The sequence below is a fragment of the Enterobacter cancerogenus genome, from assembly GCF_019047785.1.
Lineage (GTDB): Bacteria > Pseudomonadota > Gammaproteobacteria > Enterobacterales > Enterobacteriaceae > Enterobacter > Enterobacter cancerogenus.
The window spans coordinates 517,062-742,459 of sequence record NZ_CP077290.1 but is presented as its reverse complement, the minus strand read 5'-3'; the positions used below and the strand labels follow the sequence as shown (position 1 = coordinate 742,459).

226 protein-coding genes, 2 tRNA genes, 1 other RNA gene, 1 pseudogene and 1 other annotated feature (2 of these 231 cut by a window edge) are annotated in these 225,398 nt (G+C 55.6%); of the genes and pseudogenes, 111 read left to right on the top strand and 119 right to left on the bottom strand.

Annotated features, from left to right (window positions below):
- Positions 1-210: the 5' portion of a pyrimidine (deoxy)nucleoside triphosphate diphosphatase gene (locus tag I6L58_RS03485; RefSeq protein ID WP_072208768.1), read on the bottom strand. The gene continues 207 nt to the left of window position 1, outside the view; only the first 210 of its 417 coding nucleotides appear in the window; the start codon lies at positions 208-210; its stop codon lies off the left edge, out of view.
- A gap of 75 nt (positions 211-285) precedes the next feature.
- Here I6L58_RS03485 and I6L58_RS03480 point away from each other — a divergent pair, with 75 nt between their 5' ends.
- Both I6L58_RS03480 and I6L58_RS03475 read left to right on the top strand, forming a co-directional pair.
- A complete protein-coding gene (locus I6L58_RS03480; RefSeq protein ID WP_088207470.1) occupies positions 286-855 on the top strand; it encodes a carboxymuconolactone decarboxylase family protein in 570 nt (189 codons plus the stop codon).
- Complete coding sequence (locus I6L58_RS03475) at positions 848-1,465, top strand: CDP-alcohol phosphatidyltransferase family protein (protein ID WP_088207469.1); 618 nt, start codon at positions 848-850, stop codon at positions 1,463-1,465. Before I6L58_RS03480 ends, I6L58_RS03475 begins: the two co-directional genes overlap by 8 nt.
- Here the strand turns inward: I6L58_RS03475 and I6L58_RS03470 are convergent.
- The 6 genes from I6L58_RS03470 to xthA form a co-directional block, all read right to left on the bottom strand.
- Positions 1,462-2,769 (bottom strand): rhodanese-like domain-containing protein, encoded by a 1,308-nt coding sequence (locus I6L58_RS03470; protein ID WP_088207468.1) that lies wholly within the window; start codon positions 2,767-2,769, stop codon positions 1,462-1,464. The two genes, I6L58_RS03475 and I6L58_RS03470, sit on opposite strands and share 4 nt — an antisense overlap.
- A 73-nt stretch (positions 2,770-2,842) precedes the next feature.
- The gene (locus I6L58_RS03465; RefSeq protein ID WP_088207467.1) at positions 2,843-3,463 is read right to left on the bottom strand and encodes an ATP-binding cassette domain-containing protein; all 621 of its coding nucleotides are present in this window, start codon (positions 3,461-3,463) and stop codon (positions 2,843-2,845) included.
- A complete protein-coding gene (locus tag I6L58_RS03460) occupies positions 3,463-4,998 on the bottom strand; it encodes an ABC transporter permease family protein (RefSeq protein ID WP_088207466.1) in 1,536 nt (511 codons plus the stop codon). Before I6L58_RS03460 ends, I6L58_RS03465 begins: the two co-directional genes overlap by 1 nt.
- A complete protein-coding gene (locus I6L58_RS03455; protein ID WP_254082158.1) occupies positions 4,971-6,131 on the bottom strand; it encodes an ABC transporter substrate-binding protein in 1,161 nt (386 codons plus the stop codon). Before I6L58_RS03455 ends, I6L58_RS03460 begins: the two co-directional genes overlap by 28 nt.
- Before the next feature lie 15 nt (positions 6,132-6,146).
- Complete coding sequence (locus I6L58_RS03450; protein WP_088207464.1) at positions 6,147-6,830, bottom strand: TVP38/TMEM64 family protein; 684 nt, start codon at positions 6,828-6,830, stop codon at positions 6,147-6,149.
- A gap of 6 nt (positions 6,831-6,836) precedes the next feature.
- Complete coding sequence (gene xthA / locus I6L58_RS03445; RefSeq protein WP_088207463.1) at positions 6,837-7,643, bottom strand: exodeoxyribonuclease III; 807 nt, start codon at positions 7,641-7,643, stop codon at positions 6,837-6,839.
- 433 nt (positions 7,644-8,076) lie between these two features.
- Between xthA and astC the strand changes: the two genes are divergently transcribed.
- The 7 genes from astC (at position 8,077) to ves (ending at position 15,788) form a co-directional block, all read left to right on the top strand.
- The gene (gene astC / locus I6L58_RS03440; protein WP_006174831.1) at positions 8,077-9,297 is read left to right on the top strand and encodes a succinylornithine/acetylornithine transaminase; all 1,221 of its coding nucleotides are present in this window, start codon (positions 8,077-8,079) and stop codon (positions 9,295-9,297) included.
- The gene (astA, locus tag I6L58_RS03435) at positions 9,294-10,328 is read left to right on the top strand and encodes an arginine N-succinyltransferase (protein WP_088207462.1); all 1,035 of its coding nucleotides are present in this window, start codon (positions 9,294-9,296) and stop codon (positions 10,326-10,328) included. Before astC ends, astA begins: the two co-directional genes overlap by 4 nt.
- Positions 10,325-11,812, top strand: a complete 1,488-nt coding sequence (astD, locus tag I6L58_RS03430) for a succinylglutamate-semialdehyde dehydrogenase (protein ID WP_088207461.1) — start codon at positions 10,325-10,327, stop codon at positions 11,810-11,812. Before astA ends, astD begins: the two co-directional genes overlap by 4 nt.
- Positions 11,799-13,124, top strand: a complete 1,326-nt coding sequence (astB, locus tag I6L58_RS03425) for an N-succinylarginine dihydrolase (protein WP_088207460.1) — start codon at positions 11,799-11,801, stop codon at positions 13,122-13,124. Before astD ends, astB begins: the two co-directional genes overlap by 14 nt.
- A 10-nt stretch (positions 13,125-13,134) precedes the next feature.
- Complete coding sequence (astE, locus tag I6L58_RS03420) at positions 13,135-14,100, top strand: succinylglutamate desuccinylase (RefSeq protein WP_088207459.1); 966 nt, start codon at positions 13,135-13,137, stop codon at positions 14,098-14,100.
- Between the two features lie 337 nt (positions 14,101-14,437).
- The gene (gene spy, locus I6L58_RS03415; RefSeq protein ID WP_006174836.1) at positions 14,438-14,932 is read left to right on the top strand and encodes an ATP-independent periplasmic protein-refolding chaperone Spy; all 495 of its coding nucleotides are present in this window, start codon (positions 14,438-14,440) and stop codon (positions 14,930-14,932) included.
- 298 nt (positions 14,933-15,230) lie between these two features.
- On the top strand, positions 15,231-15,788 hold the full coding sequence (gene ves / locus I6L58_RS03410; RefSeq protein ID WP_042319602.1) for an environmental stress-induced protein Ves: 558 nt from the start codon (positions 15,231-15,233) through the stop codon (positions 15,786-15,788).
- Here the strand turns inward: ves and cho are convergent.
- Together cho and nadE are read right to left on the bottom strand one after the other, a co-directional pair.
- A complete protein-coding gene (gene cho / locus I6L58_RS03405) occupies positions 15,766-16,644 on the bottom strand; it encodes an excinuclease Cho (protein ID WP_072208767.1) in 879 nt (292 codons plus the stop codon). The two genes, ves and cho, sit on opposite strands and share 23 nt — an antisense overlap.
- Before the next feature lie 138 nt (positions 16,645-16,782).
- Positions 16,783-17,610 (bottom strand): ammonia-dependent NAD(+) synthetase, encoded by an 828-nt coding sequence (nadE, locus tag I6L58_RS03400; RefSeq protein ID WP_088207458.1) that lies wholly within the window; start codon positions 17,608-17,610, stop codon positions 16,783-16,785.
- Between the two features lie 230 nt (positions 17,611-17,840).
- Between nadE and osmE the strand changes: the two genes are divergently transcribed.
- The 7 genes from osmE to chbG all read left to right on the top strand — a co-directional run bounded on the left by osmE (position 17,841) and on the right by chbG (position 23,694).
- Positions 17,841-18,185 (top strand): osmotically-inducible lipoprotein OsmE, encoded by a 345-nt coding sequence (gene osmE, locus I6L58_RS03395; protein WP_058609040.1) that lies wholly within the window; start codon positions 17,841-17,843, stop codon positions 18,183-18,185.
- Between the two features lie 281 nt (positions 18,186-18,466).
- On the top strand, positions 18,467-18,784 hold the full coding sequence (gene chbB, locus I6L58_RS03390) for a PTS N,N'-diacetylchitobiose transporter subunit IIB (RefSeq protein ID WP_006174842.1): 318 nt from the start codon (positions 18,467-18,469) through the stop codon (positions 18,782-18,784).
- An 81-nt stretch (positions 18,785-18,865) separates the two neighbouring features.
- Complete coding sequence (chbC, locus tag I6L58_RS03385) at positions 18,866-20,224, top strand: PTS N,N'-diacetylchitobiose transporter subunit IIC (protein WP_006174843.1); 1,359 nt, start codon at positions 18,866-18,868, stop codon at positions 20,222-20,224.
- Between the two features lie 47 nt (positions 20,225-20,271).
- Positions 20,272-20,619 (top strand): PTS N,N'-diacetylchitobiose transporter subunit IIA, encoded by a 348-nt coding sequence (gene chbA / locus I6L58_RS03380; protein ID WP_176399406.1) that lies wholly within the window; start codon positions 20,272-20,274, stop codon positions 20,617-20,619.
- 24 nt (positions 20,620-20,643) lie between these two features.
- Positions 20,644-21,462 carry a transcriptional regulator ChbR gene (chbR, locus tag I6L58_RS03375; protein WP_006174845.1) on the top strand — a complete coding sequence of 273 codons (819 nt, stop codon included), beginning with the start codon at positions 20,644-20,646 and terminating at the stop codon, positions 21,460-21,462.
- Between the two features lie 112 nt (positions 21,463-21,574).
- Positions 21,575-22,924, top strand: coding sequence for a 6-phospho-beta-glucosidase (locus I6L58_RS03370; protein ID WP_058609039.1), 1,350 nt, complete (start codon positions 21,575-21,577; stop codon positions 22,922-22,924).
- A gap of 11 nt (positions 22,925-22,935) precedes the next feature.
- Positions 22,936-23,694, top strand: a complete 759-nt coding sequence (gene chbG, locus I6L58_RS03365) for a chitin disaccharide deacetylase (RefSeq protein WP_058609038.1) — start codon at positions 22,936-22,938, stop codon at positions 23,692-23,694.
- A 126-nt stretch (positions 23,695-23,820) separates the two neighbouring features.
- Here the strand turns inward: chbG and katE are convergent, their stop codons facing one another.
- Positions 23,821-26,070 (bottom strand): catalase HPII, encoded by a 2,250-nt coding sequence (gene katE / locus I6L58_RS03360; RefSeq protein WP_088207457.1) that lies wholly within the window; start codon positions 26,068-26,070, stop codon positions 23,821-23,823.
- A gap of 203 nt (positions 26,071-26,273) precedes the next feature.
- Here katE and cedA point away from each other — a divergent pair, with 203 nt between their 5' ends.
- Positions 26,274-26,513, top strand: a complete 240-nt coding sequence (gene cedA / locus I6L58_RS03355; RefSeq protein ID WP_006174850.1) for a cell division activator CedA — start codon at positions 26,274-26,276, stop codon at positions 26,511-26,513.
- Positions 26,514-26,562: 49 nt separating this feature from the next.
- Here the strand turns inward: cedA and I6L58_RS03350 are convergent, their stop codons facing one another.
- The 3 genes from I6L58_RS03350 to hxpB all read right to left on the bottom strand — a co-directional run bounded on the left by I6L58_RS03350 (position 26,563) and on the right by hxpB (position 29,499).
- Positions 26,563-27,954 carry an L-cystine transporter gene (locus tag I6L58_RS03350; RefSeq protein ID WP_006174851.1) on the bottom strand — a complete coding sequence of 464 codons (1,392 nt, stop codon included), beginning with the start codon at positions 27,952-27,954 and terminating at the stop codon, positions 26,563-26,565.
- Positions 27,955-28,081: 127 nt separating this feature from the next.
- Complete coding sequence (locus tag I6L58_RS03345) at positions 28,082-28,684, bottom strand: metal-dependent hydrolase (protein WP_172980133.1); 603 nt, start codon at positions 28,682-28,684, stop codon at positions 28,082-28,084.
- A gap of 143 nt (positions 28,685-28,827) precedes the next feature.
- The gene (gene hxpB / locus I6L58_RS03340) at positions 28,828-29,499 is read right to left on the bottom strand and encodes a hexitol phosphatase HxpB (RefSeq protein WP_088207456.1); all 672 of its coding nucleotides are present in this window, start codon (positions 29,497-29,499) and stop codon (positions 28,828-28,830) included.
- A gap of 149 nt (positions 29,500-29,648) precedes the next feature.
- Here hxpB and I6L58_RS03335 point away from each other — a divergent pair, with 149 nt between their 5' ends.
- Positions 29,649-30,185, top strand: coding sequence for a YniB family protein (locus tag I6L58_RS03335; RefSeq protein ID WP_006174854.1), 537 nt, complete (start codon positions 29,649-29,651; stop codon positions 30,183-30,185).
- A 36-nt stretch (positions 30,186-30,221) separates the two neighbouring features.
- On the opposite strand, the gene I6L58_RS03330 is transcribed toward I6L58_RS03335, so the two are convergent.
- The 3 genes from I6L58_RS03330 to pfkB form a co-directional block, all read right to left on the bottom strand.
- Positions 30,222-31,082: a fructosamine kinase family protein gene (locus I6L58_RS03330; RefSeq protein WP_058609036.1), complete on the bottom strand. Its 861-nt coding sequence runs from the start codon at positions 31,080-31,082 to the stop codon at positions 30,222-30,224.
- 105 nt (positions 31,083-31,187) lie between these two features.
- Positions 31,188-31,478 (bottom strand): type V toxin-antitoxin system endoribonuclease antitoxin GhoS, encoded by a 291-nt coding sequence (gene ghoS / locus I6L58_RS03325; RefSeq protein WP_006174856.1) that lies wholly within the window; start codon positions 31,476-31,478, stop codon positions 31,188-31,190.
- A gap of 102 nt (positions 31,479-31,580) precedes the next feature.
- Complete coding sequence (gene pfkB / locus I6L58_RS03320) at positions 31,581-32,513, bottom strand: 6-phosphofructokinase II (RefSeq protein WP_006174857.1); 933 nt, start codon at positions 32,511-32,513, stop codon at positions 31,581-31,583.
- A gap of 295 nt (positions 32,514-32,808) precedes the next feature.
- On the opposite strand from pfkB, the gene I6L58_RS03315 reads away from it, so the two are divergent.
- Positions 32,809-33,567 (top strand): DUF481 domain-containing protein, encoded by a 759-nt coding sequence (locus I6L58_RS03315; protein ID WP_006174858.1) that lies wholly within the window; start codon positions 32,809-32,811, stop codon positions 33,565-33,567.
- A gap of 265 nt (positions 33,568-33,832) precedes the next feature.
- The gene (locus I6L58_RS03310; protein WP_042320512.1) at positions 33,833-34,066 is read left to right on the top strand and encodes a hypothetical protein; all 234 of its coding nucleotides are present in this window, start codon (positions 33,833-33,835) and stop codon (positions 34,064-34,066) included.
- Positions 34,067-34,270: 204 nt separating this feature from the next.
- Here the strand turns inward: I6L58_RS03310 and yniD are convergent, their stop codons facing one another.
- The gene (gene yniD / locus I6L58_RS03305; protein WP_003857815.1) at positions 34,271-34,378 is read right to left on the bottom strand and encodes a small membrane protein YniD; all 108 of its coding nucleotides are present in this window, start codon (positions 34,376-34,378) and stop codon (positions 34,271-34,273) included.
- Between the two features lie 98 nt (positions 34,379-34,476).
- Positions 34,477-34,569, bottom strand: coding sequence for a stress response membrane protein YncL (gene yncL / locus I6L58_RS03300; protein WP_071599699.1), 93 nt, complete (start codon positions 34,567-34,569; stop codon positions 34,477-34,479).
- A gap of 320 nt (positions 34,570-34,889) precedes the next feature.
- Between yncL and thrS the strand changes: the two genes are divergently transcribed.
- From thrS to selO, 14 genes are all read left to right on the top strand, one after another.
- Positions 34,890-36,818 carry a threonine--tRNA ligase gene (thrS, locus tag I6L58_RS03295; RefSeq protein WP_042319611.1) on the top strand — a complete coding sequence of 643 codons (1,929 nt, stop codon included), beginning with the start codon at positions 34,890-34,892 and terminating at the stop codon, positions 36,816-36,818.
- Positions 36,819-36,821: 3 nt separating this feature from the next.
- Entirely contained in the window at positions 36,822-37,364 is a 543-nt protein-coding gene (infC, locus tag I6L58_RS03290) for a translation initiation factor IF-3 (protein ID WP_043000875.1), read from the top strand.
- A 97-nt stretch (positions 37,365-37,461) separates the two neighbouring features.
- Positions 37,462-37,659: a 50S ribosomal protein L35 gene (rpmI, locus tag I6L58_RS03285; RefSeq protein WP_003030583.1), complete on the top strand. Its 198-nt coding sequence runs from the start codon at positions 37,462-37,464 to the stop codon at positions 37,657-37,659.
- A gap of 50 nt (positions 37,660-37,709) precedes the next feature.
- A complete protein-coding gene (gene rplT, locus I6L58_RS03280; RefSeq protein ID WP_000124850.1) occupies positions 37,710-38,066 on the top strand; it encodes a 50S ribosomal protein L20 in 357 nt (118 codons plus the stop codon).
- A 117-nt stretch (positions 38,067-38,183) separates the two neighbouring features.
- Positions 38,184-38,308: a sequence feature (Phe leader region), on the top strand.
- Entirely contained in the window at positions 38,189-38,233 is a 45-nt protein-coding gene (gene pheM / locus I6L58_RS03275) for a pheST operon leader peptide PheM (RefSeq protein WP_001386830.1), read from the top strand. (Overlaps the previous feature by 45 nt.)
- Positions 38,309-38,370: 62 nt before the next feature.
- Entirely contained in the window at positions 38,371-39,354 is a 984-nt protein-coding gene (gene pheS / locus I6L58_RS03270) for a phenylalanine--tRNA ligase subunit alpha (RefSeq protein ID WP_042319620.1), read from the top strand.
- Positions 39,355-39,369: 15 nt separating this feature from the next.
- Positions 39,370-41,757 carry a phenylalanine--tRNA ligase subunit beta gene (gene pheT / locus I6L58_RS03265; RefSeq protein WP_088207455.1) on the top strand — a complete coding sequence of 796 codons (2,388 nt, stop codon included), beginning with the start codon at positions 39,370-39,372 and terminating at the stop codon, positions 41,755-41,757.
- A gap of 4 nt (positions 41,758-41,761) precedes the next feature.
- Positions 41,762-42,061 carry an integration host factor subunit alpha gene (ihfA, locus tag I6L58_RS03260; protein WP_003857805.1) on the top strand — a complete coding sequence of 100 codons (300 nt, stop codon included), beginning with the start codon at positions 41,762-41,764 and terminating at the stop codon, positions 42,059-42,061.
- Between the two features lie 102 nt (positions 42,062-42,163).
- On the top strand, positions 42,164-43,144 hold the full coding sequence (gene btuC / locus I6L58_RS03255) for a vitamin B12 ABC transporter permease BtuC (RefSeq protein WP_088207903.1): 981 nt from the start codon (positions 42,164-42,166) through the stop codon (positions 43,142-43,144).
- A 33-nt stretch (positions 43,145-43,177) separates the two neighbouring features.
- The gene (locus I6L58_RS03250; RefSeq protein WP_006174866.1) at positions 43,178-43,729 is read left to right on the top strand and encodes a glutathione peroxidase; all 552 of its coding nucleotides are present in this window, start codon (positions 43,178-43,180) and stop codon (positions 43,727-43,729) included.
- Positions 43,729-44,484, top strand: a complete 756-nt coding sequence (gene btuD, locus I6L58_RS03245) for a vitamin B12 ABC transporter ATP-binding protein BtuD (RefSeq protein ID WP_088207454.1) — start codon at positions 43,729-43,731, stop codon at positions 44,482-44,484. The genes I6L58_RS03250 and btuD overlap by 1 nt, the downstream gene beginning before the upstream one ends.
- A 74-nt stretch (positions 44,485-44,558) precedes the next feature.
- Entirely contained in the window at positions 44,559-45,023 is a 465-nt protein-coding gene (locus I6L58_RS03240; protein WP_088207453.1) for a C40 family peptidase, read from the top strand.
- A gap of 294 nt (positions 45,024-45,317) precedes the next feature.
- Positions 45,318-46,028: an EAL domain-containing protein gene (locus tag I6L58_RS03235; RefSeq protein ID WP_088207452.1), complete on the top strand. Its 711-nt coding sequence runs from the start codon at positions 45,318-45,320 to the stop codon at positions 46,026-46,028.
- Positions 46,029-46,092: 64 nt separating this feature from the next.
- Entirely contained in the window at positions 46,093-47,535 is a 1,443-nt protein-coding gene (gene selO, locus I6L58_RS03230; protein ID WP_088207451.1) for a protein adenylyltransferase SelO, read from the top strand.
- Here selO and I6L58_RS03225 read toward each other — a convergent pair.
- The 8 genes from I6L58_RS03225 to ppsR form a co-directional block, all read right to left on the bottom strand.
- Positions 47,532-48,311, bottom strand: a complete 780-nt coding sequence (locus I6L58_RS03225; protein WP_058608975.1) for a heme ABC transporter ATP-binding protein — start codon at positions 48,309-48,311, stop codon at positions 47,532-47,534. The two genes, selO and I6L58_RS03225, sit on opposite strands and share 4 nt — an antisense overlap.
- Positions 48,304-49,296: a FecCD family ABC transporter permease gene (locus I6L58_RS03220; protein ID WP_088207450.1), complete on the bottom strand. Its 993-nt coding sequence runs from the start codon at positions 49,294-49,296 to the stop codon at positions 48,304-48,306. The genes I6L58_RS03225 and I6L58_RS03220 overlap by 8 nt, the downstream gene beginning before the upstream one ends.
- On the bottom strand, positions 49,296-50,117 hold the full coding sequence (locus I6L58_RS03215) for a heme/hemin ABC transporter substrate-binding protein (RefSeq protein ID WP_088207449.1): 822 nt from the start codon (positions 50,115-50,117) through the stop codon (positions 49,296-49,298). Before I6L58_RS03215 ends, I6L58_RS03220 begins: the two co-directional genes overlap by 1 nt.
- Positions 50,114-51,142 (bottom strand): hematinate-forming heme oxygenase ChuS, encoded by a 1,029-nt coding sequence (gene chuS, locus I6L58_RS03210; protein ID WP_058608972.1) that lies wholly within the window; start codon positions 51,140-51,142, stop codon positions 50,114-50,116. The genes I6L58_RS03215 and chuS overlap by 4 nt, the downstream gene beginning before the upstream one ends.
- A gap of 45 nt (positions 51,143-51,187) precedes the next feature.
- On the bottom strand, positions 51,188-53,176 hold the full coding sequence (locus tag I6L58_RS03205; RefSeq protein WP_088207448.1) for a TonB-dependent hemoglobin/transferrin/lactoferrin family receptor: 1,989 nt from the start codon (positions 53,174-53,176) through the stop codon (positions 51,188-51,190).
- Positions 53,177-53,251: 75 nt separating this feature from the next.
- On the bottom strand, positions 53,252-53,440 hold the full coding sequence (hemP, locus tag I6L58_RS03200; protein WP_088207447.1) for a hemin uptake protein HemP: 189 nt from the start codon (positions 53,438-53,440) through the stop codon (positions 53,252-53,254).
- A 230-nt stretch (positions 53,441-53,670) separates the two neighbouring features.
- A complete protein-coding gene (gene aroH / locus I6L58_RS03195) occupies positions 53,671-54,717 on the bottom strand; it encodes a 3-deoxy-7-phosphoheptulonate synthase AroH (RefSeq protein ID WP_088207446.1) in 1,047 nt (348 codons plus the stop codon).
- 152 nt (positions 54,718-54,869) lie between these two features.
- Complete coding sequence (gene ppsR, locus I6L58_RS03190; RefSeq protein WP_006174879.1) at positions 54,870-55,703, bottom strand: posphoenolpyruvate synthetase regulatory kinase/phosphorylase PpsR; 834 nt, start codon at positions 55,701-55,703, stop codon at positions 54,870-54,872.
- A 335-nt stretch (positions 55,704-56,038) separates the two neighbouring features.
- On the opposite strand from ppsR, the gene ppsA reads away from it, so the two are divergent.
- The gene (ppsA, locus tag I6L58_RS03185) at positions 56,039-58,417 is read left to right on the top strand and encodes a phosphoenolpyruvate synthase (RefSeq protein WP_006174880.1); all 2,379 of its coding nucleotides are present in this window, start codon (positions 56,039-56,041) and stop codon (positions 58,415-58,417) included.
- A 70-nt stretch (positions 58,418-58,487) separates the two neighbouring features.
- Here the strand turns inward: ppsA and rprA are convergent.
- Positions 58,488-58,595: antisense sRNA RprA (rprA, locus tag I6L58_RS03180), an RNA gene on the bottom strand.
- A 202-nt stretch (positions 58,596-58,797) separates the two neighbouring features.
- A complete protein-coding gene (ydiK, locus tag I6L58_RS03175) occupies positions 58,798-59,913 on the bottom strand; it encodes an AI-2E family transporter YdiK (RefSeq protein ID WP_006174881.1) in 1,116 nt (371 codons plus the stop codon).
- Positions 59,914-60,110: 197 nt separating this feature from the next.
- On the opposite strand from ydiK, the gene ydiJ reads away from it, so the two are divergent.
- From ydiJ to I6L58_RS03160, 3 genes are all read left to right on the top strand, one after another.
- Positions 60,111-63,167: a D-2-hydroxyglutarate dehydrogenase YdiJ gene (gene ydiJ / locus I6L58_RS03170; protein WP_088207445.1), complete on the top strand. Its 3,057-nt coding sequence runs from the start codon at positions 60,111-60,113 to the stop codon at positions 63,165-63,167.
- On the top strand, positions 63,164-63,574 hold the full coding sequence (menI, locus tag I6L58_RS03165) for a 1,4-dihydroxy-2-naphthoyl-CoA hydrolase (protein WP_006174884.1): 411 nt from the start codon (positions 63,164-63,166) through the stop codon (positions 63,572-63,574). The genes ydiJ and menI overlap by 4 nt, the downstream gene beginning before the upstream one ends.
- Before the next feature lie 85 nt (positions 63,575-63,659).
- Positions 63,660-63,854, top strand: a complete 195-nt coding sequence (locus I6L58_RS03160) for a YdiH family protein (protein ID WP_042319632.1) — start codon at positions 63,660-63,662, stop codon at positions 63,852-63,854.
- Positions 63,855-63,899: 45 nt separating this feature from the next.
- Here the strand turns inward: I6L58_RS03160 and I6L58_RS03155 are convergent, their stop codons facing one another.
- Entirely contained in the window at positions 63,900-64,529 is a 630-nt protein-coding gene (locus tag I6L58_RS03155) for a helix-turn-helix domain-containing protein (RefSeq protein WP_088207444.1), read from the bottom strand.
- A gap of 77 nt (positions 64,530-64,606) precedes the next feature.
- Positions 64,607-65,266, bottom strand: a complete 660-nt coding sequence (locus tag I6L58_RS03150; protein ID WP_088207443.1) for a helix-turn-helix domain-containing protein — start codon at positions 65,264-65,266, stop codon at positions 64,607-64,609.
- A 404-nt stretch (positions 65,267-65,670) separates the two neighbouring features.
- On the opposite strand from I6L58_RS03150, the gene I6L58_RS03145 reads away from it, so the two are divergent.
- From I6L58_RS03145 to I6L58_RS03120, 6 genes are all read left to right on the top strand, one after another.
- Positions 65,671-66,201: a fimbrial protein gene (locus I6L58_RS03145; protein WP_088207902.1), complete on the top strand. Its 531-nt coding sequence runs from the start codon at positions 65,671-65,673 to the stop codon at positions 66,199-66,201.
- A gap of 75 nt (positions 66,202-66,276) precedes the next feature.
- Positions 66,277-66,957: a fimbrial biogenesis chaperone gene (locus tag I6L58_RS03140; protein WP_088207442.1), complete on the top strand. Its 681-nt coding sequence runs from the start codon at positions 66,277-66,279 to the stop codon at positions 66,955-66,957.
- Between the two features lie 36 nt (positions 66,958-66,993).
- The gene (locus I6L58_RS03135) at positions 66,994-69,516 is read left to right on the top strand and encodes a fimbria/pilus outer membrane usher protein (protein ID WP_088207441.1); all 2,523 of its coding nucleotides are present in this window, start codon (positions 66,994-66,996) and stop codon (positions 69,514-69,516) included.
- Positions 69,517-69,526: 10 nt separating this feature from the next.
- The gene (locus tag I6L58_RS03130) at positions 69,527-70,474 is read left to right on the top strand and encodes a fimbrial protein (RefSeq protein WP_088207440.1); all 948 of its coding nucleotides are present in this window, start codon (positions 69,527-69,529) and stop codon (positions 70,472-70,474) included.
- Between the two features lie 15 nt (positions 70,475-70,489).
- Positions 70,490-70,996: a fimbrial protein gene (locus tag I6L58_RS03125; protein ID WP_390881712.1), complete on the top strand. Its 507-nt coding sequence runs from the start codon at positions 70,490-70,492 to the stop codon at positions 70,994-70,996.
- A gap of 25 nt (positions 70,997-71,021) precedes the next feature.
- Complete coding sequence (locus tag I6L58_RS03120) at positions 71,022-71,654, top strand: helix-turn-helix transcriptional regulator (protein WP_088207438.1); 633 nt, start codon at positions 71,022-71,024, stop codon at positions 71,652-71,654.
- Positions 71,655-71,729: 75 nt separating this feature from the next.
- Here I6L58_RS03120 and I6L58_RS03115 read toward each other — a convergent pair whose 3' ends face one another.
- The 3 genes from I6L58_RS03115 to ycgZ are packed head-to-tail and all read right to left on the bottom strand — an operon-like array spanning position 71,730 to position 72,597.
- A complete protein-coding gene (locus I6L58_RS03115) occupies positions 71,730-72,008 on the bottom strand; it encodes a biofilm/acid-resistance regulator YmgB/AriR (RefSeq protein WP_006174895.1) in 279 nt (92 codons plus the stop codon).
- A 29-nt stretch (positions 72,009-72,037) separates the two neighbouring features.
- Complete coding sequence (locus I6L58_RS03110) at positions 72,038-72,358, bottom strand: hypothetical protein (RefSeq protein WP_006174896.1); 321 nt, start codon at positions 72,356-72,358, stop codon at positions 72,038-72,040.
- The gene (ycgZ, locus tag I6L58_RS03105; protein ID WP_042319640.1) at positions 72,358-72,597 is read right to left on the bottom strand and encodes a regulatory protein YcgZ; all 240 of its coding nucleotides are present in this window, start codon (positions 72,595-72,597) and stop codon (positions 72,358-72,360) included. Before ycgZ ends, I6L58_RS03110 begins: the two co-directional genes overlap by 1 nt.
- A gap of 340 nt (positions 72,598-72,937) precedes the next feature.
- Between ycgZ and I6L58_RS03100 the strand changes: the two genes are divergently transcribed.
- Together I6L58_RS03100 and I6L58_RS03095 are read left to right on the top strand one after the other, a co-directional pair.
- On the top strand, positions 72,938-74,158 hold the full coding sequence (locus tag I6L58_RS03100) for a diguanylate phosphodiesterase (protein ID WP_088207437.1): 1,221 nt from the start codon (positions 72,938-72,940) through the stop codon (positions 74,156-74,158).
- 188 nt (positions 74,159-74,346) lie between these two features.
- Positions 74,347-75,081, top strand: a complete 735-nt coding sequence (locus I6L58_RS03095) for a MerR family transcriptional regulator (protein WP_042319642.1) — start codon at positions 74,347-74,349, stop codon at positions 75,079-75,081.
- A gap of 128 nt (positions 75,082-75,209) precedes the next feature.
- On the opposite strand, the gene I6L58_RS03090 is transcribed toward I6L58_RS03095, so the two are convergent.
- Positions 75,210-75,644 carry a DUF3828 domain-containing protein gene (locus tag I6L58_RS03090; protein ID WP_088207436.1) on the bottom strand — a complete coding sequence of 145 codons (435 nt, stop codon included), beginning with the start codon at positions 75,642-75,644 and terminating at the stop codon, positions 75,210-75,212.
- A gap of 1 nt (position 75,645) precedes the next feature.
- On the bottom strand, positions 75,646-76,008 hold the full coding sequence (locus tag I6L58_RS03085; RefSeq protein ID WP_088207435.1) for a CHAP domain-containing protein: 363 nt from the start codon (positions 76,006-76,008) through the stop codon (positions 75,646-75,648).
- 604 nt (positions 76,009-76,612) lie between these two features.
- Here I6L58_RS03085 and sufA point away from each other — a divergent pair.
- The 7 genes from sufA to ldtE all read left to right on the top strand — a co-directional run bounded on the left by sufA (position 76,613) and on the right by ldtE (position 83,241).
- Positions 76,613-76,981, top strand: a complete 369-nt coding sequence (gene sufA / locus I6L58_RS03080) for a Fe-S cluster assembly scaffold SufA (RefSeq protein WP_006174903.1) — start codon at positions 76,613-76,615, stop codon at positions 76,979-76,981.
- An 8-nt stretch (positions 76,982-76,989) separates the two neighbouring features.
- Complete coding sequence (gene sufB / locus I6L58_RS03075) at positions 76,990-78,480, top strand: Fe-S cluster assembly protein SufB (RefSeq protein WP_088207434.1); 1,491 nt, start codon at positions 76,990-76,992, stop codon at positions 78,478-78,480.
- Positions 78,481-78,489: 9 nt separating this feature from the next.
- Positions 78,490-79,236 (top strand): Fe-S cluster assembly ATPase SufC, encoded by a 747-nt coding sequence (gene sufC / locus I6L58_RS03070; protein ID WP_006174905.1) that lies wholly within the window; start codon positions 78,490-78,492, stop codon positions 79,234-79,236.
- Positions 79,211-80,482 carry a Fe-S cluster assembly protein SufD gene (sufD, locus tag I6L58_RS03065; RefSeq protein ID WP_058608956.1) on the top strand — a complete coding sequence of 424 codons (1,272 nt, stop codon included), beginning with the start codon at positions 79,211-79,213 and terminating at the stop codon, positions 80,480-80,482. The genes sufC and sufD overlap by 26 nt, the downstream gene beginning before the upstream one ends.
- Positions 80,479-81,699 (top strand): cysteine desulfurase SufS, encoded by a 1,221-nt coding sequence (gene sufS / locus I6L58_RS03060; RefSeq protein ID WP_088207433.1) that lies wholly within the window; start codon positions 80,479-80,481, stop codon positions 81,697-81,699. The genes sufD and sufS overlap by 4 nt, the downstream gene beginning before the upstream one ends.
- 14 nt (positions 81,700-81,713) lie before the next feature.
- The gene (gene sufE / locus I6L58_RS03055) at positions 81,714-82,130 is read left to right on the top strand and encodes a cysteine desulfuration protein SufE (protein ID WP_006174908.1); all 417 of its coding nucleotides are present in this window, start codon (positions 81,714-81,716) and stop codon (positions 82,128-82,130) included.
- A 97-nt stretch (positions 82,131-82,227) separates the two neighbouring features.
- Positions 82,228-83,241: a L,D-transpeptidase LdtE gene (gene ldtE / locus I6L58_RS03050; RefSeq protein ID WP_088207432.1), complete on the top strand. Its 1,014-nt coding sequence runs from the start codon at positions 82,228-82,230 to the stop codon at positions 83,239-83,241.
- A 57-nt stretch (positions 83,242-83,298) separates the two neighbouring features.
- Here the strand turns inward: ldtE and lpp are convergent, their stop codons facing one another.
- The 5 genes from lpp to I6L58_RS03030 form a co-directional block, all read right to left on the bottom strand.
- Positions 83,299-83,535, bottom strand: a complete 237-nt coding sequence (gene lpp, locus I6L58_RS03045) for a murein lipoprotein Lpp (protein ID WP_001082307.1) — start codon at positions 83,533-83,535, stop codon at positions 83,299-83,301.
- 309 nt (positions 83,536-83,844) lie between these two features.
- Positions 83,845-85,257 carry a pyruvate kinase PykF gene (gene pykF, locus I6L58_RS03040; RefSeq protein ID WP_006174910.1) on the bottom strand — a complete coding sequence of 471 codons (1,413 nt, stop codon included), beginning with the start codon at positions 85,255-85,257 and terminating at the stop codon, positions 83,845-83,847.
- A gap of 7 nt (positions 85,258-85,264) precedes the next feature.
- A complete protein-coding gene (ynhH, locus tag I6L58_RS23105) occupies positions 85,265-85,375 on the bottom strand; it encodes a protein YnhH (RefSeq protein ID WP_420025991.1) in 111 nt (36 codons plus the stop codon).
- 259 nt (positions 85,376-85,634) lie between these two features.
- Complete coding sequence (locus tag I6L58_RS03035; RefSeq protein WP_088207431.1) at positions 85,635-86,780, bottom strand: trans-sulfuration enzyme family protein; 1,146 nt, start codon at positions 86,778-86,780, stop codon at positions 85,635-85,637.
- Positions 86,781-86,791: 11 nt separating this feature from the next.
- Entirely contained in the window at positions 86,792-88,162 is a 1,371-nt protein-coding gene (locus I6L58_RS03030; RefSeq protein WP_088207430.1) for a pyridoxal-phosphate dependent enzyme, read from the bottom strand.
- Positions 88,163-88,561: 399 nt separating this feature from the next.
- Here I6L58_RS03030 and I6L58_RS03025 point away from each other — a divergent pair, with 399 nt between their 5' ends.
- The 5 genes from I6L58_RS03025 (at position 88,562) to I6L58_RS03005 (ending at position 92,981) form a co-directional block, all read left to right on the top strand.
- Positions 88,562-89,584: a methionine ABC transporter ATP-binding protein gene (locus I6L58_RS03025; protein ID WP_058608952.1), complete on the top strand. Its 1,023-nt coding sequence runs from the start codon at positions 88,562-88,564 to the stop codon at positions 89,582-89,584.
- Positions 89,577-90,245, top strand: coding sequence for a methionine ABC transporter permease (locus I6L58_RS03020; protein WP_058608951.1), 669 nt, complete (start codon positions 89,577-89,579; stop codon positions 90,243-90,245). The genes I6L58_RS03025 and I6L58_RS03020 overlap by 8 nt, the downstream gene beginning before the upstream one ends.
- A 27-nt stretch (positions 90,246-90,272) precedes the next feature.
- The gene (locus I6L58_RS03015) at positions 90,273-91,085 is read left to right on the top strand and encodes a MetQ/NlpA family ABC transporter substrate-binding protein (protein ID WP_006174916.1); all 813 of its coding nucleotides are present in this window, start codon (positions 90,273-90,275) and stop codon (positions 91,083-91,085) included.
- Positions 91,086-91,191: 106 nt separating this feature from the next.
- Positions 91,192-91,401: a fumarate hydratase FumD gene (fumD, locus tag I6L58_RS03010; RefSeq protein WP_014831602.1), complete on the top strand. Its 210-nt coding sequence runs from the start codon at positions 91,192-91,194 to the stop codon at positions 91,399-91,401.
- Positions 91,402-91,574: 173 nt separating this feature from the next.
- Positions 91,575-92,981, top strand: a complete 1,407-nt coding sequence (locus I6L58_RS03005; protein ID WP_088207901.1) for a DUF1996 domain-containing protein — start codon at positions 91,575-91,577, stop codon at positions 92,979-92,981.
- A gap of 48 nt (positions 92,982-93,029) precedes the next feature.
- Here the strand turns inward: I6L58_RS03005 and I6L58_RS03000 are convergent, their stop codons facing one another.
- Positions 93,030-93,170 (bottom strand): hypothetical protein, encoded by a 141-nt coding sequence (locus tag I6L58_RS03000; RefSeq protein ID WP_003857665.1) that lies wholly within the window; start codon positions 93,168-93,170, stop codon positions 93,030-93,032.
- A 125-nt stretch (positions 93,171-93,295) separates the two neighbouring features.
- Between I6L58_RS03000 and I6L58_RS02995 the strand changes: the two genes are divergently transcribed.
- Together I6L58_RS02995 and I6L58_RS02990 are read left to right on the top strand one after the other, a co-directional pair.
- Positions 93,296-94,078, top strand: a complete 783-nt coding sequence (locus I6L58_RS02995) for an MBL fold metallo-hydrolase (RefSeq protein ID WP_088207429.1) — start codon at positions 93,296-93,298, stop codon at positions 94,076-94,078.
- A 71-nt stretch (positions 94,079-94,149) separates the two neighbouring features.
- Positions 94,150-94,785: a carbonic anhydrase gene (locus tag I6L58_RS02990; protein WP_088207428.1), complete on the top strand. Its 636-nt coding sequence runs from the start codon at positions 94,150-94,152 to the stop codon at positions 94,783-94,785.
- 28 nt (positions 94,786-94,813) lie between these two features.
- On the opposite strand, the gene I6L58_RS02985 is transcribed toward I6L58_RS02990, so the two are convergent.
- Positions 94,814-96,409 (bottom strand): FAD-NAD(P)-binding protein, encoded by a 1,596-nt coding sequence (locus I6L58_RS02985; RefSeq protein ID WP_088207427.1) that lies wholly within the window; start codon positions 96,407-96,409, stop codon positions 94,814-94,816.
- Positions 96,410-96,653: 244 nt separating this feature from the next.
- Here I6L58_RS02985 and glgS point away from each other — a divergent pair, with 244 nt between their 5' ends.
- From glgS to I6L58_RS02940, 9 genes are all read left to right on the top strand, one after another.
- Positions 96,654-96,854 (top strand): cell surface composition regulator GlgS, encoded by a 201-nt coding sequence (gene glgS / locus I6L58_RS02980; protein ID WP_088207426.1) that lies wholly within the window; start codon positions 96,654-96,656, stop codon positions 96,852-96,854.
- A 315-nt stretch (positions 96,855-97,169) separates the two neighbouring features.
- On the top strand, positions 97,170-97,760 hold the full coding sequence (locus I6L58_RS02975; RefSeq protein ID WP_088207425.1) for a tyrosine-type DNA invertase: 591 nt from the start codon (positions 97,170-97,172) through the stop codon (positions 97,758-97,760).
- Positions 97,761-98,126: 366 nt separating this feature from the next.
- Positions 98,127-98,639, top strand: a complete 513-nt coding sequence (locus I6L58_RS02970) for a fimbrial protein (RefSeq protein ID WP_088207424.1) — start codon at positions 98,127-98,129, stop codon at positions 98,637-98,639.
- A gap of 100 nt (positions 98,640-98,739) precedes the next feature.
- Entirely contained in the window at positions 98,740-99,420 is a 681-nt protein-coding gene (locus I6L58_RS02965) for a fimbrial biogenesis chaperone (protein ID WP_088207423.1), read from the top strand.
- An 11-nt stretch (positions 99,421-99,431) separates the two neighbouring features.
- Positions 99,432-101,933 carry a fimbria/pilus outer membrane usher protein gene (locus I6L58_RS02960; protein ID WP_088207422.1) on the top strand — a complete coding sequence of 834 codons (2,502 nt, stop codon included), beginning with the start codon at positions 99,432-99,434 and terminating at the stop codon, positions 101,931-101,933.
- Complete coding sequence (locus I6L58_RS02955; RefSeq protein WP_176399405.1) at positions 101,930-102,934, top strand: fimbrial protein; 1,005 nt, start codon at positions 101,930-101,932, stop codon at positions 102,932-102,934. Before I6L58_RS02960 ends, I6L58_RS02955 begins: the two co-directional genes overlap by 4 nt.
- Positions 102,935-103,274: 340 nt before the next feature.
- The gene (locus I6L58_RS02950; protein WP_088207420.1) at positions 103,275-104,651 is read left to right on the top strand and encodes an MFS transporter; all 1,377 of its coding nucleotides are present in this window, start codon (positions 103,275-103,277) and stop codon (positions 104,649-104,651) included.
- Positions 104,651-106,084, top strand: coding sequence for a GH116 family glycosyl-hydrolase (locus tag I6L58_RS02945; protein WP_088207419.1), 1,434 nt, complete (start codon positions 104,651-104,653; stop codon positions 106,082-106,084). The genes I6L58_RS02950 and I6L58_RS02945 overlap by 1 nt, the downstream gene beginning before the upstream one ends.
- Positions 106,085-106,129: 45 nt before the next feature.
- Positions 106,130-107,272, top strand: a complete 1,143-nt coding sequence (locus tag I6L58_RS02940) for a GH116 family glycosyl hydrolase (RefSeq protein WP_088207418.1) — start codon at positions 106,130-106,132, stop codon at positions 107,270-107,272.
- Between the two features lie 258 nt (positions 107,273-107,530).
- Here the strand turns inward: I6L58_RS02940 and I6L58_RS02935 are convergent.
- The 3 genes from I6L58_RS02935 to mdtK form a co-directional block, all read right to left on the bottom strand.
- Positions 107,531-107,607 (bottom strand) — tRNA-Val (locus I6L58_RS02935).
- Positions 107,608-107,611: 4 nt separating this feature from the next.
- Positions 107,612-107,688, bottom strand: a tRNA-Val gene (locus I6L58_RS02930).
- Between the two features lie 153 nt (positions 107,689-107,841).
- Positions 107,842-109,215 carry an MdtK family multidrug efflux MATE transporter gene (mdtK, locus tag I6L58_RS02925; protein ID WP_058608946.1) on the bottom strand — a complete coding sequence of 458 codons (1,374 nt, stop codon included), beginning with the start codon at positions 109,213-109,215 and terminating at the stop codon, positions 107,842-107,844.
- A gap of 225 nt (positions 109,216-109,440) precedes the next feature.
- Here mdtK and I6L58_RS02920 point away from each other — a divergent pair, with 225 nt between their 5' ends.
- Positions 109,441-110,082, top strand: a complete 642-nt coding sequence (locus I6L58_RS02920) for a riboflavin synthase (protein ID WP_006174926.1) — start codon at positions 109,441-109,443, stop codon at positions 110,080-110,082.
- A gap of 30 nt (positions 110,083-110,112) precedes the next feature.
- Here the strand turns inward: I6L58_RS02920 and cfa are convergent, their stop codons facing one another.
- Together cfa and punC are read right to left on the bottom strand one after the other, a co-directional pair.
- On the bottom strand, positions 110,113-111,261 hold the full coding sequence (gene cfa / locus I6L58_RS02915; RefSeq protein WP_058608945.1) for a cyclopropane fatty acyl phospholipid synthase: 1,149 nt from the start codon (positions 111,259-111,261) through the stop codon (positions 110,113-110,115).
- 298 nt (positions 111,262-111,559) lie between these two features.
- Complete coding sequence (punC, locus tag I6L58_RS02910; protein ID WP_088207417.1) at positions 111,560-112,759, bottom strand: purine nucleoside transporter PunC; 1,200 nt, start codon at positions 112,757-112,759, stop codon at positions 111,560-111,562.
- Between the two features lie 114 nt (positions 112,760-112,873).
- On the opposite strand from punC, the gene punR reads away from it, so the two are divergent.
- Positions 112,874-113,785: a DNA-binding transcriptional activator PunR gene (gene punR, locus I6L58_RS02905; protein ID WP_088207416.1), complete on the top strand. Its 912-nt coding sequence runs from the start codon at positions 112,874-112,876 to the stop codon at positions 113,783-113,785.
- A 16-nt stretch (positions 113,786-113,801) separates the two neighbouring features.
- On the opposite strand, the gene purR is transcribed toward punR, so the two are convergent.
- Positions 113,802-114,827 carry an HTH-type transcriptional repressor PurR gene (gene purR / locus I6L58_RS02900; protein ID WP_006174930.1) on the bottom strand — a complete coding sequence of 342 codons (1,026 nt, stop codon included), beginning with the start codon at positions 114,825-114,827 and terminating at the stop codon, positions 113,802-113,804.
- 297 nt (positions 114,828-115,124) lie between these two features.
- On the opposite strand from purR, the gene cydH reads away from it, so the two are divergent.
- Both cydH and I6L58_RS02890 read left to right on the top strand, forming a co-directional pair.
- Positions 115,125-115,214: a cytochrome bd-I oxidase subunit CydH gene (gene cydH, locus I6L58_RS02895; RefSeq protein WP_042319665.1), complete on the top strand. Its 90-nt coding sequence runs from the start codon at positions 115,125-115,127 to the stop codon at positions 115,212-115,214.
- A 165-nt stretch (positions 115,215-115,379) separates the two neighbouring features.
- Positions 115,380-116,546, top strand: coding sequence for an MFS transporter (locus tag I6L58_RS02890; protein ID WP_058608942.1), 1,167 nt, complete (start codon positions 115,380-115,382; stop codon positions 116,544-116,546).
- A 36-nt stretch (positions 116,547-116,582) separates the two neighbouring features.
- Here the strand turns inward: I6L58_RS02890 and sodB are convergent, their stop codons facing one another.
- Together sodB and I6L58_RS02880 are read right to left on the bottom strand one after the other, a co-directional pair.
- Complete coding sequence (sodB, locus tag I6L58_RS02885; protein WP_006174933.1) at positions 116,583-117,164, bottom strand: superoxide dismutase [Fe]; 582 nt, start codon at positions 117,162-117,164, stop codon at positions 116,583-116,585.
- 122 nt (positions 117,165-117,286) lie between these two features.
- The gene (locus tag I6L58_RS02880) at positions 117,287-118,057 is read right to left on the bottom strand and encodes a C40 family peptidase (protein WP_088207415.1); all 771 of its coding nucleotides are present in this window, start codon (positions 118,055-118,057) and stop codon (positions 117,287-117,289) included.
- 338 nt (positions 118,058-118,395) lie between these two features.
- Here I6L58_RS02880 and grxD point away from each other — a divergent pair, with 338 nt between their 5' ends.
- Entirely contained in the window at positions 118,396-118,743 is a 348-nt protein-coding gene (grxD, locus tag I6L58_RS02875) for a monothiol glutaredoxin 4 (RefSeq protein WP_006174935.1), read from the top strand.
- Between the two features lie 42 nt (positions 118,744-118,785).
- Here grxD and rnt read toward each other — a convergent pair whose 3' ends face one another.
- From rnt to eptA, 5 genes are all read right to left on the bottom strand, one after another.
- Positions 118,786-119,436 carry a ribonuclease T gene (gene rnt / locus I6L58_RS02870; RefSeq protein ID WP_088207414.1) on the bottom strand — a complete coding sequence of 217 codons (651 nt, stop codon included), beginning with the start codon at positions 119,434-119,436 and terminating at the stop codon, positions 118,786-118,788.
- Between the two features lie 96 nt (positions 119,437-119,532).
- On the bottom strand, positions 119,533-119,940 hold the full coding sequence (gene gloA, locus I6L58_RS02865) for a lactoylglutathione lyase (RefSeq protein WP_006174937.1): 408 nt from the start codon (positions 119,938-119,940) through the stop codon (positions 119,533-119,535).
- Positions 119,941-120,040: 100 nt separating this feature from the next.
- The gene (gene nemA / locus I6L58_RS02860; protein ID WP_006174938.1) at positions 120,041-121,138 is read right to left on the bottom strand and encodes an alkene reductase; all 1,098 of its coding nucleotides are present in this window, start codon (positions 121,136-121,138) and stop codon (positions 120,041-120,043) included.
- 54 nt (positions 121,139-121,192) lie between these two features.
- Complete coding sequence (locus I6L58_RS02855; RefSeq protein ID WP_006174939.1) at positions 121,193-121,792, bottom strand: TetR/AcrR family transcriptional regulator; 600 nt, start codon at positions 121,790-121,792, stop codon at positions 121,193-121,195.
- Positions 121,793-121,818: 26 nt separating this feature from the next.
- Positions 121,819-123,459: a phosphoethanolamine transferase EptA gene (gene eptA / locus I6L58_RS02850; RefSeq protein WP_088207900.1), complete on the bottom strand. Its 1,641-nt coding sequence runs from the start codon at positions 123,457-123,459 to the stop codon at positions 121,819-121,821.
- A gap of 148 nt (positions 123,460-123,607) precedes the next feature.
- Here eptA and I6L58_RS02845 point away from each other — a divergent pair, with 148 nt between their 5' ends.
- The 3 genes from I6L58_RS02845 to sodC all read left to right on the top strand — a co-directional run bounded on the left by I6L58_RS02845 (position 123,608) and on the right by sodC (position 125,392).
- Complete coding sequence (locus tag I6L58_RS02845) at positions 123,608-123,847, top strand: DUF1289 domain-containing protein (RefSeq protein ID WP_006174941.1); 240 nt, start codon at positions 123,608-123,610, stop codon at positions 123,845-123,847.
- Positions 123,848-123,895: 48 nt separating this feature from the next.
- Positions 123,896-124,792 (top strand): aldo/keto reductase, encoded by an 897-nt coding sequence (locus I6L58_RS02840; protein WP_088207412.1) that lies wholly within the window; start codon positions 123,896-123,898, stop codon positions 124,790-124,792.
- Between the two features lie 81 nt (positions 124,793-124,873).
- The gene (gene sodC, locus I6L58_RS02835) at positions 124,874-125,392 is read left to right on the top strand and encodes a superoxide dismutase [Cu-Zn] SodC (RefSeq protein WP_006174943.1); all 519 of its coding nucleotides are present in this window, start codon (positions 124,874-124,876) and stop codon (positions 125,390-125,392) included.
- Here sodC and I6L58_RS02830 read toward each other — a convergent pair.
- The 3 genes from I6L58_RS02830 to I6L58_RS02820 are packed head-to-tail and all read right to left on the bottom strand — an operon-like array spanning position 125,371 to position 128,503.
- Entirely contained in the window at positions 125,371-127,404 is a 2,034-nt protein-coding gene (locus tag I6L58_RS02830) for an FUSC family protein (RefSeq protein ID WP_088207411.1), read from the bottom strand. The genes sodC and I6L58_RS02830 overlap by 22 nt on opposite strands.
- On the bottom strand, positions 127,401-128,264 hold the full coding sequence (locus tag I6L58_RS02825; protein ID WP_088207410.1) for an efflux RND transporter periplasmic adaptor subunit: 864 nt from the start codon (positions 128,262-128,264) through the stop codon (positions 127,401-127,403). Before I6L58_RS02825 ends, I6L58_RS02830 begins: the two co-directional genes overlap by 4 nt.
- 2 nt (positions 128,265-128,266) lie before the next feature.
- On the bottom strand, positions 128,267-128,503 hold the full coding sequence (locus tag I6L58_RS02820) for a DUF1656 domain-containing protein (RefSeq protein ID WP_006174946.1): 237 nt from the start codon (positions 128,501-128,503) through the stop codon (positions 128,267-128,269).
- Between the two features lie 187 nt (positions 128,504-128,690).
- On the opposite strand from I6L58_RS02820, the gene slyA reads away from it, so the two are divergent.
- Positions 128,691-129,131: a transcriptional regulator SlyA gene (slyA, locus tag I6L58_RS02815; protein WP_006174947.1), complete on the top strand. Its 441-nt coding sequence runs from the start codon at positions 128,691-128,693 to the stop codon at positions 129,129-129,131.
- Positions 129,132-129,168: 37 nt separating this feature from the next.
- Here the strand turns inward: slyA and I6L58_RS02810 are convergent.
- Both I6L58_RS02810 and slyB read right to left on the bottom strand, forming a co-directional pair.
- A pseudogene (locus I6L58_RS02810) lies at positions 129,169-130,529 on the bottom strand (MASE4 domain-containing protein).
- Positions 130,530-130,718: 189 nt separating this feature from the next.
- On the bottom strand, positions 130,719-131,186 hold the full coding sequence (gene slyB / locus I6L58_RS02805; protein ID WP_042319672.1) for an outer membrane lipoprotein SlyB: 468 nt from the start codon (positions 131,184-131,186) through the stop codon (positions 130,719-130,721).
- A gap of 253 nt (positions 131,187-131,439) precedes the next feature.
- On the opposite strand from slyB, the gene anmK reads away from it, so the two are divergent.
- The 5 genes from anmK (at position 131,440) to pdxY (ending at position 136,027) form a co-directional block, all read left to right on the top strand.
- Positions 131,440-132,564: an anhydro-N-acetylmuramic acid kinase gene (gene anmK, locus I6L58_RS02800; protein WP_006174950.1), complete on the top strand. Its 1,125-nt coding sequence runs from the start codon at positions 131,440-131,442 to the stop codon at positions 132,562-132,564.
- A 94-nt stretch (positions 132,565-132,658) separates the two neighbouring features.
- On the top strand, positions 132,659-132,982 hold the full coding sequence (gene mliC / locus I6L58_RS02795; protein ID WP_006174951.1) for a C-type lysozyme inhibitor: 324 nt from the start codon (positions 132,659-132,661) through the stop codon (positions 132,980-132,982).
- A 57-nt stretch (positions 132,983-133,039) separates the two neighbouring features.
- Complete coding sequence (gene pdxH, locus I6L58_RS02790; protein ID WP_006174952.1) at positions 133,040-133,696, top strand: pyridoxamine 5'-phosphate oxidase; 657 nt, start codon at positions 133,040-133,042, stop codon at positions 133,694-133,696.
- A 125-nt stretch (positions 133,697-133,821) separates the two neighbouring features.
- The gene (gene tyrS / locus I6L58_RS02785; protein WP_042319674.1) at positions 133,822-135,096 is read left to right on the top strand and encodes a tyrosine--tRNA ligase; all 1,275 of its coding nucleotides are present in this window, start codon (positions 133,822-133,824) and stop codon (positions 135,094-135,096) included.
- Positions 135,097-135,166: 70 nt separating this feature from the next.
- Positions 135,167-136,027: a pyridoxal kinase PdxY gene (gene pdxY / locus I6L58_RS02780; protein ID WP_088207409.1), complete on the top strand. Its 861-nt coding sequence runs from the start codon at positions 135,167-135,169 to the stop codon at positions 136,025-136,027.
- A gap of 77 nt (positions 136,028-136,104) precedes the next feature.
- Here pdxY and gstA read toward each other — a convergent pair whose 3' ends face one another.
- From gstA to blr, 12 genes are all read right to left on the bottom strand, one after another.
- On the bottom strand, positions 136,105-136,710 hold the full coding sequence (gstA, locus tag I6L58_RS02775) for a glutathione transferase GstA (RefSeq protein WP_006174955.1): 606 nt from the start codon (positions 136,708-136,710) through the stop codon (positions 136,105-136,107).
- Between the two features lie 105 nt (positions 136,711-136,815).
- Entirely contained in the window at positions 136,816-138,324 is a 1,509-nt protein-coding gene (gene dtpA, locus I6L58_RS02770) for a dipeptide/tripeptide permease DtpA (protein ID WP_088207899.1), read from the bottom strand.
- A 611-nt stretch (positions 138,325-138,935) separates the two neighbouring features.
- Positions 138,936-139,571, bottom strand: a complete 636-nt coding sequence (gene nth / locus I6L58_RS02765) for an endonuclease III (RefSeq protein ID WP_088207408.1) — start codon at positions 139,569-139,571, stop codon at positions 138,936-138,938.
- Positions 139,568-140,254, bottom strand: a complete 687-nt coding sequence (locus tag I6L58_RS02760) for an electron transport complex subunit E (RefSeq protein WP_058608927.1) — start codon at positions 140,252-140,254, stop codon at positions 139,568-139,570. Before I6L58_RS02760 ends, nth begins: the two co-directional genes overlap by 4 nt.
- Positions 140,255-140,256: 2 nt before the next feature.
- A complete protein-coding gene (gene rsxG, locus I6L58_RS02755) occupies positions 140,257-140,877 on the bottom strand; it encodes an electron transport complex subunit RsxG (RefSeq protein ID WP_088207407.1) in 621 nt (206 codons plus the stop codon).
- Positions 140,878-140,887: 10 nt separating this feature from the next.
- Complete coding sequence (gene rsxD / locus I6L58_RS02750) at positions 140,888-141,940, bottom strand: electron transport complex subunit RsxD (protein WP_088207406.1); 1,053 nt, start codon at positions 141,938-141,940, stop codon at positions 140,888-140,890.
- Positions 141,941-143,977, bottom strand: coding sequence for an electron transport complex subunit RsxC (gene rsxC, locus I6L58_RS02745; protein ID WP_088207405.1), 2,037 nt, complete (start codon positions 143,975-143,977; stop codon positions 141,941-141,943).
- Positions 143,970-144,548, bottom strand: coding sequence for an electron transport complex subunit RsxB (gene rsxB, locus I6L58_RS02740; RefSeq protein WP_006174963.1), 579 nt, complete (start codon positions 144,546-144,548; stop codon positions 143,970-143,972). The genes rsxC and rsxB overlap by 8 nt, the downstream gene beginning before the upstream one ends.
- Entirely contained in the window at positions 144,548-145,129 is a 582-nt protein-coding gene (gene rsxA, locus I6L58_RS02735) for an electron transport complex subunit RsxA (RefSeq protein ID WP_006174964.1), read from the bottom strand. The genes rsxB and rsxA overlap by 1 nt, the downstream gene beginning before the upstream one ends.
- Before the next feature lie 76 nt (positions 145,130-145,205).
- Positions 145,206-145,646, bottom strand: a complete 441-nt coding sequence (locus I6L58_RS02730; protein WP_088207404.1) for a DUF2569 domain-containing protein — start codon at positions 145,644-145,646, stop codon at positions 145,206-145,208.
- Positions 145,647-145,732: 86 nt separating this feature from the next.
- On the bottom strand, positions 145,733-145,948 hold the full coding sequence (ydgT, locus tag I6L58_RS02725; protein ID WP_006174966.1) for a transcription modulator YdgT: 216 nt from the start codon (positions 145,946-145,948) through the stop codon (positions 145,733-145,735).
- A gap of 232 nt (positions 145,949-146,180) precedes the next feature.
- Positions 146,181-146,306: a division septum protein Blr gene (gene blr, locus I6L58_RS02720; RefSeq protein ID WP_171007377.1), complete on the bottom strand. Its 126-nt coding sequence runs from the start codon at positions 146,304-146,306 to the stop codon at positions 146,181-146,183.
- A 242-nt stretch (positions 146,307-146,548) separates the two neighbouring features.
- Here blr and I6L58_RS02715 point away from each other — a divergent pair, with 242 nt between their 5' ends.
- Positions 146,549-147,589: an oxidoreductase gene (locus tag I6L58_RS02715; protein WP_088207403.1), complete on the top strand. Its 1,041-nt coding sequence runs from the start codon at positions 146,549-146,551 to the stop codon at positions 147,587-147,589.
- 44 nt (positions 147,590-147,633) lie between these two features.
- Here the strand turns inward: I6L58_RS02715 and add are convergent, their stop codons facing one another.
- The 3 genes from add to malX all read right to left on the bottom strand — a co-directional run bounded on the left by add (position 147,634) and on the right by malX (position 151,545).
- On the bottom strand, positions 147,634-148,635 hold the full coding sequence (gene add / locus I6L58_RS02710) for an adenosine deaminase (RefSeq protein WP_058608921.1): 1,002 nt from the start codon (positions 148,633-148,635) through the stop codon (positions 147,634-147,636).
- A 97-nt stretch (positions 148,636-148,732) separates the two neighbouring features.
- Positions 148,733-149,905 (bottom strand): MalY/PatB family protein, encoded by a 1,173-nt coding sequence (locus I6L58_RS02705; RefSeq protein ID WP_088207402.1) that lies wholly within the window; start codon positions 149,903-149,905, stop codon positions 148,733-148,735.
- A gap of 47 nt (positions 149,906-149,952) precedes the next feature.
- Positions 149,953-151,545: a maltose/glucose-specific PTS transporter subunit IIBC gene (gene malX / locus I6L58_RS02700; protein ID WP_088207401.1), complete on the bottom strand. Its 1,593-nt coding sequence runs from the start codon at positions 151,543-151,545 to the stop codon at positions 149,953-149,955.
- Between the two features lie 175 nt (positions 151,546-151,720).
- Between malX and I6L58_RS02695 the strand changes: the two genes are divergently transcribed.
- A complete protein-coding gene (locus I6L58_RS02695) occupies positions 151,721-152,749 on the top strand; it encodes a Mal regulon transcriptional regulator MalI (protein WP_088207400.1) in 1,029 nt (342 codons plus the stop codon).
- Between the two features lie 89 nt (positions 152,750-152,838).
- Here the strand turns inward: I6L58_RS02695 and I6L58_RS02690 are convergent, their stop codons facing one another.
- Together I6L58_RS02690 and manA are read right to left on the bottom strand one after the other, a co-directional pair.
- Positions 152,839-154,365 carry a YdgA family protein gene (locus tag I6L58_RS02690; RefSeq protein WP_088207399.1) on the bottom strand — a complete coding sequence of 509 codons (1,527 nt, stop codon included), beginning with the start codon at positions 154,363-154,365 and terminating at the stop codon, positions 152,839-152,841.
- A 99-nt stretch (positions 154,366-154,464) separates the two neighbouring features.
- Complete coding sequence (gene manA / locus I6L58_RS02685) at positions 154,465-155,640, bottom strand: mannose-6-phosphate isomerase (protein ID WP_088207398.1); 1,176 nt, start codon at positions 155,638-155,640, stop codon at positions 154,465-154,467.
- Positions 155,641-155,839: 199 nt separating this feature from the next.
- Here manA and fumA point away from each other — a divergent pair, with 199 nt between their 5' ends.
- Both fumA and fumC read left to right on the top strand, forming a co-directional pair.
- Entirely contained in the window at positions 155,840-157,486 is a 1,647-nt protein-coding gene (gene fumA / locus I6L58_RS02680) for a class I fumarate hydratase FumA (protein ID WP_006174975.1), read from the top strand.
- Between the two features lie 173 nt (positions 157,487-157,659).
- Positions 157,660-159,054 (top strand): class II fumarate hydratase, encoded by a 1,395-nt coding sequence (gene fumC, locus I6L58_RS02675; protein ID WP_058608916.1) that lies wholly within the window; start codon positions 157,660-157,662, stop codon positions 159,052-159,054.
- Here the strand turns inward: fumC and tus are convergent, their stop codons facing one another.
- The 4 genes from tus to rstA form a co-directional block, all read right to left on the bottom strand.
- A complete protein-coding gene (gene tus / locus I6L58_RS02670) occupies positions 159,055-159,984 on the bottom strand; it encodes a DNA replication terminus site-binding protein (RefSeq protein ID WP_042319685.1) in 930 nt (309 codons plus the stop codon).
- Between the two features lie 73 nt (positions 159,985-160,057).
- Entirely contained in the window at positions 160,058-161,356 is a 1,299-nt protein-coding gene (rstB, locus tag I6L58_RS02665) for a two-component system sensor histidine kinase RstB (protein ID WP_058608915.1), read from the bottom strand.
- Positions 161,357-161,504: 148 nt separating this feature from the next.
- A complete protein-coding gene (gene iraM / locus I6L58_RS02660) occupies positions 161,505-161,876 on the bottom strand; it encodes an anti-adapter protein IraM (RefSeq protein WP_042319690.1) in 372 nt (123 codons plus the stop codon).
- 531 nt (positions 161,877-162,407) lie between these two features.
- The gene (gene rstA / locus I6L58_RS02655) at positions 162,408-163,124 is read right to left on the bottom strand and encodes a two-component system response regulator RstA (protein WP_006174981.1); all 717 of its coding nucleotides are present in this window, start codon (positions 163,122-163,124) and stop codon (positions 162,408-162,410) included.
- A gap of 129 nt (positions 163,125-163,253) precedes the next feature.
- Here rstA and I6L58_RS02650 point away from each other — a divergent pair, with 129 nt between their 5' ends.
- Positions 163,254-163,589 (top strand): GlpM family protein, encoded by a 336-nt coding sequence (locus I6L58_RS02650; RefSeq protein WP_088207397.1) that lies wholly within the window; start codon positions 163,254-163,256, stop codon positions 163,587-163,589.
- Here the strand turns inward: I6L58_RS02650 and folM are convergent.
- The 3 genes from folM to ydgH all read right to left on the bottom strand — a co-directional run bounded on the left by folM (position 163,586) and on the right by ydgH (position 166,859).
- The gene (gene folM / locus I6L58_RS02645; RefSeq protein ID WP_088207396.1) at positions 163,586-164,308 is read right to left on the bottom strand and encodes a dihydromonapterin reductase; all 723 of its coding nucleotides are present in this window, start codon (positions 164,306-164,308) and stop codon (positions 163,586-163,588) included. The two genes, I6L58_RS02650 and folM, sit on opposite strands and share 4 nt — an antisense overlap.
- 39 nt (positions 164,309-164,347) lie before the next feature.
- Positions 164,348-165,730, bottom strand: coding sequence for an amino acid permease (locus tag I6L58_RS02640; RefSeq protein WP_088207395.1), 1,383 nt, complete (start codon positions 165,728-165,730; stop codon positions 164,348-164,350).
- Positions 165,731-165,914: 184 nt separating this feature from the next.
- Positions 165,915-166,859, bottom strand: coding sequence for a DUF1471 family protein YdgH (gene ydgH / locus I6L58_RS02635; RefSeq protein ID WP_088207394.1), 945 nt, complete (start codon positions 166,857-166,859; stop codon positions 165,915-165,917).
- Between the two features lie 534 nt (positions 166,860-167,393).
- On the opposite strand from ydgH, the gene pntA reads away from it, so the two are divergent.
- The 3 genes from pntA (at position 167,394) to I6L58_RS02620 (ending at position 171,539) form a co-directional block, all read left to right on the top strand.
- On the top strand, positions 167,394-168,923 hold the full coding sequence (pntA, locus tag I6L58_RS02630; protein ID WP_088207393.1) for a Re/Si-specific NAD(P)(+) transhydrogenase subunit alpha: 1,530 nt from the start codon (positions 167,394-167,396) through the stop codon (positions 168,921-168,923).
- A gap of 10 nt (positions 168,924-168,933) precedes the next feature.
- Positions 168,934-170,322, top strand: coding sequence for a Re/Si-specific NAD(P)(+) transhydrogenase subunit beta (gene pntB, locus I6L58_RS02625; protein WP_006174988.1), 1,389 nt, complete (start codon positions 168,934-168,936; stop codon positions 170,320-170,322).
- A gap of 107 nt (positions 170,323-170,429) precedes the next feature.
- Positions 170,430-171,539, top strand: a complete 1,110-nt coding sequence (locus tag I6L58_RS02620) for a mechanosensitive ion channel family protein (protein ID WP_088207392.1) — start codon at positions 170,430-170,432, stop codon at positions 171,537-171,539.
- Between the two features lie 41 nt (positions 171,540-171,580).
- Here I6L58_RS02620 and uspE read toward each other — a convergent pair whose 3' ends face one another.
- From uspE to ogt, 3 genes are all read right to left on the bottom strand, one after another.
- A complete protein-coding gene (uspE, locus tag I6L58_RS02615) occupies positions 171,581-172,531 on the bottom strand; it encodes a universal stress protein UspE (protein ID WP_006174990.1) in 951 nt (316 codons plus the stop codon).
- Between the two features lie 137 nt (positions 172,532-172,668).
- Positions 172,669-173,421: a fumarate/nitrate reduction transcriptional regulator Fnr gene (fnr, locus tag I6L58_RS02610; RefSeq protein ID WP_006174991.1), complete on the bottom strand. Its 753-nt coding sequence runs from the start codon at positions 173,419-173,421 to the stop codon at positions 172,669-172,671.
- A 183-nt stretch (positions 173,422-173,604) separates the two neighbouring features.
- Positions 173,605-174,120, bottom strand: coding sequence for a methylated-DNA--[protein]-cysteine S-methyltransferase (ogt, locus tag I6L58_RS02605; protein ID WP_088207391.1), 516 nt, complete (start codon positions 174,118-174,120; stop codon positions 173,605-173,607).
- An 823-nt stretch (positions 174,121-174,943) separates the two neighbouring features.
- On the opposite strand from ogt, the gene smrA reads away from it, so the two are divergent.
- Complete coding sequence (gene smrA, locus I6L58_RS02600; protein WP_088207390.1) at positions 174,944-175,507, top strand: DNA endonuclease SmrA; 564 nt, start codon at positions 174,944-174,946, stop codon at positions 175,505-175,507.
- Between the two features lie 76 nt (positions 175,508-175,583).
- Here smrA and tcp read toward each other — a convergent pair whose 3' ends face one another.
- Positions 175,584-177,245 (bottom strand): methyl-accepting chemotaxis citrate transducer, encoded by a 1,662-nt coding sequence (tcp, locus tag I6L58_RS02595; RefSeq protein WP_088207389.1) that lies wholly within the window; start codon positions 177,243-177,245, stop codon positions 175,584-175,586.
- 140 nt (positions 177,246-177,385) lie between these two features.
- Between tcp and I6L58_RS02590 the strand changes: the two genes are divergently transcribed.
- Positions 177,386-178,252, top strand: coding sequence for an aldo/keto reductase family oxidoreductase (locus tag I6L58_RS02590; RefSeq protein ID WP_042319699.1), 867 nt, complete (start codon positions 177,386-177,388; stop codon positions 178,250-178,252).
- A 59-nt stretch (positions 178,253-178,311) separates the two neighbouring features.
- Here I6L58_RS02590 and I6L58_RS02585 read toward each other — a convergent pair whose 3' ends face one another.
- On the bottom strand, positions 178,312-178,521 hold the full coding sequence (locus tag I6L58_RS02585) for a hypothetical protein (RefSeq protein WP_088207388.1): 210 nt from the start codon (positions 178,519-178,521) through the stop codon (positions 178,312-178,314).
- Between the two features lie 230 nt (positions 178,522-178,751).
- Between I6L58_RS02585 and I6L58_RS02580 the strand changes: the two genes are divergently transcribed.
- Complete coding sequence (locus tag I6L58_RS02580; RefSeq protein ID WP_088207387.1) at positions 178,752-180,140, top strand: M24 family metallopeptidase; 1,389 nt, start codon at positions 178,752-178,754, stop codon at positions 180,138-180,140.
- A 99-nt stretch (positions 180,141-180,239) separates the two neighbouring features.
- On the opposite strand, the gene yajD is transcribed toward I6L58_RS02580, so the two are convergent.
- Together yajD and I6L58_RS02570 are read right to left on the bottom strand one after the other, a co-directional pair.
- Positions 180,240-180,587: an HNH nuclease YajD gene (gene yajD, locus I6L58_RS02575; protein ID WP_006174999.1), complete on the bottom strand. Its 348-nt coding sequence runs from the start codon at positions 180,585-180,587 to the stop codon at positions 180,240-180,242.
- A gap of 84 nt (positions 180,588-180,671) precedes the next feature.
- Positions 180,672-181,253: a nuclear transport factor 2 family protein gene (locus I6L58_RS02570; protein WP_006175000.1), complete on the bottom strand. Its 582-nt coding sequence runs from the start codon at positions 181,251-181,253 to the stop codon at positions 180,672-180,674.
- Positions 181,254-181,360: 107 nt separating this feature from the next.
- Between I6L58_RS02570 and I6L58_RS02565 the strand changes: the two genes are divergently transcribed.
- From I6L58_RS02565 to I6L58_RS02555, 3 genes are all read left to right on the top strand, one after another.
- Positions 181,361-182,242 carry a LysR substrate-binding domain-containing protein gene (locus tag I6L58_RS02565; RefSeq protein WP_088207386.1) on the top strand — a complete coding sequence of 294 codons (882 nt, stop codon included), beginning with the start codon at positions 181,361-181,363 and terminating at the stop codon, positions 182,240-182,242.
- 113 nt (positions 182,243-182,355) lie between these two features.
- Positions 182,356-183,384 carry an LLM class flavin-dependent oxidoreductase gene (locus tag I6L58_RS02560; RefSeq protein WP_088207385.1) on the top strand — a complete coding sequence of 343 codons (1,029 nt, stop codon included), beginning with the start codon at positions 182,356-182,358 and terminating at the stop codon, positions 183,382-183,384.
- A gap of 23 nt (positions 183,385-183,407) precedes the next feature.
- Positions 183,408-184,355, top strand: a complete 948-nt coding sequence (locus I6L58_RS02555) for a zinc-dependent alcohol dehydrogenase family protein (RefSeq protein ID WP_088207384.1) — start codon at positions 183,408-183,410, stop codon at positions 184,353-184,355.
- 14 nt (positions 184,356-184,369) lie between these two features.
- On the opposite strand, the gene I6L58_RS02550 is transcribed toward I6L58_RS02555, so the two are convergent.
- A complete protein-coding gene (locus I6L58_RS02550) occupies positions 184,370-185,404 on the bottom strand; it encodes an AI-2E family transporter (protein ID WP_006175004.1) in 1,035 nt (344 codons plus the stop codon).
- Between the two features lie 133 nt (positions 185,405-185,537).
- Here I6L58_RS02550 and I6L58_RS23100 point away from each other — a divergent pair, with 133 nt between their 5' ends.
- From I6L58_RS23100 to mdtI, 3 genes are all read left to right on the top strand, one after another.
- Positions 185,538-185,708 carry a protein YdgV gene (locus I6L58_RS23100; protein WP_088207383.1) on the top strand — a complete coding sequence of 57 codons (171 nt, stop codon included), beginning with the start codon at positions 185,538-185,540 and terminating at the stop codon, positions 185,706-185,708.
- Between the two features lie 119 nt (positions 185,709-185,827).
- Positions 185,828-186,190 carry a multidrug/spermidine efflux SMR transporter subunit MdtJ gene (mdtJ, locus tag I6L58_RS02545; RefSeq protein WP_058608901.1) on the top strand — a complete coding sequence of 121 codons (363 nt, stop codon included), beginning with the start codon at positions 185,828-185,830 and terminating at the stop codon, positions 186,188-186,190.
- The gene (gene mdtI, locus I6L58_RS02540; RefSeq protein ID WP_006175007.1) at positions 186,177-186,506 is read left to right on the top strand and encodes a multidrug/spermidine efflux SMR transporter subunit MdtI; all 330 of its coding nucleotides are present in this window, start codon (positions 186,177-186,179) and stop codon (positions 186,504-186,506) included. The genes mdtJ and mdtI overlap by 14 nt, the downstream gene beginning before the upstream one ends.
- Before the next feature lie 73 nt (positions 186,507-186,579).
- On the opposite strand, the gene I6L58_RS02535 is transcribed toward mdtI, so the two are convergent.
- The 4 genes from I6L58_RS02535 to I6L58_RS02520 form a co-directional block, all read right to left on the bottom strand.
- Positions 186,580-187,401, bottom strand: a complete 822-nt coding sequence (locus I6L58_RS02535; protein ID WP_088207382.1) for a trypsin-like serine peptidase — start codon at positions 187,399-187,401, stop codon at positions 186,580-186,582.
- Between the two features lie 272 nt (positions 187,402-187,673).
- Positions 187,674-188,042 (bottom strand): acid resistance repetitive basic protein Asr, encoded by a 369-nt coding sequence (gene asr / locus I6L58_RS02530; protein ID WP_042319707.1) that lies wholly within the window; start codon positions 188,040-188,042, stop codon positions 187,674-187,676.
- A gap of 148 nt (positions 188,043-188,190) precedes the next feature.
- On the bottom strand, positions 188,191-189,678 hold the full coding sequence (locus I6L58_RS02525) for a carboxypeptidase M32 (RefSeq protein ID WP_088207381.1): 1,488 nt from the start codon (positions 189,676-189,678) through the stop codon (positions 188,191-188,193).
- Between the two features lie 110 nt (positions 189,679-189,788).
- Positions 189,789-191,042 (bottom strand): MFS transporter, encoded by a 1,254-nt coding sequence (locus I6L58_RS02520; RefSeq protein ID WP_042319710.1) that lies wholly within the window; start codon positions 191,040-191,042, stop codon positions 189,789-189,791.
- A gap of 120 nt (positions 191,043-191,162) precedes the next feature.
- Here I6L58_RS02520 and I6L58_RS02515 point away from each other — a divergent pair, with 120 nt between their 5' ends.
- The 3 genes from I6L58_RS02515 to bioD all read left to right on the top strand — a co-directional run bounded on the left by I6L58_RS02515 (position 191,163) and on the right by bioD (position 194,236).
- On the top strand, positions 191,163-192,062 hold the full coding sequence (locus I6L58_RS02515; RefSeq protein ID WP_088207380.1) for a LysR family transcriptional regulator: 900 nt from the start codon (positions 191,163-191,165) through the stop codon (positions 192,060-192,062).
- 127 nt (positions 192,063-192,189) lie between these two features.
- Positions 192,190-193,410: a sugar metabolism global transcriptional regulator Mlc gene (gene mlc / locus I6L58_RS02510; RefSeq protein ID WP_042319713.1), complete on the top strand. Its 1,221-nt coding sequence runs from the start codon at positions 192,190-192,192 to the stop codon at positions 193,408-193,410.
- A 130-nt stretch (positions 193,411-193,540) separates the two neighbouring features.
- Positions 193,541-194,236 (top strand): dethiobiotin synthase, encoded by a 696-nt coding sequence (gene bioD / locus I6L58_RS02505; protein ID WP_006175014.1) that lies wholly within the window; start codon positions 193,541-193,543, stop codon positions 194,234-194,236.
- On the opposite strand, the gene clcB is transcribed toward bioD, so the two are convergent.
- The 18 genes from clcB to I6L58_RS02415 all read right to left on the bottom strand — a co-directional run bounded on the left by clcB (position 194,171) and on the right by I6L58_RS02415 (position 214,084).
- The gene (gene clcB / locus I6L58_RS02500) at positions 194,171-195,481 is read right to left on the bottom strand and encodes a voltage-gated ClC-type chloride channel ClcB (protein ID WP_088207379.1); all 1,311 of its coding nucleotides are present in this window, start codon (positions 195,479-195,481) and stop codon (positions 194,171-194,173) included. The genes bioD and clcB overlap by 66 nt on opposite strands.
- Positions 195,482-195,583: 102 nt before the next feature.
- Positions 195,584-196,732 carry an osmoprotectant ABC transporter ATP-binding protein OsmV gene (osmV, locus tag I6L58_RS02495; protein WP_006175016.1) on the bottom strand — a complete coding sequence of 383 codons (1,149 nt, stop codon included), beginning with the start codon at positions 196,730-196,732 and terminating at the stop codon, positions 195,584-195,586.
- Positions 196,732-197,379 carry an osmoprotectant ABC transporter permease OsmW gene (gene osmW, locus I6L58_RS02490; RefSeq protein ID WP_006175017.1) on the bottom strand — a complete coding sequence of 216 codons (648 nt, stop codon included), beginning with the start codon at positions 197,377-197,379 and terminating at the stop codon, positions 196,732-196,734. Before osmW ends, osmV begins: the two co-directional genes overlap by 1 nt.
- 9 nt (positions 197,380-197,388) lie before the next feature.
- Positions 197,389-198,288, bottom strand: a complete 900-nt coding sequence (osmX, locus tag I6L58_RS02485; protein ID WP_058608895.1) for an osmoprotectant ABC transporter substrate-binding protein OsmX — start codon at positions 198,286-198,288, stop codon at positions 197,389-197,391.
- 18 nt (positions 198,289-198,306) lie between these two features.
- Entirely contained in the window at positions 198,307-199,017 is a 711-nt protein-coding gene (gene osmY, locus I6L58_RS02480; RefSeq protein ID WP_006175019.1) for an osmoprotectant ABC transporter permease OsmY, read from the bottom strand.
- Positions 199,018-199,253: 236 nt separating this feature from the next.
- Positions 199,254-200,006, bottom strand: coding sequence for a YoaK family protein (locus tag I6L58_RS02475; RefSeq protein ID WP_088207378.1), 753 nt, complete (start codon positions 200,004-200,006; stop codon positions 199,254-199,256).
- Between the two features lie 235 nt (positions 200,007-200,241).
- Complete coding sequence (locus I6L58_RS02470) at positions 200,242-201,975, bottom strand: polyurethane esterase (RefSeq protein ID WP_088207377.1); 1,734 nt, start codon at positions 201,973-201,975, stop codon at positions 200,242-200,244.
- A 27-nt stretch (positions 201,976-202,002) separates the two neighbouring features.
- Positions 202,003-203,364 (bottom strand): TolC family outer membrane protein, encoded by a 1,362-nt coding sequence (locus I6L58_RS02465; RefSeq protein ID WP_088207376.1) that lies wholly within the window; start codon positions 203,362-203,364, stop codon positions 202,003-202,005.
- Positions 203,364-204,677: an HlyD family type I secretion periplasmic adaptor subunit gene (locus I6L58_RS02460; protein WP_088207375.1), complete on the bottom strand. Its 1,314-nt coding sequence runs from the start codon at positions 204,675-204,677 to the stop codon at positions 203,364-203,366. Before I6L58_RS02460 ends, I6L58_RS02465 begins: the two co-directional genes overlap by 1 nt.
- Complete coding sequence (locus tag I6L58_RS02455) at positions 204,670-206,394, bottom strand: type I secretion system permease/ATPase (protein WP_088207374.1); 1,725 nt, start codon at positions 206,392-206,394, stop codon at positions 204,670-204,672. Before I6L58_RS02455 ends, I6L58_RS02460 begins: the two co-directional genes overlap by 8 nt.
- Before the next feature lie 577 nt (positions 206,395-206,971).
- Positions 206,972-207,475, bottom strand: a complete 504-nt coding sequence (locus I6L58_RS02450; RefSeq protein WP_088207898.1) for a DUF523 domain-containing protein — start codon at positions 207,473-207,475, stop codon at positions 206,972-206,974.
- Between the two features lie 85 nt (positions 207,476-207,560).
- Positions 207,561-208,229 carry an epoxyqueuosine reductase QueH gene (locus tag I6L58_RS02445; protein ID WP_006175027.1) on the bottom strand — a complete coding sequence of 223 codons (669 nt, stop codon included), beginning with the start codon at positions 208,227-208,229 and terminating at the stop codon, positions 207,561-207,563.
- A 185-nt stretch (positions 208,230-208,414) separates the two neighbouring features.
- On the bottom strand, positions 208,415-208,864 hold the full coding sequence (locus I6L58_RS02440) for a cell envelope integrity TolA C-terminal domain-containing protein (RefSeq protein WP_006175028.1): 450 nt from the start codon (positions 208,862-208,864) through the stop codon (positions 208,415-208,417).
- A gap of 200 nt (positions 208,865-209,064) precedes the next feature.
- A complete protein-coding gene (gene dmsD, locus I6L58_RS02435; RefSeq protein ID WP_088207373.1) occupies positions 209,065-209,679 on the bottom strand; it encodes a Tat proofreading chaperone DmsD in 615 nt (204 codons plus the stop codon).
- A 40-nt stretch (positions 209,680-209,719) separates the two neighbouring features.
- On the bottom strand, positions 209,720-210,574 hold the full coding sequence (locus tag I6L58_RS02430; RefSeq protein ID WP_088207372.1) for a dimethyl sulfoxide reductase anchor subunit family protein: 855 nt from the start codon (positions 210,572-210,574) through the stop codon (positions 209,720-209,722).
- A gap of 1 nt (position 210,575) precedes the next feature.
- Positions 210,576-211,193 carry a DMSO/selenate family reductase complex B subunit gene (locus I6L58_RS02425; protein WP_006175031.1) on the bottom strand — a complete coding sequence of 206 codons (618 nt, stop codon included), beginning with the start codon at positions 211,191-211,193 and terminating at the stop codon, positions 210,576-210,578.
- Positions 211,194-211,203: 10 nt separating this feature from the next.
- Entirely contained in the window at positions 211,204-213,642 is a 2,439-nt protein-coding gene (ynfE, locus tag I6L58_RS02420) for a selenate/tellurate reductase subunit YnfE (protein WP_006175032.1), read from the bottom strand.
- Positions 213,643-213,778: 136 nt separating this feature from the next.
- A complete protein-coding gene (locus I6L58_RS02415; protein ID WP_058608885.1) occupies positions 213,779-214,084 on the bottom strand; it encodes a DUF1161 domain-containing protein in 306 nt (101 codons plus the stop codon).
- A gap of 69 nt (positions 214,085-214,153) precedes the next feature.
- Between I6L58_RS02415 and I6L58_RS02410 the strand changes: the two genes are divergently transcribed.
- Positions 214,154-214,900: a YnfC family lipoprotein gene (locus tag I6L58_RS02410; RefSeq protein WP_265348779.1), complete on the top strand. Its 747-nt coding sequence runs from the start codon at positions 214,154-214,156 to the stop codon at positions 214,898-214,900.
- A 17-nt stretch (positions 214,901-214,917) separates the two neighbouring features.
- Here the strand turns inward: I6L58_RS02410 and speG are convergent, their stop codons facing one another.
- Positions 214,918-215,478, bottom strand: coding sequence for a spermidine N1-acetyltransferase (gene speG, locus I6L58_RS02405; RefSeq protein ID WP_006175035.1), 561 nt, complete (start codon positions 215,476-215,478; stop codon positions 214,918-214,920).
- Positions 215,478-215,816, bottom strand: coding sequence for a DUF1283 family protein (locus I6L58_RS02400; protein ID WP_006175036.1), 339 nt, complete (start codon positions 215,814-215,816; stop codon positions 215,478-215,480). Before I6L58_RS02400 ends, speG begins: the two co-directional genes overlap by 1 nt.
- Positions 215,817-215,969: 153 nt before the next feature.
- On the opposite strand from I6L58_RS02400, the gene I6L58_RS02395 reads away from it, so the two are divergent.
- The 5 genes from I6L58_RS02395 (at position 215,970) to I6L58_RS02375 (ending at position 221,793) form a co-directional block, all read left to right on the top strand.
- On the top strand, positions 215,970-216,296 hold the full coding sequence (locus I6L58_RS02395) for a YnfA family protein (protein WP_088207371.1): 327 nt from the start codon (positions 215,970-215,972) through the stop codon (positions 216,294-216,296).
- A gap of 110 nt (positions 216,297-216,406) precedes the next feature.
- The gene (rspA, locus tag I6L58_RS02390) at positions 216,407-217,621 is read left to right on the top strand and encodes a starvation-sensing protein RspA (RefSeq protein ID WP_006175038.1); all 1,215 of its coding nucleotides are present in this window, start codon (positions 216,407-216,409) and stop codon (positions 217,619-217,621) included.
- Between the two features lie 14 nt (positions 217,622-217,635).
- The gene (locus tag I6L58_RS02385) at positions 217,636-218,655 is read left to right on the top strand and encodes a Zn-dependent oxidoreductase (protein ID WP_088207370.1); all 1,020 of its coding nucleotides are present in this window, start codon (positions 217,636-217,638) and stop codon (positions 218,653-218,655) included.
- A 73-nt stretch (positions 218,656-218,728) separates the two neighbouring features.
- On the top strand, positions 218,729-220,108 hold the full coding sequence (locus tag I6L58_RS02380; protein WP_006175040.1) for an MFS transporter: 1,380 nt from the start codon (positions 218,729-218,731) through the stop codon (positions 220,106-220,108).
- A gap of 221 nt (positions 220,109-220,329) precedes the next feature.
- Positions 220,330-221,793: a mannitol dehydrogenase family protein gene (locus tag I6L58_RS02375; protein ID WP_088207369.1), complete on the top strand. Its 1,464-nt coding sequence runs from the start codon at positions 220,330-220,332 to the stop codon at positions 221,791-221,793.
- 43 nt (positions 221,794-221,836) lie between these two features.
- Here the strand turns inward: I6L58_RS02375 and ydfZ are convergent, their stop codons facing one another.
- Positions 221,837-222,040, bottom strand: coding sequence for a putative selenium delivery protein YdfZ (ydfZ, locus tag I6L58_RS02370; RefSeq protein ID WP_006175042.1), 204 nt, complete (start codon positions 222,038-222,040; stop codon positions 221,837-221,839).
- Positions 222,041-222,328: 288 nt separating this feature from the next.
- On the opposite strand from ydfZ, the gene I6L58_RS02365 reads away from it, so the two are divergent.
- Complete coding sequence (locus tag I6L58_RS02365; RefSeq protein ID WP_088207368.1) at positions 222,329-222,760, top strand: universal stress protein; 432 nt, start codon at positions 222,329-222,331, stop codon at positions 222,758-222,760.
- 34 nt (positions 222,761-222,794) lie between these two features.
- Here I6L58_RS02365 and I6L58_RS02360 read toward each other — a convergent pair whose 3' ends face one another.
- Together I6L58_RS02360 and ydfG are read right to left on the bottom strand one after the other, a co-directional pair.
- Positions 222,795-223,481 carry a GntR family transcriptional regulator gene (locus I6L58_RS02360; RefSeq protein WP_006175044.1) on the bottom strand — a complete coding sequence of 229 codons (687 nt, stop codon included), beginning with the start codon at positions 223,479-223,481 and terminating at the stop codon, positions 222,795-222,797.
- Positions 223,482-223,571: 90 nt separating this feature from the next.
- Positions 223,572-224,318 carry a bifunctional NADP-dependent 3-hydroxy acid dehydrogenase/3-hydroxypropionate dehydrogenase YdfG gene (ydfG, locus tag I6L58_RS02355; protein WP_088207367.1) on the bottom strand — a complete coding sequence of 249 codons (747 nt, stop codon included), beginning with the start codon at positions 224,316-224,318 and terminating at the stop codon, positions 223,572-223,574.
- A gap of 143 nt (positions 224,319-224,461) precedes the next feature.
- On the opposite strand from ydfG, the gene dcp reads away from it, so the two are divergent.
- Positions 224,462-225,398 carry the 5' end (the start) of a peptidyl-dipeptidase Dcp gene (gene dcp / locus I6L58_RS02350; protein ID WP_088207366.1) on the top strand. It continues 1,097 nt past the right edge of the window, so the window shows 937 of its 2,034 coding nt (coding positions 1-937); the start codon lies at positions 224,462-224,464; its stop codon lies off the right edge, out of view.

Here is a 225,398-nt window from a genome sequence, read left to right as displayed (position 1 = left end):
GCTGGCGACATATACCCCCGGTTCGGCGTCGATACCCAACTCTTCGCGCAGCTCGCGGATCAACGCCTGAGGCTGGGTTTCACCGGCCTCGACTTTGCCGCCCGCGAATTCCCACATCCCGGGCTGATCGGCATGTGGCGGTCGCTGGGCCAGTAAAATTTTGTCGTCTTTTTCGATAATTGCCGCAACGACATCGACTATTTTCTGCATGGTCATCAATGATTGGTAAAGAAAAACGACATATTATCGTGCCCTTTGAAAGAGTCCAGTCATCAGGAGAAGCAGGTGAAAGAGACAACCACCTGGGTTGCACCCGTCAAAACCCTTCCCGTCAGCCTAAAACCGATTGCCGCCATGCAGAAGAAACACTTCGGCGCGGTGCTTAACCCCACGCGCTGGTGGGCGCGCATGCCGCCTCTGTTTTGGCTGGTGGCGCTGTTTGTCGGTTTTCTTGAACGGCGCAAGGCGCGCCTCAGCCCGGTGCTCCGGTCGCTGCTGATGACCCGCGTCTCCCAACTTTGCCACTGCGCATTCTGTATTGATGCCAACAGCCTGCGCCTGGCCGAGCGTGCGGGAGCGCTGGATAAAGCACAGGCTGTCAGCGACTGGTACCATTCTGCGCTGTTCAGCGAGCAGGAGCGCGCCGCGCTGGCGTATGCCGAGGCGGTAACGGCTACGCCACCTCGGGTGGATGATGAGCTCAAACAGCGTCTGCATCGCCACTTTTCCGATGCGGTCATCACCGAGATGACGGCGCTGATCGCCTTCCAGAATCTGTCAGCCCGATTCAATGCCGCCCTGGACATTCCATCCCAGGGGCTGTGCGCCACCGTTAAAGAGACTCCCCATGCTTGATCGCCACCTGCACCCGCGCATCAAACCGATGTTGAACACGCTTGTCGCCGCACTAGACAAGCCTTTTATTACGCCAGATGGCGTAACCTTGGTCGGGTTTGCGGTGGGGGTCCTGGCGTTGCCGTTTCTGGCGCTGGGCTGGTACCCGGCGGCACTGTTTACCATTCTGGTAAACCGGCTTATGGATGGACTGGACGGTGCGCTGGCGCGCCGCAGAGGGCTGAGTGATGCTGGAGGATTTCTTGATATTGCGCTCGATTTTCTGTTCTACGCGCTGGTGCCGTTTGGCTTTGCCCTTGCCGCGCCTGCAGAAAATGCGCTGGCCGCCGCCTGGCTGCTGTTCGCCTTTATCGGTACCGGCAGCAGCTTTCTGGCGTTTGCCGCGCTGGCGGCGAAGCACAACATTGATAACCCGGGCTATGCGCACAAGTCGTTTTACTATATTGGCGGGTTAACGGAAGGGACGGAGACTATCGCGCTGTTCGTGCTGTGCTGCCTGTTCCCGGCACACTTCACGCTGTTTGCGTGGGTATTCGGCGCGTTGTGCTGGCTGACCACCACAACGCGCATCTGGAGCGGCTACGTGACGCTGAAGTCACTTACCCGCTAGCGAACGCTTTCAGGCCCGCGCTCACCGGTGACGATCGGGTTTTTCGGATCGGCACTCCATTCGTACCAGCCGCCGTCGTATACGGCGACGTTTTTCCAGCCCATTGCGCGCGCGTACATGAAGGTTTCTGACGCGCGCCAGCCGGTACCGCAGTAGAACGCCACGTGCTGATCCGGCAGGATGTTCCACGTTTTCCACATGGCGGCAATGTCATCGGCGCTGCGCATGGTGCCGTCCGGGTTATGGAAGTCTTCCATGTGCGTGGCATCGCTGCCCGCATGGCCCCAGCGTGCCCCGGCGATTTCACCTTTTGGCTTGATGTAGCTGTAGCCGCTGGTTTCGCCGATAAACTCCGGCCATGAACGAATACTCACCAGCGAAGCGTCCTGGCGATGCAGCATCCCCCTGGCCTGTTCCATATCCACCATCAGCTGAGGCTGGCCGGGGATCGGTGCGCCAAAGTCAGGCGCGGGTTTGACCTTCGCAGGCATACCACGCTCTACCGGCAGCCCCGCATCGGACCATGTTTTCCAGCCGCCATCGAGAATGCGCACATCCTTCACGCCGGCATACAGCATGATTTGCGCCACGCGCGCGGCGGCGTACACGTCGCGACCATACAGAATCACGGTGGTGTCATGACGGATACCGTTTTTGGCCAGCAGCGCTTTCAGCTTGTCGTCCGACACTTTGTTCCACAGCGGCTCGCTTTCCACATCGTTGGTGTCAATGTAGCCCGCGCCGGGAATGTGGCTCAGCAAATAGAGCTTCGGCGCGCCCCAGGCGGCTTCAACGATTTTCCAGTCGCCCGCCGGGGCGGCAGTGACGGGCTTACCCTGCTGCAAATTATGGATCCACTCTGGATAGACCAGTTGCTCAAAATGCGGCAAACGTTGCAGACGATCGGCGTGCGTCAGGGCATCGCTCAGCAATGACACGTGGGTAAAGCCCGCTTTTTCCAAGCGCGCTTGTACGGCCTGATTGTCACTGTCGCTGCCGTAGAGGGCAATCGCCGTGGCGGGTGTCAGATGGTGCTGTTTCGCCCAGGCGCTGAGCTGGTCATCGCTCATCGCCCCAAGCCAGGATGCCGAAAGGTTCAGGGCGGCAGGCTCATGCCCGGAGGATGCCCCCGGCGTCTGCGGCCAGCCGTTATAAAACGCACTCGGGCGGGTATCGATCGCCGCACCATGCTGTTGCTGTAGCTGGGCGAGGGTCAGTGAAGCGGCCATATCAGCCGCAACGGAGGAGAAAGAGGCGAGGCCGCAAAGCAGGGCCAGCGCGGTCAGTTGAGAAACACGTTTCATCGTAAAACCTGACGTCAGTAAAAGAGTGCGCCATTGTCCTCTCTCCGGTTACAAAAAACATTGCGTTAGCACATTATTGCCAGCGGGAAAGCGCAATCACCTCGCCGCCAGACGGGATGTCCTCTTCATCGTGGGTAACCAGCACCACCGGAATATTGCGGGTGCGAACGGCATCAAAGACCCATTCCCGAAAAGAGACCCTTAACGCCTTGTCGAGGCGGCTGAACGGCTCATCAAGCAGCAGGGCCTGCGGCTCGGCGAGCAGGGCGCGCAGCAGGCTTACTCTGGCGCGCTCCCCGCCAGAAAGCGTAGCCGGATCGCTGGCGTAGCGGTGCGCCATACCGGCAGACGCCAGCGCCTGCTGGACGGCCTCGCGCCGGGCGCGTCCGGCGATCCGGGCCGGGAGGGCCAGCATCAGATTTTGCCCGACGCTGAAGTGATCGAACAGCAGGGCATCCTGAAACAGAATGCCCAGCCCGCGCTGTTCCACGGGCAGGGTATCGCAGCGGCGGCCATTCAGCCACAGTTCGCCGCGCGCCTGAAAATCGGCTGACAGCGCGCCCACCATCCAGGAAAACAGCGTCGATTTCCCGCAGCCGGAGGGGCCCATCAGCGTGACGATCTGCCCTGGCGGGACGCAGAAACTGACCTGCCGAAAAAGCGGCTCAATGGTGAGGTTGTCTATTTTCAGCACTAGCGTAGTCCTTTGCGGTAGCGGCCTACGAGCCGGGATAACAGCGCGGCGGCAGCAAATATACTGCCGGTGACCAGCAGCAGGCCCAGCGCCAGGTTTGCCAGCACCGGGACACTGCCGCCGCTGCCGAGCGCGACGGCCTCGGTGGTCAGCGTGGCGTACCGCCCCGCACCCAGCCAGAGCGTCGGCATGTATTGCGCCATGCTCACCGAAAAGCCCGTGGCAAACGCCAGCAGGGCAGGCCGGATCAGCAGGGGGCATTTCAGCAGAACAAAAATTTTAGTCCGACGCCAGCCGAGCGTTTTGGCCGTCAGGATCAGCCTCGGGTCAAGCCTGCGCCACGCGGGTTGCAGAATCAGCAACATCCACGGCACCACCCACAGAAGGTGGCCCCACAGGACGGCGGTATACTGTCCGTCCATCCCCAGTCGTAGCGCAAGGTCATACTGGCCGGAAACCAGCGGCAGTGCGGGAAGCGCCAGCGGAAGCCACACCCACAGCGCGCGGCGTTGCGGCCCCCATTCGAGCCAGAGAAAAATGATGATCAGCGCCAGCAGGCTGGATAGCAGGCCAAGCGACAGGCTGGTGGTGTAGAGGGCAAGGTCGACCTCGCGATAGCGCGCCAGCATCACCAGCACTGCGGCGCAAAGCACGCCGCAGCCGGGCAGAAACCCGGCCCCTGCGCTGAGGGGGCGTCGGGCGTGTGATGCCCGCCGTATGCCGGACATATCCGGCAGCGTGCGCCGCCAGATATTCCAGATGCCATAGCCCATCCCGGCCAGTACGGCCAGCAGCACCAGCAGGATCACGCACAGCAACGTTCCTTTCACCTGCTGCTGGGCATCGCCCTGGCTCAGCCAGTGCCACGCCAGCACCGCCAGCGTCGGCGGGTTGCCCGGCCCCAGAACGATGGCGACATCGACCACGGAGAGCGACCAGGCGAGCACGGCCAGCATTACCGCGCCCAGCGCAGGGGCAATGGTCGGCAGGATCAGCAGACGCAGCGTCTGCAGGCGGCCATAGCCGAGGGTCTGTAACACCAGTTTTTGCTGCGCAAGCGGGTGCTCAGACAGTACGGCGTACAGCATCCACAGCACAAACGCGCTCTCCTTGACGGCAAGTGTCAGCCCAAGGCCGATCCCGTACCGGTCCATCTGCGGGGTACACAGCGTGCAAATTTGATAGAAGAGGCCGCCTTCAGCAAAGGTCAGCAGCACGCTGGTGGCGAAGGCCACGTGAGGAATGGCTAAAAGCCACGGCAGGCGGCTGCTCAACTGCCGCCAGCGCTCGCCGGGCCAGAGAAGTGTCACCAGGCTCAGGGCGATAAACAACGCGCCGAGCGTGGCAATCAACGCCGAGACCAGCGTTGCGGCCAGCGCCTGCGGCAACTGGGGATCGCTCATCAGCGACAGCCAGTCGTCGGGGCTGAACGCCGGCGCCAGCAGTAAGCCCGCCGCCGGGAGCATCGGCAGATAGATGACCGCCATCGCCAGCCAGACCAGGGCGCTTAACGCGTGCCGTAGCGGCGCAGCCATTCCTGCTCCAGTGCGTTAACCCAGGCGGCATGCGGCTCGGCAAGCATTGCGGGCAGGCCCGCAGGCGTGTGTTCGGCAAGCCTCTGGGCTGCTTTTGCGGGAAGGGTACGGGCATCGAGTACGCTCGGATCGCCCCAGATTGCCGGATCGGCCTTGCGGATCTGCGCCTCTGGAGAGAGCAGGAAATTGGCGACCATTTTCGCGCCTGCGCCCGAGCGGGCGTTGGCCGGTATGGCGACAAAATGAACGTTGCCGATCGTGCCGTCGCGAAAACCGAAGCTGTAGCTATCGTCAGGCAGTTCGCCGCTGGCAACCTTTTGCCGGGCGTGCGCCGGGTTGAAGGTCAGCGAGAGGTTCAGGCTGCCGCTGGCGAGCAGCGCGTCCATGCGCGCGGGCGACGGCGGGAAATCTTTCCCTTCGCGCCACAGCAGCGGATGCAGTTTGTCGAGATAGCGCCACAGCGGGGCGGTGACCTCGGAAAAGGTATCATCGGGGGCGTTGCGCAGTGCCTCAGGCCGTGGGGTGAGCGTCAGGAGCAACTGCTCCAGAAACGCAGTACCGGTAAAATCCGGCGGACGCGGATAGCTGACTTTACCCGGATGCTGCCGGGCGTAATCCAGCAGGGCCTGAGGATCTTCCGGCGGCATGGGCATGCTGGCTTTGCGGGCGATAAAGGTCAGCTGCGCGCCGCCCCACGGCGATTCTGCGCCCTCGGTCGGGATGGCAAAATCTTCGGTCACCGGTTTGCGGGTATCGACATAGCGCCAGTTTGGCAGCGCCTGCGCCCACCCGGTTTGCAGCAGGTTAGCCTCTTTCAGCGTGCGGAAGTTTTCGCCGTTAACCCACAGCAGATCAACCGAGCCGCGGGTGGTGCGTCCGGCGGCATGCTCGGTCTGAATGCGTTTCACCGCATCGGCGGCATCCGCCAGATGCACGATCTTAACGGTGATGGCGTAATGCGTTTTCATCTCGTCGCTCACCCAGTCAAGGTAGCGATTCACCGCGGGGTCGCCGCCCCAGGCATTAAACCAGACGGTCTGGCCCTGGGCCTCGTGCTGGAGGGTTTGCCAGTCGTCGGTGGCAAAGACGGGGGCCGCCATCAGCAGGCCGGTAAGAAACGCGCAAAAACGCACACGGCGCATAATGCCTCACTTTTTTGATGAAAGGGGATAACGAGAAAACAGCCAGCGGGTAACCAGCGGCAATAACCCCAGTAGTGTAAGGGCGAATACCAGGCCTGGCGACAGAATATCGCCAGGCCTGGTCAGTTTTCCCAGCTCGCGCCCGGCATTAAGAAAGATAGCCGTGGCGGGCAGCATCGCAAGCTGGCTTATCCACCAGTAGCGCCGCACGCTGAGATGCGTCAGCCCCATCAGCAGATTAACCAGGAAAAACGGGAACAGCGGCATCAGGCGCAGGGCGAAAAGATAGCGCGCGCCGTCGCGGTCCATACCCGCATTAATCGTGGACATCTGCCGGGCAAAGCGCTGCTGGACCCACTCACGTAACACGTAGCGGCTGGCAAGCATCGCCAGCGTAGCCCCGAGCGTCGAGGCAAACGAGACCAGCACCAGGCCTTCCCCCAGGCTGAACAGCGCCCCGCCGAGCAGCGTCAGGATCGCCGCGCCGGGGATCGAGAGCGCCGACACCAGCGTATAGATCGCAAAAAAGAGCGCAGCGCTTCGCAGCGGTGCCTGTGCTTTCGCCGCGAGCAGCGACTGGTGGTGGGTTTGTATGGCGTTCAGGGAGAGCATGCCCGGTGGAAGCCAGGCCCACGCCAGCGCAAATGCGCCCAGAAGGGCGCACAGAAAAAGCGTTTTACGAATGTTCACACAGGGTTACAGCTTAAATTTCGCCCATACCGGCGCGTGGTCAGACGGCTTTTCCATACCGCGGATGTCGTAGTCGATCCCGGTTTCGATGCAGCGCTCGGCCAGCGGCGCGCTTGCCAGCAGCAGGTCAATACGCAGGCCACGGTTGTCATCAAAGCCTTTTGAGCGGTAGTCAAACCATGAGAAACGATCCTGCGTGTCCGGGTTGGCGGCGCGGAAGGTATCCACCAGGCCCCAGCCCATGAGGCGATCCATCCACTCGCGTTCTTCCGGCAGGAATGAACATTTGCCGGTGCGCAGCCAGCGCTTACGGCTCTCTTCACCAATGCCGATATCCAGATCGGTCGGGCTGATGTTGACATCGCCCATGATCAGCACCGGGTTCTCTTTGTTCAGTTCAGTTGTCAGGTAGTCCTGCAGATCCTGATAGAACTTCGCTTTAGCCGGGAACTTGGTCGGATGGTCGCGGCTTTCGCCCTGCGGGAAGTAGCCGTTGATCACCGTGATATTGCCAAGCGGGGAGGGGATCTCCGCCATGATAATGCGACGCTGCGCTTCACCGTCATCGCCCGGGAAGCCGCGGCGCACGGAAACCGGCGTCTCTTTGGTCAGCAGCGCCACGCCGTAGTGGCCTTTCTGGCCGTGATAAAAGACGTTGTAGCCCAGTTTCGCCACCTCTTCGAGGGGGAACATGTCGTCGTGAACTTTTGTCTCCTGCAGGCCAATAACATCAGGCTGATGTTGCTCAACAATTGCTTCAAGCTGGTGTGGGCGGGCGCGCAGGCCGTTGATATTAAAAGAGACAAATTTCATAGTCGCTGCCAGTGCAAGGTGAATAGTGCAGGGATGGTAGCAGAATTTTGGCCCGCTGTTATCGGGTTTGACCAATAACTGCGACAGAGGCTCCCGACGGTGCAATTTTTGCACCATTCAGAGGCGCGTTGCCCTGATAAAGGGCGCAAACGGTCGGGAAATTTCGCGAGCGATCACAATTCCAGAATTATATTTGGCCTCTGCATACTCTTTCTGGTTTTCATACCGCCGGATGCCGCTTTGCGTAAAAATATTCACTTTTTATGCATCAACAGTGAATAACTCCATATCGCAACTCCTTGATATTGTGTCCTCATGAACCGTTTATGCATTTTTATCGCTGGCTGGCACGAACTCTGCAATCTACATTCACAGTGCAAACACTCAATTATTTAACATTTAAACAACCTTTTATTTACCGGATGAGGTCGCTATGTCTCTGTCAATTACGCGTGAAAATTTTAATGAATGGATGATGCCGGTTTACGCGCCGGCGGCTTTTATTCCGGTACGTGGGGAAGGTTCGCGCCTGTGGGATCAGCAGGGCAAAGAGTATATCGATTTTGCCGGTGGCATTGCGGTAAATGCGCTGGGCCATGCTCACCCGGCGCTGCGCCAGGCGCTGAATGACCAGGCGGCAAAATTCTGGCATACCGGCAATGGCTACACCAACGAGCCGGCGCTGCGGCTGGCGAAAAAGCTGATCGACGCGACCTTTGCTGAAAAAGTGTTTTTCTGCAACTCGGGGGCAGAAGCGAATGAGGCAGCGCTGAAGCTGGCGCGCAAATACGCCCACGATAAGTTTGGGGCGCACAAGAGCGGCATCGTGGCGTTTAAAAATGCTTTCCACGGACGCACGCTGTTCACCGTCAGCGCGGGCGGCCAGCCCTCTTACTCGCAGGATTTCGCGCCGCTGCCGCCGGACATCCGTCACGCCAGCTATAACGATTTGCAGTCGGCCAGCGAACTGATTAACGATTCCACCTGCGCGGTGATTGTCGAACCGATGCAGGGCGAAGGCGGTGTGCTCCCGGCGCAACAGGCGTTTTTACAGGGGCTGCGCGAACTGTGTGACCGCCATAACGCGGTGCTGATTTTCGACGAAGTGCAGACAGGCGTTGGCCGCACCGGCGAGCTGTATGCCTACATGCACTACGGCGTTACGCCGGACGTGCTCTCCACGGCCAAAGCGCTGGGCGGCGGGTTCCCGGTGGGGGCGATTCTGACGACCGATAAATTTGCCAGCGTGATGACCGTCGGCACCCACGGGACGACGTACGGCGGTAACCCGCTCGCCTCAGCCGTCGCCGGGCAGGTGCTGGACATCATTAATACGCCGGAGGTGCTGAACGGCGTCAAGCAGCGCCACGACTGGTTTGTAGAACGTCTTACCGCCATTAACGCTAAGACCGGCCTGTTTAAAGAGATCCGCGGCCTGGGGCTGTTGATTGGCTGCGAACTCGCGCCTGAGTTTGCCGGGAAAGCGAAGCTCATCTCGCAGGAAGCGGCAAAACTGGGCGTGATGGTACTGATTGCCGGTGCCAACGTGGTGCGATTCGCGCCCGCGCTGATCGTGACCGAAGAGGAGATCCGCACCGGGCTGGATCGCTTCGCACTGGCCTGCGAACAGGTGAAATCCGGGGTGTCATCATGATGGTTATCCGTCCCGTTGAGCGCGGCGATCTCGCCGGGCTCATGCAGCTTGCCGGTAAGACAGGGGGCGGGCTGACCTCGCTGCCTGCCGATGAAACTACGCTGTCGGCGCGCATCGAGCGCGCCCTGCAAACCTGGCAGGGGACGTTGCCAAAAAGCGAACAGGGTTACGTGTTCGTGCTGGAAGATACTGACACCGGCACCGTGGCCGGGATTTGCGCCATCGAAGTGGCCGTCGGGCTAAACGACCCGTGGTACAACTACCGCGTTGGCACCATGGTTCACGCCTCAAAAGAGCTGAATGTCTATAACGCGCTGCCGACGCTGTTTCTTTGTAACGACCACACCGGCAGCAGCGAGCTGTGCACGCTGTTCCTCGATCCGCAGTGGCGCAAAGAGGGCAACGGTTATCTGCTGTCCAAATCGCGCTTTATGTTTATGGCCGCGTTTCGCGACCGCTTCAATGAAAAAGTGGTCGCCGAGATGCGCGGCGTGATCGACGAGAAAGGCTACTCGCCGTTCTGGGAAAGCCTGGGCGAGCGCTTCTTCTCGATGGAGTTCAGCCGGGCGGATTACCTTTGCGGCACCGGGCAGAAAGCATTTATCGCCGAGCTGATGCCAAAGCATCCTATTTATACCCATTTCCTCAGCCCGCAGGCGCAGGCGGTGATTGGCGAAGTACATCCGCAAACCGCGCCTGCCCGCGCGGTGCTGGAGAAAGAAGGTTTCCGCTATCGTAACTACGTCGACATCTTTGATGGCGGGCCGACGCTGGAATGCGATATCGATCGCGTGCGCGCGATCCGTAAAAGCCGCCTGGTGACGGTGGCCGAAGGCCAGCCCGCACCCGGCGAATGGCCTGCCTGTATGGTCTCGAACGAGCAGGATGAAAATTTCCGCGCCATGCTGGTGCGCACCAACCCGAAATGCGAGCGCCTGATATTGACGGCGGCGCAACTGGATGCCCTGAAATGTAACCCCGGCGACAAGGTTCGCCTGGTGCGACTTTGCCCTGAGGAGAAAACAGCATGACTTTATGGATTAACGGCGACTGGATCACGGGCGAAGGCGAACCGCGCGTCAAAACTAACCCGGTGGGAAAAGAGGTGCTCTGGCAGGGTAACGATGCCAGCCCGGCGCAGGTGGAACAGGCGTGCCACGCGGCACGGCGTGCCTTTCCGGCCTGGGCGAAGCAGCCGTTTTCGGCACGCCAGTCCCTCGTTGAAAAATTTGCCGCGCTGCTGGATGCCAACAAAGCCGAGCTGACGCGGATCATTGCCGCCGAAACCAGTAAACCGCGCTGGGAAGCCGCCACCGAAGTGACGGCGATGATCAACAAAATCGGCATCTCGGTGAAGGCCTACCATACGCGCACCGGCGAGCAGCACACCGGGATGCCCGACGGTGCCGCCACGCTGCGCCATCGTCCGCACGGCGTGCTGGCGGTTTTTGGCCCGTATAATTTCCCCGGCCATCTGCCGAACGGTCATATCGTGCCCGCGCTGCTGGCGGGCAATACCGTTATCTTCAAACCGAGTGAGTTAACGCCCTTAACCGGCGAAGCGGTGGTAAAACTCTGGGAGCAGGCCGGACTGCCGCCGGGTGTGCTTAACCTGGTGCAGGGTGGACGTGAAACCGGTCAGGCGCTGAGCGCGCTGAACGATATTGACGGCCTGCTGTTTACCGGCAGCGCCGGAACGGGCTATCAACTGCATCGCCAGCTCGCCGGTCAGCCGGAGAAGATCCTGGCCCTGGAGATGGGCGGCAATAATCCGTTAATCGTCGACGATCCGGATGATATTGACGCCGCGGTACATCTGACGATCCAGTCCGCCTTTATTACCGCCGGGCAGCGCTGCACCTGCGCGCGCCGTCTGCTGGTGAAACGCGGGGCGCAGGGCGATGCGTTTCTAACGCGGCTGGTAGAGGTATCCGCGCGTCTGGTTCCCGGGCGTTGGGATGCCGAACCGCAGCCGTTTATGGGCGGGCTGATCTCCGGGCAGGCGGCACAAAATGTGCTTAACGCCTGGCAGGAGCAGAAGGCCCGCGGCGGCAAAACGCTGCTGGAGCCGCGCCTGATCGAGCCGGGGACGTCGTTGCTGTCGCCGGGCATTATTGAGATGAGCGGCGTTAACAGCGTGCCGGACGAAGAGGTCTTTGGGCCACTGCTGTGCGTCTGGCGTTACGACGCGTTTGACGACGCCATTGAGATGGCGAACAACACCCGCTATGGACTGTCGAGCGGGCTGATCTCACCCCAGCGCGAGAAATTTGAACAGCTGCTGTTAGAGGCGCGTGCAGGCATCGTCAACTGGAATAAACCGCTCACCGGGGCCGCCAGCACCGCGCCGTTTGGCGGTGTCGGGGCATCGGGCAACCATCGCGCCAGCGCATGGTATGCGGCAGATTACTGCGCGTGGCCGATGGCAAGCCTCGAAACGCCGACGCTAACGCTGCCGGAGACCCTTAATCCAGGGCTGGACTTCACTCAGGGAGACCGCCATGAAAGCGCGTGAAGTTAACTTTGACGGGCTGGTGGGGCTGACGCACCACTATGCCGGGCTGTCGTTTGGGAATGAAGCCTCGACGAAGCACCGCTTTCAGGTGTCGAATCCTAAACTGGCGGCAAAGCAGGGCTTGCTGAAAATGAAAGCCCTGTCGGATGCCGGGTTTCCACAGGCGGTGATCCCGCCGCAGGAGCGACCGAACGTCACGGTTCTGCGCCAGCTCGGGTTCAGCGGCAGCGACGAGCAGGTGGTCGAGAAAGCGGGAACGCAAACGCCGCACCTGCTCTCTGCCGCCAGCTCGGCCTCCTCGATGTGGGTAGCAAATGCGGCTACCGTTGCGCCGTCGGCGGATACGCTGGATGGCAAAGTGCATTTTACGGTGGCGAACCTTAACAACAAATTTCACCGGGCCACCGAAGCCGACACCACCGAGCGCGTGCTGCGCGCCATCTTCAACCATGATGGCCATTTCAGCGTGCATCAGGCGCTGCCGCAGGTGGCGATGTTCGGTGACGAAGGGGCGGCCAACCATAACCGTCTGGGCGGTGATTACGGCGAGCCTGGCCTGCAGCTCTTTGTCTATGGCCGGGAAGAGGGTGGACATGCAGCGCCTTCGCGCTACCCTGCGCGACAGACGCTGGCAGCGAGCCAGGCGGTCGCGCGTCTGAACCAGGTGAACCCCTCACAGGTGCTGTTTGCCCAGCAGAATCCCCGCGTGATTGACCAGGGTGTATTCCACAACGACGTGATTGCCGTATCCAACCGTCAGGTGCTCTTTTGTCACGAAGAGGCGTTTGCCCATCAGGACAGACTGCTCTCCACGCTGCGCGAGAAAGTGCCAGGATTTATGGCGATTCAGGTTCCCGCGCAGGCGGTGAGCGTGAAGGATGCGGTCGAAACGTACCTCTTTAATAGCCAGCTCCTGAGCCGTGACGACGGCAGCATGATGCTGGTGCTGCCGCAGGAGTCGCATAACCACGACGGCGTGTGGCGCTACCTTAACCAGCTGGTGAAGGCCGACAACCCGATCGATGAACTGCGCGTGTTTGACCTTCGCGAAAGCATGGCCAACGGCGGCGGGCCGGCCTGTTTACGCCTGCGGGTGGTGTTAACCCCAACGGAAATGCAGGCCGTGAATCCGGCGGTCATGATGAATGACGCGCTGTTTGAAGCGCTCAACAACTGGGTGGATCGTTACTACCGTGACCGGCTGACGCATGCCGATCTGGTTGACCCGCAGCTGTTGCGCGAAGGTCGCGAGGCGCTGGACGATCTGACGACGATCCTGCGCCTCGGCTCTGTTTATCCGTTCCAGCGCTAAAGGAGAGGAAATGGAAACATTACTGGCGCTGACGCTGGCCGGGGAAACACCCGCGCAGAAGCAGGGAGAAGGCCCGTCGTTTAACTGGCAGTGGCACGGGGAAGGCGTACTCGAACTGACGCCGCATGCCGACAGCAAACGTTCGCTTTTGCTCTCGGCTGGCATTCATGGCAATGAAACCGCGCCGGTCGAGATTGTCGACCTGCTGCTGCACGCGCTCTTTCGCGGTGAGATCGCTCTGCAAAACCGTCTGCTGGTGGTGCTTGGCAACCCGCCCGCGCTGGCAGAAAACAAACGCTACCTGACAAGCGACATCAACCGCATGTTTGGCGGGCGCTGGTCGCAGTTCACTGAGTGCGGGGAAACGGCGCGCGCAGCCTGGCTGGAAGGCGTTGTGGCCGCGTTTTTTGCCACGCAGGAAGAAGAACGCTGGCATCTGGATCTGCATACGGCGATCCGCGCCTCCTGGCACATGCGTTTTGGCGTACTGCCGCAGCGCAGCCAGCCGTGGGATGACGCCTTCCTCACCTGGCTCGGCGATGCTGGTCTTGAGGCGTTAGTTTTCCATCAGACGCCGGGCGGCACCTTCACCCATTTCACCTGTGAACGTTTTGGCGCGCTGGCCTGCACGCTGGAGCTGGGAAAAGCGTTGCCGTTTGGTCACAACGATCTGACGCGTTTTGCCGCCACCCATCAGGCGCTGCGGGCGCTGCTCGGCGGCACGCCGCTGGCACATGCGCCCGGGCCGGTGGAGCGCTATCGGGTGGTGCAGCAGATCACCCGGCGCAGCGAGGCGTTCCGGCTGCACATGCCAGCGCATACCCTGAATTTCACGCCGTTTCGCCAGGGAGTATTGCTGGCCGAAGACGGCGAGGAGCGTTATGAGGTGCATCAACGCACGGAGTATGTGTTATTCCCCAATCCCACCGTTGCATTGGGCCTGAGAGCCGGACTGATGCTGGAAAAAATGACCTGACAGTATCCCCCTCTCTTTGCGGAGAGGGGCGCTGAACATTATTTTCTTAGCGATTCACGTGATTACCACTATTTTGCAGATTATTCCTGGTGAACTGCTTTTAAAATAATCACGACTTCGATATACTTCTTCATAATCTCTTTAAAATCATTGTGTTGAATATTTTTGTTTCATCTCTCCACGCTTTTTCCTTAATTCCTCCACAATTGGCGATAAAGTGTTTTTTACACTTTCATTGTTTTACCGTTGCTCTGACTAATTGACGATAAACCCCGTAAAGTTAATCTCGTCAACACGGCATAGCGCCGAAGAATAACTGAAAGAAAGGAAATAAATTATGCGTAAATTCACTGCACTGTTTGTTGCTTCTACCCTGGCTCTGGGCGCTACCAGCATGGCCTTCGCCGCAGATACCGCGACCACTACCGCTGCTGCGCCAACCGAAGGCAAAATGATGATGCATCATAAAGGCAAGCCGGGTATGCACCACGATATGATGTTTAAAGATCTGAACCTGACCGATGCGCAGAAGCAGCAGGTTCGCGACATCATGAAAAGCCAGCGCGACCAGATGAAGCGTCCGCCGCTGGAAGAACGCCGCGCAATGCATGACATTATTGCCAGCGACAGCTTCGATAAAGCGAAAGCTGAAGCGCAAATCGACAAGATGGCCGAACAGCATAAAGCCATGATGCTTTCCCGTATGGAAACCCAGAATAAGATCTACAACATTCTGACGCCGGAACAGAAAAAACAATTTAATGCCAATTTTGAGAAGCGTCTGACAGAACGTCACGCGCCGGACGCTAAAATGCCAACACCAGCCGAATAACAGGCTCACACACTTAAGACCGCCGGGATCCTGTCCACAAAGCACAATTGCTGTGGACAGGACCGGCGGTTTTTTCTTTCATCCTCCTCTTGCCTGCCGCCAGAAGCGCGGTATTCTCCTGTTGTCGCTCCAGAGAAAATGTAAAAGAGTCATGGCGTTATATTTTTTATCAACGTCCGCCTAAGGCATGTCTGCTCTGCTGCCGATACTGTTTCCGGGAGTACCTAACGATAACAATCAAGACTGCAGCGGGCGTAATGCCGCTGGGCTGGCGTATGAGCGCCTTTCAGGAGTGGTGATGGAGTTCTTTGATATCCGCAAGATGCCGGTCAGCCTCTGGCGTAATGGGGCCGGTGAGACCCGCGAAATTTGCTGCTTTCCTTCCGCGACGCGTGATTTTTCCTGGCGCGCCAGCATTGCGTCCATCGCCAGCAACGGCGAGTTCTCCTCTTTTCCGGGCGTTGACCGGGTCATTACGCTGCTGGAGGGGGGAGAGGTGACGCTGGATGCCGGGAAGGCGTTCTGCCATACCCTTAAGCACCATCAGCCTTACAGCTTTGCCGGCGATCTGCCGGTAAAGGCGCTGCTCACCGACGGGCAAATGTCGATGGACTTCAACATCATGACGCGTCGGGAGCAGTGTCGGGCAAAGGTTCGCGTTGCGGACAGAACCTTCACCACCTTTGGCTCACGCGGGGGCGTGATCTTCGTGCTGAGCGGCGCGTGGCAGTTGGGTGAAAAACTGCTGAGGGCCGATCAGGGGGCCAGCTGGGAAAACGGCTCGCACACCCTGCGGTTACTGGAAACGAAAGGGACGTTGCTGTTCAGCGAGATTACCTGGCTTCCAGGTCATTGAGCAAAATGACCTCGTACTGCCCGGTCAACAACGGCTTACAGAGAATTTTGTAGCCGTCCTGATCGAACCCGGCGGGCGTGCGGAGCAGCGAAACGGCATCGTTCAGGCTATCCACGGCGCCCAGCCATAGCCAGTTATGAATGATGTGGTAGTGGGTCATCCCGTCCCCGGTCTCTTTCAGCGCCACGGCACCTTCCCAGGGCCAACAGTTGACGCGAATCGAGGCCAGCCCGTCGAGAAAACGTGCATGGTGCGCTTCCACGCTCTCCTTTCCACAGCAGGCTCCTGCGCAGCGCTTGAGCGCTGAGCGGAAGCAGGCGCGCCCGCGCGTGGTGGCCTCCAGGCCCAGCAGGCCATAGCAAAGCTGGAGTTCGTCCGCCAGCGTTTGTACGGTTTGCAGCGCCGCGCGTTTGTTGGCAAACAGGCCATAGAGATTAGGTTCTTGTGAAAAATCGACTTCACGCGCGTAAACCACCTGTGGCTTACCGGCCTGGACCTGGATAGAGCAGAGCTGGCGGTTACGGCGCAACCGTTTGTTGAACAGCGGCTGCTGTTCTTTGATCAGCCGGGCTTCCAGCAGTAACGCCCCCAGCTCACCGGCCGTCTGGATCCAGGTGATGCGCCGGGACTGACGCAGCATCGCCGCCTCGTCCGGGGTGCGCAAATGGGATAACACGCGGCTGCGAATATTGACGCTTTTGCCGATGTAAAGCGGCATGGTGTCGCTTTCGCCATGGAAAAAATAGACGCCAGGCTGTTTTGGCAGGGCCTCAAGCCAGGGGCGAAGATGTTCCGGATATTCATAGATAGCCGCCGCTTCAAATTCAAGGCGCGGGGCTGATTGACGCCTGCTCACATACTGCTCCATATACTGTTCAGGCATACAGTGTAGCAGGTGTTTAGTGGTTAAAAAAGAGGCGGGTGAGCAGGGGGGCAAGGGGCGATGACCGGGCCTGGAAGGATCACAGGCCCGTGCAGGCGTAGCGACGCCGGGTTATTTCTTCCAGAAATCGTCAAACACTGTGATCGGCGGACGACGCTTGTGCTCGGTTTTGAGATACCAGCATTCAATAATTTTCGCGGTGCCTTCGTCCAGCGTTTTACCTTCCAGATAGTCGTCGATATTGTCGTAGGTGACGCCCAGCGCGGCTTCATCCGGCAGGGAAGGGCGATCGTCTTCCAGATCGGCGGTAGGCGCTTTCTTATAAAGGTGTTCAGGGCAGCCAAGCGCCGCCAGCAGTTGCTTACCCTGGCGCTTGTTCAGGCGGAAGAGCGGGTTGATGTCGGTGCCGCCATCGCCATATTTGGTGAAGAAGCCGGTGATGGCTTCTGCGGCGTGATCGGTGCCGACCACAATCCCCCTGGTCATTCCCGCAATGCTGTACTGTGCTTTCATGCGTTCACGCGCTTTTTCATTGCCGCGAACGAAATCACTCAGCTCAATGCCCGCTTCACGCAGCGCCTGCTCGCTCGCAAGGACCGAGCCTTTAATATTCACCGTGAGAACCCGATCGGGCTGGATGAAGGCGATGGCATCCTGACAATCCTGCTCATCAGCCTGCACGCCGTAGGGCAGACGAACGGCAATGAACTGCAGCGCGTTATCCCCGGTCTCTTCACGCAGCTCAGAGATAGCCATCTGGCTCAGCTTACCCGCAAGCGTGGAGTCCTGGCCGCCGCTGATGCCCAGCACCAGGGATTTCAGGAAGCTATTGGTTTTAAGATACGACTTTAAAAAATCGACGCTCCGGCGGATCTCTTCGTTTGCGTCAATCGCAGGCTTTGCGCCCAGCGCCTGAATAATCTCTTGTTGCAGAGCCATTACGCCCCCCTTTGCAGAATCGAACAGAATTGGTCATCTGTTAAAACTAACCCTTTGGACGTAAAACGACAAGGTTCACGGTTTTGAGTGCGCTGAATTACGCCAATTTCGCGAGTTAATATTGTTTTATTAGATTTTTCTGAAATTCGTCTGGCGTAACTCGCAAAGTTGAACAATAGTGTTTTTTATTCCATGCTTAGATAACACGCTGATAAACAAGAGGACGGAATATGAACAAGAACGTAGCAGGAATTTTAAGCGCAGCGGCGGTACTGACTATGCTGGCAGGGTGTACAGCTTACGATCGCACGAAAGATCAGTTCACACAGCCAGTCGTTAAAGATGTCAAAAAAGGGATGACGCGTTCCCAGGTTGCCGCGATTGCCGGTAAGCCATCTTCTGAAGTCACCATGATCCATGCGAAAGGTACCTGCCAGACCTACATCCTGGGTCAACGTGATGGTAAGGCAGAAACCTACTTCGTCGCGCTGGATGATGCAGGACGTGTGATGAACTCAGGTTACCAGACCTGTGCTGAATACGACACCGATCCGCAGGCACCTAAGGCGCAGTAACCGCGCTTGCCTGAGGATGATAAAGAACCGGCCAGCAGGCCGGTTTTTTTTCGCCCGCGTGAATCTTATTTCTTTGCGCGAATTATTTGCCCGAAATGTGAAGGTAGTCAACAAGCCAGGTCAATGAGAGACAATTTCAGCCTGTTCAGAATTATCCCCGCCTTGTACCATTGCGTATACTCACTTCAACGATAAACAACAGTAAGCCATCTGCCCGTCAGCCAGGATAGCAAGTCGAGTGAGAGTGCGACGGTGGGTAGTGATACAAGAGGGAAATTATTATGGAAAAGAAACATATCTATCTGTTCTGTTCAGCGGGCATGTCAACCTCACTCCTGGTCTCCAAGATGCGCGCGCAGGCCGAAAAGTATGAAGTTCCCGTCGTAATCGAAGCGTTTCCAGAGACGCTGGCGGGCGAGAAAGGCCAGACGGCAGACGTCGTGTTGCTGGGGCCACAAATCGCTTACATGCTGCCTGAAATTCAACGTCTGTTACCGAATAAGCCTGTCGAAGTTATCGATTCTGTGCTGTATGGCAAAATCGATGGTTTAGGTGTACTGAAAGCTGCTGTTGCAGCCATTAAAAAAGCTGCTAATTAATTTTTTTATTTTTCCCGTCAAAGAGTAATTTCACACACAATACGCCGTAACGTCAGTTGCGGCATTTAAGGGTATTTTCCTATGAGTAAAGTCATCGCTTCACTTGAAAAGGTACTCCTTCCTTTTGCTGTTAAAATAGGAAAGCAGCCTCACGTTAATGCCATCAAAAACGGCTTTATTAAATTAATGCCGCTGACGCTGGCCGGGGCAATGTTCGTTTTAATTAACAACGTTTTTCTGAGCTTCGGGGAAGGTTCCTTCTTTTATTCATTAGGAATCAGGTTAGACGCTTCCACCATTGAAACCCTCAATGGTCTTAAAGCCATCGGCGGCAACGTATACAACGGTACGTTGGGTATTATGTCGCTGATGGCCCCTTTCTTTATTGGCATGGCGCTGGCGGAAGAACGTAAAGTGGATCCGTTGGCTGCCGGTTTATTATCGATTGCCGCCTTTATGACGGTAACACCATACAGCGTGGGTGAAGCCTATGCCGTTGGCGCAAACTGGCTGGGTGGCGCAAATATTATTTCCGGTATCATTATCGGCCTGGTCGTGGCGGAAATGTTCACCTTTATTATCCGTCGTAACTGGGTTATTCGCTTACCGGATAGCGTACCGGCCTCTGTTTCTCGTTCATTTTCCGCGTTGATTCCAGGTTTCATTATCCTCTCTATTATGGGGATTATTGCCTGGGCGCTTTCTCACTGGGGTACAAACTTCCACCAGATCATCATGGACTCTATCTCCACGCCGCTGGCGTCGATGGGTGGCGTGGTCGGTTGGGCGTATGTGATTTTCACCTCCCTGCTGTGGTTCTTCGGCGTGCATGGTTCACTGGCACTGGCGGCGCTGGACAGCGGCATCATGACCCCGTGGGCACTGGAAAACGTTGCGCTTTACCAGCAGTACGGTTCCGTTGATGCGGCACTGGCAGCAGGTAAAACCTTCCATGTGTGGGCGAAGCCGATGCTGGATTCCTATATCTTCCTGGGGGGGACCGGGGCGACGCTGGGTCTGATCATCGCGGTCTTTATTGTGTCTCGCCGCGCTGACCATCGTCAGGTGGCGAAACTGGCCCTGCCTTCCGGCATCTTCCAGATTAACGAGCCGATCCTGTTTGGTCTGCCAATCATCATGAACCCGGTGATGTTCATTCCTTTCGTGCTGGTTCAGCCTCTGTTGGCGGCAATTACGCTAATTGCGTACTACCTGGGCATTATCCCGCCGGTGACCAACATTGCACCGTGGACGATGCCGACCGGTCTGGGCGCGTTCTTCAATACCAACGGTAGCGTGGCCGCCTTCCTGCTGGCGATATTCAACCTCGGAATTGCCACCCTGTTGTACATGCCGTTCGTGGCGATTGCGAACAAAGCCGCAACGGTCATCGACGAAGAAGAGAGCGAAGAGGATATCGCCCTCGCACTGAAATTCTAAAATTGCACGGCGCGGGGCTGCCCGCGCCAGCCACAAGGAGCGAAAAGATGTTAGATTTGGACAATATCGTAGCCGAAGAAGCCGCAGAGAACGATCTGGAAGAAGTGGTGATGGGTCTCATCATCAACTCAGGACAGGCCCGTAGCCTGGCCTACGCCGCGCTGAAGCAGGCCAAGCAGGGCGATTTTGCAGCAGCCAAAACGATGATGGATCAGTCGCGCACCGCGCTGAATGAAGCTCACCTCGTGCAGACTAAACTTATCGAAGGCGATCAGGGCGAAGGAAAGATGAAAGTGAGCCTGGTGCTGGTTCATGCTCAGGACCATCTGATGACGTCCATGCTGGCCCGCGAACTGGTGGCTGAGTTGATTGAGCTTCACGAGAAGATGCAGTAAGTCAGGTAGCAGGAGGTCAGCACGATGGAAATTAAAACCGCTTTTGAGCAACAGCTGTTTAATGGCAAAAATTTTCATGTGGTTATTTACAACAAGACGGAGAGCGCGAGCGGTCTGCACCAGCACGACTACTACGAGTTCACGATTGTTCTGACCGGCCGCTACTATCAGGAGATCAACGGCAAGCGTGTCCTGCTGGAACGCGGTGATTTCGTCTTCCTGCCGATGGGCTCCTATCACCAGAGCTTTTATGAATTCGGTGCAACGCGCATTCTCAACGTTGGGGTAAGCAGACGTTTCTTTGAGAAACACTACCTGCCGCTGGTGCCGTTCTGCTTCGTGGCCTCGCAGGTCTATCGCGTCAAAAACGAGTTCATGACCTGGATTGAAACGGTGATTGCATCGCTTAACTTCCGCGATAACGAATTTGATGAGTTTATTGAAACCGTCACTTTCTACGTGATGAACCGTCTTCGTCATCACCGTGAAGAACAGCAGGTGATTGATGATATTCCCCAGTGGCTGCGCGGCACCGTTGAAATGATGCATGATAAATGTCAATTCAGTGACAATGCGCTGGAGAATATGGTGGCGTTATCGGGTAAGTCGCAGGAATATTTAACCCGCGCGACCCAGCGCTATTATCGCAAAACGCCCGTGCAAATAATTAATGAAATCCGCATTAATTTTGCCAAAAAACAGCTGGAAATTACGAACTACTCTGTCACCGATATTGCCTATGAGTCGGGCTACAGCAGTCCCAGTCTGTTTATTAAGACCTTTAAGAAATTTACCTCATTCACACCGAACAGTTACCGAAAGAGTTTAACGGTAATGAATTAACTTTTGGCGGTTATATCCGCCACGAATACTGTCTTGATTGCTTGCCCAAAATAGCGGGAACAGCACGCTATACGTTGCAGGCGGTTAACCTGATATGCGAAGGGAGATATTTATGCAACAGAAATTAAAAGTCGTAACCATTGGTGGCGGCAGCAGCTATACCCCGGAATTACTGGAAGGTTTCCTGAAACGTTATCATGAACTGCCGGTGAGCGAATTATGGCTGGTGGACGTTGAGGAAGGTCAGGAGAAGCTGAATATTATTTTCGACCTTTGCCAGCGCATGGTTGAAAAAGCGGGCGTTCCGCTCACCGTGCATAAAACCCTCGACCGCCGTCTGGCGCTGAAAGATGCTGATTTTGTGACGACCCAGCTGCGCGTAGGCCAGCTGAAAGCCCGCGAGCTCGACGAACGTATCCCGCTCAGCCACGGCTACCTCGGTCAGGAGACTAACGGCGCAGGCGGCCTGTTCAAAGGGTTGCGTACCATCCCCGTGATTTTCGACATTATCAAAGATGTGGAAGAGATCTGCCCGAATGCCTGGGTAATCAACTTTACTAACCCGGCGGGCATGGTCACCGAGGCGGTGTACCGCCATACTGGCTTCAAGCGTTTTATCGGTGTATGTAATATTCCGATTGGCATGAAGATGTTTATTCGCGACGTGCTTGCGTTGAGCGACAGCGACGAGCTGTCCATCGACCTGTTCGGCCTGAACCACATGGTATTCATCAAAGATGTGATCGTTAACGGCACATCACGCTTTGCCGAGCTGCTCGACGGCGTGGCCTCCGGCCGTCTGACTGCCGCATCGGTGAAAAATATCTTTGACCTGCCGTTCAGCGAAGGACTTATTCGCTCGCTTAATCTGCTGCCGTGCTCCTATCTGCTTTACTACTTCAAGCAGAAAGAGATGCTGGCGATTGAGATGGGTGAATACTACAAGGGCGGCGCGCGTGCACAGGTTGTGCAGAAAGTTGAAAAGCAGCTGTTTGATTTGTATAAAGATCCGAACCTGAACGTTAAGCCAAAAGAGCTTGAGCAGCGCGGCGGGGCGTACTATTCGGACGCGGCGTGTGAAGTGATTAACGCCATCTATAACGACAAGCAGGCGGAACACTATGTGAACGTGCCGCATCACGGACACATCGATAACATTCCGGCAGACTGGGCCGTTGAGATGACCTGTATCCTGGGCCGCGACGGCGCAAAACCGCACCCACGCATCACCCATTTTGATGACAAAGTGATGGGCCTGATCCATACCATCAAAGGGTTTGAAGTGGCGGCGAGCCACGCTGCGTTAAGCGGCGAGCTGAACGATGTGCTCCTGGCGCTGAACCTTAGCCCACTGGTGCATTCCGACCGCGACGCGGAACAGCTGGCGAGTGAGATGATCCTGGCGCATGAGAAATGGCTGCCAAACTTTGCTGCTACGGTTGAGAAGCTGAAACACCGTTAAGAGGGGGCGCAATGGAAAACCTGCTGATTGTGAATGCCGATGATTTTGGCCTGTCGAAAGGGCAGAACTACGGCATCATTGAAGCCTGTCGTCGGGGCATCGTGACCTCGACCACCGCCATGATCAATGGTGAAGCGGCCGGGCACGCGGCGCAGCTCAGCCGGGACGTACCTGAGCTCGGTGTCGGTATGCACTTTGTGTTGACGCTGGGCATGCCGCTTTCCCCCATGCCGGGCCTGACGCGCGACGGCGCACTGGGCAAATGGATTTGGGAAATGGCCGAGCAGGGGACGTTGCCGCTCGACGAAATCACCCGCGAGCTGGACTGCCAGTTTAACCGCTTTGTTGACGTGTTTGGCCGTGAGCCGACGCATATCGACAGCCATCATCACGTGCATATGATCCCGGCGATTCTCCCGATTGTCGCGGAGTTTGCCCGGCGTAAAGGGGTGGCGATGCGCGTGGATCGCACTGAGCTGGCGCTTCACGGGCTGAGCAGTCCGTCTGTGTCCACGACCGACGGGTTCAGCAGCGCATTTTACGGTGATGAAATCGACGAAGCACTGTTCCTGAAGGTACTGGATGAGTCTGCCGCACGAGGCGAGCATTCGCTGGAGGTTATGGCGCACCCGGCTTTTGTTGATAATACGATACGCAAAAGTGCCTACTGCTGGCCGCGGCTGGCAGAGCTGGATATCCTGACCTCATCCTCGCTGAAGTATGCGATTGCCGAGCGCGGGTATCGTTTAGGGACGTTTAACGATCTGTAAGTAAAAAGCCCGGTGGCGAGGTAAAAGTAAAAAGGCAACGAACGTTGCCTTTTTTTATGTTTGCTCCCTCTCCCATGGGAGAGGGTTGGGATGAGGGCATCAGCCCGCACGGCCAGCCGGCTTTTTTTATGCCGGGATCTGCGCAGTTTTACTGCTTCGCGACCACACGCGGTGGGCGGCGAGCAGGTCGAACAGCTGGGTCATAAACGCATCATCAACGCTGTCACCCTCGACAATCCCTTCTTCGCCCTGATCCGCTACCTTCAGCAACGGTTTAAACTGGCGTGCGTCGCCAGCAAACGCAATCGGCTTCAGGTGCTTATAGGCTTCCAGCAGGTAGTAGTTGGCATCACCGTTGCCAAGCAGGCTGGCGATATCGCCACACGGCACAATCACCGCATCCACCGTCAGCGACGGCGCCCCGGCAAAGGTGGCCGCTATCGGCAGTACCGAACCGTCATCAGCCGTCACTTCGCCCATGCGCGAGTAGAGCAGTTTGGCGTGCACCCCTTTGGCTTTCAGCGCTGTCATGATCGCCAGCAGATCGCTGGCGCGGGTTTTGTCGTTAAGCAGGATACCCACGACGCGGCCCTTGATTGACCCGCCCGGTACCGCATAGAGGCTCAGGGACGGATCTTTTTTGATGCCGTTGACGTCTTTCGGCGGGGCGGCATGACGCTGTTCGTCGGTGAGCGTAATGCCGAGATTGTCGGCAACGCTCTGGGCAAGCTGGATATCGATATGCGCAAGCTGATCCACCACGCGCTCGCGGATGTAGGTGCGCACCACTTTACTCAGTTCGAAGCTAAAGCCGCCGATAATATGCTGTTGCTCAATTGGCGTCTGGCTGTTCCAGAACAGGCGAGGGTGGGCGTAATACTCCCCAAAGGAGGGGCTGCGTTCGCGGATTTTTGCCCCGTCCACGCGTTCCTGATAAGACTCAAACCCGCCGCGCTTCGGCCCCGGCGGCGTTTCACGCGGCCAGTTATCGTTGATCGAGTTAGGCTCGTAGTTGGCCGGGTTGGTGTCGATATCCTGGCGGTGCATCCCGTCGCGCTGGAAGTTGTGGTAAGGGCAGGTCGGGCGGTTGATCGGGATTTCGTGGAAGTTTGGCCCGCCAAGGCGGCTGATTTGCGTATCGGTATACGAGAATAAACGCCCCTGCAGCAGAGGATCGTTGGTGAAGTCCAGGCCGGGGACGATGTGCCCTGGGTGGAACGCGGCCTGTTCGTTCTCGGCGAAGAAGTTATCCGGGTTACGGTTGAGCACCATTTTGCCCACCAGCTGCACGGGAACCAGCTCCTCGGGGATCAGCTTGGTCGGGTCGAGCAGGTCGAAATCAAACTTGAACTCGTCCTCTTCCGGGATTAACTGTAGCCCCAGTTCGTATTCCGGGAAATCACCGGCTTCGATGGATTCCCACAGCTCGCGACGGTGGAAGTCCGGGTCACGACCGGTCAGCTTCTGGGCTTCATCCCACACCAGCGACGCTTTACCGGCGACCGGTTTCCAGTGGAATCGCACAAACGTGGCTTTACCTTCGGCGTTGATCAGGCGGAAGGTGTGGATCCCGAACCCTTCCATGGTGCGATAGCTGCGCGGGATCCCACGGTCGGACATCGCCCACATCACGTTGTGTAAGGTTTCGGGCTGCAGGGAAACATAGTCCCAGAAGGTGTCATGCGCACTTTGTCCCTGCGGTATGGCCCAGTGTGGCTCTGGTTTTACCGCATGGACAAAGTCAGGAAACTTATGCGCATCCTGAATAAAGAAGATCGGCGTATTGTTCCCTACCAGATCGAAAATCCCTTCGTCGGTGTAAAACTTGGTGGCAAAGCCGCGGATATCACGCACCGTGTCGGCAGAGCCTGCGCCGCCCTGGACGGTAGAGAAGCGCACAAACACCGGCGTTTTTTTGTCGGGATCGGAGAGGAAGTCCGCTTTAGTGATATCTTTCAGGCTCTTATAGGGCTGGAAATAGCCGTGCGCCGCAGAGCCACGCGCGTGAACGATGCGTTCCGGGATGCGCTCGTGGTCGAAATGGGTAATTTTTTCCCGCAGGATAAAATCTTCCAGCAGGGTTGGCCCGCGAGAGCCTGCGCGCAGGGAGTTTTGGTCATCGGCAATACGTACGCCCTGATTAGTTGTCAGCGCATGGCCTTCGCCGCCTTTGCGGTGAGGCTCGAGAGCATTCAGTTTTTCATTTGCGTTGCCCGGGGATTTGAAACTTCCCGGCGCAGTAGGTTGTTCGCCCGGTGCGGAAGGGCCCGGTGAAGGCTTATGCGATCCGTCCGCTGGAGCAAGTGAATCCATTCCCGGTTGAGATTCTTCAGTGCCATGAATGGGTGATTGATGTGTTTTATCATTGTTCGACATTGCACGCTTCTCCTGTATACGTTCCTAAAAACCCTATTAAGGATAGAACAATGTCATGAACAGGCTAACGAACCAGGCGTTTTAGGACATTTTTCTTAACGAAAGCTGTCATCATCGGCCCCCGAGGCGCGACGGGTGGGGGGAGAATCGGCTATGATAGAAATTTCCTGTATTCAGAATCTGTATTAGTGAACCCGTCGCTTATGAAACCTCTTCGCCAACAAAATCGCCAGGTTATTAGCTATGTACCCCGCGTCGAACCTGCGCCGCCTGACCATGCCCTGAAGGTTGAGGGCTTTCGCGATGTCTGGCAGCTGCGTGGGAAGTACGTGGCATTTGTGCTGATTGGTGAACACTTCCGCCGCTCCCCCGTGTTTACGGTCCCCGAGTCGGCGCAGCGCTGGGCGGTGCAAATCCGCCAGGAAGAAGAGGTTGAAGATTAACAGACATAAAAAAAACCGCCATCAGGCGGTTTTTTTTATTGTGCAGTGATTAACGGTGCGCCAGCTCGGCGTCATCTTCACTTTCAAGGATCGTTTTGTCCGTCTGCTTCAGCCACTGGCTGGTCAGCGTCCCGGCAGTCATGGAGCCGCTAACGTTCAGAGCGGTACGACCCATGTCGATCAGCGGTTCAACGGAAATCAGCAGTGCAACCAGCGTTACCGGCAGGCCCAGCGCAGGCAGTACGATCAACGCAGCGAAGGTTGCCCCACCGCCAACACCCGCCACACCGGCGGAGCTGATGGTGACAATACCCACCAGAGTCGCAATCCAGACCGGATCCAGCGGGTTGATCCCCACGGTTGGCGCAACCATCACCGCCAGCATCGCCGGGTAAAGCCCCGCGCAACCGTTCTGACCAATGGTGGCACCAAAGGAAGCAGAGAAGCTGGCGATGGATTCTGGTACGCCCAGGCGACGCGTTTGCGCTTCAACGTTCAGCGGAATAGAGGCTGCGCTGGAGCGACTGGTAAAGGCGAAGGTCAGCACCGGCCATACTTTACGGAAGTATTTCAGCGGGCTCACGCCGTTTACGCCCAGCAGGATACCGTGCACCACAAACATGATGGCGAGACCCAGGTAAGACGCAATCACGAAGCTACCGAGCTTGATGATGTCCTGCAGGTTGGAGCCTGCTACCACTTTGGTCATCAGGGCCAGCACGCCGTAAGGCGTCAGCTGCATGACCAGGCGAACCAGCTTCATGACCCAGCTTTGCAGGGTATCGATGGCGACCAGCACGCGTTCACCTTTCGGCGCATCGTCTTTCAACAGCTTCAGTGCCGCTACGCCCAGGAACGCCGCGAAGATCACCACGCTGATAATGGACGTCGGGCTTGCACCGGTCAGGTCAGCAAACGGGTTCTTCGGAACAAAGGAAAGCACCATTTGCGGAACGGTCAGATCGGCGAGTTTACCAACATAGTTGGTCTGGATTGCCGTCAGGCGCGCGGTTTCGGCTGAGCCTTGTACCAGACCTTCGGCGGTCAGACCAAACAGGTTAGTCACCAGTACACCGACCAGCGCGGCGATAAGCGTAGTAAACAGCAGGGTCCCGATGGTCAGAAAACTGATTTTACCCAGCTGGGTGGCGTTGTGCAGACGCGCAACCGCGCTCAGAATAGAGGCAAACACCAGCGGCATGACAATCATCTGCAGCAGCTGCACATAGCCGTTACCGACAATGTTGAACCACTGGATAGACTCTTTCATTACCGGGCTATCGGAACCGTAAATGGCGTGTAATGCCAGACCAAATACGACACCCATACCCAGACCGACGAGTACTTTCTTCGCCAGGCTCCACTGTTTGTGGCGCGTCTGTGCGAGAAGCAATAGCAATACAACGAACACAATAATGTTCGCGATGAGTGGAAAATTCATCCCCGTTCTCCTGATTTATTATCCGGTCGGTTTTTACCGAGCCTGTTGGCGCAAGGTTAGCAGAAGTGTGATGTGGCGCTTATATCCAAATGGAATGGTTTATGACAAATGTGATTATTTTGTCGGTTTAATGTTCAATCTGGTGATTAATAAAACGATTAAACTGGAATTGCAGGGAGTTAATCATTTGCGATGACCAGCGGACTGCACTGTTTTCGGGCAGCGTTTGCGGCATCCAGACCGCCCAGGCAAACAGCGCCATGCACAACACGCGCTCAAGCTGGTTGCCTTTCTGGGGGGCGAGGATCGGTAAGCGGAAGCGCCACCGGCAGGGCCAGAGAAGCGGCACGCCCGCCGGGGTGAGCATGTCGGCAAGAATATGGCTTAAATAGCCCAGCACCATGCCCTGAATGGCATCGGCAGGCACTATCCAGCTATCAGGGACCTTAAGATAGAAAAGCGTCAGCAGGCCAAAAACAGCCAACAGACTGTGGGTAAACCCGCGATGACCAAAGGCCCTGGCAATAGGTTTGGATATCCACTTCAATCGCTGGCCAAGGAAAGACTTCGGATGATCGATATCCGGCAGCAGGCAGGTCAATACTGCGGAAGGGACAATATGCCACCAGTCCCCCTGCGCCAGCACAGGGGTAAGTTCAGCGTTTTTAGAAAACACCGCGCAGGCAATTGAAAAAAGCAGGTGGCCTTCCGCCGTCATGATAAAACCCAACAAACTGTCAATTCATACAGTATAGGTTTTTTATACAGTGTACGGAAGAGGTGACGGTGTAACCCTTTGTCACAAACGGGCACTATTCATGCGCTTTCGTGCCCGGTCATACGCTTTCAGGCAGCGAGGCTGCCTGAAAAGGGTTACTCGCCGCGCAGGTGCTGCGGGGTAAGTTCGGTTAGCGATGACAGTTTGACATCGGCCAGCGCAAAGCGGGGATCGTGCTGACCTTCTTCGGCCGGGACAACAATCGAGCGCATACGCGCCGCTTTCGATGCCACCATGCCGTTGACCGAATCTTCCAGCGCCACGCAGGACAGCGGGTCAATGCCCAGCTTCGCGGCACAATCCATATAAACCTGCGGGTGGGGTTTGCTATAGGGCAGCTTTTCCGCCGAGGCCAGCGCGTCGAAGCTGTCGCGCAGCTCAAACATCGTCAGCACTTTTTCCAGCATATGCAGCGGTGAGGCAGACGCCAGCCCCACTTTTAAGCCTTGTGCCTTACAGAGCGCAACGGCTTCACGCACGCCGGGCAGAAGAGGCTTGTTTTCCTCAACCAGGGAAATCGCGCGACTGATAATCCGGTTGGTCACTTCGTTGCAGTCAGGGCCAACCCACGGCTGGTGGGCATACCACAGCTCAACGACCATATCGATGCGCAGCCCAAGCGTGTCGGGCAACTCGTTCCGGCGAGAGATATCTACGCCAAGGCTGGCCATAACGTCCAGTTCAGCGCGATCCCACAGCGGTTCGGAATCGATCAGCAGTCCATCCATGTCAAAAATAGCGGCAAGAATCTGGCGCGGTGCCGTCATTATTACGTCTCCTTCTCTCAGGTGTCCGACAAACGATAAATGCTAAGTCCAGTCTGCAATTTAGCATATTGCCTTCAAAGAACGGGCGAAAATCACGGTCAGCAGGTAGACTTAGGCACAAATAACGCGTCTTTTTTGAAGGGGAACTGATGACGTATCAACAAGCTGGACGCATCGCTGTCTTAAAACGTATTGCCGGGTGGGTCATTTTCATTCCGGCGGTGATTTCAACGCTGATTTCCATCTTTAAATTCATGTTCGATCACAGCGAAAAGCAGCCGGGCATCAATGCGGTTATGCTGGATTTCGCACATGTGATGATTGAGATGATGCGCTTCAACACGCCATTCCTGAACTTTTTCTGGTACAACTCACCGACGCCGGATTTCCACCAGAAGCTTAACGTTGGGTTTTGGGTAATCTATGCGCTGATTTTTATTGCGATGGCGCTACAGGCCTCGGGCGCACGCATGAGCCGTCAGACGCGTTTTTTGCGTGAAGGGGTGGAGGACCAGCTGATTCTGGAGCAGGCCAAAGGGGCCTCAGGGCTGACGCGCGAGCAGATTGAATCGCGGATAGTGGTTCCGCGTCACACCATTTTCTTGCAGATATTTCCGCTCTACGTCTTGCCGGTGATCATCATTGTGGCGGGCTATTTCTTCTTCTCGCTGCTCGGCTTCCTGTAAGAAAACGCAGGGTGGCACATTAGCCACCCTGTGAGATCAGGCCGCGAGCACGCGATCCAGCGCGCGCTGCGCGTTAACCAGATGCTCGCCGCCAAACAGGATCGCCCGGTTAAGCAGGGTATAGAGCTGGTAAACCGGCTGTCTGTCGAGGAAATCGCCAGGGAGCGGGGAGACGGACTGATACCCATCGTAGATTTGCGGCGGCTGCTCAGGATGGAGCGGCAGCATGGCGAGATCGCACTCCCGGTCACCCCAGTAGCAGGCGGGGTCAAAGATATAAGGGCCGTTGGGCCCCAGCGCGCAGTTCTCGGACCACAAATCACCGTGCAGTAATGATGGCTGTGGCTGATGCGAAGCGAGCCGTTGTTGCACATGTTCGACGATGGCGTCGATGTTACCGAATTCCAGCCCTCTCTCTGCGGCAAGCTCAAGCTGCCAGCCAATGCGCTGCTCGGCAAAGAACGTCGACCAGCGGCGCTGCCAGGCGTTAGGCTGTGGCGTGGTGGAGAGATCGTTGTCAAAGTCGAGGCCAAACTGCGGCTGATCGCTCCACTGGTGCAGGCGGGCAATTTGCTGTCCCAGGATGAAGGCGCTGTGGGCATCCAACGGGCGCGCCGGCAGATACTCCATCACCAGAAAACTGTAATCTCTGTCGGTTCCCACGGCCCAGACCTGCGGAACCGTGACCGTTTTACTGCGCGATAACAGTTCCAGCTGATCGGCTTCGGCGGTAAAGATAGGAAGTAATTCCCGCTCATCGCATTTTACGAAAAGATCGCGTCCAGCGTAGCGCAAATGCCACGCGGCGTGGATCTCTCCGCCTGGCAGTTCGTTACGCAGTTCAATTTCACCTTCTCCCAGTTGCTCACTTAAAAGATGACTGATAGCCTGCCACATGATCTCTCTCCCATGTTGTCTGCCAGATCATAAGGTTAGCGCAAAACGGCTGTTAAAAAACAGGAACTAACGCACACATGAGCGGTTTACTGCACTACAAGGCACTTATTGTTCTTTTTTCACCCAGCTCTCCCAGGTGTCCACGTCTATCTCCGTGGCTTTATCGGTCACGCTTTCTGCCAGGCTGTTCGCCAGGGCGTTGACCTCTTCCTGGCTAAGCGCGCTGATCAGGCCAAACGTCATCGTCCCCAAGTCATGAATATTGCCGTCTTCGTCGGTCAGGGTGAGCAGGAAATTGGCGCGCGTGAACGCATTGTTCAGCTCATTGATTTCGGTTAGCGACGCTTCATGGATCCTTACCGTTACGACGTAGCGGGTGATATCACCACTGCTCATATTTCACCTCATTGTTATCACGAAAGTTTTTTTAGCATAGTCGATAGTGTGGGTTTGGCGACTCTGGCGCGCTTACCCCCTCGCGCGGAGGGGGCGGCGTTATCAGGCTTTCGACAGATAATTGACAATCTTCTGGGTATCCTCCAGCGAGCACAGGCGTGTTCCCTGATTGATGGTTGCAGCACTACCGGCGGCCACGCCGTAGCGCGTCATCTCCAGAAGAGAAGCACCTTCTGCCAGCTTTAACACCATCGCACCGACCATGCTGTCACCCGCACCCACGGTGCTCTGACTTTTCATGGGCGGCGGAACCACCTGAGCAAAGCCGGTTTTGTCGACGGCCAGCGCCCCCTGAGGACCCAGGGAGACGACCACGCGCAGCGCTTTACCGCTGCGAACCAGCTCCTCGGCGGCGGTCCGCACGTCATCAGGCTGGGTCAACGCGCGATTAACCAGCGCGCTTAGCTCTTTTTGGTTGGGTTTAACGAGTTCAAGCTGACCAGGTTCAAGGGCTGCCTGGAGCGCTTCTCCTGAGCTGTCGACAATGCAGCGAATGCCGCGCTGCTGGACGGATGCGATCAGCGCCGTCAGCTTTTGCGTACTGATGCCGGGCGGCAGGCTGCCGCTGATGACCAGCAGCGCGCCGGGTTCAATCGCCAGCACTTTCTCTTCGAGCTGGCGAAACTCGTCGTCGCTAAGTCTGGCACCTGGCATGACGAAGCGGTACTGCTCGCCACTGGACTCAACATGGACGTGCAGGTTTTGCCGCGTCCAGTCTTTGGCATTCACGGTCTGGGTGGCGACCTGTTCATCCGCCAGCAGCGACTCGAGGTGTTCGCCGGTGGCACCGCCTGACGGGAATATTGCGGTGGCTTTGCCGCCGAGGTGCGTAATCGCGCGGGCCACGTTGATGCCACCGCCACCCGGTTCAAAGACGGGGGCGCTACAGCGCAGTTTCCCCTCGGGGTAAATCTGGGGTGTCAGAGTCGCGGAGTCGAGGGAAGGGGAGAGTGTCAGGGTGTATATGGAAACCATGTTGACCTCCTTTTAGTATGGGCTTCCTTAAGTCTGGCACCGATTACCAGGAAGGCAATGTAAATAACAATATGATTTTAAATATGAATACTGACAAAAACTGAAAACCCGACATATAAATTAAATGTCGATTTGGGATCGTTCTTATTCAAAAAATGAAATAAGAAATCATTGCTATGTTATTTGCGGCTTTTTATAATTTGTTACCTTTCTCTGGACGCCTTGTCATTGATCCTCAAGAAAGTTTCCGAGACCGTGATGGTCTCTTTTTTTGTTGTATGGACTCCCTAATAAAATGAAGCTTTTGAAGACAGTTCCTGCTGCACTGATGCTGGCGGGTGGTGTGTTTGCGTCGTTGAACGCAGCCGCCGATGATTCCGTTTTTACTGTCATGGACGATCCAAGCTCCGCGCAAAAACCGTTTGAAGGTAACCTGAACGCGGGTTATCTGGCGCAATCGGGTAACACGAAAAGCTCCTCTCTGACGGCAGACAGCACCCTGACCTGGTACGGCAACACCACGGCGTGGTCGCTGTGGGGGAACGCCAGCAACACATCCGCGAATGATGAACGCTCCTCAGAGAAATATGCCGTAGGGGGACGTAGCCGCTATAACATGACCGACGCCGATTATCTGTTCGGTCAGGCCAGCTGGTTAACCGACCGCTACAATGGCTACCGCCAGCGTGACGTGTTCACGGCAGGTTATGGTCGCCAGTTCCTCAACGGACCGGTGCACAGTTTCCGCTTCGAATTCGGTCCAGGCGTTCGCTATGACGAGTTCACCGATGGCGAAACCAAAACTCAGCCGTTAGGTTATGCTTCCGGCACCTACGCCTGGCAGATGACCGACACCACTAAGTTCACTCAGGGCGTTTCTGTTTTCGGTGCCGACGATACCACGCTGAACTCCGAGACGGCGCTGAACGTGGCCATCAACGAACATTTTGGCCTGAAACTGGCGTACAACGTGACCTGGAACTCATCTCCACCAGACTCTGCACCGGACCATACCGACCGGAGAACCACCATTTCACTGGGCTATAAAATGTAATAAACACGGGCCGAATACGCGGCCCGTGTTTTATTTTTTATTTTTTGAAACTGTGCTGTTTTATATTAAACGCCGTTTTAAAATATGTGGTCCGTCAAACGCCTTAATTCCTCCATAATTGCTGCCAACACGTATATTCAATTTATTTGACACGTTTTGATAAATTAATTGACTAGGAAAAAGTGTGATCCAGATCTACACTTAGGCAACAGGCAAAATGTTGCCTCAGGCTGTTCAGTATTAATGAAAATAGAGAATTAAGATGATGAATAAAATTAAAAACGCCGCCGCAGCAATGGTGCTTTCCGCACTTTCGTTTGGCACCTTTGCTGCCGATAACCTGGCTTCACCTGCCGCAGATACTCATGTTGCCACAGGCATTTCCCGCGCCTCTGACGTTGAAGCAGGTTCCAATATCGCGCCAGGCACGCAGTCTACCGGGCAATCCATGAATGATGCGTTTGATGTGCATAAACTGGTTGCAGGTGAGTGGTCCTGATCGCGTTATTGTCGCGTAGGTATTGAATCAGATATCAATTACCTTACCCGTCAAAAACCGGATGTTGATGTACCGGTTTTTGCGGCGCAGGGAGTGACTGGGTATAAAAGGCCAGGTCACGTCTTCTATTTCTTATTGAGTTTGCTCGTGTCACCGGAATGTATTACCCGGTTAGTTCTTTCTTAAGTCGTTTTCCCCACGGGGTTAACCCCAAATCATGGCGGCCCAGCGCAGCAGCAGCATCGCGCCGCAGATAGCAATAAGTACTACCACCATTTTCCAGTGCTTAACGGCAAAACGTTTCGTTGGCATAACCTAATCCTTGTCAGTTGATTCCCTTAGTCTATCAAACTATGCGCCAGGGTGTGCAATGCGAAGGCCAGAAGGCTATGCCACATTACCGGACAAAATTAAAACCAGTGGAATCGGTCGGCAAGAATCAGCACCAAAACGGCGGCTGAGAGGACATTTAAAATCACGACGGTTCTGCTGGAAACATTCATCGGATGCTCCTTAGAGAGATTAAGACCAGTTCAAGGATAGCTTAGCAATACTGGATTGCGAGCTGTGGGCGGTAAAACTTAACAAACTCATACAAATGGATGAGTCGCAAAAAAGTTGCAGAGGGTGCATTCGCCCTTGCATTAGTGTTACCATTACGTCGCCTGCCGTAAATCCGCATTAATCTGAATTCGGCCGGTCCAGGATGGCGAGCCAATTTGACGATTGTTGGTTAGATGGTTCGTAATCTATTGTTTACTAACGATTATTTTCTTTGTATATGCTCTTATGTGTGGGGCATCACTGCAAATAAGGATATAAAATGCCTGTAATTACTCTTCCTGATGGCAGCCAACGCCACTACGACCACGCTGTTAGCCCAATGGATGTTGCCCTGGATATTGGTCCTGGCCTTGCGAAAGCGACCATTGCCGGCCGCGTTGATGGCGAACTGGTTGATGCGTCCGATCTGATCGAAAACGATGCGAAGCTGTCTATCATCACAGCGAAAGACGAAGAAGGTCTGGAGATCATTCGTCACTCCTGTGCGCACCTGTTAGGTCACGCAATCAAACAACTGTGGCCCAACACCAAGATGGCGATCGGCCCGGTTATCGACAACGGTTTCTATTATGACGTTGACCTTGACCACACCCTGACTCAGGAAGATATCGACGCGCTCGAAAAACGTATGCACGAGCTCGCCGAATCCAACTATGACGTCATCAAGAAGAAAGTCAGCTGGCACGAAGCGCGTGAAACGTTCGTGAAGCGTGGCGAGAGCTATAAAGTCTCTATTCTTGACGAGAACATTTCTCATGATGATAAGCCTGGCTTGTATCATCACGAAGAATATATCGACATGTGCCGTGGTCCGCACGTGCCGAACATGCGCTTCTGTCATCATTTCAAACTGATGAAAATCGCGGGCGCCTACTGGCGTGGCGATAGCAACAACAAGATGTTGCAGCGTATTTATGGTACCGCGTGGGCGGATAAAAAAGCCCTGAACGCCTACCTGCAGCGCCTGGAAGAGGCGGCTAAGCGTGACCACCGTAAAATCGGTAAGCAGCTTGACCTGTACCATATGCAGGAAGAAGCGCCGGGTATGGTCTTCTGGCATAACGACGGCTGGACTATCTTCCGCGAACTGGAAACTTTCGTGCGCTCTAAGCTGAAAGAGTACCAGTACCAGGAAGTGAAAGGCCCGTTCATGATGGACCGTGTACTGTGGGAAAAAACAGGCCACTGGGACAACTATAAAGATGCGATGTTCACTACCTCTTCTGAGAACCGTGAATACTGCATCAAGCCAATGAACTGCCCGGGTCACGTTCAGATCTTTAACCAGGGTCTGAAATCCTACCGCGATTTACCGCTGCGTATGGCGGAATTCGGTAGCTGCCACCGTAACGAACCATCAGGTGCGCTGCACGGTCTGATGCGTGTTCGTGGCTTTACTCAGGATGATGCGCATATCTTCTGTACGGAAGACCAGGTACGTGATGAAGTTAACGCCTGCATTCGTATGGTCTACGATATGTATAGCACCTTTGGCTTCGAGAAGATCGTTGTCAAGCTCTCAACGCGTCCGGAAAAACGTATCGGCAGCGATGAGACATGGGATCGCGCGGAAGCGGATCTCGCCGTGGCGCTGGAAGAGAACGGTATCCCGTTCGAATACCAGCTGGGCGAGGGCGCATTCTACGGTCCGAAAATTGAATTTACCCTGTATGACTGCCTCGATCGCGCATGGCAGTGCGGAACGGTACAGCTGGACTTCTCCCTGCCGCAGCGTTTAAGCGCCTCTTATGTTGGCGAAGACAACGAGCGTCAGGTACCGGTAATGATTCACCGTGCAATTCTCGGTTCTCTGGAGCGCTTCATCGGCATCCTGACCGAAGAGTTCGCCGGCTTCTTCCCAACCTGGCTTGCGCCAGTGCAGGTGGTGGTGATGAACATTACCGATTCTCAGGCTGATTACGTTAAAGAATTGACGCAGAAACTACAAAATGCGGGCATTCGCGTAAAAGCAGACTTGAGAAATGAGAAGATTGGCTTTAAAATCCGCGAGCACACTTTACGTCGTGTCCCGTATATGTTGGTCTGTGGTGATAAAGAGGTGGAAGCAGGCAAAGTGGCCGTTCGCACCCGCCGTGGTAAAGACCTGGGAAGCCTGGACGTAAGTGAAGTGATTGAGAAGCTGCAACAAGAGATTCGCAGCCGCAGTCTTCAACAACTGGAGGAATAAGGTATTAAAGGCGGAAAACGAGTTCAAACGGCACGTCCGAATCGTATCAATGGCGAGATTCGCGCCCAGGAAGTTCGCTTAACAGGTCTGGAAGGCGAGCAGCTGGGGATTGTGAGTCTGAGAGAAGCGATCGAAAAAGCTGAAGAAGCTGGAGTAGATTTAGTTGAAATCAGCCCTAACGCCGAACCGCCAGTTTGTCGTATTATGGACTACGGCAAGTTCCTTTATGAAAAGAGTAAGTCTTCTAAGGAACAGAAGAAGAAGCAAAAAGTTATCCAGGTTAAGGAAATCAAATTCCGTCCTGGTACCGACGATGGCGATTATCAGGTAAAACTCCGCAGCCTGATACGCTTTCTGGAAGATGGCGATAAGGCCAAGATCACACTGCGTTTCCGCGGTCGTGAAATGGCCCACCAACAGATTGGTATGGAAGTGCTGACGCGCGTCCGTGACGATCTGAGTGAACTGGCAGTAGTCGAATCCTTCCCTACGAAGATCGAAGGCCGCCAGATGATCATGGTGCTCGCTCCTAAGAAGAAACAGTAAGGCCTTCAAGCAGCAAAATCTGTGGAGCCTTCGGGTTTCATAGGTTTTGTTCGCCTATGTTTCGTTTATTTAACAATGCGAAGTGGAAGTTATTAAGATGCCAAAAATTAAGACCGTACGCGGTGCTGCTAAGCGCTTCAAAAAAACCGGTGGTGGTGGATTTAAGCGTAAGCACGCAAACCTGCGTCATATTCTGACCAAAAAATCTACTAAGCGTAAACGTCACCTGCGTCCAAAAGGCCTGGTTTCTAAAGGCGATCTGGGTCTGGTTATCGCGTGCCTGCCGTACGCATAAGCCGTTAACGTTTAATTTTTTACTAAGAATATAGATACAGGAGAGCACATATGGCTCGCGTAAAACGTGGTGTAATTGCACGTGCACGTCACAAGAAAATTTTGAAACAAGCTAAAGGCTACTACGGTGCGCGTTCACGCGTTTACCGCGTTGCCTTCCAGGCTGTTATCAAAGCAGGTCAGTACGCTTACCGTGACCGTCGTCAGCGTAAGCGTCAGTTCCGTCAACTGTGGATTGCGCGTATCAACGCAGCAGCACGTCAGAACGGTATTTCTTACAGCAAATTCATCAACGGCCTGAAAAAAGCCTCTGTTGAAATCGACCGTAAGATCCTGGCTGACATCGCAGTATTCGACAAAGTAGCGTTCACCGCTCTGGTCGAAAAAGCGAAAGCAGCACTGGCATAAGCCAGTTGAAAGAGGGGGCTTTGCTCCCTCTTTTCATTTAACACCATCAGAAGATTGACATTTATCCGTGCAGGCTTTTCAATAAGGTCTTAACGGTTTTTACCACACAAGGTAACGCAAGCATGAATGCTGCTATTTTCCGCTTCTTCTTTTACTTTAGCACCTGAATTCAGGAGGCTAGCGCGTGAAAGATGAAACGAAAAACAGCGCCAGATAAGCCTCCTGATGGAGGCTTTTTTTGTGTCTAAATTCGAGAGATTAAGTCCACCAAATCGGTGTCTGCACCGACATAATGAGGAAAACCATGTCACATCTCGCAGAGCTGGTTGCCAGTGCAACGGCCGCCATTAACCAGGCCTCAGATGTTGCCGCGTTAGACAACGTCCGCGTCGAATATCTGGGCAAGAAAGGGCATTTGACCCTTCAAATGACTACCCTGCGTGAATTGCCTGCTGAAGAGCGCCCGGCAGCGGGTGCGGTCATCAACGAAGCGAAAGAGCAGGTACAGCAGGCGCTGAACGCGCGTAAATCCGCGCTGGAAAGCGCAGTGCTGAACGCCCGTCTGGCAGCCGAAACCATCGACGTTTCACTGCCAGGCCGTCGGATTGAAAACGGCGGATTGCACCCGGTCACCCGTACCATCGATCGTATTGAAAGTTTCTTCGGTGAGCTCGGCTTTACCGTGGCGACTGGCCCGGAAATTGAAGATGACTATCACAACTTCGATGCCCTGAACATTCCCGGCCATCATCCGGCACGTGCTGACCACGACACTTTCTGGTTTGACGCGACGCGTCTGTTGCGTACACAGACCTCTGGCGTTCAGATCCGCACCATGAAGGATCAGGCACCCCCTATCCGTATCATCGCGCCGGGCCGCGTTTATCGTAATGACTACGACCAAACGCATACCCCGATGTTCCACCAGATGGAAGGCCTGATTGTTGATAAAAACATCAGCTTCACCAACCTGAAAGGTACGCTGCACGATTTCCTGAACAACTTCTTTGAGGAAGATCTCCAGGTGCGTTTCCGTCCGTCCTACTTCCCGTTCACCGAGCCGTCTGCTGAAGTTGACGTAATGGGTAAAAACGGCAAATGGCTGGAAGTGCTGGGCTGCGGTATGGTCCACCCGAACGTGCTGCGCAACGTAGGCATCGACCCGGAAGTTTACTCCGGCTTTGCTTTCGGTATGGGCATGGAGCGTCTGACCATGCTGCGTTACGGCGTAACCGACTTACGCGCTTTCTTCGAAAACGATCTGCGTTTCCTCAAACAGTTTAAATAAGGGCAGGACAGAACAATGAAATTCAGTGAACTGTGGTTACGCGAATGGGTGAACACCACGCTTGATAGCGAAGCGCTTTCTAACCAAATCACTATGGCAGGCCTGGAAGTGGACGGCGTAGAGCCGGTCTCCGGCGCGTTCACCGGCGTGGTGGTCGGTGAAGTGATGGAGTGCGGTCAGCACCCTAACGCCGACAAGCTGCGCGTGACAAAAGTGAACGTGGGCGGCGATCGCCTGCTGGACATCGTCTGCGGTGCGCCGAACTGCCGTCAGGGTCTGAAAGTGGCCGTGGCGACTGTGGGTGCCGTGCTGCCGGGTGATTTCAAAATTAAAGCCGCGAAGCTGCGCGGTGAACCGTCTGAAGGCATGCTCTGCTCGTTCTCCGAGCTGGGTATTTCCGACGATCATAACGGCATCATCGAGCTGCCGCTGGATGCACCAATTGGTACCGATATTCGTGAATACCTGAAACTCGATGACAACACCATCGAAATCAGCGTAACGCCGAACCGTGCTGACTGCCTGGGCATCATCGGCGTGGCGCGCGACGTTGCCGTGCTCAATCAGACCGAGCTGAACGCACCGGAGATCGTGCCGGTGGAAGCCACCATCAGTGATACGCTGCCCATTCAGGTGGAGGCCGCTGATGCGTGCCCGCGCTACCTGGGCCGTGTGGTAAAATGCATCAACGTTAAAGCCGCAACCCCGCTGTGGATGAAAGAAAAACTGCGCCGCTGCGGTATTCGTTCCATCGACGCGGTGGTTGACGTGACCAACTACGTTCTGCTGGAACTGGGCCAGCCAATGCACGCGTTCGATAAAGATCGTATCGAAGGCGGCATCGTGGTGCGTATGGCGAAAGAGGGCGAAACCCTGGTTCTGCTGGACGGTAGCGAAGCGAAGCTGAACGCGGATACGCTGGTTATTGCTGACCACAACAAAGCGTTGGCCATGGGCGGTATCTTCGGCGGCGAACACTCCGGTGTGAATGATGAAACGCAGAACGTGCTGCTGGAGTGTGCGTTCTTCAGCCCGCTGTCCATCACCGGCCGCGCGCGCCGTCACGGCCTGCATACCGATGCGTCTCACCGCTATGAGCGCGGCGTGGATCCTGCGCTGCAGTATAAAGCGATGGAGCGTGCTACACGCCTGCTGATCGACATCTGCGGCGGTGAAGCAGGCCCGGTTATCGACGTAACCAACGACGCAACGCTGCCGAAGCGTGCCACCATCACGCTGCGTCGCAGCAAGCTGGATCGTCTGATTGGCCACCACGTTGCCGATGCGCAGGTGAGCGATATTCTGCGCCGTCTGGGCTGCGACGTCACCGAAGGACAGGACGAGTGGCACGCCGTTGCGCCATCCTGGCGTTTCGACATGGAAATTGAAGAAGACCTGGTGGAAGAAGTGGCCCGCGTTTACGGCTACAACAACATCCCTGACGAGCCGGTGCAGGCTGGCCTGGTTATGGGAAGCCACCGTGAAGCCGACCTGTCCCTGAAGCGTGTGAAAACCATGCTGAACGACAAAGGCTATCAGGAAGTGATCACCTACAGCTTCGTCGATCCTAAGCTGCAGCAACTGATCCACCCGGGTCAGGAAGCACTGATCCTGCCAAGCCCAATCTCCAGCGAGATGTCGGCGATGCGCCTGTCGCTGTGGACCGGTCTGCTTGGCACCATCGTGTACAACCAGAATCGCCAGCAAAACCGCGTGCGCATTTTCGAAAGCGGCTTGCGCTTTGTGCCGGATACGCAGGCAAATTTAGGCATCCGTCAGGATCTCATGCTGGCAGGTGCCATCACCGGTAACCGTGTTGAAGAGCACTGGGACCTGGCAAAAGGCACGGTTGATTTCTACGATATGAAGGGCGATCTGGAAGCAATTCTCGATCTGACCGGTAAATTATCCGAAATTGAATTCCGCGCTGAAGCCATTCCCGCCCTGCATCCGGGCCAGAGTGCAGCGATTTATTTAGACGGCAAACGCGTTGGTTTCATTGGCGTTGTGCATCCTGAGCTGGAACGTAAATTCGACCTCAATGGCCGTACTATCGTGTTCGAGCTGGAGTGGAACCCGGTCGCAGACCGCGTGATTCCTCAGGCGCAGGACATTTCTCGCTTCCCGGCGAACCGCCGTGACATCGCTGTTGTGGTCGCGGAAAACGTTCCCGCAGCAGATATTTTGGCCGAATGTAAGAAAGTTGGCGTAAATCAGGTAGTTGGCGTAAACTTATTTGACGTGTACCGCGGCAAGGGCGTAGCAGAAGGTTTCAAGAGCCTCGCTATTAGCCTTATCCTTCAGGATACCAGCCGTACACTCGAAGAAGAGGAGATTGCCGCTACCGTCGCCAAATGTGTAGAGGCATTAAAAGAGCGATTCCAGGCATCATTGAGGGATTGAACCTATGGCGCTTACAAAAGCTGAAATGTCAGAATATCTGTTTGATAAGCTTGGGCTTAGCAAACGGGATGCTAAAGAGCTGGTAGAGCTGTTTTTCGAAGAGATCCGTCGTGCTCTGGAAAATGGTGAGCAGGTAAAACTCTCCGGCTTTGGCAATTTTGATTTGCGAGACAAAAACCAACGTCCGGGCCGAAACCCGAAGACGGGGGAAGATATTCCCATTACAGCCCGCCGCGTGGTGACCTTCAGACCCGGACAGAAGTTAAAAAGCCGTGTCGAAAACGCAACGCCCAAAGCAGAGTAATATGAACTAACTAAAAAGGCCGCTTCTGCGGCCTTTTTTCTTTGTGCAATTGATTAAATCCGCCGTAAAATCAATATCATTACACATTGATAACACATGCCTATGCTTGATTTCGCCCGCCAACAGCACCGCTCCGATATCCGCCGTCTGTTTCTGCTGGTGCTGCTGCTGACTGCCGCTACGGTCGTCAGCCTGTGCGCAGGAGACCGCTGGCTGGCCCCGCAAAGCTGGTTTAGCCCAGACGGGCAACTCTTCGTCTGGCAAATCCGCCTGCCGCGAACGCTGGCGGTGATCCTCGTCGGCGGCGCGCTGGCGTTGTGCGGCACTATGATGCAGGCGCTGTTTGAAAACCCGTTAGCTGAGCCGGGGCTTTTGGGCGTCTCTAATGGCGCGGGCGTGGGGCTGATTGCAGCCGTCATGCTCGGTGGGGGCGAACTCTCTGGCTGGGGAATTAGCCTGAGCGCCATTTTCGGTGCCTTGCTGATCACCGTCATTCTGCTGCGCTTCGCGCGGCGGCACCTTTCGACCAGCCGATTACTGCTTGCCGGGGTCGCGCTGGGGATCATCTGTAGCGCGCTGATGACCTGGGCGGTCTACTTTTCCACCTCCTTTGATTTACGCCAGCTGATGTACTGGATGATGGGCGGTTTCGGCGGCGTTGACTGGCGTCAGGGCTGGTTGATGCTCCTGCTTATCCCGGTCATGCTGTGGGCGTGCGTCCAGTCGCAGCCGCTGAATATGCTGGCGCTGGGCGAAACCTCAGCCCGCCAGCTTGGGATGTCGCTTGGACTCTGGCGCAACGTGCTGGTGGTGGCTATTGGCTGGATGGTGGGCGTGAGCGTCGCGCTGGCCGGGGCAATTGGTTTTATCGGGCTGGTTATCCCGCACATGCTGCGTCTGTGCGGCATAACGGACCATCGAACGCTGCTTCCTGCCTCGGCCCTTGCCGGGGCGACCACGCTGCTGGTGGCCGATATCATCGCCCGGCTTGCCCTGACGGCAGCCGAACTGCCGATTGGTGTCGTCACCGCAACGCTGGGCGCGCCGGTCTTTATCTGGCTACTATTAAAAGCCGGACGTTAAAACACTACCCGTAAGACAACCTGAGGGAATGCTATGCAGTCTGATATTCTGAACACCGAAGTGACCACCATTGATGGCGAGAAAACCACGCTGGAACGCTATAAAGGCAAGGTTTTGCTGCTGGTCAATGTGGCGTCGAAATGCGGCCTCACCCCGCAGTACGAGCAGCTGGAGAACATTCAGAAAGCCTGGGAGAAAGACGGCTTTGTCGTGCTGGGCTTCCCGTGTAACCAGTTCCTGGGCCAGGAGCCGGGTAGCGAAGAAGAGATCAAAACGTTTTGCAGCACCACCTACGGTGTGACCTTCCCGATGTTCAGCAAGATTGACGTAAATGGCGAAAATCGTCATCCGCTGTACGCCAGGCTGATTGCCGCTGCGCCGACGGCAGTCGCCCCTGAAGAGAGTGGTTTCTACGAACGCATGGCCAGCAAAGGGCGTGCGCCGCTGTATCCGGATGACATTCTGTGGAACTTTGAGAAGTTCCTGGTAGGGCGTGACGGGCAGGTTGTCCAGCGCTTTTCACCGGATATGACCCCTGAAGATCCGATCGTCATGGAGTCAATTAAGCTGGCGCTGGCAAAATAATGACCGTGCTGATGCAGCTCACAGACGTCGCCGAGAAGGGACGCCTGGCGCCCATTACCGCGTCCGTCAATGCAGGCGAAATCCTGCATCTTGTCGGGCCGAATGGCGCGGGCAAAAGCACGTTGCTGGCGCGGATGGCGGGGCTGACCTCGGGCAGCGGGACGCTCTCGCTGCTGGACCGTACGCTATCTGAATGGTCGCCGGCTGCGCTGGCGCACCGGCGGAGCTATCTGGTTCAGCAGCAGGTGCCGCCGTTTGCGATGCCCGTCTGGCACTATCTGATGCTGCATCTGCATGATAAACAGCACGCGGCGCTGATCGAGTCTGTCGCCGCGGCGCTTGGGTTAGAGGATAAACTCAGCCGCCACGCCAGCCAGCTCTCGGGCGGAGAGTGGCAGCGGGTACGCCTGGCCGCGGTGATCGTGCAGACCCATCCCGAAGGGAACCCGCACGGGCGTCTGCTGCTTCTGGATGAGCCGATGAGCGGCCTGGATGTGGCCCAGCAGTCTGCGCTGGACAGCTTGCTCAGCGCGCTCTCCCGTCAAGGTATCGCCATCGTGATGAGCAGCCATGATCTGAACCATACCCTGCGTCATGCGCATCGGGTGTGGTTATTATCGCAGGGCAAAACCATCGCCTGCGGCGCTCGTGACAGCGTGTTAACGCCGCCAAACCTGGCAAAAGCCTATAATATGTCGTTTCGACGCCTGGATATCGAAGGGCATAAGATGCTCATTTCGACCGCGCAGGCGTAAGCGTTTCTTGCGTCGCGGCGCGATTGCACGCTAAATTACGGAAACAATAATAAAAGCAGAGGAATCGTCTGAAAATGCGAGTGTGGTTTCTCCTTGTGGCGACGTTAATTCTTGCGGGATGCAGCAGCCACCGTGCGCCTCCGCCGAATCCGCGGCTTTCGGATTCCATCACGGTGATTGCAAGCCTGAACGACCAGCTAAGCAACTGGCGTGGTACGCCGTATCGTTACGGCGGCATGAGCCGGGGCGGGGTGGATTGCTCGGGGTTTGTGCTGATGACGTTTCGCGATAAGTTTGATTTGCGGCTGCCGCGCGAAACGCGCAAGCAGGCTGAAATAGGAACGGAAATTGATAAAGACGATCTGCTTCCGGGCGATCTGGTCTTTTTCAAAACCGGATCGGGGGAGAGTGGACTCCACGTTGGCATCTATGACACCGATAACCAGTTTATTCACGCCTCGACCAGCCGCGGCGTAATGCGCTCCTCGCTGGATAATGTTTACTGGCGTAAAAACTTTTGGCAGGCGCGGCGTATTTAGTCACGCCAGGCAACGATGTTAAGACGGCATGGTAACTAATAAGCCATGCCGTTTTTTCTGAAAAAAAGATGATTAAAGTTAAATTTACCCCACATGAATTATGTCTGTATGTGTCTGTTTTATCTAAAACTGGCTATTAACCAACAACCAGGATAAGATTATTTAAGATTCAGGGATAAATCTGAAAATTAATACGGATCGAATGAAATTAAACTTATTAAAATCAATACAGTGGAATTGTGTCGGCAATTGCTCCAGGATGTCCTCTTTCATCTTTAACGCGGGGCGAGCGCAATGATAATCACGCTAGATAATGCCTACCAGTCTGAACTTTTACTTTTGCCTGCCCGGAATAGTGCAGGGGAACTTAAAGGTTTAGAGGTGTTGGTTAACTTCGTTGACGTGGGCTCAGACGTGCGTATCCCTACTGAACTGGTTATCCCGCGCCTTTCGGTGGCCGATGAACTGGCGCTTTTTCATGAAAAACTGCAATTGCTCGATACCTGTAAACTGTTTTTTATTCAGCATCAGTTAATTGCATGGATCAATATTACACCTGCAATTGTTGAGTTTTTATTAACTGACGGAAACAGTGTTTCATTACTTGAGCGCTACCCGTTTCTGGAGTTTACCGTTAATGAGAACTATCCCGGTTTAAATAACGGAAAGGACAATCTCAATCTGGCGAGAATGGCGATTCGTTTCCCGCTGGTGCTGTCGAACTTCGGCGCGGGAGCAGCCACCCTCAAAGCGATTTACGATGGATTGTTTAAACGGGTCACCCTTGATAAAGGCTTTATTCAGCAGCGTGCGTTTGAACTCTCCTTCGAGCCATTTATGCGCGCGATCCTCTGGCAAATAACGCCGCACTGCCAGTCGGTAATGGTTGCCGGAATTGACGATCACGGTCTGTTACAACGCGTTCTTTCATTTAATTTCGGTGCCATGCAGGGCAGCCTGTGGCCAGCCGTAACGGCAGAGCACGTCACGACGCTCGTTCAGTGATAACCCTTTTCTTCGCCCGTGTTTAATTCCCGGTAAAACCTCTACACTAAAAGCAGGAGGACCTATGACCCTGTCTTTTACCGCACACTGGCACGATGAATTGCCCGGCTTCTATACCGCTCTCAATCCCACTCCGTTAGATAACGCCCGTCTGATCTGGCATAACGAGACGCTGGCGGATTCGCTTGCGATCCCCCCGGCATTATTCCAGCCGTCCGAAGGGGCAGGCGTGTGGGGCGGCGAAACGCTTTTGCCGGGTATGCGACCGCTTGCGCAAGTCTATAGTGGACATCAGTTTGGCGTCTGGGCAGGGCAACTCGGCGATGGCCGTGGGATCCTGCTCGGTGAACAACAGCTCCCCAACGGCGAAACCGTAGACTGGCACCTCAAAGGGGCTGGCCTGACGCCTTATTCGCGTATGGGCGATGGGCGCGCCGTACTGCGTTCAACTATTCGCGAAAGCCTGGCCTCAGAAGCGATGCATGCCCTGGGTATTCCGACATCGCGCGCGCTGTCGATTGTCACCAGCGATACGCCCGTTTCACGAGAAACGATTGAGCAGGGGGCGATGCTCATCCGCGTTGCCCAAAGCCATCTGCGTTTCGGCCATTTCGAACATTTCTACTATCGCCGCGAGCCGGAAAAGGTTCGCCAGCTTGCCGATTTCGCCCTTCGCCACCACTGGCCGCATCTGCAGGACGAGGCGGACAAATACCTTTTATGGTTCCGCGATATTGTCGCCCGCACCGCGTCGATGATTGCGCGCTGGCAGACCGTCGGTTTCGCGCATGGCGTAATGAACACCGACAATATGTCCCTGCTGGGGCTGACCTTTGATTATGGGCCTTTTGGTTTCCTCGATGATTATCAGCCGGGCTATATCTGTAACCATTCGGATTACCAGGGGCGCTACAGCTTTGATAATCAGCCTGCCGTCGGGTTGTGGAATCTCCAGCGTCTGGCGCAGTCGCTGTCGCCATTTATCGACGTGGAAGGCCTGAACGATGCGCTCGATAGTTACCAGGAAGTACTGCTGCGGGAGTATGGTTCCCTGATGCGCAGCAAGCTGGGGCTGCTGACGCAGGAGAAAGGGGATAACGCGCTTCTCAATACCCTGTTCTCCCTGATGGCCCGCGAGGGGAGCGACTACACCCGCACCTTCAGAATGCTGGGCCAGACCGAGCAGCAGAGCGCCGCCTCACCGCTACGCGATGAGTTCATTGACCGACAGGCCTTTGATGACTGGTTCACCGCTTACCGCACGCGCCTGCAGCGTGAGCAGATTGATGACGTCACCCGTCAGGAAAAGATGAACGCGGTAAACCCGGCGATGGTGCTGCGCAACTGGCTGGCTCAGCGGGCGATTGAGCAGGCAGAGCAGGGGCAGTATGATGAACTGCACCGCTTGCATGCTGCGCTACGCACGCCGTTTGCCGACAGGGAGGATGATTACGTCAGCCGCCCGCCGGACTGGGGCAAGCGGCTGGAAGTGAGCTGCTCAAGCTAAGGGGCAAGAAAAACCTGCGGCGCGGCGTGAGCCGGGTGCTGGCCGACGTGAACCTGCGCGCCATACCAGTGGGCCAGCGCATCGGCCTGCAGCACCTGCTCCGGCGTGCCGTTGGCCACAATGTGCCCGTTGTGCAAAAGCAAAATCCTGTCCGCCCAGAGTGCCGCCAGATTGAGATCGTGCAGCACCACGCAAACGTGGAGATGGCCCTTGTCGGTCAGCGACTTCAGCAGCCTGAGTAGATGCTGCTGGTGGTAGAGATCGAGCGCCGAGGTCGGTTCATCGAGAAAAAGCCAGCCGCGAGGCGCACCGTCTTGCCAGAGTTGCGCCAGCGCACGCGCAAGCTGGACGCGCTGCTGCTCGCCGCCGGAGAGAGCGTTGTACTGTCTTCCGGCCAGCGGCAGACAACCGGTCAGCGCCATCACCTGATGAATAATTGCCGGTTCCGGCTGGCGACTCCACGGCGCGCGTCCCATCCCGATAACGGCCTCAACGGGCCAGTCGAAGCCGAGCTGAGTATGCTGGCGCATCACCGCGCGATAGCGCGACAAGGTGTCCGGTGCCCATTCGCTCAACGCTTTTCCCGCCAGAAAACAGCTGCCACTGACGGGTTTCAGGTAACCCGTTAGCAGCCGCAGTAACGTGGATTTCCCCGCGCCATTCGGGCCAATCAGTGCCACCAGTTCGCCCTTTGACAGCGTGAGCGAAACGTCTTTAATAAGCGTGCGCCCCGCGAGCGTACAGCACACATTTTCAGCGCAATACCGTTCAGCCATGTCGGCCTCCCCGACGAAAGATGAGCCACAGGAACCAGGGGGCACCGATAAGGCTGGTCAGCAACCCGACCGGCATTTCTGCGGGCGCGACCAGCGTGCGTGCCACCGTATCCGCCACCAGCAGCAACAGCGCGCCTGCCAGCACCGAGCCGGGAAGGGTCGCCCGATGATCCGCGCCCAGCCACATGCGCATCAGGTGCGGGACGACCAGCCCGACAAAGCCAATAACGCCGCTGACGGCAACGGCCGCAGCCACCAGCAGCGCGCTGCACAGAAGTAAAATCCGCTGCACCACCACGACATCCACCCCCAGATAGTGCGCCTCTTCCTCACCCAACTGGAGGAGGTTGAGCGCGCTGGCGAGACGCCAGATAATCAGCACCGTCGGCACCATCAGCGAGGTCACGGCCAGCAGCGTTGACCACTGTGCCTGACCGAGGCTGCCCATACCCCAGAGTGACAGCTGGCGAAGCTGCGCGTCGTTGCTAAGCCATGAGAGGACGCCCACCACGGCACCGCATAAGGCATTTATCGCAATTCCCACCAGCAGCAGGCGCGACAGCGAACTGTCACGCTGCTGGCTGAGCACAAAGATCACCACTGTCGCCGCCAGCGCGCCAAGAAAGGCCGCCAGCATGGGGGCATACAGCATGACCAGCGCGGGCAGCGAAAGCGGGATGACCACCCACAGGGCAACGGCCAGCGCCGCGCCGTTGCTGATCCCGAGCAGGCCGGGGTCCGCCAGCGGGTTACGAAACAGCCCCTGCATCACGCAGCCCGCCAGCGCCAGAGAGCCGCCGATCGTCAGGGCCAGCAGCACGCGCGGCAGTCGAATGGTCAGCCAGATCTGACGCAGCGCCTCATCGCTGCTGTTCCACAGCAGGCTTACCGGCAGACGCAACGCGCCAAAGCCAGTTGCCATGAGGGTCATCACGGCGAGAAAGAGGGCCATTCCCCACAGCGACAGGGTTGTCCGGCGGGTCATCAGGGCAATTGCTCCGCTTTGGCGCGCAACTGCTGGATGGCCTGTGGCGTGCGCATGCTAAAGCCCAGCAGCGCCATATCATCAATGGCCAGCACCTGCCTGCCGCGTCCCGCCGGGGTCTGTGCCAGACCCGGCAACTTCCAGAGATTCTCTTCCCCGCCCAGCGCTTTTATGCCGTCCTGGGAGATGACCACCAGATCGGGCTGGCTGGCGATGGTGCCCTCCTGCGAGAGCGGCTGGTAGCGGGTGAAGCCCTGCATCGCATTCTGCAGCCCCGCCGCCCGGATAGCCGCATCCGCACCGGTCTGCTGTCCGGCTGCCATGGCGGTCATCCCGCCGTGGTTGAGGATAAACAGCACCCGTTTGCTGAGCGGTGAAGCGGGCAGCGCCGCCAGTTCCGCGCGCAGCGTGTTGCGCAAGGTTTCCCCCTGCGCCTCACGGTGAGTGGCTTCGGCAACGACGCGGATCTTTTCGTCGATGACGTCCAGCGTATTCCGGGCGGGCACGGTGATGACCCTGACGTGACTCTGCGCAACCTGTTCGAGCGCCAGAGAAGGCTGCGCCTGCGCGCTCGCCAGAACCAGCGTCGGGCGCACGGATAAAATGCCTTCGGCGTTAAGCTGGCGCAAATACCCCACGTCGGGCAGACGCGTCGCCGCCTGCGGCCAGCGGCTGGTGCTGTCGCGCGCCACCAGCGAAGACCCTGCGTCAAGGGCGTAGACAATCTCCGTGACGTCGCCGCCGAGCGTGACGATTTTCTCCGGCGTGGCGGCAAAGGTCACCCACGGCAGGATGCCAAGCAGGGCAAGCCATTTTTTCATGCGGCCAGTCCTTTCGGCGTCAGGGCGTCAATCTGGCTGCGCCACTGGCTCTGCTCCGGCTCACCTTCGGTGCGTTGGCCGTACAGCTGGGCGATTTGCGTGCCGTCGGCGGCGAACAGCTCCAGGCTGGTGACATGACCGTCTGCGGTGGGTTTACGCGTCACCCAGGTTTCCGCGACGGTCTCTTCCAGCAGATGCAGGGTAAAGGCCTTATTGAAGATATTCAGCCAGCCTTTCATCGGCACCAGCTTTTCTACCACGCCGGTGAAGATCTGCACGCAGCCGCGGTTGCCCACGAACACCATGATTTCATTGCCGTCCTGACGCGCGGTTTCCAGCAGCTTCGCCAGCGCACCGTTGTCCACCTTACAGGCGAGGTCGTCGCCCACCAGGCGGAACGCCTGCTGGCGGCTGAGGCTGTGGCGCTTAAGCAGGCTGAAGAACTGATGCACGTCGGTCATGGCGCGCCACTCTTTGTCTACCGTGTCTGCGTCGGCATGTTCAGCGTGCGCAGGTGTTTCGGCCGGTTTTAACGCCAGCGGCGGGTTATCGGCAATGATGAAGCGCGTCAGCACGTCGCCCCAGGCGCTGACATCGGTATTGTCGGTGGTGTACACCTTGAGCAGGGCGTCGCCCTGATGGTCAAAGAACTGAATGCTCTGGCGCTCGCCGCGTGCCGTGGCTTCGCTGACGTGAAACACGCTTGCCCACTGATTGAGGAACAGGCGGAGATCCAGCGCGCGCGGGTTCAGCACCAGCCCGGCGTGGCCCTTGAGATGCTGGTTTGTAAACGCGCCCACCTGCTCATGCACGGCGTATTCGTTGCGGCAGATACACTTGGTTTCACCCACGGCTTCCAGCGCGCCTAAAATTTCGCGGATTTCACCGCGTAGCCGCCAGGCGTCGTGGCCCACGCGGGCAAAGGTCAGCTCCGCTTCGCTGATGTTCATCAAGCCTGCGATGTCACGTGCGTACTTACCCGGGTTTTGTTCTTTTAGCTCAAGCCAGCGTGTATAGTGATTCATTATCTTTTCCTTGCAGATTCTTGCTCCGGTGAACCGGGGCGGGGATTACCACTGATAACTTACAAAAATCTTGCCGTTACGGCCGTCCTGCGGGATGCCCTGCGGTGACCAGTATTCTTTATCGAAGGCGTTGCCCAGCACCAGCGTGGTGGTCACGCCTTTGAGCTGTTCCTGGCCCTGATAGCTGACGTAGAAATCGTTGACCGCATAGCCCGGCTGCTTGCTATAGCTGCTGCTGATGTGGGTTGAGCGATCGACAAAGGTGCCGATCCAGCCCACGGAGAAGCCGCTTTGTGCCACCGGAATGTCGAGCTTGCTGGTGACGGTGTCCGGGTTAATGCTGGAGATATACTCGCCCGTATCGGTGTCTTTACCCCGCGTGCGGTTGTAGGCCACGTCAAGGTTGAAGAGGTTGGCCGAGTACTTCGCCATCACATCCCAGCCCCAGATTTTGGCGTTAGGTACGTTATAGGACATGGTGGTGGCCGCAGCAAAATCGACGGTGGTAGAGATGTAGTCTTTGGCTTTGGTATCGAAGTAGCTGGCTTTGAACTCCAGCGCATCGTTGGCGAGCATCAGATCGTCAAAGCGCAGGCCAAAACCGACCTCCTGGGTTTCGTTGGTTTCCGGTCGCAGGTTGGGGTTTGGCACCCAGTAGTTAGTGTAGAAGCTGCCGATGGAGAAATGTTTGGAGTCGTTGTACATCTCGCCCATCGTCGGCGCGCGGAAGGCCTGCGCCCAGGAGCCAAACAGCATCAGCCAGTCGGCAGGGCTGACGGTTAACCCGGCACGGGAGGACCACTTATCGGCATCCACATCGTCGTAGCCGTTGCTGCTGCCGCGATAGTTATCGTAACGGGTACCGCCGAGCAGGGTTACGGGCAGGTCGCGCAGGGTGATTTCGTCCTGCAGCCAGCCGGAGCTGAAGTCAATTTTCGCCTCCGGGAAGCCGGTGGTCGCGCCGCCCGGAGTCTGCTCCTGACGGTAATATTCACCGCCATAGGTCAGCAGGTGAGAGGCAAAGGCGTCGCTGAACAGGCGGGTACGGTTCTCGACTTTTCCGCCTTTGGTCGTCTGCTTGCGGAACTCACCGGTTCCGTCGATGTTCTGGGCGTTGATGCGCGCTTCGGACCAGTAGAGCTTCGCATCGGCGTTCAGCCAGTCGTTGCCCGGCGGCGCAATGTTATACCCGAGCTGGGCATCGCGCTGGATGGTGGAGCGGTTGGTCATCGGGTTACTGCTGTCGCTCGCGTCGGTGGTTTGCGGGTTTTTCGGCTCCTGCGCATCGTTATTGTAGTAGCGCAGGGAACCGCTCAGCGTCTGGGCCGGATCTATTTTCCAGCTGCCTTTCGCCAGCATGTTGTTGATCGACTCATCATTGGGGGCCGTTGCGCCGTCGCTCTGACGAATGTCGCCGCGGTCGCGGCTGGACCATGAGACCACGCCGTCCAGGGTATCGGTGCGGCCAAAGGCGCTCGCCCCCATGCCGAGGCTGTGATCGCCCGTCGCACCGGTACCAAAGACGCGATAGCCGCTATTTTTGCCCGGTTCCAGCAGGTCTTTAGCATCGACGGTGTCGTAGGAGATCACGCCGCCCAACGCGCCGCTGCCGTACAGCAGGGCCGACGGACCGCGAACCACTTCGATACGCTTAATCAGCGCCGGGTCCAGGAAGGTGCTGTTCAGGTGGCCGGTGTCAGTCCCCTGACGAATGCCGTCTACCAGTACCAGCACGCCGCGGCGGTCGTAGCCGCGCAGGTTAACGTCCTGGCCGTTGGTGCGCCCGCTGCCGTCCAGCGTCAGGCCGGGCACTTTGCGCAGCAGGTCGGCAGCCGAACTGGCGGTCTGGTTTTCCGGGGCGGAGGCGTCAATCACGCTGACCATCATCGGGGCTTCAAAGGCGCTTCGGGCGTTGCCCGTGGCGGTAACGGTAATGTCTTCTGCTGCGGCAGCAAACGCGGTGCCCGGAAGTGCACTGGCAATCGCCAGTGCCAGGAGGGAAGGGCATAAAGACGCGGAACGCGGGTGTGGCATAGCAACTCTCCATTAAGAATCGAAAGCGCTGGCTGCCTGGGGATCACCTGGGTGGCTGGCGTATTTTTGTTTACTTTATTTCGTGAGGATCAGTTTTCCGGCATTCGTCTGGCGCAGCAGGTAGAGCTGGCCGTCATGCTCGATAATCACCCGCCCTTCAACGCCGAGCAGCGTTTTGCTGTCAATGCGGCGATCGGCGGAGGCGGGGGACGGTGCTGTGTGTTTTTTTACTGGCGTTGCCGCGCTGTGATCCGTACGTGACATAGTGTTTATAAATAACAATCAATGTAACAATGATAATCATTATCAATAAACTGCAAATTCACGGCAAGCGTTTTTGTGAAAATATTGTGACGGGATCAAATTTGGGGTGAGAAGAGGGATGGTGCGGTCTGGTGCCCTCACCCCGGCCCTCTCCCACGGGGAGAGGGAGAAAACATTAAAAAAGGCAACTACGTTGCCTTTTTGCTTTTACCTTGCCACCCGGCATAGCCTCAGAAGCGGCTGTCCACTGCCGCTGCCAGTTTCTCCACCAGCAGCTCGCTGTCTTTCCAGCTCAGGCACGGATCGGTAATCGACTGGCCGTAAACCATCTGCTGACCGGCAACGATTTTCTGGGTGCCTTCTTTGATGAAGCTTTCAGCCATAATGCCCGCCACGGCGGTCGAGCCGCTGCGGATCTGCTGGCAGATCTCATCGCAGACGTCGAGCTGGCGACGGTGCTGTTTCTGGCAGTTGCCGTGGCTGAAATCCACCACCAGGTGCTCAGGCAGGTCAAATTCTGCCAGCGTCTCGCAGGCGGCAGCGATATCGTCCGCGTGGTAGTTCGGTTTTTTACCGCCGCGCATGATGATATGGCCGTATGGGTTGCCGCTGGTCTGGTAGATGGTCATGTGCCCGTTCTTATCCGGGGAGAGGAACATGTGGCTGGCACGCGATGCGCGAATGGCGTCAACTGCGATACGGGTGTTACCGTCGGTCCCATTTTTAAAGCCCACCGGGCAGGAGAGCGCGGAGGCCATCTCGCGGTGGATCTGACTTTCAGTGGTACGCGCGCCAATCGCGCCCCAACTGATGAGATCGGCGATAAACTGCCCGGTCACCATATCCAGAAACTCGGTGGCGGTCGGTACGCCCAGCTCGTTCACCTGCAGCAGCAGTTTACGCGCCAGCTCAATACCGTGATTAACGCGGTAGCTCCCGTTAAGGTCCGGGTCGGAAATCAGCCCCTTCCAGCCCACCACGGTGCGCGGCTTTTCAAAGTAGGTACGCATCACAATCTCGAGGCGATGCTGGTACTTCTCACGCAGCCCCTGCAGACGTTTTGCGTAGTCCATGGCGGCATCAAGGTCGTGGATAGAGCACGGGCCAATCACCACCAGAAGGCGCTTGTCTTCACCGCTGAGGATTTTTTCAATGCGTCGGCGCGAGGCGGTGACATGGTCAGCCACGCCTGCGGAAACGGGATGGCGCTGTGCCAGTTCAGCCGGTGTGACCAGGCTATCAATGCGCGCCGTGCGGAGTTCGTCGGTTTTATTCATGGAATATCTCAGAAATTTTTTGCTTCATCGGCAGACTACCGGGAAGTGATGGGCATCACCTTAAACCAATCCCCGCTGATTTCAAGTTCGGGGCGAGGCCGCCCCGACGATGCGGCTGATGATACCCGAATTCGTGATAATGTACTAGCATATTAGTACATGCGGCGATTCAGCCCCATGATATCGAGGATTTTGGTGGCAATCTCTTCCACCGAATAGTTAGTGCTGTTCAGCCACGGGATCTGGTTTTTGCGGTACAGGGCTTCAACCTCGGAGACTTCCATCCGGCACTGACGCATCGACGCGTAGCGGCTGTTTTCGCGGCGCTCCTCGCGAATGGCCGCCAGCCGTTCCGGGTTAATGGTCAGGCCAAAAAGCTTATGCTGGAGCGGCTTGAGCGCGGCGGGTAGCACCAGGTTATCCATATCGTCGGCAATAAAGGGGTAGTTCGCCGCCCGGATGCCAAACTGCATCGCCAGATAGAGGCTGGTCGGCGTTTTGCCGCAGCGCGACACGCCAAGCAGGATCACCTGCGCCTGATCGAGGTTGCGCATTGAAATCCCATCGTCGTGGGCGAGGGTGTAATCGATAGCCGCGATGCGCGCGTCGTATTTGATGAGGTTCCCGGGGTTCAGCCCGTGGGTGCGATGCGCGACAGGCGTCGGGTCCAGCTGCAGTTCGCTCTGAAGCGGGGCAACCAGCGCCTGCACAATATCCTGGCAGAAGCCTTCACTTTGCAGAATGATGGCGCGGATCTCGGGGATGACAATCGAATAGAAGACCAGCGGGCGAATGCCGGTTTGCTGGAAAATGGCGTCAATCTGGTCCTTCACCGCTTTGGCCCGACTCTCATTTTCCACGAACGGCAGCGTGATGCTGTTAATCGATACGGGGAATTGCGACATCACCGCATGGCCTAACACCTCGGCGGTGATCGCCGTACCATCAGAAATATAAAAAACGTGGCGATCAACAGCATTATCCATTTTATTCACCCTGAAGTGCGTACGTAATTGCCTGAAAGCATAAATTAAAAAAGTTAATTGCACAGCAAAGAACTTGTCCTAAATATAAATGAAATGGTGTTTTTAATTTTCCTGAAAAGTGGATTTCATTTTTCAAATAGCGGCTTTATTTCTATGGTTTTTCAGTGAATCTATAGGAATCATCGGGTTAGTAGCCGGGTGGAAACTGTCCTAAAAATTGAAAATTTAAATTGCTTACACGATTCACCGTTTTTTTAGCGCAAACAATTATGCCAGTATAAATACGTAGTCAGGCGTTTCTTACTCCGATCAAATATCACAAAAGGATTGTTTCGATGTCCAACAATGGCTCGTCACCGCTGGTGCTTTGGTATAACCAACTCGGCATGAATGATGTAGACAGAGTTGGAGGCAAAAATGCCTCCCTGGGTGAAATGATTACAAACCTGTCCGGCATGGGTGTCTCCGTGCCAAACGGGTTTGCCACAACGGCCGATGCGTTTAACCTGTTTTTAGACCAGAGCGGCGTGAACCAGCGCATTTACGACCTGCTGGATAAAACGGATATAGATGATGTTACCGAGCTTGCCAAAGCCGGGTCTCAAATCCGCCAGTGGATTATCGACACACCTTTCCAGCCGGAACTGGAAAAAGCCATTCATGATGCCTATAACCAGCTCTCCGCCGATGATGCGCAGGCCTCGTTTGCCGTGCGTTCTTCTGCTACTGCGGAAGATATGCCGGATGCCTCGTTCGCCGGACAGCAGGAGACCTTCCTGAACGTCCAGGGCTACGACGCAGTGCTGGTGGCGGTGAAGCACGTGTTTGCTTCCCTGTTCAACGACCGCGCGATCTCCTACCGCGTGCATCAGGGCTATGACCACCGCGGCGTGGCGCTTTCCGCTGGCGTGCAGCGTATGGTGCGCTCCGATGTGGGCTCTTCCGGCGTGATGTTCTCCATCGATACTGAATCTGGTTTTGACCAGGTGGTGTTTATCACCTCCGCGTGGGGGCTGGGTGAGATGGTGGTGCAGGGTGCCGTGAACCCTGATGAATTCTACGTTCACAAACCTACCCTGGCCGCCAACCGTCCGGCGGTGGTGCGCCGCACCATGGGGTCGAAAAAAATTCGCATGATCTATGCCCCGACCCAGGAGCATGGCAAGCAGGTAAAAATTGAGGATGTGCCGCAGGAGCAGCGCGACCGTTTCTCCCTGACCGATGCTGAAGTGGAAGAGCTGGCGAAACAGGCCGTACAGATTGAAAAACACTACGGTCGCCCGATGGATATTGAATGGGCGAAAGACGGCCATACCGGCAAGCTGTTTATCGTGCAGGCGCGCCCGGAAACCGTGCGTTCCCGCGGCCAGGTGATGGAGCGTTACACGCTGCACGCCCAGGGCAAAATCGTGGCCGAAGGCCGCGCCATCGGCCACCGTATCGGTGCCGGTCCGGTGAAGGTGATCCACGACATCAGCGAGATGAACCGTATTGAGCCGGGTGACGTACTGGTCACCGACATGACCGACCCGGACTGGGAACCGATCATGAAGAAGGCGGCAGCCATCGTCACTAACCGCGGCGGGCGCACCTGCCACGCGGCGATCATCGCCCGCGAGCTGGGGATCCCGGCGGTAGTGGGCTGTGGTGATGCCACCGAGCGCATGAAGGACGGCGAGAGCGTGACCGTCTCCTGTGCGGAAGGGGATACCGGCTATGTGTACGCCGATATTCTCGACTTCAGCGTGAAAAGTTCCAGCGTCGATACCATGCCGGACCTGCCGCTGAAGATCATGATGAACGTCGGTAACCCTGACCGCGCGTTTGACTTCGCCTGCCTGCCGAACGAAGGGGTTGGCCTGGCGCGTCTGGAATTTATCATCAACCGGATGATTGGCGTGCACCCGCGCGCGCTGCTGGAGTTTGACGAGCAGGACGCGAAACTGCAGAACGAAATCCGCGAGATGATGAAAGGCTATGACTCGCCGAAAGAGTTCTACGTGGGTCGTCTGACCGAGGGGATCGCGACGCTGGGCGCGGCGTTCTATCCGAAACGCGTCATCGTGCGTCTGTCTGACTTTAAGTCTAACGAATACGCCAACCTGGTGGGCGGCGAGCGCTACGAGCCAGAGGAAGAAAACCCGATGCTGGGCTTCCGTGGCGCCGGACGCTACGTGTCCGAGAGCTTCCGCGACTGCTTTGCGCTGGAGTGTGACGCGGTGAAACGCGTGCGCAACGACATGGGGCTGACCAACGTCGAGATCATGGTTCCGTTCGTGCGTACCGTGGATCAGGCGAAGGCGGTGGTGGACGAGTTGGCGCGCCAGGGGCTGAAGCGCGGCGAGAACGGGCTGAAGATTATCATGATGTGTGAGATCCCATCCAACGCCCTGCTGGCTGAGCAGTTCCTCGAGCATTTCGACGGCTTCTCTATCGGTTCAAACGACATGACGCAGCTGGCGCTGGGTCTTGACCGTGACTCGGGCGTGGTTTCCGAGCTGTTCGATGAACGTAACGAGGCGGTGAAAGCGCTGCTGTCGATGTCCATTCGCGCGGCGAAGAAGCAGGGGAAATATGTGGGCATTTGCGGGCAGGGTCCTTCTGACCACGAAGATTTTGCCGCCTGGCTGATGGAGGAGGGCATTGACAGTCTTTCCCTGAACCCGGACACCGTGGTACAGACCTGGCTGAGCCTGGCGGAACTGAATAAGTAATATTGCTTGTGTCATCAAGTCGGGGAGCTAACCACTCCCCGGCTTTTTTTATGCCTTGTGCGTACACAGGGCAAAAAAAAGCCCATCGTGGGAGATGGGCAAAGACTACACACAGCAATTCGTTGTTTCACTCAGGGGATTTCCATGCTTATAAATCAAGGTGTTGATTTATAACCGTGTCCTAATAGTAGGCATCTCAACTTTTAGCGTCGATCAGATTCCTCTCAATAGTTAAAGAGAAGTAAAGATTTCGCATGTTTAATTGCAGATGGGCGGGATATAGGGCGGGTCTGACCAGTGGGCAGAGAATAAATAGTTTAGCGTTGTTTAAGTATTCGAACAGCAGGCCGGGTAAGCGAAGGCGCCACCCGGCAACAGGTTTACTGCGTATTCTTATCTTCCAGCGCTTCCAGTTCGCTCAGGATCGCGTCCGGGTCGGTGCCCGGCGGTGGGATTTCATGCACCCAGGCGGAGAACAGACGCCAGGTCACGGCCAGCAGAACCGGGCCAATAAACAGGCCGATCATCCCGAAGGCAATCAGCCCGCCGATCACGCCGGACAAAATCAAAATCAGCGGTAAATCGGCACCCATGCGGATCAGTATCGGGCGGATGACGTTATCCATGGTCCCGACCACGCAGCTCCACACCAGCAGGACGGTGCCCCAGGTGGTATCGCCCGTCCAGTAAAGCCAGATGATGCTCGGTACCAGCACCAATAAAGGGCCCAGTTGCGCAAGACAGGTCATCAACATCACCACGGTAAAGACGGTGGCATACGGCACGCCGGAGACAGCAAGGCCGATGCCGCCGAGGATCGCCTGCACCAGCGCGGTAACCACTACACCAAGCGCGACGGCGCGAACGGCCTGAGCGGCCAGCAGCACGGCGGCGTCGCCGCGTTTACCGGCGAGGCGGGTCGCGAAGTGACGTACGCCGAGCGCAACCTGCTCACCGCGCCAGTACAGCAGGGCGCTAAACACCAGCATCAGCGCACAGTGCATCATAAAGCGACCGATATGCGCCGCCTGGCCGACAAACCAGGTGGTCGTGGTGCCGATGTACGGGCGGACTTTTGCCATCAGGGCGCTGCCGCCCATCTCCAGCAGACCGTGCCAGCCGCTGTAGAGCTTTGCGCCAATCACCGGAATGCTGTTGAGCCACGCGAGGTCCGGCAGCGTCATGTCGCCGCTGCTCACGGCGCGGATCACCGGGCCGCTGGAATCAACGAGGCTATTCACCAGCAGGGCAATCGGAATAATAAACAGCAGGAACAACAGCAGGGTCATCACCAGAACGGCTAAAGCGCGGCGACCAAACAGCATCTTCTGCAGACGCAACAGCAGCGGCCAGGTGGCGACAACGACGGTCCCGGCCCATGCAAACCCGAGAATAAACGGTTGAACAATCCACAGACACGCAATGATCATAAGTGCCAGAAACAGCACCGACAGCAATATTTGCGCAACATCCCTGGGCTGACGAAGATTGACCATAAACGAAACTTTCCTTTTTAGAACGCCAGAACGGCTGGCGGGAACATAAACCGCGTATCACTAATCATTAGTGATTTCAGCGATTTTTGACAGGCGGATTCTGCCTGTAATTCACCAGAGCACATAAGAAAAAAATGTGATAAAACTTTCCAGACACAACGCAAACGATTTCACACCTCTTATTAGGGTCGACAGTAATGATCCCACAGATTTCTCAGGCACCCGGCGTCGTTCAGCTGGTGCTTAATTTTTTGCAGGCACTGGAGCAACAGGGTTTTACAGGTGATACCGCCACGAATTATGCCGACAGGCTGACGATGGCGACGGATAACAGTATCTACCAGCTTCTTCCTGATGCGGTCGTCTTTCCGCGTTCTACCGCCGATGTCGCGCTGATTGCACGGCTGGCGTCGCAGGAGCGGTTTCTCTCTCTGGTCTTCACCCCGCGCGGCGGCGGGACGGGCACCAACGGGCAGGCGCTGAACCAGGGCATTATCATTGATATGTCGCGCTATATGAACCGCATCATCGAAATTAACCCGGAAGAGGGGTGGGTGCGTGTCGAGGCGGGCGTCATTAAGGATCAGCTCAACCAGTACCTTAAACCTTTCGGCTACTTCTTTGCCCCTGAGCTCTCCACCAGTAACCGCGCGACCCTTGGCGGGATGATCAATACCGATGCGTCGGGGCAGGGGTCGCTGGTGTACGGCAAAACGTCCGATCACGTTATGGGCGTGCGCGCCGTGTTGCTCGGTGGCGATATCCTGGATACGCAGCCGCTGCCGGTTGAACTGGCCGAGACGCTGGGCAAAGAGAACACCGTCACCGGGCGCATCTACCGTACCGTGCTGGAACGCTGCCGGGACAATCGCCCGCTTATTCTTGATAAATTCCCGAAACTGAACCGCTTCCTGACGGGCTACGACCTGCGCCACGTTTTCAACGACGACATGACGCAGTTCGACCTGACCCGCATCCTGACCGGTTCGGAAGGGACGCTGGCCTTTATCACCGAGGCGCGCCTTGATATTACCCGGCTGCCGAAGGTGCGGCGGCTGGTGAACGTCAAATACAACTCCTTTGATTCCGCGCTGCGCAATGCGCCATTTATGGTTGAGGCGCGGGCGCTGTCGGTGGAAACCGTCGATTCCAAAGTCTTAAATCTGGCCCGGGAAGATATCGTCTGGCACTCCGTCAGCGAGCTTATCACCGACGTGCCGGACAAAGAGATGCTTGGCCTGAACATTGTGGAGTTTGCCGGGGATGATGCCGCGCTGATTGACGGCCAGGTGGCGGCATTATGTCAGCGTCTGGATGAACTGATGGCGCGTGGCGAAGGCGGGATCATTGGCTGGCAGCTCTGTCAGGATCTCTCTGGCATCGAACGTATCTATGCGATGCGCAAAAAAGCCGTGGGGCTGCTGGGCAATGCCAAAGGGGCCGCCAAGCCGATCCCGTTTGCGGAAGATACCTGCGTTCCGCCGGAGCATCTGGCCGATTATATCGTTGAGTTCCGCGCGCTGCTGGACAGCCACGGCCTGAGCTACGGCATGTTTGGGCATGTCGATGCCGGGGTTCTGCACGTTCGCCCGGCGCTGGACATGTGCGACCCGCAGCAGGAGATCCTGATGAAAGAGATCTCTGATGACGTGGTGGCCTTAACGGCGAAATACGGTGGATTGCTGTGGGGCGAGCACGGGAAGGGCTTTCGCGCCCAGTACAGCCCGGCGTTCTTCGGCGAGCAACTGTTCGGCGAGCTACGCAAGATCAAAGCCGCCTTCGACCCGGATAACCGGCTTAACCCCGGCAAGATATGCCCGCCTGAGGGCGTGGATGCGCCGATGCTGCAGGTGGATGCGGTTAAGCGCGGCACCTATGACAGGCAGATCCCGATTGCGGTGCGCTCGTCCTGGCGCGGGGCGATGGAGTGTAACGGCAACGGGCTGTGCTTTAACTTTGACGTCAACAGCCCGATGTGCCCGTCGATGAAAATCACCAGCAACCGGATCCACTCTCCGAAAGGGCGTGCGACGCTGGTGCGTGAATGGCTGCGCCTGCTGGCCGATCGCGGAGTGGATCCGCTGAAGCTGGAGCAGGAGCTGCCGGAAAAACGGGCCAGCCTGCGCTCGCTTATCGAACGCACCCGCAACAGCTGGCATGCGGACCGGGGCGAGTACGATTTCTCGCACGAAGTTAAAGAGGCAATGTCCGGCTGTCTGGCCTGCAAAGCCTGTTCTACCCAGTGCCCGATTAAAATTGACGTGCCGGATTTCCGCTCGCGCTTCCTGCAGCTTTACCACACGCGGTATCTGCGCCCGATGCGCGATCACCTGGTGGCAACGGTCGAAAGCTACGCCCCGCTGATGGCGCGCGCGCCTAAAACCTTCAACTTCTTTATTAACCAGCCGCTGGTGCGCAAACTTTCCGAAAAACATATCGGGATGGTGGATCTGCCGCTGCTGTCCACGCCGTCGCTGCAGCGCCAGCTGGTGGGGCACCGCTCGGCGAACATGACGCTGGAACAGCTTGAGGCGCTCAGCCCGGAGCAAAAATCCGGCATGGTGCTGGTGGTTCAGGATCCGTTCACCAGCTATTACGACGCCGAGGTTGTGGCCGACTTCGTGCGGCTGGCTGAAAAAATTGGCTATCAGCCGGTGGTGCTGCCGTTCTCACCGAACGGTAAGGCGCAGCACATCAAAGGTTTCCTGACGCGCTTTGCGAAAACCGCACAGAAAACGTCTGATTTTTTAAATCGCGTTGCGCAGTTGGGTATCCCGATGGTCGGCGTCGATCCTGCCCTGGTGCTCTGCTATCGCGATGAATACAAGCAGATCCTCGGCGATAAACGCGGTGATTTTCACGTGATGCTGGTCCACGAGTGGCTGCCCGCCGCGCTGGATAAGACCGCGCAAACCGACGTCAGCGGCGAGTCGTGGTACCTGTTTGGTCACTGTACCGAAGTGACCGCACTGCCCGGCGCGCCGGCGCAGTGGGCCGCTATTTTCGCGCGTTTTGGCGCGAAGCTTGAGAGCGTCAGCGTGGGCTGCTGCGGGATGGCAGGCACGTACGGCCATGAAATCAAAAACCACGCGAATTCGCTCGGCATCTATGAGCTGTCGTGGCACCAGGCGATGCAGCGTCTGCCGCGCAACCGCTGTCTGGCAACGGGCTATTCGTGCCGCAGCCAGGTAAAACGTATTGAGGGTAACGGGGTTCGCCATCCGCTACAGGCCTTACTGGAGATTATTGGATGATCTGGAAACGTGAAGTGACGCTTGAGGCGCTCAACGCCATGGGCAACGGGAATATGGTGGGGCTGCTGGATATCCAGTTTATCCGCATTGGTGAGAATGAACTCGAGGCGACGATGCCCGTGGATCATCGCACGCATCAGCCGTTTGGCCTGCTGCACGGCGGCGCATCCGTAGTGCTGGCCGAAACGCTGGGCTCGGTGGCAGGGTACCTGTGTACTTCCGGCGAGCAGAAGGTTGTCGGGCTGGAGGTGAATGCCAATCACATCCGCGCCGTGCGCAGCGGTCGGGTGCGTGGCGTGTGCCGCGCGCTGCACGCCGGGAGCCGTCATCAGGTGTGGCAGATTGATATTCTGGACGAAGAAGATCGCCTGTGTTGCTCGTCGAGGCTGACGACGGCGGTGGTGTAAAGTTTCCAGATGCTTTGCTTTTGGTCAAAAACTGGTCAGCACGTTGTGATATACTGGTCACGTTTTGTACATAAGCGAGGACATCATGGATTCTGAAATAACCCCAACCCAGCTGGCAATTGAATATTTACGTCGCGATTCGAGCAACCTGTCTCCGGCGCAGTACCTGAAAAAGCTGAAACAACTTGAACTCGAATTTGCTGACCTGCTTGCACTCTCTTCAAATGAACTCAAAGAAGAGATCTATTTTGCCTGGCGGTTGGGCGTTCATGTCCACTAAGCACTGAAAAAAGGTCGCGCTTGCGGCCTTTTTTGTGCCTGTCATTCAGTATTTGGCCGGCAGTTTGTTGATGGTAATCAGCCTGCCTTCCTCCATTTCGATAAACCCGCCTGTTTTAAGATCCGCCAGAATACGCATCACGCCGCTTCGCGAAAGCTGGGTTTTGTCGCGGATGTAGCGTTCTGCCGTGACTGCGGAACGGTAGCTCTCATCTTCTTCCATCAGCCGGAGCAGCTGCTGGCGGATCATCTCATACGCCGTTGGAGCTCCCTGAGGCATGATGGCGTTATAGAGCCGGTTATACATAAACATCAGGTGGCTGGAGAGCAGCCCCCAGAGCGCATTCTCTTCGATGATGTGGTTAACCTGAGCCGTAGTCAGCACCCCGATCAGGCAGGGCGTGACGGTTTTAAGGTAGTCATCAAAAAAAATGTCCGTCAGGTTAGCGACGCCAAACAGGGCAGGGCTGCTGGCCGTTGAGAGCATCAGCGTGTCGCTTCGGCGGTAGATTGCGACCGTCCCTTCAAGGATCAAATAACACATCCCTTCACCGTTGACCTGCAGATCTAGTTGTTCGCCGCGGCCTGTTGTACGCGTGACGCACGAGGGACGTAAGAAGGCGATCAGCTCTTTAGCGTAGGGTGAACCTCTGGAAGGTTTTTCAGACGAGGACATAACGGATAACCTTATACATAGATTATCTCATTATAGTGCGAACCGCGGGGTCATTACCCGGTTTAAAGGGTTACCGATCAATATTTTCGCGGTAAATGATGAAGCTCAAGCAGTATCCCACGCTCCATGGTGATGTACTTTCCGGTACGCAGTTCGGCAAGAATACGCATGATGCCGCTGCGCGATAAATAGGTCCGGCTTTTAATATACGCCGCTGCGGTGGTATTCAACCGGATGGCTTCCGGCTCCTGCATCAGTTCGACAAGCTGGAAGCGGATGATGTCATAGGCCGACATCTGCGAGATTTGCGCGCAGTGCTCATAGACGCGGGAGGCGGTGTAGATCAGCAGCTTTGAGAAATGCTCCCACAGATCCTCGCGCGCAACGAGGTTATTAAAAACCTCCAGCGGAACGCGTGCAATTTCGGATGTCTCATTCGCCCTGACGTATAAATGCTCAGATGAGAACTGGCTGCTCACGCCGAGAATAAACGGAGCCGATTCAGAATTTAAAACAATCCCGTCACCGCGACGGTGCAGGGCCACGCCGCCTTGCAGCAGCAGGAAGCACTGGCGGATCTCTTTATCATAATACTGAACGACTTCGCCGCGGGCGAGCACCATGCGTTGTGCAGCAGGCAAAACATGTTTAATGAGTGTTTCAATGTGCCTGTAAGGTTTTAATTCAAGTACCGTTGATATTCCGCTGTCATGGGCGGCGGACAGACGCGTATTCATTTAAGACCTCAACTGGGAAGCGTGATTGTTTTTTGATCACCTGCGAATTATCTTAAAAAATGAGGAGGGAGTGAATATGTAGCACGGGTCTAAAAGTAGACCGAAGGACGTTGCGGGAATAAGCCACTGAAAAGGTTACTAACGCGGAAAGAGTCTAAAAATAGACTCGCAAAATTTTGAGTAATATCCGCGACATAGGCAGTGTTAATTTGCGGTTAAAACAGAGTCTACAGCTAGACCTCAAATCGATTGTATTCAACATTAAGTTTCTCTAAATTTTATACAGCGGTCAGAAAATGCACATTGCATATCGCCAGATAAAAAGAATTGCTGTCGATTCTTTTTACGGCTTCCTGCTGCGTGAATGTCGATAATAAATAAAGTTACACGGGATGATGATGATGATGAAAAAAATGATGGTAATGGCTGCCCTTGCAGCAAGTTCTGCCCTGACGGCAACAACGTTATTCGCTGCAGCAGGATCCGTAAATTTCGCGGGTAATATTCTGGATTCCGCCTGTGATGTGGATATCGCGTCGCAAAACCAGGTTGTCGTACTGGGCGATTATTATAAAACAGAGTTTACCGCCACCGGCTCCAGAACGCCCGCAACGAAATTTAATATCGTTCTGAAAAATTGCCCGGTTACGGTGACCAGCGCAAAAGTGCGTTTTGACGGTACGCCGGATATCAGCAATTCAAACCTGCTGGCTATTGATTCCTCAGTAGCGGGTGCAGCCACCGGGATTGCAATTAACCTGATGACGGCAGATAAAGCAGACCTGCCTCTGCACGGTACCAACGGTTATACCTATATGCTGAGCAGCACTGCGGATAATACGTTGGATTTCTATGCTCAGTATATCTCAACTGCAGCGACGGTGGTCGCGGGTCCGGCTAACTCTGTGGCTAACTTCTCTGTGGTTTACAACTGATATACGAGCACAGCGTTATTACGCTTACGTCTCGATGGGGGGCATATTGCCCCCTTGTTTCAAACAGGTAGAAAAATGAAAGTTATTGGCAAAATGATTCTGATATCGGCCGCTGCTCTGGGTATAACGGACGCGTACGCCGGTGTGATTATCGGCGGAACGCGCGTTATTTTTGACGGGGCTAAAAAAGAGGCCTCCATTAACGTTAATAACCCTGACAGCTCGCCTTATCTGATTCAGTCCTGGGTGGATATGCCACAAGGGGAGAATAATAAAGCGCCGTTTGTGATTACGCCTCCGCTTTATCGTCTGGAGGGTGGGCAGCAAAACGTTGAACGAATCGTGCTGACCGGCGCACTGCCCCAGAATAAAGAGAGTTTGTTCTGGCTCAATATAAAAGCCATTCCCTCATCGGCAGCCCAAACCAATGCCCTGCAAATTGCCGTGAAAACACGCATAAAGCTGATTTATCGTCCGGCCAATTTAAAAGGCTCCAGCCCGGAAGAACAGGCGAACCAGTTAAAATGGCAGCGCAGGGGCAATACTCTGGAAGTATCGAACCCGACGCAATATGTCATCAATTTTAATGAAATAAGCCTGGGTGGAAAAAAAGTGGAAGACGTGACGTTTGTTCTGCCAGGCTCGGTCACCCGCTTTGCTATTCCGCAGGGGGCTAATGGTAGTGCAATGATATTTAAAATCATCAATGACTACGGCAGCCCTGGAATAACCCATCAGGTTAACGCGTCATTATAAAGTAAAGGTCTCTCCTGAAAACATCAGGGAAAAGAAATGGCAACGAAAAAGAATAAAATGTGGCCCGCGCGTCAGGCGTTATATTTTGTCGTTGCGTTTTTCAACGTCGCGCAGTCAGTTTACGCCCGTGAAACATTCAACCCCGAGCTGGTGGAGCTGGATAACCCGGGTATGGGCAAAGCGGATTTGTCCGCGTTTGAAACGGGCGGTCAGGCGCCGGGCCAGTACCGCGTTGACATTATTCTCGACGGCCAGCTTGTAGAGACCAAAGACGTGCAGTTTATTGCCGGGAAAGCCGCGGACGCACCCTTGCAGCCCTGTCTGAGCCTCGAGCGGCTAAAAGCGTGGGGTGTAAAAACCGCGCTGTTCCCCGCGTTGTCGCAAGACAGCGCGGACTGCGTCAACCTGGAGGCGATCCCGCAGGCCAGCGCACGGTTTGAGTTTGCGGCGCAGCGGCTCATCATCAGTATTCCGCAGGCCGCGATCGCTATGCCCGCACGCGGCTATGTCTCGCCCGACCGCTGGGACGACGGGATCACCGCCGCCATGCTGAATTACAGCCTTAGCGGGGCAAAAGGCTGGGCCAGGCAACATACCGGAACGGACGCCAGCAGCCAGTACATTAACCTGCGTCCAGGGCTTAACGTCGGGCCGTGGCGACTGCGAAATTACAGCACCTTGTCGCGAGACGCGTCAGGGCAGAGCAGCACGGATACGGTTTATACCTATGTTCAGCGCGCCATTATCCCCCTGAAAGCGCAGCTTACGTTAGGCGACAGCGCGTCCCCCTCGGATGTGTTTGACAGTCTGCCGTTTCGCGGCGGCCAGTTGGCCTCGGATGACGATATGCTGCCGGATTCGCAGAAAGGGTACGCCCCGGTGGTCAGAGGGATTGCCCGCACCAATGCCCAGGTAGTTGTGCGCCAAAACGGCTATCAGATTTATCAGACCTACGTGGCGCCCGGGGCCTTTGCGATTACCGATATGTACCCTACCGGCGGCGCGGGCGATCTTGACGTCACCATAGTGGAAAGTGACGGGAGCGAGCAGCACTTTACGCTGCCGTTTGCTTCTCTGCCGGTTTTGCAGCGGGAAGGGCGACTGAAATACGCGCTCACCGCCGGACAGTACCGCTCGTATGACCGCAGCGAAGAAAACACGCCGTTTGGCGTAGTGACGGCCATATATGGTTTGCCGCAGGGATACACCCTTTACGGCGGCGTGCAGGCATCCGCTAAGTATCAGGCCCTGTCGCTGGGGGTCGGAAAAAATATGGGCGGCCTCGGTGCCGTGTCTGTGGACGTGACGCGGAGCGAATCATCGCCTCGGGGCGAGGGCCAGGCTCACGGTGAGTCCCTGCGGGCGCGATACGCTAAAAACATGGTCAGCACTGGCACCCATTTTTCAATTGCGGGCTACCGCTATGCCACCCGCGGCTATTACGGCATGCAGGAGACTCTGGATACGTATGGCGATAACCGCATCGTTCAGGAGCGGCGTCGCAACCGGGCGGAGTTGACGATGAGTCAGTCGCTCGGCGGGAACCGTGGGTCGCTGATGCTGAGCGCGGCGCGGGAAGATTACTGGAATTCCGGACGAACCATGGCGTCCTACAGCCTTGGGTATAACAACTACTGGCGGCATGTCAGCTTCGGGTTGACGTGGACGTACAGCAGAAACGGCACCCCCGACGCCAGTGGCAGCCAAAAACGGTATGAAAAAGATCAGCTTCTGGCCCTTAACATCAGCGTTCCGCTTGATGCACTCCTGCCGCAGACGTGGGCCAGCGAAGGGATGAACGTCAGTAAACACAATGGCACAACGCACAACGTCGGCCTGAACGGTGTGGCGCTGGACAACCAGGCCTTGAGCTGGAACCTGCAGCAGGGCTATGGCACCCGTGGCGCAGGCAACTCCGGCACCCTGAGCGGCGATTATAAAGGCGCTTACGGCGATGCGAGCCTGGGATACGGCTACGACAAACAGAGCGCCCGCCTCAACTATGGCCTGCAGGGCGGGATTCTTCTGCATGAGAATGGCCTGACGCTCTCGCAGCCGCTTGGCGAGACCAACTCACTGGTTAAAGCGCCGGGCGCGCATGATGTTGCTATCCGCAACCAGCCGGGCGTCAAAACTGACTTTCGCGGCTATACGGTGGTCAGCAATCTGTCGGTATACCGTCAAAACGACATTACCCTCGCGCCCGAAAGCCTGCCTGACGACGTCGAGCTGGAGCTGACCACCCAGACGGTGACGCCAACCCGTGGCGCGGTAGTGCGATCGGACTACAGGGCGAAAATTGGCCGCCGCGCCCTGATAACCTTGCTTTACCGGGGGCGTGCCGTGCCTTTTGGTGCCATCGTCACCCTGGCGCGCGTGGAGAGCGACAGCGTGATTGTGGGCGACAGAGGGCAGGCGTACCTCTCCGGTCTGGAGGATCGGGGAACGCTCGACGTGAAGTGGGGGCCTGGCCCGGACCAGCAGTGCCGCGCCGCGTTCACGCTTGCGGACCCGCCTTCTCCGGCGGGCATGACCGAACTGACAATTAACTGCCTTTAGGGTTTAACCGATGCGATTACCGATCTTCATTTTTATGCTTTGTCTCGCGTTAAGCGCACCTGTCGCGGACGCCGGCACCTGCACGACGATCACGCCCCTGGAGTCGACGCTCTCGGTAGGGACGTTGTCAGTGCAGCGCGATGTCGCGGTGGGGACGGTTATCTTTTCCCGCGCGGCCACCACGACGAAATCGTATTTAAGTGGCTGTAGCAACCCGTTGATCCTAGGGTTCAGCCTGCGATACCTGAATGCCGTGCCGAGCACCCTGGGCAATCATATTTACGATACTAATATCCCGGGAATTGGTATCCGCTTCTCTTCGGGCGCGCATTTCGACAACCCGATGAACACCTTTTCGTATAACGCGCAGACATCTTACGTGGAATGGTGGGGCGGGAAAATTGAACTGATTGTCACCGGGCCAGTGACCTCTGGCTCGCTGACGCCGGGCGTTGTCGGCGTCGTCGCCGTGCAGGACGCTGACGGCGTTTTTCGCGACGGCCTGACCACGCGTATTACCGACGGAACCGTTAATGTCGTGGCCTGCACGATCCTCACGCCGCAACTGACCTTTCCGATAGGCGATATCTCCGCCGCGACGTTTGGCTCAACGGTGGGCACTACCCCTTCGGGGGCGCAAAACACCCAAAACCTGGGTCTGAATTGCGATGCGGGCGCCAACGTGACGGCGACCTTAAGCGGCATTCAGAATCCCGATGTGGCGAATAACAGCGTGCTGGCCTTAACCGGACAGGGTAACACCGGCACGGCAAAAGGCGTCGGCGTACAACTGTTATATAACGGCACGCCGCTGACGTTGAATAACCGTCTGGTGATGAAGTTCGCTGCGGGTGGGCAGGAGACATTTCCGTTGACCGCGCGCTATTACCAGACGCTGCCGGTCGTGGAGGCGGGCTCCGCGAATGCATCCGCCACGCTTAATCTCACCTACCAGTAGCGGGAGCCTGTGAAGATGAATATCAAAATGTTGCTGTTGGCGAGCCTGCTGAGCACCAGTGCAGAGGCTGCGGATGGGGTGAACCTGAGCGTCACGGGAAATATTGTCGCGTCACCCTGCGTGTTTAACGCAGGCAATGACAGCCTCGATATCAACCTTGGCGATCATCAGGCCACAAACATGGCTACCCCGGGCGCGTCTACCGATCCGGTTTCGTTTAACCTGGCCTTTACCCTGTGCCCGGCGGGCACGCGGAGCGTAACGGTGCTCTTCACCGGCACGCCTGATCCCGACGCTGGGCCGGAGTATTACAAGAACAGCGGCACGGCGACGCATGTGGCTATTGCCATGTCCGAGGCGAGCAGCGGGACGTTAAAGGGGAGCGGGTCAACAATTACGCGGGCGATCGGCGCAGACAGAACGGTCACGCTGCCCATGCAGGCCGTGGTCACATCGGTCGACGGCAGGGCAACGCCCGGATCGCTGAGCGCGGTGGTGGTCCTCACCATGCAGTACAACTGAACGGTATGAGCGTAAAGAGAGAAAAATGATCAATATCCTGATAAAAGAATCTAATGCCTTATTCCGCTGCGGACTCACCGCGTTTTTTAGCGATTTCTTTTGGCGCGAACGCGGGCAGACTATCGGCTTCAATTTTACTTTTACACCTGAAAGCGTAAAAAACGCCGATATCATCGTGCTGTCGTTATGCCCGGGGGAGTGCTTTACCTGTTTGCCGGAACTGCATGCGCGACAGAAGGGGATAATCATTGGCTTTGTCGATGATGACCGGCGCGCCTGCGCAATGGGCTCCTGTTTTGAGGATATTATTTTTATCTCCCGACGCGCATCGCTTGCCAGAATGCGCCAGGAACTCTGCCGTCTGTGGCATAACCTCCAGCGCCCGGAATATCATCAGCAGGCCGTATCATGTTTTGATTGCCAGCAGAAATACCTTTCACCCCAGCAGATTCGCATTATGATTGGCTTGCATAAAGGTATGACGGTGCTGCAGATAGCCAATAAATTACGTATTAGCGGCAAAACCGTGTTTACGCACAAATATATGGCGATGCAGAAATTCAATTTGCGCAGTGATTATGAGTTAGTGCTGTGGATGAATCGGCTGGCAGAGAAAAATAACTGGCCTGCCGTATTTCGCGATGAGCTGAGTCATTAATCGTAAAAAGCAGAAGAGGAAAAGGGCGTGTCATTCTGGATAAAATGACACGCCGGCATAAATGAGGGGAAGATGTTAAAGATCGTCCATGGTGTAGCCCACCACAATTTCCAGCGTTTTGCGGATTACGTCTGCCTGGACCACATCGTGCGTGGTTTCCAGCGTCTGGATGAGCCACAGAATGATGGCTTTATTGGTCAGATGGCCTTCCGAGGCCAAAACACAACGGACTGCAGTAGAAAAAACAGCGGACTCTTCAGCAAAACGCTCGCCTGCGTGACGGAAATACTCCGATAATGCGCTATCTAAAAAGGCGGAATGGTATTCGGGTTGAAGCTGAATATTTTGTCTCATTTGTTCTCACCGTAGCTGTTAAGTTGTAGTCAATGTATTTTCTTTGGATCGGACGGTTTTCCATTACCAAATAAAGGCACTACATTGTCTCTGTTATATTTCAGAGATCCCTCTCTGTTGGATCGTCCTTGAGCGGCTCTGCGACGCATAAACGGGATTGTGGTTTCACCCATTTCGGCAATCACCTTCGCGAGTGTCTCCCGCCGCTGGGGATTCTTTTCATGTGCTTTCATACTTTGCAGACGCTGAAGCAGCGCTTCGGTTGTAACTGGCCCCCGCTCTTTCAGAAGAGAAAGAACGGCTTCACCGATAAGCTGGTCGATCAGTTTGTCTACATCACTGCTGTTCATTATCGTTCAAAGAGCAGTCCAAGCAGCATGTGATAGTGCTGTTCCTCTTCCGGGCCGGAGGCCCTTTCAAGGCGGCTTAAAAGTTTGGTGCAGAGCGATTTGCGATTCAAATTCCGCCCGTCGCTCAGGATCTCAACAACCACCTGGCCCAGCGTCTCTTGCTGAGTGGGAAGCGCGGCTTTTTCGAAGTACTGCGCAATCGCGGCTGCTGAGTCAGCGACGTAACCGTTCTGTTGCATGTTTCGCTCCTGTAAAATTCCGTAATCAGTAACGTTACAAATAAGGTATACACATTTTTTAAATCTGTACATGGAAAATGTACAGTTTTTTAAATATTTTGTAGCGTTTATAACAAATATTGTTATTTAACATGTGGTTATGTGAAATTAATTTTATGCGACTGTGTCAGGATATATTGTACAATGCGCGTTCTGAATGTTGTGTTGTACAGGATGCTTACGGGGTGTGCGATCGCATGTAACTTATTGAGATGTAGATTATTTGTTAGCGAATTAATGTGCTATAACAGAACCCTACCCACAATGATTTGTGGCCGACCCTATTAACCCCGGAACAAGCATGCTAACAACCATCATTTACCGCAGTCACATCTGCGAGGACGTTCCAGTGAAAGCACTGGAAGACATGGTAGGGGTTGCAAACAGGAAGAACCAACACGCGGACGTAACCGGAATTTTGCTGTTCAATGGAACGCATTTTTTCCAGTTACTCGAGGGACCCGAAGCGAGCGTTTTGGCAATCTATCAGAATATTTGTCGCGATCCGCGACATCACAATCTGGTGGAGCTGCTTTGCGACCATGGGCCTTCACGCCGGTTTGGTAACGTCGGGATGGAGCTTTTCGACCTGCGTAAATATGACAGGGACGAGGTTCTTCAGCAGGTGCTGGACAAAGGCACCACCAAGTACCAGATGACATACAACGACCGCGCGCTGCAGTTCTTCCGCACGTTCGTTGAGGCTACGGAAAAAGCCAACTACTTTGAACTTCCCTCTGCGGATGCCTGGGATTTTGTTCAGGAAGAAACCGCGTTATCCGCACAGCCTGCTGTGGTGCCGAAGGGCGCAGACTGTAGCTTCGCGTTTCAGCCTATCGTTGACCCGTTTATGCAGCAGGTGGTCTCGTGGGAAGCGCTTGTCCGTACGGTGGATGGCGGATCGCCAGCGGACTATTTTTCATCACTCACGGGCAATGCCATCTATGAAGCCGACCTGAAAAGTAAGCAGGTCGCGCTTTCCATGGCCTGCGCGCTGGGGCTTCAGACCCAGACGCTGTCCCTCAATCTGCTGCCGATGACGCTGGTTAATGCGCCGAATGCGGTGGACTTTTTGCTCACGGCAATCGAAGCGAACGGCTTTGTACCGGAGCAAATCGTGGTGGAATTCACTGAAAGCGAAGCCATTTCACGCTTTGAGGAATTTAATCACGCCGTGAGACAGCTTAAAAGCGCCGGTATCAGCGTGACGATCGATCACTTTGGTGCCGGATTTGCCGGGCTGCAGCTTCTGGCTCAGTTTCAGCCGGACAGAATCAAGATAAACCGCGATCTGGTGGCGAACGTTCACAAAAGCGGGCCGCGTCAGGCGATTATCCAGGCGATCATTAAGTGCTGCGCCTCACTCGAAATCCAGTTTTGTGCCGTCGGCGTGGAGCTGGCTGAAGAGTGGATGTGGCTGGAATCGGCTGGCATTTCTCAGTTCCAGGGGCATCTTTTTGCGAGCCCACGGTTGGGCGGCGTTCCAGCCATCGCCTGGCCTGAGAAAAAGTTCGAAATTTAATCAGGTTGTACACTATGACTCACGCATAGCTGTACGAACGGTCAAATTTATACAACAATACATTAACGAGTGGATGGTTTGTACACCATCCACTTGTTCCAGGATGAGGAGTTAGTTATACAAATGCGTTGTACAATCTGATAAGGTAAGACGAGTTAGGTATGGAAGTATTGAGCGTGAGGGAGTTTATGGCCTATTACAGTATCGGCGAAGTCGCCGAACGATGCGGTATTAACCCCGTTACGCTGCGTGCCTGGCAGCGCCGTTATGGATTGTTAAAGCCACAGCGCAGCGAAGGGGGTCATCGGCAGTTTGACGATGAAGATATCCTGCGTATCGAAGAGATCAAGCGCCTGATGAAAAGCGGCGTGTCGGTCGGTAAAGTTAAAGCATTACTTGAAAATAAAGAAGTATTGACCCAAAGCAGTTGGGTGGTGCTTCAGGAAGAGATGTTAACCGTTCTGCGCTACGCGAACCCAACAAAGCTGCGCGCCAAGATCGGCGAGTTTCGTCGCGACTACGCGATGGATGTGCTGATCGACATGATTATCACTCCCGTACGTCAAAAAATGAATCAGGACCAGAATACGGTGCGTCACATGGCGAGCCTGCTCGACGGCGTACTGATTGAATTTGCCATCACAAGCCTGGTTGAATCGCGCAAGAAAGTCGGCAAAGACGCGCTGCTGATTGGCTGGGAGTGTGATGACCGAACCCATCTCTGGCTCGAAGCTGCACGCCTGGCGTGGAAAGGATGGCATATTGACGTCCTGGCTGAACCCATTGATTCGCCGCGCCCCGAGCTTTTCCCGGGACAAAAAATCTTCGTCTGGACGGGAAAAACGCCTACGGCACGCCAGCAGGAACAGCTGGATCACTGGCGGGAACAGGGTTTTGCCGTGTCATTCCACGGGGCAGAATAGTTGGTATAACGCGGCCACGCGCTGATAATGTGATTGACGATGAGAACCCCGCCGATGCGGGGTTTATGCTTTCTGGTGAGACGATGTTTTCACGGATGAATTCCATTCATGATCCGTTGTAATGTGGTTCAGTTATTATCTCGTGCAGCGACGGATTGAATTTTCCATACACCATTCTCCTTAACCATACAGTCGATAACCGTGTGGGGATTTTTTTTGCCGTAAGTGATGCTGACGTTAACGCAAACCGGATCGGCATCATAAGAAGCTATCGACACATTTTGCGCCCAGTCGTCACCGATATATTGCGATTTGGTGAAAAAATCTGCGTCATAATATTCTTCATCGGCGTAGCGCGGATCCTGCGCATGACGCAATTTCTGCATAGTGCTTGCGGTGACGTAGGTATCAATTCGTCCGCTATCACTAATGGGAAAGTGGTCGTCATTAATCTGGTTCACGTACCAGCGATTAAATTCAAGCGCTCGCTGCATGGGAATTTGCATATCATCCGCTGCTGATGCGGTGGCGCTGAGTATGAGAAGAACGGCTACTTTTTTCATTTTAATAATGCCTGTAAAGCGTCACGGCAGGCTGTAACTTTCTGTACCGTGGTCCTGGATATAAGCTGTTTTGTCTGAAATCGGAATACCACGTTCCTGCGCCGTCGTATATGCATGCATGACCATATTCACCTGGGCCCGGCAGTGCATCAATGACTGCAACATCTCCAGCCACGGGGGTTCCGTACACTTTAACAAAGCCCGCGTTTTCGAGCGACCGCCAGAAGTCTTTAGCATTAGCGCCTTCGATTTTGACGCCGCCCGCGCGAATGGCGGCAGCGACGGCGCGCGCGCAATAATGGCCGGTATGAGCCTGAGCGTGGGTGCGGGCATAAGAAACGGCTTCTGATTTATTCCATGACATAAATTTTCCCTTTGTATGAACAATTAACAGGGAAACATTACGCCGAATATATTGAGCAAGATGTAAATAATGACGAAGCGATATTAACCAAAATAGATCGCATCCATGCTTAAACAAGGGTAAATAACCTCACTCAATACCTTTCGCGATTAAGCCTGTTCTTTGCAGGGATAAACGCTTTCCACACCCAGATTTTGAGAAATAGGGGTGATGTTTCACGAACCTTGCCGTTAACACTACGTCAGGCAATCAGCGCATAACCCAGCGGCAGATTCCTGCAGAAACCCCTTAACGGCAACTCTTTGATTTAGCGTAAATTGCTAAAAACCGCAGAAACCAGAAAATCTATCTTAATAATAGGCATTTCCGATGCATATTTTACTTTTGCCGATTTTAATTCTCTCTTAATGAAAAATGGGCGATTTATCAAGGCATTGAACAATTCAAACCCTCCCTCCTGCAACTTGCTACAGGGTCTATGCTTAAGGAAAGTCGCCAAAAAGGGCGATTAAGCCGAAAGCCCCTGCTCGCAAGGGGTTGAAGTGATAATCGTTATCACTAACATGGTGTTATGCCCTGGTGGCTTATTAGATGAGGTGGACCTATGGAACTGCATTCAGAAACCTTCAATCCTGCCGATTTTGCCTGGCGCGGGCTAACGCTTACGCCCGCCGCTGCAGCCCATATCCATGAGCTGGTGGCGAAGAAGCCCGAAATATTGGGCGTGCGCTTAGGCGTAAAACAGACGGGCTGCGCAGGCTTCGGCTATGTGCTGGATACCGTCACAGAACCTGCTAAAGATGACCTGGTGTTTGAAACTGACGGCGCGAAGCTCTACGTCGCGCTGCAGGCGATGCCCTTTATCGACGGCACCGAGGTTGACTATGTCCGTGAAGGTTTAAATCAGCTGTTTAAATTTCATAACCCGAAAGCCCAGAACGAATGTGGCTGCGGCGAAAGCTTTGGGGTATAGGCGGTACTATGTCTCGTAATACTGAAGCAACGAGTGATGTTAACACCTGGAGTGGCGGGCACCTCAACTATAAAGAGGGGTTCTTCACGCAGTTGCAGACCGATGAGCTGGCGAAAGGCATCAACGAAGAGGTTGTACGTGCCATTTCGGCCAAGCGTAATGAGCCGGAGTGGATGCTCGAATTCCGCCTGAGCGCGTTTCGCGCCTGGCTGGAAATGGAGGAGCCGCACTGGCTGAAAGCGCACTACGATAAGCTGAACTATCAGGATTACAGCTACTACTCCGCGCCGTCCTGCGGCAGCTGTGATGACACCTGCGCCTCTCAGCCTGGCGCGGTCCAGCAAACCGGCGCTGACAATAGCTTCCTCAGTAAAGAGGTTGAAGACGCATTCAACCAGCTCGGGGTACCGGTACGCGAAGGCAAAGAGGTGGCGGTGGACGCCATCTTTGACTCCGTCTCCGTCGCGACGACCTACCGTGAAAAACTGGGCGAACAGGGGATCATCTTCTGCTCGTTCGGCGAGGCGATTCACGATCACCCCGAGCTGGTGAAAAAGTACATCGGTACCGTGGTGCCGAGTAACGACAACTTCTTTGCGGCCCTGAACGCCGCGGTGGCTTCCGACGGCACCTTTATTTACGTGCCGAAAGGGGTGCGCTGCCCGATGGAGCTGTCGACCTATTTCCGTATCAACGCGGAGAAAACCGGTCAGTTCGAACGAACTATCCTGGTTGCCGATGAAGGCAGTTACGTCAGCTATATTGAAGGGTGCTCAGCGCCAGTGCGTGACAGCTACCAGCTTCATGCTGCGGTCGTGGAAGTGATCATCCACAAAGACGCGGAAGTGAAATACTCCACGGTGCAAAACTGGTTCCCGGGGGACGGCAATACCGGCGGCATTCTGAACTTCGTCACCAAGCGTGCGCTGTGCGAAGGTCAGAACAGCAAAATGTCCTGGACCCAGTCGGAAACCGGCTCGGCCATCACCTGGAAATACCCAAGCTGCATTTTGCGCGGGGACAACTCCATCGGCGAGTTCTACTCGGTGGCGCTCACCAGCGGTCATCAGCAGGCGGATACCGGCACCAAGATGATCCATATCGGCAAAAATACCAAATCGACGATCATCTCGAAAGGCATCTCTGCCGGGCACAGCCAGAACAGCTATCGCGGTCTGGTGAAAATCATGCCGACGGCGACCAACGCCCGTAATTTTACCCAGTGTGACTCTATGCTGATCGGTGCCGACTGCGGGGCACACACCTTCCCGTACGTCGAGTGCCGGAACAACAGCGCGCAGCTTGAGCACGAGGCGACAACCTCGCGCATCGGGGAAGATCAGCTCTTCTACTGCCTGCAGCGTGGGATCAGCGAAGAAGATGCCATTTCGATGATTGTGAACGGCTTCTGCAAGGATGTGTTCTCTGAACTGCCGCTGGAATTTGCCGTTGAAGCCCAGAAACTCCTCGCCATCAGTCTTGAACACAGCGTCGGTTAAGGAAAGCACATGTTAAGCATTAAAGATTTACAGGTCAGTGTGGAAGATAAAGAGATCCTCCGCGGTCTCAACTTTAACGTCAAACCGGGCGAAGTCCACGCCATCATGGGGCCAAACGGCTCCGGGAAAAGTACGCTTTCTGCGACGCTGGCAGGACGAGAAGATTACGAAGTCACCCACGGCGCGGTTGAGTTTAACGGCAAAGATCTTCTGGAGATGTCGCCGGAAGAGCGGGCGGGCGAGGGCATTTTTATGGCCTTCCAGTATCCGGTGGAAATACCCGGCGTCAGCAACCAGTTCTTCCTGCAAACCGCGCTCAACGCGGTACGCAAGTATCGCGGCCTCGACGCGCTGGACCGCTTTGACTTCCAGGATCTGATGGAAGAGAAGATCAAGCTGTTAAAAATGCCGGAAGACCTGCTGACCCGCTCGGTCAACGTCGGCTTCTCCGGCGGTGAGAAAAAGCGTAACGATATCCTGCAGATGGCGGTGCTCGAACCGGAACTTTGCATTCTGGATGAGACCGACTCCGGCCTGGATATCGATGCCCTGAAAATTGTGGCGGACGGGGTTAACTCTCTGCGCGATGGCAACCGCTCGTTCATCATCGTGACCCACTACCAGCGCATTCTTGACTACATCAAACCGGATTTTGTGCACGTGCTCTATCAGGGACGTATTGTGAAATCCGGCGATTTTACGCTGGTCAAACAACTGGAGGAGCAAGGTTATGGCTGGCTTACCGAACAGCAGTAATGTTCTCCAGCAGTGGCACCGCCTGTTTGAAGCGCAGGGCAACACCCGGTCTGAACAGGCTGAGCACCATTTGCAGCAGCTGCTGCGCCTCGGCCTGCCGACGCGTAAGCAGGAGAACTGGAAATACACCCCGCTCGATGGCCTGCTGAAGGGCGAATTTGTCACGCGCCTGGCTGACGTTCACCCGGCGCAGCGCGACGCGCTGGCGCTCACCCTGGATGCGGTGCGTCTGGTCTTTGTTGACGGGCAGTTCCGACCTGAACTGAGCGACAGCACCCAGGAGAGCGGATTTGAGGTGGCGATCAATAACGATCGGCAGAACCTGCATGCGCCCGTGCAGCCTGAGGTTTTCCTGCACCTGACCGAAAGCCTGGCGCAGAGCGTGACGCATATTTCCGTCAGGCGTAACCAGCGCCCTGACAAACCGCTACTGCTGATGCACATCACCCAGGGGCTGGACGGCGATGAGATCAACACGGCGCACTATCGTCACCACGTTGAGCTGGCGGAAGGGGCGGAGGCGACGGTCATCGAGCATTATGTCAGCCTGAACGATACCCGCCATTTCACCGGGGCGCGCCTGACCATGAACGTGGCCGCGAACGCCCAGCTTCACCACATCAAGCTGGCGTTTGAAAACCCGGTGAGCCATCACTTTGCTCATAACGACATTGCGCTGGGGCCAGACGGCGCGGCCGACAGCCACAGCTTCCTGCTCGGCGGCGCGGTGCTAAGACACAACACCAGCACGCAGCTTAACGGTGAAAACACCACCCTGCGCATCAACAGCCTGGCGATGCCGGTGAAATCAGAAGTGTGCGACACGCGTACCTGGCTTGAGCACAACAAAGGCTACTGTAACAGCCGCCAGCTGCATAAAACCATCGTCAGCGATAAAGGGCGTGCGGTGTTTAATGGCCTGATCAACGTGGCGCAGCACGCGATCAAGACCGACGGGCAGATGACCAACAACAACCTGCTGATGGGCCGTCTGGCGGAGGTGGATACCAAGCCGCAACTGGAGATCTACGCCGATGACGTCAAATGCAGCCACGGCGCAACGGTCGGGCGGATTGACGACGAACAGATGTTCTATCTGCGCTCGCGCGGCATTGACCAGCAGGCCGCGCAGAAGATGATTATCTATGCCTTTGCCGCGGAGCTGACGGAAGCCCTGCGCGACGGCATACTCAAACAGCAGGTCCTGACTCGTATTGGCCAGCGTCTGCCTGGAGGCGAGGCATGAGTTTTCCCGTAGAAAAAATCCGGGCTGATTTCCCGGTCCTGACCCGTGAAGTCAACGGTCTGCCGCTGGCCTATCTCGACAGCGCGGCCAGTGCCCAGAAGCCCAATCAGGTCATTGACGCTGAAGCCGGGTTCTACCGCCACGGCTATGCCGCCGTGCATCGTGGCATTCACACGCTTAGCGCCGAAGCCACTCAAAGCATGGAAAACGTGCGTACTCAGGCCGCTGCGTTCCTCAACGCCCGCTCGCCGGAAGAGCTGGTCTTTGTGCGCGGCACCACCGAAGGGATCAACCTGGTGGCTAACAGCTGGGGCAGCGCGCAGGTGCACGCGGGTGATAACATCATCATCACCCGGATGGAGCACCATGCCAATATCGTGCCGTGGCAGATGCTCTGCGAGCGCGTCGGTGCAGAGCTGCGCGTGGTCCCGCTGCATGACGATGGCACGCTTCAGCTGGCGCAGCTTGACGCACTGCTGGACGAGCGCACGCGGCTGGTGGCGGTGACGCAGGTCTCTAACGTGCTGGGCACCGAGAACCCGGTAGCGGAGATCGTTGCGAAGGCGCATCAGGTGGGCGCGAAGGTGTTGATAGATGGTGCCCAGGCGGTGATGCACCACGCGGTGGATGTGCAGGCGCTGGATTGCGATTTCTACGTCTTCTCCGCCCATAAGCTTTACGGGCCTACCGGTATTGGCGTGCTGTACGTCAAAGAAGATATTTTGCAGGCCATGCCGCCGTGGGAAGGGGGCGGGTCGATGATCGCCACCGTCAGCCTGACGCAGGGCACCACCTACGCCCGTGCGCCGTGGCGCTTTGAGGCGGGGACGCCCAACACCGGCGGGATTATCGGCCTGGGAGCGGCGTTATCTTACGTCTCGGCCATCGGCCTTGAGGCAATTCATGAATATGAACAGCTGCTGATGCATTATGCGTTACAGGAGCTTGCCAACGTGCCGGACCTGACGTTATACGGCCCAGCCAACCGCCAGGGCGTTATCGCCTTTAATCTGGGGAAACACCACGCCTATGATGTGGGGAGCTTCCTTGATAATTACGGCGTGGCGGTACGTACCGGACATCACTGCGCTATGCCGCTGATGGAGTGGTACCAGGTGCCGGCAATGTGCCGGGCATCGCTGGTAATGTATAACACGATGGAAGAGGTCGACAGACTGGTGGCTGGGCTGAAGCGCATTCATCAGCTGCTGGGTTAACAAAGAGGCGAAACATGGCAGAACTGCCGGACAAAGAAAAACTGCTGCGTAACTTCGGGCGTTGCGCAAACTGGGAAGAGAAGTATCTCTATATTATTGAGCTGGGACAGCGTTTGCCGCCGCTCGGTGAAGAGGCCCATAACCCTGATAATATTATTCAGGGCTGTCAGAGCCAGGTGTGGATTGTGATGCACCAGAATAGCGACGGCGTTATTGAGCTACAGGGTGACAGCGATGCCGCCATTGTAAAAGGGCTTATCGCCGTCGTGTTTATTCTCTATCACCAGATGTCTCCTCAGGATATCGTCGCCTTTGACGTGCGCCCGTGGTTTGAAAAAATGGCGCTCACGCAGCATCTCACCCCGTCACGCTCCCAGGGTCTGGAAGCGATGATCCGCGCCATCCGCGCTAAAGCCGCAATCATTAGCTAGACTTACAGGACAGCATTCATTCTGTTTCGCGAGGTGGTTCCCGCCTCGCTGGTTTTTCAGCTTTCTGGCGTTCTGTCAGTGAATAAGGAATCTCAGCATGAAGCGCGCGTCTTTCATTACTCTTATACTTTTAGGTTCGCTCGGTGCCCTTAATACGGCCCGTGCGGTGGATTACCCTTTGCCGCCCGTCGGCAGCAGGCTTATTGGCCAAAATCAAACGTACACCATTCAGGAGGGCGATAATAAACTGCAGGACATTGCGCGACGGTTTAACACCGCCGCACAGCTGATCCTTGAGACCAATAATACCATTGCACCGGTGAACCCCGCGCCGGGCACGGTAATCACTATACCGTCTCAAATGCTGCTACCGGACACCCCGCGCGAGGGGATTGTGGTGAACCTGGCAGAGCTGCGGCTCTATTACTTCCCGCCGGATGAAAACAGGGTAGAGGTCTATCCGCTTGGCATCGGCCAGCTGGGGCTGGAAACGCCGGTCAGTACCACGCGCGTGAGCCAGAAAATCCCCAATCCTACCTGGACGCCAACGGCGGGCATCAGAGCACGCTCACTGGCGCAGGGCATTAAACTGCCGCCTGTCGTACCCGCAGGGCCAAATAACCCACTGGGACGCTTTGCACTGCGTTTAGGCATCGGTAACGGTGAATATCTCATCCACGGTACCAGCGCGCCAAATAGCGTCGGTCTGCGCGTCAGTTCCGGCTGTATGCGCATGAATGCCCCGGATATTAAAGCGCTGTTCGAACAGGTGCGCGTCGGCACGCGGGTCCAGATTATCAACGAGCCGGTCAAATTCGCCGTGGAGCCAGACGGCAGGCGTTACATCGAGGTTCACCGTCCGCTGGCGCAGCAGGAAGGGGAGGACCCGCAAACCGTAGCGATAAGCCACTCAGCGGATTTTGCGACCTTTGTGGCGCAGGCGGGCAATGATAAAGCGCTTATTGATAAAGCGTTGTCACGCCGGGCCGGGATACCGGTTGCCGTGTCAACGGCGAGCGGCACGTCCGCGAGCACAAACGTGTTATCGGTGCAAAATAGCCGGGGGTCAGATGCGGTTGCAGAGCGCGAGGGAGAGAAGGTGACGCAGTAGTCTGGAAAAGGCAAAAAAAATGGCGCACAATGTGCGCCATTTTATTAACAGGTACTATTACTTACGGTATTTAGTAGCCTGGTTGTCCAGACGCTGGTTAGCGCGAGCTGCGTCGTCTTTAGCAGCCTGAACGTCAGAACGCATTGCGTTCACGTCGTTGCTCAGCTGGTCAACTTTAGCGTTCAGAGTCTGAACGTCAGAAGACAGCTGATCGATTTTAGCGTTGCTGGAGCAACCTGCCAGCAGAGTAGAACCCAGGATTACCGCGCCCAGTACCAGTTTAGTACGATTCATTATTAATACCCTCTAGATTGAGTTAATCTCCATGTAGCGTTACAAGTATTACACAAACTTTTTTAGGTTGAGAATATTTTTTTGTTGGGAATGCGCCTATTTTTGATCGTTCGCTCAAAGAAGCATCGTATTTGGCATTTTTGTCGAAAAAGCTATGTTAAAAAAGGCATTTTTCATCGGATTCATCTTAGATAATTGGCGATTAAATAGAAAAACCCGATTTGCTTTTTGATTAGACAGGGCTAAAGACAGGAATAAAAAAAGCGCCCCGTGGGGCGCTTTAATCAAAATTAATTCGTTCGGGAATTATTACAGCACGTGAACAGATGCGGTGTTAGTGGTGCCCGCTGGGACCAGCGCACCAGAAACCATTACCACAACGTCGCCTTTCTGTGCCAGACCGCTTTGCAGCGCCAGTTCTTTACCCTGGATGTAGAAATCGTCAGTTGATGCGATTTCTTCCACCAGATGCGCCACAACGCCTTTGCTCAGCACCAGCTGACGCGCAGTCGTTTCGTTAGTGGTAAGCGCCAGGATGGTGGCGTCCGGGAAGTATTTACGCACTGCACGAGCAGATTTACCGCCCTGGGTTGCCACAACGATCAGCGGCGCGTCCAGTTTTTCGGCGGTTTCTACCGCACCGCGGCACACTGCTTCGGTGATGCGCAGTTTACGGCTGTCGTTGTTGAAGTCCAGACGGCTGGTCATCACGCGGTCAGTACGCTCGCAGATGGTCGCCATGATGCTAACGGCTTCCAGCGGGTATTTCCCTTTTGCAGACTCACCGGACAGCATGACTGCGTCGGTACCGTCGAGGATGGCGTTCGCCACGTCGCCTGCTTCTGCGCGGGTAGGGCGTGGGTTTTTGATCATGGAGTCCAGCATCTGCGTCGCGGTGATAACCACTTTGCGCGCGCGAACGCATTTCTCGATCATCATCTTCTGCGCGAAGATAACTTCTTCAACCGGGATTTCAACGCCCAGGTCACCACGTGCAACCATGATGCCGTCAGACGCTTCGAGGATTTCGTCGAAGTTGTTCAGGCCTTCCTGGTTTTCAATTTTGGAGATGATCTGAATCTTCTCGCCGCCGTGCGCTTTCAGGTGCTCACGGATTTCCACCACGTCGGAACGCTTACGGATAAAGGACGCTGCCACGAAGTCAACGCCTTGCTCGCAGCCGAAGATCAGGTCTTGCTTGTCTTTTTCAGCCAGTGCTGGCAGCGCGATGGAAACGCCCGGCAGGTTAACGCCTTTGTTTTCGCCCAGGTCGCCGTTGTTCAGCACTTTACAGATAACTTTATTACCTTCGATAGCGGTCACTTCCATGCCGATCAGGCCGTCGTCCACCAGAACGGTGTTGCCAACGGACAGATCGCTGGTGAAGCCTTCATAGGTTACCGCAACGGTTTCGCTGTTGCCGACAACAGACTTGTCGGTGGTGAAGGTGAAGGTCTGACCCGCTTTCAGGGAAACGTCGTTACCGCCTTCCAGCTTGATAGTACGGATTTCAGGACCTTTGGTGTCCAGCAGGATTGCGGCTTTTTTGCCGGTCTTGCTCATCACGTTGCGCAAGTTCTGGATACGCTGACCGTGCTCAGCATAGTCACCGTGAGAGAAGTTCAGACGCATAACGTTCATGCCGGCGTCCAGCATTTTGCTCAGCATCTCTTCAGATTCGGTTTTTGGGCCGATGGTGCAAACAATTTTCGTCTTTTTCATGACAGTCTTAGTCTTTAAGTTGGGAAGGATATGGAAATCTCGCTCCGGGGGCGCACCGCCGCGGAGTCAAACCTGTGTTGCAAAAGAGTATATGACACGCACTAAGGATAGGAGACATCAAATGAGCGTGCAGAAGAAAGTGTGCCTGTGTGACAGCCCAACGGGAGAGAGGAAAAGTTGTACGTGGTTTTTTGTCTTCCAAGCGCTGAAACCATTCACCAGGGATTTGGCGCGCATTATACGCTGAAAGGGAGGTAAAAGGAAAATGGAAACAGCGTTTCAAAAACAATCTTTGCAGTTTCACATAAGATTGTTATCAATGCGTTAAGGTGAAATGACATCTTATGGCGGCAGGTGCAACACCTGCCGCGTATTGCTTAAAGAGTCAGCGCCTGGTCGAGGTCGGCGATCAAATCCTGCGCGTCCTCTATCCCCACCGACAGGCGGATAAGCTGCGGGACGATCCCGTTAGCCAGACGCTGCTCAAGAGGGATAGAGGCGTGCGTCATGCTGTAGGGCTGGCTGACCAGACTCTCCACGCCGCCCAAACTTTCGGCAAGCGTAAACAGTTTCAGTTTGCGGATGACCTCTGTCGCGCGTTGCGCATCGCCTTTAACCACCAGCGAAATCATGCCGCCGGGCAGCGCCATCTGGCGACGGGCAAGTTCATACTGCGGGTGTGACGCCAGCCCCGGGTAAAATACGCTCTCAACCTGCGGGTGCTGCTCCAGCCATTGGGCCACGGCCAGTGCGTTGATTGAGTGGCGCTCGACGCGCAGCGAAAGGGTACGGATGCCGCGCAGGGTCAGGAAACTGCTGAACGGATCCAGAACGCCGCCAACGGCGTTTTGCAGGAAGCCCAGCTGTTCGGCCAGCGCCGGGTTATCGCCCACCACCGCCAGCCCGGCCACCACGTCCGAATGGCCGTTGAGATATTTGGTGGCTGAGTGCACCACGATATCAAATCCGGACGCCAGCGGACGGTGGATCACCGGTGAGGCAAAGGTGTTATCCGCCACGCTGATAACGCCATGACGACGCGCAATGTCCGCTATCGCCGCCAGATCGGCCAGCTTTAACAGCGGATTGGTCGGTGTTTCTACCCAGACCATGCGCGTCTGGGGCCGGATCGCGGCTTCGATAGCCGCCAGGTCGCCGGGTTTTACCCAGCTCACCTGCAGCCCGGCGCTGCGCTTGCGCACGTTTTCTATCAGGCGCCAGGTGCCGCCGTAAACGTCATCAATGGCGATGATATGGCTGTCTTTATCCAGAAGCTCAAGCACGGTCGAAATCGCCGCGAGGCCGGACGCAAACGCGTAGCCCCGCGAACCGCCTTCAAGCCCGGCAATCGCGGTTTCCAGCGCGTGGCGGGTCGGGTTACCGCTGCGGGAATACTCATAGCCGGTGTGCTCGCCCGGCGACGGTTGTGCAAACGTGGACGTGGCGTAAATCGGCGGCATGACCGCGCCGTGCTCGTCGCGAAACTCGCCGCTGTGAACGCTGAGGGTGGCCAGATTTTTCATCGTTTATTCCTTTATTGTGACAGGCGGTTGCGCCAGGTGGTCAGAACGTCGCTGCGCGTGATCAGCCCTAAAAAACGGTCGTTGTCAGTAATGACAGCGACCAGACCGCGGTCGAAGATGTTGAACAGGGCGCTGTCAGGGGCGTGTTTATCGAGAAACTCAACCTGTCGCGTCATGGCCCGGGTGACGGGTAGCGCGAAACGATCGCCATCCCCTCCGATATGGCGCAGCAGATCCCACTCATCAATGATGCCAACGACCCGGCCATTCTCCATGACCGGAAGCTGGGAGATGTCATACAGGCGCATTCGCGCCAGCACGGTGGAGAGCGTGTCATCCGGTGCGACAGTCACCGTTGCACCCTCGTCGTGCCGCAGGGCAATGTAGTCGGACAGGTCGCCAGCCGCAGGGCGCGAGATCAACCCCTGCTGGCGCAGCCAGTCATCGTTAAACATTTTTGAGAGATATTTATTGCCGCTGTCGCAGGCAAAGGTCACCACGCGTTTGGGCGAGGACTGTGCCTGGCAATATTTCAGCGCGGCGGCGAGCAGCGTGCCGCTGGAGGAACCGGCCAGAATGCCCTCTGTTTTCAGCAGGTCGCGCGCGGTGGCAAAAGCCTCGCGATCGCTGATGCGCCAGGCGCGGTTCACCCCCTCAATGTGGGCCAGCGGGGGAATAAAGTCTTCGCCAATCCCCTCGACCAGCCAGGCGCCGGCATCCTGATAGCGCCCGGTCTCAACCTGATCGGCCAGAACCGACCCGGCGGGATCCGCCAGCACGAACTCGGTGTGAGGAGAGTGTTCGGCAAACCATGCCTGCAGGCCACCCAGCGTTCCGCCGGAGCCAACGCCAACGACAATGGCGTCGATGTTGCCATTAAGCTGCTCAAACAGCTCCGGTGCGGTCGTGGTGCGGTGCGCCAGCGGGTTGGCTGGATTATTAAACTGGTCGATATAAAACGCACCGGGCAATTCGTCCGCCAGACGTTGGGCGTAATCCTGATAGTAGGCCGGGTGGCCTTTATTCACGTCTGAACGGGTGAGCACCACCTGTGCGCCCAGCGCACGCAGGTGGAATATCTTTTCACGACTCATTTTGTCCGGCACAACCAGAATCAGCGCATAGCCTTTTTGCGCCGCAATCAGCGCCAGGCCCAGCCCCGTATTCCCGGCAGTGGCCTCAATAATCGTGCCGCCGGGCTGCAACAGGCCGCTGCGCTCGGCTTCCGCGATCATCGACAGCGCCACGCGATCTTTAATCGAGCCGCCGGGGTTCTGGTTTTCCAGCTTGAGAAACAACGAGCAGGGGCCGGTATCGAGTTTGTGCAGCTGGATGACGGGCGTCTGGCCAATCAGGTCGGTAACGGAATGGTAAATCGTCATGGTCATGTCCTTTCAGGATTTCATGACCGGATGATAGGACCCTGAAATTTTCTCAATAAAGAACCTTTCACTGCCAGTTATGACAGAAAGGAATATTCATACCGTTTCGGGGGGGAAAGACAGCAAGACGTAAAGTGCTCTGGAAGTGAGGATGGCCAAATCGACCTGTTTTGCGCTAAAAATAGCCGATTTTGCCGGCTGAGCGCGGCGGTATATGCATTCGCCAGAAATCAATTGCTGAAATTCATCTAACAGGCTCGCAGGCTGTAGCTGCGCCTCTTATTTCATCAGGTTATAAGACATTCCATTTTGGTCATTTCAAAGTTGATAACGGCTGTTTACTCTCTTTTGGACATCCATACTGCTAAACCGCTAAATGCGGAACGGATCAGAATAAGAATGATAGTACTCAGGAACATTTCGAAGATTTTTGACAACGGAAAGGTGGCGCTCACGGCGGTTGATAACGTCAATCTGACGGTGGAGCAGGGCCAAATTTACGGCATTATCGGCTACAGCGGCGCGGGGAAAAGTACCTTAATTCGCCTGCTCAATGGCCTTGAAAAGCCAAGCGTCGGTAGCGTGACCATCAACGGGCAGGATATTTCCGCCGCAAAAGGCGAAGCGCTGCGACAGGCACGCCTGAAAATCAGCATGGTTTTCCAGCACTTCAACCTGCTGTGGTCGCGTACGGTGAATGAGAATATCGCCTTTTCGATGCAAATTGCGGGTGTCCCTAAAGCCCGGATCAAGGCTCGCGTGGCCGAACTGGTAGAGCTGGTTGGGCTGAAGGGGCGCGAAAATGCCTATCCGTCTCAGCTGAGCGGCGGTCAAAAACAGCGTGTCGGCATCGCCCGTGCGCTGGCGAATAACCCTGACGTGCTCTTGTGCGATGAGGCCACCTCTGCGCTTGATCCGCAGACCACCGATCAGATCCTCGATCTGCTTTCGGACATTAACCGTCGCTTTAAGCTGACCATCGTGCTGATCACCCACGAAATGCACGTGGTGCGCAAAATTTGCGACCGCGTGGCGGTGATGGAAAACGGCAAAGTGGTGGAAGAGGGAGAGGTCCTGAGCGTCTTTACGCATCCGCAGCAGCCGATTACCCAACAGTTTGTCCGTCAGGTGAGCCAGTACGCCGAGGATGAAAGCTTTAATGCCGAACTGGCGAACGCGCTGGAGGGCACGGTGATCAGGCTGACCTTCACCGGGCACAGCACGCACCGTCCGGTTGTGGGCGAACTGACCCTGCGCTACGGCCTGCCGTTTAATATTCTGCACGGAAAAATGACCCAAACCGCCCACGGGGTATTTGGACAACTGTGGGTGCACGTGGTGGCATCCGATGAACAACTGAACAATATCCTCGCCGATTTGCAGCACAGCGATATTGAAGGCGAGGTCGTGAAGCATGGCTGAGAATCTCTTTCCGCATCTGAAGTGGGACCAGCTCTGGTCTGCAACCCAGGAGACCCTGTACATGACGGCGCTGTCCGGGGTGGCGACGTTTGTGCTGGGCATCGTGCTTGGCCTGGCGCTGTTTTTAACCGCGCGCGGCGGGCTGTTTCAGAACCGTACGGTCTACAGCGTGATCTCGATTGTGGTGAACGTGTTCCGCTCTATCCCGTTCATCATTCTGATCGTACTGCTGATCCCGTTCACGAAAACGATTGTCGGCACCATTCTCGGGGCCAACGCGGCGCTGCCTGCTCTGATTGTTGGCGCGGCACCTTTCTATGCGCGTCTGGTTGAGATTGCCCTGCGCGAAGTGGACAAAGGGGTAATCGAAGCCACGCGTTCCATGGGAGCCCGGCTGAGCACGTTAGTGTTTCGGGTTTTACTCCCGGAATCATCACCCGCACTGGTTTCAGGTATCACAGTGACGCTCATCGCGCTGGTGAGCTACAGCGCGATGGCGGGAGTGATTGGTGCCGGCGGGTTGGGAAACCTGGCCTATCTGGAAGGATTCCAGCGCAACCACGGTGACGTCACGCTGGTGGCAACGGTGACCATTTTGATCATCGTTTTCATTATCCAGTTCTGCGGCGATGTCATTACTTCACTGTTAGACAAAAGATAATCTCTAATAACACACAGGAACCATATCATGAAAAAAACGCTGACGCTGATCGCCGCCGCCACCCTGAGCGCCCTGAGCTTCGCCTCGTGGGCCGACACGCTGACCGTGGGCGCATCCAATACACCGCACGCGGAAATTCTGGAGCAGGCGAAGCCGATCCTGGCGAAGCAGGGTATCGATCTGGAGATCAAACCGTTCCAGGACTACATTCTGCCTAACACCGCGCTGGCGGGGCGCGACATCGATGCTAACTACTTCCAGCATATTCCCTATCTTAACAGCGTGCTGAAAGATCACGCGGGCGACAAGGATTACGATTTTGTCAGCGCGGGCGCGATCCACATTGAGCCAATCGGCATCTACTCGAAAAAATACAAATCGCTGAAGGATCTGCCGGAAGGCGGCAAAATTATCATGCGCGACGCGGTGTCTGAAGAGGGGCGCATCCTCTCCATCTTCGAGAAAGAGGGCGTGATCAAGCTGAAGCCGGGCATCGACAAAGTGACTGCGCGCATCAGCGATATCGTGGAGAACCCGAAAAAGCTGCAGTTTACGCCTAACGTAGAAGCTTCTCTGCTGCCGCAGATGTACAACAACGACGAAGGCGCGGCGGTGGTGATTAACGCCAACTACGCCATCGACGCTGGCCTTGATCCGGTTCACGACCCGATTGCAGTCGAGAGCGGTGAGAACAACCCGTACGCCAATATCATCACCGTGCATCGCGGTGACGAGAAGAAAAAAGATATCGTTGCGCTGGTGGACGTGCTGCACTCCAAAGAGATTCAGGACTGGATCCGCACCAAATATAAAGGCGCGGTGATCCCCGTTAATAACTGATGCGTTGATTAAACAGATGAAGCCCGGTGAACGTCTCGCCGGGCTTTTTTTGTATCCAGCCGATGAATCATTTAAGCTGGCCGTTTAGGGCAACGGAGTGATGACGATGGGCAATGTGACCAAAGACGAAGCGCTGTATCAGGAGATGTGCCGGGTGGTGGGGAAGGTCGTTCTTGAGATGCGCGATCTGGGCCAGGAGCCGAAGCATATTGTGATTGCCGGCGTGCTGCGTACCGCACTCGCGAACCAGCGCGTGAAACGCAGCGAACTGACCACCCAGGCGATGGAAACAGTGGTGAAAGCCCTGGCCGGCTGAGGTTTGTCCCGGCGTGGTTCCCGCACGCTCAACGGCACCGCGCGCAACCTGGCCCTGAACTGGGCTAAAACGCCCGTGTAAAGCACTTTGGCGCGGAAAAACGGGCGGTGAATCGCTCGGTGAATCAGGCGGCTTTTGTTACCAATAGGTCCTTTCATTTCATGGAGAAAATGATGAAACGGACCACGCTCACTACAGCCCTTTCTGCCCCCGCTTTACTGTTTGCCATGCACGCCGCTCATGCTGCCCCCCAGGCGCACGTGGAGTGCAGTTATTCCCACACGCTCGGCGACGATGCGATCATGATGTACGGCATGCCCAACCAGGCCATGCTGCACGACTTCTTTGGCAACAGGCATACCGACGCGGCCTCTACCCGTGAAACGCTGCGCCAGCACGAAGAGACAACCTGCGATAACAAAGCCGACAGCTCGGCCTACTGGGTGCCGTCGCTGCGCCTGCCGGACGGCACGGTGGTGAAACCGGCCTACCAAAAAACCTACTATCAGGCCTCACACGTCGATACCTGGCCGCTTTCACCTTTCCCGGCGGGGCTGTCGCTGCTGGCGGGAGACCACCACGGCGCGGCGCCCAACCCACACATCACGTTCCTTTGCGCGAACGGCAAAGGCTACAGCAACAAGGTGGGGGAAACGTGCGGCCTGCGTAAAGCGAAGGATGCGGTACAGTTTAATATTGGCATACAGTTTCCGAACTGCTGGGATGGCGTCAACCTGAAGCCGGTTCACGGTCTCGCGAATGCCACCTACGACATCAAAGGCGCCTGCCCGAGCGGGTTCCCGGTGAAGATCCCCACCGTCAATATGAACGTGGCCTGGGTACTCCCGACCATCACCTCCCTGGACACCACAAAAGTGCAATTGTCTATGGATCCGATCATGCACGGTAACGAGCGTGAGGAGCGCTGGGGCAGCCTGTACACGGCCCATGCCGACTTTATGAACGGCTGGACCGAAGAGGGGGCGCGTTTTATGACTGACCGGTGTATGAACCGGGGAATGGACTGCGGTACCACCGTGCCTTACGGCTATTCCATACCGAAAGCGAACGTCTGGCTTAGCAGTCAGGAGCCTGACGCGTCCCAGCCTGCGCCGCAGGTGCTACTGGTTCAGGATAACTGGCAGAACGGCGGGCGCACCCGCAACGCCGAAACCCTGTCGCTGGTGAAATTTAAAATCCCACCGCTGCCAGCAGGCCAGGACGCCTCGCAGTTCAAGTATCGCGTGCGGATCTTCGGCGGGAAGGTTGAGACCAACGGTGCCGATCAGATCTTCTTCTACCCGGCCAGCAACGACTGGGATCCGGCCACCGTGCGCTGGACCTCGCGCCCGGCGTGTAACTACCGGTCTGATGCCGTGCTCTATCTAAACCATTCGCGCGAGTATCGCATGGTCGATGTGGACAAAGCCGTACGCAAGGCGCTGGCCGAAGGCAAAACGGAAATTTCATGGTATATCGGGGGCGATCGGCAGGGGAATCACTATCAGTTCCAGCCGGCCTCGTCGGACGAGAGCATCATGTTAATGCTGAGCGGATTCAAGCATGTCCCTGAAAATTAAGGGATGAAACGATAATAAAAAAAGCACCGGGTCACCGGTGCTTTCTCATCAGATCTTGCAGGCGTCGCCGCAGTCATCGTCGGCGACAATCGCCTGGGCCTTTTTGTCCGCGTCATCAAGACGTTCCGCGTTACGCTCTTCTGCTTCATCCAGCCCGTTAAACACTAAGTTATCGAGATCAATTTCCATAGGACACCTGCCTGGTTCAGTTTTTGATACTGGCAGAGTATAGGGCAAAATGCGCCTGCAATGTACCGTGCAGCACATAAGAATAATCCCTGCCATACTCAGTGGTTTATCGCTGAGGAAACCTGATGATTACGCTCTGTAAAACCTGCGGCACCTCTTACGATCGCCAGCCTGACAGATGCCCGATTTGCGAAGATGAACGCCAGTACGTTCCGGCTACCGGGCAGGCATGGATGGATTTTGACAGCGTCACCGCAACGCACACCAACAAATGGCAGCAGCTGGAGCCGCAGTTGCTGGCCCTGAAAACCGTTCCGGCATTTGCCATCAGCCAGCGGGCATTCCTGTTGCGGACCGCCCACGGCAATATTCTCTGGGATTGCATCGCGAACCTTGATCCGGCTACCCGATCGCTGGTCACGGCGCTCGGCGGCATCAGCGCCATCGCGATCTCGCATCCTCATTACTACACGACGATGCAGGACTGGGCCGAGGCCTTTGATGCCCCGGTTTATCTCCATGCCAGCGACCGCGAATGGGTAATGCGCGACAGCCCGGCGCTCCACTTCTGGGAAGGCGACGCGCTGGAGATCGCGCCGTCGGTCACGCTTCTGCGCCTTGGCGGACACTTTGCCGGGGGCACGGTGCTGCACTGGCAGGACGGCGACGGGGTTTTACTGGCCGGAGACATTCTTCAGGTCACCCCAGGTCAAACCGCCGTCTCGTTTATGTGGAGCTACCCCAACATGCTTCCGCTGCCTGCTGCAACCGTAGCGCAGGTGACGGACCGGCTGATGGGCAAACGTTATCAGCGTCTTTATGGCGCGTTTGAAGGGCAGAACGTACTGGCGAAAGCGGATGAGATTGTGCAGCGGTCGGGCCAGAAATATATTGCTTGTCTGGACTAAAGCGCGGTGGTTAACTTTACGAGTGTGATCGCGATCATACCTAAACTAAAACAGATAAAAGAGAAATGGCTATGCAACATATCATTGAAGGTTTTCTCAGCTTTCAAAAAGAGATTTTCCCGCAACGTAAAGAGCTCTTCCGCAGTTTAGCGTCCAGTCAGAATCCCAAAGCGCTGTTCATCTCTTGCTCCGACAGCCGTCTGGTCCCGGAACTGGTTACGCAGCAAGAGCCGGGACAGCTTTTTGTCATTCGTAATGCTGGCAACATCGTGCCGCCGTTCGGGCCAGAGCCTGGCGGCGTGTCTGCCACGATTGAGTATGCAGTTGTGGCGCTGGGCGTAACCGACATCGTGATCTGCGGTCACTCCAACTGTGGTGCAATGAAGGCGATTGCCGATAACGCCAACCTGGAGCCAATGCCTGCCGTTTCGCACTGGCTGCGCTATTCCGATGCCGCTAAAGCGGTCGTCGAGAAGAAAAGCTGGGAGCGCCCGATCGATAAAGTGAACGCGATGGTGCAGGAAAACGTCTTTGCCCAGCTGAGCAACATCAAAACCCACCCGTCGGTGGCGGTCGGGCTGCGCAACAACGCCATTCGCCTGCACGGCTGGGTGTATGATATCGAGAGCGGCGATATTCGTGCCCTTGATAAAGACACCAAAACCTTCGTGTCATTGTCTGAAAACCCGAGCGTATTCTTCGAGTAATCAGCCATCAAAGGGCACGGAAGCCCTGTTAGTTCTCTACAAACTGCAATTTCTTGCGCGATCGCACTGCCGGTTGCGACACCGCTTTTGCCATCGCTTCACCCATCTCTGCGCTTTCTGCCAGCCCCTGAACAAAGGGATGGTCGTGCATGAGCCACGGTATCGCTCCAAACGCAATCCGCCCGCGTAGTGCCTCGGGCGCGCGCAGGGTATAGTCCTCTCCAACGTCCGGTATCTCATCCCCCGTTGCCAGCAGCTGTTTGCGCAGCGAAGGGAAGGGCAGATCCTTCGTTTTGAGGGGCTTTTGCCCGCGAGCATCAATGAACACGTCGAAGCGGTAGGTGGTCTCGCCGGTTCTGATGGCGGTTTGATCGCTCCCGATATCCAGGTCGTAATCCTCGCCAAGCGCCAGCACGCTGATGATCCCCGCTTCCCGAAGGGCCAGCAGCCTGCGAATCGACTGAGAGGGGATGGCTGCATAATTATCAATAAACACCCGCGCCAGCCCCCGCTTGAATCGTTCTGCGTCCCGGTCATCCAGATGATGCACCACTTCCTGAACCACCTCATGCAGCCGCAGGACGGTGTAGCGCCAGGCAACGGTGCGTTTATCGCGTTTGTTTCGCTCTACCTCGCGAAGGTTATCCTCCGCCCACGAGAAGGGATCGTGACGTTTGCGATCGGCGAACCAGGCATCAAAAACAGTATCGGGATCCAGCGTATTCAGGGCAATCGCCTCGCTCCACTGCGGGTCGGCCTGTTCAAGTTCCCTGACCATCAGGGCAAAAATCCGGTCGAGCAATCCCTCCGGGCCTTTTGCGATTTCGGCGTCGGCAGCCGCGTCGGTCAGGATCGACAGCGGTTCATAGGGGATAGGGCAGTAAAAATCCGCCTCGGGCAGAATGCCCGTGCGCGACATCAGCACAATTTTCAGATCCTGGCTTTTGTCGTCCAGCTCAAACCTGTCGTCAACAAAGCGTCCATGCTGGATCACCACCGCCATGGCCGCATCCAGCCCGCTGAGCGAGGTGCCCATAATCCCGACACGGCAGGGCGGAATTTTGGCGTCCATCAGGCCCGACCACGGGCTCGGGAAGAATGTTTTTGATGCTTCATCGTCTTCGGGCCAGACGTGGCCGGTGGCGATAACCGCGAGATCAAATTTATCGTCAAAGGGGGCGTCATTGACGCAGAGGGTCACGCCGTCTTCCCGGACATCAAGGTCGGTAACCGGGGCGGATTCATGCACCTGGACATCGAATCCGCGGCGCTGCGCTTCTTGCACAATGGCTAAAAAGCGGTCGCGAAAGTACTCGCCCAGCAGAATGCGCGGCAAAAACTGTCGTTCATGCAGCGTCGATTTATCCACGCCGTAGCGTGTGAGATGTGTCTGGCTTTGCGTCCTGAGCCAGTCCAGGTAGGTTATAAAGAGCGGCGGGATCTCGATACTGGCGATATTAGCCAACATCAGCCGCGAATTGTCCTCGTCGCTGTAGGGCATGCCCACACCAGCCTGGTCTGCTTTTTCAAACACGGTGACAGCGAGAGGGGTTTGACTCCTGAGAAGTGAATAAAAAGTGTAAATACCGGTAGGCCCCGCGCCTATAATCGCGATCTTCTTCATCGACATCCTTCCTGCGTTTTTTTGTTATAGGAAAAGCGTAGCAGGAGAAAGGGATAAAAATGAGAGAGACGTATTATTCCGAACAGCATGCGTGTCGATAGCCTTTGTAAAGCATTCCGGAAATGAGAGGGCGGGCAAGCAAAGGCGCACGCATTGCTCAAAAAACGATCTTTCCCGGGCGGATACTGAAATCAGAAAAGCATATGACCTTGAACAGCAAATTCAATGACTGGAGGGATATGCGATGAACCGACAAGAAATATACGCACTGAAGAATTTTGATTTTCTGGCACGCAGTTTTGCCCGTATGCACGCCCTGGGCCAGGAGATTGATGTTGCTGCCGTGACCGGCAATATGAGTGATGAACAACAAGCATGGTTCCGGGAGCGATACGAACTTTATCGAATGCAGGCCGAGCGGGCGAGGATAAAAGAACTGCGCTAACTTTGACGGCAACGGGCTTAACGGCCCGTTGTGCTTTTCAGGGTCTGATTGACTAAATATGGCCCTTCTCCGGCGCTGCAGATAACCCCGGCCACGTCTGTTTCACCCCGTTCGGCAACAGAGATTTCGTCTGCCAGACGCGGCGTTTTGTCATGACGTTCACTGCATAAACAGTCGACTGCTCGTAAAAAATGTTGAGTTCTGCGTCATCACCCGATTAGCGATTCTGATGGTATTCTCTGGCTCAGGCCAGGACTGTGTAGGCAGTTCTGGCCTGTTTTTTTTCATTATTATTTTAATAAGGAGCAAAGGCGAATGCCTGAAAAACGAAAGCATCTCACTCGCCATGAAGTGGGACAGATACTGCTTGCAGCGGACAGAGGTATCCATTTTGAGCGCGATTATTGCCTTATTCAGATGTGCTACTTACACGGCCTGCGGGTCAGCGAGCTGTGCGGAATGCGCCTGTCCGATCTCGATCTGGTTGGGCGTTCGGTCTATGTCCGGCGACTGAAAAACAGCCTCTCGACGCAGCATCCGCTGTTTGATGCCGAACTGCCTGCGCTTATGCGCTGGCTGGCGGTCCGTAACCGCTGGCGGGATGCAGATTCAGACTGGCTGTTCCTGTCGCAAAAGGGCGGCGCGCTGTCACGTCATCAGGTGAGATTGTTACTCAAACGTTATGGCGAACTGGCGGGTGTCAGTATTGCCGCCTATCCGCATATGCTAAGACACGGTTGCGGTTATGCGCTGGCAGATTTGGGGCGGGATACCCGATTGATACAGGATTATCTGGGGCACCGGAACATCCGGCATACGGTGATTTATACGGCGACGAATACACAAAGATTTATGAATGTCTGGGGGACGATGAGAGAAAACCCCACAATTAGTGCCAGAATGTAAAGTAGTATCAGAAAAATTTAGCGCAGTGTCAAAATTTTTCTGAGGCCCCTTTTGATAACGGACTATCTTGCTGATTTTAAACCAACATTACATGTAAAGCCTATGTTGCTTCCTCTGGTTACCGCTGGCAACGTGCTTGCGTTATTCACGTTGCCAGTTTTCACATGCTCACCGCCTTACGGTTTTATGCCGTGACAACAGTCAGAACGCCCGCCTGCTGATATTTTATTTCCCCTTTTCATCCTTCTCCATATTTTCTCCTGAACTCACCACTCTGGCACTAACGGGAAAGTCTTATGGTGATTTTTTCGCCGCCGGAGTGAAGCAGGGTCGAGACCTGCGTGATCGTTCACCAAGGAGAAATGTATGAAAAAAACGATGTTAAGCGCGTGTTTATTACTGGTGGCCGCAGGTGCGGTCGCTGCCGATGGCACCATCCACTTTACCGGCAGCATCACTGACCAGACCTGTACCGTGGACAGCGGTTCGCAAAATATGAACGTCGATTTGGGCAATGTGGCGCAAACCGTACTGAACGGTGCGGCCGGCATGAAAGCCTCCCCGACGCGCTTTACCCTTAGCCTGAGCGACTGCCCGGACACCGTTACCGGGGCGAACGTCAAGTTTGACGGGACGTCAGATGGCGTTAATCAAAACCTGCTGGCGCTGGACAGCGGTACCGGGATCGCGACCGGCGTCGGTATTGAAATCGCTGATAAAAACGGGACCGCCATTCCCCTGCACTCGGCATCAGCGGATTACACCCTCGCAGAGGGCACCAATTCCCTGGACTTCGTCGCCCGGTATGTTTCCACCGGCACCGCGGTGACCACCGGGACAGCCAACGGTACCTCGCAGTTCACCATTAATTACAAATAAGGCTGTGACGTCGCGGGGCGCATCCACTCCTACCCATGCGCCGCCGCATAACAGGGAACGTTTCGCAGGGATGCGTATTTTTTGTCCGGAGAATAAGAAGATGAACAGGTATGCAGACGTGATGCTGGCGCTGGTGCTCGCTTTCCTGAGCGTGCAGGCGCAGGCCGGGATTGTGATTGGCGGGACGCGCGTGATTTATGACGGGGATAAAAAAGAGACGGCCGCTTCGGTGCGTAACCCGGAGAAATCGGGCGTCTATCTGGTGCAAAGCTGGGTGGACAGCGGCGAGCAGGGCGGCAAAGCGCCGTTCATCGTCACCCCACCGCTGTTTCGCATCAATCCCGATGAAGAGAACATGCTGCGCATTGTGCGCACCGGGGGCAACCTGCCGCAGGACCGGGAGTCGGTGTTCTGGCTGAACGTGAAATCGATCCCCGCCACCGACGACAGCAGGCCGCGCACCAACGTGCTGCAGGTTGTGGTCAAGTCGCGCCTGAAGCTGTTTTTCCGACCGGCCGGGCTGGAAGGACAACCGGAGAGCGCGTATCACCAGCTGAGCGTCGCCCGCAGCGGCAATCATCTTACCGTCAGTAACCCCACGCCGTATTACGTCACGCTGTTCACCCTGAAGGTTGACGGGCAGGAGATCAAAGAGGCGGATATGGTGCCGCCCAAAGGCAGTGCCAGCTTCACGCTACCGTCCGCGCGCGCATCCCGCGTGACCTGGCAGGCCATCAGCGACTACGGCGGCATCAGCCAGACCGAAAGTCGTACGCTGTGAAGGAGGACGTGATGAACAACACGACGCCACGTCTGATGATTATCCTGCTGACGCTGCTTCAGGCACACTGTTTGCGCAGTGCCGAGGCCCGTGAGGTCTTCAACACCCACGCGCTGGAAATTGATAACCCCGGCCAGCCGGTCGCGGATTTGTCGGCCTTTGCCGAATCCGACGGTCAGCTTCCCGGCACCTACCGGGTGACGGTGTATGTGAACAGCGAAAAACAGGGAGAAGCGCAGGACATTGCCTTTGTCGCCGGGCCGGATAAAAAGCTCACCGCGCAGATAACGCCCGCCATGCTGAAAGCCTGGGGCGTGAAAACCGACGTCTTCCCCGCGCTGGCGGCGTTGCCGCTGGATAAGCCTCTGGACGACATTGGCCGCTTTATCCCGATGGCCGCCACCGACCTGCGCTTCAGCAAACTCCAGCTTAACGTCAGTATTCCGCAGGCGGCGATGAATGCCAGCGCGCGTGGCTGGGTGGACCCGTCCGAGTGGGACGAAGGCGTGCCCGCCGCGCTGCTGAACTACAACCTCAGCGGCAGCAACACCTGGCGCGACGGGGAAAACGGTTCGGACGATAACTACTACGCCAACCTGCAAAGCGGTATCAACCTCGGCGCGTGGCGGCTGCGCAACTATTCGACCTGGAACTACGACGAGGACAGCGGCAGCCACTGGGACTCGGTGAACACATACCTTCAGCGGGATATTCAGCGCCTGAAGGGACAGCTGACGCTCGGCGACAGCTACACGCCGTCGGATATCTTCGACAGCGTCCAGTTTCGTGGCGCGCAACTGGCCTCTGACGACAATATGCTGCCGGACAGCCTGCGCGGGTTCGCCCCGATTATCCGCGGCATCGCCCAGTCCAGTGCCCAGGTGACCATTAAGCAAAACGGCTACATCATCTACCAGAGCTACGTTGCCCCCGGCGCGTTCACCATCAGCGACCTCTACCCGACCTCCGGCAGCGGCAACCTGGAAGTGACCATCAAAGAGGCTGACGGCAGCGAGCGCACCTTCGTCCAGCCGTTCTCGGCGGTGCCGATCATGCAGCGTGAAGGCCGCCTGAAATATGCCCTCACCGCCGGGAAATACCGCAGCGGCAACGACGACAGCGATGAACCGGAGTTCGGCCAGGTCACGGCGATTTACGGCCTGCCGTATGCCATCACCCTTTATGGCGGCACACTCTATTCGCAGGACTATCAGTCCGGGGCGGCGGGACTGGGTTTTGGCCTCGGTGAACTCGGCTCGCTTTCCGCCGATATCACCGCCGCGCATACCACGCTGAATAACGACGACAGCCACAACGGCCAGTCGTACCGGGTGCAGTACTCGAAAGATTTTCAGACCACCGACACCAGCTTTACGCTGGCAGCCTACCGCTACTCCACCGCCGGGTTTTACACCTTCCAGGAGGCGAACGACCTGCGGGCAGACAGCGACGACGGCTGGCGGATGACGTACAACAAACGTCAGCGCCTTCAGCTTGACCTCAGCCAGAGTATCGGTAGCTACGGCTCGTTTTTTGTTTCCGGCTACCAGCAGGATTACTGGCAGGAGGACGGCTATGAACGCACTCTGAGCACTGGCTGGAACGGCAACATCGACGGCATCAGCTACAGCGTGACGTACAGCTACAGCGACTACCCGGAGAGCACTCAGCCCGCCGACCAGCAGCTGGCGTTCAACGTCCAGGTGCCACTCAGCCGCTTTATGCCGAATGCCTGGGTGAGCTACAGCGTCAACACCGCGAAACATGGCGACACCCGCCAGCAGGTGGGGCTGAACGGCACGGCGCTTGCCGATAACAACCTGAGCTACAGCCTCCAGCAGAGCTACACCAACCACGGCGTGGGCGGCTCCGGCAATATCAGCGCCGACTACAAAGGCGGACAGGGTGAAATCACCGGCGGCTACAACTACGACGACGACACGCAGCAGGTCAACTACGGCCTGAGAGGCGGCATTGTCGCCCATCCGCACGGCATCACGCTGTCCCAGCCGCTCGGCCAGTCGCTGGCGATTGTCAACGCGCCCGGCGCGGATGACACGAAGGTGCAGAACAATACCGGGGTCTATACCGACTGGCGCGGCTATGCGGTGGTGCCGTACGTCAACCCGTACAAGAAAAACCGTATCGCGCTGGATACCAGCACGCTCGGCGACGAGGTGGATATCGACACCGCCGTGCAGACGGTGACGCCAACGCAGGGCGCGGTGGTGATGGCCGACTTCAACACCCGCGTCGGGCGGCGCGTGCTGATGACGCTGTATTACCGCGGGCTGCCGGTGCCGTTTGGCGCACAGGCGAAGCTCAAAGAGGGCGGCAGCGGGATCGTGGGTGATGACGGCCAGGTGTACCTCACCGGCGTACCGCAGGAAGGCGAGATTGCGGTGAACTGGAACGGGGTACAGCAGTGCGCGGTGCATTACCGACTGCCGGAACAGGAAAACCAGCCACCGGTGATCACGGTGACCCAGGAATGCCAGGAGACAGTGAAATGACGGTATGGCGCATAATTATTCTGCTGGTGGGCATCGCTTTCTGCCAGACATCGTGGGCGTTTTGTACGGCTACAGGAAGTTTTTCAATCAGCCCCGGCACGGTGATTGTCCAGCGGGACGCGACGGTGGGGCAGCCCATCAGCGACTGGCTGATGTCCAACCAGGGCGTAGCCTATCAGGACTGTAATTATGATGGCACCCCGCAATACGCCATCGTTGCCGGTATCAAAAACACGGGCGCGAAAGCCAGCATCACCTGGAACGGTGAGGCGGTTTTCAAGACCAACGTGCCGGGCGTGGGGTATGTGTTTGAAGGTCGCAACTCCGTGGACAGTACACCGTTACCGGAGAGCTGGAGCGGTATTGCCAGCGGACAGTCGCAGGTGTTCACGCTCCAGATTAGCCACAGTACGGGTTACCATCCCTCGATCAACGATCAGGCGCGGGTCCGCCTGATTAAAACCGGTGACATTACCCCCGGTGCGCTGAGTGGTTCACCCGGGCGTTTTATTGCCGGTACCCGGGAGAACGGGCAGTGGTCAACGGAACTGCCGATCACCTTTTCCGGCGGGCAAATTGATACGATTGCCTGTGCAGTCACGACGCCCGATGTCAGCGTCGAGTTAGGCCAGCATAAAAAGGCTGAGTTCTCCGGACCGGGCTCAACCACCGGCTGGCAGACGTTCGTGATCAGACTGGACTGCGACAAAAGTGCCCGTATCAACGTCCAGATTGACGCCACTCAGGATCCGTCCAGTGCTGCGGGCGTGATAAAACTGGACAGCGCGCCGGGTGATATGGCCGCAACGGGGGTGGGCGTGCAGCTCTACTTTACACCGGATGACAGCGCGGTGCAGTTTGGTCAGAGCAGGTACTACTACACCTCGTCGTACGGAGGATCTGAGACGGTACAGCTTAAGGCGCGCTACTACCAGACCACGTCGGCGATAACGGCAGGCACGGCCAACGCCACGGCGACCTTTACGCTGACCTATAAATAGCGCAGGACCCGGTTTTGTGCACCATAATGAAAGAGGACGCGCCACGCGTCCTCTTTAGCATGCATACATCAGCAGATAACCGCCCAGGCCCACGTTATTGACGACAAACGTACCTTAATTTCTGCCCGTTTAAATGACTTCTTTCCTCATTCGGTCATTTTTATCCATTCAATCAACTTCCCGTCGCAGTGATTTCTCCTGAAATAATCGACGGCGGTCACAATATTGTACAGCACCGTTTACGCGATATTTTCGGGTTTTACACTGACATCGGAATTAAATGGTGATCGCTTTTAATTCTGAATGAAAATAAATGTAATGGAATGTTATTGGAGGAGTTATGAGTGAATGTGCTTTGTCTGCCAGTAAATCAGGGAACGAATTAAGTTATAAAACCATTCTAAGTTATATGTTAGGTGGGATTGCTGATAATTTTATTTTTGTTATGATCGTCACCTTTCTGATGATCTATTACACTGACAGCGTGGGAATTCCTGCGGCGACGGTGGCAACGATTTTCTTAGTTACCCGCATCTGGGATACCTTTTCCGATTTAGTCTGGGGATGGTTATTTGATAATACGCATACCCGGTTTGGTAAGTTTCGTCCGTGGCTATTGTTTGGCGGAATAGCCTGTGCGGTTTCGCTCATTGCGACATTTTCTGTGCCCAAAATGTCGATGACCGCAACCATTATCTGGGCCTATGTAACCTACTTTCTCTTGAGCATGTCCTACACCTCTTTTGATGTGCCGTACTGGGCTCTGGCGACAGTAATTACCCGCGATCCGGTAAGCCGTAATAAAGTTGTCCTGGCAACACGCGTAGGGGCGATGTGTGGCCAGTGGCTGGCCAGCCTGATTACACTGCCGCTACTGGCGCTGCTTGCCCATTCGTGGAGCGCGGTCGGCGTAGTTTATGGCGTTTTTTTTCTGATCTGCGCGTTAGTGAATTTTATTAATACAAAAGAAATCGTGGTGACGAAAAAGAAAGAATCTCATTCTTTTCGGCTCTATTTGGAGTTGCTGAAAAACAATCGACCGCTTATCATATTAATGTCTTTCTGGTTTATCTTTAATTTCGTTATTTCTGCCAGGGTAGGTTTTGGCCTGTATTATTTCAAATATATCTTCCATAGCGAATCTGCAATGGCGTCCTATCTGGGGATCTCTACCTTTTTGGCTCTGCTGGGGGCGCTCTCCTGTGCGTGGCTGATATCTCTGGCAGGAAAAGTGCGGGCCTGTATTGTATCGTCGCTACTCCTTGGGGTGGTTTGTTGCCTGCTGTTTTTCTCCTCGCATTTGAATTTATGGACGGCGGTTATCATGAACAGTCTGCCTGGTTATTTTCTTGGCGTGCTGGGTGTCATTTTGGGTGCGATGCTACCGGATACCGTCGCATGGTATGAATATAAAAACCACCAGCGAGTGGAGGGCATGGTTTTTTCGTTAAATCTGTTTCAGCTAAAACTCTCTGGTGCGATTGGCGGCGCCCTTACTGGCTATATTCTGGCCCTTATTCACTATGTGCCAAACGTCGGGCAAAGTGTGCAAACCATTCTGGGGATTAACATTAGTTTTACGATTGCACCGGGAATTTTACTGTTGGTCGCGCCTCTTATTTTGCGCGTATATCCTCTGACGGAACAGAGAAATAAAGACGTGGCGCATGAACTGGCGCTACGTGATAGTCAAAACGTTGGGCAGGAGGCGAACTGATGCGTTACCAAAATGAAAAAACGAAAGAAATACGTTTTCCTCTGGGTGGGATTGGCTGCGGAAATATCAGCCTTGCCGGCAATGGACGCCTGACCGACTGGGAAATATACAATCACCCGGACAAGGGACGCCACAACGGGTATACGCACTTTGCCATTAAAGCCGAGCGTGCCGGTGAACTGGTGGATGCAAGGGTGCTGCACGGCGATTACCAGGAGTCCCTTTCTGGCAGCTACAACGTGCGCGAGCGACTGCGCAAGCAGCACACCGGTTATGGCACAGGTCCGGCGGTAGAGGCCCTTGCGGGAATGCCTCATTTTTCGCGAACGGTATTTGAGGGTGAATTTCCCTGCGCCACCCTGCAATTTAGCGATCCGCATTTTCCGGCGGATGTTCAGTTACTGGCATTCAACCCATTTATCCCAGGCAATGAGGATGATTCGTCATTACCCGTCGCCTGGTTTGAGTGGGACGTTATCAATACGGCCGATGAGGCGTTGGATTTTACGCTTTGTTGTTCGTTGCATAATGATTTAGCCGATGCCGACACGGTAAACCGCTACTGCACCGGGCGACATTATCCCACTCTACAATTTGGTCAACAGCGTGTTGACCCCAGCCACCCATGCTTTGGCGAAATGGCGCTATCAACGGATGCCACGGACGTCAGCTGGCAGGAAAACTGGTATCGCGGAAGCTGGTTCGACAGCGTAAGCGTCTTCTGGCATGACTTTTGTCGCGCGCCGCGGCTGGAAAACCGGCGCTACGATCGGCCAGCTGCTTTTCAGGATACCTCTTCACTGGCCGCTCATTTTCATCTGGCAGCGGGGGAACGCCGACGGGTGCGCTTTTTGCTGAGCTGGTATATGCCCATTAGCTACAACTACTGGCGCCGTTGGTATGATAAAGCGACCCACGAGCTCCTGCGATATGAGGACTGGCAGGGGCAGCCGGGATGGCGCAATTATTATGCGGTGAAATTTGCCAGCGCCAGCCATGTCCTGGATTATGTTGAGCACAATGCCGGGCGCTTAAAAGCACAGACGCTGGCTTTTCAGCAGGCGTTGCATCACTCAACGCTGCCTGCGGTAGTCAAAGAAGCGGTATCGGCGAATCTGGCGGTGCTTCATGCTCCCACCTGCCTGCGTCTGGAAGATGGCAGCTTTTACGGCTGGGAAGGTACGCTGGACGATCTGGGCTGCTGCGAAGGCTCCTGTATTCACGTATGGAACTATGCGCTGGCGCTACCGTGGCTGTTCCCACGTTTGTCGCGCAGCATGCGGGATCTCAATCAGCAATATAACCTGCGCGAATCGGGCAGCCTGCGCTTTCGTCTCGCGCTGCCGTTGGGAAGTGCGCCTTTCGATTTTCGCGCGTGCGTTGACGGTCAATTTGGCGAAGTGATCAATATCTATCGTGACTGGCTACTGTGAGGTGACAAAAACTGGCTGTGGCAAAAATGGCCCGCCGTTTGCGCCATGATTAGGTTTGCGTGGGACGAGAACAATGAAGATCGGTGGGACCCTCTTCGCCAGGGGCTGATTACCGGCAGGCAGCATCATACTCTGGACATGGAGTTGTTCGGCCCCAATCCCTGGCTGAGCGGTTTATATCTGGCGGCGCTGGCGGCTGGGGTACAAATAGCAACAGTACTGGGGCAGGATAAAGACGCGGCGCTGTGGCAAAGCGTGCTGGATAATGGCCGAAGCCAGCTATCGACACTCTTCAATGGCGAATATTATCAGCAGCGGATTGATTTAACCGACCGGGAAATACTGGCCTCTTACTGGCAGCCTGCGGAGATCACGTGGAATAACGATCATGGTGATGTTTATGATTTTTACTGGGACAACGAGAGCCAACAGCTGAAATATCAGCTGGGTGACGGATGCCATATCGATCAGTTGATGGGGCAGTGGCTGGCCGAGCTTTGTTTGCTGGACGATATTTTTCCGCCGCAGGAGGTTGGGAGCGCGCTACGGGCGATTGAAAAATATAACTTCCGCCGGATGCGCGACCACGTTAACCCGTGCCGGATCTTCGCCCTTAATGATGAGCAGGGCGTAGCGATCTGCGCCTGGCCGACAGAGGCGCCGCGTATTCCTGTTCCCTATGCCCAGGAGACGATGACCGGCTTCGAATATCAGACGGCCGCGCATATGATAGCCCAGGGGCGCGTGCAGGCCGGTCTGGATATCGTCTGCTCGATCCGCACCCGTTATGACGGGTATAAGCGTAATCCCTGGAATGAATTCGAGTGTGGCAGTCACTATGCCCGCTCGCTTTCCAGCTTTGGGTTACTGCTGGCATGGAGTGGTTTGCGTTATTCTGCGCCGCAGCGATTGTTGGCGCTTAACCCGGTCGAGCCCGGCGAACAGCAGCTATTCTGGACGACTGGGAGTGCCTGGGGAACGGCGGATCTGTGCGCGCAGGACGTGACGCTGAGAGTCTTATATGGCGAACTTGCGCTTCAGCAGTTGAAGGTCCCCGTTGCCCGGCCCCCCGTATCCTGCGCGCTTAACTCGCTGGTGTTATCCCACCGGTATAGTGATGTGGACGGCATTACGCTGGATGCCATCGCGATGCTGGCGGAAGGGGATGTTCTGCATATTTTGTGCTGACGCCAGAATTGTGTGCCAATGCGGCGGTAACGCCGCATTCATTGCATTTACCCTGATGTTCTGGTTAATGGCCTGACCGTTACCCTCATTCAACCTGCAAGACTCTGAATAGACTTAAAAGGGCTGGCTGCCCCTGAACATGTCTGGGCTGATATGGGAAACGCAAGGAAAAATACGTTAATCCGACGCAACAGTTTACGTTGAAGATATTGCAGGATTTCAGGTTAAAAATTTGAGAACTACAGAGGGATAATAGAATGGTGCGTCTGAATGGACTCGAACCATCGACCCCCACCATGTCAAGGTGGTGCTCTAACCAACTGAGCTACAGACGCAGAATGGTGCGTTCAATTGGACTCGAACCAACGACCCCCACCATGTCAAGGTGGTGCTCTAACCAACTGAGCTATGAACGCAACGTGTTGTCGGTGACAACGGGGACGAATATTAGCGGCACAGCCCCAAGGTGGCAAGAGGGAAAATGCATTTTTCTCTCTGATTTCACGCGATTGCTTCATTACCGCGCAAAGTGAGGAGAAAGTAGCCGCCGGCGGGCGGCTACCGGAGATTTATCGTGCAGCGCGCTGCAAAATGACCGTCGAAGGCTGACGTTGCAGAAAGCGCATACGCAACATCATCATTATGGCTGCGGAGGTCAGACCGATGATAAAGCCCATCCAGAACCCGGCAGGCCCCATGCGATCCACCACCAGATCGGTTAACGCCAGCACGTAGCCGCACGGCAGACCCAGCACCCAATAGGCGATAAAGGTGATAAAGAAGATCGAGCGCGTGTCTTTATATCCGCGCAGCACGCCGCTGCCGATCACCTGAATGGAGTCGGATAGTTGATAAATCGCCGCGAGCAGCATCAGATGAGACGCAAGCATAACCACTTCTGGGTTGTCGTTATAGAGCAGGGCGATTTGCTCACGCAGCGCCACGGTAAAGAGCGCCGTACAGGCGGCCATACAGACGCCAACGCCCAGCCCGGTTCGTGCGGCGGTTTGCGCATCAAGCGTGGAACCTTGTCCCAGACGGAAGCCCACCCGAATGGTCACGGCGGCGGCCAGCGACATAGGCAGAACGAACATCAGGGAGCTGAAGTTCAGCGCAATCTGGTGCCCGGCAACGTCTACGATCCCGAGCGGTGAAACCAGCAGGGCAACGACCGCAAAGAGGGTGACTTCGAAGAACAACGCCAGGGCAATGGGCAGGCCGAGCTGGATGAGGCGGGTTACCACGTGCCAGTCCGGGGTGCTGAATGCCTGCTCGTTACGGATATCACGCATCGAGCGCGCCCTCTTAATGAAGGTGAGCATGCTAAAGAACATCACCCAATACACCGCCGCGGTTGCGACGCCACAGCCGACGCCGCCGAGCTCAGGCATCCCGAAGTGGCCATAAATAAAGATGTAGTTCACCGGAATATTCACCAGCAGGCCGATAAAGCCCATCACCATGCCGGGCTTGGTTTTCGCCAGCCCTTCACACTGGTTACGCGCGACCTGGAAAAAGAGATAGCCCGGAGCACCCCAAAGTAACGCGCGCAGATATCCGACGGCTTTATCGGCCAGAGCGGGGTCAATATTCTGCATCGCGCGAATGATATGCCCCGCGTTCCAGAGCACCACCATGATCAGCACCGAGACGAAACCGGCCAGCCAGAACCCCTGGCGAACCTGGTGCGCCACACGGTCGCGGCGGCCTGAACCGTTCAGCTGCGCGATCACCGGGGTCAGCGCCAGCAGCAGTCCGTGGCCGAAAAGGATCGCGGGAAGCCAAATTGAGGTCCCGATAGCCACGGCGGCCATATCGGTGGCGCTATAGCCACCGGCCATCACCGTATCGACAAATCCCATTGCTGTCTGGGCAACCTGCGCGACGATCACCGGGATAGCCAGTGCCAATAACTGACGCGCTTCAATCATGTACTTCTGCACGTGAACACCTTTGAATTGTTGTTATTTGAGAGACTAAAAAAGCCGCCATAACGGGCAGCAAAAAGAAAATGCAGGGGGATGCCAGCTATTGTAGCGGGGTTTACCTAATTATCTAGTGAAAAAATAGCCAGAAAAAGCACACTGCTGGCAACCTGTTTTTCCAACTGTTATTGTGTTGGGATTAAACGGTGTCACCACCGTCCGGAAAAAACAGGAGTTACAGGCATGTTTACTGGTATTGTCCAGGGCACCGCTAAAGTGGTGTCTATTGATGAAAAACCCAATTTTCGTACTCACGTTGTTGAGCTGCCGGAATATATGCTCGACGGCATCGAAACCGGTGCGTCGATTGCGCATAACGGCTGCTGCCTGACCGTCACAGAAATTAATGGTAATCACATCAGCTTTGATTTAATGAAAGAAACATTGCGGATTACCAATCTCGGCGAGCTGGCGGTAGGGGATACCGTAAACGTTGAGCGTGCCGCGAAGTTCAGCGATGAGATTGGCGGGCATCTGATGTCAGGCCACATCATGACCACGGCCGAGGTCGCCAAAATCATTACCTCGGAAAATAACCGTCAAATCTGGTTTAAAGTGCAGGACCCGGCATTAATGAAATACATCCTGTACAAAGGGTTTATTGGCATTGATGGGATCAGTCTGACGGTGGGTGAGGTCACGCCGACGCGTTTTTGCGTGCATTTAATTCCGGAGACGCTGCAGCGTACGACGCTGGGCGCAAAAAAACTGGGGCATCGCGTGAATATCGAAATTGATCCGCAAACCCAGGCGGTCGTCGATACCGTTGAGCGCGTACTGGCGGCAAAGGAAGCGGCGATAATAAAAGCGATTGACGAAGAATAAAAATAACCCCGGGCTTCCGGGGTTATTTTTTTAGCGAGCCACCCGCAGGCCGTGTTCAATACCGCGGCTAAAGACCACCTGCCACAGCTGAATATCACGCGCCCGGAATGCCCCTGCGCAGGCATTCAGATAATAACTGAACATCCTTTTGAACCGTTCGGAATAGTTGTCGGCAATCTCCGGCCAGGCCGCCTGGAAGCGTTCGTGCCATGCCATTAACGTGGTGTCGTAATCTGCGCCAAAGTTGTGCCAGTCTTCCACGATAAAGTGAGATTCACTGGCATTGGCTATCTGGCGTACAGAGGGCAAACAGCCATTCGGAAAGATGTATTTATTGATCCACGGGTCAACGTTGTTGTCGGTCCGCTTTGAGCCAATGGTATGCAGCAGGAAGATACCGTCCGGCTTCAGGTTACGATCGGCTACCGTAAAGTAGGTCTTATAGTTTTTCGGCCCTACGTGCTCAAACATTCCGACCGAGACGATTCGATCGAATTGCTCATTAAGATCGCGATAATCCTGCAGACGAATATCGACATCCAGACCCTGGCAGCGTTCCTGCGCCATTTTTTGCTGTTCGGCAGAGATGGTGACGCCGACAACGCTGACGCCATAATGCTTCGCCATAAAGTACGCCAGACCACCCCAGCCGCAGCCGATATCCAGTACGCGCATGCCGGGTTCAAGCTGCAGTTTTTCACAGATTAAGCGCAATTTGTCCTGCTGCGCCTCTTCAAGCGTGGTCGCCTTTTTCCAGTAGCCGCAGGAATATTGCATGAAGGGGTCGAGCATACGGCTGAACAGGTCGTTGCCAAGATCGTAATGTTCTTTGCCAACGATCCATGCCCGTTTTTTACTCTGGAGGTTGAACAGGCGGGCGGAGGCGATGCGCAGCGTGTCTTTAACGTGACGAGGGAGCTGGTTCTCCAGCCCCGCGCGTAAAACGCGGGTGAAAAAGATATCCAGCCGCTCGCAATCCCACCATCCATCCATATAGCTTTCGCCCAGGCCTAACGATCCCTCCTGCAGGACGCGTTTAAAAAAGTCGGGATGTTTGACCTGAGGGTCGTAAGGGGAGGACCCGTTAATAGTGATGCCCGCACGACTCAACAGTTCACTGGCGATCCGGGACCAGTTGTCGTCCGGAACGCTGACTTCTTCTATACACGATGAACTCATAGCTTCTCCATCACCTTGCTGTGATCAGAACCTTCAAACAGCGTAGACGCTTTTTATGGTTTGTGAGAAATCTCACGGTAAATGCCCGCGAGGCTAGTATCCGACGTAGAACAGAGGAAGGGAGATAACCCTTGCCGAAATGCCTTCCATGGTAAAACGGGAGCACTCCGGCTCCCGTTAACACTTAATATTTATCGTATTTATCGAACCAAATTTAGTATAGGCCTCAAAATTTGGTGATTCAATAGAAAATTCTTAGCAACCTAATCACTGATATGCAACATAATTTCCCATGCGATTATGCCTGGGAGGCGTCTGCCTGCGCGCGGCTGGCCTGCTCACGGTAGGCAGAAGACTGTATGCGATATCCGATGACGGCCAGCACAGCGGTAAACAGCATCACGCTGGTGGTGGTGAGCAGCGGGGTAACGATCAGCGCGGAAACCACGAGGCTTGCGAGGAAACATAACCCCAGCTGCAGGGTATTTTGCAGCGCCGCCGCGCGGCCGGTGGCCTGTGGGAACGGACGCAACGCCTGCGCCACCACGATTGGATAGATTGCGCCGTTGGCGACGGCCATCACGCAGAAAGGAATCAAAATTTCTGCAAGCCCCACGCCCGGAATGAAACCGACAGCCCAGGTGCCTACCACGCTCAGGGTGTAGAGCGCCAGCAGCCAGGGCAGCATCTGTTGTCCGTCCCATTTCTGCAGGGCCGCACGACAGCCGTAGCCGCCCACCAGGAAGGCGATAGTTTGCGGAACGTAGCTCAGACCGATGGCCGCCGGGCTATAGCCCATATCGTGGAGGATAAAAGGTGAGCCGGTGAGCCAGGCGAAGAAGCTCGCAGAGCATGCGGCGTAAATCAGGACGTTACCGCGATACGCTTTGGTGCGCAGCAGGGAGATAAAGGTGATGGGCTTCGCATCGGCGTGCGTGGCTTTTTTATGGGCCGGCTTAAGCGCAAAGGCGGGCAGCATCAGCACCAGCGTAATGGCAAACAGCGTGGCGAAAATCGCCTGCCAGTCGAAATGGGCGAGGATCCAGCTGCCCAGTAGCGGAGCAAGGGCCGGCGACAGGCCGACCAGCGGCATGATGGTAGCGAAGATCCGGTTTGTGCGTGAGGCCGGGTAGTAGTCGGTCACCAGCGCCTGCCAGGTGACCGCTGCCGCGCATACGCCCACCGCCTGAATAAAGCGCAGCACCAGCAGCCAGGTGGCATCACGTACCCACAGCATCCCCAGACAGCCTACGGCAAAAATCGCAAGGCCGAGTAACAGCACCGGCTTGCGGCCAAAGCGGTCAGAGAGCGGCCCCCACATCAGCTGTGCGATGGCGAAGCCCGCAAGGAATAAGCTCAGGCTGGCGCTGATGGCGGCGGCAGGCGTCTGCAAATCTTCCTGCATCGCGGCGAAAGCAGGGAGGTACATATCGGTTGCCAGAAAGCCAAGCACGCTTAAGCCGCCGAGCCAGACTAAAAATCCGTTCCTGGGTTGCATTGTTTTTTTCTCCTGAGGAGGCAGGTGTTAATTGGCGCAGAGTGTAGGGAGTGCAAAGCGGCTTGTGAAACGCTAATATTTGGTAAGTGCATTCAAATTTTTTGCAGGCAGAAAATGTGGTCTGATTATTCTCTTGAAGTGGTAGACGCCGTGGCGCGTAACGGCAGTTTTACCGGCGCCGCGCAGGAACTGCATCGGGTTCCCTCTGCAGTCAGTTATACCGTGCGCCAGTTGGAGGAGTGGCTGGCGGTGCCGCTGTTTGAGCGTCGGCACCGCGACGTGGTGTTAACGCCTGCTGGGGCGTGGTTTCTCAAGGAGGGACGTTCTGTCATCAAAAAAATGCAGATCACCCGCGAGCAGTGCCAACAGATCGCCAATGGCTGGCGGGGCCATCTCTCCATTGCGGTAGACAACATTGTGAAGCCCGAACGCACACGGCAGATGATCGTGGATTTCTATCGCCATTTCTCGGACGTTGAGTTGCGGGTATCGCAGGAGGTGTTCAACGGCGTCTGGGATGCGCTGGCGGACGGCAGGGTTGAGATGGCTATCGGCGCGACGCAGGCTATTCCCGTTGGGGGACGTTACGCTTTTCGGGATATGGGCATGCTGAGCTGGACCTGCGTGGTCGCCCGCCATCATCCTCTGGCCGCGCTGGAAGGGCCGCTGAGTGACGACACGCTGCGCAACTGGCCGTCGCTGGTGCTGGAAGATACCTCGCGTTCGTTGCCCAAACGCATCACCTGGCTGCTGGACAACCAGCGGCGCGTGGTGGCACCTGACTGGGAGTCGTCTGCCACCTGCCTGACGGCGGGCCTGTGCGTGGCGATGGTGCCCGTCCACTTTGCACGTCCGAGGATCGACAGCGGAGAATGGGTTGCCCTGCAGCTGGAAAACCCGTTCCCGGATGCAGCCTGTTGCCTCACCTGGCAGCAGAACGACGTATCGCCTGCCATGGCCTGGCTGCTGGATTATCTGGGAGACAGCGAAACGCTGAACCGGGAGTGGCTACGGGCGCCAGCGTAGCTGGCCCCGTTAACCATTAGCGACGGTAGTCGCGGAAAGGGCCATCCGCAACGGAACGGCGCTCAACAAGACGCGGGTGGACTTCAATAGACTGCGATTCTTCACGCTTGTTAACGATCCTGTCCATCAGCATGTTGAAAGCGGTTTCGCCCAGCGAATCTTTCGGCTGGTGGATGGTGGTCAGCGCCGGGGTGAAGAAACGGGCGTTACGCACGTTGTCATACCCGATCACGGAAATGTCCTGCGGCACGCGCAGACCCAGTTCATCCGCCGCACAGAGCGCACCCATTGCCATAATATCGCCCCCGCAGAAGACGGCGGTCGGGCGAGGCTGCTGGGAGACGATCTGCTGCATGGCGCGATAGCCCGATTCTGGCTCGAAGTCGCCCTGCACAATCCAGTTTTCCGGCACGGTGATCAGTGCTTCTTCCATCGCTTTCATAAAGCCAGCCAGACGCCCTGCGCCGGTGTTGCGCTCAAGCGGGCCGGGAATAACTCCAATCTCGCGATGCCCGCGTTCTACCAGATAACGACCCGCCATATAGCCGCCTTCAAAAGCGTTATCAATCACGGAGTCGGTGAAATCGGCGCGCGCTTCGCCCCAGTCCATCACCACCATCGGGATGTGACGGTACTCTTCCAGCATGGAAAGCACCGATTCCGGGTATTCTGAACACATCACCAGCAGGCCGTCGACGCGCTTTTGCGCCATCATTGAAAGATAGGCACGCTGTTTTTCAATGTTGTTCCAGGCGTTGCCCAGAATCAGGGTATAGCCTTTCTGAAAGCAGTTTTTTTCGACCGCTTCGATAATTTCTGCGAAATAGGCCGCTTCGCTACTGGTCGCCAGCAAACCGATCGATTTGGTGTGATTCACTTTGAGGCTACGCGCTACCGCACTCGGGGAGTAGTGCAGCTCTTTGATCGCCGCCCAGACGGCATTGCGCGTCTCTTCAGCAACAAAGCGAGTTTTGTTAATAACATGTGATACGGTTGTAGTGGAAACGTTTGCGCGTTTTGCTACGTCTTTTATTGTTGCCATTAAATGTCACTCCAGACCATATCCTAAGCTCCTGATAATCATGAAGGTAAACGTTTGCCTTCTCTCACCCTTATTACGCAATCTTGAATTGCGACACGCCGGGAAAACGACACAGGACGTCAGGAGGGGGTCAATGGCCGGTACGCTAATAAATTTAGCGTGGAATTTTGTCCTATCTTGATGAAAAGGGGAAGAGCAAAAGTGGATATCAGGTTAAAACCAGGAAGATTTTTGACCTGAACTGTGTAAAAATGAGCAAGCTCACTTTTCGTGGGGTGATTAAAAGGAGAAAAATTGATGAGTTCCGATCTGAAGTTTTCGCTGGTTACCACCGTTATTGTGCTGGCATTGATTGTGGCCGGTGGTTTAACGGCTGCGCTGCACTGATTCACGCGGAGGGAGAGGCGTCTCCCTCCACATCCTCGCCTGATTGTTACCCCTCTGGCAAAAATCTTTTGCCAAAATGTAAACTTCTCATTTTTTGTGATTGATGTCATGCTTTTGGCTTCATTGTTCTGTGTCACGACGCGACACGGCATCCGGAGTTAACGCATGAAAATCAATTTCCCCTTGCTGGCCCTGGCGATTGGCGCTTTTGGGATTGGCACCACTGAATTCTCCCCGATGGGCTTGCTGCCCGTTATCGCGCGGGGCGTAGACGTCTCAATACCGGCGGCTGGTATGCTGATCAGCGCCTATGCGATCGGCGTGATGGTGGGGGCACCCCTGATGACGCTGCTGCTCTCGCACCGCGCGCGTCGCAATGCGCTGATTTTCCTGATGGCGATCTTCACGCTTGGCAATGTGCTCTCCGCAATTTCGCCTGACTACACCACCCTGATGCTGTCGCGTATTCTGACCAGCCTCAACCACGGTGCTTTCTTCGGGCTGGGATCAGTCGTTGCCGCCAGCGTGGTTCCCAAACACAAGCAGGCCAGCGCGGTCGCCACCATGTTTATGGGCCTGACGATCGCCAATATTGGCGGCGTACCGGCGGCGACCTGGCTCGGTGAAGTCATCGGCTGGCGCATGTCGTTCCTCGCCACCGCCGCACTTGGGGTTGTGGCGATGGCCGCACTGTTCTTCTCCCTGCCGAAGGGCAGCGCCGGAGAACGCCCTGATGTACGCAAAGAGCTGTCGGTGCTGGTGCGCCCTCAGGTTCTTTCCGCGCTATTGACCACCGTGCTGGGCGCCGGGGCGATGTTTACCCTCTATACCTATATTTCACCGGTGCTGCATGAGATCACTCACGCTACGCCGATCTTTATTACCGCGATGCTGGTGCTGATTGGCGTGGGCTTCTCGATTGGCAATTACCTTGGCGGGAAGCTGGCAGACCGTTCCGTTACCGGCACGCTGAAAGGCTTTTTAACCCTGCTGATTGTGATTATGGTGGCCATCCCGTGGCTGGCGCGCACTGAAGTGGGGGCGGCGATTGCGATGGTGGTCTGGGGGGCGGCGACCTTTGCCGTGGTACCGCCACTGCAAATGCGCGTGATGCGTGTTGCTCATGAGGCGCCGGGGCTCTCATCTTCCGTCAATATCGGGGCATTCAACCTGGGGAATGCGCTGGGCGCTGCGGCGGGCGGTGCGGTGATCTCGGGTGGTCTGGGTTACGGCTTTGTCCCCGTGATGGGGGCAATTGTGGCCGGGCTTGGCCTGCTGCTTGTACTGATGTCCGGGCGAAAACAGCCTGAAGCGGCCTGCGCTGCAAAATAGAAAAAACGCAGAAGGGCGAACCCTTCTGCGTGTCTCTTACCCGGCGAAGTTCTTCGCCACGAATTCCCAGTTAACCAGCGCCCAGAAGTGCTCCAGATAGTTAGGGCGCGCGTTACGGTAGTCGATGTAGTAGGCGTGTTCCCACACGTCCACCGTCATCAGCGGCGTGGCGCTGGTGGTCAGCGGTGTACCAGCGTTAGACGTCGACACGATAGCCAGCTTGCCGTTGGCCTCTTTCACCAGCCATGTCCAGCCGGAACCAAAGTTTTTCACCGCAGCGTCGGTAAATTTCGCTTTAAAGTCCGCGAAGCTGCCAAACGCCGCGTTGATCGCCTCGGCCAGTTCACCAACAGGTTCTCCGCCCGCATTTGGTGCCAGGCAGTGCCAGTAGAAGGTGTGGTTCCACACCTGAGCGGCATTGTTGAACACGCCACCCTCTGAGCTACGCACGATCTCTTCCAGCGTTTTGCCTTCAAACTCGGTGCCTTTGATCAGGTTGTTGAGGTTGGTGACGTAGGTCTGGTGGTGTTTGCCGTAATGGTACTCCAGGGTTTCCGCAGAAATGTGCGGTGCCAGGGCGTCTTTTGCATACGGTAGTGCAGGTAATTCGAACGACATTGCTTCTCTCCTTATTGTTTTATACGTTGCCAATAACCCTACAGACAACAAGGATAGAGTAGCAGATTAAAAGGGTATGCAAAAGAGGAGCTTACCCTGCTACGACGGTAGCAGGGCAGGGGTTAGCGGACGGTTTTCGGCGTCATGACCCGGCGCGCGCCAACGTAGTGGCGTACCCAGTAGTCTTCACTGAGAGAGGTTATCTGAATATCCTGGCCGCTACGCGGAGACTGAATGAATTTTCCATTGCCGACGTACACGCCAACGTGATCAGCCGTGCCGCGGCCCTGGGTGCGGAAGAACACCAGGTCGCCGTTCTGGAGTTCGCCACGGTTTACCGGAGCCGCATCGCGCAGGTGGTACATTTCATTCGCGGTGCGGGGAATACGAAACTTCACCAGATCCTTATACGCGTAATAGACCAGGCCGCTGCAGTCGAAACCGGTACGCGGAGAGGAACCTCCCCAGTGATAGGGTTTACCAATTTGCCCCATCAGTTTATTCATCGCCGTCTTTTGCGCTTTTTGCATGCGCACCTTATGCACTTCCGCGAGTTTGGTGGCTTTGATGCACGTCGATTTATGCCCCTTGCGCACCGTGCATTTTTCGCTCACGAGCCTGGCAGCTGTTTGGGTAGTTTTACGCGTGTGGGTGCGGGAGGTTTTGGTTTTCGATTTGGTCTTGCTGGAGGCGGTCTGTTTGGTCTGAGCGGTGGTTTTTTTCTTAACGGTCTTGCCGGGAGTTTTTTTCTTACGTTCTGTGTTTTTCGCCAGATGCGTTTTTTGTACAGCAGAATGCCGCGCCTGTTCAGAGGCGTTCGCCGCTGGCGTGAATGAGAGTGATGTAAACAGTAAAGCACAGAGCGTGATCGAGATTTTATTTATCCGCGCCACTGGGCAGTCCCCTGATAATTGCAGGCCATCAATAATGCCCGCGTGTGATTTACAAAGCCCGTCGATTCTAATCTATAAAAACCCGGGAAGTTAATAGCATTTTTCACTCTAAAAACGTGTTTCGTTAGCAAGTGCAAAAAAATTCATCGTTCTGTAGCACTATTGTTCACTCCCTAAGCAAAACCTTAGCGGGAGAAGGGGTAAGTACCATTTTCAATGCAACTTATAGCCACACACGTTAAAATATATAAACGTGACTAAAATGTTATTTTCCGATGTCTGTCTGAACCGCTACAATGTCAGACAATTGCCGTAACAGAAGTTAAAGGAAGCAAAACATGAGCACCACTATTGAAAAAATCCAGCGCCAGATCGCTGAAAACCCGATTCTCCTGTACATGAAAGGTTCTCCGAAGCTGCCTAGCTGCGGTTTCTCCGCGCAAGCGGTTCAGGCGCTGTCTGCCTGTGGTGAGCGTTTTGCTTACGTTGATATCCTGCAAAACCCTGACATCCGTGCTGAACTGCCAAAATACGCAAACTGGCCGACCTTCCCACAGCTGTGGATTGATGGCGAGCTGGTTGGCGGCTGCGACATCCTGATCGAAATGTATCAGCGTGGCGAACTGCAGCAGCTGATCAAAGAGACTGCGGCGAAGTACAAAACTGAAGAGCCGGGCGCAGAGTAAGCTTGCCGGCCCTGTAAAAAAGCGACCTTTCGGTCGCTTTTTTTATGCGTCGTTCTCGCCCATCGGCAGCGGCCAGCCGCCTAACCGCTTCCAGCGGTTCACGATTTCACAGAACAACTCGGCTGTGCGCTCGGTATCATAGAGCGCGGAGTGCGCCTGCGTGCCGTCAAATTCGATTCCTGCGGTGATGCAGGCTTTTGACAACACCGTCTGACCGAGCGCAAGACCGCTCAGCGCCGCTGTGTCAAAGGTTACGAAAGGGTGGAAAGGGTTGCGCTTAAGTGAGGCGCGCTCGGCGGCAGCCATCGTAAAACTGTGGTCGAAGGTGGCGTTGTGCGCCACCATAATGGCGCGGCTACAGTCGTTATCTTTCACGCCTTTACGCACCATTTTAAAAATGGCGTGAAGCGCGTCGTACTCGCTCACCGCGCCGCGCAGCGGGTTTTTCGGATCGATGCCGTTAAACGCCAGCGCCTCGGGCTGCAGATTCGCCCCTTCGAAGGGTTCAACGTGGAAATGCAGCGTGGTGTCCGGTGTAAGCCAGCCCTGTTCATCCATTTTCAGCGTTATGGCGGCAATCTCAAGCAGCGCATCGGTTTTAGCGTTAAATCCGGCTGTTTCTACATCAATGACAACGGGATAAAAACCACGAAAACGGTCGCACAGACCGGTAAATTGAGCGTTATCGGACATCAGGGTCTCTTACATGGGGAAAAAAGCAGTGCGCATTATGGCAAATTTTGGCAGGGGATGCAGTAAAACAACAGGGCGCAAATGCGCCCTGGGGGATCAGTTGCCCAGACCGCGACCGGCGTCTTTGGCTTCAATCAGTTCGATTTTGTAACCGTCCGGATCTTCAACGAAGGCAATCACGGTTGTGCCGCCTTTAACCGGGCCCGCTTCACGCGTGACGTTGCCGCCGTTGCTGCGGATGCGTTCACAGGCTTCGGCTGCGTTATCCACTTCCAGCGCGATATGGCCGTAGGCGTTGCCCAGGTCATAGCTCTCCACGCCCCAGTTATAGGTCAGTTCGATAACCGCTTCATCGGATTCCGGGCCATAGCCCACGAAGGCCAGCGAGTATTTGTATTCCGGGTTTTCACTGGTGCGCAGCAGTTTCATGCCCAGTACGTTAGTGTAGAAATCGATAGAACGTTGCAGGTCGCCAACGCGTAGCATGGTGTGAAGTAGGCGCATAATTTCCTCATTAACCAATGGAAAGGATTATCTTTTTAAACAGAAACGATGTTTTAGTATAGCGGCGATGTGTCGCCGCTATCAATGCACAATGACGGGATTAGAGCGTAGGGTAGTCGGTGTAGCCTTCCGCGCCGCCGCCGTAGAAGCTTTCCGGACGCTGAGGGTTAAGCTCTGCTTTATGTTTAAGACGTGCGACCAGATCCGGGTTAGCGATGAAATCGCGACCAAACGCAACGGCATCGATCAGACCTTTGTTGATCAAATCTTCTGCTTTCTCAGGCGTGTACGCGCCCGCACCGATGATCACCCCGTGGAAACGATCGCGCACTTTCTGACGGAACGCTTCGGTGTATGGCTGACCGCCCGCCCAGTCTGGCTCGGACATGTGCAGGTAGGCAATGCCGCGTTTGGCCAGTTCTTCAATCAGATACAGCGCGTCTGCTTCTTCATTCGGGCCGTTGTCCACGTTCTGGAACGTACCGATCGGGGAGACGCGGATACCGATACGGTCAGCGCTCCACTCTTTACACACTGCGTCCACCACTTCCAGTACCAGACGCGCGCGGTTCTCAACGCTGCCGCCGTATTGGTCGGTACGATGGTTGGAAGACGGGGAGAGGAACTGGTGCAGCAGGTAGCCGTGGGCCGAGTGCAGTTCAACCATGTCGAAACCGGCTTCACGCGCATTCGCGACCGCCTGACGGAAATCATTGACGATACCCGGGATCTCGTCCAGCTCCAGCGCACGCGGCATGGACGTATCAACGCGAATGGCGTTGCCGTTTTCATCGCGCAGGGAGGTGCGGGTATTGGCGCTTAAGGCCGAGGCGGAAACCGGTGCCTGGCCGCCAGGCTGGATGCTGCTGTGTGAGATACGCCCGGTGTGCCACAGCTGCACCGCGATGCGGCCATCGTCAGCGTGCACGCCAGCGGTGATTTTCTTCCACGCGGCAATCTGCTCCGGGCTGTGCAGGCCAGGTGCGCCCGCGTAGCCTTTCGCCTGAGCGGAAATCTGGGTTGCTTCGGAGATGATCAGGCCAGAGCTTGCGCGCTGACGATAGTATTCACCCATCAGCGGGGTGGGAATATCACCCGGCTCAATGCTGCGCAGACGGGTCAGCGGGGCCATGAATACGCGGTTTGGTGCAGTAACAGCACCCACTTTCAGTGGGGTAAATAATTTTTCATCGGACATAAAGACTCCTGAGTAGACCAGTCGACTAGTAACAAGGTAAATAAAAAACGCCTGCTAAACGCCAGGCGCTGTAATCGTGCATTTCACATGTGCCAGGGCGCTTTCAAGCGGTGCGGCACTGCGAGAAATTTTGGCCTGAAGATTGGCACCTAACCACAGAGCATAAAGAACCTGCGCCTGGGTTAACGGCTCTCCGGAGAAGGCCAGCGTTTTTTCGTCGCGACCTTTCTCCAGCGCCTGTGCAAGCAGGGCGATAACACCCGTGGCGCCTTTATCCATGGCTGCGCGCATATCTTCGGAAAGATCGCACACCTCGGCAGAAAGTTTTACCGTCAGGCAGCCGCTAATAATGCCCTGCTGACAGAACTGGGTCAGCGTTTCCTGATAGTAGTTCAGCACACGATCCCGATAGTTGCCTTCACCCTGGGCAAAATGGGTGGCGAGGCGTTGATGATAGCTGGCATAGTGCCGCTCAAGCATCGCCACGCCGAAGGCTTCTTTGGATCGAAAATAGTGATAAAACGATCCCTTCGGCACTTCGGCGGTTTTTAACAGTTCGCTCAGCCCCATTCCGGTAAACCCGCGATGCATGCAAAGACGCTCGCCGGTAGCCAGTAGATGTTCGCGCGTATCGTGTTCAGTGTGTCTGCTCATCGCTGCACTGTATTAGACCATTCGGTCTAATGCAAGCCGATTTCGTGTCTGCATGCGTTAACAATATCCAGCTGCTGCTGATAAACGGTTGATTTCACGTCCATCATCCCCAGCACCGTTGAGAACAAGTTGTCCTGTGACACCGCATTTTTTGCTGCATAATCACGTAAGCACTGCTCATCAACGCCAAAGTTTTTCGCATAGTCCGGGGAGAGCCAGAACACGAACGGAATGTGCGTCTGCTGTTCCGGCGCCAGCATGTAAGGCGTGCCGTGCAGATAAATTCCGCTTTCACCCAGCGATTCACCGTGATCAGACAGGTAGATCAGCGCCGTATTCATGCTGCTCTGGCGCGCTTTCAGCGCGTCGATGGTTTTACTGACCACGCTGTCGGTGTACAGAATCGTGTTGTCGTAGGTGTTAATCAGTGACTGATGATCGCAGTCCTGAATTTCATTGGTATCACAGGTCGGGGTGAATTTCCGGAAACTGCTGGGATAGCGGTTGTAATAGGCCGGACCGTGGCTGCCCATCAGGTGTATGACCAGAACGCTGTCCTGTTTCAGCCCGTCCAGCACGTTATCAAGACGGTAGAGGTTGACGTCGTCGATGCAGGACTGGTCTTTACAGAATGTATCCAGCTTCCACTGCGTCATGTCCGTGTGCGGCACCCGATCGCAGGCGCCTTTACAACCGCCGTCATTATCACGCCACAGCAGGTTGATGCCCGCATGGCGGAGCACGTCGAGCAGGCCTTCCTGGTGATGGGCCAGATCGGCATCATAATTTTTTCGGGTCATACCGGAGAACATGCAGGGAACCGACACCGCGGTCTCGGTACCGCAGGACGAGGCCTGAGGAAAGGAAATCACCTTTCGCTTTTCCAGTTCCGGGGTCGTTTCGCGACCATAGCCATTTAGCGAGTAGTTCGCCGCGCGTGAGGCTTCACCGACGACCACGACCAGAACCGTTTTCTTCTGTTGACCGGAAATCAGCGCCCCTTTATGGGCATCCTCCCCGATGCGCACCAGCGTTTGATTGCCTGCAAACCAGCGGGTTTTGCTGTATTTGATAACCGCGCTGACGTAGTTCGCCGGGGTGACCATTTTCACAATGCTTTTGTTATTACGAAATAACGAGGCGTAGTCTTTATAAAACACGGAGGCGATCAGCACGATCACCAGCAGCGCGCCCAGCATGGCTGCGACCCGCATGAGCAGGGCGTACCACCATTTTCCCGCTCGGATCGTCGTCAGAGCCAGCACCACCGACGGCACCACCCCTGCAATGACAATCCACAACACGATCTGCGGCGTCAGCAGCGCGGTGGCTTCCTGGGAATTGGTTTCGAATACGTTGACGATCATGTTCTGGTCGATAACCGCACCGTAGGTATACATAAAGTAGGTGGCGGCGGCGCATCCCATGGTCAGGATGATCATCAGCGGCTTGCGGATAAACGGGATATTCAGCAGGCTGAAGACAATGACCCAGCCGCAAAACAGCACCAGCGGAACAGACGCTGCGAACAGCATGTCGTGCAGATGAGCAGGGGCAATAATCTGCCAGCTGCGGTGAATGAACAACGCGTTTAGCGCGGTGAAGAAGAGAGCACAACCGAGCGTGAACTTCATGTCGTTACAGTGTAACTTTTTGGCAAACCACATCATTAACAAACCATTCTTTATAGTGATGTGTTGAGTATAAGGCGGGAAGATTAGTGAAACCTTAATGCCACATTTCTGTGGTAAAGCCCTTGCAGACGCCGTGTTTAGCGTCTTCACTGTAGGTGATAAACGGTTTGCGGAGGTGTGTGTGGCAGAGCAGCTGGAGTTTTTCCCCGTCCAGAGCCCTTGCCGGGGGATTTGCCAGTCGGATGAACGCGGATTTTGTCGCGGCTGTATGCGTACCCGCGATGAACGGTTCAACTGGCAACATTTAAGCGATCCGCAAAAGCAGGAGGTGCTTCGCCTGTGCCGGCAGCGACTCCTGCGCAAATTACGCGCAAACAAAGCGGTTGAAAGCGAAGAACCCCAGCAACCTTCACTGTTTTAGCAAGGTAATTGCGTATACTGATGACATAACTACTCTGAGGAAATTGTTATGGTTCAGCGTATTACTCTTGCCCCGCAGGGCCCGGAATTTTCCCGCTTTGTGATGGGTTACTGGCGTTTGATGGACTGGAATATGTCCGCTCCCCAGCTGGCGAGCTTTATTGAAGAACACCTCGATCTTGGCATCACCACCGTCGACCATGCTGATATTTATGGCGGCTATGCGTGTGAAGCGGCCTTTGGCGAGGCGCTGAAACGTGTGCCTGCGCTGCGTACCAGAATGGAGATCGTGACGAAATGCGGTATCGCCACCACGGCAAAACCTGAACATGCCCTCGGCCATTACATCACCGACAGCGCACACATCATTAAGAGCGCCGAGCAGTCGCTGGTGAATCTGGCCACAGACCATATCGACCTGCTGTTAATTCACCGCCCCGATCCGCTGATGGATGCCGATGAGGTGGCTGAAGCGTTCCTCAATCTTCATCAGAGCGGCAAAGTGCGCCACTTCGGCGTCTCGAACTTTACGCCAGCCCAGTTCGCGCTCCTGCAGTCGCGTCTGCCGTTCACGCTGGCGACTAATCAGGTTGAGATTTCACCGGTTCACCAGCCGCTGCTGCTGGATGGCACGCTCGACCAGCTGCAGCAGTTGCGCATTCGTCCTATGGCGTGGTCTTGCCTCGGCGGCGGACGGCTGTTCAATGACGAAGCCTTCCAGCCGCTGCGTGATGAGCTGGAAACCGTTGCCCGTGAACTCAACGCTGAGAGCATTGAGCAGGTCGTGTATGCGTGGATCCTGCGTCTGCCGTCAAAACCGCTGCCGATTATTGGTTCCGGCAAGATTGAACGCGTGCGCGCCGCGCTGGGCGCTGAAGAACTGCAGATGACCCGCCAGCAGTGGTTCCGCATTCGCAAGGCGGCGCTCGGTTACGACGTTCCGTGAAAGGGTAACGCGGTGACTTTCCGGTGATTTCTCTGCTCCTGGTTTAAACTTAAGGAGCAAAAAATAATCAACGGAGGTTACATGAAACGTTTTGCTCTGGCATTAGTGGCACTGGCTGTTTGCGCAGGCGCGCAGGCAGCCAGCGATGAAGTAGAAATGAATCTCGTCACCTCTCAGGGGGTTGGCCAGTCCATCGGGACGGTGACCATCACCGAAACGGACAAAGGACTGGAGTTTGCCCCCAATCTCAAAGCGCTTCCTCCCGGTGAACATGGCTTCCATGTTCATGCCAACGGCAGTTGTCAGCCCGCGATAAAAGAGGGTAAAGCGTCGGCGGCGGAAGCGGCGGGCGGCCACCTCGATCCTGAGCACACCGGAAAGCATGAAGGCCCGGAAGGAATGGGGCACTTAGGGGACCTGCCGGTGCTGGTCGTGAATAACGATGGCAAAGCCACGGACCCCGTAACCGCGCCACGGCTGAAAAAGCTGGACGAGGTAAAAGGTAAGTCGCTGATGATCCACGTTGGTGGCGATAACATGTCCGATCAGCCTAAACCGCTTGGCGGCGGGGGAGCACGCTACGCCTGCGGGGTGATCTGATCGCCAATCGTACCCGGCGGCGGCGCTTGTTCGAGCTGCGACAGCGAACAGTGCAGCCGCCAGATTATCGACGCTAAATCCCGCGCCGCAGGCAAATGATGGCGCGCCAGGGTATCGCAAATGCGCTGCAGTTCGGCGAGCGTGACGCTAAGCGACCGCTGCTGAACGCCACGCTCGCTCATGACATCCCGCAGCAGAGAGATACAGACATCCCGAACCTGCGACAGCGGATCGGAACGCGTCTCCCAGGCACGCAGCTGCCAGACCACATGCGAACAGTTGAGCAATACCACGCCCCAGCGAAGCAGCCAGCGGCGGGCAAGGGAGTCCTGACTGTTATTGAGCTGGCTGACGTGGTGATACACCAGCGACTCATACTCACTCTCGCGCAGATGCGGTCTGCGGCTGAGCTGATCGACGAACCCCCTGCGTAACTCCCGAATATGACGGCGGCTTTTACGGGCATCGGACCCGGGACGCAGCACGGCGAACGCTAACCACGCCAGCCCCACGCCTAAAATTTTGGCCAGATTGTCATTGAGGAAGTCGGCGTAATCATAGACCGGTGGATTTGTGACCGAGATAAATGACCCCATAAAGACGATCAGCTGTCCCCACAGGCCCGCCAGCTTCGGCATTTGCAGCTTCAGCAACTGCATGGTGATTAATAGCGGAAAGAGAAACAGCAGAAACTGCCAGAGATCGCTTATCTGCACCATCAACCCAAACTTGACGACAAAACTGAATAAGGACAGCAGCACCAGCGTGCGAAGCAGCAGCGTCAGCGAGTTGAACGGCGAGGCGACGACGGAATAGAGCACGCAGCTGATGGCGGCCAGGGTGAGGGCGGCGCTGCCGGATTCCCATTGGGTGGTGATGCTCCATGCGCCAACCAGCGTCAGCGCACAGAAGGTGCGAAACCCGCTCCACAAGGCTTCCATATAATCGGTATGGCGCGCCAGCGCCGGGCTGCCCGGTACGGCGAATTCTGTTATCGGGGTGGCATTCTCAATCGCCCGGATCCAGCGACTGCTGCGCAGATAGAGCCGGCAAAAATAGTTCAGGCGCTGCCAGAAGGCCCGGTGGCGATAATCATATTCATCCGTCGGGGCGAGCGGGGCGATAATCCGCGCCACGGTATAGATATTCGCATCCGGTCGGGCGAGGGCGGCGAGCAGCGTATCGATAACCTCTCGGGTATGTACAGGCGAGTCGGGCCAGTTCAGCAGCATCCTGCGCAGGCTGGAGATGGCGCTGGTCATCCGCAACTGCTGATGCAGAAGATAGTTCAGGAGCGTGTTCTGGCGGCGAAAGCGGTAATGGCTCCAGAACGCCTGAATGCGCAGCAGATTCATGGTCAGGATCTGGCCGATGACCTTTTCATGTGCCAGGCGAATATCATCGTTGGTGTCGGGCTGCCACAGCAGACTGGCGTGTTCCAGCAGGCGCGCGTGCATCGTCTTCAGGGCGGTGATAAGCGCGGTACCGTCTGAGGTACTGGGCAGGATCATCATCATCACCCCGCCACACAAGATCCCAACGATAACTTCACAGACGCGCGCCTGGGCAATGTCCCACAGCTCGGTGGTGTCCAGCACGTTGACGACCGGGAAGGCGATGATCGCCGCCGTATAGCCCGCCAGCTGGAAAGCGTAGGCGACGTTGTTGGTGAAGTGCGCGCAGGCCCAGGTGCAAAACCCAAGCCATCCGGCCATGCTCAGTAAAAAGAGCCACGGATCGTTCAGGGTATGTCCGGCGATAATCAGTGCGGCCGTAGCCCCGAGTAAACTCCCCGCGACGCGGCCCAGACTTTTGCTGATCACGCCGCCGACGGTCGGGAAGCTGACCACTGCCGCCGAGGTCATAGCCCAGTAGGGTTGATCCAGATTGAGATAATACGCAACGGTAAGCGCCAGACACATCGCAATGCCGTTGCGTAAGGCGTAGCGCCACTGCGGGCGCGTCGCTTTGATCCACGGCGTATTGCGCCAGGAGAACGCCCGCAGGTTCATCGGTTTGACCCGATTGAGACGGTGCAGGTGGTACCGGATACCAGCGTGATGCCTTGCGGAAGGGTATCGAACTCCACCCGGACCGGCACGCGCTGCGCAAGACGCACCCAGGGCACGTTAGGTTTGATGTCTGGCACCAGGCCTGAATCGGCCTCGACGCTCTGATCGTAGATGGCGCGGCCAATACTGGAAACGTGACCCTGTAACGTTTGCGAGCCGCTGTAGAGCGTTATGGTCGCTGGCGCGCCGTTCTGAATGTGACGCAACTTGGTTTCCTCGAAGTAGCCGACCACGTAAAACGAGTGACTGTCGACTAACGCAAAGACCGGCTGTCCGGTGGTGGCATAATCGCCCACGCGGGTGGAGAGGTTTGTTATCCAGCCGTCGACGGGCGCTTTTACCACGGTCTGGGTAAGCTGCCACTGCGCCTGTTTCAGCGTGGCCTGTGCCACCTCAACGCTGGCCTGCATTGCTTTTACGTTGAGGTTGGCGGTGTCCAGATCCTCCGCCGAAATATAGTTCTGCGACAGATGGCGACGACGGTTGGCTTCATTATTGGCTTTCGCCAGATCGGACTGGGCTTTAGCAAGTTGCGCCTGCGCATTGAGGACCGCAATGTGGAAAGGCGTCTCATCAATGCGGAACAACACTTCACCCTGTTTAACGAACTGATTATCCTTCACCATCAGCGCGGTGATCGTGCCCGATACCTGGGGGGTAATACTGACCTGTTCCGCACGGACCTTGCCGTCCCGCGTCCAGGGCGATTGCATGTAGTAGTTCCACATCCACCAACCCGCGATGAGTGCCAGCGCCAGAACCAAAAGAGTGGAAAAGTATTTAAGCGTTTTCAGGGACATATTCACCACACAACCAATACGGCAAGGCCAAGACACACGGAGAGGGCAAAGAGGGAGAGATCCATCAGCATCGGATGCCAGATTTCGCCGGAGTACATCCAGTCGCGCAGCACGCGGTGTGCCACAAGCCAGATCAAAAAGCCCAGCAGGACAGCTTTAAACAGCGGCGGAAAATAGACGGATGCTCCGACAACCAGGTCCTGGAGGGGTAATCCCGCGGAGCTTAACGAGAACGTCACGAGCAGAGATCCTTTGCAGTGAGGAGAATGCCACGATGGCCTGTTTTTACATGACGACGCATGAATATTCAGTGTAAATCATACTGACAACATCGGCTGTATGCAGTATTGCATTTGTTTTGGCAATACAAATGCTGCACACTATTCTAAAATCAGTATAATAACTTAGCAAGCTAATTATAAGGAGATGAAATTGGAATCGCCATTAGGTTCTGATCTGGCAAGGTTGGTACGCGTCTGGCGTGCTCTGATTGACCATCGCCTGAAACCTCTGGAATTGACACAGACGCATTGGGTTACGCTGCATAACATCCATCAGCTTCCGCCCGACCAGTCACAAATTCAACTGGCAAAGGCGATCGGCATTGAGCAGCCTTCGCTGGTACGTACGCTCGATCAGCTGGAGGAGAAGGGACTGATATCCCGGCAGACCTGTGCCAGCGACCGACGCGCTAAGCGGATTAAACTGACTGAAAAAGCCGCGCCAATCATCACCGAGATGGAGGCCGTCATCAGCAAGACGCGAGGGGAGATCCTCTCCGGGATTTCACCTGAGGAACTGGAGATGCTCATCGGGCTTGTTGCTCGCCTCGAGCAAAACATCCACGAACTCCAGTCGCGCGACTGATCCTGCAAAAAGGCCTTGCTGATGCAAGGCCTTTTTTTCACGAGTAAACCACCACCCGGTTGCGACCCGTCTCTTTCGCTTCATACATCGCCTTATCGGCGCACTCCACGCACGTTTCCGCCGTCGTTTCGGCTGACGTCGCTGTAAAGACACCCATGCTGATGGTAATGGGTTCAGGCAGTTGTTCCTCGCTGCTGTTTTTATCGAAGCTGCTGAGCTTCTCGCGGATCCGCTCCGCCACCTGGCGAGCCGTCTCCGGCGGGGTATTCGCCAGCATCAGAACGAACTCTTCGCCCCCGATACGCGCAGCAATGTCATCCGGTCGCACCGAGTCCATCAGCAGCCTGGCGACAAATTTTAATACCTTATCGCCCTGAAGGTGCCCGTAGCAGTCGTTGATACGCTTGAAGCGACGAGATCGCTTACGACAACGGAAACCGGCTGGGTACGGCTCGCGCTGCGCAGCGAATGGTTGAGGGCGTCGTAAAAGTAACTGCGGTTGTACAGACGCGTAAGAGGGTCACGTATGGAGTTTTGATAAGACTGCTGATACTTCAAATGCGATTCGCGGTAGAGATTAAATACATCATAAAGCAGAACAAATATAATCAACAGCGTGGCAATGGTCTCAAATAAACGCGCACGATACCAGGAAATATCTTCAGCCTGCCCGGCTAACAGCATCATCAAAAGCGTCCCGATATAACACAACGATAAAAAATTACCGCTGACCCAAAACATATTACGTATCCGGGTAATAATCATCAGCGTGACAAACGTCGCGACCCACAGCACGATTAAGATAATGTTAATCACCCGGTTCCATATAGCCATAAAATGTCGGGTTTCATTATCGATCAGGTCCAGAGAGAAAAACGACGAATGGCTGGAGTAAAACCAGGCGAGGGCAATGATCACTACGGTAAAAAGAAGCATGCCAAAAAAAAGAGAAGTATGCGTCATGCGCGAAAGGGGAACATTCCGGAGGACGTACAGCAGGGCAGATACAATAAACAACACCGCCATCAGGATATGGCGAAACATGTAATAGATCATCGCATCGTTATAGTTGATGGTACTGAACTGATAGAGGTTCAGCCACGCCGGAAAGCTGGAGAGCGTCCCGACCATCAGCAACGCAGAGCCGGTAAAGGCAAGCGCGATAGCGACAAGATACAACCGCCGTTTGTCACACCAGTATTTCATCACCATAAAGCAGGCGATAACCGAATGAAAGACCAGCAAAAAAATGGTCAGCGTGGGGAATAACAAAGGTGAAAAAGAGGGGACGTGTTTAACGAGTTGCAAAAACAGGAAATGTAATATCCCTATAACAAAAAAGCTCCCCAAAAAGAAAGGAATGTATCTATTTTTTACATATCGACCAATCGCAAGCATAATAATCTTAACAAAAAAATGAATAAAGGCGGCGAGTTTAGCGATGATATGCAAAAATTACTTTGCGCAGGAGCAATATATTATGGGAAGTAATTATGAATAAGATGAATATGTTTTAGCAATTAAAACGGATGACAGATATTCATGTGAGATAAAGGATACGGCCTGTAGACCGTATCCTTTATTAAATTAACGTGGAGAAACGGTCACCTGGCTGCCGTTGCTGGCAATCACGACGCGCTGGCCTGCAGAGAAGCGGGTGCTGCCTTGCTTCTGCACAACCATGATGGTGTTACCGTCATCTTTACGGATTTCCAGTTCAACACCCTGGGTTTTGTTCATGGCACCCTGAACGCCCTGGCCTGCTACGCCACCGGCAACAGCACCCGCCGCGGTGGCCAGTGAACGACCGGTCCCCCCACCAATGGTGTTACCCAGGAAACCACCCAGAACGGCACCGCCGATTGCACCGACGACATTGCTGTCATCACCACCCTGGATCTGTACAGGACGTGCATTGACAATCGTACCGTAGGTGACGTTCTGCACCTGTTTAGCTTCAGACGCGCTATAAACGTCGCCAGAGAGTGAACTGTCATTCACACAACCAGCCAGTGTTAAACCAATCAGCGAAACGCCCAGTACACGTAAAATCATTTGAATCTCCTGTTCACCAACAACGCCCGGTTCGGGCATCCGTAATGGCTAAATTATATGGCATAAGAGGCCAACGTTCATAACTTTGTATGCACAATAAGAAAAGTGTACTTGAAATTGGCTTAACGAGACATAAACAAAAATCTCTGTGGTACGTGTCTGACATTGTTAAAAAATATTATCGCCGCATAGAAAAGCCCCCCGGATTGTGGTTGAGTATTTATCCTAAGACCACGCAACCTAAGGAAAGCGCATGAAATCGGGTCGATACATAGGCGTGATGTCAGGCACCAGTCTTGATGGTGTTGATGTCGTTCTGGCCGCGATAGATGAAAACATGGTGGCCCAGCAGGCAAGCCTGACCTGGCCGATCCCCGTCTCGCTGAAAGAGGACATCCTGAACATCTGTCAGGGCCAGCAGCTGACGTTGTCACAGCTTGGGCAACTGGATGTCCGGCTGGGATCGCTGTTCGCGGATGCTGTTCTGGCGCTTATGCACAAGGAAAACCTGCAGCCGCAGGATATCGTGGCGATTGGCTGCCACGGTCAGACGGTGTGGCATGAACCGACCGGCGACGCGCCGCATACCCTGCAAATTGGCGATAACAACCAGATCGTAGCGAAAACCGGCGTCACGGTTGTGGGCGATTTTCGTCGACGGGATATTGCCCTTGGCGGGCAGGGCGCACCGCTGGTTCCAGCTTTCCATCAGGCGCTGCTGGCACACCCCAGCGAACGACGGATGGTGCTCAACATTGGCGGGATCGCCAACCTGTCGATGCTGATCCCGGGCCAGCCGGTACGCGGGTACGATACGGGGCCGGGCAATATGCTGATGGATGCCTGGATCTGGCGTCAGTGCGGCAAACCCTACGACAAGGACGCGCAGTGGGCGAGCGAAGGTAAAGTTGTCCTGCCGCTCCTGCAATCCATGTTAAGCGATCCCTATTTTTCGCTTCCTGCGCCTAAAAGCACCGGCCGTGAATATTTCAACTATGGCTGGCTGGAGCGCCAGCTGGCGCCGTTCCCGGCGCTGGCCGCGCAGGACGTCCAGACCACGCTGGTGGAGTTGACCGCTGTCTCGATATCTGAACAGGTCATGCTCAGCGGCGGATGCGAGCGGCTGCTGGTGTGCGGCGGTGGCAGCCGTAACCCGCTGGTGATGGCACGTCTCGCCGGGTTGTTGCCAGGGACCGAAGTCTCGACCACGGATGAGGCCGGGATCAGCGGGGATGATATGGAGGCTCTGGCCTTCGCCTGGCTTGCGTGGCGTACCGTTGCCGGCCTGCCGGGCAATTTACCGTCCGTCACCGGCGCGCGTGAAGCCAGTGTGCTGGGGGCGATTTACCCCGCAAATCCTCGTCATAATCAGAGTTAACTGAATTTCAGTGCTGCGGCCAGCCGTTAGAATATGACGAAAAGCCGGAGGGTGATAACGCCCTCCGGGATCAGAAAAGTCGACGGAACACGCCATGAAAAAACTTCTTCTTATTACTCTGCCTTTTTTACTTGCAGGATGCAGTGCCTATAACCAGTTCGTTGAACGCATGCAGACCGATACCCTGGAGTATCGCTGTGATGAAAAACCGCTCACCGTGAAGCTGAACAACCCGCGTCAGGAAGCCAGCTTTATTTATGACAATAAACTCCTGACCCTCAAGCAGGGCATGTCGGCCTCTGGCGCTCGCTATACCGACGGGATCTATGTCTTCTGGTCGAAAGGTGACAGCGCCACGGTCTATAAACGCGACCGTATCGTGCTGAACAATTGCCAGTTAGAAAATCCGAAGCGTTGAGATTTTCACAGGGGCGGCGCACAATAGCGCCACCCTAAGTCTATTTCAGCTAACGCCATGTCAGATAACGACGAACTGCAGCAAATTGCGCACCTGCGCCGTGAATACACCAAAGGCGGTCTTCGCCGCCAGGATCTTCCCGCTGAACCGCTGGCGCTTTTTGAGCGCTGGCTGAAACAGGCCTGCGAGGCTAAGCTCGCTGACCCCACGGCCATGGTTGTTGCCACGGTTGATGAAAACGGCCAGCCTTACCAGCGCATCGTGTTGCTCAAGCATTATGATGAAAAAGGGTTGGTGTTCTATACCAATCTTGGCAGCCGCAAGGCGCACCATCTCGAACGCAATCCCCGTATTAGCCTGCTGTTCCCCTGGCACATGCTGGAGCGTCAGGTCATGGTCACCGGTAAAGTCGAACGCCTCTCGACGCTGGAGGTGGTGAAGTATTTCCACAGCCGTCCGCGCGACAGCCAGATTGGCGCGTGGGTCTCTAAGCAGTCCAGCCGCATTTCGGCGCGCGGCGTGCTTGAAAGCAAATTCCTCGAGTTAAAACAGAAATTCCAGCAGGGCGAAGTGCCGTTACCGAGCTTCTGGGGCGGGTTCCGCATCCCCATCGAACAGATGGAATTCTGGCAGGGGGGCGAGCATCGCCTGCACGACCGCTTTTTATACCAGCGCGAGAGCAACGGCTGGAAAATTGACAGACTGGCACCCTAAACCCCGAAATTTGTTGTTTTAAGCGCTAGCGCAACGTGCGCCAGCGCTTTATTCTATGTTCCTTTCGCACCAGGCGAAAAGTCGTGTACCGGCAAAGGTGCAGTCGTTTATACATGGAGAATTTGATGGCAAGCAGTAACTTGATTAAACAATTGCAAGAGCGGGGCCTCGTGGCCCAGGTGACGGACGAAGAAGCGTTAGCAGAGCGACTGGCGCAAGGCCCGATCGCGCTCTATTGCGGCTTCGATCCCACCGCTGACAGCTTGCATTTGGGGCATCTTGTTCCCTTGTTATGCCTGAAACGCTTCCAGATGGCGGGCCACAAGCCGGTCGCACTGGTGGGCGGCGCGACCGGTCTGATTGGCGACCCAAGCTTTAAAGCCGCTGAGCGTAAACTGAACACTGAAGACACGGTGCAGGAGTGGGTGGATAAAATCCGCAAACAGGTTGCCCCTTTCCTCGACTTCAACTGTGGTGACAACGCCGCTATTGCCGCGAATAACTATGACTGGTTTGGTGGCATGAACGTGCTGACCTTCCTGCGCGACATCGGCAAACACTTCTCTGTTAACCAGATGATAAACAAAGAAGCGGTGAAGCAGCGTCTGAATCGTGACGATCAGGGCATCTCCTTTACCGAGTTTTCCTACAACCTGCTGCAGGGCTATGACTTTGCCTGCCTGAACAAACTGCACGGCGTGGCATTGCAAATTGGCGGTTCCGACCAGTGGGGGAACATCACCTCCGGTATCGATTTGACCCGTCGTCTGCATCAGAATCAGGTCTTTGGCCTGACCGTACCGCTGATCACTAAAGCCGACGGCACCAAATTTGGTAAAACCGAAGGCGGCGCGGTATGGCTCGATCCGAAGAAAACCAGCCCGTACAAGTTCTATCAGTTCTGGATCAACACCGCCGACGCCGACGTGTATCGTTTCCTGAAATTCTTCACCTTCATGGATATTGAGGCGATCAATGCGCTTGAAGAAGAAGACAAAAACAGCGGTAAAGCGCCACGCGCGCAGTACGTGCTGGCGGACGAAGTGACCAAACTGGTTCATGGCGAAGAAGGTCTGGCGGCCGCAAAACGCATTACGGCAAGCCTGTTCAACGGCACCCTGAGCGATTTAAGCGAAGCGGACTTCGAACAGCTGGCGCAGGATGGCGTGCCGATGGTTGAGATGGAAAAAGGTGCAGACCTGATGCAGGCGCTGGTGGATTCCGAGCTGCAGCCGTCCCGCGGCCAGGCACGTAAAACCATCGCCTCTAACGCCATCACCATCAACGGCGAAAAACAGGCCGACCCGGAATACACCTTCGTTGAAGGGGACCGTCTGTATGGCCGCTACACGTTGCTGCGTCGCGGTAAGAAAAACTACTGTCTGGTGTGCTGGAAGTAATTAAAAAATGTCGCCAGGGGCGTGGGAAACCACGCCCCTTTTGTTTGTTCAGGGTAGTGGTAAGCAAAAAATGAAGAATATCCTCGCCATTCAGTCCCACGTTGTTTTTGGACATGCGGGTAACAGCGCTGCGGAATTCCCCATGCGCCGCCTCGGTGCCAACGTCTGGCCCCTTAATACCGTTCAGTTTTCTAATCATACGCAATACGGCAAATGGACCGGCTGCGTGATGCCGCCCTCCCATTTGACGGAGATCGTGCAGGGCATTGCTGATATCGACCAGCTCAAGCGCTGTGACGCCGTGCTGAGCGGCTATCTTGGCTCCGCAGAGCAGGGTGAGCACATCCTTGGCATCGTACGCCAGGTTAAAGCTGCGAACCCGTCAGCAAAGTATTTCTGCGATCCGGTGATGGGGCATCCTGAGAAAGGCTGCATCGTCGCGCCCGGCGTGGCGGAGTTTCACGTGCGCCACGCGCTACCGGCGAGTGATATCATCGCCCCAAACCTGCTCGAACTGGAGATCCTCTGCGAGCACCCGGTCAATAGCGTCGACGAGGCGGTAAGTGCGTCCCGCGAACTGATTGCTCAGGGGCCGGAGATTGTCCTGGTGAAGCACCTCGCACGCGCAGGGATAAGCCAGGACCGTTTTGAAATGCTGCTGGTGACAAGGGATGACGCCTGGCACATCAGCCGACCGCTGGTCGATTTTGGCGTGCGTCAGCCGGTTGGGGTGGGGGACGTGACCAGCGGTTTACTGCTGGTGAAACTGCTGCAGGGCGCAACCCTGCGCGATGCGCTTGAGCATGTCACTGCAGCCGTGTATGAAATTATGATTACCACCAAAGACATGCATGAGTACGAATTACAGGTTGTGGCGGCGCAGGAGCGTATTGCGAAGCCTGACCACTACTTCAGCGCCACTCGCTTATAATCATCGCCCGGCGGCGCTGCGCATGAAGTTGTAGGCCGGGTGAGCGTGAGCGCCACCCGGCAACACAAACCGCCCGGTCAGTTCAACCCTTCTGCTTTCAGCGCCGCGGCAACCGCCGGACGCTCCGCCACGCGCGTCATATACGCCGCAACATGGTCTAAGCCATCCATATTCAACTTCACCGCGCGCGCCCAGCGCAGAACGGTGAACAGATACGCATCGGCAATGGTGAAACGGGCGCCGGAAATCCACTGATCGTCTTTCAGCGAGTCGTTAATGTACTGCAGCTTTTTCTCCAGCAGCGCGCGCACGGTAGGTTTGTACTCTTCCGGCGTATCCGGGCGGAACAGCGGAGTAAAGCCTTTGTGCAGCTCGGTAGCGATATAGTTCAGCCACTCCAGCGTCTTATAACGGGCGATGCTGCCGGTCGGAGCAAGGAGCTGGCGGTCGGGCACATTGTCCGCGAGGAACTGCATAATCGCCACGCCCTCGGTGAGCAACGTACCGTCATCCAGCAGCAGAGCCGGAACTTGTCCCTTCGGGTTAATGGCAAAATAGTCATCGCCATTTTCCAGGCGCTTCTTCATCAGGTCGACGCCATCAAGCGTGAAATCCTTGCCGCTTTCGCGCAGGGTGATATGGGAAGCAAGAGAGCAGGCGCCCGGTTTGTAGAACAGTTTCATCGGTAACTCCTTTTCGCTGAGGTTCCAGCTATGTTAGTGCGCGATTGGATAAAAAAAAAGCCGCTAATGCATTAGCGGCTTTTATTCAGTCGTTTCCCGATGACATTACACGGCAGCGGTCTTGCTCGCTTTAGCGTCGTTGTCGTCGTCCTGAGTCATACGATTCAGCTTAGGCGCTGTCATCAGCATCAGCACGGCGATAACGCCCGTGGCGATACCAATCTGCATGAACACGGTGCCATAGACGTTCAGGGACATCAGTGGGTCGGTCACGTTCTCCGGCACGGCCATCAGGTTAGCAATCTTACCGGCGATCAGTGCTGCGCCCGCGGTGGTCAGGAACCAGCTACCCATGATGAAGCCCATCAGACGCTGTGGAACCAGTTGTGCAACCATTGCCAGGCCCAGACCGGAGATCATCAGCTCACCGACAGACTGCAGCGCGTAGCTCAGGATCAGCCAGCTGACAGAGACGATACCCGCGTCGGTGGCAAACTTAGTACCCAGTGGCAGCACCAGGAAGGCACCGGAGCACAGCAGCATACCGATGGCAAACTTGTGCGGCATTGGCAGACGGTCGCCCATCTTGTTATAGATAGCCGCCAGAATCGGGGAGCCAATCATGATCCAGAACGGGTTCAGCGCCTGGAACTGCTCCGGCTCAAACGCGATGCCCAGAATAGCGTGCTCAACGTTACGGATGGCGAAGAAGTTCAGAGAGGTTGGCATCTGCATGTACAGAACGAAGAAGATAATCGCCTGCAGCATCAGAATGAAGGCCACAATCATCTTACGACGCGCAGCACCGTGCATGGCGAAGGCTTCTTTCGCGAAGATACAGACGATACCCAGCGCAACTAATCCCAGAACGCCGCGAGCGATGGTCTGGTTATGCAGCAGCCAGGTCGCGATCGCCACGAGGATCACAACACCTACGATGGTCGCCAGCAGTTTGCCCATGTGCAGAGGTTCGAAGTCAGGTTTGGAACCGTTGTTTTTAACCCAGCTGCGGCAGAACAGGAAGTTCACCACGGTAATCAGCATACCCACGAAGCTCAGTGCGAACGCGACGCTCCAGCCAAACTTAGCAGCCAGCCACGGTGTTGCCAGCATAGAGAAGAAGGAACCGATGTTGATGGACATGTAGTACATGGTGAATGCACCGTCCAGACGCGGATCATCTTTGTTGTAGCAGGTTGAGAGCAGGGAAGACGGGTTCGCCTTGAACAAACCGTTACCCACGGCGATGGTCGCCATACCCATATACACAACCGCGGCGTCATGACCAGACCATGCAACCAGCCCATAGCCAATCGCCAGAACGATAGCGCCCAGCATGATGACACGTTTGGTGCCAAGCACTTTATCACCCAGCCAGCCGCCTACCGCGACCAGACCGTACACCAGTGCGCTGAATGAAGAGAACAGCGTGATGGAATCGGCTTCTGACATACCCAGTTGTTTAACCAGGTAGACCGCCATGATCCCTTGCAGGCCGTAGAAACCAAAACGCTCCCATAACTCAATGGAGAAGATGAGATAGAACGCTTTAGGTTGTTTAAAAGCGTTCAGGCTCACGCTTTCTTCAGTTGGTTTATTGTTTGCAGTCGACACATATACCTCTTTTTTTACATCCCATATTAACGGGGGTGTTCATAGCGTGATGACCGTGGTCCATCCGCTTTATAGTTATATTGGGAGGGGAAACGGCGGGTAATGTTCACTATCCGCGGCCTTCTGGCAATACGTTTGTAATACTCTGTTACATATAACTGAAGCCCTATAATCAGCGGGTCAGGCAAATGTTATTCAGCGTTAAATTTCATTCGATGAGTTTTGTTGGTTTTTTTCACTACCTTTAGCCCCGGAAATCGGCTGTATGGCGATATGTTCTGCTATTTGCCCTTTCAGGCAGTGATATAGCCCATATTCTGAAAAATGACTGGTCTTATCTGCGGTGTTGGGGTGGTTAAATCTTGTCTGGCTAAGGGTTTGCCGGGCTTTTAACAACAAAAATCCAACATGACGTTATCAGAGTGATCCCGATCACAGATGTATAGAAATTTTTGGTGATGAAAAAACAATTAACCTGTTTGAGTGTTAAATCACCGAAGGATCGCCCGGTACGTTGCGGTCAACGGCGAACAAATTTCGGTCAAGAGGAAGGTTATTAGTACGCCTTCCTTTTATAAGGTCTTGAATGGCTGAAGAATGCGGTGAACGCGTCAGGCGTAGACTTTTTCTTTGTATTCGCAAAGATCTTCAATGATGCACGAGCCGCAGCGGGGCTTACGGGCAATGCAGGTATAGCGCCCATGCAAAATCAACCAGTGGTGGCAGTCCACCTTAAATTCTGCCGGTACCACTTTGAGCAATTTCTCTTCGACCTGCTCAACGTTCTTACCGGGCGCGAAGTTGGTGCGGTTTGAGACGCGGAAAATATGGGTATCCACGGCGATAGTAGGCCAGCCAAACGCGGTATTAAGCACCACGTTAGCCGTCTTGCGCCCGACGCCCGGCAGGGCCTCCAGCGCAGCGCGATCTTCAGGGACTTCCCCACCGTGCTGTTCCAGCAAAATCCGGCAGGTTTTAATTACGTTCTCGGCTTTGCTGTTAAACAGCCCGATTGTCTTGATATAGGATTTAACCCCCTCGACGCCGAGCCCAAGCATGGCTTCAGGCGTATTAGCGACGGGGTAGAGCAGGGCCGTGGCTTTGTTGACGCTCACGTCGGTGGCCTGCGCAGAGAGCAGTACGGCGATCAGCAGCTCAAAGGGTGAGGTAAAGTTAAGCTCCGTCGTCGGATGAGGGTTTTCATTCCGCAGACGGGTCAGGATCGCAATGCGTTTCTCTTTATTCATGAAGCCTTCTCGGGTATCCCTTCCTGCACGCTGCGCTCGGCCGCGCGGCGTTTACGTTTTTCATCAATCAGGTATTTTATCGCCAGCATCATGCCAAGGCCAATAAAAGCACCCGGTGGCAGCATCGCCAGCAGGAAGGGGGTATCCGTATGGAAGACCTCAATGCGTAGCGCTTTTGCCCAGCCGCCCAGCAGCGCATCCGCACCGTCGAACAGCGTCCCGTTGCCCAGAATTTCACGCAGGGAGCCCAGGACGAACATCGCTCCGGTCGCGCCCATGCCGATGGCAAAGCCATCCAGGGCAGACATCGCCGGGGTGTTTTTCACGGCAAAGGCTTCTGCGCGGCCCACAACGATACAGTTGGTAACGATAAGCGGAATGAAGATCCCCAGGGACTGATACAGTCCGAAGGCATAGGCGTTAATCAGCATCTGCACAATGCTCACCACCGAGGCGATGATCATCACGTAAATCGGAATGCGAATTTCCGTGGGCGTCCAGCGGCGCAGCGCAGAGATGGACAGGTTGGTCAGGGTCAGCACCAGCGTGGTCGCCAGCCCCAGGCCAAGGGCGTTGGTCGCAGTGGATGTCACCGCCAGCAGCGGGCACATCCCCAGCAGCTGAACCAATGCGGAGTTGTTCTTCCAGAGACCCTGGACGATAACCTCTTTAACCTGACTCATGATTACTCCTCACAGGCCGGAAGATTGTCAAGTTGCGCAGGCAGCGTTTCCGCGTACAGCCCGGCACGTTTTACGGCGTTGACCACGGCGCGGGGGGTAATGGTCGCGCCCGTGAACTGGTCAAACTCGCCGCCGTCTTTTTTCACCGCAAAGGCTGCGTCATTCTCGCCATGAATCACTTTACCGGCAAAATGCAATATCCAGTCGCTCAGACGAGTTTCGATTTTATCCCCCAGGCCCGGCGTTTCGTGATGTTCCGTCACGCGCGTTCCCAGCACGGTGCCCGTGAAGTCGGTACCGACCAGCAGCTGTATCGCGCCAGAATAACCGTCCGGCGCCGTGGCTTCCATCACCGCGCCCACCGGTTTATCACCTTTTCGGGCGATAAAGACGTGATGCGTCCCTTTGCCGAGCTGCGGAGCCTGCACCAGGAAGCAGCTTTGCTGCAGGTTATTATCATAGAAGTCAGAGGGGATCACCTGGTCAAAAAGCGCTTTCTGCTGCTTCGTCGACTGCTCATCAATGGTGGTTTTGGTCAGGGTATTGACCAGCGCGGTCAGGCCTGTCAGCACGGCGGCGAAAACAGCAAGCGTAACGCCGTGTTTTTGCATTGTTTTCAGCATGGCGAAACCCTTAGCGATGGCCGTACACGCGCGGACGCGTATAATAGTCGATGAGTGGAACGGTAATATTGGCTAACAGCACGGCGAAGGCGACACCATCCGGATAGCCGCCAAAACTGCGGATCAGCCAGACCAGCAGCCCGGCCAGCGCGCCGAAGATCAGGCGGCCACGGTTAGTGGTGGAGGCGGTGACCGGATCGGTCAGGATGAAAAACGCACCCAGCATGGTCGCGCCGGAGAGCAGATGCATCTGCGGGCTTGCCAGCGACTCAGGAGAGAACACCCAGCCCAGGGTCGCACAGACCGCCAGCGTCACGAGGAAGCTGACCGGAATATGCCAGCGAATGGCTTTTTGCTGCAGCAGGAACAGGCCACCCAGCAGGTACGCAAGGTTGACCCACTGCCAGCCCGCGCCAGCCAGCATACCGCTGAAAATGGCGGACTTCATAATCTGATCCACGCTGTGCCCGGCGTGCAGGGACGTTTTGAAGGTGTCGAGCGGCGTCGCCTGGCTAATGCCGTCCACGCCGATGCGCAACGCGTTCATGTCCGCGCCGAGCGCGGTGTGTCCGGTAAAGATAACGTGCAGGGCATCCATAAAGCCGGGCACCGTGGCCGCGATCTCCTGCGGCGGCAGCCAGCTCGTCATCTGCACCGGGAAGGAGATCAGCAGAACCACATAGCCGATCATCGCCGGGTTAAACGGGTTATGGCCTAGCCCGCCATAGAGCTGTTTAGCAATGATCACGGCGAAGACCGTGCCCAGCACCACCATCCACCACGGCGCAAACGGCGGAATACTGATCGCAAGCAGCAGGCCGGTTAAAAGCGCCGAGTTGTCGGCCAGAATGCGGCTCACCTCTTTTTTACGCAGCTTCAGCACCAGACCTTCAGCCGCCAGGGCGCTGGCACAGCCAAGCGCTAACTGGATAAGCGTTCCCCAGCCGAAAAACCACAGCTGGACGGCGATACCCGGCAGTGCCGCCAGGCACACCAGCATCATGATGCGCGAGGTCTGGCGCTGGTTATGGGTATAGGGGGAACTTGCGATTCTGAAAACCATTTAATCCTCGTTAACTGCTTGCTGTGCGGCTTTCTTCGCCTGAACACGGGCAATCGCGGCGGCGACTGCGGCTTTGCGTGGATCGTCATTTGCAGCGACGGTCTGTTCTTCCTGTTGTGCGGCCTGTTGTGCGGCTTTGCGGGCCTTAGCACGCGCGATAGCCGCTTCAACCGCCGCCTTACGCGGATCGACAGCCTCTGGCTCAATCACGACGCTGGACTGGGCTGCTTTACGGGCTTTTGCTCGTGCAATAGCGGCTTCAACCGCGGCTTTACGCGGGTCAACCTCAACCGCAGGTTCTGCCGGTTGCACGTTCTCAGCCTGACGCGCACGGGCTTTTGCTCGCGCGATGGCGGCCTCAACCGCGGCTTTACGCGGGTCGATTTCACCAGCGGGCTCTGCCTGCTTCGTTTTTTCAGCCTGACGCGCGCGGGCTTCGGCTTTACGCGCTTCACGGGCGGCAATCGCGTCGCTGTTATCCGGTTTCGCACCTGCCTGGATTTCTATCGTCTCGGCGGCGTTAGCTTTTTTCTCCCGCACGCGGGCCAGCGCGGCGGCGATTGCGTCTCGATCCGTCTCGGCGGGCTGCACGGCGGCTTGTTTATGGCGTTCCTGGCGCGCCGCTTTTTCACGCTCCAGACGTGCCTGACGAGCCTCGAAGCGCGCTTTGGCTTCAGCGGCGCGTTTGTCTTCCATGGAGATGGCGTAGATCTCGGCCTTCTCCTGACGGAAATATTGCACCAGCGGGATATTGCTCGGGCAGACCCAGGCGCAGGCACCGCACTCAATGCAGTCTGCCAGATTGTGGGCTTTGGCTTTATCGTGCAGTTGGCCTTTGCTGTACCAGTACAGCTGCTGCGGCAGCAGATCGGCCGGACAGGCATCTGCACAGGCGCTACAGCGAATGCAGCCTTTTTCTTCCTGCTCCTCGCCCATCTCGGTGGAGGAGGGCGCCAGTAGGCAGTTGGTAATTTTGACCACCGGGACGTCCAGCCACGGCAGAGTAAAGCCCATCAGCGGGCCGCCCATGATCACCATCTGATCGCTACCCGGACAGAAGCCGGCATGGTCAAGCAGATGGCGTACCGGTGTGCCCAGACGCGCCCAGACGTTGCCCGGACGGGAGACGGATTCACCGGTCAGGGTGACCACGCGTTCGGTCAATGGCTCACCGTCAATCACCGCGCGTTTAACCGCGTAGGCCGTGCCGACGTTCTGCATCAACACGCCGATGTCCGATGAACGTCCGCCGTGGGGAACCTGTTTGCCGGTCAGGATCTGGGTGAGCTGCTTTGCCCCGCCAGAAGGATACTTGGTCGGGATAACGCGAAGGCCGATGTCGTGGCTTCCCGCCAGCACCGCCCGCAGCATGGAAATGGCCTGCGGTTTGTTATCTTCAATGCCAATTAAGACGTCGCGTGGCTGCAGAATATGCGCAAGGATGCGAATGCCTTCCACAACCTGCGCGGCACAGTCCTGCATCAGACGATCGTCGGCGGTAATGTAGGGTTCACACTCTGCGGCGTTAATAATGAGTGTTTCGATTTTGTCGCCGCCGCCGCGCAGTTTGGTCCCCGTCGGGAAACCCGCGCCGCCCAGCCCGGCCACGCCGAACTGATGGATACGTTCAATCAGCGCCTCCCGGCTCTGGGCGCGGTAGTCGCTCCAGCCGTCACGGTCGATCCAGCGATCTTCCCCGTCAGCGTCGATGATTACGCTCAGCTCAGACAAGGCAGAAGGATGCGCAACGGTATGCGGAGCAATCGACACCACGGTACCGGAGGTCGGGGCGTGAACGGGCAACATGCGCCCGCGACCAAAGGTCAGCGGCTGGCCGCGCAGGACGCGATCGCCCTCTTTGACGCAGAGTTCACCCTCTGCGCCGATATGTTGTTTCAGCGGCATGACGTAGCGCGTCGCCAGCGGGATCTGACGCAGCGGCGTGCCGTTAGACTGGGTTTTCATCTCTGGCGGATGGATACCGCCATCAAAGTCCCAAATCTTCTCTTTTCTGAACGCGGAGAATAACTTAAGCATGGTGTTCCACAGGAATAATGCGAACCGGAATGGTTTGAAGATCCCACTTCCAGTTTTCGGTCGTCGTTTCGACCGGACGTAATTCTATGCACTGCGTCGGGCAGGGGGCCACGCAGAGGTTACAGCCGGTGCACAGATCCGCTACCACGGTGTGCATGGCGCGGGTGGCACCGACAATGGCGTCCACAGGACAGGCCTGAATACATTTGGTGCAGCCGATGCAGTTGGCTTCATCGATCACCGCCAGCGCGCGCACCGGCTCCTGCACGTCGACATCGCCGTCCACCGGTTGCGGATCGACGTTAAGCAGGGCAGCGATTTTCAGCATCACGGCTTCGCCACCCGGCGCGCAGCGGTTAATCTTTTCCCCCTGGACGCCAACTGCCTCTGCATACGGACGGCAGCCGGGATAGCCGCATTGCCCGCACTGACTCTGCGGCAGCAGCTCATCAATTTTTTCGACAACCGGGTCGTCCTCAACCGCAAAACGGCGGGAGGCATACCCCAGAATGACGCCAAACACCAGTCCCAGCACGCTGATTGAGGCGATGGCAATCCAGATAGCGTTCATTACAACTTCACCAGACCACTGAAGCCCATAAAGGCTAAAGACATTAAACCCGCCGTGACCAGCGCAATCGAGTTACCGCGAAAAGGCGCGGGAATATCTGCGGCTGCCAGGCGCTCGCGAATGGACGCGAACAACACCATCACCAGGGAGAAACCGACCGCGGCAGAGAATCCATACAGCGCCGATTGCATAAAGTTATGACCGAGGTTGATGTTCAGCAACGCCACGCCGAGCACCGCGCAGTTCGTGGTGATCAGCGGCAGGAAGATGCCCAGCAGGCGATATAGCGCGGGGCTGGTTTTACGCACCACCATTTCGGTAAATTGCACCACCACCGCGATGACCAGAATAAAGGCCAGGGTGCGCAGATAGGTCAGGCCCAGCGGAATGAGGATCCAGGTGTCAATCCACCAGGCACAAATCGACGCCAGGGTCATGACGAAGGTCGTCGCCAGCCCCATACCCATTGCGGTCTCCAGTTTTTTGGACACCCCCATAAACGGACACAGGCCCAGAAACTTCACCAGGACGAAGTTGTTAACCAGCACAGTGCCGACAAAGAGCAGTAAGTAATCGGTCATTATTTAGCCTGAAATAAAAAAGCCGCCTATTATCGAATAATCCACAACGGGCGACAACAGGTTAACTGTAAGGTTATTACGGGTTAACGAAGGTTTTTTTCACACGCGCTGAACGCTTGAAATAGGGAACCAGAAGCGCCGCCGCCAAAAGCGGAAAGAGCAACTGGCGAACCGCCAGCGCGTCGGAAACCGGTGAAAAAGCAAAGGCTTTGATCGCCAGCAGCACGGAAATGAGCAGCCAGATAATGTAGTGTTTGGGCACACTCTGACGACGCTTAAAGAAGGCAATGGTCAGCCACAGCGTGTAGTACCACATGGCAATTGCGAAAACGAACGACACGAACCACAGGGTAATATTAAGCACACTTTGCGACATCAGGGTCTGAATGGCATGAGGCGTAATCAGTGCAGTGGTATAAAGCAGCAGCGCCAGCGAGGCGCTTAATAAGGCAATCAGCAGCCATGCCAGGGGGGCGATTAACCAGCCTCCAATTTTTTCACCAGCCGATGCGGTCATGTTCTCTCCGATGAGTTTGCGCGAAATGTTCTACAGAGATTTGCAGGGCGGAGAGTATATAACATTTCGCGCGGATGGCTACCTTCTTATAGTACGTAACGCCATACCGACTTAGGCACTTCGCCGACGTTAAAGAGACGGCCGCCGGAGACCAGTTCAGCACGACGGTGATCGGCTGCGCGGTACATATTGATGATTTCCTGATTATCTGACAGCGTGTAGTTCAAATGGTCAAACAGTTTTTCCAGGCTCTCAAGCGAATTGATTTTACGAAATTTTAATAAATAGTCCTGAACTGTCATTTTAATAAGTTTCCATATAAAAGTGAGTAATACCTCTGAAGGTAATTCGTTCGGATAATAAACGGATTAATAAAGACGTAAACTGCCCACTCAGGTAATGCGACGAAATTAGGAGTTTTCTTTAAAGAAAGAATCAGGCATCAGATGATGCCTGGAAGAGAGGTTAACCTTGTTCACCACGGCTGGCAATATGCCACTGACACATTATGTCACTCACCGGCGGGCGGGCAGGCTACTTCGGTTGCACGGCAGCGACAGGCTCCGGAGGCTGGTAGTTATCAATGTGGCTGGCAACGCCGAGCAAAATGACCGAAACCCCCAGGACAATCCATCCTGCTAATTCAATGATTCGATTAATAATTGACGTCATAATTCGCGTTTGTAATTTATCCTTAAATACAGATGACGAATGTTACAGCGCGTCATGCGAGTCGGCAAGGGGTTTGGGTATCGTTCCCGTATCCACTCTCATTAGGTTACATTTATTTAACAAAGACTACCGGCACAGGATGCTATTTTTAGTGAAGGGATACGGAATTACGCTGCCGGACGCGCATAAAGCCAGTGTGAAATACGTTCATGACGTGAGAGGGTAGCACTATGAGTGAAAACATCCGTGTCGGCCTTATTGGGTATGGGTACGCGAGTAAAACATTTCACGCGCCGCTGATTGCCGGTACGCCCGGCATGTCCCTGGCGGCAATTTCAAGCAGCGATGCAGCCAAAGTGAATGCCGACTGGCCTGTGGTGCCGGTGGTTTCTGAGCCTAAGCATCTGTTTAATGACCCCAATATCGATTTAATTGTGATTCCCACGCCAAACGATACCCACTTCCCACTGGCAAAAGCCGCGCTCGACGCGGGTAAGCATGTGGTGGTGGATAAACCCTTCACCGTGACGTTGTCACAGGCGCGAGAGCTGGACGCGCTTGCGCGCAGTCTCGGGCGGCTGCTGTCGGTGTTTCATAACCGCCGCTGGGACAGTGATTTCCTCACCGTCAAAGCGCTGATCGCGGAAGGCACGCTTGGGGAAATCGCCTCGTTTGAATCCCACTTTGATCGTTTTCGCCCTCAGGTGCGTGACCGCTGGCGCGAGCAGGCGGGGCCGGGGAGCGGCATCTGGTACGATCTGGCTCCGCACCTGCTCGATCAGGCGGTGAATCTCTTTGGCCTGCCCGTGAGCATGACCGTCGATCTGGCGCAGCTCCGGCCCGGGGCGCAGACCACAGATTACTTTCATGCCATTCTTAGCTACCCGCAGCGCCGTGTCATTCTTCACGCCACTATGCTGGCGGCGGCGGAGTCTGCACGCTATATCGTTCATGGCACGCGGGGAAGCTACGTTAAATTTGGTCTGGATCCGCAGGAAGAACGCCTCAAAAACGGCGAGCGGTTACCGCAGGAGGACTGGGGCTACGATATGCGCGATGGGGTGCTGAGCCGCGTGGAAGGGGAAGCGCTGGTGGAAGAGACCCTGCTGACGCTGCCCGGTAACTATCCGGCATATTACGCGGCCGTACGCGATGCGTTAAACGGCAACGGCGAGAATCCGGTGCCGGCGAGCCAGGCGATACAAATTATGGAGCTTATCGAGCTGGGAATGGAATCTGCCAAACATCGCGCAACGCTCTGTCTGGCTTAATGTTTTGTTGGCCGGGCACGCGTCAGCGCTGCCCGGCAGAGGGCTTACGCGTGCGCCACTTTATCGCGCAGCGCCTGCTTCTCTTCCTGCGTCAGGAAGGCCATTTCCAGTCCGTTAATCTGGGCCTGACGGATCTGGTCGCGGCTGAGGCCAGCCTGTGGGGCGGCGACCGAGTATTCGTGAATGATATCGACACCCTGTACCGCCGGGTCATCGGTGTTCAGCGAGGCCAGTACGCCGTGCTCAAGGAAGGTTTTCAGCGGATGGTGCGCCAGCGTCGCCACGGTGCTGGTCTGGATGTTGGACGTCAGACAGGATTCAATCCCGATGCGCTGCTCAGCAAGGAAATCCATCAGAGCACGGTCTTCAACGGCTTTCACACCATGACCAATACGCTCTGCGCCCAACTCGCGAATAGCCTGCCAGATACTTTCCGGGCCCGCTGCTTCACCCGCGTGAACCGTAATGTGCCAGCCCGCATCGCGCGCACGGTTAAAGTGGGAGAGGAACAGGCTGCCGGGGAAGCCCAGCTCATCACCGGCCAGATCGATGGCGGTGATCTGGTCACGATGCGCCAGCAACGCGTCCAGTTCCTGCAGACAGGCGGCTTCCCCAAAGGTACGGCTCATGATGCCAATCAGACGAGCCTGGACATCAAAGGCTTTACAGCCTTCCTGGACGCCAGCAATAACGGCTTCAACCACACCGTCAACGGGCAGGCCGTGGGTCATGGCCATATAGCCCGGCGAAAAGCGCAGTTCGACATAGTGCAGGCCGTTGCGGGCGGCGTCTTCAATGTTTTCAAATGCCACACGGCGACAGGCGTCCAGCGAGGCCAGCATTTTCACCCCCCAGTCCAGTTTGCTCAGGAAGCTCACCAGGTCAGGTTCGTTTGAGGTGACCTGCACGTGCGGGATCAACGCGTCCAGCGTGTGAGCGGGAAGGGTTAAATTGTACTGGCGGCCAAGATCGAGGATGGTTTGGGCACGAATGTTACCGTCAAGGTGACGATGAATATCAGTTAATGGCAGGCGTGTATCAATCATGGTCGCACTCTTTTTCTGGTTAAAGTGCGACACATTATAAAAACAAAACGGGGTAAAAAGCTATTTGCGCAAGGGAAAATTCCGTTGCGCAAACGAATTACCGCAGAGATCGGATGCCGTTGATCAGCCGCTGAACGCCTTGCTCCAGCTTGCTGCGTGAACACCCTGCATTGAGGCGCACGAATCCTTTACCCTCTTCGCCATAGGTATATCCCGGCATGATGGCGACTTTTTGCTGCTCGATCAGCACCTTTTGCAGTGCATGTTCATCAATAGCCAGTGGACGCAAGTCGATCCAGGCGAGATAGGTTGCGTCGGGCGGCTGCCAGCCTAAATTCGGAAATGCGCGGTGCAATTCCTGCGCGACATAGTGCAGGTTTTGCTCAAGATAGCTGCGCAACGCGTCAAGCCAGGGTTCACCCTGCTGGTACGCTGCAATGTGCGCGGTCAGGGCCAGCACCGAAGGGGAAGAGAGTCCATCCCGGCCTTTTAGCGCGCTGAGATAAGCCTCCCGGCTGAAATCGTCACCTATCAGGCCGTAAGCGCCGGTCAGTGCCGGAATGTTGAAGCTTTTCGAGCCTGAGGTCAGCAATGCCCATTTTCCGCGAGCGACCTCGTTCCACGGCGTATGACGATTTTCGTCCCAGACCATATCCATGTGGATTTCATCGCTAATCACCGCCACGTCATAGCGCGCGCAGAGATCCGCCATGTGGGCCAGCTCGTCGCGCGTCCACACCTTACCGGTCGGGTTCTGCGGGCTGCACAGCAGCAGTATTTTGTTTTGCGGCTGGGACAGCGCCGCTTCCAGCGCAGCCATATCGCCCTGCCAGCCCTCTGGCGTTTTTTGCATGGCGACAGGCACAACGCGGCGCTGGTTACCTTCAATTGCTTTATAAAACGCATCGTAGGCGGGGGTATGTACAACCACGCCGTCTCCGGCGTGAGACCAGATACGAATCAGCTCCGACACCATGTAAATGACCGACGGGCCATACACAAGGGTATCGGTGTCGATCTGGCTGTTAAAACGCTGCCGGAACCAGTGAGCCACGGCGGCCAGAAATTCATCATTCTTCCAGCGGCTGTAGCCAAACACGCCATGGTTGATGCGCTGATGCAGTGCGTCGGTAATGCAGGGCGCCGTGGCGAAATCCATATCCGAGATGGTGAACGGCAGCAGGTCCGCGGCCCCGAAACGGTCGGCAACATAATCCCACTGAGTACACCAGGTGCCGTGGCGATCCACGACGGTAGAAAAATCAAACATAACGTCGATCCTTAAAGTAAAACCCCCTCACGCAGAGGGGGTTGGCATTACGCTTCGACTGTCCGCATAAGGGTAGCCAGTTCGTCTTTCACGGACTGGACCTGCGGGCCGATAACCACCTGCAAATTGTGCTGATTTAACTGTACCACGCCAATCGCCCGGTTGGCTTTCAATGCGTTAGTGTCGACTTTAGACATATCCGCCACCGACAAACGCAGACGGGTGATGCAGTTATCCAGCGAGGTGACGTTATCCGCACCGCCCAGCGCCGCCAGAATGGCAGGGGTGTTATAGCCGGATTTGCCCACGGTGCCCGCGACCGCCTGTTCAACGCTGGTGGCGTTATCCGTATCACGGCCCGGCGTTTTCAGGTTAAAGCGGGTGATGGCGAAGCGGAAGATACCGTAGTACACCACGAACCAGATGGCTGCCACCACCGGCACCAGATACCACTTGGTGGACAGACCGTGCAGAATACCGAACACCACGAAATCAATAACGTTGCCGTCGGTGTTACCAATGGTCACGCCCAGCACGGCCATCACGGTGAAGCCAAGACCCGTCAGCACGGCGTGAATGAGATACAGCACCGGCGCGACGAACAGGAACAGGAATTCGAGTGGCTCGGTGGTACCGCCAACAACGCAGGCGATCACGCCGGAGATCAGCAGGCCTTTAATTTTATGACGATTTTCCGGGCGTGCGCAGTGGTACATTGCCAGCGCAGCACCAGGCAGGCCGCCCAGGAAGGCAGGCATTTTACCCTGTGACAGGAAGCGCGTGGCGCTCTCAGAAAAACCGTGCGTCGTCGGGCAGCTCAGCTGCGCCTGGAAGATGGTCAGCGCGCCGCTAACGTCATGTCCGCACACGTCCATGGTGCCGCCCGCTTCGGTAAAGCGAATCAGAGCCACCAGGATGTGCTGCAGGCCAAACGGCAGCAGCAGGCGCTCACCGGTACCGAAGATCATCGGTCCAAAATCACCCGCGCCGTTAATGATGCGGCCAATGCCGGTGATACCCATCGCGAAGACCGGCCAAATCAGCGGAATAATCAGGCCAAACAGACCCATGACGACGAGGGTGATAATCGGAACAAAGCGCGTACCGCCGAAGAACGCCAGGGCATCAGGCAGACGGATATTGTGGAAGCGTTCATGCAGCATCCAGATGATCACGCCCGCAATGACCGCACCGAGGATCCCGGTATCGATGGACTGAATGCCGATCACGCTCTGAATGTTGTTCGCTTTCAATACCGCAGCGTCGGTGGTAGGCAGAATGCCTTTCGCGGTCAGCCAGAAGTTAACCGCAAGGTTCATCACTGCATAGGCGACAAAGCCTGCGAATGCCGCAACGCCTTTATTTTCACGCGCCAGGCCGAGAGGGATGGCAATACAGAACATCACCGGCAGGAAGCTGAACGCGAAGGAGCCGACCTTGCTCATCCAGATGAAGATCGCCTGCAGCACAGGATTGCCAAGGAAGGGGATCAGCGTGATCACATCGTGACTGCTGAGCGAGCTGCCGATCCCGAGCATAATCCCGCAGAAAGAGAGAAGTGCCACGGGCAGCATAAAGGTTTTACCCAGTTGCTGGAAAAATTCCCACAGCGATATTTTTTGTGCTGCTTTCGCCGTCATAAAACGACTCCTTAATGATAAAATAAATGACTTGCTTCAATGCTGCGAGAAGATAAAACGTTTTATCAAATTTTTGTGCGCGCTAAATCACATTCTCAGGCTTTAGCTGGTAGTATAAAGAGAATGTATTGATAAAACGTTTTACCGATCTCATTTCAGGGAGTTTCGCCAACCCATGGCTGTAGCGAAAAAAGTCACCATCAACGATGTCGCGCTCGCGGCGGGCGTTTCCGTGAGTACCGTTTCACTGGTGCTGAGCGGGAAAGGTCGCATCTCGTCTGCGACGGGTCAGCGCGTCAACGAGGCCGTTGAGCAGCTCGGGTTTGTGCGTAACCGCCAGGCCTCGGCGCTGCGCGGAGGGCAAAGTGGGGTGATTGGTTTGATCGTGCGTGACCTGACCTCGCCGTTTTACGCCGAGTTGACCGCCGGGCTAACCGAAGCGCTTGAGGCGCAGGGGCGGATGGTCTTGTTGCTTCACGGCGGGCGCGAGCCAGAACAGCTGCTCTCCAGGCTCGACATGCTGCTGACCCAGGGCGTTGATGGGGTTATCGTCGCGGGCGCATCGGGCGTGGGCAGTGAATTGTGCGAGCGCGCCGCCGAAAAAGGCGTTCCGCTGGTGATTGCCTCGCGCGCAAGTTATCTCGATGAGGCGGATACGCTGCGCCCGGACAACATGCAGGCGGCACAAATGCTGACCGAACATCTTATCCGCCGTGGACACCAGCGTATCGCGTGGCTGGGCGGTAAAAGTTCGTCCCTGACGCGTGCCGAGCGGGTCGGCGGCTACTGCGCTACGCTCATCAAATACGGATTGCCGTTCCACAGCGAGTGGGTCGTGGAGTGCGAATCCAGCCAAAAGCGCGCGGCGGAAGCGATGGGGACGCTGCTGCGCAGTAACCCAACCATTAGCGCCGTGATTTGCTATAACGATGTGATTGCGATGGGTGCCTGGTTCGGCCTGATCCGCGCCGGTCGCCAGAGCGGTGAGGGCGGCGTTGAAACGTTCTTTGGGCATCAGGTGGCGCTGGGGGCCTTTGCGGATGTCGGGGAGAACGCACTCGACGATCTGCCGATTGTCTGGGCCACGACTCCTGCGCGTGAGATGGGGTATACCCTAGCGGACAGGATCATGCAGCGCATCGAAAATACCGATGTCCAGGCCGGACACCAGATTGTGGCGGCGCGGCTGGTGACGGCGAAGTAGTTGCGCTTGCACGGCCCGGATCTACAGGCCGGTTGAGGCGCAGGTGTCATCCGGCAAGAAAAAACCCCTCATGCGAGGGGTTTTAACATTTACTGCTGCGGTACCGCCGGAGCGGGCGCTGGCGTAGCCGGTTCAGGCATACCCAGCGTCGGCATACCAAACATACCCACAAAGTCCTCCAGCGGCATTTTGTTGCCGTTGAGGGTGACCTGGCCGTTCGCGTACTGCAGGCTGGTGGAAATGGTATTGTCCTCCACCTTCGTGATACGGAACATCTGGCCCATTGCCGCCAGGCCTTTCACCTGCTGGTTAGCCAGTTTGCCCGCATCGTCCTCGCCGTAGCCTTCGAGCTTCGCAATTTGCGTCATAAACTCGGTAGCCATATCCATCGGGATTGTCAGCTTGCTGTCGAGTGACTTCACGCTGCGATCCACTTCCTGCGCCAGCGTCTGTACTTCACCCGTCGCGGTGGCCGGATCTTTCAGGAACAGCGACAGATTGAAGTTGGTCTCGCCTTTGCCATTTTTCCAGCTCAGTGGCGCAACGGTGATTACCGGTTCGCCTTTCAGCAGGATCGGCAGGTTATTAAACAGCACCGCCATCGCCTGCTGCTGGTAAGCCTGCGGATTCTGTTGCAGCGCAGCATCGCTCAGCAGGGCCTGACTCTCTTTGCTGTATTTCTGGCTAAATTCGTGCCACGCCTGACCGTCAATATTGCCGATTTTCAGCGACAGTTTTCCGGTACCCAGGTCCTGATTCTGCACTTTCAGGCTTTTCAGGCTGTAGTCCAGCTGCGTATTGATGCTTTTGCCGTCTTTAGACACATCGGATTTGCCGTCCAGATCCATGCCTTCCAGCACGGCCATCTCTTTGCCTTCAACCGCAATGGCGATTTTATCAAGGCTCAGTTTCTGGTCGCCAATACGCTCATCAAAATCGGTCATCCGGCTGTTGCCGCTGGCTTTCAGGTTATTGAAAGTAAGCTGGACCTTCTGGTTGTATTCATTGACGGAATTCACCAGGCCGCTTTCTGCATCCCCGGTCAGGGAGACATTCTTACCGTCACGATCGGCATCAAGCTGGAAATTACCGCCGCTAAAGGCAACTTTATCGGTGCCTTTTTCATAGTTCAGCGCTTTCAGGTCGATATCGGAGCGGGTGTCTCCGGCATAGCTGATGCGGGTATTGATCTCAAACGGAGAGGTGTTTTTCGCCATATCAAACAGCGGTTTCGTCACCTCATTATTAACCAGTACGGTTCGTGCTGATGCCATGGATGGGATCAAATTAAACGTCTTCAACTGCGCCAGCGGGAAGGGACCGTGGCTGACCACTTCGTCCAGCACGACGCTTTGACCCGGTTTCAGCCAGGCGTTCTGGTTACCGGCAACCGGCTTCACGACCACCTGCATATGGCTGGTAAAGACGCCACGCTTATAGTCCTGATAGCTCAGCTCCAGGCCTGCCTCAGGCGCGCTGCGCTTAATCTCGCTGTTTGCCTGGGCCATCATCTCTGCCAGACGGCTTTCCAGTTGTTTCCCGGTATACCAGGAAGCTCCCGTCCAGATCACGCCTAAAGCTACAATCACTCCTACCGCTACGACCGATTTTTTCATTGCGATTATCCCTAAAATGAAACCAGGCGGTGAAAACCGCCTGGTGATACAACGCCTGTTACTAGCTTAGCAAGAGTTGTTAAAAAATTCAGTAAGTCCCTAAAGCTTATTGAAAACGCGCGCCAGACGGCCCTTACCGCTAATGCTTACCGGAGACTCGTTTGCCGCCACGAAGGCCGACTCGCCGGGTTTCAGCGCCAGACGCTGCTCGCCTTTATGCAGCGTCGCTTCGCCTTCCACACAGAACAGGATCGCCGCGCTCTCTTGCGCAATGGCGGTTTCGTCTGCGCTAAGATCGTGCAGGGAGAACGCAAAATCGTCTACCGGGATTGGGAAGTCCAGCTCTGCGCCATTCTTCACCGGCTGGGTCAGCAGCTCGGCGGCGGGTTTCGCCACAAATTTAACGTTGGCAACCAGTTCCGGGATGTCGATGTATTTTGGCGTCAGGCCGGCGCGCAGCACGTTATCCGAGTTCGCCATGACCTCAAGCGCCACACCCTGCAGGTAGGCGTGTGGGGTTTCGGCAAACAGGAACATCGCTTCGCCCGGATTGAGCTTCACCACGTTCAGCAGCAGCGGAGAGAACAGGCCGCTGTCGTCCGGGTAGAACTCAGAAATAACGCGGATAGCATCCCACGGCTCGCCCTGCTGGTCGTTCAGCGCGGCTTTGAGGATCGCCAGCGCGTGCGATTTCTCCTCACCCTGCATGTTGAGCAGGCTGGCAAACAGCTGGCTCAGGCCTTCCGCATTCGGGTTTTCAAGGAAATGCGCAATGGCGTTATTGGCACCCGCGACAGGTTGCAGCAGAGAGATAATCTCTGAAAACTCGCGGAAGGCATTCATCGCCAGGAAAGGGGTAAGGGCGAAAACCAGCTCCGGCTTGTGATTAGGATCTTTGTAATTACGCTCGGCGGCGTCCAGCGGAATACCTGCCGCGTTCTCTTTCGCAAAACCGATTTCGGATGCTTTCTTGTTCGGGTGAACCTGAATGGAAAGCGGCTGGTCGGCGCACAGTACCTTAAACAGGAACGGCAGTTCGCCAAAACGGCTGGCAACTTTATCGCCAAGGAGGGCCGTTTTATCGGCGTCGATGGCGTCACGCAGGCTGCGTACCTGACCGCTGGCGTCCTCAATTTTTGAGCTGCTCTTCGGGTGCGCGCCCATCCACAGCTCTGCCATCGGCAGTTGGTCTGGATTCGCGATACCGTAGAGATCCGTTAACGCAGTTTTACTTCCCCAGGCGTAGTTTTGCACTGAGTTGATGAGTTTTTGCATTATCAAGCCCTGATTCAAATGTGGAATTAACTGCGGGTATTAAAGCAATAAACCGCCCCGAAGTAACCTGCGGATGTAAAAAGTCGTACTAGTCTCAGTTTTTGTTAAAAAATTGTGTAGGATAAGCTAACTCGCTTTTAAGCCGGGCAGCGGAACATCTGCCCTACATAATCAGACCCAAGCAGTAAGTGAGAGAACAATGTCGAACAAACCCTTCCAGTATCAGGATCCTTTCCCGCTCAGCAAGGATCAAACCGAGTATTACCTGCTCACCCGCGATTACGTTTCCGTCTCAGAGTTTGAAGGCCAGGCGATCCTCAAAGTGGATCCGCAGGCGCTGACCTTGCTGGCGCAGCAGGCGTTTCACGATGCCTCTTTTATGCTTCGCCCCGCGCATCAGCAGCAGGTTGCCGATATCCTGAGCGACCCGGAGGCCAGCGAAAACGATAAATACGTTGCGCTGCAGTTCCTGCGAAACTCCGATATTGCGGCCAAAGGCATTCTGCCTACCTGTCAGGATACCGGCACTGCCATTATCACCGGTAAGAAAGGCCAGCGCGTCTGGACCGGCGGCGGCGACGAAGCCGCGCTGGCGCGTGGTGTGTATAACACCTATACCGAAGACAACCTGCGCTACTCGCAAAACGCCGCGCTTGATATGTATAAAGAGGTCAACACCGGCACCAACCTGCCAGCACAGATTGACCTCTACAGCGTTGACGGTGACGAGTATAAATTCCTCTGCATCGCCAAAGGCGGCGGTTCAGCCAACAAAACCTACCTCTACCAGGAGACCAAAGCGCTGCTTACCCCAGGCAAGCTGAAAAACTATCTGGTCGAGAAAATGCGTACCCTCGGCACGGCGGCCTGCCCGCCGTACCACATCGCTTTTGTAATTGGCGGGACGTCAGCCGAGAGCACGCTCAAAACCGTTAAGCTGGCGTCGACGAAATACTACGACGGCCTGCCGACCGAAGGGAACGAGCATGGTCAGGCGTTCCGCGATGTGCAGCTCGAACAGGAACTGCTGACGGAAGCGCAGAATCTGGGGCTGGGCGCGCAGTTTGGCGGGAAATACTTTGCCCACGATATTCGCGTGATTCGTCTGCCGCGCCACGGCGCATCCTGCCCGGTGGGCATGGGCGTCTCCTGCTCGGCGGATCGTAACATCAAAGCGAAGATCAACCGCGACGGCATCTGGATCGAAAAACTGGAGAATAACCCGGGTAAATATATCCCTGAATCGCTGCGTAAGGCGGGCGAGGGGGAAGCGGTTCACGTGGACCTGAACCGTCCGATGAGCGAGATTCTGGCGCAACTGTCTCAGTATCCGGTCTCCACGCGCCTCTCCCTGAACGGAACGATCATCGTTGGACGTGACATCGCCCATGCGAAGCTCAAAGAGCGTCTGGATAACGGCGAAGGGCTGCCGCAGTACATTAAAGACCACCCAATCTACTACGCCGGTCCGGCGAAAACGCCAGAAGGCTATGCGTCCGGCTCGTTAGGCCCAACCACGGCGGGCCGTATGGACTCGTATGTCGATCAGCTGCAGGCCAACGGCGGGAGCATGATCATGCTCGCTAAAGGCAACCGCAGCCAGCAGGTGACCGATGCCTGCCACAAGCACGGTGGCTTCTACCTCGGGAGCATCGGCGGCCCGGCAGCCGTGCTGGCGCAGGGCAGCATTAAGAGCCTGGAGTGTGTGGAGTACCCGGAACTGGGTATGGAAGCGATCTGGAAAATTGAAGTGGAAGATTTCCCGGCGTTCATCCTGGTGGATGATAAGGGCAATGACTTCTTCAAACAGATCCAGTCTTCCCAGTGTTCGGCGTGTGTGAAGTAGTCTGACTACATTACCCGGCCTACATTCTCGTGGGTCGGGTAAGGCGAAGCCGCCACCCGACATCAAAAAGAGCGCACAAAGCGCCATAACGTTTCTCAGAAGTCATCAATACTTATCAATACTTATCTCTTAAGCATGTGAGCAATCCCATCTTGATAATCAAGGAGAAAGTAATGACAACGCATCGCCGCGAGAAAGATTCGATGGGCGCAATCGACGTCCCGGCTGACAAGCTATGGGGCGCGCAGACCCAGCGTTCGCTTGAGCATTTCCGCATTTCAACCGAGAAAATGCCCGTCTCGCTGATCCAGGCGCTGGCGCTGACCAAGCGTGCAGCAGCCAAAGTTAATCAGGATTTAGGCCTGCTGGAGGCCGGGAAAGCCCGTGCCATCATTGACGCCGCAGACGAAGTGCTGAAGGGGCAACATCCCGACGAATTCCCGCTTGCCATCTGGCAGACCGGTTCAGGCACCCAGAGCAACATGAACATGAACGAAGTGCTGGCGAACCGGGCAAGCGAGCTGCTGGGTGGCGTTCGCGGGATGGAGCGCAAGGTTCACCCGAACGACGACGTCAATAAAAGCCAGAGTTCTAACGATGTCTTCCCGACGGCGATGCACGTGGCCGCGGTGATCGCCCTTCGCGAGCAGCTGATCCCGCAGCTGAATGTGCTCAAAACCACTCTCCACGAAAAAGCGCAGGCGTTCCGCGATATCGTCAAAATTGGACGTACGCACCTGCAGGATGCCACGCCGTTGACCCTTGGCCAGGAGATCTCGGGCTGGGTGGCGATGCTTGAGCACAATCTCAAGCACATCGAACACAGCCTGCCGCATCTGTCGGAGCTGGCATTAGGCGGCACGGCGGTAGGCACAGGACTGAATACCCATCCGGAGTATGCGGTACGCGTGGCAGAGGAGCTGGCGGCCATCACCGGGCAGGCGTTCGTCACCGCGCCGAATAAGTTCGAAGCGCTGGCGACCTGCGATGCACTGGTTCATACCCATGGCGCACTAAAAGGGTTGGCGGCATCGCTGATGAAAATTGCCAACGACGTGCGCTGGCTGGCATCAGGCCCACGCTGCGGTATCGGTGAGATCGCTATTCCGGAAAACGAACCGGGCAGCTCGATCATGCCGGGCAAGGTGAACCCAACCCAGTGTGAAGCCATGACCATGCTCTGCTGTCAGGTGATGGGCAACGACGTGGCCGTCAACATGGGCGGCGCATCCGGCAACTTCGAGCTGAACGTCTATCGCCCGATGGTGATTCACAATCTGCTGCAGTCTGTACGTTTGCTGGCGGACGGCATGGAGAGCTTCAATGAGCACTGCGCGGTGGGTATCGAGCCGAATCGCGAGCGCATCGGCCAGCTGCTCAATGAGTCGTTAATGCTGGTTACGGCGCTCAACACCCATATCGGCTATGACAAAGCGGCTGAAATCGCCAAAAAAGCCCACAAAGAGGGGCTGACCCTGAAAGCCGCGGCGCTGGCGCTGGGTTACCTGACGGACGCCGAGTTCGACAGCTGGGTCCGCCCGGAAGAGATGGTCGGCAGTATGAAGTAATCACGTCGCCACATACAGGTGCAGCCGTGGAATGATCAGCTGCAGCGGCTGCGCCTGCGGTTTATAGCGATGCTGAATGTTGTCGGCATCGTAGTTCAACAGTTCGCCAATGTCCGGCACCACCGCCCCCTGCTCACTGTCGTAAAGCGCGATAAGCGGCGTTGGGCAGGCGTACTGCACCTGCTTTTGTTGTCCCGAATACCAGACGCGGGCGATAGGTTGTACCTTCACCGGGCGCTTTATTTTAAGACGCGTATCTGCCGGTAACGAGGCGATGCTGTGATACTCCTGCTCCAGGCGTTCTATCCACTGCTCGCGCGACCAGGGGGCGACCGTGCGCGGGGCTTTCAGGCTCTTCTCCAGCATGTCCAGCACCTCGTTACGGGTGAAGTTTTTAATGATGTGCTTGTTGGCCCAGCCAAAGCGGAGCGTGGCGGGGTGGCGCAGCGCCGTGAGCGTGCGGTACGCATTCAGGGTAATTAACCCCGGTAGCTGGCGGTGAACCCATTCGAAGCGGGCGGCGGGTGCCAGCCCGGACTCCACGGTCACGATTTTCTCAAAGGCGTTTTTCAGGGCATTGATGCGCTGAATGTGCGCCTCCAGCGCTTCACGCGTAGTGGTATCCGTTTGCAGACAGATCACGCCCGGCAGGCGCACGGCCGCCTTGCTGCTACGCTGCTCGGATTGTTGCTGGATAAACAGGCGGCGATAGTGCTGAAGCGCGAGCGTCAGCGCACTTTTGCCGACGTGCTGCGTCACCTCAATGGTTTGCAGCGGGTCGTGTTCCGCCCCTTTTGCCACATCGGGAAGCGAAAACACGCGCGCCGCCAGCAGGCGACACGCCTGTAAATGTTCCGTCAACGTCAGCAGTTCATGCTCAATACTCCGGAACGTGGCGTTGAGCCGTTCGATGAGATCGTAAGTCGCCATAATCACTCTCATTAGTTACAACATACTTATGGTATAGCACAGCACGCCCGGTCAGGCCAGCGTGCGGTTTAGGTCAGGCAGGGACGGGAAGGGGGATAGTGTGGTACACCGGCCAGCTAAAGCAGAAGCGCGCGCCGCCGAGGGGGCTGTCATCGCAACGCACCGTGCCGCCCATCGCCTGCGCAATTGAGTGAACAATCGCCAGCCCCAGACCGCAGCCGCCCGTGGCGCGATCGCGACTCGGATCGAGGCGTACAAAAGGTTCAAAGACGTTTTCGCGCTCATCGGGGGCAATGCCAGGCCCATCGTCCTCAACCGTCAGGCTCGCCTGGTTGCCCTGCAGATCTAAACTGATTTGCAGAGTGTGCTCGCTGTAGCGCAGCGCGTTGTTCATCAGGTTATCCAGCACGCGCTCCATCAAGCGCATGTCCAGCGCACCATAATCGCCTGGCGTGACGGCGGTTAACAGTGTGCGCTGGGGATTCACGCTCTGCACATCATCAATATGCGTTTGCAGCCAGACGGGCAGGTCCGGCGTAGTGAGGTGCAGTTCGTTTTGCGGACGGTCGAGCCGGGCATAGGTGAGCAGTTCCTCTATCAGCGCTTCAAGCTGACCGATGTCGCGGTTAAGCGCCAGGGACTCCGCCTCGGTGAGGTTTTCGCTCATCTCCAGCCGGTAACGCAGGCGGACCAGCGGCGTGCGTAACTCGTGAGCAATGCCGTCGATAAGCTGCTTTTTACTCGCAATCAGCGCGTTAATGTTATCGGCCATCTGGTTAAAGGCGATCCCGAGGCGATCGAAGCTGGAGCCGCTGTCGAAGTGAATGCGCTCGGTAAAATGCCCCTCGCCAAAACGCTGCGCGGCGGTTTCAAGCTTTAGCATGTCCTGCCAGTGCGGACGCATCCAGATAAAGACCGGGAAGGCCAGCGAGATGGCAATGAACGCCAGCAGCGCCATGTCCAGCAGCCGCATCTGGTGCAAAAAATAGAGATAGGGAACCGGGCCAACGGCCAGTACGTAATGGCTGCGCGGAATGCGCTGAATGAAGGTGTACTTTTCATCAAGCGCCACGATATCGCCATCCCGCAGGCGCTGGAGGGCTGGCGCGTCTAAATCAAAATTCTTCAGCGGCTCAATGCGTAAATCAAACGACAAATTGAGATCCAGTTCTTTCAGGGTTTTTGCCCAGTCGTGAGGGGGAATTTCACGCAGTTCGCTTCGCATCAGGTAAAGCGAACTTTTCATTAAATCGTCCAGCGACTGTCGGCCAGCGCGTTCAGCGGTGAACTTATACACCAGACCGACCAGCATGGTCATGACCAGGAAGCAGACAAACAGCAGCAGATAAAACTGCACAAAAAGCTTTTTCATTAATGGCACACCACCGAGAAGACCCAGATCCAGCAACCTGTGTGCTGCTATGAAAGCAGGCTTTACGCCTGCTGACAACATTTCTGGTCTCACTGTACCAGAAGACTACGCCTCTCTTGCACTGTGCGCCTGCAACCGGACAGGACGATTAATGTTTGTTGCGGTTCGTGCTCATAATTAATGGATTCGTCGCAAATCCGTGTGGACATTTTCGTGCGTTGCAATGCATCGCATAGGAGCATATTTCTTCGTGCTGATTTTTATTGAACGGGCAGGCCATCTTGTTTTTGATTTCATTCCACAGCATTTCGTTATAAGGAGACACGTTGTATAAGGAGATAGGGCTATAAATTCCATTGATAAACACACCCTTTTTTGTTGGGTATATTCTGTCCCCAGGGTACAAATACACATCGCTTTCGTACCAGATGATCAGCTTCAGAAACTTAAGTCCCAAAATGCTCGAATAAACAATTCCCGTATTCGGACAAATGATTGAGCTGATTACTCTCCATGACATCGCTGTACCTCTACCATTAAAAAATTTTGAGCTTATAAGGTTTAGCATGCGATTCAGATTTCGGCAATTATCTAAGTTGTTGAAAATGATCACTATTTTTTAATTTTTGGACGGTTATCCTTTGTTTTCATAGGGATAACATTAAAGCCAGGTTTATGTGCTTACAAAAATTTAACGATTTTACGAATTGAATGCCTGAATTTTGATCGATAAAGTTGAAAAGTAAATGCAAAATATATTCTATGTGAAAACATCAATTGATTAGATATTCTTTCGCTTGCGTTACAGAGCATGCGGATAATAGACAGGTATTGTTACTTCTGTTGCGGTTTTGTCGAGGTAATATAGGTTGGTTTTAGGACTAATCTTACCGTGAAGTGATGGTTTCGCGCGGAAATATTTTCGCTTGCCACACATGAAAACGGTTTTGCTTGAACATTCTGGCCTGTACGAGCCAGGCTGAATAAGAGGTGAAAACCGGCAATGCGCATTCAAAATGCGTAGATTCTGAATGCGCTGAAATAAACAGGATCAGGTTTCCCAGGCATGCGGGGCAAAAAGATAGCCTTTATTGCGCACGGTTTTAATGCGGTAAGGTTCAGTGGCGTTATCCAGCAATTTCTTACGCAGGCGTGAAATGGCCACGTCCACGCTGCGGTCCATTCCGTCGTAACTGACGCCGCGCAGGTTTTTGAGCAACGCATCGCGGTCCATGATCTGTCCGGCGTGCGTCGCGAGCTCCCAGAGCAGGTCAAAATCTGCGGTTGAGAGGGCGATTGGCTCTCCGGAAAGCAGTACCTGACGATTGACGGGGTCGATAGAGAGCGTACCGAATCGCATCGTCTTATGCGGCGTCAAGGATGATGCAGCCACTTCGCGTTCTTGGCTGGCTCGCTGGCGAAGATGAAGGCGCAGGCGCGCGAGCAGCACGGCTGGCGGCGTCGTTTTGAGGATATAGTCATTAGCCCCCATCTCCAGCGACAAAATGTGGTTCATGTCACTGTCGAGCGAGGTCAGCAAGACGATAGGGCCGTCCCATTGCGCACGCAGATCCCGGCACAGCGTCATGCCGTCCTTGCCGGGGAGCATGATGTCCAGCAGCACTAAATCGGGGTTTTCTCGCAAGATCACCTCTTCGGCGCGGTCGCCGCGAGGCTCAACAATGACGTCCATATCATGTTTACCCAGGTAAGCGGCAATCAGTTGCCCGACTTCGGGTTCATCCTCTACATAAACAATCTTATTCATACTGCGTCTGTTATCGCGAAAAAAGCCAACATACACCGCACAACCTTAACCTTCCATATACTCTTTCACTATTAACGCCAGTTTCGTTATCCTGCCTGACATTGTTACTTGAATGTTATAGGAAAAAGTATGGGGCTGGTGATGAAGGCTGCGCTGGGCGCGCTGGTGGTGTTACTGATTGGCGTGCTGGCAAAAACGAAGAATTACTATATTGCCGGGTTAATTCCCCTGTTTCCGACCTTTGCGCTGATCGCGCACTATATCGTCGCCACCGAGCGGGGCAATGACGCGCTGCGCAGTACAATTGTTTTCGGGATGTGGTCGATTATCCCTTATTTCCTCTACCTGCTGTCGCTGTGGTATTTCACCGGCTTTCTTCGTCTCCCTCTGGCGCTGAGCGGGGCAGTGGTATGCTGGGCGCTCAGCGCCTGGGTGCTGATCTTCTTCTGGAGCCGCTTCCACTAGCGTAGCGGGCGTCCACCGTCCACGGCGAATGTTCTGCCAGTGACGTAGCAGCTGGTGAGCAGATAATCGATAAGGTCGATGATCTCTTTTTCACCCGGCGCAATTTTCATCAGCGACTTGTTTAGCGCCTGCTGGCGGTACTCAGCGTCGTCACCCTCATTGAATAAAATCATCGACGGGGCGATGGCGTTAACTTTGACTTCGGGGGCCAGCTTGCGGGCAAACGAACGCGTCATGTTATCCAGCGCCGCTTTGCTTGCCGCATAGGCTATGTGCTTGTCACTACCACGCTCTACGACGTAATCGGTGAAGTGGATAATGTCACCCGCGGCATGCCCGTGGCCGCGCAGTAAATCCTGTAACGCGTGGTTAAGCAGATACGGGGCGTTGACGTGGATTTGCATCATGCAGGAGAGCGTGTCGCTGAGCGATGTACCGGGCTTTTCAGCAAGCCACGCGCTGGCGTTATGAATGATGGCGCGCAGACCCTGAGTGGTTGATTTCACCGTCTGAGCAAAGGCCAGTATTCCCTCATCCGTTGAGAAATCTGCCTGGATGCAAATTGCCCCGGATTTTCTCAGCTCCTCAATCGCGGGATATTCGTTGCGGTAGCTCACGATCACCGGCTGGCGGAGGTTCAGGAAATGATGGGCGAGGGCGAGGCCGATGCGACGGCCTGCGCCGGTAATCAGTATTGGGCGATGCGGTGTTTGTCCCATCGTGTTTTCCTTTACAGTTCAACAACGGGACAAACAGCGTTATCCCATTAACATCCACGTTGCCGGTACGGCAGCCATTAACAGCAGCCCGATCAGCACCATCTCGCGGCGTTTGAGCGCATTATCAAGCTGATGGGTACGACGCGCGTAGATAAACACCAGCAGACCCGGCGCATACAGCACCACCGACAGCAGCAGGTGCATAGGACCGGAAGCATACAACAGCCACAGGCCGTAGAGACAGGCTCCGACACCTACCGCATAGTGAGCCGGACGGCTGGCAATTTTCAACAAATACGCACCCACTAAGAAATAGGGTACCAGAATCATTTCAGAGGCGATGGTCAGCAGGGTGTTATAGTCTGAACCTGTGAGCCAGATCAGCACCAGACAGACCTGCACGCTGATGTTTGTCAGCCAAAGCGATGCCGATGGCGCATTGTTCTTATTCTGGCGGGCAAAAAGACGCGGGAACGCTTTGTGCGTTGCGGCCAGGAATGGCACTTCTGCCGCCATAATCGTCCAGCTCAAATATGCCCCGCAGACCGAGACAATCAGCCCGGCTGCGATGACCACATCACCCCATGGACCAAGCATTTTGACCATCAGGCCCGCCATCGACGGATTACGCATCCCGGCCAGTTCCGGGCGAGCAACCACGCCAAGCGACAGAAGCGTTACAAGAAGATAGACGCCCAACGCCGCCAGTACGGCCAGCAGGGTAGCACGGCCAACATCGCGCTTGTTACGCGCCCGCGCAGAGACCACCACCGCACCTTCAACACCGATAAACACCCACAGGGTAATCAGCATGGTGTTTTTCACCTGCTCCCAGACGGGTACGCCGAGCGCAACGCCGGAGAAATCGAGCGTGAAAACGTCAAGACGAAACGCGATAAACGCCAGGACAACAAACAGGCCTAGCGGCACCAGCTTCGCCAGCGTCGCGACCAGGTTGATGCTGGCCGCGGTCTGGACGCCGCGCAGTACCAGCCAGTGGACCACCCACAGCAGGACCGAGGCACCGACAATGGATTGCCAGGTGTTCCCGTCGCCGAACAGACGCAGTTCTGGAGTATCGGTAAAGAAACTGAGGGCAGAGAAGACGATCACCAGATAGGAGACGTTAGCGATGACCGCACAAAGCCAGTAACCCCATGCGGAACAGAAGCCAATCAGCTCCCCGAAGCCTTCGCGTGCATAGGTGAATATCCCACCGTCCAGGTCCGGTCGGATACGCGTCAGCAACAGCATGGCAAAGGCCAGCAATAATATCCCGACCCCGGTGATGCCCCAGCCAATCAACAGTGCCGCAGGGCCTGCGACTGCCGCCATATTCTGCGGCAAACTGAATACGCCCGCGCCCAGCATTGAGCTCAATACGAGTGCAGTTAAAGCACTCAGGCCAAGTTTCTTTTCCATTGGCTTCCTGTTATGAAAGGTCCAAATCCAGAATAATTATTTCGCTAAGGCGCATAAAAATGGTGGATCACACTAAGGCGCGGGATTTTACGGAGTGTCACGAATGCATGCAATGATGTGCGGCAGAAATTCGAAAAAAAGTAACAAAAAAGGCGGCCAGCGCCGCCTTTGCTAAACCCTTTACTTACTTGTACAGGTCGGCGCTGATGGTGACGTTGTTACCACGTTCCTGCCACTGGCGGGTGATGTGGTAATACTTGGCCCCTTTCTTCGCGGCACGCTTCGCCACCTGATAAGAGACTTCCGTCATGTTGCCGTAGTTGCCGGTGAATTTGACGCTGTCGAACGGCACCATCTGTGCAGCAGTGGCGTTGTTCAGCTCTTCAATTTTTGTTCCATCCGGCAGCGTGACAGCGTAACGTCCACCTTTAGTGGTCTGCGTTTCAAAGAAACGACCCACTTCAGCGCTTGGGGCTGCAGAGGTAGCAACGCCCGGTATTTCGACTTTCTTCGCCTCTTCTCCGCCTTTCGCCAGTGCTGCGCGACCAGCGTCAGAATCAGCAGGGATGGCATCCGGGCTTTGCAGTACGCGTTTTTTCGCATCTTGTTTATAGATGAATGCGGTGATGCGCTGGTTGCCGCCCTGGTTTGCATCGACCTGACGCACGATGTAGAACGCGTAAGCCCCTTTCGCTTTCGCCGCTTTGGTGATGACATCATTCACCTCAGGCTGGCTGCGATAGAAGCCCTGAACGGTAACGGTGTCGTAAGGCTCAAGCTCAATCGCCTGATCTTTTGGCAGTTCTACGATACCGTTAATGACGCGGTTTGTCGGCGCGTCCGCTTTCGGGGCATTTTCTTTGAACAGCGCAATGGTCACGCGCTGGTTGCCGCTGTTGCCCTGATCGGATTGATCAAGGACGTAAAACGAGGCTGCGCCTTTTTTATCGGCGGCTTTTGATGCGGCGGCAACGGCGTCGCCAATGGAGTTGTAACGACCCACAATGACCGTCTGGTCAAAAGGTTTTAACGCTGCCGCTTGCTCCGGCGTTAACTCTGTCGCGGCATTCGCAGACAGGGCGGTCGCAGAAAGAAGTGCGGACGCCAGGAGTGTGTTCTTAAGCTTCATAAAAATAATCCTTCGCCTTGCGCAAACCATGTACTGGTATTGTTGTTAATTTGAGACGGTCCCGATTATGGCATTTAAAACCCGTCGCTGTCTGCGCCATTTTTCACAGCCTGTGCTCACGGCGTGACCCAATTCGATAGCATTTAGTGATATGTTGAAAAAACAGACGTTTGACAAGCAAAACTGATGAAGCATATGACTTTTACAAGTTAATTTAATGTTAATAAGTTGTTCTCATATGGCGCTATATCATGTTTTTACCGCCTCGCTTGCGCGATTTATCGGTCTTCGCGATGAATTTAAGGTAAATATCCCTGTCAGTGACGCCGATCGCTTATTTTTGACAGATAAAATAAGAAATAGTGTTTTATGGCGGTAGATCACAGGCGCTATTTTCAGTAGGTTATAGAAAGTTTGTTACTGTTTTATTTTCCGGGGTGATTCATTTTTCGCCGCTATGTCGGTGGCGAAAATGATACAAGCCGCGGTCATTTATCGACAAACCATCATCAATAACCGATGGAAGGGAAAACTATGCGTATTGGGGTACCAAAAGAACGGTTAGCCAATGAGACCCGCGTAGCGGCAACGCCGAAGACGGTGGAGCAGCTGCTTAAACTGGGTTTTACCGTCGCGGTTGAACGCGGCGCGGGCAAGCTGGCAAGTTTCGATGACGAGGCCTTCATTCAGGCTGGCGCAGAAGTCGTAGACAGCGCGGAAGTCTGGCAATCACCAATCATTCTCAAGGTGAATGCGCCAGAAGAGAGTGAGATCGAGCTGCTTAACGCGGGCACGACGCTGGTGAGCTTCCTCTGGCCTGCGCAGAATCCGGAACTGATGGAGAAACTGGCGGCACGCGGCGTGACCGTGATGGCGATGGACTCTGTGCCGCGTATCTCACGCGCGCAGTCGCTGGATGCTTTAAGTTCGATGGCCAATATCGCCGGATACCGCGCGATCGTCGAAGCCGCTCACGAATTTGGTCGCTTCTTTACCGGTCAGATCACCGCCGCGGGCAAAGTGCCTCCGGCGAAGGTGATGGTGATTGGTGCGGGCGTGGCGGGCCTGGCGGCAATCGGGGCAGTCAACAGCCTCGGCGCTATCGTCCGTGCGTTTGATACCCGCCCGGAAGTGAAGGAACAGGTACAAAGTATGGGGGCCGAATTCCTTGAGCTGGACTTCAAGGAAGAGGCGGGCAGCGGTGACGGCTACGCGAAGGTGATGTCCGAAGCCTTTATCAAGGCGGAAATGGCGCTCTTTGCCGCGCAGGCGAAAGAGGTCGATATTATCGTCACCACCGCGCTGATCCCGGGTAAACCAGCACCGAAGCTGATCACCCGTGAAATGGTCGACAGCATGAACCCGGGCAGCGTGATCGTCGATCTGGCCGCGCAGAACGGCGGGAACTGTGAATACACCGTGCCGAATCAGGTCATCACCACGGCCAACGGCGTGAAGGTGATCGGCTATACCGATCTGCCGGGCCGTCTGCCAACGCAGTCTTCCCAGCTTTACGGCACCAACCTCGTCAACCTGCTGAAGCTGCTCTGCAAAGAGAAAGACGGCAACATCACCGTTGATTTCGACGATGTGGTGGTGCGCGGCGTCACGGTGGTACGCGACGGTGAAATCACCTGGCCTGCACCACCGATTCAGGTTTCCGCCCAGCCCCAGGCCGCCCCTAAAGCCGCGCCTGAGCCTGTAGAGCCCGCGAAACCGGCCTCGCCGTGGCGCAAATACGCGATCATGGCGCTGGTGATTATTCTGTTTGGCTGGCTGGCCGACGTTGCGCCGAAAGAGTTCCTCGGCCACTTCACCGTCTTCGCGCTCTCCTGCGTGGTGGGTTACTACGTGGTGTGGAACGTCTCCCATGCGCTGCATACGCCGCTGATGTCCGTTACCAACGCCATCTCGGGGATCATCGTGGTGGGGGCATTACTCCAGATTGGTCACGGCGGCTGGATCAGCTTCCTGAGCTTTATCGCGGTGCTGATCGCCAGTATCAATATTTTCGGTGGTTTCACCGTCACTCAGCGCATGCTGAAAATGTTTCGTAAAGGCTAAGGGGTAGCATATGTCTGGAGGATTAGTCACAGCCGCATACATTGTTGCTGCAATCCTGTTTATTTTCAGTCTGGCGGGGCTTTCCAAACACGAAACGTCTCAACAGGGAAATAACTTTGGTATCGCCGGGATGGCGATTGCGCTGATTGCCACCATCTTCGGGCCGGATACCGGCAACGTTGCGTGGATCCTGGTGGCGATGATCATCGGCGGGGCGATTGGTATTCGCCTGGCAAAACGCGTTGAAATGACCGAAATGCCAGAGCTGGTGGCGATCCTGCACAGCTTTGTCGGGCTGGCGGCGGTGCTGGTGGGCTTCAACAGCTACCTGTATCACGAACCGGGGATGGAGCCGATTCTGGTAAACATTCACCTGACCGAAGTGTTCCTTGGGATCTTCATCGGTGCGGTCACCTTTACCGGTTCAATTGTGGCCTTTGGCAAACTGCGCGGCAAAATTTCCTCAAAACCGCTGATGTTGCCTAACCGTCACAAGCTGAACCTGGCGGCGCTGGTCGTATCCTTTGTGTTGCTGCTGATCTTCGTGCAGACCGAAAGCGTGGGCGTGCAGGTTCTGGCGCTGCTGGTGATGACTATCATCGCGCTGGCGTTTGGCTGGCATCTGGTGGCCTCCATCGGTGGGGCAGATATGCCGGTCGTGGTATCGATGCTGAACTCCTATTCGGGCTGGGCAGCGGCAGCGGCGGGCTTTATGTTAAGCAACGACCTGCTGATCGTCACCGGTGCGCTGGTGGGTTCTTCCGGTGCGATCCTGTCCTACATCATGTGTAAAGCGATGAACCGCTCGTTTATCAGCGTCATCGCGGGTGGCTTTGGTACTGACGGTTCTTCTACCGGTTCTGATGAAGAAGTGGGCGAGCACCGCGAGATTTCCGCAGAAGACACCGCAGAGATGCTGAAAAACGCCCATTCGGTGATCATCACCCCGGGCTACGGCATGGCGGTTGCACAGGCACAGTACCCGGTGGCGGAAATCACCGAGAGGCTGCGCGCGCGTGGGATCAAGGTTCGCTTTGGTATTCACCCGGTCGCCGGGCGTCTGCCGGGCCACATGAACGTGCTGCTGGCGGAAGCCAAGGTGCCTTATGACATCGTGCTGGAGATGGATGAAATCAACGATGATTTCGCCGATACCGACACCGTGCTGGTAATTGGCGCTAACGACACCGTAAACCCGGCAGCGCAGGACGATCCGCGTAGTCCGATTGCCGGTATGCCGGTTCTGGAAGTGTGGAAGGCACAGAATGTCATTGTCTTTAAACGCTCAATGAACACCGGCTATGCTGGTGTACAGAACCCGCTGTTCTTCAAGGAGAACACCCATATGCTGTTTGGCGACGCCAAGGCCAGCGTGGATGCGATTCTGAAAGCGCTGTAATTCTGCTTCATCCTGACAAACCGCCCTCAGGGGCGGTTTTCTTATTTCTGCGGCCAGCTTTTCTCCTCTGTCTATACTTTACCCTTTGTGTAATATGAGGAGGTGTAATGCGATTTTTGTCCCGCTTCGACATCATCGAGCTGATGATGACGCCGTCTTTCTGGATAGGCGTTGCCACGGTGGTCTTTGTGACGCTGCTGGTGTACTGGCTGCTGACGCGCCTGATCGCCTTCGTTAAAAAAGGGATTACCACCTGGGGCGACAAGCACCCCACCACCAATCGGATGCGCTTTATCCTGACGGACATGCTTAACCGCACCAGCCGTATCCTGCTGTTTATCGTGGCGCTGTTGTTCAGCCTGCGTTTTATCGACTTACCCGACCATCTCTTTGGCACCGTGAGCCACGCCTGGTTCCTGGTCTTCGCGATCCAGGTGGCGCTTTGGATGGATCAGGGGGTGGTGTCGTGGCTTCATCACGTCATGCTGGCGCCGGGAAGCCATAAAAATCCGGTGACGCTGGTGATCACGGGGCTTATCCTCCGTGCCATTGTCTGGTCAGTGATGCTGCTGTCTATTCTTGCTAACGCGGGCGTCAACATCACTGCTCTGGTTGCCAGCCTTGGGGTAGGGGGTATTGCCATCGCCCTCGCGGTGCAGACAATCCTGAGCGATGTCTTTGCCTCACTGTCTATCGGTTTTGATAAACCCTTCGAAATTGGCGATTTTGTGGTGTTCAACGATGTTGCGGGGACGGTTGAGCACATTGGTCTGAAAACCACCCGTATCCGCAGCCTGAGCGGGGAGCAGATTGTCTGCGGAAACGCCATCCTGCTGCAACAGACGCTGCATAACTATAAGCGTATGCAAACTCGGCGAATCGTCTTTACCTTCGGTGTCGCCAGCGATACGGCGCCGGACAAACTGCGTTCTGTCGGTGAGATGGTCAAACAGATTATTACTGACGTCGGTGAGACGAAGTTTGACCGCGCCCATTTCCTGGGCTTCGATCGCGATCGCCTGACCTTTGAGGTGGTTCATATCGTTGATACAGCGGATTACAACAAATACATGGATATTCAGCAGGAGATTAATATCCGTATTCTGGAGGGGCTGAACCAGCAGGAGATCGAGCTGGCGCTGCCGAGCATGGTTCTCCACGCGCCCTGGATGGATGCCGTAGACGAGGCACCTGCGCAACGGTTGAGCGAAGCGTAATGAAAAAAGCCCGCCTTTACCGGCGGGCTTTTATTTAGGGGTCAATCGTCTTCTTCATCGTCCAGTTCAACCGGGGTCTGATACTCATCCGGTTTAATGACCAGCAGGTCACAGCGCAGATGGTCGATCACCTGTTCGGCGGTATTGCCCAGGAAGGCGGCAGAAATACCGGTGCGGCCAATGGTCCCCAGCACCACAATCCCGGCCTGCAGATGCTCGGCAAGGTCAGGAATAACCTCTTCAGGCAACCCTTTTTCAACGTGGGTCATTTTCTCATCGATGCTGAATTTCTGACGCAACGCTTTCATCGCCAGCAGATGCTGACCGCGGATCGCGTCGTTATAGACGCTGGGATCAAATTCAGGCAGCTCGATGGCAATATTGATCGGCGTGACGGGATACGCGCCTACCAGGTGTACCTCGGTATGGTTGACCTGTTCGGCGAGGTGAAGCGTCTCTTTTACCAGCTTCTCGTTAAGGGAATTATGATAATCCTCTTCGCTTGCCAGGTTGACCGCCACGACAGCTTTTCCGCCTTCCGGCCACGGCTGGTCCTTCACCATCCATACCGGGCAAGGGCATTTACGCAGCAGGTGCCAGTCGGTAGGGGTAAAGATCACAGATTCGAGTTTGTCGTGCTGGTGCGTCATTTTCAGCAGGAGATCGTGCCCACCGGCGATCACTTCCTGGATAATGGCTTCGAAGGGACGGTTGTGCCAGACCACTTTGATGTCGATGGGAACGCCCGCGTCCAGGTAATATTTTGCCTGTTCACGGATCCACGCGGTACGCTGGCCGATCACGCCCTGACGCATCGCGGTACGCTCGTCAGGGGACAGAAGGGTGGTCATCTCATACGAGAAGTCGTAGATCGGCAAAAACGCTTTAATTTTGCCGCCAATCCGTTGATGTAAATACACAGCACGCCGTAAAGCGGGTTGATCGTCCTGGTTAGGATCGATGGCCACCAGCATGTTTTGATACTTTGCCATACAGGTCTCCTTACAACTGTCACCACAGTCTGTAATTAAAAGAGTAACCTATATATGTTGAATGAAACAGGGGGGAGAGTTTTGCCAGATCAATAATTACGAAGATTTATCGATCTGGCAGGCGTCGTGCGAAGCGGTTACGCCACGTTGCGGGCGTGTCCGGCGAGGACCGCCAGCGCTTCACCGTTTTCGATGGTGATATATTTACCTTTTACCGCCAGCATGCCGCTTTTCTGGAAACGACCCAGCAGGCGGCTGATGGTTTCAACGGTCAGACCGAGGTAGTTACCGATATCGCCGCGCGTCATCGTCAGACGGAATTCGCGTGGGGAGAAGCCACGTTCTGCGAAACGACGGGAGAGGTTATAGATAAACGCAGCCAGGCGCTCTTCTGCATTCTTTTTAGAAAGCAGCAGGATCATATCCTGGTCGCCTTTGATCTCACCGCTCATCAGACGCATCATCTGCTGGCGCAGGTTAGGCATCTTCCCGGACAGGTCGTCCAGCGTTTCGAACGGGATTTCGCAAACCATAGAGGTTTCCAGCGCCTGAGCAAAGCTCGGGTGGTGGCCAGTACCGATGGCATCAAAGCCTACCAGGTCGCCCGCCAGATGGAAGCCGGTGATCTGCTCATCGCCTTGCTCGGTGATGGTGTAGCTTTTAATGGTGCCAGAGCGGATAGCATAGAGCGATTTCAGTTCGTCTCCCGCTTTAAACAGCGTCTGCCCTTTCTGAATCGGCTTTTTGCGCTCGATGATATTATCAAGCTGATCGAGTTCATGCTCATTCAGAGTAAACGGGATACAGAGCTGGCTGATGCTGCAATCCTGGCAATGGATAGCACAACCGCCAGACTGAATGCGTCGTATAATTCGCTTTTCCGGGATCATAGGTTTGCTCAAGCCTTAATTGATATTGGTCAATTTTAACATCTTTTTGGTAAGTACGTAAGCCTGGCAAACGACCAATAAGCACAAGAGACGCCAACGTGTTGCCATCTTCTTGAAATTCCACAGCTTGATTATGGATTTTTAGCCTAACCGGAAGAAAATTAAGCACTAAAAGCCTGGTTTCTACAGCAAAAGATACCCTTCGTGACGCAGTAACCACTCCTTACGCTGCACGCCACCGGCATAGCCCGTCATGGTGCCGTTGCGTCCGATGACGCGATGGCAGGGAACCACAATACTGACAGGATTCGAGCCGTTAGCGGCACCCACCGCGCGTGCTGCGCCCGCCCGACCGAGCTGCTCCGCGAGTTGGCCGTAGTGCATAACCTGCCCGCAGGGAATAGTCCGCAGCGCCTGCCAGACTTCGCGCTGGAAGGGCGTTCCGCCCGTGGCGGTAGGCAGGTCGTTGATGATGTCGAGTTCGCCTTCGAACCAGGCAGTAAGTTTATCGCTGAGGCCACCCGGGTTGGTGGCAGATACACGCTCATAACCCTGCGCGCGGTAATGGATGTTAAGCAACGCTTCCATACGGTCGCTGTGCTCTTCCCATTCAACGGCGCGCAGATGGTATTGCTCATCCGTAATCACCCACAGCGGCCCGAGGGGCGTCGCAATTTTATCTTCGAGTAATCTCAGCATCTTCAGTCCTTCGTCCGTATGCGGTCCAGGCGGCAGGACGACAAGATACCATGCCAGTTGCCTCACCAGCCATACCCCTAAAAAGATACGCCGTCATGATGAGGCCAGCGAATTGGAGGTACTCTGCCTGACGGGCAGTCATCAATTACCCCATGTCAGCACGATTGCTGATTAATATGAGGCAGAGCGAGTTAATGTATAAGCAGGCGTTTATCGGAAAGGATATCCGGCTTCAGAAGACGATTGCGTAATATGCATTTGCTTATAAGCGAGCAAGGGGGAGGTTATTTGTCATAATGCGGAAAATGTATTTAACGCGCTAAGAATAATGCGTATCGGTATTATTTGCGAATCATTTTCATTTGTCGCGATTCTTATGACACGAAACCCTAACTGCGCGGGTGCCAGGCAGAGCCCCGCATAGCGCTATAAAAAGCCAATAAAGAGTGTCGAAATAAAATAAGTAAAAAAACAGAGCCTGTCCGACATCAGACAGACCCTATAGTACACACAGCAGTGCGTCCATTCGCAAGTCCCGCATGTTTTATTCCTTCGGCAGGTCTGATCAGTTATAACAGTTTTCCGCTAAAAAGATAGAGAGAGTAGTGATTGATTTCACGATTTTTTAACTTAAATTTATCATTTTATTAGCGCTGAAATTTTAGTTAAGTTTACTTAAATTATTTAGTGAATGGTTATTTAATATATTCACTAAAATTATATTTGCCCGATGAAGGATCGGTGAAACTCGCCAAAAGCGGAAGATTGAGGCCCGCGACTGGCGCAGGTATAGTAGATGTTCAGATGCAGCCGGAGAATTTCCATGAATCCTGAAGATAAATCCCTTTTCTTAGACGCCATGGAAGATGTCCAGCCCCTGAAACGCTGTGCGGACATACACTGGCAGGCCAACCGCAACACGCGGGAGCGTCAGGATATTGATACCGAGCAGCTGGATAAATTTCTGACGCTTGGGTTCCTGGAACTGCTTCCGCTTGAGGAGCCGCTGGCGTTTAAGCGCGATGGGGTCCAGCAGGGCGTGATTGAGAAACTGCGTGCGGGGAAATACTCCCGTCAGGCCAGCCTGACCCTGCTGCGCCAGCCCGTCGAACGCTGCCGCCAGATGCTCTATTCCTTTATTCGCCAGGCCGGTCGCGATGGCTTGCGTAATCTGATTATCATCCACGGTAAGGGGCGCGAGCAAAACGCCCATCCCAACGTGGTGCGCAGCTATCTGGCGCGCTGGTTGACCGAATTCGACGACGTGCAGGCATTCTGTGAAGCGCAACCGCACCACGGCGGCAGCGGGGCGTGTTACGTCTCGCTGCGCAAATCCGATGAGGCGAAGCACGAAAACTGGGAACGTCACGCCAAGCGTAGCCGCTAGCGCAGGGCTCGGAGCGGGGCATGCTGGCGCAACACGCCCCGGTTCATTGGCATTATTGTGTCTGCGAGCGCATATGTCAGAAGGTTTCCCAGTTGGCGTCTGCGGCATTTGCCGTGGCCGTCGCCGGGCGCAACAGCTGAGGTGTTTTCACCCCGGTCGGACGTGGGGCAACCGTCTCCTGCACGTTCAGGCGAAAAGCTGCCACGGCCTGACGTAACTGCCCGGACTGATCTTCCAGCGCGGCGGCTGCGGTGGCGGACTCCTGCACCAGCGCGGCGTTTTGCTGTGTCACGCTATCCATCTGCGACACCGCCAGGCTTACCTGCTCAATACCGCGGCTTTGCTCGTCAGAGGCGGATGAAATCTCGCCCATGATATCGGTCACGCGGGTGACCGCCGCGACGATCTCTTTCATGGTCGCACCGGCCTCGCTCACCTGGTCTGAACCGGTGTTTACCCGGTTGACCGAGTTCTCGATAAGCCCTTTGATCTCTTTTGCCGCCTGCGCACTGCGGCTGGCTAAGGTGCGAACTTCGCCCGCGACCACGGCAAAACCCCGACCCTGTTCGCCCGCGCGTGCGGCCTCGACTGCCGCGTTCAGCGCCAGAATATTGGTCTGGAAGGCGATGCTGTCAATGACGCCGGTAATATCCGCAATTTGCCGCGAGCTGTCGGCAATGTCGGTCATGGTGCGTACGACGTTATCCACGACCTGCCCCCCACGTGCAGCGGTTTCAGAGGCGTTCTTCGCCAGCAGCGTCGCCTGTCGGGCGTTATCGGAGTTCTGTTTCACCGTGGCGGTCAGCTGCTCCATGCTGGCAGCCGTCTCTTCCAGCGAGGCAGCCTGCTGCTCGGTCCGGGCCGAGAGATCGTTGCTGCCGGCGGCTATTTCGCCCGCCCCGGTATAAATGGCGTCCGTGCTTCCGCGAACGGCGCTCACCGTGCCGATCAGCGACTGCTGCATCTCGTGCAGACCGGCTGCGAGCTGGCCCATTTCGTTACGCCCGGAGAGGTGAAGGGTCTGTGTCAAATCGCCGCTCGCGATGGTACGAATATGGTTCATAATGGTGTTGAGCGGTTTTAACAGCATGCGCTGCAACCCCTGCCAGATGACAATCAGCACGGCAATCACCGCCAGCAGGATCGCCCCCAGCGTCCACTGCATCTGGGTAAAGCTGCTCTGGTTCTCAACGGCGGCGGCCTTAAGCAGGGTATTGTTTTCTGCGCGCCAGCGAGTGTAGACCGCCTCCATATTATCCTGCGCCTGTTGCGCATCAAGATCGCCATAAGCCTGGTAATTGTCTGCACGCAGGTACGCAATCGACAAACGCATCACCTCATGCATCTGCTTCCAGGCGGCCTGCATCTCCTCAGTTAAGGCCGCGTTCTGGCCCTTAACCTGCGGCATTTTCTGCCAGTCGTTGTGATACGTTTCGGCCTTAACCAGTGAGTCGCTGGCGGTACCCAGCAGGGTGTTGATCGCGGCAAGAGACGCCGGGTCGCGCTGGTTTTTCAGATAGCGGATCGCCACGCGGGTGACGGTCACGCGTGTTTTCACCAGCGTATTCACGCTGTCGCTCAGGCTCTCCTGTTGGGCGTTAAGTACCCCGGAGTTCTGGAAATTATGACGGTCGTTGCTCACGGCGGAATAGAACAAGCCTCCCGTGACAACTTGCAGCAGACAGAATATGGTGAGAGCAAAGAGAATACCGGTGATCACGTGCAGGTTTTTCAGCATAGCGGTCGTCCATTAGGATGCAGGGGTTGCATAATTACTATCGTCGTAGCCCCTTTAAACTTTAATTAACTATTGCTTAACTAATGGTTTCCATACGGAACCTGTTGTAAATCCGAGTCATTTTTATGAGGAAGGTCAGCATGAGCAGCATAGATAAAAGCGGGACGTTTACGCTTGGCACGCGTACGGTTAAACGGCTGGGTTATGGTGCAATGCAGCTCGCCGGGCCGGGGGTGTTTGGCCCCCCGAAGGATAAACAAGCCGCGCTGGAGGTGCTTCGCGAAGCGGTAGCAGCCGGCGTCAATCACATTGATACCAGTGATTTTTACGGGCCGCACGTGACCAACCAGCTTATCCGCGAGGCGCTGCACCCGTACCGGGACGATCTGACTATCGTGACCAAGATTGGGGCTCGCCGTGGGGAGGATGCTTCCTGGCTGCCGGCGTTTTCCGCTGCGGAACTGACGCAGGCGGTACACGATAATTTGCGTAACCTTAAGCTGGACGTACTGGACGTGGTGAACCTGCGGATCATGTTCAGCGCGCACGGTCCGGCGGAAGGCTCAATTGCCGAACCGCTGAGCACGCTTGCAGAGCTTCAGCAGCAGGGGCTGGTAAGACACATCGGTTTGAGTAATGTCACCGCCGCGCAGGTTGCCGAAGCGCAGAGCCTCGCAACCATCGTCTGCGTGCAAAACATGTATAACATTGTTAACCGCGGCGATGATGCGCTGGTGGATTCCCTTGCGCAGCAGGGGATAGCCTACGTGCCGTTCTTCCCGCTCGGGGGCTTTACGCCGCTGCAATCGTCCGGGCTGCAATCGGTCGCCGATACGCTGGGGGCAACGCCGATGCAGGTTGCGCTGGCATGGTTACTGCAACGTTCCCCAAACATCCTGCTTATCCCGGGCACCTCGTCTGTGGCGCATCTGCGGCAAAATCTTGCCAGTGCGGACCTTGAGCTTCCACCTGAGGCGCTGGATGCCCTGAATTCCCTGTCGAGTTAAGCGTGCCGATATAAGCCCGGCGATCTTTCACCGGGCTTTTTTCTGACGGGCGCACAGGCTTATTCCGCCCCGGTCGCCACCTGACGGCTCTGCCTGTGCAGCGCCAGCGCCTCCGCCACAATTTCCTGCTTGCTCTTGCGCGTTTCATACGCGGTCGTCCTGACGTATTCCATCAGGGCAGCATCGATGCGTGCGCTCAACATTTTCAGGTCAGCCTCCTTTGCTAAACCGCGCGCCGTCCGTTTTTCGGGATAATCACGGGTTGGCATAGAAAACGTCCTCCAGAATGTGTCTTGTTAATTTGTGCTGTAAAATATGATATCAAGAGAAAGTAAAGTCAATGCATAGTGTGTGCATAGTGAATTTTATTTTCTGGGTTAAGTCATTTTGATGTGTGTACGAAGTGACTTTTGTCACCCTTTTGTTTATCGGGTTAGCTATGTGACGGGTACTACGGCATGATAAAACGTCGTTTAGCGCAGATCGTGAGGGTAGAAGAATGAATTATAAGGCAGTGCAGTTGCAGATTACGGAAGCACCCGAGGCATTCCCGGATGTGGCGCCCGTCCCGCTTACGGATGACACCCTGGCGTCGCGTAAGGCGAAAATCCTGGCGCGCATGCATGAGGCGGGGTTTGATGCCCTGATGATTTATGCCGATAAAGAGCATGGCAGCAATTTTGAGTACCTGACCGGTTTCATTCCGCGTTTCGAAGAGGGCCTGCTGATCCTGACGCAGCGCGGGGAGGCGATCGCAATCCTTGGCAATGAAAATCTCAAAATGGCCGCCCATTCACGCATCCCGATGAGCCTGAAACACAGTCCTTATTTCTCTCTGCCCAACCAGCCCATGGACAACGAAAAACCGCTCGACGCCCTGTTCCGCGAGGTCGGGTTGTCGGACATGGCCCGGATCGGGCTGGTCGGCTGGAAAATGTTCACCGCAGCCCTGACAGACAATAAACAGTTGTTTGATATCCCGTCGTTTATCGTTGATGCTGTGCGTGAGTCTGCCGGGGCGAATGCAAGCATTGAAAACGCCACCTCACTGTTTATCGGTGGGGATAACGGCGCGCGCACCATTAACAACGCGAATGAAATTGCGCACTATGAATATGGCGCAAATCTGGCGTCTACCTGCATGCTGAACGCCATGAATGCGGTAGAACCCGGCATTCGAGAGGCGGACCTCGGCAGCTATCTGGCCGCGCAGGGGCAATATAATACGGTTGTCACCATCGCCGCCGCCGGGACACGTTTTGAAAAGGCCAACCTTTATCCCACGTTTAAGCCCGTTGAGCGCGGCCAGCCGCTGTCCATGACGACCGGCTTCCGGGGTGGGTTGTCCAGCCGCACCGGATTTGTCATCGCAGATGAAAGTGAGCTGCCGGAAACGCAAAAAGACTATCTCGACCGCATCGCAAAACCCTATTTCGCCGCGGTCGTCACCTGGCTTGAACATATTCACGTTGGCATGGCGGGCGGGGCGCTTTATGCGCTTATCGAATCCGTTCTGCCTAAACACAAATATGGCTGGCATCTCAATCCGGGCCATCTCAGCGCGGAAGAAGAGTGGATGTCATCGCCTGTGTTTAGCGGCTCAACGCAAACCCTGAAAAGCGGCATGATTGTGCAAATCGATATCATCCCTTCCGTGAAGGGCTATACCGGCGTCAGTGCTGAAGAGAGCATTGCACTGGCTGACGCTCAGCTGCAGGCCGAGATCCGGCGCGCTTATCCCGAGCTGTGGGCAAGGATAGAGGCCCGCAAACGTTATCTCACTGACGTGCTTAAGGTTAAGCTCAGCGACGACGTCATACCGCTGTCCAACACCGTGGCCTATTTACGGCCTTTCCTGCTGGCGAAAGAGCGCGCTTTCACCTGCTAAGTATGGGGAACGCCAGGGGGACTCTAACCACACCATGGGATTGAGCAGATGACACTGCCCGATCTCAGGCAGTGTCGTTACCGGACGCACGCGGGGAGGTTATTTCTTTTTATTCATCAACGACTTTAAATCCGCGAAAGGGTTGTAGGTCGCTTCGCCGACATCTTTCTGCGCATCTTCACCCGCCACCACGGTGGTGCCGTACTGATCGGCTTCGGTGTACTTCGAGTGTTCATGGTCGTGACAAAACAGGCACAACAGCTCCCAGTTACTGCCATCTTCCGGGTTATTGGTATGATCGTGATCGATATGATGGACTGTTAACTCGCGAAGGTTGGAGTAAACAAATTCCCGCGAGCAGCGCCCGCACACCCACGGGTAAATTTTGAGCGCTTTCTCGCGGTAGCCGCTTTCCAGCCGCGCGTAGTTTTTGGGGATCAGAGCCATTTCAGTGATTACCTGCGATTGAGTTCAGGCCGCAAATATATCGCATAAGTCCGCAGAAAGGTAACGGGATCCCGGTTATCGCGCTCAGGCTGCGAGCCAGCGCTGACCGTCGGCCTTCATTTTCGCTTCCAGATCGCTGCCGCGCGTGGCAAATACTCGTCCGAGTGGAAAACCACTTTGCTCAAGCAGGTAGGCGAGGGTGGCATATTCACGCGGGTATTTCGCAACGACAGTGCGATCTATCTCCACCGGGCCCAGCGGGAAGGTGAACGTGCCCATGTCGTAGATACTCTGGCGGTGAAAGAGCTTCCACACGCCGTCGCGTTTTTCGGCCAGATCGTAGAAACGGTTGTGGCATTCGCAGCCAATATTGAGCTTCACATTTTCAGCCACGATCATCGCGTTGGTTTCAAGGATCGCTTTAGTCCCTTCAGCATTAAACGTCACGGCAGGCGTCGCGATAAAATGTTTGGTGCGCAGGTCAGATGCGCCCATGCGCATAGAGCCGTCGACAAAGTCGCTCGCCAGTCCTTCAAACCAGGTGATCTCAATCGTGCCGTCGGGATGGAAAAGCTCACGTAGCGCATGCCATTCGCCAAGGTCCCGGTGCATCCAGCCATTCATTAAATCACTGAGTTGTTGTCTGTCATTTTCCAGATTACGCATTGTGTTTCCTCCTGTTATGGGATGGATGCAGTTTGACGCCATAACAGGCTAAAATGAAATATATAGATATGACTGATTAATCATTTTTAATTATCGATGAGGTGGGTATGGAGCTTCGCCATCTGCGTTATTTTCTGGCGGTCGCGCAAGAGGGCCATTTCGGTCGGGCGGCAGAAAAAATGAATATCGTGCAACCGGCCCTGAGCATGCAGATCAAAGCCCTGGAAGCAGAACTGGGTGGCCCGCTTTTTGTGCGCACTAGTCGCCGGGTCGAACTGACTGATGCCGGAGAACTTTTTATGACCGAAGCCCGGCGCACGCTCGAACAGGCGGAGCACGCGAAATTGACCGTGGCGCGCGCCATGCGTGGCGAAACGGGGCGGGTGCGGGTAGGATTCGCAGGCAATGCTATTTTCAGCGGAAGGTTGATTGCAGACCTGCGCCTTTTTCATCAACGTTTTCCTGACGCTGAGCTCATGATTCAGGAAGTGGGCCCGCAGAACCAGGTCGAGGCGATTCGTGCCGGACAGTTGGATATCGGGTATACCCCGATAAGCAGCACGCTTTCAGCACCGGAAATTCACGTCCGGCGCATCGGAGCCTGGGAGTTCCTTGTCGCGATGACGGACGATCATCCACTCGCTCAGCACCCCCGTTTGACCATTGGAATGCTGGCCGGGAAGCCGCTTGTGCTTTACGACGCGCATGATGCGCATGAGCATCTGTTTATCATGCTGACTCAAAAGCTCGGAGAGCAGTGTCATGTGGCGTACCGCTCCGGCAGTACGCTGAGTATTCTGGCGATGGCGGCGACCGGGTTAGGGCTGGCGTTGATCCCGGCCCCGCTTCAGCAGGTGAACATCCCGGGGCTGGTTTATCGTCCTTTGAACGAGCCCGATTTTACCGCCAACCTGGTACTTATCAGCCGTAAGCAGGAGCCGAGTGCAGCAGTGAACGCCTATCTGGGGCTGGTGGCTGGCACGTGGTAAGCGTCACGATCGGTCCGTCAATTTATTTGACCTGGTCAGTGAAAGAAACGGTATTTATTCTCATCATGGAATGCGTAAAGTGGGGGAAACCCGTTTTAACCAGGATACGCGTTATGAAAAAGATCGGCTTTTTGTCATTTGGTCACTGGACGCCGTCGTCGCAGTCTGCCACCCGTTCCGCGGCGGACACGCTGCTGCAATCCATCGATCTGGCCGTTGCGGCCGAAGAGCTTGGCGCTGACGGCGCGTATTTCCGCGTGCACCACTTTGCCCGCCAGCTCAGCTCGCCGTTCCCATTGCTGGCCGCCATTGGCGCGAAAACCAAACGGATCGAGATTGGCACGGGCGTTATCGATATGCGTTATGAAAACCCGATGTATATGGCCGAGGAGGCGAGCGCGGCGGATCTGATTTCCGGCGGTCGCCTGCAGCTGGGCATCAGCCGCGGCTCACCGGAGCAGGTGATCGACGGCTGGCGCTATTTTGGCTACGTGCCGCAGGAAGGCGAAAACGAGTCGGATATGGCGCGCCGCCACACCGAGGTACTGCTTGAGGCGCTGCGTGGGGAAGGCTTTGCGAAACCTAACCCGCAGCCGATGTTCCCGAACCCGCCGGGACTGTTGCGTCTGGAACCCCACTCTGAAGGTTTACGCGACCGAATCTGGTGGGGGGCGGGCTCAAATGCCACGGCGGTGTGGGCCGCTCAGTTGGGTATGAACCTGCAAAGTTCGACGCTGAAAGATGATGAAACCGGCGAGCCGTTCCATATTCAACAGGCAAAACAGATCCGCGCCTACCGCGAGGCATGGGCGCAAGCCGGGCATACCCGGACGCCGCGCGTGTCGGTGAGCCGCAGCATCTTTGCCCTGATGAACGATCGTGACCGGAGCTACTTTGGTGCAAGCCGCAACGACAGCGACAGCGTGGGCTTCCTCGATGAAAAAACGCGTGCGATCTTTGGTCGTAGCTATGCAGCGGAGCCTGACAAGCTGATTGATCAGCTGAAACAGGACGAAGCCATCGCTGAAGCGGATACTCTGTTGCTGACCGTGCCAAACCAGCTGGGTGTGGATTACAATGCGCATGTTATTGAATCCATTCTTAAGCATGTTGCACCGGCACTGGGCTGGCGCGACAGCTAAACCGGCCTTCACAGCGAGACATAATGGAAAATCTTGCCCTCTGGTATCGCCGTTTCGGCGAGCCAGACAGCGTTCTGCAACCTGAGGTTTCGCGGCTCAACGCCCGCTCCCCGGAGCATTTGCGGGTGCAAATGCTCTTTTCGCCGGTCAATGCCTCCGATCTTATCCCGATAACCGGCGCGTACCGCCACCGGACGTCATTACCTGCGGTGGCGGGGTACGAAGGGGTCGGGATCGTCACTGAGGCACCCGAGGCGTTTGCCTGCCTTCTGGGTAAACGCGTGCTGCCGCTGAGGGGGCAGGGAACCTGGCAGCGCTACGTGGATTGCCCGGCCGGGTATGCGATCCCCGTGCCGGACGATATCGACTCAATGCTTGCCGCACGAGCGTATATCAACCCGCTGGCGGCACAGATGATGCTGGATAACCATCCGCCAGACGGGAAAACAATACTCCTGACGGCGGCGGGCTCTGACTGTGCGGTGTTGCTCGGGCAGTGGGCGCGCCAGGCCGGAGCGCAGGCGGTGTACGGGATCCATCGCTCGCCTGTCCATGCCGTGCGGCTCGCCGCCATGGGGATCATCCCCATTGCACAGCAGGATACGGCAACAATCAACGCGGTTGCTGCCCGCGCGGACGTGGTGTTTGACGCCACGGGCGGCAGCCTGGCGGAGGCGATCCTGGATGCCATGCCGGAGAAGGGCGTCTTTGTTTGCTATGGGCTGCTGAGCGGGCAAACCTTCCGTCAGCAGCGGGCGCTACCGCGCGTGGCGTGGTTCCATATTCGGAACTCACTGGGTGCACTGAGCACAGAGGCATGGCAGGCGGAGTTCGGGCGCATCTGGCCGAAGCTGCGGGCAAGCCTATATCGCGACGCCACCCTCTATCCCCTGACGGAGTGGAAGGCGGCGCTTGCCGCGTATCGTGAAGCCGGAAGGCCCGGTAAGCCCATGCTGGCGATGGGGGTCTGAACCGCCGGCACCCCTTATTTATGGCTCATATCGCTGAGTAATACCGCGATGCTTTGCCCGCCCGCGGTTTGCTCAAGGCCGATTTTCACAATGATGGTCAGGGGAACGGAGAGCAGCATCCCGACCGGGCCAAGCAGCCAGCCCCAGAATATCAGCGATAAGAAAACGACAAGGGTGGAAAGCCCGAGACCGCGTCCCATCATGCGTGGTTCCAGTATGTTTCCGAAAATGAGGTTAACGATCAGGTATCCCGCCAGCAGAACAAGCGCATCGTACAGGCCGCTGAAGACCAGAACCTGAAGAATGGGTGGGATCGCCGCCAGCACCGAACCAATGTTGGGAATATAGTTCAGGGCAAAGGCCAGCAGTCCCCAGACGAACGCAAAGCGGACGTCCAGAGCCATCAGCATGCCCCAGACTACCGCACCCGTCACCAGGCTGATGGCGGTTTTCAACACCAGATAGCGAGAGACGCTGTCCAGCGCGCGCTGAATAGCGCCCATACCCTCAACCGGGCGGACCATCATTTGCTGCAGTTTGGCGGGCAGCTGCGGCACTTCCAGTAACATAAAGACCACGGTCAAAAACAGCAGGAAAATGGAGGTCATGGCGTTGGAGAGCTGGGCCAGCAGGCTGGTGACGATGGTCATGGCCGCATTGGGATCGATATACCTCAGCAGCTCTTCAACAGAAATTTCTATGCCCGCACGCTGCAGCCATGGCTCGAGTTGCATCAGCGGGATCGCCAGCGACGAGCGGTATTTGGGCAGCGTGCGCGCCAGCTCGTTCAGCGATGTCCCGAGATAGGCCACCAGCAGCACCATGGCGACAATAATAATGCCGATCAGCAACGTAATGGCCAGCACCCGCGGTATGCGCAGCCGGACCATGCGGTGCACCAGCGGGTTGAGGATCACTGCGATGAACAGCGCCAGAATAAAGGGCACGATAATGTCAGCGGCAAAGCGCACGCCGGTCAAGATAATCACCAGCATGCCCAGCATAATGACAATCTTGAGTCCGTTCAGGGTAATGATGGGTTTGGCCATGGACGTTCCTGAATAATCTTTTTATTTATAATAGATGCGAAAGCCGTTTAAAAAAACTAACCAAAATCAAACAAGCTGGGTAAAGAATTGAAAAGGCTTTGAGTAAATTCCTGGCTTATGGTACAAATCAGGCGTGTTCAACTACCGAGGACAATTTTCATCCGCAAAGACGAGAAGCAACAACGCGGATAATTGTAATATTATGGACAATTTGTTCAGGACGTATTTTTCAAAAAACACCGTTGTCATTTCTTCCTCCTTCTGCCTTCTCTTTGGTGAGCAACACTGGCACACCGCGCTGTAGTCACATCTTCTGCCTGAGCTGGCGCTATGCGCTTAGCTGTCTGATTTAATTTCATATTATTAGGGTTTGCTGTGCTCAGCGGGCCTCGATGGATTATATTCTCAAGCAGGAGAAAAACCATGTTTTACTGGATTTTATTAGCATTAGCGATCGTCGCTGAAATTACCGGCACGCTGTCTATGAAATGGGCCAGCGTCAGTGATGGCAACACCGGCTTTATTTTAATGCTGGTGATGATTACCCTTTCCTATATTTTTCTCTCCTTCGCGGTTAAAAAAATCGCACTGGGTGTCGCCTATGCGCTGTGGGAAGGTATCGGTATTTTGCTGATCACGTTGTTCAGCGTGATGTTATTTGACGAAACGTTATCGACCATGAAGATTGCCGGTTTGACCACGCTGGTGGCCGGGATCGTGCTGATTAAATCGGGTACACGTAAGCCGACAAAACAGCCAAAGGAGCAGACCCATGCAGCAGTTTGAATGGATCCATGCGGCCTGGCTGGGACTCGCTATCGTGCTGGAAATTGCGGCTAACGTTTTTTTGAAGTTCTCGGACGGTTTTCGCCGTAAGTTTTACGGCCTGATGTCGATTGCTGCCGTTCTCGGGGCGTTTAGCGCCCTGTCACAGGCGGTGAAAGGCATCGATCTCTCCGTGGCGTATGCGCTCTGGGGCGGATTCGGTATCGCCGCCACTCTGGCCGCGGGCTGGATCCTGTTCGGTCAGCGTTTAAATAACAAAGGCTGGATAGGGCTGGTGCTGTTACTGGCGGGCATGATCATGATTAAATTCGCCTGATCCCGCTCCACCAATGTTTACAGGCAGCGACATTCGCTGCCTGTGTTACGTTTGAGGGAGACGAAAAAAGACGTTACTGCTGCGCCAGTGTGTCGAGCTTGTCACGAAAGCCGGTCACGGAGAGCGCGCGGTTATCGGCACGCCAGCGGTCTTTGGCGGCGGGCGCAGAGCTTTGTACCCCGATTAACTGCCAGCCGTTGTCGGTTTTTAACATCAGCGGCGAGCCGCTATCTCCCGGTAAGGTATCGCACTGATGCGAAAGCACGCTGTTTTGCGCCCAGCCTGTGACGACGCAGTCCGTGTGGGTATAAAGCGCATCCAGATGATCGACAGGGTAGCCTGACTGCGTGACTTTGCGGTCGGCCGCTTTCAGCGCGGCGGTGAGCGCCGCTTTGTCTCCCTCAAACAACGGCAGCGGGGTAATGCCCGACGGCGGATAACGCAGCACGATCAGACCAAAATCCCATGAAGCAGCCGCAGGCGGCACGATCCAGCCATCGCCATCGGGCTTGAGCCTTTTACCGAGCGACGGATCAACGCGGCCTTCAATCCCGTGGATTTCATAGCGCCATATCCCTTTTAGCGACACGAAGCGCAGGGCGACGGCTTTGTCCGGTTTCCCGTTGGGAGGGGTGAGCAGGCAGTGGCCTGCCGTCAGGGCAAGCTTAGGGGTAATGAGCGTGGCGGTACAGAGGTTACCGCTGGCGGTCTCCAGTTGACCGATGGCATCCCAGGGGGCCTGAGTGGGATCGGCAACGCGCGTGCGGTCGTCATGACCAAAAAACAGCGTCTTGACCTCTTTCGCGCTTATGACGCTTTCATCACCATCATCCGCATGGGTAAAGCCAGAAAAAAGCCCAAACGTTCCCAGTAACAGCACAACAGATTTACGCATATCACACTCTGGTGGGGTAATTATGATTATTAAAAGTGAACCCTGTAAAAATACTATAGACGGGACGGCGCTAAAGTGGGAGTAAAATCAGCGTGCTACAGTCAGGAAAGATAAAAATGGCTTGCGATGAGCGCGCATAAAATAAGGAAGATAAGAATGAGCTCAAACCGATAGCGTCGCAGCATACGCCCTCCGGATAAAAAACGGCGCTGACAATCTGTTCAGCGCCGGTTTACCAACGTGTTCCGAAGGACACGGTTCAGCGTGTACGCTTATGCTGCTGGCTGTGCAGCAGGTTTAGCCGTTTCGTGTTTTACCGCTTTTTTGTGATGCTTTTTAGCGGCCTGCGCTTTCTGTTCAGCCGCTGGCTTGGTCGCTTTTTTGTGATGCTTTTTCGCCGCCTGTGCTTTCTGCTCTACCGCAGGCTTGGTTGCTTTTTTGTGGTGCTTCTTCGCTGCCTGCGCTTTCTGCTCTGCAGCAGGTTTAGCCGCTTTGTGATGCTTTTTATGGTGAACGGTTTTAGCCGGAGCAGCGGTAGTGGTCGTTGGCGCAGCAGCAGGCGTCGCGGTAGTTTCTGCAGCGAACGCAGCAGAAGACAGACCCATAGCAGCGGCAACAACCAGAGCTAATACTTTTTTCATGTTCATACCCTCGAATTTGGTTTTTCAGTTAACCCCACTGCGGGGCCGTTGAAATAACTATATCCCTGTAAATTCTGGGTTTCCGTGAGTGATTGGTATCCGCGTGTAACCATATGTACAACGCCGGGTACGAACCCGGCGAAGGCGGTTACAGGTAGCGTGAGGTCAGATGCTCGCGGAAATAGCGAACGTTAAGATCTTCGCCGGTGGCCTGAGCGATCAGCTGTGAGGTGGTGAAGCGGCTACCGTGTTGCCAGATGTTCTGGCGCAGCCAGTCAAACAGAGCGCTGAAATCACCCTCAGCGATAGAGGCCTGCAGGCCAGGCAGCGCCGTACTGGCGGCGTGGAACAGCTGTGCGGCGTACATCGCCCCCAGCGTGTAGGACGGGAAGTAGCCGAAGCCGCCGTCGGTCCAGTGGATATCCTGCATGCAACCGTTGCGATAGTTGTCTTTGGTGGACAGTCCGAGCCAGGCCTGCATTTTTTCATCCCACAGGGCCGGAATATCATCCACTTCAATCTCGCCATTAATCAACGAACGTTCAATTTCATAACGCAACACCACATGCGCGGGATAACTCACTTCGTCGGCATCGACACGTATGTAGCCCGGTTTAACGCGCTGGTTCCAGGCGGTGAAGTTCTCTTCGCTAAAGGCCGCCTGGCTGCCGAAACGGGCATGCACCGCCGGGAGCAGGTGCTTCAGGAAGGCGTTACTGCGCCCCAACTGCATCTCGAAGAACAGGCTCTGGGATTCGTGGATGGCCGTGGAACGCGCCAGCGCAATGGGCTGACCGGCCCAGGCGCGGGGCAGGTTTTGTTCGTAACGGGCATGGCCGGTTTCATGGATCACGCCAAACAGGGCGCTGAGCAGTTCGTTCTCATCATAGCGGGTGGTGATGCGCACATCTTCCGGCACACCGCCGCAGAACGGATGCGCGCTGACGTCCAGACGACCACTGTTAAAGTCGAAGCCAAGCATCTTCATGGCTTCCAGCCCCAGCTCACGCTGCGTCGCCGTCGGGAAAGGCCCCTGCGGCGGAACGAACGACTGCTGAGCCTGCTTTTCAACAACGTTTGCCAGCAGGTCCGGCAGCCAGGATTTCATATCGCCAAACAGTACGTCGAGGCGAGCGCTGGTCATATCGGGTTCAAAAATATCCAGCAGGGCATCGTAAGGCGAACAGCCTTTAGACTCGGCGCGCAGACGCGCCTCTTCGCGGCTGAGCTTGACTACCTCTTTCAGATTGGCAGAAAAACCCTGCCAGTCATTGGCGGGACGTTGGGTACGCCAGGCATGTTCACACTTGCTTCCCGCCAGCGATTTGGCCTCTACCAGCGATTCCGGCAACAGCGAGGCCTGCTGGTAATGGCGCGTCATTTCGCGCAGATTAGCCTGTTCAACGTCATTCAGATCCTCCTGCGCCGCCGCTGCCAGCCAGTCGCCCACTTTTTTATCGGTCAGGATCTGATGTTGCAGAACGCTCATCTCCGCCAGGGCTTCACCGCGCGCGGCGCTTCCGCCCGGAGGCATCATGGTAAACATATCCCAGCTGGCGATGGAGGAGAGGTGGGAGAAACGGGAGAGACGCTGGAATACTTTTACAAGTTGTTGGTATTGCGGATTTTTTTCCATTCTTGTTCTTCCTTCTGGATGGGAATGTTTTCAGGAGCGTTCGTGGATAGTAACAAAATTTCAACACAAACCCTGCACATTTCCTGCACCAGAAAGAAGGGACTCCAGGACTATTTCAGTCGTTTATGCAAACTCCCGCCCACCAGCAGTGCCGCACACAGCATCAGGGCGATAAACCCGCCGACGCCGTTCCAGCCGTAGTTATGCCAGAAGACGCCGCCGAGCGTCCCGGCAATGCTTGAGCCGAGATAATAGCTAAAGAGATACAGTGACGACGCCTGGCCTTTGGCACGGCGGGCGCGCGGGCCAATCCAGCTGCTGGCGACGGAGTGGGCGGCAAAAAAACCGGCAGAGAAAAGCAGCATACCGGTAAAAATCAGCCACAGGGAAGAGAACAGCGTCATCAGCAGACCGAGCAGCATCACCGCGGTTGAAACCAGCATCACGGGGCCACGGCCAAACCGTGCAGTCATCGCTCCGGCTTTCGGTGAACTCCAGGTGCCGGTCAGATAGGCGACAGACAGCAGACCCACCACCGCCTGGCTCAGGTGCCACGGGGAGAGCATCAGACGGTAGCCGATGTAATTAAACAGCGTGACAAACGACCCCATCAGCAGGAAACCGGTCAGGAATAAACGCGGCAGCCCTTTATCCCGCCAGTGCAGACGGAAATTGATAAACAGCGTTTTCGGGCGCAGGGACGTCGGGCGGAAGTGGCGTGACGCGGGCAAAATTTTCCAGAACATCAGCGCGGCGGCAAGGGCGAAGAGACCAATCACCGCCAGCGCAATGCGCCAGTTAAAGAAGTCGGTAAAGACACCGCTCAGCAGACGCCCGCTCATCCCGCCGATGGAGTTTCCGCTGATGTACAGCCCCATCGAGAACGCGACGAAGCTCGGGTGGATCTCTTCGCTGAGGTAGGTCATGCCAACTGCCGCCACGCCGCTCAGCGATAAGCCAATCAGGGCGCGCATCACCAGAATGCCGTGCCAGCTGGTCATCATGGTGGACAAGAGCGTGCATACGGACGCCAGCATAAGCGCCGTGACCATCACCTGTTTACGGCCTATCGCATCTGAAAGTGGTCCGGTGAACAGCAGGCCCACCGCCAGCATGCCGGTTGAAATGGAGAGCGAAATACTGCTGGTGGCAGGCGAGACGCCAAACTCATGGGATAAAACGGGCAGGATGGGCTGAACGCAGTAGAGCAGGGCAAAGGTGGCCAGACCGGCCGAAAAGAGCGCCAGCGTGACGCGCATAAACTGAGGGGTACCACGTTTGATGAACTGCACCGGCTGTGCTGCTGGGGGTAAATCATCGATATCGCTTGCCGGATCGATATCGAGGGTAGATGTACGACTCACACGGTTTCCTTGCTTAACATCCCCGGGATGACGGGTGACGAATATGATCACAGGATCAGAGTAGGAAAATGTAAATATTCTGTCTAATATATTAATAATCTCAAATGATACTTTATAAATATGAATATCGAGCTGCGTCACCTACGTTACTTCGTCGCGGTCGCTGAGGAGCTGCATTTTGGCCGCGCCGCCGCGCGTCTGAATATCTCCCAGCCCCCGTTGAGCCAGCAAATTCAGATCCTCGAGCAGCAGATTGGTGCACGCCTGCTCGCCAGGACTAACCGCAGCGTAAGCCTGACCGCGGCGGGCAGGCAGTTTCTTGCCGATAGCCGACACATTCTGGGCCTGGTGAACGACGCCGCCGCCAGGGCGGAACGCCTGTACCTGGGCGAAACGGGGGAGTTACGCATCGGTTTTACCTCCTCGGCACCCTTTATCGGTGCAGTATCGGCCACGCTTTCCTCGTTTCGCCGTCACTCTCCGTACGTGCATATTCAGACCCGCGAAATTAATACCCGTGAGCAAATTTCGCCCCTCAACGAGGGGTCGCTTGACCTCGGGCTGATGCGCAATACTCTGCTCCCCGACACGCTGGCGTGGGAGGTTATCCTGCGCGAGCCGCTGATGGCGATGATCCCGCGCGATCATCCGCTGGCCGCAAAGCCCGTCGTCACCCTGACAGAGCTGGCAGCTGAGCCGTTTGTCTTTTTTGATCCGCAGGTGGGCACAGGCCTGTATGATGATATCCTTGGATTACTGCGTCGCTACGATCTCAGGCCAACGATCGCCCAGGAGGTGGGAGAGGCGATGACGATTATCGGCCTGGTGGCGGCAGGGCTGGGGGTTTCGATCTTGCCGGCCTCCTTTAAGCGGGTGCAGCTGCGCGAGATGCGCTGGGTTGCGCTTGCCGAAGAGGATGCGGTCTCTGAGATGTGGCTGGTGTGGTCAAAACATCATGAACTGAGCCAGGCGGCACAGCGTTTTAAAAAGCAGCTTATCAGCGCCTCACAGGGGCGATAAATACAGGGAAAAGAGGGCAGAAATGTGCTGTAAATCACATGGCTAAGTAAAAATTTGACGGCGGCCATTGAAGTGCTTCACCATAGCCCACAGTTTATTTCGAAGCTCGAAAATAAGGGAGTACGAGGTGGTTGCTGATAGTCAGCCAGGGCATATTGATCAGATTAAGCAGACCAACGCTGGCGCGGTGTATCGCCTGATTGATCAGCTCGGACCGGTTTCGCGCATCGATCTTTCGCGCCTGGCTCAACTGGCGCCTGCCAGTATCACGAAAATTGTTCGCGAAATGCTGGAAGCCCATCTTGTTCAGGAGACAGAAATCCAGGAGCCGGGCAGCCGTGGACGTCCGGCGGTAGGGCTGATTGTCGAAACCGAGGCCTGGCATTACCTCTCGATGCGCATAAGCCGCGGTGAAATCTTCCTTGCCCTGCGTGATTTAAGCAGCAAGCTGGTGGTGGAAGACCGTCTGGATCTGCCGCTTGATGCCGAACAGCCGCTCCTTGACGCCATTCTCACTCATATCGACCAATTTTTTATACGCCATCAGCAGCGCCTTGAGCGCCTGACGGCGATCGCCATCACCCTGCCCGGCATCATTGATACGGAAAATGGCATTGTGCATCGCATGCCGTTTTACGACGGCGTGAAAGAGATGCCCCTTGGCGATGTGCTGGAGAGCCATACCGGGGTGCCCGTCTATATTCAGCACGACATCAGCGCCTGGACGATGGCGGAAGCCTTGTTTGGTGCCTCGCGCGGCGCGCGGGACGTGATTCAGGTGGTTATCGATCATAACGTCGGGGCCGGCGTGATTACCGACGGACGCTTGCTGCATGCCGGAAGCAGTAGCCTGGTTGAAATTGGTCATACTCAGGTCGATCCGTACGGTAAGCGCTGCTATTGCGGCAACCACGGCTGCCTGGAAACCATTGCCAGTGTAGAAAGCGTGCTGGAGCTGGCGCAGGTGCGTCTGAGCCAGTCGATGAGTTCCTCGCTTCACGGCCAGCCCTTAACCGTCGACTCCCTGTGCGCCGCCGCGCAGCAGGGCGATCTGCTGGCGAAGGACATCATTACCGGCGTGGGGAATAACGTGGGCCGGATCCTCGCCATCATGGTCAATCTCTTTAATCCACAAAAAATTCTGATTGGTTCGCCGCTGAGCCAGGCACCCGATATTCTCTTTCCGACGATATCCGCCTGCATCAACCAGCAATCTCTGCCCGCGTACAGCAAGAATATCGTGGTTGAAAGCACCCAGTTTTCTAACCAGGGCACTATGGCCGGCGCGGCGCTGGTCAAAGACGCAATGTATAACGGTTCTTTACTGATCCGTTTGCTTCAGGGTTAACTCTTTTCCAGAGATGTACGAAAAATTGCGCTATCTCAAGCCGGGTAGCGCAGGCATCCCGTAGACTTCCTCCACTGAATTATTTACCTGGTTTATATTTTCAAAGCATACCCAAGGGGTGGAGTGAGTCATGCTTAAGCGTTTCTTTGTAACTGGTACTGATACTTCTGTCGGGAAGACTGTTGTATCCCGCGCGCTATTGCAGGCCCTGGCGGCGAGCAATAAACGCGTTGCAGGCTACAAGCCGGTCGCAAAAGGCAGTAAAGAGACGCCAGAGGGGCTGCGCAATAAAGATGCTCTGGTCCTGCAAAGCGTCTCATCCCTGGAACTGCCTTATCATGCGGTCAATCCGATTGCGTTAAGCGAAGATGAAAGCAGCGTGGCGCACAGTGGCCTGATCAATTACACGTTGTTATCCGATGGGCTGGCGAACCTCAGCGCGCAAGTGGATCACGTGGTGGTTGAAGGCACCGGCGGCTGGCGCAGCCTGATGAACGATTTGCGTCCGCTCTCGGAGTGGGTGGTGCAGGAACAGCTGCCGGTGGTGATGGTGGTGGGGATCCAGGAAGGGTGCATCAACCATGCGCTGCTCACGGCCCAGGCTATCGCAAACGACGGCCTGCCGCTGATTGGCTGGGTGGCGAACCGCATTAACCCGGGGCTGGCGCATTACGCTGAAATCATTGACGTGCTCAGCAAAAAATTACCCGGGCCGCTGGTGGGCGAACTGCCTTACCTGCCGCGCGCCGAGCAGCGCGAGTTAGCGCAATACGTCGACCTCTCTGCTCTCGGCGGTATGTTGTCCGTAGATAGAGTCGTGGCGTAACGTCCGCGAAAGCACCGACGCGACCACGCACGCAACCAGCAGGCCGGGCAGTAAGACATACTGCCCGGTCATTTCGCATACCATTAATGCCGACATGATTGGCGCATGCGTGGTCGCCGCGAGCAAGGTCGCCATTCCCGCCAGCCCCAGTAAAATCGCCGTTTCAGAGCCCGGTAACCACAGCGCAAAAATCTGCGCAAACAGCATGCCCGTCCCCATGCCGATAAACAGCGTGGGCGTAAATACCCCGCCCGGCGCGCCTGAGCCGCTACTGGCCAGCACCGCCAGCAGCTTGCAGAGAAACACCCCCGCAATCACCGACAGCAGCGGCGGCGCGAGAAGAAAGGCCTGCACCACGCTGTAACCATTGCCCCACACTTTAGGCGTGATAATCGACAGTAACCCGACGATCAGCCCGCCAAGCGCCAGCTGCAACGGTGGCGTCAGCTTCAGCCGCAAAAACAGGGCGTGGCTGTAGGTCATGAGCCACATCAGCAGCGGACCGCAGACGCCCGCGATCAGCCCCATCCCGACAATCAGAAAGTAATCCGCTGCGCTGAGCGCCTGGCTAAGATGCACCTCATAGAGCGTGTTGGCTCCGGGGCTTAACAGACGAGTGGTGAGCAATGCCACCACGGCGGCGATGACCACCGGCCCGAGGGAGGCCAGCATCAGCGTCCCGAAGAGGATTTCTGCAATAAACAGACTGCCCGCCAGCGGCGCGTGGTAGGCACTTGCCATCCCGGCGGCGGCTCCGCAGGCGATCCACAGCTTCCACTCTGATTTTGGCGTGAAGCGCTGGGCAAAGAAGGAGGCGGCGAGGGCGGCGAGCAGGATCATCGCACCTTCCCGGCCAATGGCGCTGCCGCTGGCAACCACCAGCAGCGAGGCGAGCGATTTCACCAGGCTGGCCCCATAGTCAAACTGCCCATCGCCGGTCTCCAGCGCTTCCATATAATCCGTGGGCGCGTGCGGGCGCTGTGCCGTAAAGCGTTGCCATCCCCACAGCATTAGTCCGGCGGCCAGCCCGCCGAGTGCAGGCGTTAATGCCCGTCGCCAGGGCGATAATGCGGAGGCGGCGTTCACCAGGCTGCCGCTGTTGTTACTGAGAAACAGCCACTCCAGCAGATACATAGAATGCCGAAACAGGGCCACGGCCAGCGCGGCCAGTACGCCAGTGAGGGTGGCGATCAGCAGGCGGCGAAACATCGCGCGGATGTCGGGGTAGGCATGTAGACGTTGCATGGGTCACGCGTAAACGGAAAAGATACAATATTGTGGCGGGAAATCGCGGGGTTAGCAAAAGGTATGCGTGCGAAAAAGCCGGGCAACGCCCGGCCAGAAAGGTTAACTGTCGCTATGGATATTCAAGGCCCGACGCGTGCGCCCTGAACTGAGGTATTCCGCGATGTAATCTTGCGAAATCTCGCCGTTGTAGCGCCCCTCTTCGTCGACGATAGGCATCCAGCTGGTGTTACTTTCATACAGACGGGACAGCACCACGCGCAGGTTATCTTCCGCTTTACCGGTCATGCGGAACGGATGGATGATATCGCCGCAGGCACCGCTGGCGTTACGGGCTTCACGGCGCTTAACGAACCCCAGCGGCTTGCCCAGCTCGTCGACAACGGTAATGGCACGGATATCGTTGTCATCCATGGTGGCAAACGCCTCCGAAAGCGAGGTAGACGGACGCACGGTGAGTGTCGGTTGCTGGTCGGTAACATCCCCGGCTGACACCAGCAGCAGGCGCTTCAGGGTACGGTCCTGCCCGACAAACGAGCCGACAAATTCATTCGCCGGTTTCGCCAGCAGTTCGTCAGGGCTGGCGCACTGAACAATGCGTCCCTGGCGGAACACGGCAATACGGTCGCCAAGCTTCAGCGCCTCGTCAATGTCGTGGCTGACCAGCATGACCGTCTTTTTCAGCTTACGCTGCATCTCGAGGAACTGGTTCTGGATCACTTCGCGGTTAATCGGGTCGACCGCACCGAAAGGTTCATCCATCAGCAGTACCGGAGGATCGGCTGCCAGGGCGCGGATCACGCCGATACGCTGCTGCTGGCCGCCCGACATTTCACGCGGATAGCGGTTAAGGAACTTGTGCGGATCCATGGCAACCATGTCCATCAGCTCCGCAGCGCGCGATTTGCAGCGTGCTTTGTCCCAGCCCAGCATGCGCGGCACAACGGTGATGTTCTCTTCGATGGTCATGTTCGGGAACAGGCCAATCTGCTGAATAACATAGCCAATATTGCGACGCAGGGTTACGGTATCCATCTCGCTGGTGTCCTTGCCGTTTACCAGGATTTTACCGCTGCTCGGGGTGATAAGGCGGTTAATCATCTTGAGCGTGGTGGTTTTACCGCAGCCAGACGGGCCGAGCAGGACGCACATTTCCCCTTCCGGGACGTTCAGATTAACGTTATCCACGGCTTTAACGGTCTGGCCGTGCTTCTGTGAAAATTGTTTGGTGAGGTTTTCCAGTTTTATCATTATCGAATCCCCTTCGGAGTCAGGACGATCTGCAGTCGATGGAGTAACCAGTCGAGCACAATCGCTAATAGACAAATCATCAATGCGCCAGCAATCAGCATACGAATATCGCTCCCGCCAATGCCGTTAAGCAGCAGCAGACCCAGACCGCCCGCGCCAATCACCGCGGCGATGGCCATCACGCCGATGTTCATTACGACGGCGGTACGGATCCCGCCAAAAATCACCGGTAACGCCATCGGGATTTCCACCCAGCGCAGGCGCTGCCAGAAGGTCATGCCAATTCCGCGACCCGCCTCACGCAGGCCCGGCGGCAGGCTGTCGAGCGCTGTATGGGTATTTCGCACAATCGGCAGCAGAGAGTAGAGGAATACCGCCGTGACGGCGGGCAACGCGCCGATACCCTGGCCGACAAGCGAGAAGAGGGGGATCATCAGGCCGAAGAGGGCAATGGACGGGATGGTGAGCACAATGGTGGCAATGCCCAGCACCGGCGTTGCCAGCCATTTGTGGCGAACAATCAAAATCCCCAGCGGAACGCCGATAATAATGGCAAGGCCGACGGCCAGCGCGACCAGCCACAGGTGCTGCAGCGTCAGCATCAGCAGGTAATCCCAGTTGTCTAAAATGTAGTGAACCGTATCCATAGCGTCTCCTTACAGCAGATTCTTGCTACGCAGGAAATCACGGGCGACCTGCTGCGGTGACTGATGATCGATATCGACCTTTTTATTCAACTCGGTGATAACGTCGTTATTGAGCTGGGCCGAGAGGGTGTCCAGCGCCTCTTCCAGACCAGGGTTAGCGTCCAGCGTGTCTTTGCGCACGACCGGTGTAACCGCGTAGCTTGGGAAGAAGCCTTTATCATCTTCCAGCACTTTGAGATCGAAGCCTTTTACGCGCCCATCGGTGGTGTAAATCAGCCCGGCATCGACAAAGCCATCGCGCACCGCGTTATAGACCAGACCGGGGTCCATCTGGCGGATTTGCGGGCGATCCAGCGGCATATTGTACGCCGCCTGCAGCGGCTTCATGCCGTCGCTGCGCCCGGCAAATTCAAGGTCGAGACCCAGCAGCCAGTTATTATCAGGATCGGTTTTGCGGATGTGCTCAATCTTCGCCACCATCTGTGACATGGTCGTGATATGTTCCGCCTCGGCGCGTTTGCGCTGCATCGCGAAAGCATAGGTGTTGTTCATATCAGCAGGCTTGAGCCACACCAGACCGTGCTTCGCATCCAGGCGTTTTACCGTCTCGTAAGACTCCTGCGGCGACATACGTTTATTGATGTGGTTAAAGATGATCAACGACGTACCGGTATATTCCCAGGTCATATCAATCTGTTTATTGATCATCGCATTGCGGGAGATAACCGTGGCGATATTGGTTTGCGGCTGAACCTGAAAACCCTTCTTTTGCAGATACTGCACGGTCATGGCTGACAAAATGTGCTGCTCGGTAAAGCTTTTGGTCGCCAGGATTAGCGGGGCGGCGAACGTCTGGCTGGTAAAGAGCGCGGCGGCGCAAAACGCCGTCAGGCCGGAAAACAGTCTCATAAAAGCTCCTTGTTATAATTATCGAGCGAGATGTGGGCTCATCAGGCGGCCCAGCGCCGCCAGCAACGTATCCAGAATCAGGGCGAACAGGGCGGTGGCCGCGGCACCCAGAATCAGCGTCGGGAAGTCGTTGAGGTAGATCCCCGGAAAAATCAGCTCGCCGTAGCTGCTGGCACCAATCAGGAAGGCCAGCGGTGCCGTACCGACGTTAATAGCGGTGGCGATGCGGATGCCGGAGAGCATCACGGGCCAGGCGTTAGGGATTTCAACCTGGCGCAGACGCTGCCATTTGGTCATCCCGATCCCGTTGGCGGCTTCCAGCAATGACGCCGGAACGGAGCACAGCCCGGCATAGGTATTGCGGACAATGGGCAGCAGCGACGCGAGGAACAGCGCGATGATCGCGGGGGTATCGCCGATACCAATCACGACCATTGCCAGCGCGAGAACCGCCAGCGGTGGCAGCGTGTTACCGACGTTAAATATTTGCATCACGTATTCCGCCACGCCTCGCGCAGCCGGGCGGCTGAGCAAGATCCCACTGGGAATACCGACCAGCAGGGCAAAGAACATGGACGAGAACACTAAAATGAGATGTTGTTGCCCGAGATAGACCAGGTCAACCTGCCGCGCTTTGATCGTCTCCAGTCCAATACCCCAGGTGAGGAGGGCGAGAACCACGATAATCGCGCCGACAAAAAGCAGCGAACGTTTGAGTAATGGGTGCATTGCGGTGTGTCTCCCTGTGCGCATGCGTTATAGCAACCTGGGTTGCCTGTTGTTATGCCATGTTTCGGCAGGGGTATAAGAGCTATAGCAAGCGTTTGGGACAGGTTCCAGCGAAGGGGTAAAATCAGTAACCCTATGAAACTAGTGAGATCATGGGTTAAGCCTTACGGGGTAAGGGTTCGTATGGGGCGGGCAGAATTGTCTGAAAGCGATCTTATAAAGGTGACACTGTAACTTTATTGCCTCGCCCTACGTATATTGGCACGCACCCGGCGTACGCGAAGGGAGGTGCTAATGATGGAAAAGGCAGCAATGAGCACCAACATCAGCCCCAGCGCCAGCATTGCGGTAAATCCAAACCAGCGGAACAGGATCAGCCCTGCAATACCGCCCGTGATAAAGGAGAAAAGGGTTGTTAAATGGGTTTTCAGCTGGCTTTTCTGCGCTGCCGTATCTTTGGAATAATCCCGACGCATCATGGCGACCACCACGGAGGCCAGCGATATCCCCGCATCGGTCAGCGTCCCGGTAATGTGCGTAGATCGGACGCGTCCACCGGAAAGCTGAGTGGAAGTGGAATTATGAATCCCCATTAACCCGCAGAGGAAAATAATAATTTCCCGGTTGGTGGAGAAGGCGTGAAAATAGATTTCATATAAGGCTACCCCGGTCAGTAATATCCCTTCCACCAGCAGAACCTGGCTAAATACCAGCCTGACATTATGGATAACACCCCACAGGACAATCATGCGCGCCACTATCGCGCCCGTGACAAACGCCAGAATCAGCGTGCCGAAGAAAAGGATATCGTCCAGATCCGTCGAGGAGACTTCGCTGGAGAGCTGTGACGTGTTGCCGGTCATATGTGACGGAAAAAAGCCAAACGCCCCCAGCGCAATAGCGTTCAGCACCCCTGCAGAGGTCGCCAGCCACAGTGCAAGCCGCCGATCCTCCAGGTGCGTGCGCGCTTTTTTAAATTTAATCAGCAAGGAATACCTCCGGTTTGCGACCTGCCTCAACAGTCAGACTAGCAAAGCGGCGTCACGGGCTGACCAGGATAGTGCTTAATTCGTACCCTGAGAATGTCACCTCAACTAATGCCGGGACGTGAGGCGGTTGACGTTTTAAAAATCCGTCAGTCAAAAGTACAGAAACGGATGGGGACAAAAAGCAGGATGAACAGAAAGGGAAATATCCCCACAGGCGATCCCGTGGGGATGGGACTTATGCTACAGCAATATGCATCTGTGAAAGCATATCGCTATTAACCCCTACCAGCGTGACGCTGCTGTCACCATACGTCAGCAGGGCGCTATCGCCTTCAAACGAAAGGTGGTTAAGATAGCTGTCATTATCGGCAATACTTTCGTTAGCCATGAAGACCAGGCTGTCGGTGGTTGAGAGGTTGTAGACAGTGTCGTGGCCGAAATCACCATAGAAAAGAAGCGTATTATCGCTGCCGTTCAGGTGAATCGCGTCGTCGGCATAGCCTGAAACCACGTTGTTATTGTTACCGACAACGCTGATATCGCTGTCATTGGCCCCTGAATAGAACCAGCTATCATTGCTGGCGGTAGAAACGGTGAAACTGTTCTGCGTGTCAGCATAATAGCTGTTGGCATAGGCGAGGGAGCCGCTGTTGCCTTCTAACCCATAATCCGTTACTTCCCATGTCGCGTTCTGATTGAAGTGGATACCAAACAGGCTGAATAAGGTGTAGTCAGCATTAACGTACTGGATATCTTCTGCTCGGGTAATATCCCCGGTAGAATATTTAAAGTACAGCGTTCCCTCAGCGTCGTGGCTGAAGGTGAAATCGGCGACATTACATTCCGTGACGTAGGAATTGCTGCCCGCGCCGCCATAAATAACGTTATAGCCACTGTGATCTTTAAAGCTATCATCGCCACCGCCACCGCAGAGATAGTCGTTACCTTTACCCCCTTGTAATAAATCGTTTGTTTCCGTGCCAACAATAAAGGTTGACCCAACATGCGTGGTGGATTTATTCAAATCGGACACCCAGGTTGTCGAGCGGTATTCCTCAGAAAGATTGGATACGATGATATTTGAATTCTGATGCGTTAAATCATAGATTTCAGAATTCATAATGCGTAACGCGCCGTCGGTATACCCCTGACCGGAATGTCCGGCCCATGCCGCCATATTTGCGATGGAGAAGATCTGTAAATCATCGGTCAGGCCTGCATAATAATCATTGAATGAAACAATATTATTGGTACAGGTCTCAAGCGGGGTGTCATGATTAAACAAGCTGTCCAGGGATAAACTGTGGCCTGTTAAAACGCGAAATACCGGGTCGTTCTCGTAGCCGATATTCAGGACTTTATCATCGGCCAGGTTTTGGGTAGGAGAAGCGAAAGCGACGTAGCTCGACTCCTCATAAAAACCGCCCCATTGACCCTGTGCGGAAAGGGTTGCCATGCTGTTAACCGCCAGTCCGCCAAGGCTATGCCCGGTAATAATTACGTCGTCACCCGTCAGTCCATTCGCTGTCGCAAATGCGGCCACTGAACTCATGAGGTTTTTATAGGCGTTGAGCACATAGTTATCCGCATAGCCGTCGATCACCGCCGATAAGCCATCGCTTACGGTATCCATCACTGTGTTAATCGTATGCAGAATCGACGGTGCGCTGGCATAGGTGCCCGTTCCCCAGAAGCTGATACCGATATTGATGAGCTTACCGTTGGCATCATATTTCCCCATCACGTTGCACTCGGCGCTGGATTCCAGAAGGCTTTCGCCATAAAACGCGCCATAAGGGTTAGCACAACCTGAATAGTTGAGCGTTTTACCGTCTAACACTTTCCAGCCATTCTCTTCGCTATAGGTATAATCAGGATACGTCGCCGCACCAAAATTAATACTCTCTATGGTCAGCGCATCCTTAATAAGCTGCGTGTCTTTCTCACCCTGATAATCAAATACAGGCATGGTCAGTCCCTCTGTTTTATTTTACAATTATTGAGCGAAATAGGTGTCCAGTAACATGACGTTGTCATTGTTTATTTCGCCCGACTGCGCGAGCAAACTGACCCATGCTTTTATGACAGCATGTTTTTCAGCAGTAAGCTCAACGTTGGTTTTATAGAACGCCTGTTCGGCGTTAAGTAAATCGATATTCATGCGCTGGCCCGCCTGAATACTTTTTTTAGTGGCGTCAATCTGTCGTCTTGCGGCCTCCACCGCCGAGGTATAGGCCGCAATCCGTTCTGGCGCATGCAGGCATTTATTCAAGGATTTTTTAATTTCGCTGTAGGTTTTCAGGCGCTGGGCGTCGTGAAGGTATTTGGCCTGCTCATAGCGGGCAGCAGCCTGCCGGACAGACGCTGACACGCCTCCACCGGAAAACAGATCCATGCTGACGCGCAGGCCAACGCTGTCGGTACGGTATTTTTGATTAATGGTGTTGTCGTTGCTTGAGTCATTCTCCGAATGCAGCGCGTAAAGCTGAACCCGGGGCAGGGCACCCGCTCGGCTACGCTCGATCTCATAGCGTTTTTCCTCGACACTCTGCCCGGCAGAGAGGATTTCGGGATTATGCAGGGCGGCCTTTTGCTCCCAGTACTGATAGCGGGTGGATGCCAGCGGCAGCTCCAGCGGCTTTTCGCTGAGGGTGGGCAGCGCGGCGGTGTCAGGCAGGCTGATACCCACGATCGCCGAAAGCGCAACGGTGGCTGTATCCAGCGCATCGCGCGCTTCTACCTCATCAGCAACCGCCAGACTGAGCGCCGACCGGGTCTCGGTGACGTCGGTAATCGAACCTTCACCGGACTCAAACTGGCGCTGTGTCTGCTTTTGCTGCTCTTCGAGTCCCTGACGATGCAACACCGCAAGCTGCAACCGCTGGGACGCCTCGGCAACGTCCAGCCAGGCCGTGATGTAACGGTTTTGCAGATCAACCAGACTGCTTCGGTAGCGTTCGTCAGACTGCATTTTTTTGATGATGCCGATGCGATAGCTGGCATAAGCGTCGTAATCAAATAACGGCTGAACCAGGGTCAGCGATCCGGAATAGCTGTCGTACTGTTGGTGTTGAACCACCTCTGTGCGCTCGCCCAAAAAATTTGACTGCTGATACTGCTGTCGTTGCCAGTTACGCGGCGCGCGCTGGTAGCTGACGCTCAGTTTTGGCAGCAAACCTGCCCGGCTTATGGGGATGTACTCTTCCCCGGCAAGCTGATCCTTAACCGCAGCCAGATACTGGGGGTCGTTGTCCAGCGCCATAAACCAGCCCTGCGAAAGGGTTAACGCGCCTGTTGAAAACGGCGTAAGCAGCGCGATAAGCGCTAAAGCGCGTTTTAATTTGCCAGTGAACACCATTATTCCTCTATAAAAGACTGCGACGCACGATCCAGGATCGGTTTCATCAGATAGCTCAACAGCGAGCGTTCCCCGGCTTTGATAAATACCTCGACGGGCATGCCGGGTTTAACGTCTTCTTTTTCCAGTGTTTTCATGCCATCGGGTGAAACCGTAATCTGAATTTTGTAATAAGGTTTTTGTGTGGCGGGGTCGGTCTGACGGTCCGCTGATACCAGCGACACCTGGGCCGGAATTTTAGGCGTCTTTTGCTGATTAAAGGCGGTGAACATCAGGGAGACGGGCATACCCTGGTGGACTTTATCGATGAGCGAGACATCGAGCTGTGAGTCGACAATCAGAGAAGAGGATTGCGGCACCAGCTCCAGCAGCTGCTCCCCGGCGCTCACAACGGCGCTTTCGCTGGCAAGCGCGAGGTTCATGACAACCCCATCCTGCGGGGCAACGACCCGGGTCTGCGAGAGATCGACATCCGACAGCGTCAGCTGTTTTTTACTCTCGCTGGTTTGCAGGCGCAGCTGGTCAAGCTGGGTTTCAATCTCTTTCCGGTTATCGGCCAGGCGTTGCTGCATGCTGCGTTGAAGCTGTGCGATCTGATTGCCTGACTCCACGATTCGGCTGCGGGTTTCGCCCAAATCGCCTGCCAGCGATGCAGATTGCACCTGAATGTCGAGATAGCGGTTACGCGGGAAATAGCCCTCGGCCATCAGCGGCTTCAGGTCTTTCAGTTGACGATTAAGCAGCGCGAGCCCGCTTGCTTTGGTCTCGGCAGTTCGGACAAGCGCATCGCGCTGGCGCTCCAGCCCGGCGATGGCCTGCGCGTCGTTTTGCTGCGCGCTTTCCAGCGCCTCCTTCCTTGCTTCCATGAGCTGGCGTTGCTGAACAATAATCGGATGGATAACCTCTTTCAGCGCCTCTTGTTGCGCTTCAGGCGGTAGTTGCATCTCGCTGACACCGGCCAGTTCTGCCTGGAGGCGGCTTTGCGCGATAAGGGCCGTCAGGTATTGCAGGCGGGCGGCGCTCAGTTGCGCAAGCGTCGATCGCTGGCTCAGCAGCACCAGAAGATCGCCCTTGTGTACCGTCTGGCCCTCTTTGACGGCGATGTGCTTCACCACGCCGCCAGTAGGGGCCTGAATGGCCTTACGGTATCCGTCAACCATCACCGTTCCGGAGGCAACCACGCCTTTGTCCAGCGGTGCCAGGGCAGCCCAGAGCAGGAAAGTGCCCAGACCGGCCAGTAATACTGTCCAGCCAAGGCGGACAAACGGGTTAACGTTAACGGCTGGCGTCAACAGCGCTTCGCGGTTATGCATGGGCTTTTCCTTGTCCTGCGGGCGCGGTTTTCGGCTGATTCGCCGGTCGGGCTGCGTGCTGTAAGAGCTGTGATGTCGGGCCGTAAAGCTTTTGCTTTCCGCCTTCCAGAACCAGAAGGTGGCTGGTGAGGGGGAGGATCCCAGGCCGATGCGAGATGATCACCACCGTTTTTTTCTGCTGACTGAGCTGGCGGATGACCTGCTGCAAGGCCAGCTCACCCTGTTCATCAAGGCTGGCGTTAGGCTCATCCAGTATCACCAGCGCGGGATTGCCATAGAGCGCCCGCGCCAGGCCAATGCGCTGCTTTTGCCCGCCCGAAAGGGTCGTACCCTGTTCGCCAATCAGGGTGTTGTAGCCGTCGGGCATGCGCAAAATCATCTCATGTACACCTGCCAGCTTTGCGGTGGCGATGAGCAGAGGTGAATCGATCTCGCCAAAACGCGCAATATTCTCGGCGATGGTGCCGGTGAACAGCGACACGTCCTGCGGCAGATAGCCTATCCCCGGCCCGGCGTGTTGCTTCTGCCAGTGGTAAATATCAGCGCCATCCAGCCTGACATCGCCTTCACCGGCAGGCCAGACGCCGCATAACACTCTGGCAAGACAGGATTTTCCCGATGCACTGGCCCCCACAATACCCAGCACTTCTCCGGGTTGTACCTGCAGATTGATAGCGTGCAGAAGGGGGTGCTGCGCATTTCCGGGTGCGCTGACGGTCAGGTTCTCCACCGTAAGAACGCCCTGGGCCGCAGGCAGGCACACACTCTCCTGCACCGGAGGATAGTCGCGGATCAGACAAGACACGCGTTCCCAGGCCTGTCGGGCAGACCGATATCCCCGCGCCACGCCGATGAGTTGTTCAACCGGAGCCAGCGCTCTACCCAGTAAAATGGAGCCTGCAATCATCATTCCCGGTGAAATGTCACCCAGAATCGCCAGCCAGCAGCCCAGCCCCAGCATCAGGGACTGCAGCGCCATGCGCACCGTTTTGGTGATGGCAGACATCAGCGCAGCCCGTTCGCTCGCTGCGCCCTGGCAATACAGGAACTGTTGATGCGCCCGCCACCAGCGGGCCTTAACGTTATCCGTCATCCCCAGCGCCAGCAGGATCTCGGCATTTTGTAGGGTGCTGTTTGCCTGATGGTTAGAAAATAGCGCATGGCTACCCGCTTCGTTTAACAGCGTACGGGTCATTTTTTCGTTAATAAACGCCAGGCCCAACAGAAGAAAAGCCCCTGCAAGCGAAAACAGGCCAAGCCAGGTGTTAAACAGAAAAATGACGCCGACATAGACGGGAAACCAGACTGAATCGAAAATCGCAAATAGCGCCGGGCCGGTAATAAACTGGCGTAAGGTCGTCAGATCGCTGATGGCCTGGCCGGCGTTCGGGCTGCGCTTCACCCGATTTTTTTCGCATGCAGCGGTGTAGAGTGCTGGCGAAAGGGCGTTATCAAACTGATTACCTAACCTGATAATGACGATGCCCCTGACATAATCCATGAGTGCCATAATGGCAAACATAAATACCACCAGCAGCGTCAGCATAAACAGGGTTGCCGTATTCCCGGAGGGCAATGCCCGATCGTATACCTGCAACATATAGATGGAAGGCGTAAGCATCAGAATATTTATTACTGATGAGAAAAAAGCAACGGTGAGGAATATCCGCGTGCGCTGATGTGTAAAAGTCTTAAATATCCCCAAGGGTTCATTCATTTTTTAGACTCTGGCGTTGTTCCGGCACGACCCGGGGATGAATATGCGCGTCATTAAAAAGAAAAACAAAAAATTAACAATTAATATCAGGCCATACCTACATTGCGCGGGATAAATGACCACATTGAGTGAGTTACAAGCTTATAAAAATGTAACCCTATAAATAGTAAAGGAAAAGCTATGTGTGCTGATAGGTTTCCCGCCTGCCGCAAGGCGTTCATTTGCCTCGCGGAAACCCAATGCAGGCTTACGGGGATTATGTATAAACCATCGTCATCAGGATCGCAACAAACAATAATAAATATAGGCGCTTCATGTAAAATTCTGATTACTTAACTCTGTCTAATAATGACAATGAATATCCCGGTCGGCCAGTTACGCCTTTTGTTATGCGCGTCTGTAAAAACTTTTTAAGACTTAGCTTATACGTGGTGTTATCCATTTTCAGGGCAGGGCGAAACGCTGAGGATATTATTCAGAAAATTAAATCGAGAGGAGTAATAAATAATGCATACGCGTAATGATACGGCTGGCTTCGAAAATGTCCGCTTCCGGCACGAAGCGGAATAGCTCAATTTCAGGAGGTGTGTCCGTCTCTTTCTTCTATCCACTGCACCAGCTCTGCCACCTGAGCTTCGGAGAATACCGCGATGCCGTGTTCGGAAAGCAGTGATGCCGCGACTCCCATACCGGGTTTGCGGGTATTGTTAAACGAACCGTCATAGATAGTCTGGCTCCCGCACGTCGGACTGCCGTCAGTTAACAATGCGGCGCAACATCCTGATTCCTGGGCTGCCCGCAGGGCCAGCCACGCAGCGAGCTGATAGTGTTCGGTAACATCCTGCCCGGTATTCTCAACTATTCTGCCGTGGCCGTGCATGACATCGTGACCGTCCGCTGACAGAATTTCAGCTGGTGGACGAGGAACAGGCAGCCCGGCGGCCAGTTCAGGACAGTGGATCACTAAGCGTTGTTCCTGTTGCCACTGAGATAACTGAGCGATCACCCTTGCTTTATCGCTTCCGTTATAACGAACCCGGAAACCCATCAGGCAGGCACTTACGAGGATTTTGCTTTTCATCTTTTTTTTGGTTTTGAGAGGAGTCATACAGCAACAGAATGTAAAGCTGAAAAAAGGAGCTTTTTCAGCTTTGTGTGGGCAGAGCTTATTTCCCTTCATCCTCTTTTCCGTAATAGAGTTGTCCGAGTTTGATCAATGGCCTGCCCTGCGATTTACGATGCATGTTGGTATCACGCAGTGAATAGACGCAACCACAATACTCCTGCTGGTAAAACTGTTCGCGCTTGCTGATCTCAATCATGCGCGATGATCCGCCTTGCTTACGCCAGTTGTAATCCCAGTACACCATTCCCGGGTAACGGGCAGCAGCACGTTGTCCGCAGTCATTGATCTGTTGCATATTCTTCCAGCGGGAAATCCCAAGCGAGCTACTTATTACGCTGAAACCATGTTCCGCCGCATAGAGAGCCGTGCGCTCAAAACGCATATCAAAACACATGGTGCATCGAACGCCGCGCTCCGGCTCCCACTCCATGCCTTTCGCGCGTTCAAACCAGTTGTCAGTGTCATAATCTGCATCGACAAAAGGGACGCCATGTTTCTCGGCGAAGCGAATATTCTCCTCCTTTCGGATGAGATACTCTTTCTGCGGATGTATATTCGGATTGTAGAAGTAAATGGTGTAATCAATGCCCGACGCCTGAATGGCCTCCATGACCTCCCCGGAACAGGGGGCGCAGCACGAGTGCAACAACAATTTATCTGCACCGTCAGGGAGTTGTAGTTTTGGTCGTTCAAATTTATCAAGAGCCATAAGTCATTTTTTCAGCAAAGGATACTTGCGAAAATTGTAGCATTTAAAAGGGTGTTGGAAGAAACGCGATAAGTATCAGGAACGTCTGATACGGCGTTTAACCTTCATAGGCGCTATTAGGAAGCTTATTCGCAGGAATTACTGTACGGAGGAAGATATAAGCATTGCAGAGGGTTATTATGATGCTAACCGCGCATATTGAAGCCGGATTTTTGGAAATCTCTATAGACTTCCGGGTTGCTGAAGGCCGGGAATTTGGCTTTATGAGCTGCTGATTCAATCGCTTCGCAATAGGCTTTGTTGCCGTCGCTGGTTGATATTTTTAAAGGTTTACCATCTTGAGCAAATTCAATATGCAACCTGCATTTTTTCCCTTTCCAGTTTTGCGACCCATCAAGTTTGGCATTTACTGCTGCCCTGATTGCCCGCGCTTGCGCGCCCCATTCATCCTGGTCATCCCAGCGTCCTGAACTGCAAATACCCGTAGCTGTGGTTTTATGGCATCCGGAAGGATGTAACGGCGCGCATCCCGCGGTCAGGCTCGCAATAATGAGCAGCATAACAGATTTTTTTACTGTTTCAGAAACTCCCACTTCTTGTCCCTCAAGCCTTATAAACCCCAGCACTAGTGGCATATTTTCCGGTCATTACTGGTATCTTTTCAACTACCAATTATCTCTATAAATTGGATGTTTCGAGTGAGCGTTCTGTATAGACGGGACAAAAAACTGCGGTTTATTACTAAATATCATCGGCTTACACGCATATGGATAGCCCAAGCGCTACAATATCAGGGAAACCAGGCTTACTCCACATCAAGCAAGCCTGGTGTTTATTAGCGGTAAAGCGGCTTATCCGCCACCGGAATAAGCAACCTTGACTGCCAGTCTGCCAGGGTCAGCTGCGCGAGTCTACCCAGCGCGACATAGAAGGGATGTCCTGCATTTTCGACAAACTCGGACAAAAAGCGCGTGCTCCACGGCAGCAGGTGCCAGGCGAGAAGCTGATCGCGTTCCGCCTCGCGGCCATTTTCAACAAGCCATGCGGCCAGCAGCAGCAACGTGCCGAAGTGGTCTTCCGGTTCGTTTTGCTGCATCTCAAAATGGATGTTGTTATCGCGCATCCACTGGCGCAGCGCGAGAGTGGAATCCCCAAACAGCACAGATTCACGATCCAGCCAGACGGAGCCCCACGGTGGCGCGGGCAGTGCGTACGGCCCGACGAACAGGCGTTGCCAGGCTTCAGGGAGTGACTCATCCGCAGGCGTATTAAACGCGTCGGCGATGGGCAGCAGGGTCTCCTGATCCAGCGGCCAGGCCTGGTACCAGTCACCTGCAGCGATGGCCTCCACCAGCGGCGCAATCTGCTCGCTGTTCGGGGCAAAATAAAACAGTGCGCCTAATACTCGGGCGCTAAACGCGAACGCGTCGTTCTCAGAAACTTCATTCATTACAACATTCCTTTCTCGTGCGGGTTGCCCCGCACGCTTATTAACCCGCAATCGCCATACCGACGGTCATGTGCAGACCATAGAATAACCCACGACCCAGCAACTCGCCGAGAACAACCAGGATGACGCCTGCAAAAAGACCGAAGGTTCGTGGCGTCTGACGACGAACCAGCGGGCAGAGCCAGCAGCCTAACCCGGCTGCGACCAGCACAATACGTGTGGTTTGCAGCGAACCATAGTCCGGCAGCAGGGCGCTTGCCTGCTGAACGGAGCTGTGGATCGTCGCTACATCAGCGGTCTGCATGACGATAACCGCGACGCTCGCCACTAGCGCGAGCACGCTCACCGAGGCGAAAACAGTGCCTCTAAACGGTGCTCCGGCAGCGCGCAGTAACAGCGCCGCCAGCAGAGGGCCACCCAGCGTAGCGGTCAGGAAAAAGGCCAGCGTGGTGTAGCTCGTGTACCAGGTGGGGACAGTTTCAATCTGATAGACGCGGGTCATCGCCCAGACGAACACCACGCCCAGGATCTGACTCACGATCATCCATACCTTGCCAAGCGCAGGCGGCATTTTACCTGTCACCGATATCAGCCACCAGAAACTGCCCACCGCAAAGAATACTGAACCGGCGGCAATCTCGTTGCTCAGACCCGAGGCACCGATGCGGTTCAAGGAGTTAAAGGCGCGAAGGGGGGAGCCAAGATGGAGCACTGAGGCCATAAAGCCGATCCCCATCACCACCCAGAGAAAGAACATGCTGCGGACAATCCGCGCCTTCACCGCCTCGTCTTTTTCCATAAACCAGGTCAAACCGCAGACGATCAACGCCCCGACCACGCACTGCCCGAACACGGTGAAGATCACCAGCGGCCATTCATGCCATCCACTTCCCATCTCACACCTCCTTCGGGTTTGCCAAGTAGCCCGTGGTATCCCCGGTCGGGCGGCTGTTGGCGTTAGGTTTAATCACAATGCTCGGCTTCGTGAAGTGCGCGGACGGCAGCGGCGCAACCGCCGCCAGCTGGCCGTGCTTTTTACGCAGCTCCTCAATCGGGCCAAAGTCCAGCGCGCGCAGCGGGCAGGACTCAACGCAGATCGGCTTTTTGCCGTCCGCCACGCGGGTGTGGCAGCCGTCGCACTTGGTCATGTGGCCTTTGGCGGCGTTATACTGCGGTGCGCCGTACGGGCAGGCCATGTGGCAGTAGCGGCAGCCGATGCAGACATCTTCGTCCACCACCACAAAACCGTCCTCACGCTTGTGCATCGCGCCGCTCGGGCAGACCTTGGTGCACGCCGGATCTTCGCAGTGGTTACAGGCAATCGACAGATAGTAGGCAAACACATTCTGGTGCCAGACGCCGTTATCCTCCTGCCAGTCGCCGCCCGCGTATTCGTAGATACGGCGGAAGCTGACGTCCGGGGTGAGGTTTTTGTAGTCTTTACAGGCCAGCTCGCAGGTTTTGCACCCGGTGCAGCGGCTGGAGTCAATATAAAATCCATACTGAGTTGTCATCGCTTACTCCTTACGCCTTCTCGATCTGCACCAGATTGGTGTGCTGCGGGTTGCCTTTTGCCAGCGGCGACGGGCGGTGCGTGGTCAAGGTGTTGATGCACGAACCATGGTCAACGCGATCGCCGTTCATGTTGGCATCATGCCAGGCTCCCTGGCCCATAGCGCTCACGCCCGGCATGATCCTTGGCGTAACCTTGGCCGGAATGCGCAACTCGCCGCGCGCGTTGAACACGCGAACCATGTCGCCGTTCTTAATGCCGCGCTGGCGGGCATCGACAGGGTTCAGCCACACCTCCTGACGGCAGGCGGCCTGCAGGACATCCACGTTGCCGTAGCTGGAGTGGGTGCGCGCCTTGAAGTGGAAGCCGAACAGCTGAAGCGGGTAGGTGCTGCGCTCAGGGGCGTCCCATCCCTCAAACGTCGAGGCATACACCGGAAGCGGGCTGATGGTTTCATCCTTGCTCAGCTCCCATGTACTGGCGATAGTTGCCAGCGCGCTGGAGTAAATTTCGATCTTTCCTGACGGCGTTTTGAGCGGGTTTGCCTGCGGATCTTCGCGGAATTTTTTATAGGCCACAAAGTGTCCCGCCGGATCTTTGCGTTTGTAGATCCCCATTTTTTTCAGCGCGTCGTAGGACGGCAGCAGCGGATCTTTTTCGAGCATTTTCGCATACAGATACTGCAGCCACTGCTCCTGGGTGCGGCCTTCGGTAAAGCGTTGATGAATATCCGGCCCGAGGCGTTTCGCCACTTCACTCATGATCCAGTAGATAGGCTTGCGCTCAAACTTCGGTGCGGTGACGGGCTGAAGGAAAATCAGATACCCCATGTTGCCCGCATAGTCGTTAGGAATAATATCTTCCTGCTCTACGGTCATCAGGTCGGGGAGGAGAATATCCGCGTACTTCGCGGACGAGGTCATAAAGTTGTCGATGACCACGATCGTTTCGCATTTACTTTCATCCTGCAAAATGTCGTGGGTTTTGTTGATGTCCGAGTGCTGGTTGATGATGGTATTGCCGGCATAGTTCCAGATGAATTTGATCGGGACATCCAGCTTATCTTTGCCGCGCACGCCGTCGCGCAGGGCGGTCATCTCCGGGCCTCGGGCAATCGCATCCGTCCAGCTAAAGCAGGAGATCTGCGTCTTTACCGGGTTATCCGGCAACGGCATACGTTCGATGGTGATGGTGTAAGTTGATTCACGGGCACCGCTGTTGCCGCCGTTAATGCCGACGTTACCGGTCAAAATCGGCAGCATCGCGATCGCGCGTGACGTCAGCTCGCCGTTAGCCTGACGCTGCGGCCCCCAGCCCTGGCAAATATAGGCCGGTTTCGCCGCGCCAATTTCCCGGGCAAGCTTAATGATACGGTCCGCAGGAATGCCGGTAATGCGCGATGCCCACTCAGGGGTTTTCGCCGTTTTATCGTCGCCCTGACCGAGAATATAGGCTTTGTAATGGCCGTTGGCAGGCGCGCCTTCCGGCAGGGTTTTTTCATCGTAGCCGACGCAATAGTTATCGAGGAAGGGCTGGTCGACGAGGTTTTCATTGATTAATACCCACGCTAGACCGGCCACCAGCGCGGCGTCGGTACCTGGACGAATGGGGATCCACTCATCTTCGCGTCCGGCGGCAGTGTCGGTGTAACGCGGGTCAATCACGATCATGCGGGCGTTTGAACGCTCGCGGGCCTGCTCAAGATAGTACGTGATCCCGCCGCCGCTCATGCGCGTTTCGGCCGGATTGTTGCCGAACATGACCACCAGTTTGGTGTTCTCAATGTCCGAGGTGCTGTTGCCGTCGTTACTGCCGTAGGTGTACGGCATCGCGCAGGCGATTTGCGCCGTGCTGTACGTGCCATAGTGGCTGAGAAAACCGCCGTAGCAGTTCATCAAGCGCGCCACCAGCGAGGCGTAAGGGGAGGAGCGGGTAATATTGCCGCCGACAATCCCGGAGGAGTAGTTAATGTAGACCGCTTCGTTGCCGTACTTTTCCACGACGTGTTTGAGGCTGTCGGTGATGGTATTCAGCGCTTCGTCCCAACTGATGCGCTCAAACTTGCCTTCACCTCGCTTACCGACGCGCTTCATCGGGTAATTCAGACGATCGGGGTGATTGATTCGACGACGGATCGAACGCCCGCGCAGACAGGCGCGAACCTGGTGATTGCCATACACGTCGTCGCCGGTGTTATCCGTTTCGACCCAGTACACTTCGTCGTCGCGAACGTGCAGGCGCAGAGCGCAGCGGCTTCCGCAGTTAACCGAGCAGGCCCCCCAGACGACCTTATCGTCAGCAGGCGTGACGGCGTTTTGTACCGCGGCGGCGGCACGCTTCAGACCAAATGGCAGCGATAGCCCACCGGCGGCAAGCGCCAGCGATCCTATTGCCGTAGATTTCACCAGAGTTCGGCGGCTAATTCCGCCGTGATGTTCAACATCAGACATGACTCACCCCATCATTGTAATTAACTATTATTTTCACCCGTGATTACAACCGGGCTAATGATGGGGTGAATGTTACTTATTTGGGGGTATTAAATATTAATCCTCGTCAAGGGAAAGGGTATTGATAAGCAGAAAATTACTGAGGCTCGCTCGGTGCATTTTCCTGCGTACCCGCGCCACTTACGGGATAGTTACCGCTGCTTGTGCGGGTGTACAAAATTTTAAAGGTATCGTTGGCACAATGCCCAACAACCTGTGCATCGGGCTGGTCGGCCTGATCGTTCGGAACAATGTTGAGCGTAAAGCCTGATTCAGGCACGCCGTTGTTAATGATTTTCTGCTGAATATCGCTTTTCACGCGCTCGCAAGAATCCGGTGCAGCCAGTACGGCCGGTGAAGCACTTAACAGCAGCAGGGCGGTAGTCCAGGTTAACCGTTTCATCTGTAGCTCCTTTTCTCTGTGTGTAGATTAATTTTAGCAGGGATCGTGTAAACAACTGTATTTGCTAATATGATTGGGAATAATCTCTCTGTATCGGTAAATGATGTGAAGAAATATGTAGCGATAACCCTTCTGGCGACAGCGCTGGCAGGGTGTGACGACCACTCCGCACCGCTCAGTTTTACGCCGGAGATGGCGAGTTTTTCAAATGAATTTGATTTTGATCCCCTGCGCGGCCCGGTGAAAGACTTTACCCAGACCTTGTTCAACGACAAGGGGGAGGTGACGAAAAGGGTCACCGGAACGATGTCGGAAGAAGGCTGCTTCGATACCCTGGAGCTGCACGATCTGGAGGCCAATACCGGCGTGGCGTTGGTGCTCGATGCAAACTATTACGTCGATGCCGAGACCCAGCAGCAGAAAGTCAAGCTGCAGGGGAAATGCCAGCTGGCGGAGCTGCCTTCCGCAGGCGTGACCTGGGACACCGACGATAACGGATTTGTTGTCGCGGCCCACGGCAAAGAGATGGAAGTGAAGTATCGTTACGATGCGGATGGCTACCCGCTGGGCAAAACGACCGTATCGGGCGATCAACATCTGTCGGTGCAGTCGACGCCGTCGAAGGATCTGCGCAAAAGAATGGATTATACGGCGGTAAGCCTGCTCAATGACAAGCCGCTGGGTAAAGTGACGCAGAGCTGCGACTACGACAGCCGCAATAATCCGGTGAGTTGCGAGCTGGTGATTGCCAATGACAGCGGAAAAAACGCCGTTGAGCGCAAATACACCATCAAAAACACGATTGAGTATTACTGAGTGAACAACCGCGCAGGTTACTGCGCGGTCGGTTTCAGAAGGGTCGAGCCTGAGGCTTTATGTTCCGCCAGATGCTGATGCTGGAAGATACACATGCGGATGGTGTTGCGGTATTCACCGTTAATAAAGAACTCATGAATCAGCTCGCCTTCCACCATAAAGCCAAGCTTGCGGTAGATGTGGATCGCCTTTTCGTTCTCTTTATCAACAATGAGATACAGCTTGTAGAGGTTAAGGACGTTAAATCCGTAATCCATGGCCAGCTTTGCCGCCCGGGAGGCGAGACCTTTTCCCTGATGTTCAGGGGAAATGATGATCTGAAATTCCGCCCGGCGGTGAACGTGGTTAATCTCAACCAGCTCGACCAGCCCGGCTTTCTCGCCTTCGCACTCAACGACAAAACGGCGCTCGCTCTGATCGTGGATGTGCTTGTCGTACAGATCCGACAGCTCGACAAACGCCTCGTAAGGCTCTTCAAACCAGTAGCGCATCACGCTCGCGTTGTTATCGAGCTGATGGACAAAGCGCAGATCTTCACGCTCCAGCGGGCGGAGCGTGATGTCATATCTTGCCGCCATTAGGGTGCAACCACACGGCCTGTGCGGCGATCCAGACAGCGCAGGGTGTTTGGCTCCCAGTAGGCATTGGTGTTGGCGCTTTGCTGGCATTTATCACGCGCATCAAACGCAACATCTTCTTTATCCCATTCTTTCTCGGCGCGTTTATTCACCTTCTGACGAAGACTGCGGGTGTCATTCCATTGTTCCTTGTCCATGGCGGCGTTCTGACGGCTTTGTGCGCTATCACCAGACTCAATGATGAGTTTGCTGGTTTCAGCGGAGGCCGTATTGATCATTGCGCACGTTGACAGCGCCAGCAGGGCGGTCAGACAAAGGCGTTTGCTTAAAGTAGTCATAGCGTGTTCCTTGAATAGCGGTGCAGACAGGCAGTATAACCCGTTCGAATTCTACACCAAACCAAAATGGCGACATACCCGCACAGCAGGTATGGAAAACGTCATTTAATTATCGCGTATGATGGTTAAATCAAACATCACAGAACGATATAAATGCTCAAAACGACACTGCTTTTTTTTGCCACCGCGCTGTGTGAAATCATCGGCTGCTTCTTGCCCTGGCTTTGGCTGAAGAAGGGGGGATCGATAGCGCTGTTGATCCCGGCGGGCATTGCGCTGGCGCTGTTTGTCTGGCTGCTCACCCTGCATCCCGCCGCCAGCGGGCGCGTGTATGCCGCTTACGGTGGGGTCTACGTGTGTACCGCGCTGTTGTGGCTGCGCGTGGTGGATGGCGTTAAATTAAGCCTGTATGACTGGTCAGGCGCGCTGATTGCCCTGTGCGGCATGCTGATCATCGTCGCCGGTTGGGGGCGCAGCTAGTGCCCTGTTTTTGTGATCGCTCGCTGATTTTATGATCATTATACTTGTATGGTAGTAGTGTAGTTGCGTAAATTTCCTGCATCACAACGAACGATGTAAGGAACCGGATTATGAAGATTGTCGGGGCTGAAGTTTTTGTTACCTGCCCGGGGCGTAATTTCGTCACCCTAAAAATTACCACCGATGAGGGGATCGTTGGCCTGGGCGATGCCACGCTGAATGGACGCGAGCTGTCCGTTGCCTCTTACCTGAAAGATCACCTTTGCCCGCAGCTGATTGGCCGCGATGCGCACCGCATCGAAGATATCTGGCAGTTCTTCTATAAAGGCGCTTACTGGCGTCGGGGGCCGGTGACCATGTCTGCCATCTCGGCCGTGGATATGGCGCTGTGGGATATCAAAGCCAAAGCGGCCAACATGCCGTTGTACCAGCTTCTTGGCGGCGCATCGCGCGAGGGGGTAATGGTTTACTGCCACACCACGGGCCACACCATCGACGACGTGCTGGAAGATTACGCCCGCCACAAAGAGATGGGCTTCAAGGCGATCCGCGTGCAGTGCGGCGTGCCGGGAATGAAAACCACCTACGGTATGTCTAAAGGAAAGGGGCTGGCGTACGAACCCGCCACCAAAGGCGACTGGCCGGAAGAGCAGCTGTGGTCCACGGAGAAATACCTCGACTTCACGCCGAAGCTGTTTGACGCCGTGCGCAACCGGTTTGGCTTCAATGAGCATCTGTTGCACGACATGCATCACCGCCTCACACCGATTGAAGCGGCGCGTTTTGGCAAAAGCATTGAAGCGTATCGCATGTTCTGGATGGAAGACCCGACGCCTGCCGAGAACCAGGAGTGCTTCCGCCTGATCCGCCAGCACACGGTCACGCCGATTGCGGTGGGCGAAGTGTTTAACAGCATCTGGGACTGCAAGCAGCTTATCGAAGAGCAGCTGATCGACTACATCCGGACCACCATTACCCATGCGGGCGGGATCACCGGGATGCGTCGCATTGCGGACTTTGCTTCGCTCTACCAGGTGCGTACCGGCTCGCACGGCCCGTCGGATCTCTCGCCGATTTGTCACGCCGCAGCGCTGCATTTCGACCTGTGGGTGCCAAACTTCGGCGTCCAGGAATATATGGGCTACTCCGAGCAGATGCTGGAAGTCTTCCCGCACAGCTGGCGCTTCGATAACGGCTACATGCATCCGGGCGACAAGCCGGGGCTGGGCATTGAGTTCGACGAGAAGCTGGCAGCGAAATATCCGTACGATCCGGCGTACCTGCCGGTTGCGCGTCTTGAAGACGGCACGCTGTGGAACTGGTAAACGAGGAGCGAACGATGAAAAGCATAGTGATCCAACAGCCCGACGCGCTGGTGATTGAAGAGCGCCCAATCCCGGTACCTGCCGCAGGCGAAGTGCGCGTCAAAATCTCCCTGGCGGGCATTTGCGGCTCAGACAGCCACATCTACCGCGGGCATAACCCGTTCGCCAAATATCCGCGCGTGATTGGTCACGAGTTTTTTGGCGTGATCGATGCCATCGGCGAGCACGTAGAAGCGTCCCGTCTTGGCCAGCGCGTGTCGGTTGACCCGGTTATCAGCTGCGGCCACTGCTACCCGTGCTCGGTGGGCAAACCTAACGTCTGCACCTCGCTGGTGGTGCTGGGTGTTCACCGTGACGGCGGCTTCAGCGAATATGCCGTGGTGCCCGCCAAAAACGCATGGCCAATCCCGGATGCCATCCCTGATAAACATGCGGTGATGGTCGAACCGTTTACCATTGCGGCCAACGTCACCGGGCAGGCAAACCCTGGCGAGCAGGACGTGGCGCTGATCTACGGCGCAGGTCCGATGGGGCTGGTCACCGTTCAGGCGCTGAAGGGCGTGTATAAGGTGAAACAGGTCATCGTGGTCGATCGTATTGACGAGCGGCTGGCGATGGCGCAACGCAGCGGCGCGGACTGGGTCATCAATAATGGCGAACAGTCTCTGCAGGCTGTGCTGGAAGAGAAGGGGATTAAACCTACGTTAATTATTGATGCCGCCTGCCATCCGTCGATTTTAAAGGAGGCCATTACGCTGGCCTCTCCGGCGGCGCGTATTGTCCTGATGGGCTTTTCCAGCGACCCGAGCCAGATTGTTCAGCAGGGCATCACCGGCAAAGAGCTGTCGATATTTTCCTCGCGCCTGAATGCCAATAAATTCCCGGTCGTGATCGACTGGCTGGAAAGAGGGCTTATCGACCCTGAAAAACTGGTTACCCATACCTTTGACTATCACCACGTTACAGACGCAATCGAACTGTTTGAAAAAGACCAGCGGCAGTGCTGCAAAGTCTTGCTCACGTTCGGCCAATAATAATTCACGCGGTTAAGAGCCTGCGCAGACAGGCTCTGAGTGGTACGCATCTTACCTTTTAGAGATAGCCATTATGACTCAAGCACAACCTCAACGATCCACGTCCGACCTGGTAAAAGCCGCCGTCTCCGGCTGGCTGGGCACCGCGCTGGAGTTTATGGATTTCCAGCTCTACTCGCTGGGCGCCGCACTGGTGTTCCATGAAATTTTCTTCCCGGAACAGTCCGCCGCGATGGCGCTGATCCTCGCAATGGGCACCTACGGCGCGGGCTATATCGCGCGTATCGTCGGCGCCTTTATCTTCGGCAGAATGGGCGACAGCATCGGACGTAAAAAGGTGCTGTTTATCACCATCACCATGATGGGGATCTGTACCACCTTAATTGGCGTGTTACCAACCTACGCGCAGATTGGCATTTTCGCGCCGGTGCTGCTGGTCACGCTGCGTATCATTCAGGGCCTGGGCGCCGGGGCGGAAATCTCCGGGGCAGGGACTATGCTTGCGGAGTACGCGCCGAAAGGAAAGCGCGGCATTATCTCCTCGCTGGTGGCCATGGGCACAAACTGCGGCACGCTGAGCGCGACGGCGATTTGGGCGGTGATGTTCTTTGCGCTTGACCGCGAAGAGCTGGTTGCCTGGGGCTGGCGCGTGCCGTTCCTTGCCAGCGTCGTGGTGATGATCTTTGCCATCTGGCTGCGAATGAACCTCAAGGAAAGCCCGGTATTCGAGAAAGTGAACGATGCAGAAGCTGCCGCACCGCAGGCCGTACAGGACACCTCTCTGGGCGCGATGTTCAGAAGTAAATCGTTCTGGCTGGCCACCGGGTTGCGTTTCGGTCAGGCGGGCAACTCAGGCCTGATCCAGACGTTCCTTGCGGGCTATCTGGTGCAGACGCTGCTGTTTGATAAAGCCATTCCAACCGATGCGCTGATGATCAGTTCAATCCTCGGGTTTATCTCCATTCCGCTGCTGGGCTGGCTATCGGACAAGGTGGGACGCCGGTTGCCTTACATCATTCTCAACATCTCGGCGATCGTTCTGGCGTACCCGATGCTGTCGATCATCGTTGACAAGAGTTATGCCCCGGGCGTGCTGATGCTCTCCATCATCGTGATTCACAACGTGGCGGTGCTGGGGCTGTTTGCCCTGGAGAACATCACCATGGCGGAAATGTTTGGCTCGCGAAACCGCTTTACTCGCATGGCGATTTCGAAGGAAGCCGGCGGCCTGGTCGCGGTGGGCTTTGGTCCGGTGCTGGCAGGGATCTTCTGCAACATGACCGGCTCATGGTGGCCTATTGTGGCGATGCTGGTGGTTTACTCGCTGATTGGGCTGGTCTCTGCACTCCTGATGCCTGAAGTGCGCGACCGTGATTTGAGCGACGCTGAAGATGCTGCCGAAGTGCCTCAGAAAGAGCGTGCGGCATACGGGGCACTCTCCACCCGGCGTTAATGGTTTATATGTTATGGGATATGTCACACAACTTATTATTCATGTCACACCACATGGCAAAAAGTTAATATAAATCAATATCTGAAATCGACGTATCAGTATGGTTGATGGCAGTCCGTTTTTTCTCGCTACTGCCATTCTAGTTGGTGTAGTCAGCAGGCGCTGTCGCTCTTGCCGGAGCGGCAGCGGTTCTTAGCTTTCTAATTGAACGAGTCACAATCATGGAAAATCGGTTATTACAGGCGAAGGCCACGCTGCCTCAGTACGATCGTGAACGCCTCAACGCGCGTATTGTTCACTTGGGCTTTGGCGCATTTCATCGCGCACATCAGGCGGTCTACGCCGACATTCTTGCCGCAGAACACGACAGCGACTGGGGATACTGTGAAGTGAACCTGATCGGCGGTGAACAGCAGATCGCCGATCTGAACGCGCAGGACCATCTCTACACCGTGGCGGAAATGTCTGCCGACGCCTGGACCTCCCGCGTCGTGGGGGTGGTGAAAAAGGCGCTGCATGCCCAGGTTGATGGGCTGGAAGCTGTCCTGTCGACGATGTGCGAACCGCAGGTGGCGATTGTTTCGCTCACCATTACCGAGAAAGGGTACTGCCATTCGCCTGCCACCGGGCAACTGATGCTCGATCATCCGTTTATCGTAGCGGACCTGCAAAATCCTCATCAGCCAAAATCTGCACCGGGCGTTGTGGTTGAAGCGCTGGCGCGGCGTAAGGCAGCCGGCCTGCCGGCCTTTAGCGTCATGTCCTGCGATAACATGCCGGAAAATGGTCATGTGATGCGCAACGTTACCTGCGCCTACGCGCGTGCCGTGGACGCTGAACTGGCAGACTGGATCGATGCCAATGTGACCTTCCCGTCAACCATGGTCGACCGTATCGTCCCGGCGGTCACGGCCGAGACGCTGGATAAAATTGAACAATTGACCGGCGTTCGCGATCCGGCTGGGGTGGCCTGCGAGCCGTTCCGTCAGTGGGTGGTGGAAGATAACTTTGTCGCCGGGCGTCCACAGTGGGAAAAGGCCGGCGCTGAGCTGGTATCAGACGTTATTCCTTTTGAAGAGATGAAGCTGCGTATGCTTAACGGCAGCCACTCGTTCCTGGCCTATCTAGGCTATCTGGCGGGTTACCAGCACATTAACGACTGCATGGCAGATGCGAACTACCGCAAAGCCGCTCACGCGCTGATGCTGAAAGAGCAGGCCCCAACGCTGAAAGTGCAGGGTGTGGATTTAAGCCATTACGCCGATCTGCTGATCGCGCGTTACAGCAACCCGGCGCTGCGTCACCGCACGTGGCAAATTGCGATGGACGGCAGTCAGAAACTCCCGCAGCGTATGCTTGATTCCGTGCGCTGGCACCTGGTCCATCAGCAGCCTTTCCCGCTGCTTGCATTGGGCGTGGCGGGCTGGATGCGCTATGTCGGCGGCGTGGACGAGCAGGGTAATGCCATCGAGGTAAGCGATCCGCAGCTGGCGGCGATCCAGTCAGCGGTAAACAGCAGCGCAGAAGGCGAGAGCCGCGTGAAAGCGCTGTTGGGTATCGAGGCGATCTTTGGCAAAGAACTGCCGCAGGAAGCTGTTTTTGTCGATGCGGTAATGAACGCGTACCAGATGCTGCTACAGAAGGGGGCGAAGGCCACGGTGGCGCAATACGCGGCGCAGGGTTAATGCTTTACATGCCGCCGTTCGCGGCGGCATGGCTTTGTGCCTGTTAGTGCATTCCCAGGCGAATCAGTTCAATCGGTTCAAATTTACCGTCACAACCTTCGACTTCCACCGTTTTGCTGCGACGCACCTGTGCGGCATCCAGCCCGGTGCTGTGGATCGCTTTAATAATCCCCGTGCGGCCCGTGCCGTTAATCATTACGCGGCTGCCGGTGGTGATTGCGTTGCGGTTACGGTCATATGTCATCATGGTAATTTCTCCTCTCTAACCTATCCGTTACGGCGCTATTCTGACCGCGCCATTCACGGGCACTATAAATACGCCTCTCTTTAACGATTGTTTTTGTTTTTGATCAAACTCACACTTTTTTCTTTATTACGGCCCGCGTTGACGCTTCTGAACCGCTATTTACAAAACGGACAAATGTTTTCATGAACTGATAGTTTACCCGCGTTAACGTTGAGGGTTTGTTTATAGTGCGAATGGCACTCTGGTTACAGGAAATACCCCTTTCATCTGAATTAAGGAGTCAGGCTTATGTACAAAAAGATTTTGATGCCTGTTGATGTGTTTGAAATGGATTTGAGTGACAAAGCGGTGCGTCATGCGGCTAATCTCGCCAAAGCGGAAGGCGCCTCAATCACCCTGGTTAATATTCTGCCCGTCAGCGGCCGCTCGTTACTGCGCGGGTTCAATGCGGATATTAAAAAGTTTGAAGAGTACATGACCACCGAGTCTGATAAAAAGATGACGGCGTTAAAGCGCTTGTTTGATATCGACCCGGACAAAATTGAGTGCAAAGTGCGCTTTGGCAGCGTGCGCGATGAAATTATTAAAATGAGTAAAGAAGGGGATTATGACGTGATCGTTATCGGTTCGAAAAACCCGAGCATCACAACCCATTTACTCGGCTCCAACGCAGAGTCTATTCTGCGCTACGCCAGCATCCCGGTATTAGTTGTCCGCTAACGACCTCGCCGCAACCGCAAGGGGGCGGCGAATATTACTCTTCGCTGAACCAGTCGCTATTTTCCTGACGAATAAGCTGCACGGATTCACTTATTTCCTGCAGGTGCAGAGTCATCGCATTTTCCACGCCGTCCAAATCCCGTTTTTCCAGCGCATTAAAAATATCATGGTGCTGTCGGAGCAGCATTTCCGGCGGCGAAACATGGTCAAGGCTCATGTAACGCACGCGGTCAATGGTGGCTTTGATGTTTTCGATGGTATCCCACGCCAGCTGACAGTCGGCGATTTGCGCCAGCTTCTGATGAAACTCGTCATCCAGCTGGAAAAAGTCATTGAGCTGTTTACGATCAATCGCAATGCGCTGCTGATGCAGGTTTTGCTCCAGCAGGTAGCACTGGTTTTCGTTGATCAGCGTTGCCGCCCGTCGCACAACCGCGCACTCAATCGCCTGACGGACGAAACAACCGTTACGGACCTGCGAAAGCGAAATTTTGTTCACATAGCTGCCGCGCTGGGGGCGGATCTGAATCAGGCCGTTTTCAGCCAGCTTGATAAACGCCTCACGCACCGGCTGACGGGAAACGTCAAAACGCACCGACACCTCTTTTTCAGACAGCGGAGTGCCAGGCGGGATCAGGCAATGGACGATATCACGTCGTAAAATGCGATAAATTTGCTGGTTAACAGGCTGGGTAGGGTTGAGTTGCGATTCAGCGGCCATGTGTTGTGATTTCTCAGAGAGTTAGCCTGACTAGACTACCATTCTTTTGCCCGCCATCACAGACCCGGCCCGCAGGCCGGGCAGGGCAAATTAGCCGCGATGGACGCTCAGTCCGGCAAAGCTCTGGCTGACCGGCATCATTTCAACGGTATTGATATTGACGTGTTTAGGCAGCGTCGCCACCCACCAGACCGTCTCGGTGACGTCTTCCGGGGTCAGCGCATTCGCGTTTTCGTAGGTTTTACCCGCTTTCGCGTCATCGCCTTTGAAGCGGACGTTAGAGAATTCCGTCCCGCCCACCAGGCCTGGTTCAACGTCCGTCACGCGGATAGCCGTGCCGTGCAGGTCGGTGCGCAGGTTCAGGCTGAACTGGCGCACGAAAGCTTTGGTTGCGCCGTAGACGTTGCCGCCTGCGTAAGGCCAGCTACCGGCGGTAGAGCCGATGTTGATAATGTGGCCGCTGTTGCGTTCCACCATGCCGGGCAGCACGGCGCGGGTCATGTACACCAGACCCTTGTTGTTGGTGTCGATCATGTTTTCCCAGTCTTCCACGCTGGCTTTATGGGCGGGCTCCATGCCCAGCGCCAGACCGGCATTGTTGACCAGAACATCAATGACACGCCACTCGGCCGGCAGGTTCGCGATCATCTCTTCAATGGCCGCGCGGTTACGTACGTCCAGCTGCGCGGTCAGGATGCTGTCGCCCAGCTCATCCTTCAGCTCCTGCAGGCGCTCCTGACGGCGGCCTGTTGCAATCACTTTATGGCCGTTGGCGACGAAGCGACGCGTGATGCATTCACCAAAACCCGCGGTCGCCCCGGTAACTAAAATTATCATCTCACTGTTCCTCAACGCTTTTTGTGTTGTACTACCATAGCACGCTCGCGGGCGGCCCGTTAAGGCTACATTTGTATGATGGCATTGCAGGTGCTGACGGCCTGGCCTACTCTGGGGAAATACACCGTTCTGAGGAGTGAAAAATGTCGGTCAACAATCCTTTTTTTGACATCAGCCTGCTGCCGTATCAGGCACCGCGATTCGATCTTATTGAAGACAGCCACTATCGCCCGGCATTCGACGAAGCCCTGCGCCAGAAGCGTGCTGACATCGACGCTATCATCGCCCAAACGTCCCCTCCGGATTTTGACAACACCGTGCTGGCGCTGGAGAAAAGCGGCGCGATGCTATCACGCGTCAGCAGCGTCTTTTTTGCCATGACCTCCGCGCACACCAACGATGATCTGCAGGCGCTGGATGAGCAGTTCTCAACCGAGCTGGCGGAGCTGGCAAACGATATCTGGCTTAACGACACGCTTTTCTCCCGCGTCGAGCGCGTCTGGCAGGATCGCGCCGTGCTGGATGCGGAATCCCGTCGTCTGGTGGAAGAGATCTGGCAGCACTTTGTCCTTGCGGGCGCACGCCTTAACGCTGCCGAAAAAGCGGAGCTCAAAACGCTGAATACGGAATCCGCCTCGCTGACCAGCCGCTTTAACCAGCGTTTACTCGCCGCAGACAACGCGGGCGGGCTGGTGGTGGACGATGTTCAACAACTCGATGGCCTGAGCGCGGACCAGATTGGCACCGCCGCGCAGGCCGCAACGGAAAAAGGTCTTCGCGATCGCTGGCTGATCCCGCTGCTTAATACCACGCAACAGCCCGCCCTCGCCGCGCTGCGCAATCGCCAGACGCGTGAACGTTTGTTCAAGGCCGGATGGGATCGCACCCAAAAAGGCGATGAAAACGACACCCGCGAGCTGATCCGCCGTCTTGCGTCGCTGCGCGCGCGGCAGGCTCAGCTGCTCGGATTTGAGGATTACGCAAGCTGGAGCACCGCTGACCAGATGGCGAAAACGCCTGCCGCCGCGCTGGCCTTTATGCGGGGGATCGTGCCTGCGGCGCGTGGGCGGGCGGCGCGTG

Excerpts from the sequence above, each read along its gene's own strand:
- punC (WP_088207417.1), bottom strand. The coding sequence starts at position 112,759 with ATGCAACCCAGGAACGGATTTTTAGTCTGGCTCGGCGGCTTAAGCGTG.
- yncL (WP_071599699.1), bottom strand. The coding sequence starts at position 34,569 with ATGAATGTTTCCAGCAGAACCGTCGTGATTTTAAATGTCCTCTCAGCC.
- clcB (WP_088207379.1), bottom strand. The coding sequence starts at position 195,481 with ATGCAACGTCTACATGCCTACCCCGACATCCGCGCGATGTTTCGCCGC.
- sufC (WP_006174905.1), top strand. The coding sequence starts at position 78,490 with ATGTTAAGCATTAAAGATTTACAGGTCAGTGTGGAAGATAAAGAGATC.
- pdxH (WP_006174952.1), top strand. The coding sequence starts at position 133,040 with ATGTCAGATAACGACGAACTGCAGCAAATTGCGCACCTGCGCCGTGAA.
- fnr (WP_006174991.1), bottom strand. The coding sequence starts at position 173,421 with ATGATCCCGGAAAAGCGAATTATACGACGCATTCAGTCTGGCGGTTGT.
- uspE (WP_006174990.1), bottom strand. The coding sequence starts at position 172,531 with ATGGCAAAGTATCAAAACATGCTGGTGGCCATCGATCCTAACCAGGAC.
- xthA (WP_088207463.1), bottom strand. The coding sequence starts at position 7,643 with ATGAAATTTGTCTCTTTTAATATCAACGGCCTGCGCGCCCGCCCACAC.
- hemP (WP_088207447.1), bottom strand. The coding sequence starts at position 53,440 with ATGTCACGTACGGATCACAGCGCGGCAACGCCAGTAAAAAAACACACA.
- sufD (WP_058608956.1), top strand. The coding sequence starts at position 79,211 with ATGGCTGGCTTACCGAACAGCAGTAATGTTCTCCAGCAGTGGCACCGC.
- ves (WP_042319602.1), top strand. The coding sequence starts at position 15,231 with ATGGAGTTCTTTGATATCCGCAAGATGCCGGTCAGCCTCTGGCGTAAT.
- I6L58_RS03205 (WP_088207448.1), bottom strand. The coding sequence starts at position 53,176 with ATGCCACACCCGCGTTCCGCGTCTTTATGCCCTTCCCTCCTGGCACTG.
- I6L58_RS02395 (WP_088207371.1), top strand. The coding sequence starts at position 215,970 with ATGCTCAAAACGACACTGCTTTTTTTTGCCACCGCGCTGTGTGAAATC.
- I6L58_RS02990 (WP_088207428.1), top strand. The coding sequence starts at position 94,150 with ATGCAACATATCATTGAAGGTTTTCTCAGCTTTCAAAAAGAGATTTTC.
- I6L58_RS03350 (WP_006174851.1), bottom strand. The coding sequence starts at position 27,954 with ATGAATTTTCCACTCATCGCGAACATTATTGTGTTCGTTGTATTGCTA.
- I6L58_RS02535 (WP_088207382.1), bottom strand. The coding sequence starts at position 187,401 with ATGCGTAAATCTGTTGTGCTGTTACTGGGAACGTTTGGGCTTTTTTCT.
- astB (WP_088207460.1), top strand. The coding sequence starts at position 11,799 with ATGAAAGCGCGTGAAGTTAACTTTGACGGGCTGGTGGGGCTGACGCAC.
- I6L58_RS03025 (WP_058608952.1), top strand. The coding sequence starts at position 88,562 with ATGATAGTACTCAGGAACATTTCGAAGATTTTTGACAACGGAAAGGTG.
- speG (WP_006175035.1), bottom strand. The coding sequence starts at position 215,478 with ATGGCGGCAAGATATGACATCACGCTCCGCCCGCTGGAGCGTGAAGAT.
- I6L58_RS03030 (WP_088207430.1), bottom strand. The coding sequence starts at position 88,162 with ATGACGATTTACCATTCCGTTACCGACCTGATTGGCCAGACGCCCGTC.
- I6L58_RS02375 (WP_088207369.1), top strand. The coding sequence starts at position 220,330 with ATGGAAAATCGGTTATTACAGGCGAAGGCCACGCTGCCTCAGTACGAT.
- I6L58_RS02415 (WP_058608885.1), bottom strand. The coding sequence starts at position 214,084 with ATGAAACGGTTAACCTGGACTACCGCCCTGCTGCTGTTAAGTGCTTCA.
- I6L58_RS02400 (WP_006175036.1), bottom strand. The coding sequence starts at position 215,816 with ATGACTACTTTAAGCAAACGCCTTTGTCTGACCGCCCTGCTGGCGCTG.
- slyB (WP_042319672.1), bottom strand. The coding sequence starts at position 131,186 with ATGATTTTACGTGTACTGGGCGTTTCGCTGATTGGTTTAACACTGGCT.
- bioD (WP_006175014.1), top strand. The coding sequence starts at position 193,541 with ATGCTTAAGCGTTTCTTTGTAACTGGTACTGATACTTCTGTCGGGAAG.
- I6L58_RS03015 (WP_006174916.1), top strand. The coding sequence starts at position 90,273 with ATGAAAAAAACGCTGACGCTGATCGCCGCCGCCACCCTGAGCGCCCTG.
- tcp (WP_088207389.1), bottom strand. The coding sequence starts at position 177,245 with ATGCTGAAAAACCTGCACGTGATCACCGGTATTCTCTTTGCTCTCACC.
- sodB (WP_006174933.1), bottom strand. The coding sequence starts at position 117,164 with ATGTCGTTCGAATTACCTGCACTACCGTATGCAAAAGACGCCCTGGCA.
- rstB (WP_058608915.1), bottom strand. The coding sequence starts at position 161,356 with ATGAAAAAGCTTTTTGTGCAGTTTTATCTGCTGCTGTTTGTCTGCTTC.
- I6L58_RS02955 (WP_176399405.1), top strand. The coding sequence starts at position 101,930 with ATGACGGTATGGCGCATAATTATTCTGCTGGTGGGCATCGCTTTCTGC.
- nth (WP_088207408.1), bottom strand. The coding sequence starts at position 139,571 with ATGAATAAAGAGAAACGCATTGCGATCCTGACCCGTCTGCGGAATGAA.
- I6L58_RS03120 (WP_088207438.1), top strand. The coding sequence starts at position 71,022 with ATGATCAATATCCTGATAAAAGAATCTAATGCCTTATTCCGCTGCGGA.
- I6L58_RS03035 (WP_088207431.1), bottom strand. The coding sequence starts at position 86,780 with ATGAAAAATCTGGCCACCCTCAGCGTTCACAGCGGCGAGTTTCGCGAC.
- I6L58_RS02525 (WP_088207381.1), bottom strand. The coding sequence starts at position 189,678 with ATGGAAAAAAATCCGCAATACCAACAACTTGTAAAAGTATTCCAGCGT.
- I6L58_RS03135 (WP_088207441.1), top strand. The coding sequence starts at position 66,994 with ATGGCAACGAAAAAGAATAAAATGTGGCCCGCGCGTCAGGCGTTATAT.
- I6L58_RS02450 (WP_088207898.1), bottom strand. The coding sequence starts at position 207,475 with ATGAAAAGCAAAATCCTCGTAAGTGCCTGCCTGATGGGTTTCCGGGTT.
- smrA (WP_088207390.1), top strand. The coding sequence starts at position 174,944 with ATGAATCCTGAAGATAAATCCCTTTTCTTAGACGCCATGGAAGATGTC.
- I6L58_RS02410 (WP_265348779.1), top strand. The coding sequence starts at position 214,154 with ATGATTGGGAATAATCTCTCTGTATCGGTAAATGATGTGAAGAAATAT.
- ydiJ (WP_088207445.1), top strand. The coding sequence starts at position 60,111 with ATGATCCCACAGATTTCTCAGGCACCCGGCGTCGTTCAGCTGGTGCTT.
- asr (WP_042319707.1), bottom strand. The coding sequence starts at position 188,042 with ATGAAAAAAGTATTAGCTCTGGTTGTTGCCGCTGCTATGGGTCTGTCT.
- I6L58_RS02715 (WP_088207403.1), top strand. The coding sequence starts at position 146,549 with ATGAGTGAAAACATCCGTGTCGGCCTTATTGGGTATGGGTACGCGAGT.
- menI (WP_006174884.1), top strand. The coding sequence starts at position 63,164 with ATGATCTGGAAACGTGAAGTGACGCTTGAGGCGCTCAACGCCATGGGC.
- I6L58_RS03330 (WP_058609036.1), bottom strand. The coding sequence starts at position 31,082 with ATGTGGCAGGCTATCAGTCATCTTTTAAGTGAGCAACTGGGAGAAGGT.
- ihfA (WP_003857805.1), top strand. The coding sequence starts at position 41,762 with ATGGCGCTTACAAAAGCTGAAATGTCAGAATATCTGTTTGATAAGCTT.
- rstA (WP_006174981.1), bottom strand. The coding sequence starts at position 163,124 with ATGAATAAGATTGTTTATGTAGAGGATGAACCCGAAGTCGGGCAACTG.
- I6L58_RS03310 (WP_042320512.1), top strand. The coding sequence starts at position 33,833 with ATGAATAAAATTAAAAACGCCGCCGCAGCAATGGTGCTTTCCGCACTT.
- I6L58_RS03140 (WP_088207442.1), top strand. The coding sequence starts at position 66,277 with ATGAAAGTTATTGGCAAAATGATTCTGATATCGGCCGCTGCTCTGGGT.
- pykF (WP_006174910.1), bottom strand. The coding sequence starts at position 85,257 with ATGAAAAAGACGAAAATTGTTTGCACCATCGGCCCAAAAACCGAATCT.
- I6L58_RS02695 (WP_088207400.1), top strand. The coding sequence starts at position 151,721 with ATGGCTGTAGCGAAAAAAGTCACCATCAACGATGTCGCGCTCGCGGCG.
- I6L58_RS03460 (WP_088207466.1), bottom strand. The coding sequence starts at position 4,998 with ATGGCTGCGCCGCTACGGCACGCGTTAAGCGCCCTGGTCTGGCTGGCG.
- sufB (WP_088207434.1), top strand. The coding sequence starts at position 76,990 with ATGTCTCGTAATACTGAAGCAACGAGTGATGTTAACACCTGGAGTGGC.
- nemA (WP_006174938.1), bottom strand. The coding sequence starts at position 121,138 with ATGTCCGATGAAAAATTATTTACCCCACTGAAAGTGGGTGCTGTTACT.
- I6L58_RS02465 (WP_088207376.1), bottom strand. The coding sequence starts at position 203,364 with ATGGTGTTCACTGGCAAATTAAAACGCGCTTTAGCGCTTATCGCGCTG.
- tyrS (WP_042319674.1), top strand. The coding sequence starts at position 133,822 with ATGGCAAGCAGTAACTTGATTAAACAATTGCAAGAGCGGGGCCTCGTG.
- osmV (WP_006175016.1), bottom strand. The coding sequence starts at position 196,732 with ATGATAAAACTGGAAAACCTCACCAAACAATTTTCACAGAAGCACGGC.
- I6L58_RS02365 (WP_088207368.1), top strand. The coding sequence starts at position 222,329 with ATGTACAAAAAGATTTTGATGCCTGTTGATGTGTTTGAAATGGATTTG.
- ynfE (WP_006175032.1), bottom strand. The coding sequence starts at position 213,642 with ATGTCTGATGTTGAACATCACGGCGGAATTAGCCGCCGAACTCTGGTG.
- chbA (WP_176399406.1), top strand. The coding sequence starts at position 20,272 with ATGTTAGATTTGGACAATATCGTAGCCGAAGAAGCCGCAGAGAACGAT.
- pdxY (WP_088207409.1), top strand. The coding sequence starts at position 135,167 with ATGAAGAATATCCTCGCCATTCAGTCCCACGTTGTTTTTGGACATGCG.
- ppsA (WP_006174880.1), top strand. The coding sequence starts at position 56,039 with ATGTCCAACAATGGCTCGTCACCGCTGGTGCTTTGGTATAACCAACTC.
- malX (WP_088207401.1), bottom strand. The coding sequence starts at position 151,545 with ATGACGGCGAAAGCAGCACAAAAAATATCGCTGTGGGAATTTTTCCAG.
- I6L58_RS02565 (WP_088207386.1), top strand. The coding sequence starts at position 181,361 with ATGGAGCTTCGCCATCTGCGTTATTTTCTGGCGGTCGCGCAAGAGGGC.
- btuD (WP_088207454.1), top strand. The coding sequence starts at position 43,729 with ATGACCGTGCTGATGCAGCTCACAGACGTCGCCGAGAAGGGACGCCTG.
- chbR (WP_006174845.1), top strand. The coding sequence starts at position 20,644 with ATGGAAATTAAAACCGCTTTTGAGCAACAGCTGTTTAATGGCAAAAAT.
- chbC (WP_006174843.1), top strand. The coding sequence starts at position 18,866 with ATGAGTAAAGTCATCGCTTCACTTGAAAAGGTACTCCTTCCTTTTGCT.
- cedA (WP_006174850.1), top strand. The coding sequence starts at position 26,274 with ATGAAACCTCTTCGCCAACAAAATCGCCAGGTTATTAGCTATGTACCC.
- I6L58_RS02965 (WP_088207423.1), top strand. The coding sequence starts at position 98,740 with ATGAACAGGTATGCAGACGTGATGCTGGCGCTGGTGCTCGCTTTCCTG.
- I6L58_RS02650 (WP_088207397.1), top strand. The coding sequence starts at position 163,254 with ATGGGGCTGGTGATGAAGGCTGCGCTGGGCGCGCTGGTGGTGTTACTG.
- ydiK (WP_006174881.1), bottom strand. The coding sequence starts at position 59,913 with ATGGTCAATCTTCGTCAGCCCAGGGATGTTGCGCAAATATTGCTGTCG.
- cydH (WP_042319665.1), top strand. The coding sequence starts at position 115,125 with ATGAGTTCCGATCTGAAGTTTTCGCTGGTTACCACCGTTATTGTGCTG.
- I6L58_RS02445 (WP_006175027.1), bottom strand. The coding sequence starts at position 208,229 with ATGGCTCTTGATAAATTTGAACGACCAAAACTACAACTCCCTGACGGT.
- yajD (WP_006174999.1), bottom strand. The coding sequence starts at position 180,587 with ATGGCTCTGATCCCCAAAAACTACGCGCGGCTGGAAAGCGGCTACCGC.
- rsxC (WP_088207405.1), bottom strand. The coding sequence starts at position 143,977 with ATGCTTAAGTTATTCTCCGCGTTCAGAAAAGAGAAGATTTGGGACTTT.
- I6L58_RS02960 (WP_088207422.1), top strand. The coding sequence starts at position 99,432 with ATGAACAACACGACGCCACGTCTGATGATTATCCTGCTGACGCTGCTT.
- I6L58_RS03020 (WP_058608951.1), top strand. The coding sequence starts at position 89,577 with ATGGCTGAGAATCTCTTTCCGCATCTGAAGTGGGACCAGCTCTGGTCT.
- I6L58_RS02580 (WP_088207387.1), top strand. The coding sequence starts at position 178,752 with ATGAATTATAAGGCAGTGCAGTTGCAGATTACGGAAGCACCCGAGGCA.
- I6L58_RS03335 (WP_006174854.1), top strand. The coding sequence starts at position 29,649 with ATGACGTATCAACAAGCTGGACGCATCGCTGTCTTAAAACGTATTGCC.
- chbG (WP_058609038.1), top strand. The coding sequence starts at position 22,936 with ATGGAAAACCTGCTGATTGTGAATGCCGATGATTTTGGCCTGTCGAAA.
- rplT (WP_000124850.1), top strand. The coding sequence starts at position 37,710 with ATGGCTCGCGTAAAACGTGGTGTAATTGCACGTGCACGTCACAAGAAA.
- slyA (WP_006174947.1), top strand. The coding sequence starts at position 128,691 with ATGAAATTGGAATCGCCATTAGGTTCTGATCTGGCAAGGTTGGTACGC.
- I6L58_RS03130 (WP_088207440.1), top strand. The coding sequence starts at position 69,527 with ATGCGATTACCGATCTTCATTTTTATGCTTTGTCTCGCGTTAAGCGCA.
- I6L58_RS02640 (WP_088207395.1), bottom strand. The coding sequence starts at position 165,730 with ATGGAAAAGAAACTTGGCCTGAGTGCTTTAACTGCACTCGTATTGAGC.
- I6L58_RS02425 (WP_006175031.1), bottom strand. The coding sequence starts at position 211,193 with ATGACAACTCAGTATGGATTTTATATTGACTCCAGCCGCTGCACCGGG.
- I6L58_RS02920 (WP_006174926.1), top strand. The coding sequence starts at position 109,441 with ATGTTTACTGGTATTGTCCAGGGCACCGCTAAAGTGGTGTCTATTGAT.
- hxpB (WP_088207456.1), bottom strand. The coding sequence starts at position 29,499 with ATGACGGCACCGCGCCAGATTCTTGCCGCTATTTTTGACATGGATGGA.
- I6L58_RS02940 (WP_088207418.1), top strand. The coding sequence starts at position 106,130 with ATGATTAGGTTTGCGTGGGACGAGAACAATGAAGATCGGTGGGACCCT.
- I6L58_RS03370 (WP_058609039.1), top strand. The coding sequence starts at position 21,575 with ATGCAACAGAAATTAAAAGTCGTAACCATTGGTGGCGGCAGCAGCTAT.
- I6L58_RS02690 (WP_088207399.1), bottom strand. The coding sequence starts at position 154,365 with ATGAAAAAATCGGTCGTAGCGGTAGGAGTGATTGTAGCTTTAGGCGTG.
- rsxA (WP_006174964.1), bottom strand. The coding sequence starts at position 145,129 with ATGACCGATTACTTACTGCTCTTTGTCGGCACTGTGCTGGTTAACAAC.
- gstA (WP_006174955.1), bottom strand. The coding sequence starts at position 136,710 with ATGAAACTGTTCTACAAACCGGGCGCCTGCTCTCTTGCTTCCCATATC.
- ogt (WP_088207391.1), bottom strand. The coding sequence starts at position 174,120 with ATGCTGAGATTACTCGAAGATAAAATTGCGACGCCCCTCGGGCCGCTG.
- spy (WP_006174836.1), top strand. The coding sequence starts at position 14,438 with ATGCGTAAATTCACTGCACTGTTTGTTGCTTCTACCCTGGCTCTGGGC.
- I6L58_RS02825 (WP_088207410.1), bottom strand. The coding sequence starts at position 128,264 with ATGTCCCTGAAAACGCTTAAATACTTTTCCACTCTTTTGGTTCTGGCG.
- I6L58_RS03115 (WP_006174895.1), bottom strand. The coding sequence starts at position 72,008 with ATGAGACAAAATATTCAGCTTCAACCCGAATACCATTCCGCCTTTTTA.
- I6L58_RS02585 (WP_088207388.1), bottom strand. The coding sequence starts at position 178,521 with ATGCCAACCCGTGATTATCCCGAAAAACGGACGGCGCGCGGTTTAGCA.
- purR (WP_006174930.1), bottom strand. The coding sequence starts at position 114,827 with ATGGCAACAATAAAAGACGTAGCAAAACGCGCAAACGTTTCCACTACA.
- fumA (WP_006174975.1), top strand. The coding sequence starts at position 155,840 with ATGTCGAACAAACCCTTCCAGTATCAGGATCCTTTCCCGCTCAGCAAG.
- osmX (WP_058608895.1), bottom strand. The coding sequence starts at position 198,288 with ATGAGACTGTTTTCCGGCCTGACGGCGTTTTGCGCCGCCGCGCTCTTT.
- cfa (WP_058608945.1), bottom strand. The coding sequence starts at position 111,261 with ATGAGTTCATCGTGTATAGAAGAAGTCAGCGTTCCGGACGACAACTGG.
- I6L58_RS02970 (WP_088207424.1), top strand. The coding sequence starts at position 98,127 with ATGAAAAAAACGATGTTAAGCGCGTGTTTATTACTGGTGGCCGCAGGT.
- I6L58_RS03250 (WP_006174866.1), top strand. The coding sequence starts at position 43,178 with ATGCAGTCTGATATTCTGAACACCGAAGTGACCACCATTGATGGCGAG.
- I6L58_RS02890 (WP_058608942.1), top strand. The coding sequence starts at position 115,380 with ATGAAAATCAATTTCCCCTTGCTGGCCCTGGCGATTGGCGCTTTTGGG.
- sufS (WP_088207433.1), top strand. The coding sequence starts at position 80,479 with ATGAGTTTTCCCGTAGAAAAAATCCGGGCTGATTTCCCGGTCCTGACC.
- lpp (WP_001082307.1), bottom strand. The coding sequence starts at position 83,535 with ATGAATCGTACTAAACTGGTACTGGGCGCGGTAATCCTGGGTTCTACT.
- I6L58_RS02950 (WP_088207420.1), top strand. The coding sequence starts at position 103,275 with ATGAGTGAATGTGCTTTGTCTGCCAGTAAATCAGGGAACGAATTAAGT.
- I6L58_RS03220 (WP_088207450.1), bottom strand. The coding sequence starts at position 49,296 with ATGACCCGCCGGACAACCCTGTCGCTGTGGGGAATGGCCCTCTTTCTC.
- I6L58_RS02830 (WP_088207411.1), bottom strand. The coding sequence starts at position 127,404 with ATGAACCTGCGGGCGTTCTCCTGGCGCAATACGCCGTGGATCAAAGCG.
- rspA (WP_006175038.1), top strand. The coding sequence starts at position 216,407 with ATGAAGATTGTCGGGGCTGAAGTTTTTGTTACCTGCCCGGGGCGTAAT.
- ldtE (WP_088207432.1), top strand. The coding sequence starts at position 82,228 with ATGAAGCGCGCGTCTTTCATTACTCTTATACTTTTAGGTTCGCTCGGT.
- I6L58_RS03100 (WP_088207437.1), top strand. The coding sequence starts at position 72,938 with ATGCTAACAACCATCATTTACCGCAGTCACATCTGCGAGGACGTTCCA.
- astD (WP_088207461.1), top strand. The coding sequence starts at position 10,325 with ATGACTTTATGGATTAACGGCGACTGGATCACGGGCGAAGGCGAACCG.
- I6L58_RS02460 (WP_088207375.1), bottom strand. The coding sequence starts at position 204,677 with ATGCATAACCGCGAAGCGCTGTTGACGCCAGCCGTTAACGTTAACCCG.
- grxD (WP_006174935.1), top strand. The coding sequence starts at position 118,396 with ATGAGCACCACTATTGAAAAAATCCAGCGCCAGATCGCTGAAAACCCG.
- I6L58_RS03005 (WP_088207901.1), top strand. The coding sequence starts at position 91,575 with ATGAAACGGACCACGCTCACTACAGCCCTTTCTGCCCCCGCTTTACTG.
- osmW (WP_006175017.1), bottom strand. The coding sequence starts at position 197,379 with ATGGATACGGTTCACTACATTTTAGACAACTGGGATTACCTGCTGATG.
- ydgH (WP_088207394.1), bottom strand. The coding sequence starts at position 166,859 with ATGAAGCTTAAGAACACACTCCTGGCGTCCGCACTTCTTTCTGCGACC.
- chuS (WP_058608972.1), bottom strand. The coding sequence starts at position 51,142 with ATGAATCACTATACACGCTGGCTTGAGCTAAAAGAACAAAACCCGGGT.
- I6L58_RS02555 (WP_088207384.1), top strand. The coding sequence starts at position 183,408 with ATGGAAAATCTTGCCCTCTGGTATCGCCGTTTCGGCGAGCCAGACAGC.
- I6L58_RS02380 (WP_006175040.1), top strand. The coding sequence starts at position 218,729 with ATGACTCAAGCACAACCTCAACGATCCACGTCCGACCTGGTAAAAGCC.
- I6L58_RS03085 (WP_088207435.1), bottom strand. The coding sequence starts at position 76,008 with ATGTCATGGAATAAATCAGAAGCCGTTTCTTATGCCCGCACCCACGCT.
- ppsR (WP_006174879.1), bottom strand. The coding sequence starts at position 55,703 with ATGGATAATGCTGTTGATCGCCACGTTTTTTATATTTCTGATGGTACG.
- I6L58_RS03160 (WP_042319632.1), top strand. The coding sequence starts at position 63,660 with ATGGATTCTGAAATAACCCCAACCCAGCTGGCAATTGAATATTTACGT.
- I6L58_RS03215 (WP_088207449.1), bottom strand. The coding sequence starts at position 50,117 with ATGAAAAAATGGCTTGCCCTGCTTGGCATCCTGCCGTGGGTGACCTTT.
- I6L58_RS02855 (WP_006174939.1), bottom strand. The coding sequence starts at position 121,792 with ATGAGCAGACACACTGAACACGATACGCGCGAACATCTACTGGCTACC.
- I6L58_RS02975 (WP_088207425.1), top strand. The coding sequence starts at position 97,170 with ATGCCTGAAAAACGAAAGCATCTCACTCGCCATGAAGTGGGACAGATA.
- I6L58_RS03110 (WP_006174896.1), bottom strand. The coding sequence starts at position 72,358 with ATGAACAGCAGTGATGTAGACAAACTGATCGACCAGCTTATCGGTGAA.
- I6L58_RS03145 (WP_088207902.1), top strand. The coding sequence starts at position 65,671 with ATGAAAAAAATGATGGTAATGGCTGCCCTTGCAGCAAGTTCTGCCCTG.
- pfkB (WP_006174857.1), bottom strand. The coding sequence starts at position 32,513 with ATGGTTTCCATATACACCCTGACACTCTCCCCTTCCCTCGACTCCGCG.
- ydfG (WP_088207367.1), bottom strand. The coding sequence starts at position 224,318 with ATGATAATTTTAGTTACCGGGGCGACCGCGGGTTTTGGTGAATGCATC.
- ycgZ (WP_042319640.1), bottom strand. The coding sequence starts at position 72,597 with ATGCAACAGAACGGTTACGTCGCTGACTCAGCAGCCGCGATTGCGCAG.
- I6L58_RS02470 (WP_088207377.1), bottom strand. The coding sequence starts at position 201,975 with ATGCCTGTATTTGATTATCAGGGTGAGAAAGACACGCAGCTTATTAAG.
- I6L58_RS02620 (WP_088207392.1), top strand. The coding sequence starts at position 170,430 with ATGCGATTTTTGTCCCGCTTCGACATCATCGAGCTGATGATGACGCCG.
- pntA (WP_088207393.1), top strand. The coding sequence starts at position 167,394 with ATGCGTATTGGGGTACCAAAAGAACGGTTAGCCAATGAGACCCGCGTA.
- nadE (WP_088207458.1), bottom strand. The coding sequence starts at position 17,610 with ATGGCTCTGCAACAAGAGATTATTCAGGCGCTGGGCGCAAAGCCTGCG.
- I6L58_RS02550 (WP_006175004.1), bottom strand. The coding sequence starts at position 185,404 with ATGGCCAAACCCATCATTACCCTGAACGGACTCAAGATTGTCATTATG.
- I6L58_RS02985 (WP_088207427.1), bottom strand. The coding sequence starts at position 96,409 with ATGAAGAAGATCGCGATTATAGGCGCGGGGCCTACCGGTATTTACACT.
- I6L58_RS02455 (WP_088207374.1), bottom strand. The coding sequence starts at position 206,394 with ATGAATGAACCCTTGGGGATATTTAAGACTTTTACACATCAGCGCACG.
- I6L58_RS02560 (WP_088207385.1), top strand. The coding sequence starts at position 182,356 with ATGAAAAAGATCGGCTTTTTGTCATTTGGTCACTGGACGCCGTCGTCG.
- I6L58_RS03000 (WP_003857665.1), bottom strand. The coding sequence starts at position 93,170 with ATGGAAATTGATCTCGATAACTTAGTGTTTAACGGGCTGGATGAAGCA.
- I6L58_RS03235 (WP_088207452.1), top strand. The coding sequence starts at position 45,318 with ATGATAATCACGCTAGATAATGCCTACCAGTCTGAACTTTTACTTTTG.
- I6L58_RS03095 (WP_042319642.1), top strand. The coding sequence starts at position 74,347 with ATGGCCTATTACAGTATCGGCGAAGTCGCCGAACGATGCGGTATTAAC.
- rnt (WP_088207414.1), bottom strand. The coding sequence starts at position 119,436 with ATGTCCGATAACGCTCAATTTACCGGTCTGTGCGACCGTTTTCGTGGT.
- I6L58_RS02430 (WP_088207372.1), bottom strand. The coding sequence starts at position 210,574 with ATGGGAAGTGGATGGCATGAATGGCCGCTGGTGATCTTCACCGTGTTC.
- astA (WP_088207462.1), top strand. The coding sequence starts at position 9,294 with ATGATGGTTATCCGTCCCGTTGAGCGCGGCGATCTCGCCGGGCTCATG.
- sufE (WP_006174908.1), top strand. The coding sequence starts at position 81,714 with ATGGCAGAACTGCCGGACAAAGAAAAACTGCTGCGTAACTTCGGGCGT.
- pntB (WP_006174988.1), top strand. The coding sequence starts at position 168,934 with ATGTCTGGAGGATTAGTCACAGCCGCATACATTGTTGCTGCAATCCTG.
- chbB (WP_006174842.1), top strand. The coding sequence starts at position 18,467 with ATGGAAAAGAAACATATCTATCTGTTCTGTTCAGCGGGCATGTCAACC.
- I6L58_RS03470 (WP_088207468.1), bottom strand. The coding sequence starts at position 2,769 with ATGAAACGTGTTTCTCAACTGACCGCGCTGGCCCTGCTTTGCGGCCTC.
- rsxB (WP_006174963.1), bottom strand. The coding sequence starts at position 144,548 with ATGAACGCTATCTGGATTGCCATCGCCTCAATCAGCGTGCTGGGACTG.
- I6L58_RS02440 (WP_006175028.1), bottom strand. The coding sequence starts at position 208,864 with ATGCCACTAGTGCTGGGGTTTATAAGGCTTGAGGGACAAGAAGTGGGA.
- selO (WP_088207451.1), top strand. The coding sequence starts at position 46,093 with ATGACCCTGTCTTTTACCGCACACTGGCACGATGAATTGCCCGGCTTC.
- iraM (WP_042319690.1), bottom strand. The coding sequence starts at position 161,876 with ATGTCATGGAGAGTAATCAGCTCAATCATTTGTCCGAATACGGGAATT.
- mdtJ (WP_058608901.1), top strand. The coding sequence starts at position 185,828 with ATGTTTTACTGGATTTTATTAGCATTAGCGATCGTCGCTGAAATTACC.
- I6L58_RS02945 (WP_088207419.1), top strand. The coding sequence starts at position 104,651 with ATGCGTTACCAAAATGAAAAAACGAAAGAAATACGTTTTCCTCTGGGT.
- astC (WP_006174831.1), top strand. The coding sequence starts at position 8,077 with ATGTCTCTGTCAATTACGCGTGAAAATTTTAATGAATGGATGATGCCG.
- rsxD (WP_088207406.1), bottom strand. The coding sequence starts at position 141,940 with ATGGTTTTCAGAATCGCAAGTTCCCCCTATACCCATAACCAGCGCCAG.
- katE (WP_088207457.1), bottom strand. The coding sequence starts at position 26,070 with ATGTCGAACAATGATAAAACACATCAATCACCCATTCATGGCACTGAA.
- anmK (WP_006174950.1), top strand. The coding sequence starts at position 131,440 with ATGAAATCGGGTCGATACATAGGCGTGATGTCAGGCACCAGTCTTGAT.
- astE (WP_088207459.1), top strand. The coding sequence starts at position 13,135 with ATGGAAACATTACTGGCGCTGACGCTGGCCGGGGAAACACCCGCGCAG.
- I6L58_RS03155 (WP_088207444.1), bottom strand. The coding sequence starts at position 64,529 with ATGTCCTCGTCTGAAAAACCTTCCAGAGGTTCACCCTACGCTAAAGAG.
- I6L58_RS03240 (WP_088207453.1), top strand. The coding sequence starts at position 44,559 with ATGCGAGTGTGGTTTCTCCTTGTGGCGACGTTAATTCTTGCGGGATGC.
- I6L58_RS02385 (WP_088207370.1), top strand. The coding sequence starts at position 217,636 with ATGAAAAGCATAGTGATCCAACAGCCCGACGCGCTGGTGATTGAAGAG.
- dmsD (WP_088207373.1), bottom strand. The coding sequence starts at position 209,679 with ATGAATGAAGTTTCTGAGAACGACGCGTTCGCGTTTAGCGCCCGAGTA.
- I6L58_RS02590 (WP_042319699.1), top strand. The coding sequence starts at position 177,386 with ATGAGCAGCATAGATAAAAGCGGGACGTTTACGCTTGGCACGCGTACG.
- fumC (WP_058608916.1), top strand. The coding sequence starts at position 157,660 with ATGACAACGCATCGCCGCGAGAAAGATTCGATGGGCGCAATCGACGTC.
- I6L58_RS02515 (WP_088207380.1), top strand. The coding sequence starts at position 191,163 with ATGAATATCGAGCTGCGTCACCTACGTTACTTCGTCGCGGTCGCTGAG.
- sodC (WP_006174943.1), top strand. The coding sequence starts at position 124,874 with ATGAAACGTTTTGCTCTGGCATTAGTGGCACTGGCTGTTTGCGCAGGC.
- pheT (WP_088207455.1), top strand. The coding sequence starts at position 39,370 with ATGAAATTCAGTGAACTGTGGTTACGCGAATGGGTGAACACCACGCTT.
- I6L58_RS03315 (WP_006174858.1), top strand. The coding sequence starts at position 32,809 with ATGAAGCTTTTGAAGACAGTTCCTGCTGCACTGATGCTGGCGGGTGGT.
- pheS (WP_042319620.1), top strand. The coding sequence starts at position 38,371 with ATGTCACATCTCGCAGAGCTGGTTGCCAGTGCAACGGCCGCCATTAAC.
- I6L58_RS03150 (WP_088207443.1), bottom strand. The coding sequence starts at position 65,266 with ATGAATACGCGTCTGTCCGCCGCCCATGACAGCGGAATATCAACGGTA.
- ynhH (WP_420025991.1), bottom strand. The coding sequence starts at position 85,375 with ATGTCTCCTATCCTTAGTGCGTGTCATATACTCTTTTGCAACACAGGT.
- sufA (WP_006174903.1), top strand. The coding sequence starts at position 76,613 with ATGGAACTGCATTCAGAAACCTTCAATCCTGCCGATTTTGCCTGGCGC.
- aroH (WP_088207446.1), bottom strand. The coding sequence starts at position 54,717 with ATGAATAAAACCGACGAACTCCGCACGGCGCGCATTGATAGCCTGGTC.
- osmY (WP_006175019.1), bottom strand. The coding sequence starts at position 199,017 with ATGCACCCATTACTCAAACGTTCGCTGCTTTTTGTCGGCGCGATTATC.
- I6L58_RS02360 (WP_006175044.1), bottom strand. The coding sequence starts at position 223,481 with ATGGCCGCTGAATCGCAACTCAACCCTACCCAGCCTGTTAACCAGCAA.
- rpmI (WP_003030583.1), top strand. The coding sequence starts at position 37,462 with ATGCCAAAAATTAAGACCGTACGCGGTGCTGCTAAGCGCTTCAAAAAA.
- add (WP_058608921.1), bottom strand. The coding sequence starts at position 148,635 with ATGATTGATACACGCCTGCCATTAACTGATATTCATCGTCACCTTGAC.
- folM (WP_088207396.1), bottom strand. The coding sequence starts at position 164,308 with ATGGGACAAACACCGCATCGCCCAATACTGATTACCGGCGCAGGCCGT.
- mdtI (WP_006175007.1), top strand. The coding sequence starts at position 186,177 with ATGCAGCAGTTTGAATGGATCCATGCGGCCTGGCTGGGACTCGCTATC.
- I6L58_RS03225 (WP_058608975.1), bottom strand. The coding sequence starts at position 48,311 with ATGGCTGAACGGTATTGCGCTGAAAATGTGTGCTGTACGCTCGCGGGG.
- I6L58_RS02705 (WP_088207402.1), bottom strand. The coding sequence starts at position 149,905 with ATGTTTGATTTTTCTACCGTCGTGGATCGCCACGGCACCTGGTGTACT.
- I6L58_RS02730 (WP_088207404.1), bottom strand. The coding sequence starts at position 145,646 with ATGACCGCATCGGCTGGTGAAAAAATTGGAGGCTGGTTAATCGCCCCC.
- mliC (WP_006174951.1), top strand. The coding sequence starts at position 132,659 with ATGAAAAAACTTCTTCTTATTACTCTGCCTTTTTTACTTGCAGGATGC.
- ghoS (WP_006174856.1), bottom strand. The coding sequence starts at position 31,478 with ATGAGCAGTGGTGATATCACCCGCTACGTCGTAACGGTAAGGATCCAT.
- punR (WP_088207416.1), top strand. The coding sequence starts at position 112,874 with ATGTGGTCTGATTATTCTCTTGAAGTGGTAGACGCCGTGGCGCGTAAC.
- gloA (WP_006174937.1), bottom strand. The coding sequence starts at position 119,940 with ATGCGCCTACTTCACACCATGCTACGCGTTGGCGACCTGCAACGTTCT.
- I6L58_RS02840 (WP_088207412.1), top strand. The coding sequence starts at position 123,896 with ATGGTTCAGCGTATTACTCTTGCCCCGCAGGGCCCGGAATTTTCCCGC.
- glgS (WP_088207426.1), top strand. The coding sequence starts at position 96,654 with ATGAACCGACAAGAAATATACGCACTGAAGAATTTTGATTTTCTGGCA.
- fumD (WP_014831602.1), top strand. The coding sequence starts at position 91,192 with ATGGGCAATGTGACCAAAGACGAAGCGCTGTATCAGGAGATGTGCCGG.
- ydfZ (WP_006175042.1), bottom strand. The coding sequence starts at position 222,040 with ATGATGACATATGACCGTAACCGCAACGCAATCACCACCGGCAGCCGC.
- I6L58_RS03475 (WP_088207469.1), top strand. The coding sequence starts at position 848 with ATGCTTGATCGCCACCTGCACCCGCGCATCAAACCGATGTTGAACACG.
- eptA (WP_088207900.1), bottom strand. The coding sequence starts at position 123,459 with ATGTGGTTTGCCAAAAAGTTACACTGTAACGACATGAAGTTCACGCTC.
- rsxG (WP_088207407.1), bottom strand. The coding sequence starts at position 140,877 with ATGCTGAAAACAATGCAAAAACACGGCGTTACGCTTGCTGTTTTCGCC.
- manA (WP_088207398.1), bottom strand. The coding sequence starts at position 155,640 with ATGCAAAAACTCATCAACTCAGTGCAAAACTACGCCTGGGGAAGTAAA.
- I6L58_RS03125 (WP_390881712.1), top strand. The coding sequence starts at position 70,490 with ATGAATATCAAAATGTTGCTGTTGGCGAGCCTGCTGAGCACCAGTGCA.
- I6L58_RS03090 (WP_088207436.1), bottom strand. The coding sequence starts at position 75,644 with ATGAAAAAAGTAGCCGTTCTTCTCATACTCAGCGCCACCGCATCAGCA.
- btuC (WP_088207903.1), top strand. The coding sequence starts at position 42,164 with ATGCTTGATTTCGCCCGCCAACAGCACCGCTCCGATATCCGCCGTCTG.
- yniD (WP_003857815.1), bottom strand. The coding sequence starts at position 34,378 with ATGCCAACGAAACGTTTTGCCGTTAAGCACTGGAAAATGGTGGTAGTA.
- I6L58_RS02570 (WP_006175000.1), bottom strand. The coding sequence starts at position 181,253 with ATGCGTAATCTGGAAAATGACAGACAACAACTCAGTGATTTAATGAAT.
- osmE (WP_058609040.1), top strand. The coding sequence starts at position 17,841 with ATGAACAAGAACGTAGCAGGAATTTTAAGCGCAGCGGCGGTACTGACT.
- thrS (WP_042319611.1), top strand. The coding sequence starts at position 34,890 with ATGCCTGTAATTACTCTTCCTGATGGCAGCCAACGCCACTACGACCAC.
- tus (WP_042319685.1), bottom strand. The coding sequence starts at position 159,984 with ATGGCGACTTACGATCTCATCGAACGGCTCAACGCCACGTTCCGGAGT.
- ydgT (WP_006174966.1), bottom strand. The coding sequence starts at position 145,948 with ATGACAGTTCAGGACTATTTATTAAAATTTCGTAAAATCAATTCGCTT.
- I6L58_RS02995 (WP_088207429.1), top strand. The coding sequence starts at position 93,296 with ATGATTACGCTCTGTAAAACCTGCGGCACCTCTTACGATCGCCAGCCT.
- I6L58_RS02760 (WP_058608927.1), bottom strand. The coding sequence starts at position 140,254 with ATGAGTCAGGTTAAAGAGGTTATCGTCCAGGGTCTCTGGAAGAACAAC.